Here is a 225205-nt window from a genome sequence, read left to right as displayed (position 1 = left end):
TCCTGCAGCATCAGCCGGCGCTGGACCGCCAACGAGAACGGCCTGCCCCTGGTGGTGGGCCTGCCGGTGCCGCCGCAGGTGTCGCAGCACCCGAACCGCCTGCTGATGCTGGACAGCGATGTGGTCTTCATGACCACGGTGGCCAAGTGCGAGAACTGGTTCGGCGAGTTTTCCAATGCGGTGCTGCGCGCCGGCAGCTGCGAGCTGCTGCTCAGGCCCGAGCTGGGCGGCGTGTCCTATGCAGGCATCTGGGACCTGGGCTTTTTCGTCAACGCCAGCCTGCGCGGCCCCGTCGGTTTCATCCAGGATCATCTGGGCTTCTTCCGCGTCGGCGGCAGCGGCAATTCGGCCGACCGCATGGGCCCCTTCATGAAGGGCGCCTTCCTGGGCTACACCGCCATGGCGCTGGGCGCGCACCGGCTGGGCCGCCTCTCGCGCGAGCAATTGCTGGCCTGCTACCGCGTCATCGGCCCCTCGCTGCAGCTGGACTACGCGGAACAGGCCGATATGCAGGAGTTCCTGCGCATCCTGCCGGCGCTGGCGCGCGAGGAGGCGGGTGCCGAAGAACGCTTCATCCAGGCCTGGACCGAGTTCCAGACCACCCATCGCTTCTGAGCGTCAGTGCGCAGCATGGCACTCAAGCTGGAACGCTACCAGGCCCTGATCAGCGGCACCGAGCCCGGGCGCCTGGAGGCCATGGTGCGCGGCCTGCTGGTGCACTACTTCTTCCATGTCTCCAACAAGGCCATCGTCGAGGTGCTGACCGAGTCGCCCACGGCGCCACGCCGTGTGAACCTGCTCACGCCCACGCTCTTCAAGGGCCATGGCCGCATCCGCCTGGCGCCCGATGTGGTGTTTGGCGTGCCGCTCTCGCCCGGCAGCTATGGCTGCAGCTATGTGGAGGCACGCACGCCCGGTGCGCTGATCGAGATCGGCGCCGGCACGACGATCAACAACCGCGCCATGCTGCTCTCCGAGGGCGCCGGCATACGCATAGGGAAACGCTGCCTGATAGGCACCGATCTGCAAGTGATGGACACCAACGCGCACGAGCTGCCGGTGGCGCGCCGCCAGATGGCCGACCAGCGCCCGCTGGCGGTGGAGATAGGTGACGACGTCTTCATTGGCTCGAGCGTCATCATCCTCAAGGGCGCGCGCATAGGCGCGGGCTGCATCATCTCGGCCGGCACGGTGGTCACGCCGAAGTTCCAGGCGCCGCCCAACAGCATCATCGCCGGCAACCCCTGCCGCATCGTCGGCCAAGTACCCACCGAATGAACGAGCAAGCCCCCCAAATTCATCCCCTCGCCGATGTGCAGAGCAGCCAGATCGGCGCCGGCACACGCATTTGGCAGTTCACCGTGGTGCTGGCCGGCGCGCGCATAGGCCGCGACTGCAACCTCAACGCCCAGGTGTTTGTCGAAAACGATGTGATCGTGGGCGACCGCGTCACCGTCAAATGCGGCGTGCAGCTGTGGGACGGCATCACGGTGGAGGACGATGTCTTCATCGGCCCCAACGTCGCCTTTACCAACGACCGTTACCCCCGCTCCAAGCAATACCCCGAGGCCTTCCAGCGCACCCTTATCAAGGCCGGCGCCTCGATCGGCGCCAACGCCACCGTGCTGGGCGGCCTGACCATAGGCGCCGGCGCGATGATAGGCGCGGGCAGCGTGGTCACCAAGGATGTGCCGGATGGGGAGTTGTGGGTTGGTAATCCGGCGCGCAGCCGAGGGCCGGTGACGCCTCGCTGACCTCTTGGGTTCGCGGGCATGCCCGCGTGTTCACGAACTGCCACGCAGGCTGGCAGCACCCTGGGCGCGCGCGCGCAGCGGTGTTGGCAAAGCCCTGCGCAGCCGGGCCGCAGCGGCCACCCGCCCAGGGCTTTGCCGTCCGCCCCTCCCCGCCTTCGCTGAAGGCTGAGCGGGCAGGCTTCGCCGACGACCCGCCGCCGTTCAGTACATATCCGACAAATGCAGGAACTGCGAGTTCCTGGAGTCGTCCACGCTGGCGACGATGCGGGCCGGGTCCATGATGTGGTCCATCAGCGTGATGCCGGTGGCGTCGGTGGCCGCATTGGCACGGTCATGGTCGCCGCGGTAGGAGATGCTGGAGACCGGCTGCTTGGCCATCATCTCGCGGTTGCACAGCGCCAGGTATTCCCAGGAGGCGATATGGGTGCGCGCCGCCCAGGGGTCGGGGTAGTTGGGCGTCGTGGCCTCGTCGACCGCGCGGCACACCACCGACATATAGCCGCTGTCCTGGCCGGGCACATAATTGTGCGGGTTCACGGGTGAGTGCGGCAGGTAAAGGAAATCCAGCGGCACCAGGTTGAAGTAGCGCAGCAGGTATTCGAGCATGGGCACCGAGTGGTACCAGAAGGTATTCGTTTCGGTCTGCAGCTTGCCGGCGTTGTTGAACTCCAGGCTGTAGCCCTCGCGCCGCATCACATTGGTGGAGACCACCATCAGCCCGCCCTTCTTCAGCAGTGGCCGTATGCCGGCCAGCACATGCAGGGGCGAGTAGACGTGGTAGAGCACGCCCGAGAGATTGATGAAGTCGAAGCCGCCATGGTCCTTGAGCTTGGCACTCAGGTCATAGAGCAGGCCCACCTGCTGGAAGTCGAAGTTCACGCCGTAGACCTGGCGCAGCACGTCCATCTTCTTCTGGCAATGCGGGATCGCATCGGTGGCCAGCACCTTCTTCGCACCCTGGCGGCACATCAGCGTGGGGATCAGGCCCTCCATGCTGCCGATGTCCAGGCAGTCCATGCCGCGCAGATTGCAGTTGCGCAGCATCATGCGCGGCAGCATGGGCGTCTGCGGCGTGTCCACGCCCCTGGCCATCACACCGGGCGCCAGCTCGACGCTGTAATACCACCAGTCGTTCAGCACCGAGGCGATCAGTTCTGCATTGTCCAAGGCTTGCTCCTCTGCTTGTCGTTCAGCGCAGGCTGGCGCCGACGCCGCGGCCCATCGACCACATCATCGCCACCACCTGCTGGGTATCGTAGAGCGCGCTGACATGGGCCACGCGCATGCCGTAGTAGTCGCCCTCGGCGGCCATCACGTCGAACAGCGAGCGCCGGCCCAGCTGCTGCCATTGCTGCAGCGTGGAGGCGCGCACGCGGTCGCTGTTGCGCAGGATCTCGACGACGCGGCGCGCGCGGTCCAGCGAGGCGGCGGCGGCGTCGTTCATCTCGATCAGGCGATAACGCTTGGCCTCGATGGCCTCGTCGCGCTGCAGCGCTGCCGCCTCGGCGCGGCGCTGCGCGGCGCTCAGGGTATGGTCGGCGCCGGGCTGCAGCAGGGGGATGTTGACGGACACGCCGCCGGCCCAGTCGGTGGACCGGCCCTGCCCGCCCACGGCCGCGCCGATCACGCTCAGATTCACGCTGGGCTTCTGGCCGGCGCGCACCGATTCGGCATAGCTGCGCTGTGCCTGCGCCTGCGCGCTGGCCTGGGCCACGTCGGGCGCGTCGAGGATGTCGCGCTCCAGCTCGGCCAGGTCGGGCAGCTTGGTCAGCACCACGCTCATGCTGGCGCTGGCGGGCAGCTGGTCGCCCACCAGGCGGCGCATGCGCACCTCGGTCTGGCGCAGCGTGGTGAGGTTCTGTTCATAGGCCAGCTCGGCCTGCTGCAGGCTCTTCTGCGCCTGCACCAGCTCGCTGGCGCGGCCACGGTCGGCCTTGGTGATGATCTCCAGCGCGTCCACCAGGCAGGCCATCTTGCGTGCGTACTGCTTGTAGATCTGGCCCACCAGCAGGTAGCGGCTGCGCTCCAGCGCCAGCGAGACGGTCTGCAGCGCCAGCTGCTCCTCCACACTGCTCTGGCCCAGGCGCGCGGCCTCGGCCAGCGCGACGCGCCACTCGGTGAGCTTCTCGACCCGGCCCGCGTCATACAGCGGGTAGATCACATTCAGGTTCAGGCGCCCCTGCCCGCCCTTGGTCTGCTCCACGCCGCGCACCGAGCTCTGCACGCCATTGAGCATGCCCGCCACGCTGGCGCTGGGCATGGCGCCGGCCTTGGCCTCGCGGATCTCGGCGTCGGCGGCCTCGCGCAGCAGGCGCATCGCGCCCACCGTGCGGCTGCGCTCGCGCGCCGCGTCCATCAGGCTCAGCAGCTGCGCACGCGGGTCGCTGTCGCTGATCTCCAGGGTGTCGTTGCTGCGAGCGCTGGCTGACGGTACGGCATCGTCCTCGTTGCAGCGGCTGGGCGGTACGGGCGGCACGAGCGGGCTTGCGCTGGGCACGGTTGCCGTTTTGCGCATGCCGGGCGCGGTGGCCGTCGGTGTCGCTTGCTTGACGGGCTCAGCGGTCTTGATGGGTTGCAGGGCACCATCGGCACCGGGCGGGTTCTGTTGTGCCCTTGCGCCGCGCGGCGCGGCAGCGGCCTGGCCCAGCAGCATGGCGGCTGCCAATACCAGCAGGCCGGCGCGCCATTTCGCTTGAGTAGAAGAGTACTTGCTCGACATGAGCCGTACTACATCACAGGGTGGCAAAACTTAAGCGCCAAACAAGCGCCCTTGCGCGGCGCAAATCAGCGCTCGCGCAGCGCTTCCTGCGACTTCATCATCGGCCGCAGCAGATAGCTCAGCACGGTGCGTTCGCCGGTACGTATCTCCACCTGCGCGGTCATGCCCGGTATCACCGGCAGGGTCTTGCCCTTGAAGTGCAGGTTGTTGCGCTCGGCCGCAACGATGGCGCGGTAATAGCTGCCGTCGCCGCTCTTGTCGGCGCCGTCGCTGATGGCATCGGGGCTGATGACCTCGATCTTGCCCTCCAGCCCGCCGTAGACATTGAAGTCGTAGCCGGTGAGCTTGACCTCGGCGGTCTGGCCCACGCGCACAAAGCCCACATCGCGCGGCTTGATGCGCGCCTCCACCAGCACGCGCGGCCCCAGCGGCACGATCTCCATGATGGGCGCGCCGCCGGTGACGATGCCGCCCACGGTGTTGATGCGGATGTTCTTGACCATGCCCTTGACCGGCGAGCGCAGCACGGTGCGGCTCATCGCGTCGTGGCGCACCACCATCTGCTCGTCCACCTGGGCCAGCTCGGTCTTGGCGCGCACCAGCTCGCTGCTGGCCTCTTGGCGGAAGCGGCTGATGCGTTCGGCGCGCTGCTGATGCAGCTCGTTGACCTGGCGGGTCAGGCGCATCACCTCGACGTCCGACATCAGGCCACGCGTGGCCATGTCCTGGGCCATGCGCTGCTCGCGCTCCACCAGGCCAGCGCTGCGGTTGATGCTGCTCACCGCCTCGTCAACCAGGCGGCGCCGCGCCTCGAAGGCCTCGGTCTCGGCCTGGGCGATGGCCGGCAGGGCCTGCACCTCGGGCGGGAAGCTCAAGGGCCGCCCATAGGCCTCGGCCTGCAGGCGCGAGACCTGGGCCAAGAGCGCCACGCGCTTGGCCTGGCCCTCGTTTTGCTGCGCCTCGACGCGCGTGGGGTCCAGCTGGGCCAGCTCCTGGCCGGCCTCGACCTGCATGCCCTCGCGCACCAGCAGCTGCTGCAGGATGCCGCTTTCCAGGCTGGCGATGATTTGCTCGCGCCCGTCGGGCACCACCTTGCCGTCGCTGCGCGTGATCTCGTCGACGCGCGCCACCGAGGCCCAGGCGATCGCCGTCACCACCACCACCAGCATCAGGTAAATGGCCCAGGTGGCGCGTGGCAGGGGCTCGTTGATCTGCGCGCTCACCGCCGCCGAGACGAACATCGCCTCCTCGGGGCGCAGCGCCAGTTCCTTGGACTTAGCGGGCTTGGCCATAGTTCGTCAAAGCGAAGCGGAACGCTGCACCGGCTGGGTGGCCGGATGCATATGCAGATTGGAGGCGGCCGCACCGTCGCCGGCGGCGGCCGGTGTCGGCTTGACACCCGAGAGCGCGGCCAGCACCTGGTCGCGCGGGCCGTCCACCACCAGGCGGCCGGCGTCGATCACCATCACGCGCTGCACCAGCTCCAGCACCGCCGGCCGGTGCGTCACCACGATCAGGGTGCAGGCGCCGGCGGCGTCGCGCAGCTGGCGCAAAAAGGCCATCTCGGACTGCGCGTCCATCGAGCTGGTGGGCTCGTCCATCAGCAGGATCTGCGGCTTGGTCACGAGGCTGCGCGCCAGCGCCACCAGCTGGCGTTGGCCGCCCGACAGCAGGCCGCCCATCTCGCCCACCGGCAGATCCCAGCCGAGCGGATGCGCGGCCACCACGCGGTCCAGGCCGGTGAGCTTGGCCACCTCGACCAGGTGCGAGGCATCCAGGTGGGCGCGGCCCATCAGCACGTTGTCGCGCAGCGTGCCATGGAACAGGCGCGGCTCCTGCGAAACAAAACCGACGCGGGCGCGGAACTCGGCCGGGTCGATCTGGCGCAGGTCGATGCCATCCACCTCCACCATGCCCTCGGTGGGTTGGTAAAGCCCGGCCAGCAGGCGCAGTATGGTGCTCTTGCCGCTGCCGATGCGACCCAGCACGGCCACGCGCTCGCCCGGCTCGATCTTCAGGCTCACGCCCCTGAGCACCTTGGGCGAGGCCAGCTGGCCCACCGGCGGGTAGGCGAAACCGACCTCGTGCAGGCCGAGGCGACCGTTCAGCTTGCTGAGCGGCACATAGTTGCGGCTGGCCTCGCGCTCGGCGGGCGCGTTCATCATCTGGTCCAGCGAAATCATCGCGTTGCGCGCGCCCTGGTAGCGCGAGGCCAGCGCCACCAGGCTGCCTAGCGGCGCGAGTGCGCGGCCGGCAAACATCACCGCGCCGATCAGGGCGCCCGAGGTGATCTCGCCGTCCTTGATCAGGTAGACGCCCCATACCAGCATCACCAGGGTGATGGCCTGCTGCAGGCTGGCGGAGATGTTGCCGCTCCAGCTGGTGAGGTAGCGCGCGCGCAGCGAGGAGGCGGCGGCGATCGACAGTCCGTTTTCATAGCGGCGCAGGAAGCGGCCCTCGGCGCCCGAGGTCTTGAGGTCTTCCAGGCCCTCGATCGCCTCCACCAGGGTGCCGTGCAGATCGGCCATCTCGGCCATATTGGTGTGCATGGCCTTGCGCAAGACCCCCTGGATGGCGATGTTGACCGCGATCACCATCGGGATCACGAACACCAGCACCCAGCCCAGCGGCCCGCCGATCACAAAGGTCATGGCCACGAACACCAGCACGAAGGGCAGGTCCGAGAGCGCCGACATGGTGGCCGAGGTGAAGAAGTCGCGCACCACCTCCACCTGAGCCAGGTAATGTGCGTAGGAGCCGGCCGACTGCGGCTTGTGCTCCATGCGTACGCCCAGGGTCTGGCGAAACAGCTTGGAGCCGATGATGAGGTCGGCCTTGCGGCCCGCCAGGTCGATCAGATAGCTGCGCAGCTGGCGTGCCACCAGGTCGAACACCAGCGCAATGGCCGCGCCTATCGCCAGGGTCCACAGCGTCACCGTGGCCTGGTGCGGGATCACCTTGTCGTAGATCACCGAGGTCACCAGGCCCGACACCAGCATCAGCACATTGCTGAGCAGGGCCGCCAGCATGGCGGCGCGGTAATAGGGCATGAAGCGCTTGAGCGTGCCCCACAGCCAATGCTGGCTCATCGGCGGCAGCAAGGCATCGCTGCGCTGCTGGGCCTGGGATTGCTCCTGCGGCGTCACCGCAATCATGAAGCCGCTGTATTCGGGCTCCAGCTCGGCCAGGCTGGCGGTGCAGGACTGGGCCTGCTCGCCCGGAAACACCACCTCGAAGCGCGGCTGGCCGCCGGCCTCGGCATCCAGATGCTTGACCAGCAGGCAGGCATCGCCCTCCTTGAGCAGCAGCACCGCGGGCAGCAGCAAGGGGCTGATGTCCTCGATCGGCTTGCGCAGAAGGCCGGCGTTGTAGCCGGCCTCGCGCATCATGCGCAAGGCCTGGCTGGGTGCCAGCGCGCCCTCCACCGGCATGCCGGCGCGCAGCGATTCGGGCGAGCGCGCGCGGCCATGGTGGCGCGTCAGCCAGGCCAAGGCCGCCAGCAAGGGGTCGACGTTCAGGTCGGCACGCTCGTCCAGCAAGGGATCGGCGGCATGGCCGGCTTGGCCGGCATCGGGCGGCTCGGGCGCCGGATCGGCCAGGCGCAGGTTGGGCTGCGGAGGGCGCGCACCGCGCGGGCCACCGTCGAAGAAGGGATCGTTGCGTTGTGTCACCGATCAACCCATTCCTGCTCGCTGGCGGCTCAGCCGCCCTGACGCTGGCGGGCCGCCAGTGCCATGGTTTCGAATTGCGCTTCCAGATCGCGCACCATGCCGGGAATATCGAACAGCGGCGAGGCATGGCCATGCTCTTCGAGATAGCGCCGGTAGGAGGCGGCACGCGCCGGCTGCTGGCCGATCTGGATGGCGCGCTGCTCGTACTCTGCCAAAGAATAGGTCACCAGGTCGGGCAGGCCCACATTCGTCAGCAGGCTGCCGGCCATGCGCGAGATATAGCTGCGGCCGGCGCGCGTCAGCATCGGCGTGTTCATCCACAGGCAGTCGCTGGCGGTGGTGCCGGCGTTGTAGGGGAAGGTGTCCAGCACCAGGTCGGCCAGCACGAAGCGCGCCAGATACTCGGGCGGCGCCACGCGCGGCGCAAAGATCAGGCGCTCCTCGCCCACGCCGTATTCGGCGGCAACGCGCAGCATATTGGCCTTGGCCCAGGGGTTGTCGGCCAGCAGCCACAGCACGCTGCCCCGCACCGCCGACAGCACCCGCATCCAGCAGCGGAACATCTCCTCGCTGAACTTGTGGTTGTTGTTGAAGGAGCAGAACACAAAGCCATCGTCCGGCAGGCCGTACTGGGCACGCGTGGGGCGCGCGCCGATGAGGCGCTGGCGATCGCTGACCTGGTAGCAATGCGGCAGGTAGATGGGTTTCTCGGTGCAGTAGGGCAGATAGTCCTCGGGCATCGCGAAGCGGTCGGCGATGATCCAGTCCACCCCCGGGATCGCCGAGGTGGCGGGCAGGCCCAGGTAGCTGACCTGGATGGGCGCGGGCCGCTGCACCAGGATGTTGGGGCGCGCGCCATTGGTGAGGCCCTGCAGGTCCACCAGGATGTCGATGCCGGCCTCGGCGATCAGGCGCGCGGCCGTCTGGTCGTCCACGCCGGCCAGGCGCACATGCCGGTCCATGGCCTTGAGGATGCGGGCGCGCTGCGCGCTGCCGTCCTCGCGGCTCCAGCAAAAGGCCGTGACCTCGAAGCGCGCGCGGTCGTGCAGCTCGAACAGCTCGGGCGTCAAAAGCCCCACCGCATGCATGCAGAGGTCGCCCGAGAGATAACCGATCTTGATCTTGCCGCTGCGCGGCTGGGCGGCGGCGGCCGTCTCGTGCAGCGGCCGGCCCTTGTAGGCCAGCACCTTCTCGTGCACGAAGCGCTGCGCAATCATCAGCTGCACGGCCGGATCGTCGCTGGCGCTGAGCGTGGCCAGCAAGGAGGTGCTGCGCAGCAGCTGGTTGTGCGTGACCTCGCCCACCGGCTGGTAGACCGGCCAGTCGCATTGCTTCTGGCGGATATGCACATAGTGCTGCAGCACATCGGATTGATCGGCCTTGAGTAGCAGGCTCTGGCGCATGCAGGCCTGCGATTCGTCATAGCGGCGCTGCTCTTCGAGCAGCCGCGCCATATTGTTGAGTGCATGCAGGCGCAGGCTCAACACATCCACGCCCATGGTCTCGAACGGGGCTTGCAGCTCCACCACCGCGCGCCAGCAGGCCAGCGCCTCGTCGATGCAGCCCAGATGCTCGCGCTGGTGGCCCAGGTTCAGCTGTGCCTGGGCAAAGCCGGGCTTGAGCTGCAGCGCCATCAGATAGGCCTGCTCGGCCTCGGCGGCGCGCCGCAGCGCACCCAGGATGGTGCCCCAGTTGTAGCAGGCCAGGGGCTTCAATGGCGAATCGTTGGCGGCGATCCAGGCCTGGTAGAGCTGGGCCGCAGGCTCCAGCTGGCCGGCCTGCTGCCAGGCGCTGGCGGCGTCCATCACCTCCGCCAGGCCCAGCTGACCCGGCTTGCCGGCGCGCGCGATCAGCTCCGCCTTGGCGGCGGCCTGGGCTTCGGAGGCGGTCAGGGTCTTGAGATCGGGCTGGGACATGTCCATGACGGAAGCACCGGCAATAGGTAAACAAGGGGCACGCGAACCCGCAGGGTCCACGGCGATGTTGGCCAATCGTAGCCTCGCACCCCGCGCCGCGGCCGCCGATTAGCCGCCTCAATCCCGCCCTGTTCCGAGCTTCCGGGCGGCGCGGATTTGGCCTGTGTTCGCGGCCTTGTTCGCGCTAAAGAATGCCACGGCGCCGCCAATAATCGCCGGACATCGTGAGCCCCGGGGAGCTGTTGCATGTGCGGAATTGCAGGGATCTGGCTGAAGCAAGCCGCCGACGGCGCTCGCCTCGATCGTGCCATCGAGCATTTCCGCGCCAGCATGCAGCATCGCGGCCCGGACGCCTTCGGCGTGCACCGCAGCGAGCGTGCCGCCTTCGTGAACCTGCGCCTGGCCATCGTGGACCGCGCCAGCAGCGGCAACCAGCCCTTTTACGCGCCCGATGGCCAAAGCGGCATCGTCTACAACGGCGAGGTCTACAACTGGCAGGAACTGCGCGCGCCCCTGGAAGGCAGCTTCCCCTTCAAGAGCCATACCGACACCGAGGTGGTGCTGGCCAGCCAGCTGGCCCAGGGCGACGCCGCCTTTGCCGCGCTCAACGGCATGTTCGGCCTGTGCATCTGGAACGAGGCCGAGGGCAGCTTTGTGCTGGCGCGCGACCGTTTCGGTGCCAAGCCCCTCTATGTCTACGAGGACGAGCAATGCATCGCCTTCGCCTCCGAGCTGAAGGGCCTCTTGGGCCTGGAAGGCCTGGACCTCGCGCCCGATGCCGCCGGCCTGCAGGACTATCTGGCCTATCGCTACAACCTGGCACCGCGCACCCTGTTCCAGCGCATCGAGAAGCTGCCGGCAGGCCATCTGCTGCGTTTTGTGAACGGCCAGCGCCATGAGCTGAAAGCCTTTGCCAAGCTGGAGATCAGCGAACCGGCCATGACCCGCCCGGCGCACGACTATGTGGAAGAGCTGGACGCGCTGCTGGCCAGCTCGGTGAAGGGCCAGCTGATGGGCGAGGTGCCGATCGGCGTGCTGCTCTCCGGCGGCCTCGATTCCTCCAGCATCGCCGCCTATGTGCACAAGGCCGGCGCGCATCTGAAGGCCTACAGCATCGGCTTTCCCGAGGTGAATGAATTCGCCTTCTCGCGCGATGTGGCGCAGCGCTTCGAGCTCGACTATGTGGAGCTGTGCATCACGCAGGACGAGCTGCGCGGCGGCATGGACCGGGTGCTGCGCGAGCTTGACGAACCGATCGCCGACCCGGCCTGCTTTGCGCTTTCGCGCCTGTGTCAGCGCATCCGCGAGGACGTCACCGTGGTGCTGTCGGGCGAAGGCGGCGACGAGCTGTTTGCCGGCTATGGCCACCACCAGCTCGCCACCGTGCCGGGCCTGGGGCGCGACCAGGCTTACGTCGAATTCTTCCAGCGCAGCGCCAACAATATCGAGGCCTCGCAGTGGCTGCGCGACAAGGCCCTGCCGCTGCAGCATCTGCGCTTCCGTCAGCACTTCGACCGCGCCGACAGCCTGCTCTCGGGCATGCAGAACGTCGAGCTGCACACCTGGCTGCCCGAAGACCTGATGATGAAGGCCGACAAGATTGCGATGGCGCATTCGCTGGAGGGCCGTTTCCCCTTCCTGGACCTGAAGCTGTTCGAATTCGCCGCGCGCCTGCCGCGCGAGCTCAAGATTCCCACGGCCGGCGCCTCCAAGCAAGTGCTGCGCGACCTGATGCAACCGCAGCTGCCGCGCTCGGTGCTGGAACGCCCCAAGATGGGCTTCACCGTGCCGCCGGCCTTCTTCCTGGCACCGCTGCGCGAGCGGCTGCTGGGCGCCGTCGAGCAGCTGCGCCACGCCAGCCTGGACGAGGTGATGGACCTGGACGCAGTGCGCGCCACCCTCACGCAGTATTACGAGCAGCCCGGCACGGTGCCGGTGTTCAAGGCCTGGAACCTGGCGGTGCTGCTGCTGTGGTGGGCCGAGGTGCTGCCCACCTACCTTCCCAAACCCGCGGAGACCCCCGTGACGACTGTTCATCATGTGCTGTGCGACGGTGGCTTGAGCAACCGCTTCAATGCCCTCGCCTTTGCCCTGGTGCTGCGCAACAAGTTCGGTGGTGATTGGCGCATCTCCTGGCCCATCAACAACTGGTGCGGCGCGGCCTTCCACGAACTGTTCGAATGCGAGCTACCGGTTGACGAGCTGGGCATCGACCATTACAAGGCGCGCGAGGCCGAGCATCTGCTCTTGATGCACGAGAACCAGGTCGGCTTCTCCAGCGAGCACCTGGTCATCAACCGCCAGTTCCAGGGCTATGAGGACTATGCGCGCCACTTCGCCAGCGGACGCAGCGTCGTCTACTACAACAACCTGATCCCCGGCTTCGCCAGCTTCGAGGACCTGCGCCAGGCCCTGGCCCAGCTGCGCCCGAACGCCGCTGCGGCCAAGCGCGCGCTGGACTTCTGCCAGCAGCACCGCATCGGCCCCGAGGTGGTGGGCCTGCACATCCGCAAGACCGACTTCGGCGACCGCGTGGACGACCAGGCGCTCTTCAAGCAGGCCCAGGGCAGCAACACGCGCTTCTTCGTCTGCTCCGACGATGCCGAGGTCAACGCGCGCTTTGCCACCCTGCCCAACTGCGCCGTGTTCGCCAAGACCGCCTTCCCCGAGAAGATGGTGGCCGAGGCGGGCTGGAACCAGTGGACCCAGGACGGCAACGGCCGCCAGTTCCCCTTCAATATCTCGCGCCCCTCCGCCTCGGTGGTGGAAGGCTTTGTCGATCAACTAATTCTGTCTAGGACGGCCATCATGAGCACCTCGAATTCGACCTTTCTGCACACCGCCAAGCTGTTCGGCCAGACCCAGTTCCTCGGCGGGCAGAATGCGCAGCAGGCGCCAGCCATCAGCCCTCCCCCTCCCCTGCCCAAACCCGCGGAGCGTCCCGTGACACCCTTCGACCTCTATGCCCTGCTGAACCTGATCCGCCCCTGGCAGATGAACAGCGACGTCAAGGTGCGCATCGGTGCCCCGCATGACGGCGGTTATGTGATGCCCAGCTCCTCGCGCCGCAGCAATACCGTGCTGTCGATCGGCATCGGCGACGAGGTCAGCTTCGACGACGAACTGGCCGGCCTGGGCGCACGCGTGCTGCAGTTCGACCACACCATAGCGGCGAGCCCGAGCCGCCACCCCAACTGCCAGTTCCATCGCCTCGGCTGGGGCGCCAGCGACAGCGCGCCCCTGGTCTCGCTGAAGAGCATGGTGGGCATGCTGGACTGGAGCCAGGCGCGCCACCCGATCCTGAAGTTCGACACCGAGGGCGCCGAATGGTCCTGCCTGAGCGCGGCCGACAGCGCCGACCTGGCCCGCTTCGAGGTGCTGACCGGCGAGTTCCACGACTTCCACCAACTGCCCGACCGCGCCTTCTACGACACCGTGTTCGGCGTCTTCAGCAAACTCAACGAGACGCACCGCGTGGTGCATCTGCACGCCAACAATGCCGGCGGCATGGTGATGATTGGCGGCGTGCCCTTCCCGCGCCTGCTGGAGCTGACCTGGATGCGCATCAGCTCGGCCAGCTTCTACGGCCATTCCAACGAGCCCATCCCCGGCCCGCTGGACCGCCCCAATGTGCCGCAGCTGCCCGACCTGCATCTGCGCGCCTTCTGAGTAAAAGGGAGGCCGCAGCCATGAGTGCCACAGCAACAAGCTTTCAGGACTATGTGCAGGCGCTGGAGCGCCAGGCCGGCGCGGATGCCAGGGCCATCACCGCGCGCCTGCATGCAGCTGCCACGCCGCAGCGCGGCCTGTTCATCGACTGCGGCTCCAATCTGGGCCAGGGCTTTGGCCAGTTCTCGCGCTACTTCCTGCCACAGGATTTCGACTATGTGCTGATCGAGCCCAACCCCAACTGCTGGCCGGCGCTGGAGCGCATCGTGGCGGCGGGCCAGGGTCGCATCGAGCTGCTCAAGCAGGCCGCCGGCACCAAGGTCGGCGTGGTGCAGTTCTTCGGCTTGGAGCAGGACCCGACCTCGCAGGGCGGCTCGATGCTGGCCGATCACAACAGCAAGTACTACGCCGCCAACGCCGCCAGCGCGCTTGATGTGCCCTGCTTCTCGCTGGCCCAGCTGATAGCGGACGCGCGCGCGCGCTACCCCAGCGTGGTGCTCAAGCTCGACATCGAGGGCGGCGAGTACGAGGTGCTGCCCGACCTGATCGAGCGCGGCGCGCACAAGCTGCTGGACGCCGCATACATCGAGTTCCACTCGCAGTACATGGCCGAGCCCAAGGGCGCGATCTACCGCGAACTCGAGGCAAGGCTGAAGGCACAGATCGTGCACGACCAGGTCCCGCTGCGGATCTGGTTCTAGGAGCATCACCACCATGACGTTTTCGCTCTTCCCGCGCCTGCGCGAACTGGGCCTGCCCGCCCCCATCGGCGTGCTGCAACTGGGCGCCAGCTACGGCCAGGAGCTGCGCGAGTTTGCCGAGAACGGCATCCGCGCGGGCGTCTTCGTCGAGCCCCTGCCCGAGCCCTTCGCCAACCTGGCCAAGAACTGCAGCCTGGTGCCCAACTACATCGCGGTGAACACCCTGTGCGCCGAGACCGCGGGCAAGACCTATCCCTTTCATGTGGCCAGCAATGGCGGCATGAGCAGCAGCATCCTGGCGCCGGGCACGCATCTGGCGGTCAACCCGGGCGTGCATTTCACCCACACCATCAACGTCGTCTCGTCGACGGTGGACGATGTGCTGGCCCTGGTGCAGGCCAACGGCCGTGCGGCCGCGGTGCAGGCGCTGGACCTGATGTACCTGGACTGCCAGGGCGCGGAGTTCCAGATCTTCCGCGGCGCGGCGCGCAGCCTGCCGCAGTTCAAATACATCTACACCGAGGTGATGCGCAACGAGCTCTACGCGGGCCAGGTGCCGTTTCTGAGCTACTGCCATTTCCTCGACGCCGTCGGCTTCACGCTCAACGACGTCTATTTCGGCTACCCAGAACAGGCCGGCAACGCGCTCTTCATCCGCAAGGATCTGGTGGCCGTCAAGTAAGGCTTCAGCCACCACCCCACTCGAAGCTCAGCAGGCTGTTGCGCAGCGGCTGCTCCAGGCTGTCGTGCAGGCTTTGCTGCACGCCCGTGACGCAGCTGCCGCGCAGCTGCAGCAGGGCCTGCTCCACCCGCGCCACATCCATCACCGCGGCCGGCGTGCAGGCGATCATGCACAAGAGGCCGCGCGCGGTGGTGAGCACCGGCACCAGCATCGCATAGGCCTGGGTCAGCAGCTCGCCGGTCAGGCCCAGCACGATCAGCAGCTCGTAGCCGCGCGCGTCGGGCTGCAGGCGTATCGCGCCGCTGGCCAGTTGCGCCGCCGTCAGCTCCAGGCGCACGCCCTCGATCTTGGCACCCACAAAAGTGGCCAGTACCACCTCGGCCTGTGCGGCCTCCTCGGCGCTGAAGGCGGTCTCGCCCTCGGCCAGCACGCGCACGATCAGCATGCGGCCCTGCCCCTGCTGGCGCAGCGGCTCCAGCAGTTGCTGCAAGGGCGCGGCCAGATGACGGCGCGGCGCCACCTGGGTGCCCAGGCTGGAGCCATAGCGGTAGGCCAGGAACTCCAGCAGCTCGGAGCGCGCCGCATAGTCGCGGCCGGTGTGCTGGCCAGCCTTCAGATAATGCGCCCGGGGGTCACGTCTTGCCTCGGGGTCGTCGCGATGTATCCAGCCATAGCGCACCGGGTCGAAATTGGCCAGCACCCGGCCGGCATGCATGTTCACGGTCTTGTAGACCAGCTCGCTGTCGCCCATGGTGCCCGGGAAATACTCCACCGCGGCGCCGCTGCTCTTGAGCGAGAAGTCAAACGACATCTGGTCGCGCTTGCAGAAGTTCAGGATCTGCTCCCACCAGGTGCGCCCGAAGCCCGCGACCTGCGGGTGGCCATGCTGACGCAGCATCACCGTGCAGGTGCTCAGCGGCGTGATCTCCTCCAGCGGCATCAGCTTGGCGTAGAAGTCCAGCTGCGCGGCCACGCGCTCGGCCTTTTCATAGCCGATCTGCAGGATCGCCTCGGATTCCTGCAGGGGGTTGTTGCGCGTGGGGTGCTGGAAGAGCTTGAACAGATAGGGTCGCTCGGTGCGCAGGTCCGCGGCCTGCGGCAGGCGCTTGAACAGCACGATGTTGTCGATGTAGAGGCTGTACTCCCACTCGGGCAGGTAGTCATGCGGCATCGCCTTGGGCCGGCGCGAGGCCTTCTCGGGCGGCAGCGGCAGCTGGTCCAGATAGCGAAAGCTCCAGACCGGCGAGCTCAGCGCGCGGTTGTCGGTGAAACAGACGAAGTCGATGTCAAGGTCCGAGCTGGCACCGGGCGGCAACTGCGCCAGCGGGTTGCCCAGCGCCTCCTTGGATCCGGTCAACACGGTATAGACGACCAGGCGCGTGCGTGAGGTGTTCGAGCTCATGCGCGCATATTAGGCGGCGCCGCGCCGCCGAAGCGCCGGATTTGCACCCCGCGGGCCGGGCATCTTTGCTTTTTTCTGAATGCGGGACTTCCCTGATCAGGCCTCGTACTGCGCGGCCCGGGCGGCCCATTTCATCGCATCGGCAAGACCTGACCCTGCGCAGAATTGACCCCAGCCCCACCCGGAGGAGGGTGGCGCCACCACAAGAACTCCGAACATGATCATCAATGCGTTTTTCTCTCGTTGGGTGCGCAGCGATACCGATGCCTTGGGCGAAGCCATGACCGCGTTTGCTGGCCCGACGGCAAACCCGCCGATGCGGCGCTCGCATGATTCGATCTTGCAAAGCCTGCTGCGCTGGCTGCCCGGTGACGCCGACCCCTGGGCCAGGACCGATGGCTTGCAGGCCAAGCTGCCGGCGCTGCGCGCCGCCTTCCTGGCCTGTCTGGACGATCTCGATGCGAATGGACCGGGCCTGCTGGAACTCAAGCGCAGCGTCATGCGCAGCCGCAGCCTGCGCGATTTCTGGCATTTGCGCGCCGGCCTCTACACCCAAGTGGCGCGCTGCCACAGCCAATGGGAGGCCGAGCAGCGCCTGACACGGCTGAACCGGCATTTCCCATCATCCAACAACAAGCCCACGGCAGCGCCGCACAGGCCTCATTGAGGCCCGAGATAATCGGCCTTGCCCAGACTCACGCCGGCATGGCGTAGTGGCGCAGAAAGTCCTCGCCCCGGTACTTCAGCACCGTGCCATTGCGCGTTCACAAACACGGGGCTGCTGGCGCTGCGCATAGTGATGCTGATGAGGGTTGCTTGAGGGGGCATCCCGGGTGCACGACGCTAACGAGATTCGCGCAAGTGCGTGCTGACCCGGACGCCAGAGCCCCGGCGCACAAGGCACAATCCCAGGCGCAAGCCATGAACATCATCATTCTCGACGACTACCAGGACGCGGTGCGCAAGCTCCGCTGCGCGACCAAGCTCGACGCGCTCAATGCCAAGGTCTTCACCAACACGGTGAAGGGCATAGGCCAGTTGTCGGTGCGCCTGCGCGATGCCGATGTGCTGGTGCTGATACGTGAGCGCACCCAGTTTCCGCGTCAGCTGCTGGAAAAGCTGCCGCGCCTCAAGCTGATCGCCCAGACCGGAAGGGTCGGCCCGCATGTCGATGTGGAGGCCTGCACCAAGCTGGGCATCGCGGTGGCCGAAGGCGTGGGCTCGCCGGTGGCGCCGGCCGAACTCACCTGGGCCCTCATCATGGCCTCGATGCGGCGGCTGCCGCAGTACATCGGCAATCTCAAGCATGGGGCCTGGCAACAGGCCGGCCTCAAGGCTGCCTCGATGCCGCCCAATTTCGGCGTTGGCATGGTGCTGCTGGGCAAGACCCTGGGGGTATGGGGCTTCGGCCGGATAGGCCAGCTGGTGGCCGGCTATGGCCGCGCCTTCGGCATGCAGGTGATCATCTGGGGCAGCGAAACCTCGCGTGCGCGCGCCGCATTGGACGGCTTTGCCGTGGCCGAGAGCCGCGAGAGCTTTTTCGAGCGCTGCGATGTGCTGAGTCTGCACCTGCGCCTGGTGGACGCCACGCGCGGCCTGATCACGCCAGAGGATCTGGCGCGCATGAAGCCCACGGCGCTATTCGTCAACACCTCGCGCGCCGAGCTGGTGGCCGACGGCGCCCTGGTCTCGGCGCTCAACCGTGGGCGCCCAGGCATGGCGGCGGTGGACGTGTTCGAGAGCGAGCCCATCCTGCAGGGCCACCCGCTGCTGCGCCTGGAGAATGCCGTCTGCACGCCGCATATCGGCTATGTGGAGCAGGACAGCTACGAGCTCTACTTCGACGCCGCCTTTGACAATGTGCTCAACTTCATCAAGGGCGAGCCCAGCCATATCGTCAACCCCGACGCCCTGAAGGTGCTGCGCTGACGATGCCCGATCGGCCCGCGCCACGGGATCTCTGGGCGCTCTACCTCGCCTTCAACCGGCTGGCCCTGCAGGGCTTTGGCGGCGTGCTGGCGGTGGCGCAGCGCGAGTTGGTGGACCGGCTGGGCTGGCTCAGCCGGGCCGAATTCCTCGAGGTGCTGGCGGTGGCCCAGGTGCTGCCCGGCCCCAATGTGGTGAACATCTCGCTGATGATCGGCGACCGCTTCTTCGGCCTGCGCGGCGCCTTCACCGCCCTGGCCGGCATGTTCGTGCTGCCCTGCGCGATCGTGCTGGGACTGGCCGCCCTGACCGGCCAGTTCCTGCACCAGCCCATGGTGGCCGGCGCATTGCGCGGCATGGGTGCAGTGGCAGCCGGCCTGATCCTGGCCACCGGGCTCAAGCTGATGGGCGGCTTGAAGAGCAATGTGCTGGGCCGCAGGCTCAGCCTCGGCCTGGCGGCGCTGGGCTTTGCCGCGATCGCGCTCTTGCGCCTGCCGCTGATCTGGGTGGTGCTGCTGGTCGGCGGCCTGGGCATGGCGCTGGCCTGGCAACGCGTGGGCGAAAAGGACTGATGGCATGACCACGCCGCCCGACCTGCTGGCGCTGTTCCTGCACTTCCTGAGCCTTTCGCTGCTCTCGATCGGCGGCGCCATCAGCACCGCGCCCGAGATGCACCGCTATCTGGTGGGCCAGCAGCATTGGCTGTCCGACACCGATTTCACCGGCTCGATCGCGCTGGCGCAGGCCGCCCCCGGGCCCAACATCCTGTTCGTCGCGGTGCTGGGCTGGAATGTGGCCGGCCCAGCCGGTGCCGCCGCGGCCATGGCCGGCATCATGCTGCCCTCCACCACCCTGGTGCTGGCGGCCACGCGCTGGGCGCGCGAGCACCAGCAAGCGCGCGGCATACGCGCCTTCACGCAAGGCATGGCGCCGCTGACGCTGGGGCTGATCGTGGCCACCGGCTGGCTGCTGGCTGCACCCTATGTGGCGGCGCCCGAACATCGGCTGGCCACGCTGATCCTGATGGCCATCACGCTAACGCTCACCCTGCGCACCAAGCTCGGCCTGGTGTGGATGGTGGCCGCGGGCGGGGTGGCGGGGGCGGCGGGGTGGGTTTAACTTCGAAAGAAGGAAGAACTTCGAAGGAACGAACGTCGAAGGAACGATTTGGAGGCCCACTGGGCCTTCAAATCATTCCTTCGTTCCGAATATTTTGTCGCCGGCGTCACCCAGCCCCGGGATGATGTAGCCATGCTCGTTGAGATGGCTGTCGATCGCGGCGGTCCAGCAGCGCACCTCGGGATGGGCCTCGTTCAGCGCCTTCACGCCCTCGGGCGCGGCCACCAGCACGAGGGCACGGATGTCCTTGCAACCGCGTGCCTTGAGCAGCTCGATGGTCGCGATCATCGAGCCGGCGGTGGCCAGCATGGGGTCGATGATGAGGGCGGTGCGTTCGTCCAGTTGGCCGACGAAGCGGTCGAAATAGTTGACCGGCTTGAGCGTCTCGTGGTCGCGCGCCAGGCCCACCACGCTGACCTTGGCATTGGGCATCATGTCCAGCACGCCATCCAGCATGCCCAGGCCGGCACGCAGGATGGGCACCACGGTGACCTTGCGGCCGGCGATCTGGTCGATCTCGGTCGGGCCGCTCCAGCAGTCTATGGTGGTCTTCTCGAGCGGGAAGTCGGCCGTGGCCTCGTAGGCCAGGAGGCGCGCCACCTCGCCGGTCAGTTCGCGGAACTTCTTGGTCGAGATGTCGGCCTCGCGCATCAGGCCGATCTTGTGCTTGACGAGGGGGTGGTGGACTTCGATGACGGCCATGATGGGTATGCCCTGTAATTTTGACTGGATGGTCAGAATTATCGTCGCTGGCGCAGCGCCTCGTAGAGGCAAACCCCTGCCGCTACCGAGACGTTGAGGCTTTCCACCGCACCCTGCATGGGGATGCGCACCAGTTCGTCGCAGGTCTTGGCGGTAAGCGCGCGCATGCCCTCGCCCTCCGCACCCAGAACCAGGGCCACCGGGCCCTTGAGGTCCAGCTCGTAGATGGACTTCTGGGCCTGGTCGGAGGTGCCGATCACCCAGATATTGCGCTCCTTCAGCTCGTTCAGCGTGCGCGCCAGGTTCGTGACCATCAGATAGGGCACGGTTTCGGCCGCACCGCTGGCCACCTTGGCCACGGTGGCGTTCAGCCCCACCGCATGGTCCTTGGGCGCCACCACCGCATGCGCGCCCGCACCATCGGCCACGCGCAGGCATGCGCCGAGATTGTGCGGGTCGGTCACGCCGTCCAGCACCAGCACCAGCGGGGCAGTTTCCGCAGCTTCCACCTGGTCCAGCACATCGTCCAGCGAGTGCAGCTGTTGCAGCGCGCTCGCGCGCGCCACCACGCCCTGGTGGCGGTGCGTGCCGCAGAGCTTGTGCAGGCGCTCGTCGTCGCTCTCCACCAGCTTCACGCCCGCCTCCTTGCAGCGTTCGACGAACTGGCGCATGCGCTGGTCGCGGCGCCCCTGGTCGATATGGATTTCGGAGATGGAAGCGGCGGCGGTCTTGAGCCGCACCGTGACGGCGTGGAAGCCGAAGAGAATGTTTTTGCTAGCGCTCATGCGCGCATCGTAGCGCGGCCCGGATCAGCGGCCCATCTCCTTCAAATAGGCGGCACGCGCGGCCAGGGCGGTGTCGGGGAAGTCCGAGAACAGGCCGTCGAGCCCCAGGCGATAGAACTGCAGGTACTCCTTCTGCGGATCGCCGCCGTAATCGAAGGCCAGGCGGCGCTTCTCGTTGCGAAAGGTGTAGGCATGCACGAACAGGCCGGCCTTGTGCGCGTCGGCGATCAGGCTGGTGGGCGCCTGCGTGTTGGCGTCGGCCCAGTTGGTCTTGCCGTCGCCGTTCTGGTCCTTCAGCGAGCCATCGGCGTTCAGCACGCCCTTGACCGGCACGATATAGGGCTTCCAGGGGCCGATGCCGTCCGCGTAAGTCTTGATCTCGGCCAGGCCTGCGGGCGTGACCATGTCGCTGAACAGGCGCTTGTCGCCGGCCTTGAACCAGTCGTAGGGGCGGTCGTAGGGCGCGGCATAGGTCAGCTTGCCGGTCTTGAGGTCCACGTCGTCGGCGTCGATGAGCTGGATCAGGCGCGTCTTCAGCCCCTTGCTCCTCAGGTACTTCAGGCTGCCGGGCTCGAAGCTCTGCACGAACACCGGCGCATCCTTGGCATTCCAGCCGGCGGCGTCCAGCGTCGCGATCAGCTTGTCTTCCAACGGCAGGCCGAGCTCGCGGTGGAAGCTGGGGTTCTTGGTCTCGGGATAGACCGCGATGCTGCGCCCCTTTTCGCGGCTCTTGGCCTTCACCAGGTCGATCAGCTCCTGAAAACTGATGAGCTTGAATTTGCCGTTGTTGCCCTGCGGGCGCTCGGCGTCGGTGATCAGGCCGCCCAAGGTCTTGATCTCGGCGAGCGTGAAGTCGCTGGCGAACCAGCCCTCCTGCAGCTCGCCGTCCACCGCCATGGTTCTCTTGCGTGCGGCGAACTCGGGATGGCTGGCCACATCGGTGCTGTAGGCCAGGTTGGGGTCATGTCTTGCGATCAGCACGCCGTCCTTGGTGGAGACCAGGTCGGGCTCCACCACATCGGCGCCCTGCTCGATCGCCAGCGCATAGGCCTCCAGCGTCTCTTCGGGCAGATAGCCCGAGGCGCCGCGGTGGCCCACCACCAGCGGCTGCTGACCATCCAGGGTAGGCAGGGGATCCCGGTCGTCACCGCCTCCACAGGCGCTCAGGAACAGGCTCACGGCCATGGCCGTGGCGGCACGCTGCATCGAATTCATCGTTTTCACCTCCGTTGAACAAGCGGCCCATTGTTCAAACGCGAGGTGACAGGCTAATGAAGGCGCTGATTCAACCAGAGCAGGCCCAACAGCACCGGCTGGTGCAGCATGTAGTAGCTCAGCGACCAGCCGCCCAGCCAGGCCAGGGGCCGCAGCGGCGCCGCGATACCACCCTGCAGCCAGCGCTGCCGTGACAGCAGTTCGCGCCCCAGCACAAAGCCCAGCACCATCACGCCCAGCCATGGCAGCACGGGCACATAGTCCTCGGTCACCGGCTTGTGCGTGACGAGGCCCATCCAGTTGGTCCAGCGGCTGTCGAAAAAGGCGTGCTGCCAGAGCTGAGGGGCCAGCAGCGCGCCGGCGGCCAGGACCAGCCATGCGGGGTTTGGCAGTCTGGGCCCGGCCCAACGCAGCAGCAGCAGCATCACCGCCATGCCATGCAGCACACCGAAGCTGATATAGCTGCGCGGGAACATCCACCAGGAGCCGATGGACACCAGCAAGGCGCAGCCCGCCACCTGCGCCCAACGCCTCCAGAAGCGCGTCCAGCGCTGGCCCTGCGCCAGCGCCACCGCCTGGCCCAGGCCGGCGCAGAGCAGGAACAGGCTGACGATGGCCGTGCGCTGCCAGGTCCAGAAGGGGTCGCGGTAGAAATCCTGCCGTATCAGTCCGGCATGGTTGAGGTCAAAGCCGAAGTGGAACAGCGTCATCCACAGCATCGCCAGGCCACGCAAGGCGTCCAACCTGGGCATGCGAGCGTTCGATGATGAACCGGTCAAAATAGGCGCCATGCAAAACAGTCTAGCCGCCCGGCAACACAAGACCTGACCCCATGCGACGTTTGCCCACCCTCGTCCTGCTCTGCGCCGCGCTGCTGGCCGCAATACCGGCCCTGGCCCAGCGCCCGGTGCAGCCGCGCGGCGCGCTCGACGCCGCCGAGCTCAACAACATCGGCGTGTTCAAGAAGACCTCGCCCTCGGTGGTGCACATCACCACCCTGGACGTGCAACGCGACTTCTTCTCGCTCGACGTGCAGCAAGTGCCGCGCGGCACCGGCACCGGTTTCATCTGGGACGAGCGCGGCCACATCGTCACCAACTACCACGTCATCCAGGGCGGCGACGCGGCGCGTGTGACGCTGGCCGACCAGAGCAGCTACAGCGCCCGCCTGGTGGGCGTCTTTGCCGACCGCGACCTGGCGGTGCTGCGCATCGACGCGCCGCGCGACAAGCTGGTGCCCATTGCCATCGGCAGCAGCCGCGAGCTGCAGGTGGGCCAGGGCGTGTACGCGATCGGCAACCCCTTCGGCCTGGACCAGACGCTGACGCGCGGCATCGTCTCGGCGCTGAACCGCGAGATCGAATCGGTAAACCGGCGCGCCATCCGCGGCGTGATCCAGACCGACGCCGCCATCAACCCTGGCAACTCGGGCGGCCCCCTGCTGGATTCGGCCGGGCGCCTGATCGGCGTGAACACCCAGATCTACAGCCCCAGCGGCGCCAGCGCGGGCATCGGTTTCGCCATTCCCGTGGACGAGGTCAACCGCGTCGTGCCCAGGCTCATCAAGGACGGACGCTATATCCGCCCTGCCATCGGCGTGAGCTCGGGCTCGGCCCAACTGCACCAGGCGCTGCGCCTGCCCAAGGGTGTGGCCATCGTTGGCGTCAGCGCGCGCAGCCCCGCCGCCGAGGCCGGCCTGCAGCCCTTCATGCGGGCGCGCGACGGCCGCATCGTGCATGGCGACGTCATCACCGCGATCAACGACGAGGCGATCGCCGATCTCGACGACATGCTGGCCCTGCTGGAGCGCCGCCAGGTTGGCGAACGCGTCACGCTCACGCTCTGGAACAAGGGCCAGACGCGCAAGCAGGCACTGGTGTTGGCGGCTTCCGACTAGGGCGTGGGGCAGCTGTGATACCGTGGCCCAGCCCGTCGCCAAGCCCACAGCATGCCCCTAGTCCGCAACGCTCAAACCGGGACCGCCAGCGCCGCAGCGGCTTGGTCCTGGCTCTACTGGTACTGGCCGGCACTTTTGAGCGTGCTGGTGGGCGGCCTGATCGTGGCCGGATTGCTGCATCAGCATCTGCGGACCGACCAGGCCGCGCTGCGCCGCCAGCTTGAAGAACAGCTGACCCTGCTGCGTGCACGCCTGGAGGCCACCGCACAAAGCACCTTCAGCCCCACTCTGGGCTTGGAGGCGATGATCCAGCTCGATGGCGACATCTCGGAGGAACGCTTCGAGCGCCTCACCAGACGTGCCGTCAAGCTTGTGCCCCAGCTTCGCAGTGTGGTGGCTGCGCCCGACGATGTGGCCCGTTATGTCTATCCGCGCGCCGGCAACGAGCGCGTGCTTGGCCTGGTGTATCGCAGCATCCCGGCGCAATGGGCGCAGGTACAAGCTGCGCGTACGCAGCGCGGGCCGCTGATCGTCGCCCCGGTGGCGCTGGTACAGGGAGGCACCGGCATCATCCAGCGCACGCCAGTATTCCTGCGCGATGCGGCGGCACCGGACGGTCAGCGCTACTGGGGCGTGGTGTCGGTGGTGGCGGACCTGGAGCGCTTCATGCAGGCCGCCGGCCTGGACCGGCCGGGTGAGCTGGCGCTCGAAATCATCGACGAACGTGAGGGTACGCAGTCCGCCCGTCATGTCTGGGGCCAGACTGGACTGACTCAGGCCGGGCCGGCCAGGCAGGTCGCGCAGTTGCCGGGTGGCAGTTGGACCATGCTGGCACTGCCCCAGGGTGGCTGGGCAAACAGCCTGGCCTGGCAGTCGGCCGATGTGTTGGCCAGCCTGATAGGGGCCGGCCTCGTCACCGCCCTGCTCGCATTGCTGGGCCAGCAGCGCCAAGCATTGAGCCAACGCAACGCGGCGCTGGCGCATGAAATCGAGCTGGGACGTCTGGCCAGCCTGCAGTTGCAGGAATCGCAGGAACGCTTCCGCAGCCTGGCCGCGCTGGCCAGCGACTGGGTCTGGGAGCAGGACGCCGAGCTGCGCTTCACCTATATCTCGCGCTCCGCCGAGGAAGCCTCCAATGTGCACAGCGACAGCGTGCTGGGCAAGCGGCGCTGGGAGTCACCGTCGCTTGCGCCCGGCATCGACTGGGAGGAACACCAGGCCCAGCTGGCCCGGCACGAAGCCTTCCGCGACCTGGAATATGCCCAGTACACCGAAGCAGGTTCGCTGCGCTATGTGAGTGTGTCCGGCACGCCCATCTTTGACGCCAACGGCATGTTCCGGGGCTATCGCGGTACCGGTCGCAATATCACGCAGGCCAAGCAGGTGGAGGCGGCGCTGCGGCAGTCGCAAGCCGCCCTGCTGCAGGCGCGCGATCGCCTGCAGGCCGTGCTCGACGCCGCCATCGAGGTGGCCATCATCGCCACCGATCTGCAGGGCCGCATGATTGTGTTCAACCGCGGCGCCGAGCGCATGCTCGATTACCGCGAGGAAGACGTGCTGGGCAAGAGCCCGGCCATGCTGCACCTGGCGGCCGAGGTCGAGGCGCGCGGCCAGGTGCTCAGTGCCGAGCTGGGTCGAACCATCCAGGGCTTCGAGACCTTTGTGGCGCTGGCACAGCGCGACGGCATAGAGACGCGCGAATGGACCTATCTGCGCCGCGATGGTCGGGCCCTGGCGGTTTCCCTGAGCGTCACCCATGTGCGCGACCGCAACGGCAATCCGCTCGGCTATCTGGGCGTGGCGCGCGATATCAGCGCGCAGCGCCAGGCCGAGCGGCAATCGAACGAGCTGCATGCCGAGCTGGAACAGCGTGTCAGCAAACGCACCGCCGAGCTGAGCGAGGCCTTGGCTCAGCTGCACCGCGCCCAGGACGAGCTGCTGCGCTCGGAAAAACTCGCCGCCCTGGGCTCACTGGTGGCGGGCGTGGCGCATGAGCTCAACACCCCGCTGGGCAACTGCCTCACCACCGCCTCGACGCTGGACGAGCGCACGCGCGAAACCCAGCAGGCTTTCGCGCAAGGCCAGATGCGCCGCTCCAGCCTGGAGTCCTATCTGAACGATGCTGGCGCCGCCACCGCGATCCTGCTGCGCGGCCTGGGCACGGCCAATGAGCTGGTGACGCACTTCAAGCAACTCTCGGTGGACCAGACCAGCGTGCAGCGGCGCAGCTACCGTCTGGATGCGGTGGTGGGCGATGTGCTGAGCCTGATGCGCGCGCGCTGGAAGACCACGCCCTACCGCATCCGCACCGACATCGCGCTGGACGCCGAGCTGGACGGCTACCCCGGCCCGCTCAGCCAGGTACTCAGCAATCTGCTGCTGAACGCCCTGCTGCACGCATTCGAGGGGCGCGACAGCGGCGAGCTGACAATCAGCGCGCGTGCCCTGGACGAGCAGCAATTCGAGCTGGTGGTGGCCGACGATGGCGTGGGCATGACAGACGAGGTGCGGCGCCGTGCCTTCGACCCCTTCTTCACCACCAAGATGGGGCGCGGCGGCACGGGCCTCGGCCTCAACATCGTCTACAACATCATCACCGACATCCTGGGCGGCCACGTCGAGCTGCACAGCGAGCCCGGCCGCGGCAGCCGCTTCGTGTTCCGGCTGCCGCGCGTCGCGCCCGAGCTCAAGGTGCATTGAGCCGGGGGGGCGCGAACAGCGCCGCGATCAGCCCAGCGCCTTGCGCGCGTTCGCGAACATGCGCGCCCAGGGGCTCGCCGCGCTCTTGTCGCCGCTGGTCCAGCTGAGCTGGATATTGCGCTGCACGCGTTCGGGATGCGGCATCAACACGGTGAAGCGACCGTCGGCCGTGGTTACCGAGGTCAGGCCCTCGGGGCTGCCGTTCGGGTTGAGCGGATAGACCTCGGTGGGCCGGCCATGGTGGTCCACGTAGCGCATCGCGCGCGCCACCTTGCTCGCATCGCCGCGCTGCGAGAAATCGGCATAACCCTCGCCATGCGCGACCGCGATCGGCATCCGGCTGCCGGCCATGCCCTGGAAGAACAGGCTGGGGCTGTCCAGCACTTCCACCATCGCCAGCCGGGCCTCGAACTGCTCGCTCTTGTTGCGCGTGAACTTGGGCCAGTACTGGGCGCCGGGGATGATGGGCGAGAGCGCGGCCATCATCTGGCAGCCATTGCACACGCCCAGCGCGAAGCTGTCGCTGCGCGCGAAGAAGGCCTGGAACTGCTCGGCCAGCACCGGGTTGAACATCACCGAACGCGCCCAACCCTCGCCGGCACCCAGGGTGTCGCCATAGCTGAAGCCGCCGCAGGCGATGAAGCCCTTGTAGCGCTCCAGCGTGGTGGCGCCGGACTGCAGATCGCTCATATGCACGTCGTAGGTGTCGAAGCCGGCCTGGGCCAGGGCATGGGACATCTCCACATGCGAGTTGACGCCCTGCTCGCGCAGGATCGCGATCTTCGGGCGCGCACCCGTGGCGATGAAGGGCGCGGCGACGTCTTCCCTGGGGTCGAAACTCAGGTGCACATGACGGCCGGGGTCGTCGGCCTGGCCGGCCAGGGCATGCTCGGAATCGGCGCAGGCCGGGTTGTCGCGCAGCTGGGCGATGCGCCAGCTGACCTGGTCCCATTCCTTGTGCAGCGTTTCCAGCGCCGCGCCATAGACCTTCTTGCCGTCGCGCCAGACTTCCATCTGGCCGCCCGCGTTGGGCTTGCCCACCACATGGCTGTGCTTGGACAGGCCATGCCGGCGCAAGACCTGCATCACCGCATCGCGCTCGGCGGTGGGCACCTGCAGCAGCGCGCCCAGCTCCTCGTTGAACAGCGCCTTGAGCGTCAGCTCCTCGCGGCGCGCGCTCACCTGGCTGGCCCAGTTCTTGGAGTCGCCCACATCGGCGCGGCTGTCGGAGACGCCATCACCCTCGGTGACCAGCATGTCCACGTTCAGGCTCACGCCGCTGTGCCCGGCAAAGGCCATTTCGCAGGCCGTGGCCCAGAGGCCGCCGTCGCCGCGGTCGTGATAGGCCAGCAGCTGGCCGCTGGCGCGCAACTCGTTCACCGCGGCCACCAGGCTCTTGAGCAGTTCGGCATCGTCCAGATCGGGCACCGCGCCACCGAACTGGCTCAGGGTCTGGGCCAGGATGGAGCCGCCCATGCGCTGCCGGCCCTGGCCCAGGTCGACCAGGATCAGCGAGCTGTCACCAACAACATGACCCGCCTGCAGCTCGGGCGTGAGCGTACCCCGCACATCGGCCAGCGTGGCAAAGGCGGTGATGACCAGCGACACCGGCGCGGTGACCTGCTTGGTCTCGCCGCCATCGTTCCAGCGCGTGCGCATCGACAGCGAATCCTTGCCCACCGGGATCGAGATGCCCAGCGCCGGGCACAGCTCCATGCCCACCGCCTTGACGGTGTCGAACAGCGCGGCGTCCTCGCCGGGCTCGCCGCAGGCCGCCATCCAGTTGGCGCTGAGCTTGACGCGCGCCAGCTCAATGGGGGCGGCGAGCAGATTGGTGATGGCCTCGGCCACCGCCATGCGGCCCGATGCCGGGCCGTTCACCGCCGCCAGCGGGCTGCGCTCGCCCATGCTCATGGCCTCGCCGCGGAAGCCCTTGAAGTCGGCCAGGGTGACGGCGCAATCGGCCACCGGCACCTGCCAGGGGCCGACGAACTGGTCGCGGTGGTTCAGGCCACCGACGGTGCGGTCGCCGATCGAGATCAGGAAGCGCTTGGAGGCCACGGTCGGGTGGCGCAGCACCTCCACCGCGGCGGTCGCCAGGCTGGCAGCGCTCAGGTCCAGCGTGCCGGCGTCGCGCGCCACGCGCTGCACATCGCGGTGCATCTTGGGCGGCTTGCCCAGCAGCGTGGCCATGGGCATGTCGATGGCACGCTCACCCGCCGGGCCATCCTCCAGCACCAGCTCGCGCTGCTCGGTGGTCACGCCCACCACCGCAAACGGGCAGCGCTCGCGCTCGCACATGGCGCGGAAGGTCTCCAGGCTGCCGGGCGCGATCGCGAGCACATAGCGCTCCTGGCTCTCGTTGCACCAGATCTCCTTGGGGGCAAGACCCGACTCCTCGAGCGGCACCTGGCGCAGATCGAAGATGGCACCGCGGCCAGCGTCGTTCACGAGCTCGGGAAAGGCATTCGAGATGCCGCCGGCGCCGACGTCATGGATGGCGAGGATGGGGTTGTCTTGCCCTAAGCCCCAGCAATGGTTGATGACCTCCTGCACGCGGCGCTCGATCTCGGGATTGCCACGCTGCACCGAATCGAAGTCCAGGTCGGCGGTGTTGGTGCCGGCCGCCATCGAGCTGGCGGCGCTGCCGCCCATGCCGATACGCATGCCCGGGCCGCCCAGCTGCACCAGCAGGCTGCCGGCGGGGAATTCGATCTTCTTGGTGAGGTCGGAGCGGATCGCACCGATGCCCCCGGCGATCATGATGGGCTTGTGGTAGCCGCGCGTGATGCCGTCCACCTCCTGCTCATAGGCACGGAAATAGCCGCCCAGATTGGGCCGGCCGAACTCGTTGTTGAAGGCGGCGCCGCCGATCGGCCCCTCGATCATGATCTGCAGCGGGCTGGCGATGTGCTCGGGCTTGCCGATGTCCTGCCGCTCCCAGCGCTCGCTGAGGCCGGGCAGGCGCAGATTGGAAACGGTGAAGCCGGTCAGGCCGGCCTTGGGCTTGGCACCGCGGCCGGTGGCCCCTTCGTCGCGGATTTCGCCACCGGCGCCGGTGGAGGCACCCGGGAAGGGCGAGATCGCGGTCGGGTGGTTGTGGGTCTCCACCTTCATCAGCACATGCGAGGTCTCGGCCCGGCCCTCGTAGCGCGGCGCCTTGTCGAAGCCCGCCGGCATCCAGCGCTCGATCTCATGGCCTTCCATCACCGCGGCATTGTCCGAGTAGGCGATCACCGTGTGCTGCGGGTGCAACTTCTCGGTGTTGCGGATCATGCCAAACAGGGACAGGTCTTGCTCCTCGCCGTCCACCGTGAACTTGGCGTTGAAGATCTTGTGGCGGCAATGCTCGCTATTGGCCTGCGCGAACATCATCAGCTCGACATCGCTGGGGTTGCGCTTGAGGCCCTGGAAGGCCGTCACCAGATAGTCGATCTCGTCATCCGACAGCGCCAGGCCGAAGGTCTTGTTGGCGGCCTCCAGGGCCGGGCGGCCCTGCCCCAGCACGTCCACATGTTCGAGCGGCTGGGCCTCCTTCTCGTCGAACAGATGGGCGGCATCCGCGCGAGCGAACAGCACGCTCTCGGTCATGCGGTCGTGCAGCAGCGCGGCGCAGGCCAGGCGTTCGGCCTCGGACAGGGTCTTCACGCCGCCCAGCAAGCCGGACTTGAGCGTGATGCGGTATTCGGTGACGCGCTCGACGCGGTGGATTTGTTCCAGCCCGCAGTTGTGTGCGATGTCGGTGGCCTTGGAGGCCCAGGGGCTCACCGTACCCAGGCGCGGTGCCACCACGATCAAGTCGCCGTCCTGGGCACCCTGGTAGGCGTCGCCATAGTCCAGCAGCGCCGCCAGCTTGGCCCTAACCTCATCCGCCAGGGCCTCGTCGCTCCAGACCCAGTGCACATGACGCGCAGCAACGGCGCTGATGCGCTCGTTGACGGCTTGCAGCCGCGGCAACAAGGCATTGGCACGGAAGGAGGAAAGAGCGTTACCGCCCTCGAAGTGAAGCAGGAAGTGCTTGGGCTTGGAGGATGTGGAGGCCATGGGGTCCCGGGATGCGCGCATGCGGCGCTGGAGGTTGCGGTCTCAAGCCTGGTGGGCCTGGCCGTTGAAGCCCGGGATTTTAGCTAGGGTCTGTACCGATACGAGCGAGGCCGTAAAGTTTCACAGCTTGGTGAAATCTTTGCCCGCCATTCACACTGTCCTTTGCCCGTCTCGCGATACTTTGCCTATGAACGATCCGCGCCAAATCTGGGACCAGCGCTACGGCCTCGGCCAGGCCAGTCTGGCCGACAACTGGCTGGAGCATTGGGGTGCCGCCTGGCTCGCCCATGCCCATGGCCAGGGCTATCAGGCGCTGGACATCGGCTGCGGCATGGGCCATGAGAGCGCCGCCCTGCTGGCCCTGGGTTGGCAGGTTACCGCCACCGAGATCTCGGCCACCGCACTGGCGGCCGCACAGGAACGCAATCCGGCGGCGCGCCATCTGCTCGCCGATGTGCGTGCCATGCCGGCGATCGCCAGCGCCAGCATCGATCTGGCGGTGGCCCATCTCTCGCTGCATTACTTCGACGAAGCCGGCAGCCTGCAGGCCTTCGCCGAGATCGCACGGGTGCTCAAGCCCGGCGGCCTGCTGCTGGGCAGCGTCAACGCCGAGGACGACGTCAACTACGGCGCACCGGCCGACGCCAGCGGCTGGGAGCCGGTGCTGGTGGACGGCATGCCCAAGCAGTTCTTCACCTCGCCCAAGCTCTTGTGCTGCCTGCGCCAGCACTACGAATTGCTGGAGCTGCGCAAGTCCATCAGCCTGCGCTACGGCGCGCCCAAGTCGGTGTGGGACTTCGCGGCGCGTCGCCTGCCGAACTGAGGCTCAGCGCCCAGCCTTCATCTGGTCGACGATGTGCTCGGCGCGCTCGACCAGCGCGGCGCTGTCTATGGTGGTGAGCGCCCTGCCCTTGAGCACCTGGCGGCCGCCAACCCAGACGTCGGACACATGCTCGCGGCCGGCCACATAGACCAGCTGCGCATCGGCGTGGTAGACCGGCCGGCATTCCAGCGCGTCCAGCGATACCGCCACCACATCGGCCAGCTTGCCCACTTCCAGCGAGCCCAGATCGGCCTCGCGGCCCATCGCCTTGGCGGCACGAATGGTGGCCATTTCCAGCGCGGTGCGCGCCGAGACGGTGAGCGGATCGCCGCTCACGCCCTTGGCCAAGAGGGCCGCGGCACGGATCTCGGCAAACATGTCCTGGCGGTTGTTGGAGGCGGCACCGTCGGTACCCAGGATGGTGTTGATGCCGGCGGCCTCCAGTGCCTTGAGCGGCGCCACGCCCGAGGCCAGCTTGAGGTTGGAACTGGGGTTGTGCACCAGATGCACTTTTTGCGCCGCCAGCATCGCGATCTCGGCCTCGCTGAGGTGCACCATGTGCACGGCCATCATGCGCTCGTTCAGCACGCCCAGCTTGTTCAGGCGCTCCAGCGGCCGCATACCGTATTGCTTCAGGCTGCCGTCTACTTCTTCCTGCGTTTCATGGATATGGCAGTGCATCTGAATGTCCAGACGCTCGGCCAGTTCGCGCAGCTTGATAAAGGTTTCGTCCGACACCGTGTAGGGCGCATGCGGCGCGCTGGTCCAGTCGAGCAGGCGCTCGCCCTTGTACTGCTCGTAGGCGGCCACGCCACGGTCGATGTACTCCTGGGCATTGGCGGCATAGCCGGTGGGGAAGTCGATCACATTGATAGACACGCCGGCGCGTATGCCCGCGTCCACCGCGGCACGGGCCATCGCGGTGGGGAAGAAATACATGTCGTTCAGATAGGTCACGCCACCGCGCAGCGCCTCGGCGGCGGAGAGCAGCGAGCCCTGGTAGGTCCAGTCCTCGCTGACCCACTTCTTCTCCAGCGGCCAGATATGGTTGTTGAGCCAGTCCATCAGGGCCAGGTCGTCGGCCACGCCGCGCAGCAGCGACATGGCCGAATGGGTGTGGCCATTGATCAGGCCCGGGATCAGCACATGCTGGCCCAGCTCGACGCGCTCGGCATCGGCATAGCGCGCCTCGGCCTCGCCCCAAGGCAGCACGGCAGCGATGCGCTCGCCGTCCATCACCACCGCATGCTGCTCGAGCACGGCGCCGCCAGGGGTCATGGGAAGGACCCAGCGGGCCTTGAGGATGGTTTGCTGCTTGCTCATGATGGGGTCGCTCAGTCGAAAAGACGGGTGAATTCTGACAGCACGCGGGCCGCGTCCACGCGCACGCAGACCTGCTGCGCGGGGCTATGGGCCCAGGGTGAGTCGGGGGCGGCCAGGCCCTGGTGATCCTGGATGGTCTGGCCACGCGCGATGCCGTCCAGCACCACGCGCACCGGTCCGGCGCGCAGGCCGAAGGCCTCGGGTACGGCTACAAAGATGGCCGCGCTGGCATCGTGCGAGTAGATGCCACCGATGCCGTCGCGCTCGTGATAGAAATCCTGGTAATGGCGCGTCGCCGCCCAGAGGAAGTCGCCCACCCGGCCAGCGCGCCCCTTCAGGGCGGCCAGATCGGCGTGCTTCATCACCACTTCCTGGGTCACGTCGAGGCCGACGATCACCACCGGCCAGGGCGCCGCAAACACCTCATCGGCCGCCTCGGGGTCGTTGATGATGTTGGCCTCGGCCACCGGGCCGACGTTGCCGCCATGGCCATGGGTGCCGAAGGCGCCGCCCATCACCACCACCTGCCGCACCTTGGCGGCGATGCCGGGGTCGTTGCGCAGCGCCAGCGCCAGGTTGGTGAGCGGGCCCACGGCCACCAGGGTGATCTGGCCCGGCTCGGCATTGACCATGGCGCAGATCAGCTCATGCGCCGGCCGGCCATCGACCGCGCGCCGCGGCGCGGGCAGCAGCGCGCCCATGCCACCCAGGCCGTCCTCGCCATGCACATGGGCCGGGAAGGCCTGCTCCTGGCGTGGCCGCAGGGGTCCGGCGGCGCCGGCCGCCACCGGCAGCTCGAGCTCATACAGCGCCGCCAGCGCCAGCGCGTTACGCGTGGTGGTGGCAAGGTCGGCATTGCCGAACACGGTGGTGATGGCGCGCAGCCGAATGGCGGGATGGCGCGCCAGTACATAGAGCGCCATGGCGTCGTCGATACCGGGATCGGTGTCGAAGATGACGGATTGGGGAACTGCTTGCATGGCTGAATACTCTTAGGAGCGCGGCTGCAGCTCGGCAGCGAGTTCGGCACGCCGCGGCATGGCCGTCTGCACGCCGGCGCGGCTCACCGCCAGCGCGGCAGCCGCCTGGCCCAGGCGCACCGCGTCCGCGGGTGCCCAGCCTTCGGCCAGGCCGGTGGCCAGGCCACCGACAAAGGTATCACCGGCACCCACCGTGTCCACCGCGGTGACGCGCTGCGCCGGCAGATGCTCGGCAGCCTGGGCATTGCAGATCAACACGCCCTGGGCTCCGAGGGTGACGAGCACCCGCTGCGGGCCGTGCGACAGCAGCAACTGCGCCGCCGCCTTGATTTCGTCCATGCTGCCGCAAGGCAGGCCCGTCATCTGGCCGGCCTCGGTCTCATTCAGCACCAGCCACTGCGTCTGGGCCAGCAGCTCGGCGCTCACCGGCAGGGCCGGCGCGGCGTTCAATATGGTCGTCACCCCAGCCGCGCGCGCCAGCGCGAAGGCATGCGCAATCGCCGGCTGCGGCACTTCCAGCTGGGCCACCACCACGCGCGCGCCCTGCAGCACCGCCTTGGCCCGCTCGACGTCGGCCACGCACAGCTGCGCATTGCTGCCCGGCACATAGACGATGGAGTTCTCGCCGCCCTGGCTGGCCACCATGATGACGGCAATGCCCGGCAGCGCCGCGGCATCGGTGACCACCGCCGCGGTGTGCACGCCTTCGGCGGCAAGCGCCGCCAGCAGCTCGGCGCCATGCTGGCGCGTGCCGACGCGCGACACAAAAGCCACCTCGGCACCCAAGCGCGCCGCGGCCACCGCCTGGTTGGCGCCCTTGCCGCCCGGGGCCATCACAAAGGCCTCCCCGACCAGGGTCTCGCCGGGCGCGGGCAGGCGCGGCGAATGCGAGACCATGTCCATATTGATGCTGCCCACCACCACAACGCTGGCGGGCTGGCTGCTTGCTGTTGCAGTCATGAGAAAGAGTTCCTTGGCAATCAGGCGAGCGCGGCGCTGCTTTCGCGCACCACCAGGCGCGGCGTTAGCAACACATCCTTGAGCGGTGCACCAGGGTTGTCGATGCGGTCCAGCAGCACACGCGCGGCCTCGCGGCCCAGCTCCTTGATGGAGCAGCCCACGGTGCTGAGCGAAGGGTAGACAAAGCTGCTCAGCTCGATGTCGTCGAAGCCCACGATGGAAAGTTGCCCAGGCACCTTGCGCCCCAGCTCGGCCGCGGCGCGCAGGCCGCCCATGGCCATCATGTCGTTGCCGGCGAACAAGGCGGTGATCTCGGGATGCTTGCGCAGCAGCGCGCGCACCGCATCAAAGCCGCCGGCGCTGGAGAAGTCGCTCTCCACCAGCCAGCCATCTTGCGGCGTGATGCCACGCTCGCGCAGCGCCTGGCGCCAGCCCTCGACACGCTCAATCGACACCTCGAACTCGGCCGGGCCGCTGATGCAGCCGATGTGCCTATGCCCCAGCTCCAGCAAATGCGCCACCGCCGCATGCGCGCCGGCCTGGTTATGCACGCTGACGCGGTCGGCGCGTGCGCCGGGCACCAGGCGGTCCACCGTCACCGCCGGCACGCTGGCCAGCTTGAAGATCTTCGCCAAGGAGGCGGCATCACCCGCCGAGGCCAGCAGCAGGCCGTCGATGCGCTTTTCCAGCAGCGTGCGCATGTATTGCTGCTGGCGCTTGGGGTCGTTGTCGGAGTTGCACAGAAACACCGAGTAACCCGCCAGGCGGCAGCATTCCTCGACGCCGCAGACCAGCTCGGCAAAAAAGGGGTTCTGCACATTCGGCACCAGCACGCCGATGATCTTGGTCTCGCTCTTGCGTAGCGAGCGCGCCACCGCGCTGGGCAGGTAACCGATTTCCTCCACCGCGGCCAGCACGCGCCGGCGCGCATCGGCACTCACCGGGCGGGTGTCGTTGAGGACATGCGATACCGTCGTAAAGGACACCCCGGCCAGGGCGGCTACGTCTTTGATCGTGCTCACGGGTGCTCTTGCTCGCTAGGAGGGTCAGATTGGCAAACGTTTGCCAGCCTGCGTAGCATAGCCCAAAAAGCCTGATCTACATCAGGCCTGCAAGCCACCCACAGCGGGGACAAAAAAGCCCCCGGAGCCAAGCTGCGGGGGCTTTTGCGATCCGCAGGCACAAGGCCTGCCGGCGATCATCAACGTTCGGCGATGGGCTTGACGTTGCGCGAGGTGGCACCGACAAAGAGCTGGCGCGGGCGGCCGATCTTGTACTCGGGGTCGCCGATCATCTCGTTGAGCTGGGCGATCCAGCCGACCGTGCGGGCCAGCGCGAAGATCGCCGTGAACAGCGGCACCGGGATGCCGATGGCGCGCTGCACGATGCCCGAGTAGAAGTCCACGTTCGGGTAGAGCTTGCGGGCGACGAAGTATTCGTCTTCCAGCGCAATCTTTTCCAGCTCCATGGCGAGCTTGAACATCGGGTCGTTGTGCAGGCCCAGCTCGTTCAGCACCTCGTGGCAGGTCTCGCGCATCAGCTTGGCACGCGGGTCGTAGTTCTTGTAGACACGGTGACCGAAGCCCATCAACTTGACGTTGCTGTTCTTGTCCTTCACCTGCTTGATGAACTCGCCGATCTTGGCCACGCCACCCTGCTTCTGGATGTCGCCCAGCATGTTCAGCGCCGCCTCATTGGCGCCACCGTGGGCCGGGCCCCACAGGCAGGCCACGCCGGCTGCGATGGCCGCAAAGGGATTGGTGCCCGAGGAACCGCACAGACGCACCGTCGAGGTGGAGGCGTTCTGCTCGTGGTCGGCATGCAGGGTGAAGATGCGGTCCATGGCGCGCACCAGCACGTCATTGGGCTTGTAGTCCTCGCAGGGCGTGGCAAACATCATGCGCATGAAGTTGCCGGCGTAGCTGAGGTCGTTCTTCGGATAGATATAGGGCTGGCCGACCGTGTACTTGTAGGCCATCGCCACCATCGTCGGCATCTTGGCGATCAGGCGGATCGCCGCGATCTCGCGATGCTCTGGGTTATTGATGTCGGTACTGTCGTGATAGAAGGACGACATCGCACCCACCAGGCCGGTCATCACGGCCATGGGGTGGGCGTCGCGACGGAAGCCGCGCAGGAAGAACTGCATCTGCTCGTTGACCATGGTGTGGTTGGTCACGCGCGAGACGAAGTCGGCCTTCTGCGTTTCGTTGGGCAGCTCTCCGTACAACAGCAGATAGCAGGTCTCGAGGTAGTCGCAGTTCACCGCCAGCTGCTCGATCGGGTAGCCGCGGTACAGCAGCTCGCCCTTGTCGCCATCGATATAGGTGATGGTCGAGTTGCAGGAGGCGGTGGAGAGGAAGCCCGGGTCGTAGGTGAACTTGCCCGTCTGCGCGTAGAGCTTGCGGATGTCGATCACATCCGGGCCTACCGAGCCCTTGTAAATGGGCAGGTCCATTTGCGGGCTGCCGTCCGAGAACGACAGGGTGGCTTTGACGTCAGACGGGGTCATAAGTCTTTCCTTGTGACAGCTTTTCGAAAGAATTTCTTCACTACTTGGGAACGCGCAGCAGCTTGAGCACCGCCTGCACCTCGGGGCGGTCCAACTCGCCCTCGGGTTCCTTGCGCGCCAGGAACAGATCCATCAGATCGTTGTCGGCCAGGTCCATCAGCAGCGTCAGGCCCAGGGCCTGGGACTCCGTGAGGGTGGCCTCGTGGCGCGCGAAGAAGCGCTCGATGAAGAGGTCATTCTCAAGCAAACCGCGGCGGCAGCGCCATTTGAGTTTGGAGAGAGCTCTCTCGTCGATGAGGGCTTCGGTGCTGGTGCTCATGCTGTGCAGACGACGCTCGCGCTCAAACGGCGCGACGCACCATCAGTTCCTTGATCTTGCCGATGGCCTTGGTGGGATTCAGACCCTTGGGGCAGACGTCCACGCAGTTCATGATGGTGTGGCAGCGGAACAGCCGGTACGGATCTTCCAGATTGTCCAGACGCTCGGCGGTGGCTTCGTCGCGGCTGTCGGCGATGAAGCGGTAGGCCTGCAGCAGGCCGGCCGGGCCCACGAACTTGTCGGGGTTCCACCAGAAGCTGGGGCAGCTGGTCGAGCAGCTGGCGCACAGGATGCATTCGTACAGACCGTCAAGCTCTTCGCGCTCCACCGGCGACTGCAGACGCTCCTTCTCCGGCGGAATGTTGTCATTCACCAGATAGGGCTTGATCGAGTTGTACTGCTTGAAGAACTGCGTCATGTCGACGATCAGGTCGCGCACCACCGGCAGGCCCGGCAGCGGTTTCAGCACGATGGTGGCCGGCAGCGACAGCATATTGGTCAGGCAGGCCAGACCGTTCTTGCCGTTGATGTTCATCGCGTCGGAGCCGCACACGCCTTCGCGGCAGGAGCGGCGGAAGGACAGCGTGGGGTCCACGGCCTTCAGCTTGATGAGGGCGTCCAGCAGCATGCGCTCATGCCCATCGAGCTCGATCTCGATGGTCTGCATATAGGGCTTGGCGTCCTTGTCCGGGTCGTAGCGGTAGATCTGGAAGGTGCGTTTCATGGCTCTAATCCTTTAGAAGGTGCGGACCTTGGGCGGCACCGATTCCACCGTCAGCGGTTGCAGGTTCACGGGCTTGTAGTCCAGGCGGTTGGCCTCGGAATACCACAGCGTGTGCTTCATCCAGTTCTCGTCGTCGCGGTTCGGGAAGTCGTTGTGGGCATGGGCGCCACGGGACTCCGGACGGGCGGCCGCCGAGATCATGGTGGCCTTGGCCGCCTCGATCAGGTTGTCGACCTCCAGGGCCTCGACCCGCGCGGTGTTGAACACCTTGCTCTTGTCCTTCAGGCCGATGGACTTGACGCGCTCGGCCACTTCCAGAATCTTGCCCACGCCCTCGTTCATCACCGCCTGGGTGCGGAACACGCCGGCGTGCTTCTGCATCGTCGAGCGGATGTCGTTGGCCACGTCCTGGGCGTACTCGCCACTGCTGGCCGACTCCAGGCGCGCCAGGCGGGCCAGGGTCTGGTCGGCGGCGTCCTTGGGCAGGGGCTTGTGGTTCTTGTTCTTCAGCGCGAAGTCGACGATATGGTTGCCGGCGGCGCGGCCGAACACCACCAGATCCAGCAGCGAGTTGGTGCCCAGACGGTTCGCACCGTGCACGCTCACGCAGGAGCACTCACCCACGGCATAGAGGCCGTTGACGATGTCGTTGTGCTTGCCGTTCTTCGGGATCACCACCTGGCCGTGCACATTGGTCGGGATGCCACCCATCTGATAGTGGATGGTCGGCACCACGGGGATCGGTTCCTTGGTGATGTCGACGTTGGCGAAGTTATGGCCGATCTCGAACACCGAGGGCAGGCGCTTCATGATGGTCTCGGCGCCCAGATGGGTCATGTCCAGGAGCACATAGTCCTTGTTGGGACCGCAGCCGCGACCTTCCTTGATCTCCTGGTCCATCGAGCGCGACACGAAGTCACGCGGTGCCAGATCCTTCAGCGTCGGTGCATAGCGCTCCATGAAGCGCTCGCCATTGCTGTTGCGCAGGATCGCGCCCTCGCCACGGCAGCCTTCGGTCAGCAGCACGCCCGCACCGGCCACGCCGGTGGGGTGGAACTGCCAGAACTCCATGTCTTCCAGCGGGATGCCGGAGCGGGCCGCCATGCCCAGGCCATCACCGGTGTTGATGAAGGCATTGGTGGAGGCGGCGTAGATGCGCCCGGCACCGCCGGTGGCCATCAGCACGGTCTTGGCTTCGAGGATGTGGATCTCGCCGGTTTCCATTTCCAGCGCGGTCACACCGACCACATCGCCGTCGGCGTCGCGGATCAGGTCCAGCGCCATCCACTCGACGAAGAACTGGGTCTTGGCCTTGACGTTCTGCTGGTACAGCGTGTGCAGCAGCGCGTGGCCGGTGCGGTCGGCGGCGGCGCAGGCGCGCTGCACCGGCTTCTCGCCGTAGTTGGCGGTGTGCCCGCCGAACGGGCGCTGGTAGATGGTGCCGTCCGGATTGCGGTCGAAGGGCATGCCGAAGTGCTCAAGCTCGTACACGACCTTGGGCGCCTCGCGGCACATGAACTCGATCGCGTCCTGGTCACCCAGCCAGTCCGAGCCCTTGACGGTGTCGAAGAAGTGGTAATGCCAGTTGTCCTCGGACATATTGCCCAGCGAGGCGCCGATGCCACCCTGCGCCGCCACTGTGTGCGAGCGCGTCGGGAAGACCTTGGACAGCACGGCCACGTTCAGGCCGGCCAGCGAGAGTTGCAGCGATGCGCGCATGCCCGAGCCACCGGCCCCGACGATCACCACATCGAATTTGCGCTTTGCGAGCGTCGTTCCAATTTGCATTTTCAAAGTCTCCAAAGCACTTGGACCGCCCAACCGGCGCAAGCCACGAGCCAAACCAGGGTGAAGAGGTGCAGGGCCAGGCGAATGCCCACGGGCTGCACATAGTCCATCCAGATGTCGCGCATGCCCACCCAGGCGTGGTAGGCCAGCGAGATGATGAGAGCGAAGGTCACGGCCTTCATCCACTGCTGCGAGAAGATGCCGGCCCAGCGGTCGTAGCCGAGCTCACCGGGCATCAGCAGCTGTGCCAGCAGCACGATGGTGAACAGTGCCATCAAGAGCGCAGTGGCGCGCTGGGCCATCCAGTCACGCAGGCCGTAATGCGCACCCACGACGATGCGCTTGGATCCAAAAGTACTCATGGTTGTGATTGCCTCTAGGCTGGAGATCAATACAGGCGATCAATAAAGACCGAAGAGCTTGGCACCCAGCAGCGCCGTCAGCGCCAGGCTCACGACGAGCGTGAACACCGCGCTGGACTTGCCGAATTCCTTGCTGACGCTATGCGTGGCGTCCATCCACAGATGGCGCAGGCCGGCGATGAAGTGGTGCAGATAGCCCCAGATCAGGCCCAGGGTCGCCAGCTTCACGAACCAGGCGGGCACAAAGCCGATGCCAGCCACGAAGGCATTGGTGAAGGCGCCGTAGGAGATTTCGGACGTCAGACTGTTGTCGAACATCCAGATCACGAAGGGCAGCAACAGGAACATCAGCAGGCCACTGACGCGGTGCAGGATGGACACAAAGCCCGCCACCGGCAGGCGGTAGGTGCGCACATCCGTGAAGATGTTGATGTTGCGGTAAACCGGTCTCTTGCCGGTCGTGGCGCTACTGCTGTTGGTGGTGTCCGTCATACCCGACCTTTTTATGTAATCAACGTGAAACCCAGGGATTTTATTGCAACGCAACACATCCAAAGCCTGCTCGGGGCGTGTTGCGAACCAAACAACGACTCTCGATCAATTCAAATCATTGCGGTAGAAATGCGTAGAAGTGTTGTATAGGCCGCGCCGCAACTCCACCGGCCTGTCGCCGTAGGTGAAAGACAGGCGCTCCACGCTCAGCAGCGGCGTACCTTCGGCCACCTGCAGGAGCACAGCAGTCTCGGCGTCAGCCGCCACCGCCCTGATCTTTTCCTGCGCGCGAATCATATGCACACCAAACTCGGTCTCGAACAAGCCATAGAAGGGGCCGCGGTGCTGGCTCAGGCGCTCGGTGGTGAGCCCCTTGAACAAGTTCCCCGGCAACCAGATATCGTCCAGCACCACCGGTTGCCCGGCGCTGTGCAACAAACGGCGCACCTCCACCATCGCGTCGCCGGACCGCAACTGCAACTGCTTGGCAATCCAGGCCGGCGCGCGCTGGCGCTTGCAGTCCAGCAACTGGCGCCCCAGGCCCGGATCCTGCCCCTCGTCGGGCATCAGACGCAGAAAGCGGTATTGCTGCTGCTGCTCGGCATGGGTGGCCACGAAGGTGCCCTTGCCCTGGCGGCGCACCAGCAGATTCTCGGCGGCAAGTTCGTCAATAGCCTTACGCACGGTACCCTGGCTGACGCCAAAGCGTTGCGCCAGCTCGATCTCGCTCGGGATGCTCTCGCCCGCCTTCCATTCGCCACCCTGCAGGCCGGCAATGATGAGCCCCTTGATCTGGCGATAGAGCGGGCTGAATGAGGGCCCCGCCTCTGGGCTGGCGGGAGGAATGGGCTGCGCAGGCATGGCCGGCATTGCAGCACAAGCCAGCAGCCCAGTCCACCATCTGACGCCTGCTATCTTCTATAAGACAGATGACTGTCAGATTTGTGCAAAGCAGCACGAATAATCTGCCCACATATTGACCCCAGGCAATTGGTCAAGCTCGGGAATGCCCGGAGTCTGGCCTACACTTGGCGCCACCTCGGCGCAGCGCCCTGCCGGCCTGGCGATGCTCTGCGCAAGACCCTATTTTTGATCCGCACCTTCACCAACCTCTGTCGGAGATTTCCCATGAGCAAGACTCCCGTTCGCGTTGCCGTCACTGGCGCCGCCGGCCAGATTGGCTATGCCCTGCTGTTCCGCATCGCCTCCGGCGAAATGCTGGGCAAGGACCAGCCCGTGATCCTGCAGCTGCTGGAGATCCCCGACGAGAAGGCCCAGAACGCACTCAAGGGCGTGATCATGGAACTCGAAGACTGCGCCTTCCCGCTGCTGGCCGGCATCGAGGCCCATAGCGACCCGATGAGCGCCTTCAAGGACACCGACTACGCCCTGCTGGTGGGTTCGCGCCCGCGCGGCCCCGGCATGGAGCGCTCGGAGCTGCTGGCCATCAACGGCGCCATCTTCACCGCCCAGGGCAAGGCCCTGAACGCGGTGGCCTCGCGCAATGTCAAGGTGCTGGTGGTGGGCAACCCCGCCAACACCAATGCCTATATCGCGATGAAGTCGGCCCCGGACCTGCCGGCCAAGAACTTCACCGCCATGCTGCGCCTGGACCACAACCGCGCCGCCTCGCAGCTCGCTGCCAAGACCGGCAAGGCCGTGGCCGACATCGAGAAGCTGGCCGTGTGGGGCAACCACTCGCCCACCATGTACGCCGACTACCGCAACGCCACCATTGGCGGCGCCTCGGTCAAGGCCATGATCAACGACGAGACCTGGAACCGCGAGACCTTCCTGCCCACCGTGGGCAAGCGCGGCGCCGCCATCATTGCGGCACGCGGCCTGTCCTCGGCAGCCTCGGCCGCCAACGCTGCCATCGACCATATGCGCGACTGGGCCCTGGGCACCAATGGAAAGTGGGTCACCATGGGCATCCCCTCGAACGGTGAATACGGCATCCCCAAGGACGTGATGTTCGGCTACCCGGTAACCTGCGCGGGCGGCGAATACAAGATCGTCGAGGGCATAGCGATCGACGCCTTCTCGCAGGAATGCATCAACAAGACGCTCAACGAACTGCTGGAAGAGCAGAACGGCGTCAAGCATCTGCTGTAAGCAACCCCGCTTGGGCGACACTGAGGGCCGACCATGTCGGCCCTTTTCTTTTCATGACGCATGACCATGCTTCACCCCAAACTCGCACTCTTTGAAGAAGGCGATGCCGCCACCCTGCTGCCCGTGGTTGACCATTACTGTGGCGTCGAGCCGCGCATGCGCAAGAGCCTGGAATTGCAGGCACAGATGGGCCCACTGTTCGACATCACCCTGGACTGCGAAGACGGCGCCCCCATCGGCGGCGAGGCCGAGCATGTGCTGTTGGTGTCGGAACTGCTGAACAGCCCCCTGAACCGCCACGGCCGGGTGGGCGCGCGCGTGCATCCACTGGACCACCCCGCCTTCGAGGCCGATGTGGACGGCCTGCTCGCGCTGGCCGGCGAGCGCCTGGCCTACCTGATGCTGCCCAAGCCGCGCGGCCTGGCCGATGTGCACAAGGCCATCGCCTTCATCGACGCCAGCCTGCAGCGCCACGGCGTCGAGAAGCCCCTGCCGGTGCATGTGCTGATCGAGACCCATGGCGCCTTGCGCGATGTGCAGGCGATTGCCGCGCATCCCCGCATCGAGTCGCTGTCCTTCGGGCTGATGGACTTCGTTTCCGCACACCGCGGCGCCATCCCGCGCAGCGCCCTGGGCGCCGAAGGTCAGTTCAGCCACCCGCTGGTGGCGCGCGCCAAGCTCGAGATCGCGGCCGCGGCCCATGCCCATGCCAAGACGCCCTCGCACTGCGTGGTGACCGAGTTCAAGAGCACACGTGCCATCCTGGCCGCGGCCACGCGGGCGGCGCGCGAGTTTGGCTACACCCGCATGTGGAGCATCCACCCCGGCCAGATCCAGCCCATCATCGACGCCTTCGCACCCAGCATGGCCGAGATCGACGAGGCCATCGAAATCATCCAGGCGGCGCAGGCGGCGCATTGGGCGCCCATCCAGCACCGCGACAACCTGCACGACCGCGCCAGCTACCGCTACTTCTGGCAGTTGCTGGAACGTGCCCATCGCACCGGCCAGACCCTGCCGGCCGAGGTCTGCCGCGCCTACTTTTTTGAAACCTGTTGATACCGCCTCGCTGCACCGCTTACGAATGCGCCCCGCGCGAGACCAAAATGCAGGGAAACGCTAGGCCCCGGCGCGTCTTGCGGCGCGACAATGAGTGCATCGAAGCCAAGCGTGCTGCCATGAAGTCTGCCAACTGCCAATTCCGCCCCCTCCTCCTTGCCTTCGCCAGCCTGGCCCTGTGTGGCAGCGCCTGGTCGGCCGCCGTGGAGAACCCAAAGCCGCGCAATCGTCTGGCCGCAAAAATCAAACCGCAGGCACCGGCGCCCGCGGCCGTAGACGACGACAACACGCCCCTGAACGACGATCAACTGGCCGTCGGCCCGCGCGTGCATAGCGGCGACGCACAATGTGAGTTCAATCAAAAAGTGCAGATCACGCCGCATCCCGACAAGCCGGGGCGCTTCCGTCTGCAGTTCGGCAAAATGGTCTACAACATGACGCCCGAGCCCACCACCACCGGCGCGGTACGCCTGGAGGACAAGAAGGCCGGCGTGGTGTGGCTGCAGATTCCCGCAAAGTCGATGTTGATGAATGCCAAGATCGGCCAGCGCATGGTCGACAGCTGCCAGCATCCGGAGCAGGTACAAAGCGCCCAGGCCATGGTGGCGCCCGACAGTGGCATCGGCATCACTCCCGGCACGAGCCTGCCCAAGAACTGAGCCGCAGCGCCCTCGAACCAGGGGAGGCCACCGGCCTCCCCTATTTTTTGTTGCCCGACTCGCGCACTAGGGCTTGGTATGAAAACGAAAGTATGTAAAATCAATGCATACTTCGCCGCACATACCGAGGAGTACCCATGGAAGCCACTGTTGCCGAACGCGGCCAGATCACCCTGCCCAAGGCGGTGCGTGACGCCCTGGGTCTGACCAAGGGCACGACGCTCAAGGTCGAACTCGACGGCGGCCGCATCATCCTGCGCAAGAACGTGGATGATGCGCTGGCCAAGCTGCGCGGGCGCTTCAAGCTCGCCGAGGGCTTCACCAGCACCAACGAGGCCATGCGCGCCCTGCGCGGCCGCGCTCCCGGCGACCCCTACCCTGCCCCCAACGAGGAAGAAGAAGGCACATGATCGCCGTCGACTCGTCCGTGCTGGTGGACGTGCTCACCGGCGATGCCGAATACGGCGAAGCCTCCTCCATCGCGCTGGCCCAGGCCCTGAGCGAGGGCGAGGTCGTCATCAGCGAGGCAGTGGTGGCCGAGGTGCAGACGGTGCTCGACACGCGCGAGACGGTCATGGACGCCCTCAACGAATTTGGCATACGCTTCGAACCCATCCAGGAAGCTGCTGCCGTGCGCGCCGGCCATATGCAGCGCCGCTACCGCGACCGCGGCGGCAAGCGCGAACGTGTGGTGGCCGACTTTCTGATCGGCGCCCATGCCCTGCTGCAATGCCAGGCGCTGATCACCCGCGACGAAGGATTCTTCCGCGATTACTACAAGGGTCTGAAACTCATCGTCCCTCAGGCCCGCTGAACAACCCCATTAGCCCCCAGGAGTAGCCATGTTGCAAGCCTATCGCCAACACACCGCCGAGCGCGCCGCGCTAGGCATCCCGCCCCTGCCCTTGGACGCCAAGCAGGTGGCCGAGTTGATCGAGCTGATCAAGAACCCGCCCGCGGCTGGATCCACAAACGAAGGCGAATTCCTGCTGGACCTGCTGACCCACCGCGTGCCGCCGGGCGTTGACGACGCTGCCAAGGTCAAGGCCAGCTTCCTGGCCGCCGTGGCGCATGGTGACATAAGCGTTGAATTGATCAGCAAGGCGAAGGCCACCGAGCTGCTGGGCACCATGGTCGGCGGCTACAACGTCAAGCCGCTGATCGATCTGCTGGACCATGCCGATGTGGCTGGCGTGGCCGCCGAAGGTCTGAAGAAGACGCTGCTGATGTTCGACTTCTTCCACGACGTCGAAGTCAAGGCCAAGGCAGGCAATGCCCACGCCAAGGCCGTGATCCAGAGCTGGGCCGATGCCGAATGGTTCACCAGCCGCCCCGAGGTCGAGAAGAAGATCACCGTCACCGTCTTCAAGGTGCCCGGCGAAACCAATACCGACGATCTCTCGCCCGCCCCCGACGCCTGGAGCCGCCCGGACATCCCGCTGCACTACCTGGCGATGCTGAAGAACACCCGCGAAGGCGCGGCTTTTGCGCCCGAGGAAGACGGCAAGCGCGGCCCGATGCAGTTCATCGAGGACCTGAAGAAGAAGGGCCATTTGGTCGCCTATGTGGGCGATGTGGTCGGCACCGGCTCCTCGCGCAAGAGCGCCACCAACAGCGTGATCTGGGCCACCGGTCAGGACATCCCCTTCGTGCCCAACAAGCGCTTCGGCGGCGTGACCCTGGGCGGCAAGATCGCGCCGATCTTCTTCAACACGCAGGAAGACTCGGGCTCGCTGCCGATCGAGGTCGACGTCAGCAAGCTGGAAATGGGCGACGTCATCGATGTGCTGCCCTATGAGGGCAAGCTGGTGAAGAATGGCCAGACCGTCGCCGAGTTCAAGCTCAAGAGCGATGTGCTGTTCGACGAGGTGCGCGCTGGCGGCCGCATCAACCTCATCATTGGCCGCTCGCTGACCGCCAAGGCGCGTGAATCGCTGGGCCTGCCCGCCTCGACGCTGTTCCGCCTGCCGCAAGCCCCGGCCGAGACCAAGGCCGGCTTCACGCTGGCGCAGAAGATGGTGGGCCGCGCCGTCGGCCTGCCCGAGGGCCAGGGCGTGCGCCCCGGCACCTACTGCGAGCCCAAGATGACCACCGTCGGTTCGCAGGACACCACCGGCCCGATGACCCGCGACGAGCTCAAGGACCTGGCCTGCCTGGGCTTCAGCGCGGACCTGGTGATGCAATCGTTCTGCCACACCGCGGCCTACCCCAAGCCGGTGGACGTGAAGACACACCGCGAACTGCCCGCCTTCATCAGCAACCGCGGCGGCGTGGCCCTGCGTCCGGGCGACGGCGTGATCCACAGCTGGCTGAACCGCCTGCTGCTGCCCGACACCGTCGGCACCGGCGGCGACTCGCACACCCGCTTCCCGATCGGCATCTCCTTCCCGGCCGGCTCCGGCCTGGTCGCCTTCGGCGCCGCCACCGGCGTGATGCCCCTGGACATGCCCGAATCGGTGCTGGTGCGCTTCAAGGGATCGATGCAGCCCGGCATCACCCTGCGCGACCTGGTGCATGCGATCCCGCTGTATGCGATCAAGGCCGGTCTGCTGACCGTCGCCAAGGCCGGCAAGAAGAACATCTTCTCGGGCCGCATCCTGGAAATCGAAGGCCTGCCGGACCTGAAGGTCGAACAGGCCTTCGAGCTCAGCGACGCCTCTGCCGAACGCAGCGCCGCCGGCTGCACGGTGAAGCTGAACCCCGAGCCGATCAAGGAATACCTCACCAGCAACATCGTGCTGATGAAGAACATGATCGCCGACGGTTATGCCGACGCCCGCACCCTGCAGCGCCGCATCGAAAAGGTCGAGGCCTGGCTGGCCAAGCCCAGCCTACTGGAAGCCGACAAGGATGCCGAATACGCGGCCGTGATCGAGATCGACCTGGCGGACATCAAGGAACCCATCCTCTGCTGCCCCAACGATCCGGACGACGCCAAGACCCTCAGCGAAGTGGCCGGCACCAAGATCGACGAGGCCTTCATCGGCTCATGTATGACGAACATCGGCCACTTCCGCGCCGCGGCCAAGCTGCTGGGCGGCCAGCGCGACATTCCGGTCAAGCTGTGGGTGGCCCCGCCCACCAAGATGGACCAGAGCGAGCTGATCAAGGAGGGCCATTACGCCGCCTTCGGCACCGCCGGTGCGCGCACCGAGATGCCCGGCTGCTCGCTGTGCATGGGCAACCAAGCCCAGGTGCGTGAGGGTGCCACCGTGGTCTCCACCTCGACCCGCAACTTCCCCAACCGCCTGGGCAAGAACACCAATGTGTTCCTGGCCTCGGCCGAGCTGGCCGCGATTGCCTCCAAGCTGGGGCATATCCCCAGCGTGGCCGAGTATCACGAAGCCATGGGCGTGGTGAACAAGGACGGTGCCTCGATCTACAAGTACATGAACTTCGACCAGATCGAGGAATACGCAGAGACGGCCAAGGGCGTCGCCGCCTGAGCCCTGCGCTGAGCGTTGCTGACAAGCCCGTCCGGGCAACCGGCCGGGCTTTTTTTGCGCCCCTTCGCTCGGCGAGCGGCGGTTTGCGGCACATGGATGACTGTCGATTTGGCGGAGATCAGGCCGCTTGGGGGTTCTACTCCGTTCATGTCCCCCACCCCGGGTTGCACCCGGGGTTCCTCCTTTACTTCACTTCGCAGAACCCCCAACCGTCCTGATCCAGCACGGCCGTGCCAGTTCCTTGCAGGCGGCCTGCGGTGGAACTACCAAGTGGCGTCGGGGGTGTGGTGGAGTGAAGTAAAGGAGGAGCCGGCGCCCGCAGGGTGGCGGCGGGGGACATGAACGGAATCACGCCCCCGGCGTCGCTTGGCACACGCCTACCCACAGCAGGCGGCTTTGTGCCGGTTCCATTCAAAGGTCGCAGCCCCTTCCTATTACTGCGCCCGCAGCACTTCGGCCAGGCGTTCGACCAGCGGCGCCATCTGCGCCACCGGCACCTGGGCATAGCCCAGCAGCAGGCCGCGCCAGGCCTGGGCACGCGGCCCCATCGCCAACTCGCTGAGTGCGGGCGCGACGATGCCGGCCCGCAGCGCCCGCGCGCTGACGGCCACGTCGTCCAGGCCGGCGCCGTCGGTAAAGCGCAGCGCCAGATGCATGCCGGCCGAACCGCCGTGAACGCTGGCCAGGTCACCCAGCTCGCGCTCCAGCGCACCTACCAAGGCATCGCGGCGCTGGCGGTAAAGCCGGCGCATGCGGCGCAGGTGCAGGCCGAACTGGCCGCTGCGCAGAAACTCGGCCAGGGCCAGCTGGTCGGCCATGCGCCCGCGCGGAACGGCGCGCGTCAGCAGGCGCGCAAAGCCTTCGCACAGGCCCGCCGGCACCACCACGAAGCCGATGCGCAGGCCCGGGAACAGGGTCTTGCTGAAGGTGCCCAGATAGAGCACCGGCGCATCCGCCTGCAGGCCCTGCATGGCCGGCAAGGGCGGGCCGTCATGGCGGAACTCGCTGTCGTAGTCATCCTCGATGATCAGCGCGCCGGCCTCGCGCGCCTGCGCCAGCAGGGCCAGGCGGCGCTCCAGGCTCATCACCGCGCCGGTGGGGTATTGGTGCGAGGGCGTGGTGTAGATCAGGCGCGGGCGCTGGCGCCGCCAGTCCGCGGCACGCGGCGCCATGCCCTGCTCATCCACCGCGATGCCAATCAACTTCAGCTGGGCGCCACGCAGCGCCGTTTCGGCACCTGCATAGCCGGGGCTCTCCAACCAGGCCTTGTCGCCGGCATCGGCAAAGGCGCGCGCGCACAGGTCCAGGCTGGCCTGCGTGCCGTCGGTGATAAACACCTGCTGCGGCTCGCATTGCACGCCACGCGAGGCGCGCAGGTGTTCGGCAATGGCGCGGCGCAGGCCCGGCTCGCCCGCCGCATCGGCGTAATTGAGCTGGGCCTGATCGAGCGCACGCCAGCTGCGCTCCAGCAGGCGGCGCCAGCGCTGGGTGGGGAATTCATCCAGCGCCGGCACGCCCGGCGCGAAAGCGCGACTGCTCTCCAGCACCGGACCCAGCGTCAGCAGGGCTTGCGCGCGCCGCGACAAGGCCTGCGGCTCCGCCGGCATGACGGCCTGCTTGGCCGGCGGGGGCAGCAGGCCGCTCACCCGGCTGCCGCGCCGGTCGGGTGCGATCAGACCCTCGGTGGCGAGCTGCTCATAGGCGTAGAGCACGGTGTTGCGCGCGACGCCCAGCTCGCGCGCCAGCACCCGGCTGGCCTGCAGGCGCGTGCCTGGCGCCAGCACCCCGGCACGAATGGCCGCGCGCAGAGCCTCGTGCAGGCGGCGCTGCATGGGGCCCAGCGGGCTTGCGAAACGGTCAATCAGCAGCTGGTATTCCATGGCCCCATGATATTGGCATCCTGTGGACCTTTTCATGGAGCCAGCATGGCTCTACATTGCGCCCCTTCCCAATCCATTCATCCATCCACAGCACCACATGAAGCCAGCCGCCCCCAGTGATCGCACGCGCATCCGCCGCGTGGCCGAAAACGCCCGCTACGACGGCACCACCCTGCACGCCATCATCGACGCGGCCCATCTCTGCCACCTCGCCTTCAACGACGACCGTGGCCTGCACAGCATCCCGATGGCCTGCTGGCGCATGGGCGAGCACCTCTATATCCACGGCTCCAACGGCGGCCGGCTGATGAAGCAGCTGGCAGGCGGCGCGGCGGTGTGCATCAGCATCTGCCATCTGGACGGCCTGGTGCTGGCGCGCTCGGCCTTCAACCATTCAATGAACTACCGCTCGGCGGTGATTTACGGCCGCTTCGAGAAGGTCGAGGGCGATGCGGACAAGCGCGCCGCGCTGGCCGCCTTCATGGACAAGATCGCGCCCGGCCGCCAGGCCGAGATCCGGCCCGGCAATGACAAGGAATTTGCCGCGACCACGGTGCTGCGCATTGCGCTCGACGAGGCCGTCAGCAAGGTGCGTAGCGGTCCGGTGGTGGACGACGAGGCCGACCTGAGCCTGCCGGTCTGGGCCGGTGTGCTGCCGCTGACACAGCAGCGTGGCACGCCGCAGCCCGATACGGCCTGCGCCGAGCCGCTGCCGGCCTATCTACGCGACTGGGCTGCTTGACGCTTACTCAAACATTGCGCAACTCGCGCAGCGCCACCGAGAGCATGGCCAGGTCGGTGCCCTTGGCCTCGGCGAGCTCGGCCAGGAGGCGTTGCGAACGCTCCAGCGCCGCGGCCTTGTCGCGCTCCCAGGCCGCCAGGCGCTCGGCCGCACCGCCGCTGCCGCCCTTCAGGACCTGTTGCGCAATATCGCGCCGCAGGCCCCAGAGGTCGTCGCCCAGCGCGGCCTTGGCCAGGCCCTGCCAGTAGCTGTCGGCCGGCAAGGCCTCGATCTGCTGGCGCAGCCGCCCCAGGCCCAGGCGGCGTTCCACCTCGGCATGCACCTCGGCCACCTCGGCCACATCGCGCTGCAGCGCATCGGCCAGCTCGGCGATGTCCAGCGAGGCATACAGGCCATCGGCGCTGGCCACGCGCTTGGCCAGATCGAGCGGCACCCCGGCCGCCACCCATGCCTGCGCCTTGGCCGAGGCCTCGGCCTGCTGCTCCAGCTGGCTGCGCAAGGCCTGCACCGCCGGCGTGAAGCGCGCGATGGTCTGCTCCAGCGGCTCGGCCAGACGGCGTGAACGCAGGAACCAGGCGGTGGCGCGCGCGGTCAGGCGCCCTTCCTCGATCAGCAGCTCGGACTGCACCTTGTCGGCCACGCGGTTGTCCAGCGCCTCGACCTGCTGCCACAGCTGCACATGGCCCATCACCTCGCGCGTGGCCAGATAGGCGCGCACCACCTGGGCGGGGCGCATGCCGGTGGCGTCGGCCAGGCGGTGCACAAAGGTCGAACCGACCCGGTTCACCATGCTGTTGAGCACATGGGTGGCGATGATCTCGCGCTTGAGCGGATGGCGCGCGATATGGGCGCCGAAGCGCTCGCGCAGCTGGGCCGGGAAGTAACGGTACAGCGCCGTGCTGATCCAGGCATCCTCGGGCAGATCCGAGCCCACGATCTCGTCGAACAGCCACATCTTGCAATAGGCCAGCAAGACCGCGCGCTCGGGCGTGGTGAGGCCCACGCCGCGCGCCTTGCGCTCGGCGATCTCCTCGTCGCTGGGCAAGAACTCGATGGCGCGGTTCAGGCGTCCGGCCTTTTCCAGGAAGCGGATGAAGCGCGCCTCCTCGTCCAGCAGGGCCACGCCCAGGCGGCCGGTGACCGAGAGCGCCTGGGTCTGGAAGTAGTTGTCGCGCAGCACCAGCGCGGCCACCTCGTCGGTCATCTCGGCCAGGATGGTGTTGCGCTGCTTCTCGGTGATCTCGCCATCGGCGCTCGCCAGGCCCAAGAGGATCTTTATATTGACCTCATGGTCCGAGGTATCGACGCCGGCCGAGTTGTCGATCGCATCGGTGTTGAGCGCCACGCCATGGCTGGCGGCCTCGATGCGGCCGCGCTGGGTGAAGCCCAGATTGCCGCCCTCACCCACCACCTTGCAGCGCAGCTCGCTGCCATTGATGCGCAGCGCATCGTTGGCGCGGTCGCCCACCTCGGCATGGCTCTCGCTGCTGGCCTTCACATAGGTGCCGATGCCGCCGTTGTAGAGCAGATCGGCGGGCGCGCGCAGGATAGCGCTGAGCAGTTCGTTGGGCGTGAGGCGCTCGGCCTCAATACCCAGCGCCGCACGCGCCTGCGGCGAGATCGGGATCGACTTCTCGGAGCGCGACCAGACCCCGCCGCCGGCCGAGATCAGCGCCGTGTCGTAATCGGCCCAGGACGAGCGCGGCAGCTTGAAGAGGCGCTCGCGCTCGGCAAAGGAGCGCGCCGCGTCGGGGCTGGGGTCGATGAAGACATGGCGATGGTCGAAGGCCGCCAGCAGCCGGATATGGCGCGACAGCAGCATGCCGTTGCCGAACACATCGCCCGACATATCGCCCACGCCGACGACCGTGAAGTCGCTGCTCTGGATGTCCTGGCCGCGCTCGCGGAAGCAGCGCTTCACGCTCTCCCAGGCGCCGCGCGCAGTGATGCCCATGGCCTTGTGGTCATAGCCCACGCTGCCGCCCGAGGCAAAGGCGTCGCCCAGCCAATGGCCGTATTCCTTGCTCACCGCATTGGCGTAGTCACTGAAGGTGGCGGTGCCCTTGTCGGCGGCCACCACCAGATAGGGATCGTCGCCGTCCAGGCGCCGCACCTGCGGCGGCGGCACCAGGGCCGTGCCGGCCAGGTTGTCGGTCAGGTCCAGAAGGCCGCGCAGATAGTCCTGGTAGCAGGCCACGCCTTCTTTGAGGTAGGCGTCGCGGTCGCTGGCCGGTGGCGCCTTCTTGAGCACAAAGCCGCCCTTGGAGCCGACCGGCACGATCACCGTGTTCTTCACCATCTGCGCCTTCACCAGGCCCAGCACCTCGGTACGGAAGTCCTCGGGCCGGTCCGACCAGCGCAGGCCGCCGCGCGCCACCTTGCCGCCGCGCAGATGGATGCCCTCGAAGCGCGGCGAATAGACAAAGATCTCATAGAGCGGCTTGGGCTCGGGCAAGCCCGGCACCTTGGCCGATTCGAGCTTGAAGCTTAAATAACTGCGGCGCGGCCCGGCCGCTCCGCTGTGGCCCGTACCGGTGCGCCAGAAGTTGGTGCGCAGCGTGGCCCTCATCAGCGCCAGCAGCTGGCGCAGCACGCGGTCCTCGGAGAGGTTGCTGACGCGGTCCAACGCCTGCTCGATCGCATTCACCTGCGACTGCGCGCCCTGCTCATCGGCCGCGGTGGGATCGAAGCGCAGCTTGAACAGCGCGATCAGCATGCGCGCCAGATGCGGGTGCGCGGCCAGCGTGGCCTCGATCGCGCCCTGCGAGAGCGCAAAGCCAATCTGCTTCAGGTATTTGGCATAGGCGCGCAGCACCACGATCTCGTCGGCCGCCAGCGCGCCGCGCAGCACCAGGCGGTTGAAGTCATCGTTCTCGACCTCGCCGCGGAACACGCGCGCAAAGCAGTCCTCGAACAGGCTGGCCAGCAGCTCGGGCTCGAACTCCTCGTTGAGCTGGGCCTGCAGCTCGAAGTCGTGCAGCGAGATGGTGCCGCTGGGCCCCGCCACCCGGTAGTTCTGCTCGCCCAGCACGCGCACGCCCATATGTTCCAGCATCGGCAGGCTGTCGGACAGCACGATGGCCTCGCCCAGGCGGTAGACCTTGAAGCCCAGCGCATTGGCGGCCGCGCCCAGCGGCCGGTAGAAGGCCAGGGCCAGCGGCGCCTCGGGCGTCAGCGCGGCCATCTTGCGCACATCCGGCACGGCCGCGCGCGCGCTCACGCGCTCGCGATACTCGGGCGGGAAGGCGCCGCTCCACTGCTTGAACAGGGCGATGCCGCGCGCGTCGCCCTCGGCCTCGATGAGGGCATCGCGCAACTGGTCGCTCCAGCGGCGTGCGGCCTCGGCCAGGCGCAGCTCGAGCTCGCGCTGGTCGACCGCTGGCACCTGGCCCGGCGTGGTGCGCACATAGAAATGGATGCGTGCCAGCACGGTGTCGGTGAGCAGCACATTGAAGTCGGCGTTGACGCCGGCAAATGCCTCCATCAGGATGGCCTGGAACTTGATGCGCAGATCGGTCGCATAGGCCTCGCGCGGCACATAGACCAGGCAGGAAACAAACCGGTCGAAGGGATCGCGGCGCAGGAACAGGCGCAGGCGCTGACGTTCGCCCAGCGACAGAATGCCCAGCGAAGTCTCGTACAGCTCGTCGTCGGCGATCTGGAACAGCTCGTCGCGCGGATAGGTCTCGAGAATATGGTGCAGGGCCTTGGCCAGATGGCCGCCCGGCGGCAGGCCGGCGCGCTCGGCAATCGCACCCACCTTGTCACGCAGCAGCGGCGTTTCGGACACGCGCGCGCTGTAGGCGGTGGAGGTGAACAGGCCCAGGAAACGGTGCTCGCCCACCACCCGGCCCTCGGCGTCGTAGCGCTTCACGCCGATGTAGTCGGTGTAGCCGGGCCGGTGCACGGTGGAACGGGTGTTGGCCTTGGTGACCACCAGCAGCGGCGTGGGCGCACGCGCCAGCGCGCGCGCATTCGCCGGCAGCACCGCGACGCTGCCGCTGCGCTGCTCGGCCTCGCTCTCACGCAGCACGCCCAGGCCGCTGCCCGGCACCAGGCGCAGCGCGTCGGCGCCCTGCTCCTGCACCAGCTCATGCTGGCGGTAGCCCAGCACGGTCAGATGCTCGTCGGCCAGCCATTCCAGGAAGGCGCGGCTCTCCGCCACCTGGGCCTTGGGCAATACCTGCTCCAGCGGTGCCAATTCCGCCGCGGCCGCGCGCAGGCGTGCCAGCATGGGCTGCCAGTCCTCCACGGCGGCGCGCACATCGGCCAGCACGCGCTCGATGCCGGCCGCCAGCTCGGCGCGCTGCTGCGGATCGACCAGGCGGTCCACCTCGATATACATCCACGATTCGCGCCCGTCCTGCGGCGCCTGGGCACGCGCCTGCAGCGCCGTCAACGCGCCGTCGGCGGCGCGCTGCACCGCGAAGATCGGATGGACGATCAGGTGCAGGGTCAGGCCCTGGCGGTTGATCTCGGCCGAGGCCGAGTCGACCAGAAACGGCATGTCGTCGTTGACGATCTCGATCACCGAATGGCGCGAACTCCAGCCATGCTCGGCCATGGTGGGGCTGAACACCCGCACCTTGGGCCGCCCGGCCGCGCGCGCGGCGCCGAACTGCCAGTGCGATAGCAAGGCGCCACAAAGGTCCTCGTTGCGGCGCTCGGCCCAATCGTCGGCGTCGAACTGGCGGAAGCAGCCGCGCGCAAAATTCTCCAGCTGGGCGTGCTGATCGGCGGGCAAGCGCTCGCAGGCCATGGCCAGCACGGCCTCCATGCGTTCGTGGTGCGCGGTCTCGGTGGCGTCATTCATCAACATGTCTCCTTGGGCCTTGTCCGCCCGTTGCCTGTGCCGGTTGTGCCGGCTTGTCGGCCAAGTATCCCAAGCCTGCCACAGGCGGCCAAGCTCGGGGCGCAGCAGCGCCAAATTCTGTTCTTGTGTGCTGCTGCTGTGCTACAGCAGGCGCGCCAGCAGGCCGCCCTCGGCCGGCTGGCCCAGCGGCAGCCAGACGCGCAAGGGGCTGCCGGGCGCCACCTGGATGGCGCGGCCCTCGGCGTCCTGCATCTGTGTGAGGCGCAGGCGCCGGTTGCCGCCCGGGTGGATCAGCTCCAGTTCGTCGCCCACCTCGAAGCGGTTCTTGGTCTCCACCTCGACCCAGCCGTCGGCGCGCACGCCGCGCACCTCGGCCACGAAATGGCTGCGCTGCAGCTGCGAGGTACCGCTGAGGTAGTTCTGGTACTCCTGGTTGGGGCGACGCTCCAGGAAGCCGCTGGTATAGCCGCGATTCGCCAGGCCCTCCAACTCCAGCATCAGCTCGGGATTGAAGGCCCGCCCCGCTACCGCATCGTCGATGGCGCGACGGTAGACCTGGGCGGTACGCGCCACGTAGTACAGGCTCTTGGTGCGGCCCTCGATCTTGAGCGAATCCACGCCTATGCGCGCCAGCCGCTCCACATGCTCGACCGCGCGCAGGTCCTTGCTGTTCATGATGTAGGTGCCATGCTCGTCTTCCATGATGGGCATCAGCTCGCCCGGGCGGCCCTGCTCCTCGATCAGGTAGATCTGCTCGGCCGCGGGGTGGCGGTCCGTACGCGCCAAGGGCACCGCCTCGCCGGTATCGCCACAGCTGCCTGCCTCCTGCGTGTCGTAGCACCAGCGGCAGGCGTTCGTGCAGGTGCCCTGGTTGGAGTCACGCCGGTTGAAATAGCCCGAGAGCAGGCAGCGGCCCGAATAGGCGATGCACAGCGCGCCGTGCACGAACACCTCGATCTCCATGTCCGGACATTCCTGGCGTATGCCCTCGATCTCGTCCAGGCTCAGCTCGCGCGAGAGGATCACGCGCGCCACGCCCATCTTCTGCCAGAACTTCACCGCCGCCCAGTTGGTGGTGTTGGCTTGCACCGACAGATGGATGGGCACTTCGGGCCAGCGCTCGCGCACCTGCATGATCAGGCCGGCATCGGCCATGATGAGGGCATCGGGCTTGAGCGCGATCACCGGTTCGATATCGCGCAGATAGGTGCGCACCTTGTCGTTGTGCGCGATCAGGTTGCTGGTGACGAAGAACTTCTTGCCGCGTGCATGCGCTTCGGCAATGCCCTCGGCGAGCTGTTCGAGGCGGAATTCGTTGTTGCGCGCGCGCAGCGAATAGCGCGGCTGGCCGGCATAGACGGCATCGGCGCCAAAGTCATAGGCGGCGCGCATCTTGGCGAGCGAGCCGGCCGGCAGCAGGAGTTCGGGGGCTTTGAGTGACATGGGCCGGATTGTCCCGAAGCGCCCCGCTCATTCGCGGACGCAACGGGACCGGCCTACCATGCGTTTGAGCTAGGTTTGAGCTGGATCAATCCACGAACAGCATGGCCGGACTCTCCAGCATGGCCCGTATTGCCTGGATGAACTCCGCCGCCACCTGGCCGTCGACCACGCGGTGATCGAAGGAGGACGAGAGGTTCATCATCTGCCGCCCCACCACCATGCCGCCGCGCAGCATGGGCCGCTCGACGATCCGGTTCACGCCCACGATGGCCACCTCGGGATGGTTAATCACCGGGGTGCTGACGATGCCGCCCAAGGCGCCCAGGCTGCTGAGCGTGATGGTGGAGCCGCTGAGTTCGTCGCGCGTTGCCTTGCCGCTGCGCGCCACCTCGGCGAGGCGGCGGATCTCGGCGGCGCTCTTCCAGGGGTCCAGCCCTTCGGCATGGCGCAGCACCGGCACCATCAGGCCGGCCGGGGTCTGGGTGGCGATGCCCAGGTGCACCGCGTCGTAACGCGTCAGCACACCGGCCTCGTCGTCCAGGCGCGCGTTCAGCTGCGGATGCTGGCGCAGCGCCCGGCAGATGGCGCGCGCCAGCAGCGGCAGCAGGGTGAGCTTGCCGCGCGTGGCGCCATACTGCTGGTTGAGCGTCTGGCGCAACGCCTCCAGCTCGGTGACGTCGATCTCCTCCACATAGGCGAAATGCGGGATGCGGCGCTTGGACTCCTGCATCTTCTGCGCGATCTTGCGGCGCAGACCGATGATGGGGATGGCTTCCACGCCGGCGCTGCCGCCGCCGCTGCTGCTTGACGCGGGGACCGACGCGGCCACAGGCGCCGCTTGCGGCGCGGCCTTGCGCTCGGCGCGCTGCGGATGTGCCGCCGCATAGGCCTCAAGATCGGCATGCATGATGCGGCCGCCGGTGCCGCTGGCGCGCACCTGGCTCAGCTCCACGCCCAGCTCCCAGGCCTGGCGGCGCACCGAGGGCGAGGCGATCGGGCGCTCATGCGCCAGGGCAGGTGCCGGTGCAGGCGTCGGCGCAGCCACTGCGGGGGCAGGTCTTGCCTGCACCGGTGCCGCCGCTGCCGGCGCAGGCGCGGGCGCGGGAGCCGCGGCCGGCACGGCATCGCCATCTTCCATATCGATCTTGATCAGCGCCGCGCCCACCCGCATCAGCGTGCCGGCGGCGGCGCCGAGTTCGGCCACCCGGCCATGCACCGGCGAAGGGATCTCCACCGTGGCCTTGTCGGTCATCACATCGGCCAGGATCTGGTCTTCCTTGACCCACTCGCCGGGCTGCACGCGCCAGGCCACCAGTTCCACCTCGACGATGCCTTCGCCGATATCGGGCATCTTGATCACATGGATAGTCATTGATCAGCTCTCCATCGCACGTTGCATCGCGGCCGCCACGCGGGCCGGCCCCGGAAAATAGTCCCATTCCTGTGCATGCGGATAGGGCGTATCCCAGCCCGCCACGCGCTCGATCGGCGCCTCCAGGTGATAGAAGCAATGCTCCTGCACCAGCGCTAGCAGCTCGGCGCCAAAGCCGCTGGTGCGCGTGGCCTCGTGCAGCACCAGGCAGCGGCCGGTCTTCTTCACCGAATTGACGATGGCCGGCAGGTCCAGCGGCCAGAGGCTGCGCAGGTCGATGATCTCGGCATCGATGCCGGTCTCGCGCGCCGCCGCCTCGGCCACATAGACCATGGTGCCGTAGGTGATCACGCTGAGCTGGCTGCCGGCGCGGTACACCGAGGCCGACTCCAGCGGCACACGGTAATGGCCCTCGGGCACCTGGGCCAGCGGGTGGTCCTTCCAGGGCGTAGAGGGGCGGTCGTGGTGGCCGTCGAAGGGCCCGTTGTAGAGGCGCTTGGGCTCCAGAAAGATCACCGGGTCATCGCATTCGATCGCCGCGATCAAGAGGCCCTTGGCGTCATAGGGGTTGGAGGGCATCACGGTACGCAGGCCGCAGACATGGGTGAACAGCGCCTCGGGGCTCTGGCTGTGCGTCTGCCCGCCGTAGATGCCGCCGCCGCAGGGCATGCGTATCGTCAGCGGCGCGGTGAAGTCGCCGGCCGAGCGGTAGCGCAGGCGCGCCGCCTCGGAGACGATCTGGTCCGAGGCCGGATAGAAATAGTCGGCAAACTGGATCTCGGCCACCGGCCGCAGGCCGTAGGCACCCATGCCCACCGCCACGCCGACGATGCCGCCCTCGGAGATCGGCGCATCGAAGACGCGGTGCTTGCCGTACTTGGCCTGCAGGCCATCGGTGCAGCGGAACACGCCGCCGAAATAGCCCACGTCCTGGCCAAAGATCACCACATCGGGGTCGCGCGCCAGCATCACGTCCATGGCCGAGCGCAGCGCCTGGATCATGGTCATGGTGCTGACGGCGGGCTGCTCCTCGAGCACTTGGCTCAGGTCTTCGGGCTTACTCATGCGCGGCCTCCTCGTTCATGTACCTGGCGCAGCTGATCCTTCAGGTGCGGAGGCATCTCCTTGTAGACATCCTCGAACATCGAGGCCGCCGTCGGGATATGGCCATCGGCCAGGCTGCCGTAGCGCTCGGCCTCCTTCTGGGCCGCGATCACCTCGGCCTCCAGCTCGGCCTGCAGGGCCTCGTGCTGGGCGTCGGACCAGATGCCCTTGAGGGTCAGGTGTTGCCTGAGGCGCGCGATCGGATCGCCCAGCGGGAAATGCGCCCAGTCGTCGGCGGGCCGGTATTTGCTGGGATCGTCCGAGGTGCTGTGCGGCCCGGCGCGGTAGGTCACCCATTCGATCAGGGTGGGCCCGAGGTTGCGGCGCGCGCGCTCGGCGGCCCAGCGCGATACCGCGTAGACGGCCAGGAAGTCGTTACCGTCCACGCGCAGCGAGGCGATGCCGCAGCCCACGCCGCGCGCGGCAAAGGTCGTGCCCTCGCCGCCCGCGATCGCCTGGAAGGTCGAGATCGCCCATTGGTTGTTCACCACGTTCAGGATCACCGGCGCGCGGTAGACATGGGCGAAGGTCAAGGCGGTATGGAAATCACTCTCGGCGGTGGCGCCATCGCCGATCCAGGCCGAGGCGATCTTGGTGTCGCCCTTGATCGCGCTGGCCATGGCCCAGCCCACCGCCTGGATGAACTGGGTGGCGAGGTTGCCGCTGATGCTGAAGAAGCCGGCACGCTTGATCGAATACATCACCGGCAATTGCCGACCCTTGAGCGGGTCGCGTTCATTGGAAAGCAGCTGGCAGATCATGTCCACCAGGGGCACGTCGTCGCGCGCGATCAAGAGGCTTTGCTGGCGGTAGGTGGGGAAGCACATATCGCCCTCGTGCAGGGCCATCGCGTGCGCGCTGCCGATCGCCTCCTCGCCCAGGCTCTGCATATAGAAGCTGAGCTTCTTCTGGCGCTGCGCGATCAGCATGCGGGCGTCGAAGATGCGCGTCTTCAGCATGGTGCGCAGGCCGCGCAGCAGCTGTGCCTCGCTCAGCTCGGGGGCCCAGGGGCCGACCGCCCGGCCCTGCTCGTCCAGCACCCGCACCAGGCTGTAGGCCAGCGCGCCCATCTCCACCGGCGCCACATCGACGGGGGGTTGCAGCACCGCGCCGGCGGGCGAGAGCTTCAGATAGGAAAAATCGGTATGACAGCCCGGACGCCCGGTGGGCTCGGGGACATGCAAACGCAAAGGCTCATAGCTCATGCGGCTCGCTCCTGCGCATGCGGTCCCATGCGCGGCACAGTCGATGGATGCGGGCACGGACTTGGGGTCCGCGCCGCCCCGCGAGCAAGCCCTCAGGATCACCAAGGCCGCGCTCGCGCAAGGCCGAGGTTATCGCAAGCTTGTGCTGCGGCAAGAGCGTGGCAACACCGACATCCTTGGGAGCTGATCTGCATTAAGCTTTGTGGGCCTGTTGAGGCATCGCCATGCAACACCCAGTCCCGCACCACGCCGCGAGCCGTTCAGCCAGGCCAGCCCTGCTGCTCGCCGCGGCCTTGTGGCCCTGCCTGCTGGCGCTGCCCATGCGGGCGGCCTACGCGGCCGAACTCAGGCAGACCACGGTGCATATCTGCGACGACGGCGCGGAATGGCCGCCCTACACCTACTACAAACGCGTCAATGGCCGGCCCAGCGCCGAACTCGTGGGCTATTCGGTGGACGTGATCACCGCCATCTTCAAGAAGGCCGGCATCGCCTACACCTTGCAGCTGCTGCCCTGGCTGCGCTGCCAGAAGGAAGTCGCCGCGGGCCAACGCTACCAGCTGGCGCTGAACGCCTCCCACAGCGCAGAGCGCGAGCGCGACTACTTCCTCTCGCTGCCCTATTACCGCACTACCAACTACTATTTCTACTCGCGCAGCGCGCATCCACAGGGTCTGCACATCGAGCAGCTCGCGGACCTCAAGCGCTACCGCGTCTGCGGCCTGCATGGCTATAACTACGCCACCTATGGCCTCGCCAGCGCCGAGATCGACAGCGGCGCGCGCAACTTCAGCGCCGTCATCACCAAGCTGCAACGCGGCGACTGCGAACTGTTTCTGGAAAAGTACGAGGTGCTGGCGGGCTTCGCCGCGCTCGGCCAGGACATGTTGAGCGACCCGGCGCTGGGGCGCCAGCCGGTGCCAGGCATGCAGCCGACCGAGTTCCATATGCTGGTGTCGCGCCAGCACGAGCATGGCGCCGAGTTGTTGCGCCTCATCAACGAGGGCCTGCGCGAGCTGCAGGCCTCGCAACAACTGCGCTCAATGCTGGCCAAGTACATGACCCAACCCTAGCGCCCTCCTCCCTATGTTGTTGTCAATCATCCGGCCCATGCTGGCCTGCCTGGCAGGGCTGGCCATGCTGTCGGCGACGCAGGCCGCCGACCTGAAGCTGCGCATCCTCGAGACCACGGATGTGCACATGAACCTGCTCAACTACGACTACTACCGCGACCAGCCCACCGACGAGTACGGTCTGGCCAAGACCATCACCCTGATCAAGGCGGCACGCGCCGAGGTGGCCAACAGCCTGTTGTTCGACAACGGCGACCTCTTGCAGGGCAATCCCCTGGGCGATCTGGTGGCACGCGTGCAGCCATTGGCCAAGGGGGCGGTGCATCCGGCATTCAAGGTCTTGAACGAGCTCGGGGTGGACGCCGCCAATATCGGCAACCACGAGTTCAACTACGGCCTACCCTTTCTGCGCCAGGCCCTGGCCGGCGCGCGCTTCCCCTATGTGAACGCGAATGTGCGGCGGGCCGGCAGCGGCGCGCCGGCCTTCACGCCCAGCGTCATGCTGGTGCGCCGGTTCAAGGACGAAGCCGGCCGCTCGCAGCGCCTCAAGATCGCCGTGTTCGGCCTGGTGCCGCCGCAGATCATGCAATGGGACAAGCAGCACTTGAGCGGCCGGGTGCAGGCGCTGGACATGGTGGAGACGGCGCGCGTGCTGGTGCCCAGGCTGCGCGCGGCCGGCGCCGACCTGGTGATCGCCATCGCCCATACCGGCATCGAAACCCATGGGCCGGCGCCCTTGGCCGAAAACGCGGCCCTGCAGCTTGCCCAGGTGCCAGGTCTTGACGCCTTGCTGCTGGGCCATGCCCACGCGCAGTTTCCCGGCCCGGATTTTGCGGGCCTGCCGGGCGTCGATGCCAAGGCCGGGCGCCTGCATGGTCTGCCCGCGGTGATGCCGGGCCGCTGGGGCGACCATCTGGGCCTGATCGACCTGAGCCTGCGCCAGCAAGGCAGGCGCTGGCGCGTGCTGGCGAGCCAATCCAGCCTGCGCCCCATCTACGACCGCCAGGTGCGCCGCGCCCTGGTGGCGGCCGACCCTGCGCCCGCGCGACTGATCGCCGACGAACATGCGCGCACGCTGGACCATGTGCGCCAGCAGCTGGCCAGCACCGCGGCGCCCATCCACAGCTACTTTGCCCAGGTGAGCGACGACCCCTCGGTGCAACTGGTGGCGCAGGCCCAGCTCGCCTACATGGCGCGCGCGGTGAAGGGCACGGCCTACGAGGGCCTGCCCCTGATCTCGGCCGCCGCGCCCTTCAAGAGCGGCGGGCGCCAGGGCTGGAACCACTACACCGACATCCCGGCCGGCCCCTTGGCCATCAAGCATGTGGCCGATCTCTACGTCTACCCTAACACCATCAAGGGCCTCAAGCTGAAGGGGCGCGAGCTGCGCGAATGGCTGGAGATGGCGGCGGGCCAGTTCCGCCAGATCGACCCGGCGGGGCCGGCCGAGCAGGGCCTGATCGAGCCGAGTTTTCCGAGCTTCAATTTCGACACCCTGGACGGCCTGACCTACGAAATCGACGTGACGCAGCCCGCCCGCTACAACGTCGAGGGCCAGCTGATCAACCCGCGTTCGCACCGCATCCAGACCTTGAGCCACCGCGGCCGGGCGATTGACGAGGAGGCCGAGTTCCTGGTCGTCAGCAACAACTACCGCGCCAACGGCGGCGGGCATTTCCCCGGCCTGGGCCCGCAACGCATCGTGGTGGACGCGCCCGACGAGAACCGCGCCGCGCTGACCGAGTACCTGGCCGAGGCCAAACACATCAATCCCAGCGCCGACGGCAACTGGCGCATCCGGCCGGTGCCGGGCGTGCGGCTGCAGTTCGTCTCGGGGCTGGGCGGCATCGCCCATCTGTCCACCACGCCAGCGGTACGCCTGGTGCGCGAACTGGGGGACGGCTCGGCGCTCTATGAGCTGAGCGGCGCTGGCCTCACGCCCTGATCAGGCGTGGATGTCCAGCAGCGCACCCTCGGCGCGCACCTGGGTCTGCAGCACGCGCAGATTGGCCACGAAGGCATAGGTGGCACCATGCTGGTTGATCAGGTCCTGCTCGGGTACCTGGCCGCTGGCGGGCACCTGGCGCAGCTGCGCCTTCACGCCGCCGCCCTCCACGGTCTGCGCTTCCACCTGCAGCCGGCGCAGATCACCGGTACCGGACGAGGCGATGTTGCTGGCGGCGGCGCGCAGCCTCTCCTGGGCCGCGGACATGCCGGACAGGGCGGTGGAAAGGCTGATGGACATGATGGCGGCGCTCCAGACTGCAGGCGATATGCCGGGTGATTTCCCTGCATATCGGCAGCGCGCCGCCGGACTTTAGAAGTAAAGGGTGAAAAACCCTCAATTCAGCCCGCCAACTCCTCAAACCCGCCGTTGGAGACGAACACGCGCACGCAATCACCGCCCGCGGCCTTGGCCTCGGCACAGGCCAGCGAGCCAGCGCCCAGCAAGGCATCCACCGTTTCCAGCGTGGGATGGAGCTGCACCACGCCCAGGCTGGCCTTCACGCGCGTGCGGTGCAGGCCCCAGCGCAGCCGGTAGCCGGCAATCGCGGCGCGCATCTTCTCGGCCACGATCTGGGCGTAATGCTGGTCGCAATCGGGCAGCAGCACGGCGAAATGGTCGTTTTCCAGCCGCGCCACCAGGTCAGAGGCGCGCACCTTGGTGATCAGCATCTGCCCCAGGCCGTAGAGGAAATGGTCGGCCACCTCGGCGCCCATGCCATGCACCACCTCGGTGAAGCGGTCCACATCCACCCACAGCACCGAGACCGGCTCATGGCGGCGGCTGCCCACATGTTCGGCCAGGCGGCGCTCGAACTCGCGGCGGTTCGCCAGCTCGGTGAGCACATCGTGCTTGGCGGTCCAGGTGGGTTGCTGGCGTAGCTGGCGCGCCGCCGTCACGTCTTCGATGATCCAGAGCGCCTCACCGCCGGGCGCATCCCAATGCACGGGCGTGGCCTGCAGCCGGCCCCAGAAGCGCGAGCCGTCGCGCCGCACGTATTCGATCTCTTCGTCCAGCGGGCGGCCCGCCACAAAGGCAGCGCTCTGGCGCTCGACCACGCCGGCATGGGCGGTATCCGAAACATGCACGCTACGCGTGCTCTGGCCGCACAAATCGGTCTCGTCACCATGGCCGAACAAGTGGTTGAAATGCTCGCTCACCACCTCGAAGCTGTTGCCGCTGACGAAGGCGACCGCCATCGGCGCGCGCACCAGCAGGGCGCGCATACGGGCGGCGATCACATCGGCGGCGGGCTCGCTGGCCGCGGGGTTGGTGGCTTGCATCGCTTTCTCCTTGGTCCTGTCCTTGGCTCTTGGCGCCGGCGTCAGCAGGTCTTTTCGACACGCGGCGAGCCATGCTTGAGGGTGTACCGCGTTTGCGCCCGCCTGAAAAGCCCGAACAAGACCTTGTTTGACGCCATGCTTGCCACCCCGTAGCCCATGCACCGCGAAGATCGACCCGGACTCAAGGGCACAGCGGCTTGGCCGGCGGCTCCTTGGCGCGCTCGCGCTCGGCCGCAGTGAGCGGCTGGCCCTTGTCCAGCACGATGCGCCATTGGCCCGGCGCCTCCTGGCGCCATACCGAGCTGAAGCGCGAGACCACCTCGCCCTGCGGGTTGCGCACCGGCCCGCTGGAATGGGCCAGCGTGCCATCGCCCAGCACCTCGACCGCATCGGGCGCCCAGGAGAACGGCGCCTGCGCGCCCTCGTAAAAGCCCTTCCAGGCCGCCAGCACCGCCGGTTTGCCGCGGTGTACCTGGTTGGAGCCGAAGAACAGCGCCTGCTCGGAGAGATGGCGCTCGAAGGCGGGCAGGTCGCGCTCGGCCATGCTGCGCGCAAACGCGCATTCGGCGGCCCATACCTGGGCGCGCGCATCGCTCGCAGCGCCGGCCGGCGACTCGCCGGCCATGGCCGATCCGCCCAGCATGGCAAACATCAACAGGCGGCACAATCCGATGTACTGATCGCTACGATTCACGGCAAGAGCTCCGCATTGCTTGAGGGCGACAAAATGACGTTGGGCTGGCAGGCATGAACCCGCGCATCACCGCATCGAGCAGCAGCACCCCAGGCAAGACCTGGCACCGGCGCCGTTGGCTAGGCATGCTGGCACTGCTGGCCTGCAGCAGTTATAGCAAGGCCGACAGCACCGAGCCGGAAGCCATGCCGGCCGAGGCGAAGGTGCTTCATCTGGTCACCACCGAGTTCGCGCCCTATATGGGCGAGAAGCTGCCCGAGCAAGGCGTGGCGGTAGCACTCGCGCGAGCCGCCCTGGCCAGCCAGGGCTGGCGCCTGAAGGTCGCATTCCGCCCCTGGGCGCGCGCGCTCACCGAACTGGAGGCAGCCCAGCACGACGGCGTGATCGGCGCCTGGTACCAGCCCGAGCGCGAGCGCTTCATGGATTTCGCCAAGCCCATGGGCATCGACAACCTGGTCGGCTACTTCGGCCTGGCCAAGCGATACGGCGTCGGCACGAAGCAGCTGCCCCTGGACCTTGCTGGTCTGCACATTGGCACGGTGCAAGGCTATGCCAATCCGCAGGCCTTCGAACAGGCCGTGCAACTGGGGGCGAAGGCGGATCCTGCGCGCGACGACCTCACCAATCTGCGCAAGCTGCTGGCCGGCCGGGTGGATTTGGTGTTGATAGACAAGGGCGTGGCGCGCTATCTCATCAGCACCGAGCTGAAGGGCGCTGCGACGCAATTCGTCTGGCTGGAACCGGCGCTCGAGCGCATGCCCCTGCATATCGCCATGGCCAAGTCGCGCCCCCAGCACCAGGCGCTGCGCGAACTGATGGACCGCGGACAGGAGGCGATCGCCCGCAGCGGCGAATATGAACGCATCCGCCAGCGCTGGAAGGATTGGCTCTAAGCAAGCGCCGCGTCGTCAGGGCGGCGGCGGTGCGATCTGCTCGGCATAGTCGTACAGCGCGCCGAGGATGGCTTCGCTGCGCTCGTCCTCGGCGCTCTCGCCCAGAGCGTCGATGCGCTCGAAGAACTGCGCCAGGGTCTGCGCTCCGTCCGCACCCGCATGCAGGCGCGCGGCGCAATGTGCCTGCCACTGCGACTGCTCGGCAGTGCTGAGCGATGCGGGAAAGTTGCGCGCGCGGTAACGGAACAGCAGCTCGCCCAGGCGCGCGTCGGCAAAGTCCACCTTGCCCTGCGCCACACGTTCGGCCAATGCGGCGGCATCAAGGCCGCGCAGTCGATTCAGCAGGCGCCGGTCGTCGGGGCCCAGAAAACCGCCATACAAGTCCTCGTCCACGTCCACCGGCGCGGCCGCCGCGGGGCGCGCAAACACCTCGCCCCAGAGTCCGGCCAGCAGCTGGCCCTCGCGCGCCAGCCGCTCGGCATGCCGCAGGCCCTGCGCCAGGTCCAGCCCCCAGCGCTCGGCCATGGCCGGGCTGAGCGTCTTCAGATTGCCGATCACGATGGGCGATTTGTTGACGTGGATGGTCTTGATCGGCAGGCGCGTGACGCCCTGCTCCAGGGCCTCCTGCTTGACGAACAGGCGCGCTCGGATCGCCTCGGCGTTCAGCGTCAGCAGCTCGGCTGGATCGCTGGCCAGATCCCAGACGATCAGCTCGTTCTTGTTGCTGGGGTGCGGCGCCAGCGGCCACACCAGGGCCATGCAGCCGCGCTCCACGCCATACATGCCCGAGATATGCAGGAAGGGCCGCCCCACGCCGATCTCGGCCCACACCGCGTCCTTCTTGCGCAGGCGCAGGCAGAACTCGAACAGCTTGGGCTGGGTGCTCTTGAGCAGGCGCGCCAGCGCGATGGTGGCGCGTACGTCGGAGAGCGCATCGTGCGCCGCCTCGTGCACCAGGCCGTTGGCGGCACTCAGGTGCTCCAGCTTGAAGGAGGGCCGGCCGTCCTCATGCTTGGGCCAGCTTATGCCCTCGGGGCGTAGCGCATAGGCGCAGCGCACCACGTCCAGCAGGTCCCAGCGGCCGCAGTCGTGCTGCCACTCGCGCGCATAGGGGTCCATCAGATTGCGCCAGAACAGATGGCGCGTCACCTCGTCGTCAAAGCGTATGGTGTTGTAGCCCAGGCCCACGGTGCCTGGTCTTGCCAACTCGGCCTCGATGGCGGCGGCGAACTCATGCTCGGCCAGGCCCTGCTCCAGGCAGGTCTGCGGCAGGATGCCGGTGAGCAGGCAGGCCTCGGGTTCGGGCAGGTAGTCGGGCGCGGGCCGGCAGTACAGCATCAGCGGCGCGCCGATCTCATTGAGTTCGGCGTCGGTGCGGATGCCGGCGAACTGCGAAGGGCGGTCGCGCCGCGGCACGCGACCGAAGGTTTCGTAATCGTGCCAGTAAAAGGTCAATGCTTGCATGGGCGGCACGATAGCTCATCCGCGGCTATTTCTTGGCCAGGCCCATGCGCTCCACGGTTGCGCGCTCGGCCTCGAAGGTGCGCTGCGCGTAGCGGCCATAGTCCTCGCTGCCCATGTACAGCACCGGCTGGAAATAGCGCTCCAGCACTTCCAGCACCTTGGGATCTTGCAGGGTCTTCTTGAAAGCGTCGTGCAGCACGCGCACCACCGCCGGCTCCATGCCCCTGGGCCCGCCAATGCCGAAGGGCGACTCGCTGACGGTGTCCCAGCCGCTTTCCTTCACCGTCGGCACGGCCGGGAAGGCCGGGTTGCGTTCACCCCCCAGGGTGGCCAGCAGGCGCAGCTTGCCGGCCTTGACATGCGGGGCGAACTCGGTGGTGCCGCTCATCACCGGGATATGGCCACCGAGGATGGCCTGCATGATCTCGGCCGAGCCCTTGTAGGGCACGTCCTGGGTCTTGAAACCGGCCTGGTGGGCGAATTCCTCGAAGGCCAGGTGCGGCGTGGTGCCGGTGCCGGTATGGCCATAGGTCAGCTCGCCCGGGTGGGCCTTGGCCCAGGCCACCATCTCGCGCAGGGTCTTGAAGGGTGCGTCCATGGTGGCGACGATGCCAAAGGTGTAGCCGGTCAGGCAGACGATGTGCGTCAGGTCCCGCACCGGATCAAAAGGCATCTTCTGCATATGCGGCAGGCGGTAGATACCCAGCGGCAGCTGGGTGAGCGTGTAGCCGTCCGGCCGCGCGCTCTGCATTGCCGTTGCGCCCAGGGTGCCGCCCACGCCCGGGCGGTTCTCCACCACCACCGGCACGCCCAGCTGGCGGCCGGCACTCTCGCCGAAGGCGCGCATCACCGCGTCGCTGGAGCCGCCGCTGGGCCAGGGGCAGATCAGGGTGATCGGCCTGCTGGGGAATTTGCTGTCCTGCGCGCGCAGCGGGGCGGTGGCAGCGGCCAGGCCGGCGGCAAGCAGAAGATGGCGTCTTTGCATGGGTGGTCTCTACATTCCAGGGGCGATGGGAGCGCTTCGGCCAAGCTTCAGCTCGGCCCAGAACAATCGCGGCTCCCGCTTGCCGCTTTGTACCCGACACCATGCCATCCCGTCTTGCTTCCCGTCATGCCCCATGTGGGTCGGCGTCAATGCCAGGAGACGCGGCAGAAGCGGCCATGATGGGCCGCGCTCATCAGGGTGTGGAATTGCTCGCGCGACATCTTCAGCAGCCGCTCATGATCGCCGCCCTCGACGTAGACCACCGGGTTGTCTTCGAGCTCCTCGTCGACCACGGTTTCGATGCCCCAGGCCATGCCGACCGCGGGCAGCGCACCGGGTTCGCAGTCGGGCAATAGGGTGCTGATGCTGTCCTCGTCGGCCAGATGCAGTCCGCGTCTATCCAGCAGCGCGCTGAGTTCGCCGAGCATCACGAGCTTGTCGGCCGGCAGCACGGCCAGCAAATAGCCGCGCTCGTCTTCGAGCAGCACCGACTTGGCGAGCTGCGCCGGCCGCACATGGGCGCTGCGCGCGGTCTCGGCGCTGCTGTGGCTGTAGCGGTGCATACAGACCTCGAAACGTGAGCCCTGCTGCGCAAGATAGTCGGTCAGGCGGGTGGGAATCGACATGATGGCCTCCATTGCGGCTTGATCGGCGAGGCCGGGGCGGCGCCGCCACGAACTCAGTTCAAGCTTAGTTGCTGGCGCCGGCGCTCGCCGCCCCGAATTGCGCCCCTGCTTCAGCCGGCCTTCACGGCGCGATCAGCAGGCTCGCGATAATCACGCCTCCTCGCCAGCCTCACCCGCCTTGATGCGCATGATTCACAGCAAACCCGCCGCCGCCCAGCTTGGCTTGGCCTGGCAACGCCTGCTCGTCATCCTGGCCGCCGCGGCCGCGCTGCTGGTGCTGCTGCTGGCGATGGCCGCGGCCCTGGTCTATCCCAATCTGCCGTCGCTGGACAAGCTCACCGACTACCAGCCGCGCCAGCCCCTGCGCGTCTACACCGCGGACGGCCAGCTGATGGGCGAGTTCGGCGCCGAGCGGCGCCAATACCTGCCGCTCAAGGACATCCCCAAGCGCATGCAGGACGCCCTGCTGGCGATCGAGGACACCGGCTTCTACGCGCATGGCGGGCTCTACTACCCCGGCATCGCGCGTGCCGCGCTGGCCAATCTGTTCAGTTCGCGCAGCCAGGGCGCCTCCACCATCACCCAGCAGCTGGCGCGCGATCTCTACCTCACCAAGAAAAAGCTCTACACGCGCAAATTCGTCGAGATGATGCTGGCGCTGAAAATCGAGAGCCAGCTCAGCAAGCAGCAGATCCTGGAGGTCTATATGAACCAGATCTATCTGGGTCAGCGGGCCTATGGCTTCGAAGCGGCGGCGGCGGCCTACTTCGGCAAGAGCCTCAAGGACCTGAGCATTGCCGAGACCGCGATGCTGGCCGGCCTGCCGCAGAACCCCTACTACGCCAACCCGATCAGCAACTTCCAGCGTGCCACGCGGCGCCAGCTGATCGTGCTGGAGCGCATGCACGACACCGGCCTGATCAGCTCCGAGGAATACGCGGCCGCCAAGGCCGAGAAACTGCATATCCGCTCGGCCCAGGACCCGCGCCTGCATGCCGAATACGCCGCCGAGATGGCACGCGCCGTGGTGCACGCCCAGTACGGCGACGAGGCCTACAGCCGCGGCCTGAAGGTCACCACCACCCTGGTGGCCGAGCAGCAGCAGGCCGCCTACAAGGCGTTGCGCAAAACCCTGATGGAGTACGAGCGCCGCAAGCCCTACCGCGGCCCCGAGGGCCATGTGGACCTGCCCGCCGATGCCGCCGAGCAGGACGGCGCCATCACCCAGGCGCTGGCCGAGCACCCCGACCAGGACGAGTTACGCGCCGCGGTGGTGACCCAGGCCTCGCCCACCAAGGTGGTGGCCAGCCTGCAGAGCGGCGAGGACCTGGTGATCAGCGGCGAAGGCCTGCGCTCGGTGCAGGCCGCGCTGTCCGACAAGGCGAGAAGCGAGCTGCGCATACGCCGCGGCAGCATCATCCGTGTGCTGCGCGGCGCACCCACCAAGACCGATCCGCAGGGCGCCTGGCTGATCACGCAGGCGCCCGAGGCCGAGGGCGCGCTGGTGGCGCTGGAGCCCGGCAGCGGCCGCGTGCATGCGCTGGTAGGCGGCTTCGATTTCGCACGCAACCAGTTCAACCATGTCACCCAGGCCTGGCGCCAGCCGGGCTCCAGCTTCAAGCCCATCGTCTATTCCTCCGCCCTGGAGCTGGGCATCTCGCCCGCCACCCTGGTGAACGACGCGCCCTTTGTGGCCGGCGACTGGGAGCCCAAGAACTACGACGGCACGTTCGACGGCCCGATGACGGTGCGCCAGGCACTCGCGCGCTCCAAAAACATGGTGACGATCCGGGTGCTGGAACAGCTGGGCCCGCAGCGCGCCAAGGCCTGGGCCGGCCGCTTCGGCCTGGACCAGGACAAGCAGCCCGACAACCTCACGCTGGCGCTGGGCTCGGGCTCGGTGACGCCGCTGCAGATGGCCAGTGCCTACGCGGTGTTTGCCAACGGCGGCCATGTGCTCAAGCCCCTCATCATCACGCGCATCACCGATGCCAAGGGCGCGGTGCTGTTCGAGGCCGAGGCCCCCGCCATCAGCGAGGACAAGCGCGCCATCTCCGAGCGCAACGCCTTCGTGATGAGCAGCCTCCTGCAGGAGGTGGCCCGCAGCGGCACCGCGGCGCGCGCCCAGGCCATGCTGCGGCGCCCCGACATCTATGGCAAGACCGGCACCACCAACGATGCGGTGGACGCCTGGTTTGCCGGCTACCAGCCGGGCCTGGCGGCGGTGGTCTGGATAGGCTACGACAACCCGCGCAGCCTGGGCGACCGCGAAACCGGCGGCGGCATGGCCCTGCCGGCCTGGATCGATTTCATGAGCGTGGCACTCAAGGGCGTGCCGGTGGCCGAGATCGCCCCGCCCGCCGAGGGCCTGCTGCGGCCCGAGGGGGGCGACTGGAGCTTCGAGGAGTTTGCCGGCGAGGCCGGCGTGCGTTCGATAGGCCTCATCGGCCTGGAGGCCGGCAGTGCCGGCAATTGATCAGCCCTTCTTGCGCACGATCACGCTGCCCACCGAGTAGCCGGCGCCGAAGGAGCAGATCACGCCCAGATCGCCCGGGGCCAGGTCTTGCCGGTGGCGGTGGAAGGCGATGATGGAGCCGGCCGAGGCGGTGTTGGCAAACTCGTCCAGGATCAGCGGCGCCACGTCGGAACCGGCCTCCCCCCCTACCAGCCGCTTGATGACCAACTGGTTCATGCCCAGATTGGCCTGGTGCAGCCAGAAGCGGCGCACATCGCCGGGCTGCTTGTCCAGCGCCAACAGATGGCCCTCGATATGGGCGGCGGCGATCGGCACCACTTCCTTGAAGACCTTGCGGCCCTCCTGGCGGAAGGTCTTGTCGCGCGCCAAGGGGTCGCTGTCCTCGCTGCGGTTCAGGAAACCGAAGTTGTTGCGGATGTTGTTGGAGAACTGCGTGGCCAGCTTGGTGCCCAGCAGCTCCCATTGCTCGGCGGCGGTGGCGGTCTCGGCGCGCTCGACCACGATGGCGGTGCACACATCGCCGAAGATGAAGTGGCAGTCGCGGTCCTTCCACTCCAGGTGGGCCGAGGTGATCTCGGGGTTCACCACCAGCACGCATTTGCTGGCGCCCGAACGCACCGCGTTATAGGCCTGCTCAAGCGCGAAGGTGGCCGAGGAGCAGGCCACGTTCATATCGAAGCCATAGCCGCCGGCGCCCAGGGCCTGCTGGATCTCCACCGCCATGGCCGGGTAGGCGCGCTGCATATTGGCGGCGGCACAGAAGATCGCGTCCACCTCGCTGGCCTGCTTGCCGGCCGCGGCCAGCGCGTCGCGGGCGGCCACCACGGCGATCTCGGCCATCAGCGAGAGCTGATCGTCGGCGCGCTCGGCAAAGCGCGGGTACATGCGGGTGGGGTCCAGCACGCCGTCTTTTTCGATCACATAGCGCTGCTTGATGCCCGAGGCTTTTTCGATGAACTCGACGCTGGAATGCGTCAGCGCCTCATGCGTGCCGGCCGCAATGGCCTCGGCATGCTGGGCGTTCTGCAGGTCCACATACTGGTTGAAGGCCTGCACCAGCTCGGCGTTGCTGATGGTGTGCGGCGGCGTGTAGAGGCCGGTGCCGCTGATGACGACTGCATGCATGGTGATCGATCTCGAATTCGGAGCCCGGTGCTGCCCGGGCGAGGCAAGAAGTGTAGCGAGAGCTATACAGGGCGCCGCTAGGGGTTCATCAGAATCTGCGTAGAATCGGGCACCGGGCCCAAATTTTGTCTTCGGCCCGGCGCGTCGCGCCTTGACTTCGCAAGCGAAGTCAGCCTCCGACGCGACGGCCTGCACGGCCGTCGAGGGCGCCAGCCCTCATGCCGAAGCAAGTCAAGCGCTCGCAGCCCAGGGCATGCACTGCACGAACGCATCCCGACCTTGCGAACTTGGACTTCCGTCATGGAAATTTTCGACTACGACAACATCCTGCTGCTGCCGCGCAAATGTCGCGTGGAAAGCCGCAGCGAATGCGACACCTCGATCGAATTCGGCCCGCGCCGCTTCAAGCTGCCGGTGGTACCGGCGAATATGAAGACGGTGGTGGATGAAAGCATCACCGAATACCTTGCCGCGAATGGCTACTTCTATGTGATGCACCGCTTCGACCTCGACAACGTGGCCTATGCGCGCAGCATGCGCGACAAGGGCCTGTTTGTCTCGATCAGCTCGGGCGTCAAACCGGCCGACTACGCGGTGATCGATGCCCTCGCGGCCGACGGCGTGGGCGCCGACTACATCACCATCGACATCGCCCATGGCCATGCCGACAGCGTGCAGCGCATGATCGCGCACATCAAGCACAAGCTGCCCCAGGCCTTTGTGATCGCCGGCAATGTGGGCACGCCCGAGGGCGTGATCGACCTGGAGAACTGGGGCGCAGACGCCACCAAGGTGGGCATAGGCCCGGGCAAGGTCTGCATCACACGCCTGAAGACCGGTTTCGGCACCGGCGGCTGGCAGCTCTCGGCGCTCAAGTGGTGCGCACGCGTGGCCACCAAGCCCATCATTGCCGATGGCGGCATACGCCACCATGGCGACATCGCCAAGAGCGTGCGCTTCGGCGCTTCGATGATCATGATCGGCTCGCTGTTCGCCGGCCATGAGGAATCGCCCGGCAACACCGTCGAGGTGGATGGCAAGCTCTACAAGGAGTACTACGGCTCGGCCTCGGACTTCAACAAGGGCGAGTACAAGCATGTCGAGGGCAAGCGCATCCTGGAGCCGATCAAGGGCAAGTTCGCCGACACGCTGCGCGAGATGCAGGAGGACCTGCAGAGCTCGGTGTCCTACTCCGGCGGCAAGCAGCTCACCGATCTGCGCAAGGTGAACTACGTGATCCTGGGTGGTGAAAACGCCGGCGAACACCTGTTCATGTAGGACAATCCCGGCATCCCCGTCTTGCCATCAGGGGCGGCTCCCGGCCAGGGAGCGCGCCCCTTTGCCTTTGTATTGAAGTGAACCTTGCCATGACCACCGAACTCGCCAAGTCCTTCGAACCTGCCGCCCTGGAAGCCCATTGGGGGCCTCTGTGGGAGTCCAAGGGTCTGTACAAGCCGACGCTGGACGCGAGCCGCGAGTCCTTCTGCATCCAGCTGCCGCCGCCCAATGTGACCGGCACCCTGCACATGGGCCATGCCTTCAACCAGACCATCATGGACTCGTTGACGCGCTACCACCGCATGCTGGGCCACAACACGCTGTGGGTGCCGGGCACCGACCATGCCGGCATTGCCACCCAGATCGTGGTGGAGCGCCAGTTGCAGGAGCGTGGTGTCGAGGGCGAGAAGAGCCGCCATGAGCTGGGCCGCAAGAACTTCGTCGCCCGCGTCTGGGAGTGGAAGCAGGAATCCGGCAACACCATCACGCGCCAGATGCGCCGCATGGGCGACTCGGTCTCCTGGGAGCACGAGTACTTCACCATGGACGAGAAGCTCTCCAAGGTGGTGACCGAAACCTTTGTGCAGCTCTTCGACGACGGTCTGATCTATCGCGGCAAGCGCCTGGTGAGCTGGGACCCGGTGCTGAAGTCCGCGGTCTCCGACCTGGAGGTCAGCAGCGAGGAGGAAGACGGCTTCCTCTGGCATATCCGCTATCCGCTGGCCGATGGCAGCGGCGAGATCGTGGTGGCCACCACCCGCCCCGAGACCATGCTGGGTGACGTGGCGGTGATGGTGCACCCCGAGGACGAGCGCTACCAGGCCCTGATCGGCAAGCAGGTGACGCTGCCGCTCACCGGCCGCCAGATCCCGGTGATTGCCGACGATTATGTGGACCGCGAGTTCGGCACCGGCGTGGTCAAGGTCACGCCCGCGCATGACACCAACGACTATGCGGTGGGCCAGCGCCATGGCCTGCCGATGATCTGCGTGCTGACGCTGGACGCCACCATCAATGACCAGGCCCCCGAGGCCTACCGCGGCCTGGACCGCTTCGTCGCGCGCAAGAAGGTCGTCGCCGACCTGGAGGCCCTGGGCCTGCTGGTCGAGGTGAAGAAGCACAAGCTGATGGTGCCGCGCTGCGAGCGCACCGGCCAGGTGATCGAACCGATGCTGACCGACCAGTGGTTCATGGCCGTCAGCAAGCCGGGCAAGGACGGCAAGAGCATCGCCCAGCGCGCCACCGAGGTGGTGGCCGACGGCTCGGTGAAGTTCTACCCCGAGCAATGGGTCAACACCTACAACCACTGGATGAACAACATTCAGGACTGGTGCATCTCGCGCCAGCTCTGGTGGGGTCACCAGATCCCGGCCTGGTATGGCACGGGCGGCGAGCTGTTCGTGGCGCGCAGCGAGGACGAGGCGCGCGCCAAGGCCGCGACCGCCGGCTACAGCGGCGCGCTGACGCGCGACGAGGATGTGCTGGACACCTGGTACTCCTCGGCCATGGTGCCCTTCTCGACGCTGGGCTGGCCCGAGCAGACGCTGGAACAGGATCTCTTCCTGCCCTCCTCGGTACTGGTGACCGGCTACGACATCATCTTCTTCTGGGTGGCCCGGATGATCATGATGACCACGCACTTCACCGGTAAGGTGCCGTTCAAGCATGTTTACATCCATGGCCTGGTGCGCGACGCGCAGGGCCAGAAGATGAGCAAGAGCGAGGGCAATGTGCTGGACCCGGTGGACCTGATCGACGGCATCGCACTCGGCCCGCTGCTGGACAAGCGCGCCACCGGACTGCGCCGCCCCGAGACCGCGCCCAAGGTGCGCAAGGCCACCGAGAAGGAGTTCCCCGAAGGCATTCCCGGCTTCGGTGCCGATGCGCTGCGCTTCACCTTCGCCTCGCTGGCCTCGCTGGGTCGCAACATCAACTTCGACAGCAAGCGCTGCGAGGGCTATCGCAACTTCTGCAACAAGCTCTGGAACGCCACCAAGTTCGTGCTGATGAACACCGAGGGCCAGGACTGTGGCCTGGCCCATGAGCAGGGCCAATGCCCGGCGGGCTATATGCGCTTCAGCCAGGCCGACCGCTGGATTGCCAGCGAGCTGCAGCGCGTTGAGCAGGCGGTGGCCCAGGGCTTTGCCGACTATCGCCTGGACAACGTCGCCAACGCGATCTACTCCTTTGTGTGGGATGAGTATTGCGACTGGTACCTGGAAATCGCCAAGGTGCAGATTCAGACTGGCGATGAGGCCCAGCAGCGCGCCACCCGCCGCACCCTGGTGCGCACGCTGGAAACGATCCTGCGCCTGCTGCACCCGATCGCGCCCTTCATCACCGAGGAGCTGTGGCAGACGGTGGCGCCGCTGGCCCAGCGCAAGACCACCGACTACATCGTCAACGCGCCCTACCCGCTGGCGCAGCCCGAGCGCATCGACGCGACTGCCGAGGCCTGGGTGGCCAATCTCAAGGCGCTGGTGGGCACCTGCCGCAGCCTGCGCAGCGAGATGGCGCTGAGCCCCGCGGAGCGGGTGCCGCTGCTGGTGGGTGGCGACACCGGCTTCATCGCCGAAGCGGCGCTGCTGCTGAAGGCGCTGGCCAAGCTCGCCGAGGTGCAGCTGATCGCCGACGAGGCGGACTTCGCCAAGGCCAGCGCCACCTCCCCGGTGCTGGTGCATGGCGAGGCGCGCCTCGCGCTCAAGGTGGAGATCGACGTGGAGGCGGAGAAGGCCCGTCTGGCCAAGGAAATCGCGCGTCTGCAGGGCGAGATCGTGAAGGCCAACGGCAAGCTCACCAACGAAAGCTTTGTGGCGCGCGCGCCTGCCGCCGTGGTGGAGCAGGAACGTCAGCGTGTGGCCGACTTTAGCGCCACCGTTGCTCGCCTACAGGATCAGGCAGCGCGGCTGGTGTAGTCGAGCGGAAATCCGCCGCGGGTTCGGGCGGAATCATCAGCAGCTCGTCGATGCGCCGCGCAATGCCCCAGGCGGCGCGCGTGCGCGACTCGCGCGTGGTGCTGGCCACGCGCGGCGTGACCTGCAGGCCCGGTGCCGCATAGAGCGGGCGGCCCGGCTCCATCAGGCCGGGCTCGACGCTGTCGAACCAGGCGGCCAGCACGCGGCCGCTGTGCAGCGCCTCGGCCAGCGCATGTTCGTCGAACAGGGCCGAATGTCCCAGGCTCACCAGCACCTGCGAAGGCTTGGCAAAGCCCAGCACGCGCTCGCCGATAAGGCCGCGGTAGCGCTGGAAATAGGCCAGTTGCACGCTCACCCCGTCGGACTGTTCCATCAAGTCCTTCAGCGGCAAGGGCTCGATGCCCCATTGCGCCCAGAGCGGGTCGTTCTGATGCAGGCTGGGGTCGTAGCCCAGCACCCGCGCACCGAACACCGGCAGCATCTGCGCCAGCATGCGCGAGGCCGGCGTCATGCCGATCAGGCCTATGGTGGCGCAGCCCAGTTCGCGCCCCACCCACATGCCGTCGCTGGACTGCACCGGCACACGCCGCAGCAAGGCCAGCAAGGCACCGATCACGAACTCGGCCTCGGCCGCTGCGGTGGCGGTGAGGCTGCGCACCACCTCCACGCGCGCCGCCCGGCAGGCCTCCAGGTCGATGTTCTCGGCGCCGGCGCTCATGCGCCCGACCACGCGCAACTTGGGCGCCATGCGTATCAGGCTAGCGTCCAGCGCCACTGAGGGAGGCAAGACCAGACCCTGGGCCTGGTGTAGCAGCCCTTTCAAGGCCTGCGGCTCCAGCGCGAGCTCGGGGGCGTAATGCACCGGATGCCGCTCGGACAACCATTGCATCACTTCCAGCTCGAGTGGCTCCAGGATCAGCAGGCTCATGCGCTATTTAGGGGGTTCGGGATCCGCGGCACGGCCATGTGGCAATGCCACAATGCGCGCCAACGCAAACCGGAGAGTGTACGGATATGAAAGTCACGAAAGCGATCTTCCCTGTTGCAGGTCTTGGCACGCGCTTCCTGCCGGCCACCAAGGCCCAGCCCAAGGAAATGCTGCCCGTCGTTGACAAGCCCCTCATTCAGTACGCGGTGGAAGAGGCCTATGCCGCCGGTGTACGCGAAATGATTTTTGTGACGGGTCGCCACAAGCGGCCCATCGAAGATCACTTTGACATGACTTTCGAGCTCGAGGTAGCCCTTGAACAGGCGGGTAAGAAGGAACTGCTGGAGGTGGTGCGCAGCGTCAAGCCCGACGACATGGAATGCATCTATGTGCGCCAGGCCCAGGCCCTGGGCTTGGGCCATGCAGTGCTGTGCGGTCAGCGACTCGTCGGCAACGAGCCCTTTGCCGTCTTGCTGGCCGACGACCTGATGGTGGGTGAACCGCCCGTGCTCAAGCAGATGGTTGAGCAGTACGCCGAATGGCGCGCCTCCATCCTTGCGGTGCAGGAAGTGCCGGCCGAGCACACGCGCCGCTATGGCATCGTGGCCGGCACGCCGGTGAACGACAAGCTCGTGGACGTGAGCCGCATCGTCGAGAAGCCCGCGCCCGAGGTGGCGCCCTCACGCCTGGGCGTGGCCGGCCGCTACATCCTCACGCCGGGCGTGTTCCACGAGATCGCCAACCAGCCGCGCGGCGTGGGCGGCGAGATCCAGCTCACCGACGGCATCGCCGGCCTGCTGCGCCGCGAGAAGGTGTTCGCCTACCGCTACGACGGCAAGCGCTACGACTGCGGCAGCAAGGAGGGCTTTCTGCAGGCCAATGTGGAATTGGCCCTGGCCCACCCCGACCTTGGTCCGGGCTTTCGCGCCTATCTGCAGAGCCTGGACATCTGAGGGTCTTGAGGTTTTTGCGCCGCTGCTCAACGGCGCCGCAGCACATGCACGAATTCGTCGGCCTGGCTGCTCTGCTCGACCAACTCGTTGCCGGTCTGGCGGGCAAAGGCCTGGAAGTCGCGCGTCGAGCCCGGGTCGGTGGAATACACCTTCAGCAACTGACCGCTCTCCATCTCTGCCAGGGCCTTCTTGGCCTTGAGTATGGGCAGCGGGCAGTTCAGTCCGCGCGTGTCTAGTTCCTTGTGAATATCCATCTGTGCTCCTGGCTGTACGGGGGATTCTAGGAGGCTCAAGCCGGGAACACGCCGGTGGAGAGATAACGGTCGCCGCGATCGCAGACGATGAAGACGATGGTGGCGTTCTCCAGCGTGCGCGCCAGCTGCAGCGCCACCCAGCAGGCACCCGCGGCCGAGATGCCGGCAAACAGGCCCTCCTCGCGCGCCAGCCGGCGCGCCATCTCCTCGGCGTCCGACTGGCTCACCAGCACCAACTCGTCCACCGCATCGGGCTTGTAGATGCGCGGCATATAGGCCTCGGGCCATTTGCGTATGCCCGGGATGCGCGAACCCTCGGCCGGCTGGGCGCCGACGATGCGGATGGCGGCGCTCTGCTCCTTCAGAAAGCGCGAGGTGCCGGTGATGGTGCCGGTGGTCCCCATGGCGCTGACGAAGTGGCTGATACGCCCGCCGGTATCGCGCCAGATCTCGGGGCCGGTGGTTTCGTAATGGATGCGCGGGTTGTCCTCGTTGCCGAACTGGTCGAGTACGCGGCCCTTGCCGTCGCGCTGCATCTGCTCGGCCAGGTCGCGGGCATATTCCATGCCGCCCGAGCGCGGCGTGAGGATCAGCTCGGCGCCGAAGGCCTTCATGGTCTGGGCACGCTCGATCGAGAGGTCCTCGGGCATGATCAGCAGCATGCGGTAGCCGCGCATCGCCGCGGCCATCGCCAGCGCGATGCCGGTATTGCCCGAGGTGGCCTCGATCAGGGTGTCGCCCGGCTTGATCTCGCCGCGCTCCTCGGCGCGCCGGATCATGCTGATGGCAGGGCGGTCCTTCACCGAACCCGCCGGGTTGTTGCCCTCCAGCTTGGCCAGCAGCACATTGCCGCGCGAGGCAAGATCTGACCCCAGCACGCGCTGCAAGCGCACCAGGGGGGTGTTGCCAATGACGTCTTCAAGGCTGGGGTAGGTCTTTTCATTCATGGCGGCCATTGTCTCAGCCGGCTCAGAAGTTTGCATGGCATAATCCGCGGCTCACGCAGCGATGCACGGTTTTCTGGCCCGGGTGGCGAAATCGGTAGACGCAGGGGACTCAAAATCCCCCGCCGCAAGGTGTGCCGGTTCGAGTCCGGCCCCGGGCACCACCAGAAACACTTCAGGACGCATCGGCAAGACGGGGCCGCAGCAGCCCCTACACTCTGGCCCTCGGCGCGGCAAGCAATGCGCCAGGGCATCCCAACAGAGTCGAGCTTCATGTCCCCTATCCCATCGGTTACCAAGGCCTTCATGCTGGCTTGCGTGGGCCTGTTCTGCCTGTTCACGCTGCTGCCGCCGCAGTTCGAGGTGTTCTTCGCGCTCTGGCCACTGAGCACGGGCCTGTTCCTGCCCTGGCAACCGCTCAGTTATGCCTTTTTGCATGGCGATGTCTGGCACCTGTTCTTCAATATGCTGGGCCTGTGGATGTTCGGCTCGGAGCTGGAACGCGTCTGGGGCAGCAAGCGCTATGCGCATCTGCTGATCGCCAGCACGCTCACCGCCGCCGCGGCCCAACTCATCTTCACCCTGCTGATCGGCTCGCACTCGCCCACCGTGGGTGCGTCGGGTGCGCTGTTCGGCCTGCTGCTGTCCTTCGGCATGATCTTCCCGGACCGCATCATCATGCCGCTTTTCCCGCCCATCCCGATGAAGGCCAAGTACTTCGTCGCGCTGTTCGGCGGGCTGGAGCTTTTTCTTGGCCTGATGGGCGCCAGCGGCATTGCCCACTTCGCCCACCTGGGCGGCATGCTGGGCGCCTGGCTGATGATGAACTACTGGCGCGGCGCGCGCCGCCGCTGATCGTTCATCCGGCACCAGCCAGCAGGCCGGTGCTCACGTCGGCGTAACGCAGCTTCAGGCGCAGTTCGCGCTTGAGCCTCCCGTTGTCGAGGCGGCGCGATTCGCCCATAAAGCTCAGCTGCATGGGCGACATCTGTACACGCGCCTGCGCGCGGCTGATGCGCGGCGGCCGCGGCAGGCCGCACAACTCCGCCGCCAGGTCGAAGTAATCGCCCATCAGCAACTCGCTGTCGTCGCAGGCATGCACGATGCGCTGTGGCCTGCCGCGCGCCAGCGCCGCCAGGCAGGCACGCGCCAGGTCGTCGGCATGGATGTGGTTGGTGTAGACATCGTCCTCGCGCCGCAGCACCGGCGCGCCCCTGGCCAGGCGTTCGCGCGGGTGTCCGCCCTCGCGATCCCAGGCGTAGATGCCGGGGATGCGCAGGATGCTCACGCGCACACCCAGGCTGGCGCCATACCAGCGCAGGCGCTGCTCGGCGTCGACGCGGCGCCGCGCGCGGTCGGTGGCCGGCTTGGGGCCGCGGGTCTCGTCGAAGCGCGCGCCCGCGCAATCGCCGTAGACGCCGGTGGTGCTGGCATAGACCAGGCGCGAGGTGCGCGGCGAGCGCGCCAGCGCGCGCAGCAGATTCAACGTGCGCCCGTCCTCGGCGCCCTGCGCGGCGGGCGGCGCCAGGTGCAGCACCCAGTCGGCCAGGCCGGCCAGGCGCGCCAGGCTGGCGGGATCGTCCAGATTACCCAGCAGTGGCATGGCGCCGGCCGCGCGCAATGCTGCCGCGCGCGCCTCGCTGGTGGTCAGCGCGAACACGGGCAGTCGCCCGCGCAGCTCGCGCAGCACCCGCATGCCGACGTCGCCGCAGCCGATGATCAAGAGACGTGGGCGCCGGGATCTCAATAAGGGCATGGGTGATCGTCAGGCAAAATGGCGCCTGAGTTTATCGGTCCCGCCGGCCCGCGATGCGCCTCGCGGGCCGAGTTTTTATTGAGCCCAGCCATCCACACCATGAATTTCCAGGTCACCGTGCAGCCCAGCGGCCGCGAGTTTTCGGTCGAACGCGATGAAACCCTGCTCGGCGCGGCCATCCGCCAGGGCGTGGGCCTGCCCTATGGCTGCAAGGACGGCGCCTGCGGCTCCTGCAAGAGCCGCCTGCTGGAAGGCCGCGTGATCCACGGCGCGCACCAGGCCAAGACCCTCAGCGAGGCCGAGGAGGCCGCCGGCTTTGTGCTGACCTGCTGCGCCACGCCGCAGACCGATTGCGTGCTGGAGGCGCGCACCGTGCCGGGCGCCGGCGAGTTCGCGGTGCTCAAGCTGCCTAGCCGCGTCATCAGCATCGAAAAACCCGCGCCCGACGTGGCGCTGCTGCGCCTGCAGCTGCCGGCCAACCAGAACTTCCAGTTCCACGCCGGCCAGTATGTGGAATTCATCCTGCGCGATGGTGCGCGCCGCAGCTACTCGATGGCCAACGCCCCCAGCAATCTGGGCTCGCCGCCGGCGATCGAGCTGCATGTGCGCCATATGCCGGGCGGCAAGTTCACCGACCATGTGTTCGGCGCGCTGAAGGAAAAGGACATCCTGCGCATGGAAGGGCCGTTCGGCAGCTTCTTCCTGCGCGAGGACAGCGACAAGCCCATTGTGCTGCTGGCCAGCGGCACCGGCTTTGCGCCCATCAAGGCCATCATCGAGCGCCTGCAGCATCTGCGCCTGGATCGCTCGGTCAGCTTGTACTGGGGCTGCCGCAGCAAGGCCGACCTCTATCTGCACGACTGGGCCCTGCAGGCCGCCGCCAGCATGCCGCAGCTGCGCTATGTGCCGGTGCTCTCCGAGCCCAAGCCCGAGGATGGCTGGAGCGGCCGCACCGGCTTCGTGCACCAGGCCGTGCTGGCCGACCTGCCCGACCTCAGCGGCCACCAGGTCTATGCATGCGGCGCGCCCATCATGGTGGAATCGGCCCAGGCGGACTTCGTCGCCAAGGCCGGCCTGCCCGCCGAGGAGTTCTACGCCGACGCCTTCACCTCCGAGCTGGACAAGCAAGGCAAGGCCTGACCCCGCACAACTCTGATCCAGGACCCGCCGCCATGCAGCATTTCAGCCCGCCCTATGCCAGCGCCGCCCAGTTCGAGCAGCAGTTGCGCGAGCAGGGCTCGGCCGTGATGGCGCCCGAAAGCCTGCGCCACTGGTTGGGCTGCGAGCCGGCAGAGCTGGCCGCGCTGGCGCCGTTCTGGAACGACCTGCCGCCCGACCTCCATCTGCGCGACGGCGGGCGCTACCGCTTTCGCCGCCATGGCAGCTTTGTGCTGGACACGCAGTCCGCCACGCCGGTGCAGCAGGTGCAGCACCGCGCCCACTGGCAGCCGCTGGACTACAACGCCCTGCACGGCGGGCTCGAGCGCTGGTTCGAGCCGATGGCCGAAGCTGCCACCGCCCTGCCCATCTGGCCCAAGCTGTTGCTGGCCCTGGCGGGCGCGGCCGACCGGCTGCGCGGCACCCAGCCCTGGTATGCCGAGGCGCACCAGTTCCGCATCGACACCACCGACGGCATCGGACGGCCCACGCCCGAGGGCGCGCACCGCGATGGCGTGGACCTGGTGGCGGTGTTCCTGGTGGGGCGCAAGGGCATCAAGGGCGGCGAATCGCGCGTGTTCGAGGCCAGCGGCCCGCGCGGCCAGCGCTTCACCCTGAGCGAGCCCTGGACCCTCTTGCTGCTGGACGACGAGCGTGTGATCCATGAGACCACGCCGATCCAGCCCGAGGCCGAGCATGGTTATCGCGACACCCTGGTGGTGACGCTTCGGCACGGCGGTTTCCAGGATCCCTGATGCGTGGCAGGCATCACGCCATGCCAGATGTGCTGAGCCGGCCATGGCACGGCCAGCGCTGCAGGCCGTAAACTCGCGCACTCGGGCCACAAGCCCGCAAGCAGGCACCCGCCAAGCCGGGTGCTTTTTTCCGGCATCACAAGTGCAAACGCCATGAACGCTCCCCTCGACCGCTCGTCCGATCTAGCCCGCGCCCTCAGCGAGGCAGCCCCCTCCTCCCTCCCCAGCTCGCTGTTCGGCCTGCCCGATCAAGCCCCGCATGAACGCGTGCTGCTGGCCGCCGATGAGCAGACCGGTCTGAAGGCCATCCTGGCCGTGCACAGCACCGCCCGCGGCCCCGCCTTCGGCGGCTGCCGCTTCTGGAGCTATGACAACGAACTCGCCGCGCTGAACGACGCGCTGCGCCTGTCGCAAGGCATGAGCCTGAAGAACGCCCTGGCCGAGCTGCCCTTCGGCGGCGGCAAGGCCGTGATCATCAAGCCGGCCGGCCAGTTCGACCGTGCCGCCCTGTTCGCCGCCTTCGGCCGTGCGGTGCAGTCGCTGGACGGCGCCTACATCACCGCCGAGGACGTGGGTACCACCACCGCCGACATGCTGGGCATGCAGGCACAGACCCAGTACGTCAGCGGCATCCCGCGTGCCGGCGCCTTCGGCGGCGACCCCAGCCCCAAGACGGCCTGGGGCGTGTTCGTCTCGATCGAAGCCGGCGTGCGCCTGCATCTGCAGCGCGCCTCGCTGGACGGCGTGCGCGTGGCCCTGCAAGGCCTTGGCGCGGTGGGCTGGCACCTGGCCGAATTCCTGCACAAGGCCGGCGCCAAGCTGGTGGTGGCCGACGTGGACGCCGCCAAGGTGGCGCGCGCACAGGAGCTGTTCGGCGCCCAGGCCGTCAGCGTGCACGAGATCCTGGCCGCCGATGTCGACGTGCTGGCTCCCTGCGCACTCGGCGCGGTGCTGAACGTCGGCAGCGTGCCGCAGATCCGCGCCAAGCTGATCGCCGGCGCCGCCAACAACCAGTTGGCCACCGCCGCCGATGGCGACGCGCTGCAGGCGCGCGGCATCCTCTACCTGCCCGACTATCTGGTGAATGCCGGCGGCATCATCAGCGTGGCACGCGAGTACCGCAACGAGGGCGAAGAGCAGGCCGTGATGGCCGAGGTCAGCAAGATCGCCGGCCGTGTGGAAGAGTTGCTGGGCCGCGTCAAGACCAGCGGCAACACGCCCGCGCGAGAGTCCGACATCTGGGCCCGTTCGAAGCTGGTCAAACTGGCCTGACGACCCACCCCCTACGCGCTTCGCGCGGCCCCCTCAAGGGGGCGAGCCCGCAGGACCTGCGGAGCCGGATCCTCGGGCTCCGCTGGGTGCCTTACTCGCCAAGGTAGGCGGCGCGCACCTTGGGGTCGTTCAGTAGCTCCTTGCCATTGCCGGTCATCGTGACGATGCCGCTTTCCATCACATAGCCGCGATTCGCCGCGGCGAGCGCCCGGCTGGCGTTCTGCTCCACCAGCAGAATGGTCACGCCCTGGCCGTGGATCTCGTTCACGACCTCGAAGATCTTGTCCACCATGATGGGCGAGAGGCCCATGCTGGGCTCGTCGAGTAGCAAGACCTTGGGACGCGCCATCAGCCCGCGGCCCATGGCCAGCATCTGCTGCTCGCCGCCCGACATGGTGCCGGCCAGTTGGTTGCGGCGCTCCTTCAGGCGCGGGAAGATGCCGAAGACCTTGTCAATATCGGCCAGGATCTCGGCCTTGTCATTGCGGATGTAGGCACCCATCTGCAGGTTCTCGATGATGGTCATGCGCGTGAAGGTGCCGCGCCCCTCGGGCACCATCACCAGGCCCTGCTTGACCAGGTCCCAGGCGCCCTGGCCCTTGATGCTCTGGCCCATGAACTGGATCTCGCCCTCGGCCACCGGCTGTAGGCCGGTGATGGCCTTGAGGGTGGTGGTCTTGCCGGCGCCGTTGGCGCCGATCAAGCTCACCAGTTCGCCCTGCTTGACCTCGAAGCTGACGCCCTTGACGGCCTGGATGCCGCCATAGGCCACCTTGAGGCCGTTGACCTTGAGGAGGGTGTTGTCGTTTGCCATGATTTGTGTCCGTCCTCAGTGGGCCTTGTGACCGGCGCCCAGATAGGCCTCGATCACCTTCTCGTTGCGCTGCACATCGGCCGGCGTGCCCTCGGCAATCTGCTTGCCATAGTCCAGCACGGTGACGCGGTCGCACAAGCCCATCACCAGTTTCACGTCATGCTCGATCAGGAGGATGGTGCGGCCGTCGTTGCGGATGCGGTCGATCAGCTCGCGCAGCACCACCTTCTCGGTGGCGTTCATGCCGGCGGCGGGCTCGTCCAGCGCAATCAGCTTGGGGTCGGTGGCGAGTGCCCGCGCGATCTCCAGGCGACGCTGGTCGCCATAGCTCAGGGTGCGTGCCTTGAACTCCGCGTACTTGCCTATGCCCACGTAATCGAGCAGTTCCTGCGCGCGCTTGGCAATCGCCGCCTCCTCGGCCTTGAAGCCGGGGGTGCGGAACACCGCGCCGATCAGCCCCGAATGGGTGCGCACATGGCGGCCCACCATCACGTTCTCCAGCGCCGTCATTTCGGCGAACAGGCGGATGTTCTGGAAGGTGCGCGCGATGCCGGTCTTGGCGACCTGGTGCACCGCGGTCGGTGCATAGGGCGCGCCGCCCAGCTCGAAGGTGCCCGAGTCGGGCGTGTAGAGCCCGGTGATGACGTTGAAGAAAGTGGTCTTGCCGGCACCGTTGGGGCCGATCAGGCCATAGACCTGGCCCTTGTTGATCTGGATGCCCACGTCCGAGAGGGCTTGCAGGCCACCGAAGCGCTTGGAGACGCCGGCGACCTTGAGAACCGATGCTGCTTCGCTCATGTTCGTGCTCCCTGTGCTTATTTCTGGGCCGGCTGCGGAGCGGCCTTGCCATGTTCGGGCGAAGGCCAGAGGCCGCGCGGGCGCGAGAGCATGATGCCTATCATCGCCAGTGCCACCAGCAGCTGGCGCAGGATGGCGGCGTCCAGGCGGCCACCGGTCATCTCCTGCAGCGGGCCGGCCACATAACGCAGCACTTCCGGCAGCGCCGAGAGCAGCAGCGCGCCCAGGATCACGCCCGGGATATGGCCGATGCCGCCCAGCACCACCATGGCCACGATCATCACCGACTCCTGCAGGCTGAAGGACTCGGGGCTGACGAAGCCCTGGAAGGACGCGAACATCGAACCCGCCACGCCGCCGAAGGTGGCGCCCATGCCGAAGGCCAAGAGCTTGAGGTTGCGGGTATTGATGCCCATCGCCTTGGCGGCGATCTCGTCCTCGCGGATCGCCATCCAGGCGCGGCCGATGCGCGAGTTCTCAAGGCGATAGCAGATGATCACGGTGAACACCACCAGCGCCAGGAACAGGTAGTAGTACAGCGTCACCGACGGCAGCGCATAGCCGAACACCTCCAGGCCCTTGCCCAGGTCGATGCCGAAGAAATGGATCGCGTCGATCTGGCCGATGCCGCGCGGACCGTTGGTGATATTGGCCGGATACTCCATATTGTTGAGAAACACGCGCGCAATCTCGCCAAAACCCAGGGTCACGATGGCCAGGTAGTCGCCGCGCAGCTTCAGCGTGGGTGCTCCCAGCAGCACGCCGAAGAAGGCGGCAAGACCTGCCCCCAGCGGGATGATGATCCACAGCGGCGAATGCAGGCCGTCGGGGAACATGGCGCGGAAGGACTCGAAGTTCTCGCTCAGATGCGGGCTGGCGAACAGCGCATACATATAGGCGCCGAGCGCGTAGAAGGCCACATAGCCCAGGTCCAGCAGGCCCGCATAGCCCACCACGATGTTCAGACCCAGCGCCAGCATCACATAGAGCAGGGCCAGGTCGATGATGCGCACCGGGCCGTTGCCCAGTTGCTGCGCAAACAGAGGCACGGCCAACAGCACGAGGGCAGCGACCAGAAAGACGAAGAGCTTGTTCTTGTGCATCGTGGTCTCCAGTTTCCTTGGCTCAGGCACGATCGGCCACACGCTCGCCCAGCAGGCCCGAGGGGCGCAGGGTCAGCACCAGGATCAGCGCCACGAAGGCGAAGATGTCGGCGTAATGGCTGCCCAGGATGCCGCCGGTGAGCTCGCCCAGATAGCCCGCGCCGATGGCCTCGATCAGGCCCAGCACCACCCCACCCAGCATCGCGCCGGCGAGGTTGCCGATGCCGCCCAGCACCGCGGCGGTGAAGGCCTTCAGGCCGGGCATGAAGCCCATCGAATGCTGCACCGTGCCGTAGTTGGCCGCCCACATCAGGCCGGCCACGGCGGCCAGCGCCGCACCGATCACGAAGGTGGCCGAGATCACGAAGTCGGGCTTCACGCCCATCAGGCCCGCCACGCGCGGGTTCTCGGCGGTGGCGCGCATCGCGCGGCCCAGCTTGGTGTGGTTCACCAGGAACAGCAGACCGCCCAGTATCACCACCGTGCTTACCAGTATCAGCACCTGGGTCACGGTGATCACCGGCCCACCCAGGTCAAACGGCGTGGTGGGCAGCAGCAGCGGGAAGGGTTTGGGATTGGGCTTCCAGACGATCATCGCCAGGGTCTGCAGCAGCAGCGACATGCCCATCGCGGTGATCAGCGGCGCCAGGCGCGGCGCATTGCGCAGCGGCCGGTAGGCGATCTTCTCGACCAGGAAGTTCAGCAGCGTGCAGACCACGATGGCGCAGGCCAGCGCAACGGCCATCAGGGCCCAGCCGGGCAGGCCGGTGTCGGCCAGCGCGGTGACCACGGTCCAGCTCACGAGTGCCCCGACCATGAGGATCTCGCCATGGGCGAAATTGATGAGGTTGATGATGCCGTACACCATGGTGTAGCCCAGGGCCACCAGCGCATACATGCTACCGAGCACCAGCCCGTTGATGATCTGCTGGATCAAGGTTTCCATACACACTCTCCGGTTCGGCTCATGCGCCGCTCAGGGCGACAGAAAAAAGCCCACCAAAACGTCGGCGGGCCGGGTGCCATCTGGTCCTGCAGGCTAAGTCGATTCTAGGAGTGCGGGATTCCGCGCCATCGTCGGTGCTTACCCGCAACATGGCGCAGGGTGGGCGTGCTAGCGTCGCTAGCCCTTGGCCTCGTCATTGAGTCGGCGCAGCTCGGCGAGGCGCTCGCCGATGCGGATTTCCAGGCCGCGCGACACCGGCTCGTAGAAGCGCTCGCCCTCCAGCCCGTCGGGCAGGTATTGCTCGCCCGGCACAAAGCCGCCCGGATGCTCATGCGCGTAGCGATAGGCCTGGCCATAGCCCAGGCCCTTCATCAGCTTGGTGGGCGCATTGCGCAAATGCATGGGCACGGGGCGGCTCTGGTCGCTCTTCACCAGCGCGCGCACGGCGTTGTAGGCGCTGTAGGCCGCATTCGACTTGGGCGCCATGGCCAGGTAGATCACCGCCTGCGCCAGGGTCAGCTCGCCCTCGGGCGAGCCCAGGCGCTCGTAGGTCTCGGCGGCGTCCAGAGTGAGGCGCAGCGCGCGCGGGTCGGCCAGGCCGATGTCCTCGCTGGCCATGCGTATCAACCGCCGGCTGATGTAGCGCGCATCGACGCCGCCGTCCAACATGCGCACCAGCCAGTAGAGCGCGGCATCCGGGTCGGAGCCTCGCACCGATTTGTGCAACGCCGAGATGACGTCGTAGAACTGCTCGCCGCCCTTGTCGTAACGGCGCAGCTGCTCGCCCAGGGCGCGCTCCAGCGCCGCCTCGTCGATCTCGCCGGCGCCCTGGGGCGCGAGGCTGGCCGCCGCCTCCACCGCATTCAGCAGGCGGCGCGCGTCGCCATCGGCATAGGCCGCAAGGCGCTCGGCCGCGGTCTTGTTGAAGGGCGGGCAGGCCAGCGCCTGCTGGCCACGCTGCACCAGGTCCAGCAGCTCGCCCTGCTCCAGGGCCTTGAGCACATGCACGGTGGCGCGCGAGAGCAAGGCCGAATTGACCTCGAAGCTGGGGTTCTCGGTGGTGGCGCCGATGAAGGTGAAGAGCCCCGCCTCCACATGCGGCAGGAAGGCATCCTGCTGCGCCTTGTTGAAGCGGTGCACCTCGTCCACGAACACCACGGTGCGCCGCCCCTGCGCGGCCACCGCCTGGGCGCGCTCCACCGCCTCGCGGATCTCCTTGACCCCGCCCAGCACCGCCGAGATGGTGATGAACTGGGCATCGAAGGCCTGCGTCATCAGCCGCGCCAGGGTAGTCTTGCCCACCCCCGGCGGGCCCCACAGAATCATCGAATGCAGGCGCCCGGCCTCGAAGGCCACGCGCAGGGGCATGCCGGGGCCCAGCAGATGCTGCTGGCCGATCACCTCGTTCAGGCTGCGCGGACGCAGGCGCTCGGCCAGGGGTTGCGAGGGCAAGGTGGCGTCAGCCGGCGCAGGAGCCAGATCGGGAAAGAGCTCGGAACTGCTGCTCATTGCTCCACGAGATCGGCACCGGCGGGCAGCACGAAGCGGAAGCGCTCCGCCGCCAGCTTGACGTTCAACTGCAGCTCGCTGAACTCCAGCTGCGAGCGCTGGCCGAAGCCGTCCACCAGCTCCAGCGCCGCCAGCTCCTTGCCGCGAAAGCCCAGCTTGAGCGCCTGGATGCTGCCATCGCTCTGGCGCGGCAGGGCCTGCACCCATTCCAGGCCACGCTCGTTGGGCAGCAGCTTGAATTCGAAATCGCGGCCGATCTGCCCGCCGGCCAGCAGGGCCGCAGGCGTGGCACCCAGAGCCTGGCTCATGCGGCGCGAGCTGGCCTGGTTGAGGTCGGGGTCGAACAGCCAGACCTTCTGCCCATCGCCCACGATCAACTGCTCGAAGGGCTTCAGGTAGGCGAAGCGGAACTGGTTGGGGCGCTGGAACTCGAAGGTGCCCGAGGAGCTTTTCTTGCGCTTGCCGTCGGGCGAGAGCACGGTCTGGGTGAAGACGGCACGGCCGCTCTTGGCCGCGCTGGCGAATTCGTTCAGCGCGGCAATGGCATCGGCGCGTGCGGCCAGGCCGGCCAGCAGCAGCGCCGCGCCCAGCAGGGTCTTGGTGGCTCTCATTCGTCTCGCTTGGGGATGATCAGGTCGCGGTTGCCATTGGTGGCCATGCTGGAGACCAGGCCGGATTTCTCCATCTGCTCCAACAGACGTGCGGCGCGGTTGTAACCGATGCGCAGATGGCGCTGCACCAACGAGATCGAGGCACGGCGGTGCTGCAGCACCACGGCCACCGCCTGGTCGTACATCGGGTCGGCTTCGCCGTTGGCCTCACCGGGCGCAGGCGGCTCACCGCCCTCGCCTTCCAGCACCCCACCTTCCAGAATGCCCTCGATGTAGTTGGGCTCGCCGCCCTGCTCCTTCAGGTAGGTCACCACGCGGTGCACCTCGTCGTCGCTGACGAAAGCGCCATGCACGCGCACCGGCAGGCCGGTGCCCGAGGGCATGTAAAGCATGTCGCCCATGCCCAGCAAGGCCTCGGCACCCATCTGGTCGAGGATGGTGCGGCTGTCGATCTTCGAGCTGACCTGGAAGGAAAGGCGGGTCGGGATATTGGCCTTGATCAGGCCGGTGATCACGTCCACCGACGGCCGTTGGGTGGCCAGGATCAGGTGAATGCCGGCGGCGCGCGCCTTCTGCGCCAGGCGCGCGATCAGCTCCTCGATCTTCTTGCCCACCACCATCATCAGGTCGGCGAGCTCGTCGATAACGACAACAATGTGCGGCAGGCGCTCGAGCGGCTCGGGCTCCTCGGGCGTGAGGCTGAAGGGGTTGCCGATCTTCTCGCCGCGCTCGCTGGCCTCGTCGATCTTCTTGTTGTAGCCGGCCAGATTGCGCACGCCCATCTTGGACATCAGCTTGTAGCGGCGCTCCATCTCGCCCACGCACCAGTTGAGCGCGTTGGCGGCCTGCTTCATGTCGGTGACCACCGGCGCCAGCAGATGCGGGATGCCCTCGTAGACGCTCATTTCCAGCATCTTGGGGTCGATCATGATGAGGCGCACATCGCGCGCCTCGGCCTTGTAGAGCAGCGAGAGGATCATCGCGTTGATGCCCACCGACTTGCCCGAACCGGTGGTACCGGCCACCAGGCAATGTGGCATCTTGGCCAGATCCGCCACCACCGGCGCACCGATGATGTCCTTGCCCAGCGCCATCGTCAGCATCGAGGCCGCGTCAGCATAGACCTGCGAGCCCAGGATCTCGGAGAGCCGGATGGTCTGGCGGCGCGCATTGGGCAGTTCCAGTGCCATGAAGTTCTTGCCCGGGATGGTCTCGACCACGCGGATGCTCACCAGGCTCAGCGAGCGCGCCAGATCCTTGGCGAGGTTGACAATCTGCGAACCCTTCACGCCGGTGGCCGGTTCGATCTCGTAGCGCGTGATCACCGGGCCGGGCGAGGCCGCCACCACACGCACCTCGACGCCGAAGTCCCGCAGCTTCTTCTCGATCATGCGGCTGGTCATTTCCAGCGACTCGGGCGTGACCGACTCGACCCGCGTGGGTGGCGCATCCAGCAGATCCACCTGGGGCAGCTTGGTATCGCTAACGTCGGTGAAGAGCGTCTGCTGGCGCTCCTTGGCCACGCGCGTGGACTTGGGCACCTCGATCACCGGCGCCTCGATGACGATGGGCTGATGCTCCTCGACCACCTGGCGCTCCACCTCCACCACCTGCTCGCGCTCGCGCTTGGCCGCCTTGCCGACGCGCTGGTCTTCCTTGATTTCGCGCTTGGCCACCTGGCGGTTGCGCAACTCATCGATGCGCGTGCCTATCAGCTCGGCCAGGCGCAGCCAGGAGAATTCGAGTGCCAGCGCGAGGCCGGTAAGCAGCGCGGCAATCGCCAGCACGCCCGAACCGGCAAAGCCAAGGGCCTGCATGCTCAGCGGGCCCAGTGTGTAGCCCAGCACGCCACCGGCATGGCCCGGCAGCCGAGCCTCCCAGCCATAGAGCCGGCTCCATTCCAGCGTGCAACTGGCAGCCATCAAGACCAGCAGGCCCAGCCAGCGCAGGCCACGCGAGCGCAGGCGCTGTTCGGGCGGGATCAGCTCGGGAGCCTCAACCCGCAGCAAGCCCGCCAGGCTGCCCAGCCAGGCGCGCAGCGCCACCAGCACGAGCCACCAGCAGGAATAGCCAAAACCGAACAGCAGCAGATCGGACAGCCAGGCGCCCACCGCACCCACCCGGTTGGCGTACAGCGCACGGCTGCCGGCGATGCTAAAGGCCGAGTCGGCGCGGTCATGCGTCAGCAGCGCCAGCACCACCAGGCACCAGAGCAGGCCGCCCGCGACCAACCACAGCGGCGTGCGCAAGGGGCTGGCGACGGGCGCCGCCGGCTTGGCCGCCTTCTTGGGCTGGCGCTTGTAGACTTTGTCGCTGGGCGGGCTGCCTTCGCCGCCCAGCATGGAATCCAGGGGAAAACTCATGGCCCGATTGTGGCTCAGCTTGGCCGAGCCTCAGCCGCAGCCGTCAGCCTGGCCGCAAGCATGCGGCCAGTCCTTCGGTGGGCGTCGGACAAGGCGCAGGCCTTGTCCTCGGTCCTGCCTCAGTCGTGCAGGCGTTCCTTGATGACGACCGAACCGTTCTCCAGCGTCTCGATCACGCCGCGATCCTCCAGGTCCTTCATGACGCGGCTGACCATCTCGCGTGAGGCGCCCACCACCTTGGCCATGTCCTGGCGCGAGACCTTGCCGCGGATGATCTTGATGCCCTTCTCTTCCTCGGACATGTCCAGCAGGGTGCGCGCCACGCGGCCATAGACATCCAACAGCGCCAGCGATTCGATCTGGCGGTCGGCATTGCGCAGGCGTGCCACCAGGCCGCGCAGAATGGCGTAGGAGAGGCTGCTGCTGTCGGGCAGGCAGCGCGAGAACTCCATGCGGCCCAGCACCAGCATGTCGGTCTGCACCTCGGCGCGCACGGTGGCCGAATGCGGCTCGCCGTCGATCAGGCTCATCTCGCCCACATAGTCGCCGGGCTGCAGCACCGCCAGGATGACCTCGCGGCCACGGGTATCGGCGGTCAGCACGCGGGCCCGCCCGTTCAACAGAATGAACAGGGCGTTCGACTTGGTGCCCTGCTCGACAATCATCTCACCGCGCTTGAAGCGACGCTTCACCACACTGTCCGCAATGGACTGCGCCTGATCGGTGGTCAGCAGGGAGAACAAGGGAACCCTGCGGATCAGGTCCAGATTGGACAGCATTGCCATGAACGACCTCCTGAGATTGTGGACAGTTGATTTGCCGTAAGCAGGGCACGGGGCCGCTTGCCTAGAATGCCGGCATTGTGCCAAGTAGTTCACGCTTCTCCATAGGGTGTAGGCCGTAGATCATCGATGCTGCTGACTTGTGTACCACCCAAACAACCCCAACTCCTGCCCATGACGCAAACCACCCAACATGTACAGCTGCTGATCCTGGGCTCCGGCCCGGCCGGCTACACCGCCGCCATCTATGCCGCGCGCGCCAACCTCAAGCCCACCCTGGTGACCGGCATGGCCCAGGGCGGCCAGCTGATGACCACCACCGAGGTGGACAACTGGCCCGCCGATGTGATGGGCGTGCAGGGCCCCGAGCTGATGCAGCGCTTCCAGCAGCATGCCGAGCGTTTCCAGACCCGGATGCTGTTCGACCACATCAATGAGGTGGATCTCTCGCAGCGCCCCTTCAAACTCAAGGGCGACAGCGGCAGCTACAGCTGCGACGCCCTCATCATCGCCACCGGCGCCTCCGCCAAATACCTGGGCCTGCCTTCCGAAGAGGCCTTCATGGGCCGAGGCGTGAGCGGCTGCGCCACCTGCGATGGCTTCTTTTACCGCGAGCAGGAGGTCTGCGTAGTGGGCGGCGGCAATACCGCCGTCGAGGAGGCGCTCTACCTCTCCAACATTGCCAGCAAGGTGCACCTGATCCATCGCCGCGACAAGTTCCGCGCCGAGCCTATCCTGGTGGACAAGCTGATGGAAAAGGTTGCCACCGGCAAGATCGAGCTGCACGTATTCCAGAACCTCGACGAGGTGCTGGGCGACCAGAGCGGCGTGACCGGCGTGCGCCTCAAGAGCAACGACGGCGAGCTCAAGGAGCTCAAGCTGCAGGGCTGCTTCATCGCCATCGGCCACCAGCCCAATACCGAGATCTTCAAGGGCCAGTTGGAGATGAAGGACGGCTATATCATCACCAAGGGCGGCTTGAACGGTTTTGCCACCATGACCAGCGTGCCCGGCGTGTTCGCGGCCGGTGATGTGCAGGACCATGTTTACCGCCAGGCCATCACCAGCGCCGGCACCGGTTGCATGGCGGCACTGGACGCGCAACGCTTCCTGGAGCAGGCACAGGGCTGATCCAGGCGCGGCCGCTGGCGCAGGCAGCGAAGTCAGGCTATACTCGCCGGCTTGCTTGCTGGATGGACCGCGCTCGAAGGCCTTGGACGATTTCCAAGGCGGCCGGGTTTAGCTTGCATAAAGCGGTCATGTGGTCGCGCCGGGTTTGCAAGGCAATCCCGGGCGGCTGGTCAACAGTTCAAAACCGGAGTAGCGTCATGGCACGCGTCTGTCAAGTCACGGGTAAGCGCCCGATGGTGGGAAACAATGTTTCTCACGCCAACAACAAAACCAAGCGTCGGTTCCTGCCGAATCTGCAGTACCGCCGTTTCTGGCTCGAAACCGAAAACCGCTGGGTGCGTCTGCGCGTGTCCAATGCTGCTCTGCGCCTGATCGATAAGGTCGGCATCGAGCAAGTCGTCGCCGATCTGCGCGCCAAGGGCGAGCTCTGATCAAGCACTGAACATCAAGGAGTCTCATCATGGCAAGCAAAGGCGGACGCGAGAAGATCAAGCTGGAATCCACCGCGGGTACCGGTCACTTCTACACCACGAACAAGAACAAGAAGACGACGCCCGAAAAGCTCGAATTCATGAAGTTCGACCCCAAGGCACGCAAGCATGTCCTGTACAAGGAAATCAAGCTGAAGTAATTCAGCCGCTGTGCATGCAGCAGCCTCAAGAAAAACCCGCCCGCGCACTGCCGGCGGGTTTTTTCATGGCCAAAAGCCTTCGGCTCAGGGCTTCTTGGGCGGCACGAACTCGGCCTGGAACCAGTCATCCAGCATACGCTTCTCGTAACGCATCGGATCGGAATCCCAGTAACGCAAGCTGCGAATCTGATAGGCTAGGTCGCGCAACCGCGCCTCGCCCTGGCGATCGGGGCGGTCCGCCTCGCGGATCAGGTAGCGGAACTCGATGCGCGGCGAGGTCGCGCTGCGCAGCACGCGCAAGCGCTCCATGCGCCGGCCCACGGGCTCGATCTCGCCCGCCAGGTCCACATCCGTCACCTCGAACGTCAGCTGCTTGCCGGGTGCGTACTTCTCGGCCTGGCGTTGCAGATGCTCGGCGAGTTGCTGCAGATGCTGGTCACGGTCGCGCCCGGATTCGCCAGCATCGGCGAACTTCTCCGGATGGATGAATTTAACTTCGGCCGCCGCCAGCGCCGTAGCACCGGCAAAACCCAGTGCGAGCAGGCAGCAGAGATTTCGCAATGTATGGGACTTCATGACAGGCCCTCCATGCATCATCAAGACGCATGCCAAGAATACGCAAAAAGGGCGCCACCTGGGCGCCCTTTACGTCAAGCAACACACGCGTCGCCTAGACACGCACGGCGCGCAGCCCGATGGCAAATGCTCGCAGCTCGGCGATGCCGCTTTCCTCGGCCTTGCGGCACCAGACCTGCAGGTCGCTCACCAGCTGTTCGGCCGACACATTGGTGCGCGTCCACAGCTGGCGCAGCTCCTCGCGCATCAGCATCAGCTTGTCCAGCACCGGGCTGGCGGCACGGGCGCCGGCAATCTGGGCCAGATAGGCGCTCGGGATGCGATCGGCATCGCGGTGCAACCAGCGCTTGGCCAGCTTCAGCTCGGCCCAGCGAGCGCTGTGCTGCTCGCCTTGTGCCTTCAGACGCGCCAGTTCGACGGCACAGGCGGCCTTGAGCTCGCGTCCGTACTTGGCCATCACCTCGTATCGATTGGCGATGATGGCCTCGAGCGTGTCCTTGTCGGCCACTGGCTTGACCTCGCCCATGCGCATCTGCGGGGCGGTCTTGCGCACCTTGGCCCAGCCCAAGAGCTCGAAGGCGCGGATATAGCCCCAGCCGATGTCAAACTCGAAGGGCTTGACCGAGAACTTGGCCGAGGTCGGGTAGGTGTGGTGGTTGTTGTGCAACTCCTCGCCGCCGATCAGGATGCCCCAGGGCGACACATTGGTCGACGCATCCTGCGCCTCGAAGTTGCGATAGCCCCAGTAGTGGCCAATGCCGTTGATGACGCCGGTGGCCCACACCGGGATCCAGGCCATCTGGATCGCCCAGACGGTGGCACCGATGGCACCGAACAGGGCCAGGTTGATGATCAGCATGAGGCCCACGCCCTGCCAGGAATAGCGCGTGTAGAGATTGCGCTCGATCCAGTCATTCGGCGTGCCTAGGCCAAATTTGGCAATGGTTTCCTTGTTCTGGGCCTCAGCGCGATAAAGCTCCACGCCGGTCAGCAGCAAGGCCTTGAGGCCGCGCGTCTGCGGGCTGTGCGGGTCTTCCTCGGTCTCGCATTTGGCGTGGTGCTTGCGGTGCACGGCCACGAATTCCTTGGTCACCATGCCGGTGGTGAGCCACAACCAGAAGCGGAAGAAATGCGCCGGGATGGGGCCCAGATCCAGGGCACGGTGTGCTTGCGCCCGGTGCAGGAAGATCGTTACGCCCAGGATGGTGAAATGCGTCACCACCAGGGTGTAGGCGACGATCTGCCAGAAGCTGGCGCCGCTCAGGCCGTCGGACAGCCACTGCACCAGCGCGTCGCGCACGCCCGTCATCAATTCAATCATTCAGACCTTGCCTTGCCCACCAACGAGCGTTGTTGTCTCTGCCAAGCCCTGATTGTAGGCGAGCGGCTCTAAACGGCCGCTCGCGCCGGCGGCGCAAAGCGTGCTTACTTCCTTTGCCACACGGCAGCGAAGAAGCCATCGCTGCCATGGCGGTGCGGCCACAGCCGCACAAAGCCGTGCTCGCACAGGCTGGCGGCATTGGCCACATGCGCGCGCTCCAGGCAGTCCTGCGCGGCCAGCGGCTCGAACTCCGGATGCGCGGCGCCAAAGGCCTGCGCGATCTCCTCGTTCTCGGCGCTCAGCAGGCTGCAGGTCGCGTACACCAGGCGGCCGCCCGACTTCAGCAGGCGTGCCGCGCTTTCCAGGATCGCGGCCTGCTTGAGCTGCAACTCCTTGACCGCTTGCGGCGACTGGCGCCACTTCAGGTCCGGATTGCGACGCAGGGTGCCCAGGCCCGAACAGGGCGCATCCACCAGCACGCGGTCGATCTTGCCGGAAAGGCGCTTGACGCGGTCGTCGCGCTCATGCGCGATCTGGGCCGGATAGACATTGGATAGGCCGCTGCGCGCCAGCCTTGGCTTGAGCGCATCCAGCCGATGGCCGGAGACGTCAAAGGCATAGAGCCTGCCGGTGTTGCGCATCGCCGCACCCAGGGCCAGGGTCTTGCCGCCGGCGCCGGCGCAGAAGTCCACCACCATCTCGCTGCGCTTGGGGTCCAGCAGCAGCGCCAGCAGTTGGCTGCCCTCGTCCTGCACCTCCACCGTGCCATTGGTGAAGACTTCCAGCTTGTTGAGGGCGGGCTTGCCCTGCACGCGCAGGCCCCAGGGCGAGTAGGGCGTGGCCTCGGCCTCAATGCCGGCGGCCTTGAGCGCCGCCAGCGCCTCCTCGCGCTTGGCCTTGAGCAGGTTGACGCGCAGGTCCAGCGGCGCGGCCTCGTTCATGGCCGCGGCCAGGGCCCAGAATTCCGCCTCGTCGCCGTCCTTGGTCAGACGCGCCAGCAGCGGCTCGGCCAACCAGTCGGGCAGGTTGTGGCGCAGCTTGGGCGCCAAATTGGCATGGTCAATGGTCTTGAGCTGGTCCAGCCATTGGCGCTGTTGCGGGCTCAGCGCGCTGTGCAGAAAGGCCTCGCTGCCGGCCCAGCCCAGTATCACCAGGCGACGTTCCATCGGCCCGGCGCCCGACTGCGCCAGATGCTGCAGCAGCAGGCGCTTGCGCAGCACCGTGTAGACGGTTTCGGCCAGGGTGCCGCGCTCGCGCTGGCCCAGGCCCTTGTTCTTGCGGAAGTAGGCCGACACCACGCCATCGGCGGGCGAATCAAACTTGAGCACGGCGCGCAGCAGCTCGCAGCTCATATCGAGGAGGGCATTAGGATGCATATCTCAATTATCCCTTGCATCCATGCCCAGCCCCGAACTCCCACCCCTGCCCGCCACGCCCACCGGCCGCTATCGCCACTACAAGGGCGGCGAGTACGAGGTGATCGGGGTCGGCCGGCATAGCGAAACGTTCGAGCCCATGGTCATCTACCGCCCGCTCTACGGCGAGGCCGGCCTGTGGCTGCGCCCGCACGCGATGTTCTTTGGCAGCTTGCTGCATGAAGGGCGCGAGGTGCTGCGTTTTCGCCCCTGCGAGGCGGCGTGAGCCTGCTGCGCGCGCGCCCGCGCCTGCTGGTTGGCTGCGCCATCGGCCTGCTGCTGGCCCTGTTGTGGCCCATCGCCCTGCCCTGGCTGACGCGCCTGCTGCTGGGCTGGAATATCGGCGTCTGGACCTATCTGAGCCTGGTGCTGTGGATGATGGGCCGCGCCGATGCCGCGCATCTGCAGCAGCGCGCCCGCCTGCTGGGCGACGGCATGACGGTGGTGCTGCTGCTGGCGATGGCGGGCGCCTTCGCCAGCCTGGCGGCCATCACGCTGGAGATGGCTCAGGTCCGGCATGGCGTGAACGCGGTGCAGGGCTGGCCCTATCTGCTGCTGGCCATCGCCACGGTGGCGGGCTCCTGGCTGCTGCTGCCGGTGGAGTTCTCGCTCGCCTACGCCAGCCTCTATCACCGCGAGGCCGGCGGCGCCAACGGGCTGGAATTCCCCGGCCTCAAGGGCCATCCGGACTACCTGGACTTCTTCTACTTCGCGGTGACGCTGGCGGCCACCTCGCAGACCTCGGACGTGTCGGTGAGCACGCGCCCGATGCGCCGCCTGGTGCTGGTGCAGGCGGTGCTGTCCTTTGTCTTCAACACCGGCGTGCTGGCCCTGACCATCAACATCCTGGCCGGACTGATCAGCTGAAGCTCTGAGATTCGCCGGCCAACTGCTGCACGCGAGCACCCTCGATGCGCAGCTGATCCTGCACGAACCAGCGCACCGCGCGCGGGTACATGCGGTGCTCCAGCCCGAGCACGCGCGCGGCCAGTGCGGCCTCGTCGTCGCCCGCCAGGATGGGCGCCACCGCCTGAGCCACGATGGGGCCATGGTCCAGCTCGGCGGTGACGAAGTGCACCGTCGCGCCGGCAAAGCGGCACCCCGCCTCCAGCGCGCGCTGGTGGGTGTGCAGGCCGGTGAAGGCCGGCAGCAGAGAGGGATGGATATTGAGCATGCGGCCCTCGTAATGCCGCGTGAACTCGGGCGTGAGGATGCGCATGAAACCGGCCAGCACCAGCAGATCGGGCGTGTAGCCATCAATCACGCGCGCCAGTTCGGCATCGAAGCTGGCGCGGTCGGCGAAGGCCTTGTGATCCACCACCGCGGTGGCAATGCCATGGCTGGCGGCAAAGGCCAGCCCGGCCGCATCCGGGCGGTTGCTGATCACCGCGGCGATGCGCGCCGGCCAGCCCTCGGCCGCGCAGGCCTTGACGATGGCCTCCATATTCGAGCCACGGCCGGAGATCAGGATCACGATGCTTTTCATGGGGCGGCAGTGTAGCTCCCTACAATCCACGCTCCTATGAGCGAACAAGCCACCCACATCCCCGCCGCGCCGCGCCAGCGCGTGCTTTCCGGCATGCGCCCCACCGGTGCCCTGCACCTGGGCCATTACCACGGCGCGCTGAAGAACTGGGTGCGCCTGCAGTCCGACTACGACTGCTTCTTCTTCGTGGCCGACTGGCATGCGCTCACCACCCACTACCAGAGCAAGGAAGTGGTGGAGAGGAATGTCTACGACATGGTGGTCGACTGGCTGGCCGCCGGCCTGGACCCCGAGCAGGCCACCCTCTTCATCCAGAGCCGCATGCCCGAGCATGCCGAGCTCTTCACCCTGCTGGCCATGAGCACCCCCTCCAGCTGGCTGGAGCGCATGCCCAGCTACAAGGACCAGGTGGAAAAGAATCGCGAACTCGCCACCTACGGCTTCCTCGGCTACCCGCTGCTGCAGGCCGCCGACATCCTGATCTACAAGGCCGCCCTGGTGCCAGTGGGCGAGGATCAGGCCGCCCATGTGGAGGTGACGCGCGAGGTGGCGCGCCGCTTCAACAACATCTACTGCGCCGAGGCTCCCATCCTGCCCGAGCCCCAGGCCCTGCTGACCGAGACCTCGCGCCTGGGCGGCCTGGACGGCCGCAAGATGAGCAAGAGCTATGGCAACACCATCGCAATGCGCGACGCGCCGGCGCTGGTGGAAGAAAAGATCCGCACCATGCCCACCGACCCGCAGCGCGTGCGTCGCGGCGACCCCGGCGACCCGGCGCGCTGCCCGGTGTGGGAGTTCCACCAGCTCTACTCCGATGCGGGCACACAGGCCTGGGCCGAGGCCGGCTGCAAGAGCGCCGGCATCGGCTGCCTGGACTGCAAGCAGCCGGTGATCGATGCCATCGCGCGCGAACAGGCGCCCTGGCGCGCACGCGCCGACGAGTTCCTCGCCAATCCTAAGCAGGTGCACTGGATCGTCGAGGTGGGCACCGAGCGCGCGCGCGCGGTGGCGCGCAAGACCCTGCGCGAGGTGCGCGCGGCGATGGGCCTGGCCTACTGAATGCAGACGCCAGCCATGGCCGCCATCCACATCACGGACATCGAGGCCGCCATCAACTGGTGGCGCGAGCGCGAGCCCTCCGACGGCCTACGCGCCTGCGCCGCCGTGCTGGCGCTGGCCGAGGTCTATGGCCTGCTGGTCTACTACCGCGAGAGCGAGTGCGACGAAGACAGCATGCCCGCCGCCGCCAGGCAGGCCTGGCTGGCCTGGTACGACAGCACCCCCGACGCGCCCTGCATCGCGATCTGCTCCACCAGCCAGGGCGACGAGGTCTGCAAGGGCTGCGGCCGCACGTTTGACGAGGTGCAGAACTGGCCGGTGATGACGCCGGCCGAGAAGCGCGTCACCTGGCGCCGCATCTCCATCGAGGCCACGGCCTGGCGCTTCAACCGCTATGCCGAGCGCGCGCGCGAGTTCATCGGCATCGACCATCCGCAGCAGCGCCAGCCGGGAGCCGGCGCTTGAGCGCAGCTCATCTGGACAGCCTGCGGCGCCTGCTGCCGCTGGCCTGGCCGGTGTTCGTGGGCCAGCTGGCGGTGCTGGGCTACTCCACCGTCGACACCATCCTGGTGGCGCGCCACTCGGCCATCGACCTGGCCGCGCTGTCGGTGGGCTCGGCCGTCTTCATGACCATCTTCATCGGCCTCATGGGGGTGGTGCTTGCGGTCTCTCCGGTGGTGGGCCAGCTGTTCGGCGCCGGCCGGATGCGCGAGGCCGGCGACGAACTGCACCAGGCCATCTGGCTGGCCCTGTTGCTCACGCTGGTCGGCGAGCTGGTGCTGCTGTGCCCCGGCCCCCTGCTGGCGATCGCCCAGGTCACGCCCGAGGTCGAGACCAAGGTGCGCGGCTATCTGCTAGCCCTGAGCGTCTCGCTGCCGGCCAATCTGATCTTCACCGCCTACCGCGGCTTCAATACCGCGGTGTCGCGGCCCAAGGCGGTGATGGTGCTGCAGGTGGGCGGGCTGGCACTCAAGCTGCCGCTCAGCGCGCTGCTGGTGCATGGCTTCGCCCTGCCGGGCCTACCGGGCTGGCAGGTGCCCGCCCTGGGCGCGGTAGGCTGCGGCATCGCCACCGCCATCGTGATGTGGGGTCAGGTCTTGATCTCGCTGGCGATCCTGCGCCGCGACGGCTTCTACGCCCGCTTCGGCCTGCACGACGGCGGCCTGCACCGGCCGCGCCTGCAGGCGATGCGCCAGCTGCTCAGGCTGGGCCTGCCGATGGGTGGCGCCATCCTGATCGAGGTCACCGGCTTCACCTTCATGGCCATCTTCATCGCCCGCCTGGGCGCCACGCCGGTGGCCGGCCACCAGTTGGCGGTGAACATGATCGCGCTGATGTTCATGATGCCGATGGCGCTGGGCAATGCCGCCGGTACCCTGGTGGCGCAGCGCGTCGGTGCGCATGACGCGGCGGATGCGCGCCGCCTGGGCTGGCACAGCCTGGAGATCGCGCTGGCGCTGTCCTGCCTGCTAGGCGGCCTGGTGTTCTTCGCGCGCGAGCAGGTGCTGGGCCTGTACACCCAGGATCCCGCCATCATCGCCGCCGCCCTGCCCCTGCTGCTGTGGGTGTGGATCTTCCATATGGGCGATGCCGGCCAGACCGTGGCCGCCTTTGTGCTGCGCGCCCACCATGTGGCCCACGCGCCGATGCTGATCTACGCGGTAGCGGTGGCCGGTCTGGGCCTGGGCGGTGGCTATGCGCTGGCCTTCGGTCATGCACCTGGCGCGCCGCAGGCCTGGCACGGCGCGCCCGGCTTCTGGGTGGCCGCCACCGCCGGGCTGGTCAGCGCAGCCACGGCCTTGAGCGCGCTACTGGCCTATGTGCACCGCGTGGAAGCCAGGGAACAAGTCAGGGGCTAAGTTCAGGCCAGCGGCAGGCTGAGCACGAACTCGCTGCCACCACCGGTGCGCGGCTCGCAGCGCACCTGGCCGCGATGGCGCTGGGCGATCTGCTTCACCAGGCTCAGGCCCAGGCCCACGCCGCCGGCCTGCTCGGCATGGCCGGGCAGGCGGAAAAAGGGCTCGAAGATGCGTTCGCGCATGGCCTCGGGCACGCCGGGTCCACGATCGCAGACGCGCAGCTCCAGCATGGCGCCGCGCCGGCCCAGCTTCAGCAGCACCTCGGGCCCGCCGTAGCGGCGCGCGTTCTCCAGCAGGTTGCGCAAGGCGCGGCGCAGCAGGCGTTCCTCCCCGCGCAGAGCCAGCTCGGCCGCGCCGTCCTCGGGTTCGAACTGGGCGCCGCTGCGCGCCGCTTCCTCGGCGGCCAGGGCCAGCATATCCACGGCCTCCGGCAGCGGCTCCTGCTGGCCGGCCTCCAGCCGGCTCGCCAGCAGCACCTCCTCCACCAGTGCATCCAGCTCGCCGATATTGGTGTGGATCTCGGCCTGCAGCCTGGCGCGTTGCGCCGGGCTGGCCTCGTCCAGCATCGCGAAGGCCATCTTCAGCCGCGCCAGCGGCGAGCGCAGCTCGTGGCTGGCATTGGCCAGCAGGCTCTGGTGCGAGCGCAGCAGCGATTCGATGCGCTCGGCCGCGCGGTTGAAGCTCAGCGCCAGGGCGCTGACCTCGTCATTGCCCTGGTCGTCGACGCGATGATTGAGTTGGCCCTCGCCGAACTGTTCCACGCCGCGCTTGAGCGCCTCCAGGCGGCGCGTGAGCCGCTTGACAACCGGAAACGCACCCGCCGCCACGCCCACGAACAGCAGCACCAGCAGGGCCACCAGCATCTCGCCATTGGCGCGCGGACCCAGCAGCGGCAGCGCAGCCCATCCGGGGTCGTCACGCCGCAGCATCGGCCGCGGCGGCCGCTCGCCCCCACCACCGCCGCCATCGCGCGCCATAGCGCCACCCGGCGGAGGCCGCCAGCCGCGCATGAAGCTGATGCTGCGGCCATCGTCCAGCTTGATCCTCAGTGCACGGCCACCAACGCCCTCCTCACGGCGTTCGAACAGCTCGGTGGCGGCGATGCGCTCGCCCCGCACATCGTCCAGCGCGATCGCCAGGCGCAGGCGCTCACCCCATTCCTCCAGCACCGCGGCCTGCTGCTCGCGCGGCGCATCGGCCGCCGGCAGCACGCGCTGGATCAGCTGCGCCATCGCGGTCAGCCTGTCCTTGGCCGCCACCTCGAAGTTGCCGCGTTCCTGCTCGATCTGCTGATGGAACAGCCAACCGGAGCCGAGTGCGAACGCCGCCAGCACCACCACCAGGGTCAGGTAGATGCGCCAGTACAGCGACCTCACTCGCCGCTGCCTTGCGCGTCCTGCTTGCGCGCGAACACATAGCCGGCGCCACGCACCGTCAGCACCCGGCGCGGTGCCTTGGGGTCGTCCTCGATGACGGCGCGGATGCGCGAGATATGCACGTCGATGGAGCGATCGAAGGCCTCCAGCGGATGGCCCTTGAGCGAATCCATGATCTGGTCGCGCGAGAGCACCCGGCCGGGGCTTTGCGCCAGCACCACCAGCAGGTCGAACTGGTGGCTGGTGAGGTCGCAGACCTTGCCGTCCAGGCGCGCCAGGCGTGCCGCCAGATCGATCTCCAGACGGCCGAAGCGCAGCAACTCGTCGGTGGGCAGCTCGGGCTCCAGGCGGCGCAACAAGGCCTTGATGCGGGCCTGCAACTCGCGCGGCTCGAAGGGCTTGGCCAGGTAGTCGTCGGCGCCCAGCTCCAGGCCCAGGATGCGGTCCATGGGCTCGCCGCGTGCCGACAGCATCAGCACCGGCAAGCGCTTGAAGCGCTTGTCGCCGCGCAGCCCGCGGCAGAAGTCCAGGCCGTCGCCGTCGGGCAGCATCAGGTCCAGCACCAGCAGATCGGGCAGGGCTGCGTCCAGCGCGGCACGCCCCTCGGCCAGCGAGCCGGCCACCTCAACCTCGAAACCCGCATGGCGCAGATAGTCCCCCAGCATGCCGGTGAGGCGGGCGTCATCGTCGATCAGCAGCAGTCTGGAACTCATGGCTCTCGCATGGGTGGCGCCGCGCGCCCTGGCCAACTCGCGTTGCTGGCGGGCGGTGCCGTCCGGGTGGGCATAGGCCTGAAGCATAAGGCCCTCAGTGGCTGTGTGCCTTCATGCGCTCGGCCATGCGCGCCTGCTGTTTCTTCATGCGTTCGGCCAGCTTGGCGCGCTGCTCCGGCGTGAGCACGCGTGCCGCATCGATGAAGGCCTGGCTCATGCGCTTGCTGATGGTCTCGTGCAGGGCCTGTTGCTGCTGGCGCAGCGCCTCGATGGAGACGGCGTCGATATTGGCGGCGGCGTACAGGGTCAGGCTTTGCGCATGCAGGGCGCGGGCGCTTTCATGCGTGGCCTTCAGGTCGGCGCGCGCGGCATCCATGATCTGCTTGATCTGGGCGCGCTGGGCATCCGTCGCGTCCACCGCATCCAGCATGTGTTCGGCATGGGCGCCCAGCATGCCGGGGCCGCCCATCATCATCATGCCGCCGCGCGGGCCATGGCCCTGAGCCTGTGCCAGGCTGCCCGCCATCACCAGGGCCAGGGCTGCGAACTTGAGCTTGCTCATGTGATTCTCTCCATCGGGTTGCGATGGAAGCATGTTCGCGCCGTCAAGTGAGGCGCTTGTGCGGGCGCCGTAAAGATGTGTGAAGAATGAAGAATGAAAAAAGGAGCCCGCGGGCTCCTTTGTCTTCTTCCATCACTTGATCGGCTTGAAGCGCATGCGCTTGGGGCGCGCGCCTTCTTCGCCGAGGCGCTTCTTCTTGTCGGCCTCGTACTCGTGGAAGTTGCCGTCGAAGAAGAACCACTGCGAATCGCCCTCGCAGGCCAGGATATGCGTGCAGATGCGATCCAGGAACCAGCGATCGTGCGAAATCACCATGGCCGAGCCGGCGAACTCCAGCAGCGCCTCTTCCAGCGCGCGCAGGGTTTCGACGTCAAGGTCGTTGGAGGGTTCGTCCAGCATCAGCACATTGCCGCCCTGGGCCAGGGTCTTGGCCAGGTGCAGGCGGCCGCGCTCACCACCGGAGAGCTGGCCCACCATCTTCTGCTGGTCGTTGCCCTTGAAGTTGAAGCGGCCGATATAGGCACGGCTGGGCATCACGAACTTGCCGACCACGATGTTGTCGAGGCCGCCCGAGACGTCTTCCCATACCGTCTTGTCGGCGTCCAGGCTGGCACGGCTCTGGTCCACAAAGGCCAGCTTGGCGGTCTTGCCGATCTTCACCGTGCCCGAGTCCGGCTGCTCGACGCCCTGGATCATGCGGAACAGCGTCGACTTGCCGGCGCCGTTGGGGCCGATGATGCCGACGATGGCGCCCGCGGGCACCTTGAAGCTGAGGTTGTCGATCAGCACCCGGTCGCCGAAGCTCTTGGAAACGTTCTCAAACTCGATCACCTCGTTGCCCAGGCGTTCGGCCACCGGGATGAAGATCTCGTTGGTCTCGTTGCGCTTCTGGTAGTCGACGTCGCTGAGTTCCTCGAAGCGGGCCAGACGCGCCTTGCTCTTGGCCTGACGGCCCTTGGCATTGGAGCGCACCCACTTGAGCTCCTCCTTCATTGCCTTCATGCGCGCGTCTTCGGTCTTCTGCTCCTGCTCCAGGCGGCTTTCCTTCTGGTCCAGCCAGTCGGAGTAGTTGCCCTTCCAGGGGATGCCGCGGCCGCGGTCCAGCTCCAGGATCCACTCGGCGGCGTTGTCGAGGAAGTAGCGATCGTGGGTGATGGCCACCACGGTGCCGGGGAAGCGCTGCAGGAACTGCTCCAGCCACTCGACCGACTCGGCGTCCAGGTGGTTGGTGGGCTCGTCCAGCAAAAGCATGTCGGGCTTGGAGAGCAGGAGGCGGCACAGCGCCACGCGGCGCTTCTCGCCACCCGAGAGCACGCCGATCTGCGCGTCCCAGGGCGGCAGATTCAGGGCGTCGGCGGCCAGTTCCAGCTGCAGATCGGTGTTCTCGCTGCCAGCGGCGGCGATGATGGCCTCCAGCTCACCCTGCTCGGCGGCCAGGGCGTCGAAATCGGCGTCCGGCTCGGCATAGGCGGCATAGACCTCGTCCAGGCGCTTCTTGGCGGCCAGCACGCCGCCAATGCCCTCTTCCACCGCCTGGCGCACGGTCTGGTCCGCATTGAGCTTGGGCTCCTGCTCCAGATAGCCGATCTTGATGCCCGGCATCGGCACGGCCTCGCCCTCGAACTCCTTGTCCACGCCGGCCATGATCTTCAGGATGGTGGACTTGCCCGAGCCGTTCAGACCCAGCACGCCGATCTTGGCGCCGGGGAAGAACGACAGCGAGATGTCCTTGAGGATGTGCCGTTTGGGTGGAACCGTCTTGTTGACGCGGTTCATTGAGAAGACGTACTGGGCCATGAAGGGTCCTGTGTGGAGATGCTGTAGTTGCTTGTACTGCGGTGCCGGCGCGCAGCGGCGGATTGCGCCAGCGCCAAACCGCCTATTGTCGCAGCTTCGCGTCGCGCTCCTTGATTGAGGTACAAAGCGCACTGTCCCAGCCAGGAGCATCGCCCATGCACAAGACCCTCAAGCTCACCCTGCTCGCCGCCGGCCTCGCGCTGGCCCTGGGCCTGCAGGCCCAGACCCTGCGCTGGGCCAGCCAGGGCGACCCGCAGACCATGGACCCGCATTCGCAGAACGAGTCCATGACGAACATGATGAACGGCCAGGTCTACGAGACCCTCACCAAGCTCGACGCCAGCCTCAAGCCGGGGCCAGGTCTTGCGTTGGAATGGAAGCAGGTCGCGCCGCTGGTCTGGCGCTTCAAGCTGCGCCCCGGGGTGAAATTCCATGACGGCTCGGCCTTCACGGCCGACGACGTGGTGTTCTCCATCAACCGCGCCAAGGACATCAATTCGCAGATCCGCGTCTACGCCAATGCGGTGGGCACGCCCAGGAAGATCGACCCTCTGACGGTGGAGTTCCAGCTGGAGCGCGTCAACCCGATCTTTCTGCAGCACATCAACACGCTCTTCATCATGAGCAAGAGCTGGTGCGAGGCGCACAAGGTCACCCGGCCGCTGAACTTCAAGGACAAGGAAGAGACCCATACCTCGCTGAACGCCAACGGCACCGGCCCCTATGTGCTGGCGAGCCGCGCCCCCGGCATCAAGACCACCTACAAGCGCAACCCGGCATGGTGGGGCAAGTTCGACGGCAACGTGCAGGAGATCGTCTATTCGCCTATCGGCAACGACGCCACGCGCCTGGCGGCGCTGGTCTCGGGCGAAATCGATCTGGTGCTGGACCCGGCACCGCGCGACGTGCCGCGCCTGCGCAATACCGCCGGCGTGAAGGTGCTGGAGGGGCTGGAGAACCGCCTCATCTTCGTCGGCATGGACCAGCAGCGCGACAAGCTGCTCTATGCAAACGTGCCGGGTGACAAGAATCCCTTCAAGGACCTGCGCGTGCGCCGCGCGCTCTACCAGGCGATCGACATCGAAGCCATCAAGACCAAGCTGATGAACGGCCTGGCCGCACCCACCGGCGGCCTCACGCCCTCGGCCAAGGGTTCCTACGAGGATCCGGCCATCGAGGCGCGCCTGCCGCACGACATGGCCGGCGCCAAGAAACTGATGCAGGAGGCCGGCTACCCGGATGGCTTCGAGGTCACGATGGACTGCCCCAACAACCGCTATGTCAACGACGAGGAGATCTGCCTGGCGCTGGCCTCGATGTGGGCCCAGCTCAAGGTCAAGGTCAAGGTGAACGCGCAGCCGCGCGTCATCACCTTCCCCAAGCTGGAGAAGCAGGACACCAGCCTCTATCTGTACGGCTGGGGCGGCTCGATCACCGACGCCGAAATCATCATGACCCCGGTGTGGCGCAACCGCGGCGACAACGGCGTGGGCTACAACAACTTCGGCGGCTGGAAGAACGACAAGTTCGACCAGCTTGCCGCCGCCTCCAGCGTCGAGGCAGACCCTGCAAAGCGCGAGGGAATGGTGAAGGCCGCGCTGAAGGAGTTCAAGGACGGCATCCATGTGATTCCGCTGCACCGTCAGATGATCCCCTGGGCGCTGCGGCACAATGTCACGGCCGTGCACCGCAGCGACAACTGGCTGGAGGTGGCCTGGGTCAACGTCGCCAAGTAAATCTCGCCGCGGCCGGGGCCACGCCCTATAATGCCGCCCAACGCCGCGCTTCTCAGTCTTGCGCGGCGTTTCTTTTTCTTCAGCTCAAGCACGCTCCTTGTTCAGCCCGAAGACTGGCGCCATTCTCAATGGCGCGGCTGTTCACCATGGGCACCGTGCGCAAATCGCACTCAATGAGTTTTGATTCTCTGGGCCTGGCCGCCCCCCTTCTCAAGGCCATCGCCGACGCCGGCTACTCCACCCCCACCCCCATCCAGAGCCAAGCGATCCCCGCCGTTCTCCAAGGCGGTGACCTGTTGGCTGGCGCACAGACCGGCACGGGCAAGACGGCCGGTTTCACGCTGCCCATGCTGCACCGCCTCGCGGCGGGCGGCCCGGTGCTGAACAAGCGCGGCAAGCCCGCCATCCGCGCCCTCGTGCTGACCCCCACGCGCGAACTCGCGGCCCAGGTGGAGGAAAGCGTCAAGACCTATGGCAAGTACCTGCCGCTCAAGAGCATGGTGATGTTCGGCGGCGTGGGCATGCAGCCGCAGATCAACCGCCTGCGCGACGGTGTGGACATCCTGGTGGCCACGCCCGGCCGCCTGCTCGACCATGCGCAGCAGGGCACGCTGGACCTGAGCCAGGTGCAGATCCTGGTGCTGGACGAAGCCGACCGCATGCTGGACATGGGCTTTGTGCACGACATCAAGAAGGTGCTCGCGCTCTTGCCCGCCAAGAAGCAGAGCCTGCTGTTCTCGGCTACCTTCAGCGACGAGATCAAGGCCCTGGCCGACCGTCTGCTGAACCAGCCCGCGCTGATCGAAGTGGCGCGCCGCAACCAGACCAACGAGTCGATCGCGCAAAAGGTCCACCCGGTGGGCCGCGAGCGCAAGAAGGAGCTGCTGGTTCACCTGATCAAGAGCGGCGACTGGCACCAGGTGCTGGTGTTCACGCGCATGAAGCATGGTGCCAACCGCCTCACCGACTACCTGAATGACCAGGGCATCAGCGCCATGGCCATCCATGGCAACAAGAGCCAGGGTGCGCGCACCAAGGCACTGGCCGACTTCAAGTCGGGCGATCTGACGGTTCTCGTGGCCACCGACATCGCGGCCCGCGGCATCGACATCGACCAGCTGCCGCATGTGGTGAACTACGAGCTGCCCAACGTCCCCGAGGACTATGTGCACCGCATCGGCCGCACCGGCCGCGCCGGCGCGCAAGGCGAGGCGGTCTCGCTGGTGTGCGTGGACGAGAACGGCTTCCTGCGCGAGATCGAGAAGCTGATCAAGCGCGAGGTCCCCAAGGAGGTCGTGCCCGGTTTCGCCCCCGATCCGAGCGAGCGCCCCGAGCCCATCGTGCTGGGCCGCATGGTGCTGAACGGCAACGGCAGCCGCAGCAGCGCTGGCCGCGGTGCGCCCTCGCGTGGTGGCGCTGGCCGTGGCGCGCCGCGCGACGGTGCTGGCCGTGACGGCGGGCGCGACGCCGGCCGCCATGGCGCGCCGGCCGCCAAGCGCCCGGCCGGCCCTGCTGCGGCGCATACCGGCCACGGTGGCGCCAAGCCGGCCCAGCCCCGCCATGCTCAGCCGGCCCGCCCGGCCGCGCCCAAGCCCAACGGCGGCGCACCGCGCCACAACAACGGCCCGCGCCTGACGCAACCCAAGCGTTGAGTACGCCGGTGTAGCCGCTGCACATCAGGCCCGCCGCGCAAGCGCCGGGCCTGTTTTGTTTGCGCCTACCATGCGCGCATGAGTCACATCACACAGTCGGTCTGGGTGGCGGGGGCCAGCGGCCTGGTGGGGCGCGCGCTGCTGCAGGAATTGCTGCGCACGCCGCTGCAGGTGCATGCGCTGGTGCGCAAGCCCATCGCCGAGCTGGCAGCTAGCCCGCGGCTGCGCCAGCACCAGGTGGACCTGCGGCGCCCCGATCTCGGCGGGCCGCTGCCGCCGGCACATGCGCTCTACATCTGCCTGGGCAGCACGATCGCCCAGGCGGGTTCGCGCGAGGCATTTCGCGCCGTCGATCACGATGCGGTGCTGAACGTCGCGCGCGCCGCGCGCGTGCTGGGGGTCAGGCGTTGCGCGGTGGTCTCGGCGCTTGGGGCCGACCCGCATTCGGCCGTGTTCTACAACCGCGTCAAGGGCGAGATGGAAGAGAGCCTGCGCGGCCTGGGCTTCGAGCGCCTGGTGATTGCGCGGCCCTCACTGCTGGACGGCGAACGCACGGCGCTGGGTCAGCCCAGCCGCCTGGCCGAGCGCTGCACCCTGGCCCTGCTGCGCCCGGTGCGCGGCCTGATCCCGGCACGCTGGCGCCCGATCCGGGCGCAGCGCGTGGCACGCGCGATGATGTTGGCACTTTCGCAACGCGGGCCGGCCGTCCAGGTGTTGGAATCGGCCGAGCTGCAAACCCTGGGGGCCGCATGAAAATCAGCTTTCTTGGCGCGGCGGACGCCGTCACCGGATCCCGCCATCTGCTGGACCTGAACGGCCAGCGCCTGCTGCTGGACTGCGGCCTGTTCCAGGGCTACAAGGTGCTGCGCGAGCGCAACTGGGCGCCGTTCGGCGTCTCGCCCTACAGCATCGACGCGGTGCTGCTCTCGCATGCGCACCTGGACCACAGCGGCTATATCCCGGCACTGGTGCGCCAGGGCTTCAAGGGTCAGGTCTTTTGCACCGGCGCCACACGCGCACTCTGCGACGTACTGCTGAAGGACAGCGCGCATCTGCAGGAGGAAGACGCCAAGCGCGCCAACCGCTACGGCAGCTCCAGGCATGAAAAGGCCCTGCCGCTCTACAGCCTGGCCGATGCCAAGAAGGCGCTGGCACATTTCGTCGGCCTGCCGCGCGACGGCAGGCTGCGCCTGGGCAAGGCCGAGATCCGTTTTACGCCGGTGGGCCATCTGCTGGGCGCCTCGGCCATCAGCGTGAGCTCGGGCGGCAAGACCCTGGTCTATTCGGGCGACATCGGGCGCGACAACGATCTGCTGATGCCCGCACCCCAGCATCTGCAGCGCGCCGACGTGCTGCTGATCGAATCCACCTACGGCAACCGCCTGCATCCGGCCGAGGACGTGCAGCAGCGCCTCGCCCAGATCGTGCGCAACACCCTCAAGCGCGGCGGCAGCGTGCTCTTGCCCAGCTTCGCGGTGGGCCGCGCCCAGGCGCTGCTGCTGGTGCTGCAGCGCATGCGCCAAGCGGGTCAGCTGGATGACGGGGTGCCCATCATCCTGGACAGCCCGATGGCCATCGAGGCCACCGAGGTCATGCTCAAACACCAGCGCCTGCTGCGCGTCAGCGCGCGCGAGCTGGCCGGGCTGCGCGACGGCGTCAAGCTCATCAGCAAGCCGGCCGATTCGCTCAGGCAGGCCGCCAGCCTAATGCCCCAAAAGCCCGCCATCATCATCTCGGCCAGCGGCATGGCCACCGGCGGGCGCGTGCTCAACTACCTCAAGACGATGGCGCCGCAGGCACGCCACCACATCGTCTTTCCCGGCTTCCAGGTGGGTGGCAGCCGCGGCGCCAAGATGGTGGAGGGCGCGCGCGAGATCAAGCTGCATGGCGAATATGTGCCGGTGAATGCCGAGGTTAGCCATCTGGAAGGCTTCTCCGGCCATGCCGATGCCGATGGCCTGATGGCCTGGTTGCGCAGCTTCGAGCAGCCGCCCGCGCAGACCTTTGTGGTGCATGGCGAGCCGGCCGCCAGCGATGCGCTGCGCAGCCGCATCCAGGACGAGCTGGGCTGGCGCGTGCGCGTGCCGCAGCATGGCGAAACGGTGCCGCTGGGCTGACGTGAAATCCTGTCCCATCGTTCCCGCCCGAGTGGATTTCAGCGGCGACCCGAGCACGCCCCGCGCGCCCCAGTTTGGCGATGTCTACCATGCCCGTGCCGGGGCGTTTGCGCAGGCCGAGCATGTCTTCCTGCGCGGCAACGGCTTGCCCGAGCGCTGGCGCGGACGCCGCCGTTTCGTGATCCTGGAGACCGGCTTCGGCCTGGGCAACAACTTTCTGGCCAGCTGGGCGGCCTGGCGGGTCGATCCGCAGCGCGCCGAGCGACTGGTGTTCATCAGCATCGAAAAGCACCCGCTCACACGCGCCGATATGGCGCGTGCGCATGCCGGATCGCCCGCGCCCGAGCTGGCGGCGCAGCTGCTGCAGGCCTGGCCGCCGCTGACCCACAACCTGCATCGCCTGGATTTCGAGAACGGCCGCGTCGAGCTGCTGCTGGCCCTGGGCGAGGCGCGCGACTGGCTGGCCGAGCTGGTGGCCGAGGTCGATGCCTTCTACCTCGATGGTTTTGCGCCCGCGCTCAACCCCGAGATCTGGGACCCCTACCTGCTCAAGCGCCTGGGCCGCCTGGCGGCGCCCGAGGCCACGGCCGCGACCTGGAGTGCGGCGCGGCCGGTGCGCGACGGCCTCGCCGCCGCCGGTTTCGAAGTGCGCAGGCGGCCCGGCCTGGGCAGCAAATGGCATATGACGGTGGCGCGCTACCAGCCGCGCCATGCGGCGCAGCGGCCGGCCGCGCGCCTGCCGCTGGCGCGCGAGGCCAGGCAGGTGCTGGTGCTGGGCGCTGGCCTGGCCGGCGCGGCCTGCAGCGCGGCGCTGCGCGAGCAGGGCCTGCAGGTGACGGTGCTGGAGGCGCGCGATGCCCCCGCCCAGGGTGCCTCGGGCAACCCGGGCGGGCTGTTCCACGGCACCCTCAACCCCGACGATGGCACCCACGCCCGCTTCAACCGCGCCGCCGCCCTGCAGGCCGAGCGCGCCATCACGGCGCTGGCCGGCCAGCTGCCCTGGCTGCAGCGCGGCCTGCTGAGGCTGGAAACGCGCCGCAGCCTGGCCGAGATGCAGGCCCAGATCGAACGCCTGGCCCTGCCCGACGACTATGTGCAGGCGCTGCCGGTAAGCGACGCCGCCGCGCGCAGCGGCCTGGCCCTGACCCAGCCCGCCTGGTACTACCCGGGCGGCGGCGCAGCGCCGCCGGCTGCCCTGGTGCGCGCCTGGTTGGCCGATACACCGGTGCGTTATGGCGTGCAGGTGGCGGCGCTGCGACGCACGGCGGCCGGCTGGCTGGCGCTGGATGCACAGGGGCATTGCCTGGCCGAGGCCGAGGCGGTGGTGCTGGCGCTGGGCCACGCCAGTGCGCCGCTGCTGTGCAGCCTGGCGGCACAGCAGCCCTGGCCGCTGACGCCCCAGCGCGGTCAGCTCAGCATGCTGCCGGCCCTGCCGGGGCTGCGCGTGCCGCTGCTGCCGGTGGCCGGCAGCGGCTATGCCATCGGCGACGGCCAGGGCGGCCTCTGGTGCGGCGCCACCGCCCAGGACGGCGACGAGGATGGCCGGCTGCGTCCCGCCGACCATGCCCACAATCTGCAGCAGTACGAGCAGCTCAGCGGCCTGCCCCTGCCGGCCGCGGCCTGGCAGCTGCCGCCGCAGGGCCGCGTGGGCTGGCGCCTCACCACGCCCGACCGCCTGCCCCTGGTCGGCGGCCTGGCCGACCCGGCCTACCAGGGGCGCCGCGATCAGCTGCGCCTGCTGCCGCGCCTGCCCGGGCTGCTGGTCTGCACCGGGCTGGGCTCGCGCGGCATTGCCTGGGCCCCGCTGTGCGCCCGCATCGTGGCGGCCCAACTGGCCGGGGCGCCGCTGCCGCTGCAAGCCGATCTGGTGGATGCGCTTGACCCGGCAAGGTTTGCCCGCAGCAGGAGGCCTCAAACCGACGCATGAGTTTTGGTTATGTGCGCATTACTTTATTCATCCCGGCTTGGCAAGCGGGGCTGCTCCCAAGAGGGATAGCAAGGATGCGCGGCCGGCCACGCATGACGGACAGTGCCCCCCGTGCATGCCGCTGGGCCCATCAGGCCCGGCACGGCGGCCGTCAACAACCACAAGTTCGGAGCCATTTCTGATGATGTTCAGGTCCAAATTCGCCTTCCGTCCCGCCGCTGCAGCCGCCCTGGCGCTCGGCCTTGCACTGGCAGGCTCGCAGGCCGCCGCCGCCCCCGGCAAGGCCGAGGCCCGCGCCCTTGGCCATATCGCCAACTTTGCCGGCCGCAGCCACCACAGTGCCGACCAGAGCTATGAGCTGCACGACCTCGTGATGGACGCCAACGGCACCGAGCATGTACGTTTCAACCGTCGCTTCAAGGGCCTGCGCGTGCTGGGCGGCGACCTGGTGGTGCGCTCCAACGGCCAGGGCATGCTGGAAGACATCTCGCTGACCCTGCAGCGCGAGCCCAAGGTGGACGACAAGCCCAGCGTGTCGCTGGGCCAGGCCAAGCGCATCGTGGCCCAGAGCCACGCCGGCGACGACCAGGGCCATGCCCCCGAACTGGTGGTCTACGCCCGCGGTGACCTGCCCCGCCTGGCCTGGGATGTGCGCGTCTTCAGCGAAGGCAAGGACGGCACGCCCAGCGAGAAGCATGTGATCGTCGATGCCCAGCTGGGTACCCTGCTGGACGCCTGGGACGATGTGCACACCGCCGCCGCCAACGGCACCGGCAAGAGCCTGTACAGCGGCAATGTGGCGCTCACCACCAACAGCATCAGCGGTGGCTACGAATTGCGCGACCCCAGCCGCGGTGGCACCTACACCACGAACCTGGGCAACCGCACGCGCGGCGGCGCTATCGTGACCGACAGCGACAATGTCTGGGGCAACAACGCCACCAGCGATGCCGCGTCGGCCGCCGTCGACGCCCAGTACGGTACCGCCATGACCTGGGACTATTACAAGAACGTGCATGGCCGCAACGGCATCGCCAACGATGGCAAGGGCGCCTACAACCAGGTGCACTATGGTCGCGCCTACAACAACGCCTATTGGTCGGATGCCTGCTTCTGCATGACCTATGGCGACGGCGACGGCACCAGCCTGCGCCCGCTGGTGTCGCTGGACGTGGCCGGCCATGAGATGACCCATGGCGTGACCAGCCGCAGCGCCAACCTGACCTACTCCGGCGAGTCCGGCGGCCTCAACGAAGCCACCTCCGACATCTTCGGCACCATGGTCGAGTTCTACGCCAACAACGCCAATGACGCTGGCGACTACCTGATCGGCGAGAAAATCATGATCAAGTCGCCCTGGATGCGCAGCATGATCAAGCCCAGCGCCGACGGCGGCTCGGCCGACTGCTGGTACTCCGGCGTGGGCAGTCTGGACGTGCACTACAGCTCGGGCGTGGCCAACCACCTGTTCTTCATCCTGGCCGAAGGCACCAATAGCAGCTACGGCAGCAGCCCCACCTGCAAGGCCGGCGACACCCGCGTCGCCACCGGCAATGCGGTGCTGAGCGGCATCGGCCGCGACGCCGCCGCCAAGATCTGGTACCGCGCGCTGACCACCAAGATGACCTCCAACACCAACTACGCAGGCGCACGTGCGGCCACCATCGCGGCGGCCAACGACCTCTACGGCGCCGGCAGCGCCACCGCCAATGCGGTGGCGGCAGCCTGGTCGGCGGTGGGCGTCAATTAAGTTCGTCAGGCCCAATGAAAAGCGCCCCGCGGGGCGCTTTTTTCATGGCTCTTCGCTGATGTGCGGGGACGCTTCCACAAATGTTTAGCAGCGAGTGAGCTCGCGCCGCAGCCCAGGCCGGCAGGCACTCGGCCCCAGCGGTGTTGGCAAAGCCCTGGGCGGGTGGTTGCGAAGGCCCTTTGCGCTGCCGAGCAGCACAGCGCCTTGTGGCCGCGCGCGTATCCGCGCGCCTCAAGCACTGGATTGGCGCTGCCTGTCTGAGCGTAATGAGCGCAGCGAATGCAGCGAGTTCAGCGCCCGGCCACAAGGTGCGAGCAGCACAGGGAAGCCCGAGCTCCGCGAGGGCCTGCGCAGCCGGGCCGCAGCGGCCAACCGCCCAGGGCTTTGCCGTCCGACCACGCCGGATATTGGCGGCTCCTCACATCGGCGATGAACCGCTTCTTGTCGCCTAGAAAGTCAGCGTCTTCACGCCCTCGGCCGTGCCCAGCAGGCAGACGCTGGCGCGGTTGCGCGCGAACACGCCCACCGTCACCACGCCGGGCCACTGGTTCACATCGGCCTCGAAGGCCTTGGGGTCACGGATCTGCAGGCCGCGCACATCGAGGATCTGGCAGCCGTTGTCGGTCACCACGCCGGCGCGCAGCGTGGCCTGGCCGCCCATGGCCGCAAAGCGGCGCGCGATCTGCGCGGCGGCCATCGGGATCACCTCCACCGGCAGCGGGAAGGCACCCAGCACCGGCACCAGCTTGGATTCGTCGGCGATGCAGACAAAGCGCTCGGCCAGATCGGCCACGATCTTCTCGCGCGTCAGCGCCGCGCCGCCGCCCTTGACCATATGGCCGGCATGATCGATCTCGTCGGCGCCGTCGATATAGACCGGCAGGCTCGTCACCTCCCCGGCCTCCAGCACGCGAATGCCCAGAGCCTGCATGCGCTCGGTCGAGCGCACCGAGCTGGAGACGGCACCGGCAACTGCCAGGCCGCTGGCCGCCAGCGCGTCGATGAATTTGTCCACCGTCGAGCCGGTGCCCACGCCGACGATGCTGCCGGGCGTGACGTATTGCAGGGCGGCCTGGCCGACCAGGGTCTTGAGTTCGTCTTGGGTCAGTGACATAGGGTTCTTCTTGCTCGTCAAGGGGTCAGGTGTTGCGGCGCTGGCGCACGGCGGCCGCGAGTTCGCGCAGCAAGGGTTCGGTCTGGGTCCAGCCCAGGCAGGCGTCGGTGATGGATACGCCGGGCTTGAGGTCGGCCTTGGTCTGGCCCTCGGCCAGATCCTGGCGGCCGGCCTGCAGGTGCGACTCGATCATCACGCCGGTGATGCGCCTGTCACCTTGTCCATTGCCGCCGCCGATCTGGCCAGCCACGTCATGGCCGACCTCGATCTGGCGTTCATACTTCTTGCTCGAATTGGCATGCGAGAAGTCGATCATCACCTGCTCGCGCAGGCCGGCGCTCTTGAGCGCATCGCAGGCCTGCTGCACCGAGGCGGCGTCATAGTTGGGCGCCTTGCCGCCGCGCAGAATGATGTGGCAGTCGTCGTTGCCGCGCGTCTCGAAGATGGCGGCCACGCCCATCTTGGTCATGCCCATGAAGGCATGGCTGGCTTGTGCCGCCAGCACCGCGTCGGAGGCCACCTTGATGCCGCCATCGGTGCCGTTCTTGAAACCCACCGGGCAGGACAGTCCGCTGGCCAGCTGGCGATGGCTCTGGCTTTCGGTGGTGCGCGCGCCGATCGCGCCCCAGGCGATCAGGTCGGAGATGTATTGCGGCGATAGCAGGTCCAGGAACTCGGTGCCGGCCGGCAGGCCCAGGGCGGTCACGTCCAGCAGCAGCTGGCGCGCCAGGCGCAGGCCCTCGTTCATGTGGAAGCTGCCGTCCAGGCGCGGGTCGTTGATATAGCCCTTCCAGCCCACCGTGGTGCGCGGCTTCTCGAAATAGACGCGCATCACCACCAGCAGATCCTGGCTCAGTTCATCGCGCAAATCCTTGAGCAGGCGCGCGTAGTCCATCGCCTGGTCGTGGTCGTGGATCGAGCAGGGGCCGACCACCACCAGCAGGCGGTCGTCGCGGCCGTGCAGCACATCGCTGATCTCGACGCGCGCACGCTCCACCAGGCTCAGCGAGGCGTCGGGCAGAGGCAACTCGTCGAGCAAGAGGGCCGGCGAGATCAGCGGCCGCACGGCGCCGATGCGGGTGTCGTCGGTGCGGGTACTGTCCTGTGTGCCATCGCGGGAGCCGACTTCGCGGTCATGTTGAGGATCATCCAGAGGCTTCATGGCGGGCACTTCCCTTTGTCGCAGATCGGCCATTATCGCTAGGGACCCTCTGTCAGCGATGCGACAATCCCAGCCCTATGTCGTTGCTGCCCTACGCCCTCACCCGCCCCCTGCTCTTCAAGCTCGACCCCGAGCATGCGCATGAACTGACCCTCGACAGCATCGCCAGGCTGCAGAACACGCCGGCCGCCTGCCTGTGGTCGCAGCCGCGGGTGGCGGACCCGATTGAGCTGGCCGGGCTCAAGTTCCCCAACCGCATCGGCCTGGCCGCCGGCCTGGACAAGAACGGCCGCTGCATCGACGGCCTGGGCGCGATGGGCTTTGGCTTCATCGAGGTGGGTACCGTCACGCCCAAGGGCCAGCCCGGCAACGACCGGCCGCGCATGTTCCGCCTGCCCGAGGCCCAGGCCCTCATCAACCGCCTGGGTTTCAACAACGAGGGCCTGGCCAGTTTTCTGGCCAATGTGCAGCGCGCACACAGCTTCCGCGCCGCCGGCGGCCTGGTGGGCCTGAACATCGGCAAGAACGCCGCCACGCCGATCGAGCAGGCGGTGGACGACTACCTGATCGGCCTGGACGGCGTGTTCCCGCATGCCGACTACGTCACCATCAATATCTCCAGCCCCAACACCAAGAATCTGCGCGCGCTGCAAAGCGACGCGGCGCTGGACGCCTTGCTGGGCGCGCTGCAGACGCGCAAGCTGCAATTGCAGGCGAGCTCGGGCCGCGTGGTGCCGATGTTCGTGAAGATCGCGCCCGATCTGGACGAGGCCCAGGTGGCGGTGATCGCCCAGACCCTGCAGAACAATGGCATCGACGGCGTGATCGCCACCAACACCACCATCGCGCGCGAGGCCGTGAAGGGCCTGCCGCATGCCGAAGAGGCGGGCGGCCTGTCGGGCAAGCCGGTGTTCGAGGCCAGCAACAAGGTGATACGGCTGCTGCGCGCCGCGCTGGGCAGCCACTATCCCATCATCGGCGTGGGCGGGGTGCTGAGCGGTGCGGATGCGCGCGCCAAGCTGCAGGCCGGCGCCGACCTGGTGCAGCTCTACACCGGCCTGATCTACAAGGGCTCGGCCCTGGTGCATGAATGCGCCCAGGCGATGGCAAGGCCCTGAGCGTCATGGGCATCGAGATCGAGCGCAAATTCCTGGTGCGCGGCGAGGACTGGAAGGCCTGGCCGGCGCAGCTGCTGAGCCAGGGCTATCTGAGCCGCGACCCGGCGCGCACGGTGCGCGTGCGCATCGCCGGCGATGCAGCCTTCCTGACCATCAAGGGCCGGAGCGTGGGCGCCAGCCGCGCCGAGTTCGAGTACCCGATCCCGGTGGACGATGCGGTGGCGCTGCTCGCCCTGTGCGAGGGCCCGCTTGTCGAGAAGCTGCGGCGCGTGATTCCCCATGCCGGCATGCAATGGGAGGTGGACGAGTTCCTGGGCGACAACGCCGGCCTGGTGGTGGCCGAACTCGAACTGCTGCATGCCGACCAGGGCTTCGAGCGCCCGCCCTGGCTGGGTGACGAGGTCACCGACGACGCGCGCTACTTCAACTCGGCGCTGGCCGCCCATCCCTTCAGCCACTGGTAGGGCAAAAGAAAAGCGAGCCGAGGCTCGCCTGGTGGTTCAGCGCAATGCTGGATCAGACGCTTTGGCGGCGACGCGCCAGAAAGCCCACCACGCCCAGGCCGGCCAGCAGCATGGCATAGGTTTCGGGCTCAGGTACCGGTGCCAGCGAGGAATTGAGCTGGTAGGTGCCGGCCAGCGCGCCGGCAGCAACCGAGGCCGTCACTTTGTAGTAGTAGTTGCCGGCCGTGAGCGTGCCGAAGGCGTGGTTCACCGCCGCCTGGTCAAACTGGAAGGAGTCCAGCGCCACGGCATTGCCCACCTTATACAGCTCAACCATGCCGCCGGTCAGATTGAACACGCCGCCGTCGTTGGACACGCCCACCGCGACCAGATTGCCCGAACTTGCCAGGCTGAAACTCCATACATCGCTGAGCAACGAGCCCGCACCAATGGCGCTGCCGAAACCCAGTTCTATGGGATCGTGCTGCGCCCAGGCGCCACCGCCCGCATGGGCCGACATGCCGGCCATGGCGACAGCCAGCGCGGCCATCACTTGTTTCAATTCCATTCGAGACTCCCCTTGACTTGAACCCAAGCAGTTCGCGTTCATTGTGCAACGCGTCAATGCCAAATCCGTCACGTTCTTGCCCCTACCTTTGGGGGGATGTCCCCTGAAACCTGTTAACAGATGTGACCACCGTCCCAGGCTGGTTCCGTGGCGGCGCCTGACTCAACCGGCCAGCACGCGCAGCACCTTTTGCATGCCCTCCACCGGCTTGCCCTTGCGCGCCCTCTTGCCGGCGTAGCTGGCAAGACCTGCCCCCTTGAGCAGCTCTTCCTTGGGCTTGCCGCCGCGGCCCGCGCCCAGCACCTGCAGGCTGTTGGTGAAGGCCGCGGTGCTGATGAGCGCATCCTTGGGGTCCAGGTCGATCAGGGTCAGGCCGCGGCCGCCCTTGGGCTGGTGCTTGAGCTCGTCCAGCGCATAGGTCAGCAGGCGGCCCTGCAGCGAGAGGCAGGCAAGCTGCACACCCAGCACCTCGCCGGCCGGCACCGGGCTCGGTGGCAACGGCTTCTCCTCGCCCTCCAGGCTCAGGAAGGTCTTGCCGGCCTTTTGCCGGCCCACCAGATCGCCCAGCTGGGCGATCAGGCCAAAGCCGCCGGTGCCGGCCAGCACCAGGCGCTGGCTGCTCGCCGCGGCGTAGTAATGCGCAATCTGCGTGCCCGATTCCAGCTCGATCAGGGTGGTGATGGGCTGGCCATCGCCACGCCCGCCCGGCAGCAGCGCCACCGGCACCGAATAGACCCGGCCATTGCTGCCGAACACGATGAGCGGGTCGACGCTGCGGCAGGGGAACACGCCGTAAAGCTGGTCGCCCGACTTGAAGCTCAGTGCCGCGGCGTCCACCTCGTGGCCCTTGAGCGCACGCACCCAGCCCTTCATGCTCACCACCACGGTGACCGGCTCGTCGACGATCTTGACCTCGGCCACCGCCCTCTTCTCTTCCTGGATCAGGGTGCGGCGCTCGTCGCCATAGGTCTTGGCGTCACCCTCGATCTCCTTGACCACGGTGCGCTTGAGCACGCTGGGGTTGGCCTGGATGTCCTCCAGCTTGGCCTGCTCCTCGCGCAGGCTCTTGAGCTCCTGCTCGATCTTGATGGCCTCCAGCCGCGCCAGCTGGCGCAGGCGGATTTCCAGGATGTCCTCGGCCTGGCGGTCGCTCAGCTTGAAGCGTTCGATCAGCGCGGCCTTGGGCTCGTCGGCATTGCGGATGATGCGTATCACCTCGTCGATGTTCAGCAGCACCAGCTGCCGGCCCTCCAGCACATGGATGCGGTCCAGCACCTTGGCCAGGCGGTACTCGGTGCGGCGCAGCACCGTGGCCATGCGGTAACCCAGCCATTCGCCCAGGATCTGCCGCAGACCCTTCTGGGTAGGCCGGCCGTCGCTGCCTATCATGGTGAGGTTGATGGGCGCGCTGGTCTCCAGGCTGGTGTGGGCCAGCAGCGTGGTGATGAGCTCCTGCTGCTCCACGGTGCGACTCTTGGGCTCGAACACCAGGCGCACCGCGGCGTCCTTGCTCGATTCGTCACGCACCCCGTCCAGCACCGCCAAGAGCGAAGCCTTGAGCTGCAGCTGCTCCTGAGAGAGCGCCTTCTTGCCGGCCTTGACCTTGGGGTTGGAGAGCTCCTCGATCTCCTCCAGCACCTTTTGCGCGCTGGTGCCATGCGGCAGCTCGGTCACCACCAGCTGCCACTGACCGCGCGCCAGGTCCTCGATCTTCCAGCGCGCGCGCAGCTTCAGGCTGCCGCGGCCGCTGCGGTAGGCGGCCTGGATGTCCTCGGCCGGGCTGATGAGCTGGCCGCCGCCGGGATAGTCAGGGCCGGGGATGTGGGCAAAGAGCTCCTCGTCGCTGAGCTTGTCGTTCTTCAACATGGCCACCGCGGCGGCCGCCACCTCGCGCAGATTGTGGCTGGGCACCTCGGTGGCCAGGCCCACGGCGATGCCGCTGGCACCGTTCAGCAGCACAAAGGGCAGGCGCGCAGGCAGCTGTTTGGGCTCCTGGGTCGAGCCGTCGTAATTGGGCACGAAGTCCACCGTGCCCTCGTCGATCTCGTCCAGCAGCAGCCGGGTGATGGGCGCCAGGCGCGCCTCGGTATAGCGCATCGCCGCGGCGCCGTCGCCATCGCGGCTGCCGAAATTGCCCTGGCCGTCGATGAGCGGATAGCGCTGGCTGAAGTCCTGCGCCATGCGCACCAGGGCGTCATACGCGGCCTGGTCACCATGCGGGTGAAAGCGGCCCAGCACATCGCCGACCACGCGCGCGCTCTTCACCGCCTTGGGGCCGGCCGCGGTGGTGAAGGCCAGGCCCATGCGCTCCATCGAATAGAGGATGCGGCGCTGCACCGGCTTCTGGCCGTCGCAGACGTCCGGCAGGGCACGGCCCTTCACCACCGAGAGCGCGTACTCCAGGTAGGCACGCTCGGCGTAATGCGCCAGGCTGAGGGCATCGCCACCATCGCCACCATCACGGGGCGCGGCGGGCTTGGGGTCGTCGAAATCGAATGCGTTCTGGTTCATTGGTCTTGTCTTTACTGCGTGGCAAGCGGCGGCTGCGCCGCCGCGCCATGGATCTTCATCTGCCGGGCCCGGCCGGGCAGGCTGCGCTGCAGCAGGGCCCAGTACAACTCCAGCACCAGTTGCACATGGGCCTGGGTTTCGTCGATGGCGGGCATGCGCCCGCCGGCGCGGCGTACCTGGCCTTCACCCGCATTCCAGGCCGCCAAGGCGGTGTCGATGCGGCCGAAGCGCCGCATCAGATCGGCCAGCATGCGCGCGCCGATCAGCACATTGCTGCGCGGGTCCAGCAAGTTGGCCTCGCTGCTGCCGCCGTAGCGCTGCGCCGACTCGCTGGTGATCTGCATCAGGCCGGTGGCACCGCGCGGCGACACCGCCGCATGCTGGTAGCCCGACTCCACCGCAATCACCGCCTTCAAGAGTTCCTGGTCGACGCCGGTCTGGCCAGCGGCCTCGCGCAAATAGGGCTGCACCGCCTTGACCTCGGGGGCGAACTCCAGCCAGGTCAGCAGACGCTGGCCATGGTCGGTCTTGCCGGGCACCTTCTGGGGCGTGGCGCCGCTGCCCAGCACCAGGGCGTAGCGGCTGTCGAGCCGAGCCTGGGCAAAGTGCGCCACGCCAAGCGCGTCCACATAACCCCATAGCTCGGCGCGCGCGGCACCGCCACACAGGGCCAGGGCCAGCAGCCAGCAGGCCTTGTTCACGCGCCCTCCTCGCCCAGCGCGACGCGCGCCTGGTACTCGCGGTCCAGCATCGACATCACGATCAGGCTGTCATAGCCGTCCGCGCCTTCGATGCTGACCCGCACGCTTTCGCGCAGCCGGCCCTCCTCGACAAAGCCCTCGCTGGCGTAGAGCTGCAGCGCGCGCGTATTGAGCGCCTTAACATCCAGCCAGAAGCGGTGCGCATGCAGCTGCGTGAAGGCCAGCTTCTTGAGCAGGCGCACGCAGGCGCGGCCCAGGCCCTGACCCTTGGGCTGCAGCACCAGGCGCTTGAGCTCCACCGAGCCGTGCGGATTGCGGCAGCCCTGCAGGATCACGAAGCCGGCGCGCTGGCCCTCGTTGCCTAGCTCGACAATGAAGTGGCGGCAATCTGGAAAGCGGATCGCGCCCTCGTGCTGGGTGCGTTCCCAGGGGGTGATGAAGGGGCGGTTGCTGCCGTCTTGCTCCACCGAGACCACGAAGTCCAGATCGGACAGCATGCTGGGGCGCAGGTGCACGCGCGGGGCCGTCGTGCTCATGCGCCGGCGCCCTCGTCAAAGCCGCGCAGCACCGCCACCACGTTGTGGCCGATCGCCTCGGTGGCATAGCCGCCCTCCTGCAGAAACAGGGTGGGCAGCTGCAGCGTGCGCAGGGCCTGGCCGATGCGGCGGAACTCGGGCTGATCGAGCAAGAAATGCGAGATCGGGTCGCCCGCATAGGTATCCACACCCAGCGAGACGATCAGCAGCTCGGGCGCATAGGCATTCAGCGCCACGAGGGCACGCTCGAAGGCCTCGAACCATTGCTCGTTGCTGGCGCCGGCGGGCAGCGGGAAGTTGGCATTGCAGCCCAGGCCCGCGCCGGCACCGCACTCGTCGGCATGGCCGAGGAAGAAGGGGTATTCGGTCTGCGGATCGCCATGGATGCTGGCGTAATAGACATCGCCGCGTTCGTAGAAGATCGCCTGCGTGCCATTGCCATGGTGGTAGTCCACGTCCAGGATGGCAACGCGCTGCTTGCCGGCAGCGCGAGCCGCCTGCGCGGCCACCGCCGCGTTGTTGACAAAGCAGTAGCCGCCAAAGAAATCGGCGCCGGCATGGTGGCCGGGCGGGCGCGTCAGGGCATAGGCGCTGCGCGCCCCGGCCAGCAGCAGGTCCAGCGCGCTGAGCGTGGTCTGCGCGCCCCAGTAGGCGGCCTCCCAGGAACCCGCGGTCAGCGGCGTGCCGCTGTCCATCGAATACAGGCCCATGCGGGCGGCAAAGCTGGCGGGCACCACATCGCTGCGCAGGCTGCGCACCGGCCAGACGGCCGGGAAGGCATCGCCCTCGCCGCCCAGTTGCTGCCACTCGGCCCAGGCGCCGCGCAAAAAGCGCAGATAGGCCGGGCTGTGCACCGCCTCCAGCGGGTCCAGGCCATGGTCCACGGGATCCAGCACCGCGCCCAAGCCGCTGGCCTGCACGGCGGCCAGCACGAAGTCGGCACGCGCCGGCAGCTCGAAGGCCGGCACCAGACGGCCGCGGAAGAACTCGTGCGTGGCGGCATGCACGCCGTGGTGCCGGTTGTAGACCGTGTCCATCAGACGTCCACCTCGACGCTGTCGCCGTGCAGTTCCATCAGCTCGCGGCGCGAGGCGGCCTCGCCCTTGCCCATCAGCTTGTTGAAGGATTCCTCGGTCTGCGGCAGATCGAATGCGCCATAGGCGATGGGCATGAGGCGGCGCGTCTCGGGATTCAGCGTGGTGTCCCAGAGCTGCTCGGCGCTCATCTCGCCCAGGCCCTTGAAGCGGCTGATGGTCCAGCTGTTCTCGCGCGCGCCTTCCTTGCGCAGCTTGTCCAGCGTGGCGGTGAGTTCGCCCTCGTCCAGCGCGTAGATCTTGGCGGCCGGCTTCTTGCCGCGCGCCGGCGCGTCCACACGGAACAGCGGCGGCCGCGCCACATAGACGTTACCGGCCTCGATCAGCTTGGGGAAATGGCGCAGGAACAGGGTCAAGAGCAGCACCTGGATGTGCGAGCCGTCCACATCCGCGTCCGAGAGTATGCAGATCTTGCCGTAGCGCAGGCCGCTGAGGTCGGGGCTGTCGTGCTTGCCATGCGGGTCCACGCCGATCGCCACCGAGATGTCGTGGATCTCGTTGTTGGCGAAGAGCCGGTCACGCTCGACCTCCCAGGAGTTCAGCACCTTGCCGCGCAGCGGCAGGATCGCCTGGGTTTCCTTGTTGCGCCCCATCTTGGCCGAGCCACCGGCCGAATCGCCCTCGACCAGAAAGACCTCGTTGTGCAGCACATCGCGGCTTTCGCAGTCGGTCAGCTTGCCGGGCAGCACCGCAACACCTGACCCCTTGCGCTTCTCGACCTTCTGGCTGGCGCGTTGGCGCGTCTGCGCCTGCTTGATCACCAGTTCGGCCAGCTTCTTGCCATGTTCCACATGCTGGTTCAGCCACAGCTCCAGCGCCGGCTTCACATAGGTGGAGACCAGGCGCAGCGCGTCGCGCGAGTTCAGGCGCTCCTTGGTCTGGCCCTGGAACTGCGGGTCCAGCACCTTGGCCGAGAGCACGAAGCTGGCGCGCGAAAACACATCGTCGGGCATCAGCTTGACGCCCTTGGGCAGCAGGCTGTGCATCTCGATAAAGCCCTTGATGGCGCCGAACAGGCCGTCCTTCAGCCCGGACTCATGCGTGCCGCCGGCCACCGTGGGGATCAGGTTCACATAGCTCTCGCGCATCGGCGCGCCGTCTTCGGTGAAGGCCACGCACCAGCCGGCGCCCTCGCCCTCGGCGAAGTTCTCACTCTCGGCGGCGGTTGCGTATTGCTCGCCCTCGAACAGCGGAATCAGCGGGTCGGCATTCAGCGTCTGCATCAGGTAGTCGCGCAGGCCGCCCTTGTAGGACCAGGTCTGCAGCTCGCCGCTTTTCTCGTTCTTCAGCGTCACGATCACGCCGGGCATCAGCACCGCCTTGGAGCGCAGCAGATGCACCAGCTCATGCTTGGGCAGCTCGGCGCTCTCGAAGTACTTGGCATCGGGCCAGACGCGCACCGTGGTGCCCTGCTTGCGGTCACCGCTGCCGCAGGCGCGGGTGCTGACCGGCTCGACCACATCGCCGGCCTCGAAGGCCAGGCTGGCCACCCGCTTGTCGCGCCAGACCTGCACCTCCAGGCGCTTGGCCAGCGCGTTGGTGACGCTCACGCCCACGCCATGCAGGCCGCCCGAGAAGCTGTAGGCGCCGCCCGAACCCTTGTCGAACTTGCCGCCGGCATGCAGCCGGGTGAACACGATCTCCACCACCGGCACGCCCTCCTCGGGGTGCAGGCCGAAGGGGATGCCGCGGCCATCGTCGGCCACCGAGATCGAGCCGTCGAGGTGCTGGACCACGTCGATGCGCTTGCCAAAGCCGGCCAGGGCCTCGTCGGCGGCGTTGTCTATCACCTCCTGGATGGTGTGCAGGGGGTTGTCGGTGCGGGTGTACATGCCCGGGCGCTGCTTGACGGGCTCAAGGCCCTTGAGCACGCGGATCGAGGCTTCGCCATAGGCGGCAGGGGTAGCTGATGCGGAAGGTTTCGTTGCCATGGCGCGGATTGTAGGGAGGGCGCGCGGCGCCCTCGCCCATGACAAAGAGGCGTAGCATGCGCGGCTGATTTCTGCTGCGCCAACCATATGCGTCACCTCTTTCTGGCCTTGTGCGCCCTGGGCCTCGGCAATGCCCTGGCGCAAACCGCCCCGCCGCCCTTCAAGGCCAGCCCGTCCATGAGCATGGAGCTGCGCAATGCCCAATGGTTCGACGGCAGCGAGTTCCGCCGCGGCAGCCTCTATGTGGAAGACGGTCGCTTCGTGGCAGCCAAGCCCAAGCGCGTGAACCGCCGCATGGAGTTGAGGGGCCAGTACCTGATCTCCCCGCTGGGCGAGGCGCACAACCACAATCTGCAGAGCGAATGGGGTTATGGCCAGTTCGCCCGCAGCTATTTGAACGATGGCGTGTTCTACGCCGCCATGCTGTGCGGCGACCCGGCCGGCGTGGCGCCCGTGCGCAAGCTGGCCGGCGGCGCCGATGCGCCCGATGTGGCCTTCGTCACCGCCTGCGTCACCTCGTCCGACGGCCATCCGCTGGAGATGCTGCTACGCCCCGCCAGCGAGGGCCAGCCCGCAGTGACCCTGGCCGATATGGCCGACAAGGCGGTTCTGATCATGGACAGCCCGGCCCAGGTGCGCGAAAAATGGCCGCTGGTGCAGGCGCGCAAGAGTGAAATGATCAAACTGGTGCTCAGCTACCACGAACGCGAAGAGCTGCGCGGCCGCCCCGAGCTGATGGGCAAACTGGGCCTGCGGGCCGAGGTGGCGGCCGAGATCGTGCGCATGGCGCACGCCGCGGGCCAACGCGTGGCCGCCCATGTCGACAGTGCCGCCGATTTCGAGGCCGCAGCGCGCGCCGGTGTCGACCAGATCGCCCACCTGCCCGGCTATTTCCCGCATCACGGCGATGCGCCCGAAAGCTATTTGCTGAGCCCTGCCAGCATCGAGCTGGCGGCACAGCGCAAGATCGCGGTCATCACCACCACAGCCGCCACCGGGCTGTTCAAGGCCGATGCCGATCTGCTGACGCGTATTCGCGCCGTGCAAAAGCGCAATCTTCAAATGCTCAAGGATGCCGGCGTGCCGCTGCTGCTGGGCTCGGATGTGTTCACCGGTACGGCGCTGGCGGAATTCCGCAGCCTCGCCACGCTGGGCGTGCTGAGCCCTGCCGAGCTGCTGCGCATCGCCACCCAGGACACGCCCAGAGCGATATTTCCCAAGCGCCGCCTGGGCTGCTTCGAGGCCGGCTGCGACGCCAGCTTCCTGGTGCTGGCGGGCCATCCGCTGCAGGACCTGACCGCCGTGGAGCAACCGCTGCTGCGCGTCAAGCAGGGCCGCATCCTGACCCTGATGGACGATGTGGCCAGCACGGCGGGTGGCACGGCCGACACCGCGGCGGGCGGCAAAAAGGCCGCGGCAAAGAGCGGGAAGAAGCGCAAGGCCGCCGCCAAGCCTGCGCCCAAGCGCAAGCACTGAACAGCGACGCCCCATGTCCGCTCCATCCACTTGGCTCACCCGCTGGCCGCAGGCCCTGCGCGCCGGCGCCACGGCGCTGGACCTGGCCTGCGGCAGCGGCCGCCATCTGCGCTATCTGGCTCAACAGGGCCTGCACGTCACCGGCGTGGACCGCGATGCCCAAGCCCTGGCCGGCCTGCAGGGCTTTGGCGAGTTGATCGTTGCCGACCTCGAAGCCGGCCCCTGGCCGCTGGGCGAGCGCCAGTTCGAGCTGGTGCTGGTGAGCAACTATCTGTGGCGGCCGCTGCTGCCGCGCATCGTGGGCGCGGTGGCGCCCGGCGGCTGGCTGATCTACGAGACCTTCGCCGACGGCCAGCAAAGCATAGGCCGGCCGGCGCGCGCCGATTTCCTGCTCCAGCCCGGCGAGTTGCTTCAGCTCTGCAGCGGGCTGCGCGTGGTGGGCTATGACGACGGCTTTCTCGACGACGCGGGCGTCAACCCGCGCTATGTGCAGCGCGTTGCTGCGGTTCGCGCCGCGCCAGCGCCTGGGGTCTACCCCCGTCATCAGCTTCCCTTTGGCTGAGCGGCTGCGGCGCTGAGTAGAATCCGCCGATTACGAGGAATCCTGATGAAACCGATAGCAGGCAGCATCGTCGCCCTGGTGACGCCGATGCAGGAAGATGGCAGCGTCGATTACGCCGCGCTGCGCCGTTTGATTGATTGGCAGATCGCCGAAGGCACGGACGTCATTGGCGTGGTCGGCACGACGGGTGAATCGCCCACCGTGAGCATGGAAGAGAACCGCGAGATCATTCGCGCGGCGGTCGAACATGTGGCGGGTCGGGTGCCTGTCATGGCCGGCACCGGGGCCAACTGCACCGCCGAGGCCATTGAGCTGAGCCGCTACGCCAAGCAGGTGGGTGCGGACTGCACGCTGTCGGTGGTGCCGTACTACAACAAGCCCTCTCAGGAGGGCATCTACCAGCATTACAAGGCGATTGCCGAGGCCGTGGACATCCCGATGATGCTCTACAACGTGCCCGGCCGCACCGTCGCCGATATGCTGCCAGAGACCGCGCTGCGCTGCGCCGCCCTGCCGGGCGTGTTCGGCGTCAAGGAGGCCACCGGCGACATCGAGCGCGCCGCCACGCTGATCAAGCATGCCCCCAAGGGCTTTTCGATCTACTCGGGCGACGACGGCACCGCCATCGCGCTGATGCTGCTGGGCGGCCAGGGCAATGTGAGCGTCACCGCCAATGTGGCGCCGCGCGCCATGCACGAGCTCTGCAAGGCCGCGCTGGCCGGCGATGTGGCCGAGGCCCGCCGCATCCACTTCCAGCTTCTGGGCCTGCACAAGCAGTTGTTCTGCGAGCCCAGCCCGGCCCCGACCAAATGGGCGCTGGAAAAGCTCGGTCGAATCCAGGCGCATATGCGCCTGCCGATCACGCCGCTCACCGCGGGCGGCCAGGAACTGGTCGGCCAGGCCCTGCGCGACGCCGGCCTGCTCTAAGCCACAGCCCCTATCATTGCGACCCTGACAGCATGCGCATGGGCGCATGCCTGACCTTCGGAGATGTCCAGCGTGACCCCAACTTTCAAAGCAACTGCCGCACCGACCGCGGTCCGCTTGGCTTGCCTGCTGCTCGTCGGCACCTCGCTCACGGCCTGCAGCTCGATCGAGAACATGTTCTCCTCCGACAAGGTCGATTACCGCAGCGGTGCACGCCAGACCACCGGCCTCGATGTGCCGCCCGATCTGACCCAGCTGGCACGCGATGGCCGCGCCCAGGTGCAGGGTGGCGTGGTGAGCGCCTCGGCCATGCAGCAGACATCGTCCACCACCGCCAAACCCAGCGCTGGCAGCATGAGCAAGGTGGCGCTGGACCAACTGGGCGACCTGCGCATCGAGCGCTCGGGTGAGCAGCGCTGGCTGCGCAGCTCGCTGACGCCCGAACAGCTCTGGCCGCAAGTGCGCGGCTTCTGGCTCGAGCGCGGTTTCGAGCTCGCCAGCGAGCAGACCGAAGTGGGCGTGATGGAAACCAACTGGGCCGAGAACCGCGCCAAGCTGCCGCAGGATCTGATCCGCAGCACCATCGGCAAGGTGCTGGACGGCCTCTACTCCACCGGCGAGCGCGACAAGTTCCGCACCCGCCTGGAGCGCGTCAATGGCGGCACCGAGATCTATGTCAGCCACCGCGGCATGATCGAGGTCTACACCGGTACCCAACGCGACAACACGGCCTGGCAGCCGCGCCCCGCCGACCCGCAACTGGAAGCCGAAATGCTCTCGCGCCTGATGCTCAAGCTGGGCGCCAAGGAAGAGCAGGCCAAGGCCGTGCTGGCCGCCGCACCGGCCTCGCCTGCCAAGGCGCCGGCCACGGCCGCCGCTGCGCATGCCGGCACGCGCGCGCTGGCGGACGTGCCCACCAGCCTGCAGGTCAACGAAGGCTTCGAGCGCGCCTGGCGCCGTGTCGGCCAGTCGCTGGATCGGCATGGCTTCACGGTGGAAGACCGCGACCGCAAGCAGGGCCTGTTCTTCCTGCGTTATGCCGACCCCAACGAGGCCGGCAAGGACGAGCCCAACTTCTTCAGCAAGCTCTTCGGCGGCGACAAGGGCCAGACCGCGGTACGCTACCGCGTCTCGGTCAAGGCCGAGGGCGAGCGCAGCACGGTGATGGTGCTGGACGACAAGGGTCAGCAGCAGACCGGCGAGATCGCCAAACGCATCCTGAACCTGCTGATGGACGATCTGCGCTGAGACTCAGCGCCGCTGCCGACCATGCGTTTTTGCAGCCTGGGCAGCGGCAGCGGCGGCAACGCCACCGTGGTGGAGGCGAGCCAGGGCATCACGCGCACGCGGCTCTTGATCGACGCTGGCTTCAGCCAGCGCGAGCTGACGCGCCGACTGGCCTCGCGCGGCCTGGCACCCGCCGAGCTGGATGCCATCTTCATCACCCACGAGCATGGCGACCATATTGGCTGCGCCGCCGGATTCGCCCAGCGCCACCGCATCCCGCTGTGGGCCAGCGCCGGCACCTGGCAGGCCTTGAGCAAGGCGCAGCCGGACTTCCCCAGCGAACTGCGCCATGTGGCGCGCGCCGGCGAGGCCATCCCGCTGGGCGACCTGTGTCTGCAGCCCTATGGGGTGCCGCATGATGCCAAAGAGCCGCTGCAGCTGCGCTGCCATGACGGCGCACAGCACCTAGGCGTGCTCACCGATGCCGGCTCGATCAGCCCCGGCATGCACGCCGCCCTGAGCGGCTGCCACGCCCTGCTGCTGGAGTGCAACCATGATGTGCAGATGCTGCAGAGCAACTCCCGCTATCCGGCCAGCCTGAAGCGGCGCATTCTGGGCAGCCATGGGCATCTTTCGAATGCCCAGGCCGCCGAGCTCCTGCGCGCCTGCGCCCATGCAGGCTTGCAGCAGGTGGTGGCGGCCCATCTGAGCGAAAGCAACAACCTGCCCGAGCTGGTCCTGGCCGAGTTGCTGGACGCCCGCGGCACGCAGGCCTTCGAGATTCTTGTCGCCGATCAGGCCCAGGGCATGGACTGGCTGCTGCTGCGCGACGCATAACGTCGCGCCCATAACAAAAGCCGCCTGGGCTTGCGCCCAGGCGGCTTGTGCGTGATCGGATGAAAACCGATTACTTGCTGGCGGCGGCCGAAGCAGCGTCAGCAGCGGCGGGTGCCGAAGCTTCCATTGCAGGAGCCGAAGCGGCTTCCGAAGCGGCGGGAGCGGGAGCAGCAGCAGGAGCCGGTGCGGGAGCAGCAGCTTCTTCCTTCTTGCCGCAAGCGGTCAGGGCAACAGCAGCCAGCAGGGAGGCCAACAGGATCGACTTTTTCATACTTGTCCTCAAAGAATCGGTGAGACGAAGATCAATTACCGGTAATTAATGGAGCACCGCCTCTGACAGCAAAACGCAGTGGCAAGCCCCAGCAGATCAAGACGGGGAAACCTCGAGCGCTCCCCTCGCCTAGCCCGCGATTATAGGGGGTTGATTGCGGTCTCCTTACAAACCCAATGTCGTAGCACTGAAGGAAGGGCTTGATCGTTGCTGAATCGCATCAAACCATTCGCGTGCCAGCAATTCATCCGGGCGCTCTGCGGACAAGACCGCGCGCCAATGCTCGCCATCCAGCACGCGCAGGCATAGCGTGCCCGGCGCCAGCAGCAGGGCGTCGAGCTTGCGGCCACCCGCCAGCGCCATGTCCTCTTCGGTGTAGCTGCCGGCCTCCACCACATGGCCATAGTCCTGGCGCCAACGCACAAAGCGCGGATGCACGCGGCGCAGGCCCTCATAGTGCTGCGCCAGCAGATGCAGGCGGCGATGCGGCAAGGCCCAGGCCTTCAGCGCGGCCAGCACCTCGGGGTCCGAGAGCGGCCAGGCGCTGAAGTCGCGGTCCAGCCAGCATTGCTCGCGCCCGCCCTGGGCCAGGGCCTGCAGCAGGCCTGCCTTGAGCGCCGCGAGCACCTGCTCGCGCGAATTCAGGATGCCGGTCTGCAGTTCCATCGCGACCTCACTCCTGGGCTTGCACCCAGCCATCCTCGACCCAGATCTCCAGCAACTCGCGCGCGCCATCGGAGAGTTTGGCGACCTCCTTGGCACTCAGGGCGCGCGCGTCGGCCAGGCGCCGCATCAGCTGCGCATCGCGCCCGGCGGCGCGGAAGGACTCGCCATTGATGAAGACATGGGCGCGGTCGTACATCATGCGGCTGCGCCGATCGAGCGCGATGCCGGCCCCCGCGGGCAGCACGCCACCCTGCTCGAACCAGACGCGTGGCTTGGGCTCGGTGAGCGCCTCGCCCAACGCACGCTCCAGCGCCAGCGGCTCCTTCAGCGCGCGCTCGGTGGCGTCGCGCGCAAAGTCCAGCAGTTGCTGCGGGATCTCGCCCGGCGCCTCGGTGGCGGCCTGCTTGGGGTCGGCATACATCTTGTTGGCATAAGCCTGCGAGTCATCGTCCATCAGACGCTGCAGCAGCTCGCGCGCCAGCTCGGCTCGCCAGGGCGTGCGAAAGCCCACCGAGCAGGTCATGCATTCGCCGATGGCAATGCCGTCATGCGCCCAGCCCGGCGGCAGGTAGAGCATGTCGCCGGGCTCGAGCACAAACTCCTGCTCGGGCTCGAAGTCCGCCAGCAGCTTCACCGGCACGCCCGCGCGCAGCGCGCCGCTGGTGGCCACGCCCTGGCGGCCGATGCGCCAGCGGCGCTGGCCATGCACCTGGATCAGGAACACATCGTAGGAATCGAAATGGGGGCCCACGCCGCCGCCATCGCTGGCATAGGAAATCATCAGATCGTCCAGCCGCGCCTCGGGCACGAAGCGGAACTGCGCGAGCAGCTCATGGGCATTCTGCAGATGCAGATCCAGCCCCTGCACCAACAGGGTCCAGCCCGGCTTGCTGTAGGGCGGCAGCTTGGCGATGGGGCCCTGCTTCAGAGCCCATTTGCCGCTGAACTGCGAGACCAGGCGCGACTCGACATCCTCGCTGGCGGCCAGCGCGGCCAATTCGCTGCGCGAGGCCGGCGGGCGGATGCCGGGCAGGGCCTGGCGCACCAACAGCGGCTTCTTCTGCCAATGGCGCCGCATGAATTGTTCGGGGCTGAGACCGCCCAGCAGAGGTGTGGAGAGCTTGATGTTCATGGCGGCGATTGTCGCCCTGCGACTATGTGAAACAATTGAGCCATGCTAATTTCTGCCCCCTGCGTCGTCTCCCTGAGCTGGAGACTGGAAGACGCCCAAGGCCAGTTGATCGACGAACTGGTCAACCCTCTCGAATTCTTCTACGGCGGCGACGACCTGTTCGCCAAGGTGGAAGAGGCCATTGCCGGCCAGGAAACCGGCTATGAAACCAGCCTGGCCCTGCAGCCCGACGATGCCTTTGGCGACTACGACTCCGGCCTGGTCTGCTTCGAGCCGCGCAGCGTGCTGCCCGAGAACGTCGAAGTGGGCATGCAGTTCGAAGGCATGCCCGAAGGCGCCACCACCAAGGACATGCCGGCCGAGGCCATCTACACCGTCACCGAGCTCTATCCCGAGCATGCGGTGCTGGACGGCAACCACCCGCTCGCCGGCATCGGCCTGCGCATGCATCTGCGCGTGCGCGATGTGCGCGAGGCCACCGAGGCCGAGATCGAGGTGGGCAGCCTGGGCGAGGCGGTGTTCAGCGTCGCCACCGGCGCGCCGCCCGACGCACAACTACATTGAGTTGCAATCAAGTCGTTCGCCGGGCCGCCCCAAGAACGACTTGTGCCCGCCACAGGCGGGCGTCCCCTCGGGGGAGCGCTCGCGTACCCGCGGGCGAGGGGCTCAATGTTTACCGGTTGAGCCGAAGCCGCCTTCGCCACGGTGCGAGGCGTCAAAGTCGTCGACGACACGGAACGCGGCCTGCACCACCGGCACCAGCACCAGTTGCGCGATGCGCTCCATGGGGTTGATGACAAAGGTGGTGTGGCCGCGGTTCCAGCAGCTCACCATCAACTGGCCCTGGTAGTCGGAGTCGATCAGGCCGACCAGATTGCCCAGCACGATGCCATGCTTGTGGCCGAGGCCCGAGCGCGGCAGGATCATGGCCGCCAGGCCCGGGTCGCCGATGTGAATGGCCAGGCCGGTGGGCACCAAGAAGGTCTGGCCGGGTTCCAGCGTCACGGGCGCGTCCAGGCAGGCACGCAGGTCCAGGCCGGCGCTGCCGGGCGTGGCATAGGTGGGAAGCTGCTCGGCCATGCGGGCGTCGAGCACTTTCAGATCAACAGTGGTGCTTGTCATGCTTGTTGCAGTCGGGTCGCGATGTCGGCCACGAGTTGGCGGGCCAGACTCAGTTTGTCATTGCGAGGCAGCTCGCGCTCGCCGGCGGCATCCACCAGCACCAGGGCGTTGTCGTCGCGGCCAAAGGTCGCCGGACCCAGATTGCCGACGATCAGCGGCACCTGCTTGCGCAACAGCTTTTCGCGTGCATGCTTGACCAGCTCCTGGCTCTCGGCGGCAAAACCTACGCAATAGGGCCGATCGGGCAAGGCGGCCACGGCCGCGAGGATGTCGGGGTTCTCGCTCAACTCGAAGGTCGGCGCTGTCTGCGTACCGTCCTTCTTCTTGATCTTGTGCTCGTTCATCTGCGCCGGGCGCCAATCGGCCACCGCCGCGGTGGCCACGAACACATCATGCTGTGCCGCACACGGCAGCACCGCATCAAACATCTGCTGGGCGGTCTGCACATCGATGCGGCGCACGCCGCGCGGCGTGGCCAGATGCACCGGACCGGCCACCAAGGTGACCTGGGCGCCGGCCTCGGCGGCGGCACGCGCGATCGCGAAACCCATCTTGCCGCTGGAGAGATTGGTGATGCCGCGCACCGGGTCGATGGGCTCGAAGGTCGGGCCGGCGGTGATCAGCAAGCGCTTGCCAGCCAGCAGCTTGGGTTGGAAGAAGGCGATGACCTCGTCCAGCAGCTCCTCGGCCTCCAGCATGCGGCCATCGCCGATCTCGCCGCAGGCCTGGTCGCCGCTGGCCGGGCCCAGCACCAAGGCGCCATCGGCGCGCAGCTGCGCCACATTGCGCTGGGTTGCGGGGTGGGCCCACATCTCGCGGTTCATCGCCGGGGCCACCAGCAGGGCGCAGCGCTCGGCTGGCCGCGCCAGCGCGGTGAGGCTCAGCAATTCGTCCGCCCTGCCCTGCGCCAGCTTGGCGATGAAGTCGGCGCTGGCCGGCGCGATCAGCATCAGATCGGCCTCGCGGCTCAGATTGATGTGGGCCATATTGTTGGCCTCGCGCGCATCCCACTGGCTCGTATAGACGCTGCGGTTGGACAGCGCCTGCATGGTCACCGGGGTGATGAAGGCCTCGGCAGCGGCGCTCATGATGACCTGCACCGTCGCGCCCGCTTTGGTGAGCAGGCGTGTCAGCTCGGCGATCTTGTAGCAGGCGATGCCGCCCGAGAGGCCCAGCAGGATGTGCTTGCCTTGCAATTGAAGTGCTTCAGACATGCTGCTGCACTCTATCAGCGCTTGCGAAACACCAGGTCCCAGACGCCGTGGCCCAGCTGGATGCCGCGGTTTTCGAACTTGGTGAGCGGGCGGTAGGCCGGCTTTTCGGCATAGCCATTGGCAGAGGCAGCGGTGTTCTCCAAGGTCGGCTCGGCGCCCAGCACCTCCAGCATCTGCTGGGCATAAGGCTCCCAGTCGGTCGCGCAATGCAGGTAGCCGCCGGGGCGGATGTGCTGCACCAGCTTGGCAACAAAGGGCGCCTGGATCAGGCGACGCTTGTTGTGGCGTTTCTTGTGCCAGGGATCGGGGAAGAAGATATGCACGCCCGCCAAGGAGGCCGGCGCGATCATCTGCTCCAGCACCTCGACCGCGTCGTGCTGGAAGATGCGGATATTGCCGATCTGCTGCTCGCCGATCAGCTTGAGCAGCGCGCCCACGCCGGGCTCGTGCACCTCGCAGCCGAGGAAGTCGTGGTCCGGCAGCTCTTTGGCGATCAGCGCCGTGGCCGCGCCCATGCCGAAGCCGATCTCCAGCACCAGCGGCGCCTCGCGGCCGAACAGGGCCACGGGATCCAGCCTTTGACCCGGCGTGTAGGGCAGCACGAAACGCGGGCCCAGCTCGGCCAGGGCCTTGACCTGGCCCGTGCCCATGCGGCCGGGGCGCGTCACGAAGCTCTTGATGCGGCGGCGCTCGGGCGCTTCAGTCGGCTCGGCGGGGGACTCGGCGGGGTCGGTCATGGCGGGAAAGCGAAGGACAGCAGGGGGCAGGAGTCTAGCCCACCGTCGCCATCACGATGGGGCTAGGCACATAGGCCTCGCCCAGCGTGCAGGCGGCCTGGTAGGCCGCCACGGCGCGCGCCGCGCTGGCCTCATCGGCCGCATGCACCAGGGCCATGGTCTCGCCGGCCTTGAAGCTAGCGCCCAGATGGCGCACCTCGGAGAGGCCCACGCGGAAGTCGATCGCATCGCCGGCCTGGCGGCGGCCGCCGCCCATCTCCACGATGACGAGGCCGATCTCGCGCGTCTTCATCGCGCTCAGCACGCCGTCGCGTGGCGCCGGCACCGGCAGCACCACGGGCGCCGGGCTCAGGTATTGCTGTGGGCGCTCCAGCAGATCGGACGGGCCGCCCAGGGCCGCCACCATCTGCGCAAATTTCTCGGCCGCGGCGCCGCTGTCCAGCCCGGCCTGCAGCTTGACGCGGGCGGCCGCGGCATCAGCGGCCAGGCCGCCCAGCACCAGCATCTCGGCGGCCAGCGCCAGCGTCACCTCGTGCAGGCGCGGCTCGACCCGCTTGCCGGTCAGATAGTCCAGGGTCTCCTGGATCTCCAGCGCATTGCCGACCTCATAGCCCAGCACCTGGTTCATGTCGGTGATGAGCGCGCGCGTCTTCAGGCCGGCACCGCCGGCCACGCTGACGATGCTCTCGGCCAGCTCATAGGCAAAGTCCGGCGTGTCGGCAAACGCGCCATTGCCGCACTTGATGTCCATGGCCAGCACCTGCAGGCCGGCGGCCAGCTTCTTGGACAGGATGCTGGCGGTGATGAGCGGCACGCTCTCCACCGTGGCGGTGACGTCGCGGCAGGCATAAAAGCGCTTGTCCGCGGGTGCGAGGTCGCCGGTCTGGCCGATCACGGCGCAGCCCAGGCTGCGCACCAGGCGGTCGAAGTCCGCGGGCGCCGGCATGGTGTTGTAGCCGGGGATGGCCTCGAGCTTGTCCACCGTACCGCCGGTATGGCCCAGGCCACGACCGGCGATCATGGGCACATAGCCGCCGCAGGCCGCCACCATGGGCGCCAGCATCAGGCTGACCTTGTCGCCCACGCCACCGCTGGAATGCTTGTCCAGCACCGGGCCCGGCATGTCGGGCCAGGCCAGCACGCGGCCGGAATGCATCATGGCGCGGGTCAGCGCCACCGCCTCCTCGCGGCCCATGCCGCGCAGGAACACCGCCATGCCCAACGCGGCCACCTGGCCCTCGCTCCAGCTGCCGTCCACCAGGCCGCGCACAAAGTGCTGGATCTGGGCTTCCGACAAGCTGTGGCCGTCGCGCTTGGCGCGGATGATTTCTTGAGCAAGCATGTTCAGTAGGCGCTGGAAGAGGCTGCCGAGGCCTGGCCCGCAAGCACCGCCTCGATGTCATTGAGCAGGCCGCTGGCGCCGAAGCGCAGGCGGCGCGCGTTCAAGGCCCCCTCGCCCAGCTTGACGCGTGCCTGCTGCAGATAGCCGCGCGCGTCGGCCACCGAGCGTATACCCCCCGAGGCCTTGAAACCGGCCGCGGAGAGGCCGCTGGCCGCGATCTCCTGCAGCATCACCGCGGCGGCAGCAGGGGTGGCCGAGACGCGGCTCTTGCCGGTGCTGGTCTTGACGAAATCGGCGCCGGCCATCAGCGCCAGCCGGGTGGCCTCGGCGATCAGCTCGGGCGTGGCCAGTTCGCCGCTTTCGATGATGACCTTGAGCGTGAGCGGCCGGCTGGCATGGCGCACCTCGGCCAGGAACTCGGCCACCTCGCTGCCCTGCCCCGCCATCAGGGCCTTGTAGGGCAGCACCACGTCCACCTCGTTGCCACCGGCCTGGGCGATCGCAGCCACATCGGCCAGCGCGCGCGGCAGGTCCAGCGCACCATCCGGGAAATTGGCCACCGCGGCCACCTGGATCTCGGCCGGCAGCAGGCGCCGTGCCAGCGCCACGAAGCGCGGCCACACGCACACCGCGGCCACCGGGCCATGGGCGCTCTGGGCGCGGCGGCACAAGGCCTCGATGTCGGCCTCGGTGTCGGCGTCGTTCAGGCTGGTGAGGTCCAGGCATTGCAGGGCCAGCCGGGCGCTGTCCTGCAGGGTCAGGTCTTGCATCGCATCCATATCAGGCCTTCAGCGACGGCAGTTCGGCCATGCCGGCCACCAGCTGCGCCAGGAAGGCCGCGGCGCGTTCGCCCGACACGGCCGCCTGCTGCAGCGTCAGCGCATGGGTCAGGGCCTCGGCCGACAGGCCGGCGGCCATATTCGTCATCAGCGCCAGGCCCATCACGCGCAGGCCGGCATGGCGCGCCAGGATGGTCTCGGGTACGGTGCTCATGCCCACGGCATCGGCGCCCCAGGCGGCGAACATGCGAATCTCGGCCGGGGTCTCGAACTGCGGGCCCAGGGCCCAGACATAGGTGCCCTCGCCGAGCTTGAGGTTGTGCGCCTGCGCCACCTTCTTGGCTTGCGCGCGCAACTCGGCGTCGTAGGCGCTGCTCATGTCCACAAAGCGCTCGCTGCCGGGCTCGCCCACCAGCGGCGAACGCTGTGGTGCGTTGATGTGATCGGCGATCAGCATCAGGCTGCCGGGCGGCATGTGCGGGCGCAGCGAGCCCGAGGCATTGGTCTGGATCAGCACCTTGACGCCCCAGCGCTTGAGGCTGCGCAGTGCGCCGGCCATGCCGGTGCACTCGCCGCTTTCGTAGGTATGGGCGCGGCCGCGCAGCATGGCCACGCGCTGTGCGCCCATGGTGCCGACCACCACCTCGCTGACATGGCCCTCGACCTTGGGCCGGGGGAAGGCCGGCAGCTCGCCATAGGCCAGATGCTTGGCGCCCTGTACCTGGTCCACCGCACCGGCCCAGCCCGAGCCCAGCACCACCGCCACTTCGGGGGCGGCGCCAAACTCGGCCTGCAGGCGTGCGACGCTGGCGTCGATGAGGGGGTTCAGTTCGTTGTTGTCGATCATGTTGCGTGTCTCCGGTGCACCGTTCAGAGGTGCTTCAGATGGTCCGGGCCAAAGCTGGCCGGCAAGAGTTGTTCCAGCGTCCATTGCGCCTTCACGCCCTGGGGGTCGGCGGCAATGACGATGAGTTCGCCGGCAGCAAACTCGCGCAGCTTCTGGCGGCAGCCGCCGCAGGGCGTGATGATGTCGGGCCCTGGGCCGGTGACCAGCACCGCCTGCGCCTGGCGGCCACCCGCCATCACCATCGCGCCCAGGGCCGTGGCCTCGGCGCACCACCCCTGAGGATAGGCCGCATTCTCGACATTGCAGCCGGCATGGATGATGCCCTGCTCGTCCAGCACCGCGGCACCCACCGGGTACTTGGAGTAAGGCGAATAGGAGCGCGCGCGCGCTGCCTGCGCGGCAGCGAGCAGGCGCTGCAGCACATCGGGTGGAAGTTGCAACATCAACGTTCCTTGATATAGGGCCGACCCAGCGCCTTGGGCGCCAGCGCCTGGCCGATGAAACCGGCCAGCAGCACCACGGTCAGCAGATAGGGCAAGGCCTGGATCGCCTGCACCGGTACCTCGCCCCCACCCCATGCAGCAGGGATGGCCACCCCTTGCAGCCGAATGGCGGCGGCGTCGAGGAAGCCGAACAGCAGGCAGGCCGCCATCGTAGGTAGGGGCTTCCACTTGCCGAAGATCATCGCCGCCAGCGCGATGAAGCCGCGCCCGGCCGTCATGTTCGGCGAGAAATTGGCGTTCTGCGCCAGCGTCAGATAGCTGCCGGCCAGGCCGCACAGCAAGCCGTTGAGCAGCAATGCGGCATAGCGCAGGCGCGGCACCGAGACGCCGGCCGCATCCACCATGGCCGGGTTCTCGCCCACCGCACGCAGGCGCAGGCCGGGCTTGGTGCGCTCGAGGAAGAACCAGACACCGCCCACCAGCGCAAAGGCCAGATACACCAGGATGTTGTGGCTCAGGAGACCATGGCCGAGCACCGATGCCCACCTGCTGCCCTCCACCGGCTCGGCAAACGCGCTGACAAGGCCGGTGAGGCGCACCGCGGCATCGACCGGTGGTGTCTGCCCGCCCTGGGCAAACCAGGCGATGCCCAGCACCACGGTCAAGCCGGCCGCCACCATATTGATGGCCACGCCCGACACCACCTGGTCGCCGCGGTGGGTGACGCAGGCAAAGCCATGCAAGAGCGAGAGCAGGCAGGCCACCAGCATGGCCGCGCCCAGGCCCAGCGCGGTGGAATGCCCCACGCTGGCGGCGGCGGCCGCGGCAAAGGCGGCGAACAGCATCTTGCCCTCCAGGCCGATGTCGATCACGCCGGAGCGCTCCGAGATCAGGCCCGCCAGGGCGCACAGCAGCAAGGGCGTGGTGACGCGCAGCGTGGACGCCAGCACCGAACCGATCAGGACCTCATCCACGGGCGCTTCCCTCCCTGCGTTGGAGCGCGGCATAGATGCGCGCAAACATCGGCGCGCTCACCATCGCCATGGCGCCTGCAAACAGCACGATCAGGCCCTGCACCGTCACCACCATCTCGCGGCTGAAGCGCGGCAGCTCGAAGGACACCTCGACGCCGCCCTGGTAGAGCACGCCGAACAGCAGCGAGGCCAGGATGATGCCCAGCGGGTGGTTGCGCCCCATCAGCGAGACCGCGATGCCGGTGAAGCCGGCGCCAGCCACGAAGTCCAGCGTCAGCTTGCCCTGCACGCCCGAGATCTCGTTCACGCCCACGAGACCGGCCAGCGCACCCGAGATGCCCATTGCGATCAGCACCTGCAGGCGCGGATTCATGCCGGCGTAATGCGCGGCCTGCGGCGCCGAACCCACCGCGCGCAGCGCATAGCCGGCGCGGCTCTTCCACAGGAACCAGCTCACGAAGCAGCAGGCCAGCAAGGCCAGCACGAGGCTCAGGTTCAAGGGCGAGGACGGCAGTTCGACACCGAGCTTCTCGGCCAACTGGTGCAGCGCCGGCATGCGCGCGCTGTCGGCGAAGTTGGCGCTTTCCACCGACATCGAGCCGGCCGGGCGCAGCCAGTTCACCAGCAGATAGACGTTCAGGCTGGCGGCCAGGAAATTGAACATGATGGTGGTGATGACGATATGGCTGCCGCGCCAGGCCTGCAGCCAGGCCGGCACCGCCGCCCACAGCATGCCGAACAGGGCCGCGGCCAGCACCACCAGCGGCAGCATCAGCCAGGCGGGCAGGCTGTGGCCCAGCCACAGGGCCAGCAGCGCCACGCCCAGGCCGCCGAAGGTGGCCTGGCCCTCGCCGCCGATATTGAAAAGGCCGCCATGGAAGGCCACCGCCACCGCCAGGCCGGTGAAGATGAAGGTGGTCGCGTAATAGAGCGTGTAGCCCAGTCCGCGCGCGTTACCCAAGGCGCCGTTGAGCAGGATGGACAGGGCCTGCAGCGGGCTCTCGCCGATCAGCAGCACCACGCCGCCCGCCACCAGCAGGGCGACGAGCAGGTTCCACAAGGGCAGCAGCACCAGATCCATCCAGCGCGGGATCACAATCGCTTGCGCATTGCTACTCATGCGGCGGCCACCTCAGCTTGTGCGGCCATCAAGAGGCCCAATGTCTTTTCGTCGCACTCCGCGATCCCCAGTTCGCCGGTGATACGGCCGCAGTTCATGACCAACACGCGATCGGCCAGGGCCAGGATCTCGTCCAGTTCGCTGCTCACCAGCAGCACCGCACAGCCCTCGTCGCGCAGACGGCGCAGCTGGCCATGGATGAATTCGATTGCGCCTATGTCCACGCCACGCGTGGGCTGGCCCACCAGCAGCAGCTGCGGCTGCTGGCCGATCTCGCGCGCCAGGATCAGCTTCTGCTGGTTGCCGCCGGAGAACTTGGACGAGCCCAGTTGCGCATCGCGGGGGCGCACGTCGAAGCGTTCCATCATCTGCGCCGTCTGCGCGCGCATATGGTCCTGGTTCATCGCCAGGCCCAGCGGCGCTGCACGGTACTGTGCCTGCTCGTGGTATCCCAGGGCCGCGGTTTCCCAGGCCGGGAAGCTCATCACCATGCCCAGCAACTGGCGATCCTCCGGCACATGGGCCAGCTTGAGTTCGCGCGCCCGCTTGGGGCTTAGCCAGGCGCCGGCCGTGAAGCGCGCCTCGCCCAGCTGCAACTCGCCGGCCTCGGGCGCGCGCATGCCAGACAGCACCTCCAGCAGCTCGCTCTGGCCATTGCCCGAAACGCCGGCCACGCCGACGATCTCGCCGGCGCGCAACTGCAGGTCCACGCCAGCCAGCGCCGGCACACCATGGGCATCGCGCAGGCGCAGCCCCAAGGCCCGCAGGCGCAAGGCCTGACCCTGCGCCGCCTGTGTCTCAGCGCGGCCCAGATTCACCTTGCGGCCCACCATGGCTTCGGCCAGGTCTTCCGGGCTGGTATCAGCAATCGCCGTGGTCTTGATGACCTGGCCGGCACGCATCACGGTGACCTCGTCGCACAAGGCCATCACTTCCTTGAGCTTGTGCGTGATGAGCAGAATCGTCGTGCCCTGGGCGCGCAGCGTGCGCAGGGTTTCGAACAGCTGCTCGGTCTCCTGCGGGGTCAGCACCGCCGTGGGTTCGTCGAGGATCAGGATCCTGGCGCCGCGATACAGGGCCTTGAGGATCTCCAGGCGCTGCAACTCGCCCACGGGCAGCTCGCCCACCAGCGCATCCAGCCGCACCTGCAGGCCGGTGCTGCGCATCAGGGCCTCGAGCTTGGCGCGCACGGCACGCTTGCCAGGCGCCAGGAAGAAGGTGGGCTCGGCGCCCAGCATCACGTTGTCCAGGCAGGACAGCGTGTCCACCAGCATGAAGTGCTGGTGCACCATGCCCACGCCCAGGGCGATCGCCTGGTGCGAATTGGCGATGCTGACGCGCTCGCCGCCCACCTCGATGTGGCCCTCGTCGGCTTGGTAGTAGCCGTAGAGTATGGCCATCAGCGTGGACTTGCCGGCGCCGTTCTCGCCCACGATGCCATGCACCGTGCCACTCTCCACCGCCAGCGTCACGCCGCGATTCGCCTGCACCGCGCCGAAGCGCTTGGAAATCTCGCACAGCCGGACCGCCGGCGCGCGCTTGGACTCAGACATGGGCCGCTCTGCTCTTGGCTGCTTCGTCAGTACTTGCAGGCGTTGTCGGCCATGTAGTCGGCGACCTTGATCTTGCCGGCAATGATGTCGGCCTTGTAGGCCTCGACCTTGCTCTTCAGCGCGGGCGTGATGAGCTTGGCATTGTGCTGATCGACGGCGTAGTCGACGCCACCTTCCTTGAGCCCGAGCACGCTGACGCCGGCCTTCCAGTCCTTCAGCACGTTGTAGACCGCCACGTCCACGCGCTTGACCATCGAGGTCAGCATGGTGCCGGGCTGGATATGGTTCTGGTTGCTGTCCACCCCGATGGCCAGCTTGCCGGCGTCCTTGGCGGCCTGGTAGACACCGCTGCCGGTGCCACCCGCGGCTGCGAACACCACGTCCACACCCTTGGCGAACTGGGCCTTGGCCAGTTCGCCGCCGCGCGTGGGATCGTTCCAGGCGGTGGCGGTGGTGCCGGTCATATTCGAGACCACCTCGGTCTTGGCGTTGGCCGCCTTGGCGCCCTGCTCGTAGCCGCACTGGAACTTGCGGATCAGCGGGATGTCCATGCCGCCCACGAAGCCGACCTTGCCGGTCTTGCTGCTGAGCGTGGCCATGGCACCGACCAGGAAGCTGCCCTCATGCTCCTTGAACACCAGCGACTGCACATTGGGCTGGTTCACCACCATGTCGACGATGGCGAACTTGATCTTGGGGAACTCCTTGGCCACCTGCTCCAGCGCCGAGGCCTGGGCGAAACCGATCGAGATGATGGGGCTGGCGCCGCGCTCGGCCATGCGGCGGATCGCCTGCACGCGTTGGGTCTCGTTGCTGATCTCGAATTCGAGGTACTTGCCGCCGGTCTCGGCCTTCCAGCGCTCCACGCCCCGGTAGGCCGACTCGTTGAAGGACTTGTCGAACTTGCCGCCCATGTCGAAGATCACCGCCGGCGTGGCCTGTGCGATGGCAGCGGACGAGGCGGCAAGGGCCAGGGCAGCGCCGGCCAGCGTAGACAGAGTGAGCAGCTTCATTGCGGTCCTATACAGGCTTGCACAGGTTGGGATAGACGCCAGCACGCGCGGTGGGCGGGCCCGCACAGCGATCTTGCGGATCGGTACGGGCGGCCGGCGGGAACAGGGGCATTCTAAAAAGCGCGAGTGTATCGGCTAATAAGGAAAACGCTAAACGTTTGCGCGCCCGTATTTGCTGGTTTGCGCAAATCGCGCCGGCCGCTCAGCCGAACGCCAGATCGCCCTGCGCCGGCGCCGGCAGCGCTGCCTGCATGGCCTGCGCGATCAGATCCAGATCGGCCGCGCCGAGCTCCAGCAGGCCGAAGCGCAACTGGTAGCCCCAGTTGCGCTGGCCGCGCGTCAGATCCAGGCGCTCCAGCAGTGGCGCGATCGGGGCCGGCCGTGCCGCCAGCCAGTCGACATCGCGGCGAAAGGGGCAGAAGCCCCCGTCCATGTCCACCTGGTAGGGGCTGCCCAGGCGCAGCGTGCCGATCGCGGTGAAGGCCTGCAGGCGATCCTGGCCACCGAAGGTCTCGGTGGGTGAGTAATACACCACCCGGTCGCCCGGCGCGAGCCGGCGCAGCGGCGCCGCCTTGCCATGGCAGACCTGCATAAAGCCCTCGGCCCGCCCACGCCGCACATGCTCGGCGCTGGCCACCGCCAGCCAGTTGCGCGGGGCACTCACCCTTGCGCCGCGTGGAACACGCGCAGGCGATGGCCGTCGGGATCGGCGGCGCAGAAGGTGTAGCCGAAGTCCATCTGCGTGGGTGCCTGGATGATGGGCAGCCCCAGGCCCGCCCATTTGGCCAGCAGCGCGTCCACCGCGGCCGCGTCGTCCTGCGCGAAACACAGTTCCGTCGCACCGGCCTGGGCGCTGGCGGCCGGCTGCACATCGGCGCGCGTCCACAGGCCCAGCATCATGCCGCCATCAAGCGCAAACATGGCAAAGCCCGGCGATGCCTCGACAGGCTCGCGGCCCAGCAGCCGCGTGTAGAAGGACGCGCTGGCCAGCGGGCTTGCGACGTAAAGGATGAGGAAGTTGGGTTGTGAGTTGGCTTGCGGCATAAGGCCTCCTGAATGTATGTTGGCTGGTCGCTGCAGGGCTTGCAGAGACGCATGCGCATGCTAGGCGGCCCTGCTGTCAGCTTGTGTCAGCAGCCTGATGGCGCACCGCAGCCGCGCACACGCTTGCTGGGCGGCATGGGCGCCCTACCCCGATTGCGCCTTGCGCTACCATCCCCGTCCATGACGAATGCCGACCCCCAAGAGCTCGCCAAATTCAGCGAGCTGGCCCACCGCTGGTGGGACGCCGAGAGCGAATTCAAGCCCCTGCACCAGATCAACCCGCTGCGTCTGGACTGGATCAACTCGCTGAGCCCACTGGCTGGGCAGAAGGTGCTGGACGTGGGTTGCGGCGGCGGCATCCTGACCGACTCGATGGCGCGCAAGGGCGCGATCGCGCTGGGCATCGACCTCGCCACCAAGCCGCTGCGCGTGGCCCAGCTGCACGCCATGGAGGCCGGCACCGAGAACGTCAGCTACCAGGAGATTGCCGTCGAGGCCCTGGCCGAGCAACGCCCGGGCGAGTTCGACACCGTCACCTGCATGGAGATGCTCGAGCATGTGCCCGACCCCGCCTCGGTGGTGCGCGCCCTGGGCACGCTCGTGAAGCCGGGCGGCTGGGTGTTCCTCTCCACGCTGAACCGCAATCTCAAGGCCTTCATGCTGGCCATCGTCGGCGCCGAATACCTGCTCAAGATGCTGCCGGCCGGCACGCATGAGTACGCGCGTTTCATCAAGCCGGCCGAACTGGCGCAGATGTGCCGCGACGCCGGCCTGGAGCTGCACAGCGCCAAGGGCCTGGGCTACAACCCATTGACCCAGCGCTACAGCATCGGTGGCGACACCGATGTGAACTACATGATCGCCTGCCGCCGCCCGCTATGAGCCTGGAACTGATGGCAGCCGAGCCCTTGCTCGCGCCTTCGCGCCGGCTGCGTGCCGTGCTGTTCGACCTCGACGGCACGCTGATCGACAGCGCCCCCGACCTGGCCGGCGCAGCCAACGAGATGCGCGCCGAGCGCGGGTTGGCGCCGCTGGCCTACGAACTGTTGCGCCCCATGGTGGGCTCGGGCGCGCGCGGCATGTTGGGCATCTCGCTGGAGGTGAGCCCCGCGCACCTGGAGTTCGAGAGCCTCAAGACCGAGTTCCTGGGCCGCTACGAACGCCGCATGCTGCAGCAAACCGCGGTCTTTGCCGACGTGCCGCCCTTGCTGGCGCGCTTGCGCGAGCTCAATCTGCCCTGGGGCATCGTCACCAACAAGGCCGAACGCTTCGCGCTGCCGATGACGCGCGCCCTCGGCCTGGCCGGCGCGGCCGCTGCCGTGGTGGGCGGAGACACCACCCCACATGCCAAGCCGCACCCGGGCTCGCTGCTGGAGGCCGCGCGCCGCATCGGCGTGGCGCCCGAGCATTGCGTCTATGTGGGCGACGACGAGCGCGACATCCTGGCCGGCCGCGCCGCCGGCATGCTCACCGTGGCGGCCTCCTGGGGCTATCTGGGGCATGGCGGCACTGTGGATGCCTGGGGCGCAGATTTCATCATCGATGAACCGCTGGCCCTCTTGAAATTGCTGCAGCAGGCATAATGTGAGACTTCTCTGGGGCCGACTTGGTTTCGACGTGGGTGCGGATCCGGAGTGGGGCATGCCGAGCACCAGTTCGCTCGTAAAACCACTGGAAACAAAGTAACTGCAAACGACTCTACGTTCGCACTCGCTGCTTAATTGCAGTTGAGCTTCTCAACGGCAGGCCAATGGGCCGGGCTCAAGTCGCAAGACGGAAAGCTGAGAAGTCATTCACATTGGCTGGTTCTGCGCCGGGTTACTCGGTTCAGGACGAGATTCAGTGACTGGCGGGAAGGGTAGCGTGCCACTGCGCGACTCTTGCCGTGAGATTCAAATCAGCCGGCTAAGCATGTAGATCTGCCCGGTGATGGCTGACGGACGGGGGTTCAATTCCCCCCGGCTCCACCATCCAGAGCGCCGCAGGCGCACCGGCCGCAAGGCCGGTGGGCGTGCCGCCAAGCAAGACCGAAGAAGGCCCGAATTCGTGAGAGTCCGGGCCTTTTCCTTTGGGCGGGTCGGCCGGCGCGCCGGCGCACGCCGCCTGTCCCTTGCTGCATGGTCACAGGCGGCGGCCGGGTTGAATGCGGCCCGCCCTAGGCCTAGTCTCAAGAGCGATCCAGCCGGCCCCTGCGGGCCCTCTGCATCGCCCCACCCCGCCGCGTTCGAGGCCGCACCCGGGCTTGTGGGCAGCAGCGCGGCCTTTGCCTAACGCATCGAGGAGACTCACATGGCAAGCTATACGGTATTGGCCAACTTCACCGACCAGGGCGTGAAGAGCCTGAAGGAAACCACGCACCGCGCCGAGGCGGTGGAGGCGCTGGGCCGCAAGATGGGGGTGACCGTGAAGAGCATCCAATGGGCGTTCGGCAGCTACGACCTGGTGTGCCAGTTCGAGGCCGCCGACGACCAGACCATCGCCGCCTTTGGTGCCGCTATCGCGATGCAGGGCAATGTGCGCACCCAGACCATACGCACCTTCTCGCGCGATGAGATGAACGCCATCTTGTTGAAGTTGCCGGCTTGAAGCAAGGCGTGAGCGCCCAGAAAGGGCCCTGGCTTGGGCGAGCCAGGGCCCTCGACGCCATTCCTTACAATCCCGCCCCATGCAGTCCGGCCCCATCCTCAATATCTCGTCCTACAAGTTCGTTCTGATCGCCGATGCGCTGGTCTTGCGCGAGGCGCTTTATCAGCGCGCCCTGGCCTTGGGGCTGAAGGGCACGGTGCTGATCGCCGAGGAAGGCATCAACCTGTTCCTGGCCGGCAGCGCTGAAGGCGTGCGCGGCTGGGTCGCGGCCCTGCAGCAGGACGCCCGCTTTGCCGACCTGGCGCCCAAGGAAAGCTGGAGCGAGGCCGTACCCTTCAAGAAGCTGCTGGTCAAGGTCAAGCCCGAGATCATCCGCATGAATATGCCGGCGATCCGCCCCGACCAATTGCCGCGCGCCCCCGCCCTGCCCGCCAAGACGCTGGCGCGCTGGCTTGACCAGGGCCACGACGACGCGGGCCGGCCGGTGGTGACGCTGGACACGCGCAATGCCTTCGAGGTGGACTACGGTACCTTCGATGGTGCGATCGACTGGCGCATCAACAAGTTCACCGAGTTTCCCGCCGCGCTGACCGCGCACCGCGATGAGCTGATGGGCAAGACCGTGGTGAGCTTCTGCACCGGCGGCATACGCTGCGAAAAGGCCGCCATCGTGCTGCAGCAACAGGGCCTGGACGGCCCCGTCTACCAGCTCGAGGGCGGCATCCTCAAGTACTTCGAGGAGACCGGCGGCCCGCATTACCACGGCAGCTGCTTCGTGTTCGACCAGCGCGAGGCGCTCGGCGCCGGCCTGGCGCCCGCCACCGACATCGTGCGGCCGGCCAGCGAAGCCCATCGTGGCTGAATGCGCCTGAACGCCCCGTGAGCGAAGCGCTGAGCAACTGGCTGTTGCGCCTATTGGGCCTGTTGATACTGGCCCTGGCGATCACCGCCGCGGCCTTCCGCGCGCCCGAGCGCAGCTTGGAGAGCCTGGTGGCGCGCTGGGCGCCCCCGCCCTCCGAATTCATGGAACTGCCGCTGGACGGTGGCCAGCAACTGCTGCATTGGCGCGACGAAGGGCCGCGCGGCGACCCCACGCCCATCGTGCTGCTGCACGGCACCTCGGCCAGCCTACATACCTGGGAAGGGTGGGTGAAGACGCTGGCCGCCACGCGCCGCGTCATCACCCTGGACCTGCCCGGTTTCGGCCTCAGCGGCCCGGCCAGCAGCGGTGACTACAGCGACGCCGCCTACCTGCGCATGCTGCTCGCCCTGCTCGACCGGCTGGAACTGCCGCGCGTGGTGCTGGGTGGCAACTCGCTGGGTGGCCAGATCGCCTGGGAATTCGCGGCCCAGCAGCCGCAGCGCGTAGCGGCGTTGCTGCTGGTGGATGCCGGCGGGCTGGCGTTCAAGCCCGAGTCGGTGCCGCTGGGCTTTACGCTCGCGCGCATACCGGGCATGCGCAGCCTGGTGAGCAGCTTTCTGCCGCGCCGCCTGATCGAAAACTCGGTGCGCAATGTCTATGGCGAGCCGGCCATCGTCAAGGCGGAGTTGGTGGACCGTTACTTCGAGCTGACCCTGCGCGAGGGCAACCGCCTGGCCCTCACCCAGCGCTTCGAGCAGATGCGGCCCGGGCAATACGCCGCACGGCTGGGCGACATTCGCCAACCTGCCCTGATACTGTGGGGCCGGCGCGACCGTTTGATCCCGTTGGAATATGGCCAACAGATGAATGCTGCGATCAAGGGCAGCCAGCTCGTGGTCTTTGATACGCTCGGCCACGTGCCGCAGGAAGAAGACCCGGTCGCCACGCTCAAGCCGGTGCAGGCATTTTTGCAATCGCTCAAACCCTGATGTCCGGCGGCACACGGGCATAGCAACATCCACCTTCTTCATCATTTCTCTTTCATTCATCGAGGAGTCGACTACATGCAACGACGTCATCTGATCGCGCTGGCCGCCCTGGCCTCACTGAGCTTCGGTGTCGCCACCGCCCAAGCCCCCGAGTGGAAGAAGATACGCATCGGTGTGGAAGGCGCCTACCCTCCCTTCAGCGAAGTGGGTCCGGACGGCAAGCTCAAGGGCTTTGAGATCGACCTGGCCCTGGCCTATTGCGCCGAAATGAAGGCCGAGTGCGTGCTGGTGCAGCAGGACTTCGACGGCCTGATCCCGGCCCTGCAGGCCAAGAAGATCGACGCCATCATCGCCTCGATGTCCATCACCGACGAGCGCAAGAAGGCGATCGCCTTCTCCAAGCCCTACTACAACACCCCGGCGCGCTTTGCCGCCAAGGCCGATGCCAAGCTGGAGATCAGCGCCGCCGGCCTGAAGGGCAAGAAGATCGGCGTACAGCGCGCCACCATCCACGAGAAGTTCGCCGCCGAGACCTTCAAGCAAAGCGAGATCGTGCGCTACGCCACCCAGGACCAGGTCTTCCTGGACCTGAAGTCGGGCCGCATCGACACCACCGTGGCCGATCTGGTCGCCATCGACCAGGGCTTCATCAAGACCCCGGCCGGCAAGGGCTTCGCCTTCGTGGGTCCCAGCTTCACCGACGTGAAGTACTTCGGCACCGGCTCGGGCGTGGGCATGCGCAAGGCCGACGAGAAGGTCCTGGGCAAGAAGTTCAACGACGCCATTGCCGCCATCCAGGCCAATGGCACGTTCAAGAAGTTGAACGACAAATACTTCGAGTACGACCTGTCTGCCAAGTAAATGTTTCTGCACGGCTTTCTGCCCAGCCTGCTGGATGGAACCCTGGTCACGCTGGGCGTGGCCTTGAGTTCCCTCGGCATCGCCATGGTGCTGGGATTGCTGGGCGCCTTGGCCAAGCTGTCGAAATGGCGCTTGCCCAAGGCCCTGGCCTATGGCTACACCACCCTGATACGCGGCGTACCCGATCTGGTGTTGATGTTGCTCGTCTTCTACGGTGGCCAGGTGGCGGTGAACCGCATCTCCGAACTGATGGGCCGCGATGAAGGCATCGACGTCGATCCCTATCTGGCCGGCGTGCTGACCATCGGTTTCATCTTCGGCGCCTACCTCACCGAAGCCTTTCGGGGCGCGTTTCTCGCGGTGCCTCCGGGTCAGCGTGAAGCGGGGCTGGCCTATGGAATGACGCCCTGGCAGATCGCCTGGCGCATCACCTTCCCACAGATGTTCCGGCATGCGCTGCCGGGCCTCTCGAACAACTGGCTGGTGCTGGTCAAGAGCACCGCCATCGTCTCGGTGATTGGCCTGCACGACCTGATGACGCGCGGCTCGCAGGCCGCCGGCACCACCAAGGAGCCCTTTGTGTTCTACAGCGCCGTGGCGCTGATCTACCTGCTCTTCACCAGCGCCTCCGAGTTGCTGTTCGACTGGCTGCAACAGCGCTTCTCGGTGGGCGTGCGCAAGGGTGTGCTCTGATGGATCTCGACACCATTCTCGAAAACCTGCCGCTCTACCTGAGCGGCGCGCTCACCACCTTCGAGCTGCTGGTGATCTCGCTCACCCTGGGCCTGCTGCTGGCGGTGCCGCTGGCGGTGCTGCGCAGCCTGCCCAACCCCTGGATCTGGCGCCCGGTGTGGTTCTACACCTATGTGTTCCGCGGCACGCCGATGCTGGTGCAGCTGTTCCTGATCTATTACGGTCTGGCGCAGTTCGAATGGGTGCAGCAGAGCGCGCTCTGGCCCTACCTCAGCTCGGCCTGGTTCTGCGCCTGTCTGAGCTTTGTGCTCAACACCTGCGCCTACACGGTGGAGATCATTGCCGGCAGCATCCGTGCCCTGCCGCATGGCGAGATCGAGGCCGCCAAGTCCCTGGGCATGAGCCGCTGGGTGCTGTTCCGCCGCATCGTGCTGCCATCGGCGCTGCGTCGCTCGCTGCCGGCCTATAGCAACGAGGCCATCTTCATGCTGCACGGCACCTCGCTGGCCAGCATCGTCACCATCCTGGACCTGACCGGCGCGGCCCGCCAGGTCAACTCCACCTACTACATGCCCTTCGAGGCCTTCATCAGCGCCGCGGTCTTCTACTTCCTGATGACCCTGGTGCTGGTGGCGCTGTTCCACAAGGCCGAGGCGCGCTGGCTCAAGCCCCTCATGCCGCGCTAGAAAAGTCCCTATGCAAATCCAGAAACATGCGCTGCTCGCGCCCGCCCCCGGCACCCAGCGCGAGCTCGTCTCCCTGCACTACGGCACGCCGGGCAGCGGACAGAATGGTCACAAGAAGGCCTATATCCAGGCCTCGCTGCATGCCGATGAGCTGCCCGGCATGCTCACCGCCCACCATCTGCGCCAGCGGCTCGATGCGCTGGAGGCGGCCGGCCGCCTGCAGGGCGAGATCGTGCTGGTGCCGATGGCCAATCCGATCGGCCTCTCGCAATGGCTGCTGCAAGGCCCGCAGGGCCGCTTCGAGCTGCTCTCGGGCGAGAACTTCAACCGCCATTACCCCGACCAGATCGCCCAGGCCGCGGCCGCGGCCGAGCCCGAGCTGAACCAGGACGCCGCCCACAATGTGCGCGTGCTGCGCCGCGAGCTGCAGAAAGCGGTGGCCGGCGCACCGGTGGCCACCGAGCTGCAGTCGCTGCGCCGCACCCTGATGGCGCTCTCCTGCGATGCCGACATCGTGCTGGACCTGCACTGCGACGCCCAGGCCGTCATGCATCTCTATACCGAGACACCTTGCTGGGAGCAATGCGAGCCACTGCAGCGTTATCTTGGCTCGGCGTTGACGCTCTTGGCCACCGACGCCGGCGACAACCCCTTTGACGAAGCCTGCTCCCAGGTCTGGTGGAAGTGGGACCAGCAGTTCGCCGGCCGCTTCCCCATCCCGCAGGCCTGCCTGGCGGTCACGGTGGAGCTGCGCGGCCAGGTCGATGTGACGCATGAACTGGCCGGCCGCGACGCACAGAACATACTCGACTTCCTGTCCTACCGCGGCCTCATCAGCGGCCTGGTGCCGCCCATGCCCGCGGCGCTGGGCGACGCGCGTCCGCTGGCCGGCTGCATGTCGGTGAAATCGCCGGTGGCGGGCGTGCTGGTGCATCTGCGCGAACCCGGCACGGTGGTCAAACAGGGCGAGGTGATCGCGCATGTGATCGACCCCTTGAGTGCCCGCTGCACCGAGCTGACGGCGCCGGTGGACGGCCTGATGTTCGCGCGCGAAAGCCTGCGCTTCATCACGGCGGGCGCAAGTGCTGCCAAGGTCGCGGGGCGTGAGGCGATGCGCACCGGCAAGCTGTTGGGAGCCTGAACATGACCAGCAGTCTGCGCGTCATCAATCTGCACAAGCGCTATGGCGAGCGCGAGGTGCTCAAGGGCGTCTCGCTCGACACCAAGAAGGGCGATGTGGTCACCCTGATCGGGTCCAGCGGCTCGGGCAAGAGCACCTTTTTGCGCTGCCTGAACCTGCTGGAACAGCCCTGGGAGGGCCAGCTCTTCCTGCGCGACGAGGAGCTCAAGCTGGTGCGCGACCGCGACGGCAGCCTCAAGGCCGCCGACGCCCGCCAGCTGCAGCTCTGGCGCGCCCGGCTGGCGATGGTGTTCCAGAACTTCAACCTCTGGGGCCACCGCACCGTGCTGGAAAACGTCATCGAGGCGCCGGTGCATGTGCTGGGCGTGCCCAAGGTCGAGGCCGTCGAGAAGGCCGAGGCGCTGCTGGCGCGCGTGGGCGTGTCGCACCGCAAGGACGTCTACCCTGCCCAGCTCTCGGGCGGCGAGCAGCAGCGCGTGGCGATTGCGCGCGCGCTGGCGGTGGAACCCGAGGTGATGCTGTTCGACGAGCCCACCTCGGCGCTCGACCCCGAACTGGTGGGCGAGGTGCTGAAGGTGATGCGCGACCTCGCCGCCGAGGGTCGTACCATGATTGTGGTGACCCACGAAATGGGCTTTGCCCGCGAGGTCTCCAACCACACCCTGTTCCTGCACCAGGGTCGGGTCGAGGAGGAAGGCGACCCGCGCGAGGTGCTGGCCCGGCCGCAGAGCGAGCGGCTGAAGGCCTTCCTGAGCGGCGGGCTGAAGTAGCCACGACGGTGGCGCCGCAAGCGCCACTAAGATGCACCGAAGCGACGCAAGGGGTGCAATCATGCGGTGGCTGTGCGGGCTGCTGGTCGGTTTGCTGGCAGGCATTGCCTGCGCCGGCGCGCCGCCGCGCACCCTGGTGCTGGCCGCCGAGGCCTTTCCGCCCCATGTGTTCATGCTGCAAGGCCAGCCGCGCGGCTTCGACTACGAGGTCTGCGAGCAGTTGCTGCGCGCCATGGGCTACCGGACCCGCCTGGAGATCATGCCATGGCGCCGCGCGCTGCTGGAGGCCCGGGCCGGGCGGGTGGACGGCCTGCTGGGTGTGGGGCGCGGCGCGCTGATCGAGCGCGAGAGCTTTCTGGACTTTCCCGACGAACCCTTGTCGGGCACCCGTGCGGCGCTCTACTTTCTGCGCGCCAAGCCTTTTGTCTACGATGGTCTGTTCACCCTGAAGGGCAAATCGGTGGCCGTGCTGCAGGGCCGCAGCTATGCCGCAGACTTCATGGCCGCCCCCTACTTCAGGCGCGAGCCGGCCCTCAACCCTGAGCAAAGCCTGCGCATGCTGTTGGCCGGCCGAGTGGACCTGGCCCTGGTCGATGTGGCCGTGGGTGTCTACCTGAGCGAGCAGCAAGGCCTCACCGAGCGCATCGCGCGCGACGGCGCCACCCTGTCGAGCAGCCGGCTCTACCTCGCCTTCAGCCGACAGAGCGGGCACGACGGCGCATTGAGCCGCGACTTCAGCCGGCGCCTAACTGCCTTCAAGCACAGCCAGGTCTATCTGGAAATTCTGAGCCGCTATGGCCTGAGTCCCGAGATGGTGAAGGCGCCGGAACCATGATGATCAAGAAGCTCAGCAAGCCGATGGCCTGCCTTCTCTGCTGGGCCGGCGCGGCCGCCATGGAGTCGCCTGCACAGGCCGAGGACCTGCCGCGCCAGCAGCAGGCGGCCATTGCCAAATGGCTGCCCGAATTTCAGCCCAGCACCCTGAGCCCGGCTGCGCAAAAGGCCGAGCTGGAATGGTTTGCGCGCGCCGCCGCACCGTTTCGCGGACAGGGCATCCGGGTGCTGTCCGAAATCATCGACACCCATGTCTACGAGTCGCGCGTGCTGGCACGCGCCTTCGCCGACATCACCGGCATCACGGTCAGCCATGAGACCTGGCCCGAGGGCGATGTGGTGCGCCAACTCAAGGCCCAGATGGAGGGCGGTGCTGCGCGCTACGACGGCTTTGTGAGCGACAGCGACCTCATCGGCACCCATATGCGCATGGACAAGACCCTGATCCTGAGCGACTGGATGCGTGGCGCCGGCCGCGCCGTGACCCTGCCCACGCTGGACCTGAAGGACTTCATCGGACTGGCCTTCACCACCTCGCCCAGCGGCGACCTTTACCAGTTGCCCGACCAGCAGTTCGCCAACCTCTACTGGTTTCGCCACGACTGGTTCAGCCGCACCGATCTGCAGGCACGCTTTGCGCAGATCTATGGCTATGCCCTGGGCGTACCGCTGAACTGGTCGGCCTACGAGGACATTGCAGAGTTCTTCACCCGGCATGTGAAGGAGCTGGATGGTCAGCCGGTGTGGGGCCATATGGACTATGGCAAGCGCGACCCCTCGCTGGGCTGGCGTTTCACCGACGCCTGGCTGTCCATGGCGGGCCAGGGCAGCCCGGGCTATCCGAACGGCGTGCCGGTGGACGAGTGGGGCATCCGGGTGGACGGTTGCCGGCCGGTGGGCGCCTCGGTGGCACGCGGCGGCGGCACCAACAGCCCGGCCGCCGTCTACGCGCTCGATCGCTATCTGCATTGGCTCAGGAACTATGCCCCGCCCGAGGCCACCGCGATGGACTTCAACCAGGCCGGCCCCATCCCCGGTCAGGGTCGGATCGCCCAGCAGATCTTCTGGTACACCGCCTTCACCGCGGCCATGTCCAAACCGGGGCTGCCGGTGAATCATCCGGACGGCAGACCCAAGTGGCGTGTCGCGCCCTCGCCGCATGGGGCGTATTGGGAGCCCGGCATGCAACGCGGCTACCAGGATGTGGGCGCCTGGACCCTGTTGAAGGCAAGCCCGCTGCCAAAGCTTCAGATGGCCTGGCTGTATGCGCAGTTCACCGTGGCCAAGACGGTGTCGCTGAAGAAGAGCATCACCGGCCTGACCTTTGTGCGCGAGTCCGACATCCGCTCCGAAGCCATGAGCCACCTCGCGCCACGCCTGGGCGGCCTGGTGGAGTTCTACCGCAGCCCCTCGCGCATCTACTGGACCCCGACCGGCCCGAATGTGCCCGACTACCCCACCATGGCCGAGCTCTGGTGGCAACACATCGGCGATGCCAGCAGCGGCAAGCGCAGCCCGCAGCAGACCATGGACGCACTTGCCGAGGCCATGGACCGGGTGCTGCTGAATCTGCAGAACCGCGGCATGGCCAGCTGCGCGCCGCAATTGGCCGCCAAGCGCGATCCCGCCTACTGGCTGGGGCGGCCGGATGGTCCCAAGCGGCGCCTGGCCCAGGAGAAACCGCCGGGCCGCACCATCGCCTACGAGCAGTTGCTGCGGCTGTGGAAGGACGGCGGCGACAGCAAATAGTGGGGCGGTGCGGCCGTCTCAGGGCTGCGCAGTAGCTGCAAGCCGCCGGCGCCGCAGCGCCAGCAGGCTCAGGCCGGCCAGCATCAGCACCAGGCTTGAAGACTCGGGAACGGCGCTCAGCACATCGCCGTCGCGCACCGCCAGTGCCGAGTACTCGGCGCTCTTGTTCCACACCGCCTGGTTGCCGTTGTAGGCATAGAAGTACCAGGCCAGGTCCTGGTTGGCCGCACCCGGCACGCCGCTGCCAGACCAGTAGACAAAGGTCTGCTGGCCGGTGAAGGGTCCGGTATTTTTCTGCTGCCAATCCGGCGGGGCGATGCAGACGTCATTGCCCAGGGCGGTGGGTTCGCAAGAGCCCTTGTTGCCCAGCGTCACGTAGTACAGATGCCCCATCTCGGAGGCCTTGCCCCAACCCCGGCCGGTGGCCGCCACGCCCACATCGGTGCTGCCGTTATTGGTCTGACCGTACTGGAAGAAGCTGCCGTTCACCGGCGTCACCTTGGGCAGGCGCCAGTTGTCGTAGCCATAGAGCTTGCTGGCGTTGAGGCCGGCAATCCAGCTCTGCGCGCGCGCCCAGCTCACCTTGCCGTCGGCATCAAAGCCGGAATGCGTGATAAAGCCCAGATCGGCCAACCAGGTGATCTTGAGTTCGGTGTCGTAATAGGCCTCGAAGCCGGCCTGCGAGGGGTCCAGATCGCGCCCCTGCAGGCTGGCCTGCGCACCCAGCGCCGCCAGGGCCAGGCAGGCGCCCAGACCGTGCTTCACCATGGCCGCAGCATGGCCAGTTTGCTTATTCTTGTACATGGTTCCTCCACAATGCAGCGCGCATGCTAACGCAGAGCATTGCCGGCAAGCCCCGGGGCTTGCCCCAGGGCAGCGAATGCGATCAGCCCACCTTCGAGCGTCTGCGTCCGACCAGGCCGACAAGGCCCAAGCCCGCCAGCATCAGCAGGTAGCTCTGTGGCTCGGGCACCGCCGCCGCCACGCTGGCGATGCTGCCGGCAGGCAAGCTCAGACTCAGGCTGGAGGGCGACAGACCGCTGGGCGGCGTCAGCTCGATCTGGAACAGGCTGCAGTTGTCGCCAAGCGCGGCATTGCATCCCGGGCGACCCAGATAGCTGCTCTGGTCGGCCGCAAGCAGCCCGACCGAGAAGGTCGTGCCCACCTGGCCTGGCGTACTGGCGAAGGCACCGTCAAAGCTCACGTCGAAGCTGATCTTGCCGCCCAGGTTGAGCGCGTGGAACAGGTCGTTGAACTGCAGGGCATTGCTGAGCGTGATGCCGCCGGCCAGATTGCCGCTGCCGCCGACGAGCTCGAAGTCGCTGCCGAATGCACCGCTGAAATGCGTCAGCGTGGCCGTCGCCCCCGGCGCCGGCAAGCTGCCGGGATTGAACTGGATGTCGAGCCAGCCACCGCCGGCCAGGCCGGTGGTGTCGATCACGGCGTGGTAGCTGGTGGTGGCCGCGCTGGCGATGGCGCTGGCGCCTGCCATCGCCAGCACCAGCAGCGTGTGGCGCAAGGCCGATAAGGAAGTCTTGCCAATCATGATGTGCTGTCCTTAGAACGAACCGGAGTAGATCTTGCTGCCGTAGCCGATGGCAATCTTGTTCGGATTGCCGAAGCTGACCGGCACGCTGACGCTGGCCCCCACCGCCAGCTTGCCCGTCGTGGCGGTGAGATAGGGCGAGCCGTCGTGGCTGCCGCTGGCATTGAACAGACTCACGCCCGCGGGCAGGCCGTCGAGCTGCAGCTGCAGCGGGCCGGCCAATGCTTCGCTACCCGTATTGGTGAGCGTGACCGTGCCGTTGAAGCGCTGGGTGGCGCGGTTCAACACCAGACCCGAGCTCTGCACGCGCACCGCGCTGCTGACGTCGATGGCGTTCGCCACCAAGAAGCCCACGCCGGCCGAGGCGCCAGCATTGCCGGCAGCGTCATAGGCCATGGCCACCAGCGTGTGGCTGCCGTTGGCGAGCGATTTGGAATCCAGCTTGAGCGCATAGGGTGCCTGGCTGCTGCTGCCCTTGAGCTGACCGTCCACGCTGAATTCGACCCGCGTCACACCGACGTTATCACTGGCCTCGGCGGCGAGCGTGATCTGCCCGCTGCCGCCGCCGACCGAGGCGCTGACTTGCGGCGCCACGGTGTCGGCCACCTGCTTGACCCAGATCGGCGCCGACCAGAGGATCTTGCCGTCGGTCTGCGTGACCTTGGCGTAGTAGAAATGCTCGCCCAGCGTGGGCGTGAAGTTGTTGACCGCCGAGCTCGAGAACTCCGTGACCGTGCCGTTGCGCTTGGGCACGCCCTCGTAGATCTTCACCGTCGCGGCCGCCTTGCCGGCGCCGGGCGCATAGTTGGCAAGCAGGTTGAGCGGTCCTGCATTGGTGAAGGTCTCGCCCATCAGATGACCGTTGGCGGTCAGCACCAGTTGCGAGCTCTTGTCCATGGTGGCAAAGACGCGACGCGCCTTCAGCGCCTCGATGAAGGCGTCCTTGCTCAGGGGCACGCCGTTCGGGATCAGGATGCCGGTGCGATTGGTGGAGGACGCACCCCAGTTGGCGCAGTGGTTGTCCTGGTTGGTTGAAAAAGCCACCTTGAAGCCGGCCTCCAGCGCCTTTTTGCAGGCCCCCTCATAGCCGCTGTTGCCGTTGTCGGACTCGTTGGTGGTGTTGGAGAAGGCGGGCGTATTCATCACCTCGCACAGGGCCATCGCCTTCTCGCCATCGTCGGTATGGCCCAGCGCCACGCCGTTCACCAGGTACTGGCCGCTGCTGGACGGATGATTGAACTGCCCCACCCAGCCACGCTGCGCCATCAAGGTGTAGAGCTTGTCGGCGATGTTCTTCTCGGTATAGGTATCGGCCAGCAGCTCGTTCTTGGCGTTGTATTCCCAGCCCAGCAGCTCGTTGGCATTGAAGATGTTGAGGTGGCCACCGCCGCTGATGGTGCCCCACTCCATGCCGTACACACCCAGGAAGTTCGGGTTGGCGGCATTAAAGGCGGCGGCCTCGGCCAGACCGGCCTTGTACAGGTCCTTGGCATAGCTGGGGGTCTGGGCGGCGTTGGTGCCGGTCGAGCCGTCGAACATATGGTTGTGCTCGGAGGTCACCAGGATGTCGAGGCCGCGCTGCATCGCATACAGATAGGCTTCCTTCGGGCCACGCGCCATGTTCGACTGCGGCGGGTTCTCGCCGGTGCAGGCGCCGATGATGCCGCCACCGTCGCTGTGCCCCGTCTGGCTGTGCAGGTTGCCCAGGTAGACCGTATACGGCAGGCCATTGCTTGTCGGCGCGGCCAGTGCCTTGCGCTGACCCAGCCTGGCGCTGGCTGCGGCCTTGCTGCTGGACGTGGCCAGCGGCTTGAAGGCCGGCATGGGCAGCGGCGTGAGCACGCCCACATGCATGTCCCAGGCCTGCTCAATCACTTCGGCACCGGGGGCATTCAGGCTGGCCTCGACGAAATCCTCCATCAGGCCCACGCTGGGCAGCTGACCATGCGCGTCGGCCGAGCTGGCATGCAGGCGAACCTGGTAGACGCCATCGGCCGCAGCCATGCCATTTTGCCGGCCGGCCCAATCGACCTGCACCGCGATCTCGCCCTTGACCAGGGTCTCCACCCCATACCAGCGCTGCACCAGGGCGCCGGCTGGGTCCAGCAACTCCAGGCGCCAGGAGACGGTCTGGGTACGTTCCACCTGTGGGTACTCGAAGCGCAGCGTGAAGCTGCGTGCCTCGGCGATGGCCGTGGCATCGGCGCGATAGGGCACATGCAGGGTGGCTTCGAACTCCTGGTGATCGGGGCTGATGGCGCCGCCGATGGCCAGGCCCGCGGCCGAGAGCGCGGCCAGCAGCACGATGGCGCGAGGTACGAGTTTGAGCGAGTGGCTAGGCATGGTTGTGATGGTCATTCCGGCTAGAGAGCGAGATGGTCGGACGGAGCCGCATGCCCGCACAGGCAGGCATGCCAGCTCGTCGGGCTATCAGTTCGAACGGCGGCGGCGGGCCACAAAGCCCACCATGCCCAGGCCGGCCAGCAACAGCGCGTAGCTGCTGGGTTCGGGCACCGCCGGAGCGATCACGTTCAGGCTGAGGTTGTCGATGGCCAGGCCATGGTCATTGCCGGCGTCGTTGTTCTCTGCCCAGCGCACCCACAGCGTGCTGCCTGCCGCCCAATTCGTGTTCACCACGCCGCCACGCGCCGCCTGCAGCCCCGCGGCATTGCCGTCTACCTTTGCGGCGGTGATGGTGGCCACCGGCGAGGTCCAGTCAAAGCTGCCGCCGGGGGTGACCCAGTTGGACACCGTGGCGAAACTCGCGCCGAAGCCATACTGCAGCACCATGCTTTGGGCCGTGGCGTTGCCACCGTTGCGCCACTGTTCGCCATCGAAGCCGATCTTGAAGCCGCTCAGATCATGTCCGGTGGCATTGTTGAAGGCCACGGCGATCCAGCCCGACAGCGAGCCCGAACCGACCCCGCCCAGCGCGCGCTCGCTCGACGCTGCCGCACCGAAGCTGCGGAACTTGCCTGCATTGCTGGCACCGTCGTCCGCCAGATAGGCGGAGGCGGCGCTCAGATTGGTGTTGAACAAGCTCCAGCCGGCCAGCGTGGAGTCATTCGCCCAGGCGTTGGCGCTGCCGGTGCTTGCCAGCGAGTCGAACGACTGGCTGTAGCTAAAGGCATTGCTGCCCACGCTGATGGCGGCCTGTGCCGGTGCCAGCACGAGCATGGCCGCCGCGAAAGCAGACATCGCGCCCAGCGAGGTGGTGGATTTGAAGTTCAGCATAAGGATCCCTCGGTCGGTTGGAACACAAGACTCGGACGCCACAGGTCGGGCTCAGCCCTCCAGTCGCGCTCGCAAACGTTTGGCAATTGCACAAAAACGTTTGCGCATCCAGGAAAAAATGTGGGCAGTCAAAGCATGGTGCTCGGCTACCCGGTGCTGTGCGAACAGACTGCAATTCGCACGGCAAAACAGTCAGCGGGACGAATGGAACACACGCGTCGGCTGCCGCTTCGCTGCGGGCGAGCATAGCGACTCGACGCCTGTTTGAGCGTGTCAGTTCCGTGACTTGGCGCTTGTTCCCCGCAGGTAAGGGGGCGCGCAAACCCTGACGCCATGCGAACATGAAGCTGCATGGAATGGCCTGCGCGCCAAGCTGGGACCAGCGCTCGCTCAGAACTCGTATTCGGCCTGCAGGCGCAAGGTGGTGCGCGGTGAGGCCTGGTTCAGGCCGAACAAGAGGCCGGCGTTGTACTTGATGGCCTGGTGCGCGCCCACGCGGACCTTGCCAAACAGCGCCGGGCCGGCCACATGGCTTTGCTCGGCCGCAGGGGCCCAATGGCGCCAGGCGCCGAGTTCACCAAAGCCCTGCAGGCCGTACTCCAGCTCGGGCTGCCAGCGCTGCTTGAGCTGCCATTGGTAGCTCAGCTGCGTGCCCTGGCCTTCGCTGACGCGGACATGCTTGCCCCACAGCAGGTTCAGATTAGCCTGCAGGCTGCTGCTCAGGTCGGCCTGGAGCAGCGGGCCCCAGCGCAGCTCATAGCCCTCGCTGCGGTCCTTGGGGCGCTCGATCTCGAGCAGAAAACCCAGGTCCACCGGGTACTTGCCGGTTTCGGTCAGCTGGAACTTGTTCTCCCACTCCCAGGCGTCAAAGCCAAACTTCTCGCCGGCTTCCTTGTGCCAGAGCACATAGAACTCGCTGAACCAGCGGCTGTTCACGCCCCAGCCGAAGCCCAGCGAATACTTGCTTTCACGCTCGCCGTCACGCGACTTGGCGGTACCGGCCTTGAAGTCGATCTCGCGCTCGCCTTCTTCGACGATAGGGGTCAGCACATAGTCCGACGGGCCCGCCTTCACCAGGCTGGGCGCACAGAGAGTGGAAATGGCAAGGGCAGCCAAGGCCCCTGCCCGCAGGGCAGATTGCATCATCATGAGTCCTAGGGGATTGAAAGAGAGAGAGAAGTCAGAGGCGGCTGGCGGCGCGACTCAAGGCGCCGCAGCGGCGCGCAGTTGCAGCGCCTTGCTGCCGGCATAGATCAGCGCCAGCACGGCCAGATAGGAGGCCAGCTGGGCGCCCGAGGGCTGGGCGTCATAGCCCACCAAGGCATGTGCCAGCGTGCCCAGCGAGGAATCCGGCGCCAGCCAGGACGACGAATCCCACAGCGGCGTGACCCAGACCTCCAGCAGGCCCGCCTGGCTGAGGGCGCGCGCCAGCTGGCTGGCGATGGAGCCTGCCAGCAGGGCGATCAAGTAATTGGTTACGGCAAACAAGCGCCGCGCCGGGATTCTGGCCAGGCCGGCATACATGATGAAACCCAGCAAGGCACCGAGCACCAGGCCCAGCAGGGACGACAGCAGCACCTGCTGCGTCGACGCCGCGGCATCGCCGGTGACCGAGCCGGCCACGAACAACACCGTCTCGGCGCCCTCTCGCAGCACCGCCAGCGCCACCGCCACCAGCAAGGGCCAGGGCCGCCCCTGCCGCTGCTGCACCGACTCGCCGAGCTGACGCGCCTCGGCCGCGAACTCGCGGCTATGGAAGCTCACCCAGATGCAATGCCACAACAACATCAGCAGCGCCAGCGACAGCACGCCGACATTGACCAGGTCCTGACCGAGCCCGTCGAACAGGCCGCTGATGCGCTCGGCCAGCAGCGCCAGCAACACCGCGCCCAGCACCCCCAGCGCCACGCCGGCGCCCAGCCAGCGCGTGCGGCCCGCCATCTGGCGCGTGGCCGCTGCCACGATGCCCACGAACAGGGCAGCTTCCAACGACTCACGAAACACGATCAGGGTAGCCGAGAACATGGTCTTCGCCGCCTACTCGGCCACCACGGTGCCCTTGGCCGTGCCGGGGTTGTACTCGCCAAAGAAACCATATTGGCCAGGCTTGAGCGGCCCGATATAGATGGTCGCCTTGGCCCCGCCCGGGATGACCTTCTCGCGGTTCAGGCTGTGGCTCTCGAACTCTTCGGGCGTGCTGTCCTGGTTGTGCACCACCAGCTTCACGCGCTGACCCGCCGGCACCTTGAGCTCGGCGGGTTCGAAGCGATGGTTCTTGATGACCAGCAGCAGCTCGGGGTCGGCCGCCTGTGCCGGCGAGCCCACGATGGCCAGAGCCAGCAGGAAGGGAGTCAGGAAGCGAGCAGGCAGCATGGTTGGCGTTGCGGTGGCAGTCAGTGATGCGCTTGATTTTAATGCGATTGATTCGCATTGAGTTCAGCAATGCCTGCAAGCTTGCCGCAGATCAAAGTGCTGCCTTCACCGCCGCCACATAGCGCTCGCTCACGGCCACCCGCGCCCCGTCGCGCAGCGTCAGCTCGTAGCTGCCGCTGGCCAGGCTCTGCAAGGACTGCATCTGCTCGCGGCGCACGATGCTGCCGCGATGCACGCGCAGAAACACCGCCGGGTCGAGATGCTGTTCCAGCCGCGCCATCGGGGCGCGCAGCAGCAGCTCGCGGCCGGCCAGGTGCAGCGCCGCGTAATTGCCCTGGGCCTCGATGCGCAGCACCTCGTCCAGCGACACGACCTCGATACGCCCCACCGAGCGGATGCTGACCGTGCTCCAGTACGGGCGGACCGGGCTGCGCTGCGAATCCTCGACATAGCTGCGCAGCGCGCCGGCAAAAGCGCTCTGCTGGCGCAGCCGCACCATCTGCTCGACATGGGCCAGCGCCTTTTCCAGCCGCCGGCGGCTGAAGGGCTTGAGGATGTAGTCGAGCGCGTGCAGATCAAAGGCCTCGATCGCATGCGCATCGAAGGCGGTGACGAAGACGATCCAGGGCGGCCGCTCCAGGCCGGCAAGCGCACGCGCCAGATCCAGGCCCGAGCCATGCGGCATGCGGATGTCCAGGAACACCACCTCGATCTCGGGCTGCGCGCGCAGCGCCTCCAGTGCGGCCGCCATGCTGGGCGCCTGGGCCAGCACCTGCCAGCGCGGCTGCTCGGCCAGTGCCAGGCAGAGATTGCGCCGGCCGAGCTCCTCGTCGTCGACGACGAGGGCGGCTATCGTGCGGGCAGAGCTTGTCATAGGGCGCTGCCGGCCGCTAATTCGATGCAAACCTCGAAACTTGTGGCGGTCTCGTCGGTCTCCAGCAGCGCCGCTGAACCATACATCAAGGCCAGCCGCTCGCGGGCATGCGCGAGGCCCAGGCCCAGGCCGGCATTGGCCGGGCCGCGCTCGCCCAGCGTGTTGCGGACGCGCATGCGCAGCCGCGCGCCGTCGAGTTCGAAGTGCAGCGTCAGCCGGGTCGTGCCGGCATGCCGGTCCAGATCGTGGCGCAGCGCGTTCTCGATCAGCGGCTGCAGCAGCAAGGGCGGCACTTCGATGCGCTCGACCTCCGGGCTGAGGCCCTCGAAGGCGACCTGCAGCCGCGCGCCATAACGCAACTGTTGCAGGTCCAGGTAGTCCTGGCAGAAGGCGATCTCGTCGCCCAGGCAGACGGCATCCTGGGCACTGGCCTTCAAGGCATAGCGCAGCAGCGCGCTCAGGCTGGCAATGCCCTCCAGCGCCACCGGCTGCTCGTTGCTGCGCACCAGCGCGCTGATGCTGTTGAGCGCATTGAAGATGAAATGCGGCTCCAGCTGCTGGCGCATGCCCTGCAGGCGTTGCCGCTCCAGCGCCAGTTCCAGCACCAGATTGGCCTCGCGCGAGGCCTGCAGCTCGGCGGCACGCTGCTGACCCAGCCGCCAGATATGGATGGCCATCACCACCGCATAAGTGCCGCTGAACCAGGCGAACTCGAGAAACCAGGTGAAGTTGTCACGCTGCAGCACATAGGCGATCAGGCCCTGCCCGCCGCCGCGCGCCAGCCAGCCCGGTAGCGCGGTGTAGGCCATGTGCAGCGGAAAGAAAAGCAGCGCCAGCGCCGCATACAGCACAGCGATGGCGCGCCCGCCGGTGAAGCGCTCGCCGCTGCGCGGCAGCAGCAGCATCAGGGCCACGCTCAGCACGAATAGCGGCACATGCGCATTCAGCCAGGCGCGCCAGACGCGCGGGAAGTCGGCGGCGCCGCCGCTCAGCACGCCGTCGCGGTAGTCGCCCGCCGCGCCCAGGCTGCAGATCAGGCCCCAGACCAGCAGGTTCACCAGCAGCACGCGCAGGACCGTGGCTGGCGCGGCGCGCGCGGCCATCGTCGAGGCGGGGGCTTGCTGTAGCGAAGGCATGGCTTTGGAACGGCTTGGGGGCGCAGGCCACATGATCGCTCAAGCCCAAACGCATTCGCATCACGCCCGACCGCACTCGTACCACAGGCCTCGATTGCTCGGCGCCACCTGCCCATACTGCCGCCATCCCTTAGCACCCGGCCGCCCCGGCCCCCTCGTCTCATGCGCCTGCTTCGTGACCTCTTTGACTGGCCCCGCCGCGGCCTGCTGATGCTGGCGCTGGCCGCCACCTTGCCCGCCGCCCAGGCCGCCGCGCCCATGGCCAAAACCCAGGCGCCAGGCTTTTACCGCCTGATGGTGGGCGAGCTGGAAGTGACCGCGCTGCTGGATGCCAACGACCCTTGGCCCGAGGCCATCGACGAGCTGTTTCCGGCCCTCAGCGCCGAGCAGAAGACGAGCCTGCGCCAGCGCACCCAGGCGCAGCCCGGTAATGATTTCTCCACCATCGCCTTTCTGGTCAACACCGGCAAGAAGCTGATCCTGATCGACGCCGGCGGCCGCGGCAGCAGCATGGCCGGCTACGGCCAGCTGTTCGGCAACCTGAAGGCAGCCGGCTATGCGCCGGAGCAGGTGGACGATGTCTACATCACCCATATGCACCCCGACCATGTCTTCGGCCTGGCCGAGGGCGAGCAGCGCGCCTTCCCCAATGCCGTGGTACATGCCGACGCCCATGAGCTGCCGCAATGGCAGGTCGCCGCGGCCAAGGGCAACAAGACGGCGCAGGCCATCGTGGCCAAGCTCGCACCCTATATCGCCGCCAAGCGCTACCAGCCCTTTGACGGCGACACCCGCTTCTCGCCCGAGCTGCGCGCCGTGGCCCGCTACGGCCATACCGAGGGCCACAGCTTCTACATCATCGAGAGCCGCGGCCAGCGCCTGCAGTTCTGGGGCGACTTCGTCGTCAACGACAAGGTGCAGTTCGAGCTGCCCGACGCCGTGCCCCCGGGCGAGAAGGACGCCGCCCAGGGCATCGCCATGCGCCGCCAGGAATACGCCGCCGCCGCACACAGCGGTGAGCTGATTGCCGGCGCGCATTTTTCCTTCCCCGGCATAGGCCGGCTGCGTTCGCTGGGGCCCAACTACATCTGGGTGCCCGTTGACTACGCCGCCATGCCCTCCCCCACCAAACCCTGAACCGCATGAAGCCCATCACCATGGCCTTGCAGATCAACGGCCAGATGCAACGCGTCCAGGCCCCTGCCGGCAAGCCCCTGCTCTGGCTGCTGCGTGAAGACCTGGCACTGACCGGCACCAAGTTCGGCTGCGGCGCCGCCCAATGCGGCGCCTGCACCGTGCACATCGACGGCGTGGCCACGCGCTGCTGCCTGCTGCCCTTCGAGGCACTGCAAGGCAAGCGCATCACCACCATCGAGGCGCTGGACCAGAGCCGCATCGGCCGTGCGCTGCAGAAGGCCTGGCTCGCCGAGCAGGTGCCGCAATGCGGCTACTGCCAGAGCGGCATGCTGATGGCCGCCGCCGCCCTGCTGGCCGAGCAGCCCCGGCCCAGCGAGGCCCAGATCAAGGCGGCGATGAGCAATCTCTGCCGCTGCGGCACCTACCCGCGCGTCAAGGCCGCCATCACCCGCGCCGCTGCTGCGCTGCAGGACGGGAGCGCGACATGAGCCCGGCCAACCCCGCCCGCCGCGCGCTGCTGCTGCACTCCAGCCTTGCCGCCGGCCTGTGGACGCTGGGCCTCGCGCCCAGCGCAGCGCAAGCGCCCTCCCCGGCCATCGATGCCCAGCCCGGCTTCGGCATCTGGCTGCGCTTTGACGCACAGGGCGGCCTCACCCTGCTCAGCTATGTGGCCGAACTCGGCCAGGGCACGCACAGCGCCGTGCAGCTGATGGCCGCCGAGGAACTGGACCTGCCGCTGGCGCGGGTGCGCGTCGAGCAGGCGCCGGTCGAGGCGCGCTATTTCAGCCCCAGGCTGAAGGACTACGCCAGCTTCGGCAGCTTCGGCAGCTCGCTGTCCTGGCGCGAGATCGGCGGCCTGTGCGCCAGCGCGCGCGCCATGCTGGTGCAGGCCGCGGCCGTGCGCTGGGGCGTGGCCGCGGCGGACTGCCGCACCACCCCTGACGCTGGCGAGGGTCAGGTCTTGCATCCCGATGGCCGCCAGCGCCTGCCCTATGCCGCGCTCCTGGCCGAGGCCGCCGCGCTGACGCCGCCCAAGGACGCGCCGCGCAAGCCCGCCGCCGCGCGCCGCCTGGTCGGCCAGGAGGGGGCGCAGCGCATCGACCTGCCGGCCAAGGTGAACGGCAGCGCCCGCTTCGGCATCGACGCGCGCCGCCCCGGCATGCTTTACGCCACGCTGATCCATGCGCCCCGCTTCGGCGCCGAGTTGCTTGGCGTGGACGAACGGCCGGCCAAGGCCATGCCCGGCGTGCGCGGCATCGTGCGCCTGCCCGGCGCCTTGGCCGCACTTGCCGTCGTCGCCGACAGCTACTGGACCGCGCGCCAGGCGCTGCAGGCCTTGCAGCCGCGCTGGAGCGCCGGCCCGCATGCCGGCACCGACAGCGAGGCCCTGCGTGCCGAGCTGCTGGCCGCCGCCGCCCGCGGCGAAGGCAAGCCTTTTGATCAGCGCGACGAGCCGCGCATAGACGCGGCCGCGGTGGCTCAGGCGATGAGCCAGGCCACAAGGGTGCTGGACATCAGCTACGACGTGCCCTTCCTGGCCCACGCGACGATGGAGCCGATGAATGCGCTGGCCGAGGTCGGCCCGAGCGGCGCCGCGCTGTGGCTCTCCACCCAGAGCGCCGGCGACACCCAGCGCGGCGTGGCCAGGGCATTGGGGCTCAAACCCGAGCAGGTGCAGATCAACCCGCTGCTGGCCGGCGGCGGCTTTGGCCGCCGGCTCGAACATGGCTTTGCCGTGCAGGCCGCGCTGATCGCCAGGCAATTCAAAGGGCGGCCGGTGCAGCTGATCTGGTCGCGCGAGACCGATATGCAGGCCGGCGGCTATCGCCCCGCCGCCGCCGCCCGCGTGCGGCTGGCGCTCGACGACCAAGGCTGGCCGCAGGCGCTGCGGGTGGACGCCGCCAACCCCTCGCTGCTGGAATACAGCGGCCTGAGCAACGGCGAGCCGAGCGCGGACTTCGACTGGTCGGTCGGCATGGGCTGGACGCGGCACGACTACGAGGTGGGCCCCATGCAGCTGGGCTGGAGCCGCGTCGACGCCGGCGTGCCCTGCGGCTACTGGCGCTCGGTCGGCGCCTCGCAAAACACCTTCTTCTTCGAGTGCAGCATCGACCGTGCCGCCGCGCTGGCCGGCATCGACCCCTTGGCCTACCGGTTGCGCCTGCTGGACAAGAAGCCCCACACCCAGGCGCTGCTGCGCGCGCTGGCCGAGCGCGCCGGCTGGGGCCAGGTCTTGCCCCAGGGGCAATTCCAGGGCATGGCACTGAGCTGCGGCAACGCCGCGCGCAGCGCCCATATCGTGCAGGTCTCGGTGCCCGCGCCGGGGCGCTTTCGCATCGAGCGCATCACCGCGGCGGTCGATGTCGGCATGGTCATCAACCCCGACGCCGTGCGCGCCCAGCTGATGGGCGGCACCCTGTTCGGCCTCAGCGCCGCCCTGGCCGGCGAGATCACGCTCAAGAACGGCCAGGTGCAGCAAGCCAGTTTCGACAGCTACCCGCTGGTGACGCTGGCCCAGACCCCGCCCATTGATCTGGTGCTGCTCGGCAGCGGCGAGGCGCCGCGCGGCGTGGGTGAGGAAGGCCCGGCCTCGATAGGCCCGGCGCTGGCGAATGCGCTGTTTGCGGCCAGCGGAAAAGACCCGGCCAGGGCGATCACGCGCTTGCCGCTCACGCGAGCGGGATGGGTGATGGAGGGGTGAAGGATTCAGTCCGGCATTGAAAGCGCGACGGGGCCTGGTGGTGGAACGGTGTTGATGGCGAGTATGTCGACGCTCCTCAAGGCATGCGGGTCGGGAGAGAATCGCTGCCTAGACTGCACCTGATCGGACAGACTGTCTGTCCCAATCTACTGCTCGTGCCGTCAAACTGCTCATGACCGACGCTCCTCAATGCACGACCTTGCCGCAATGGCCCCACGCCTATCCGGCCAGCGGCGCCAGCGCCACGCTGAAACACCTCAACGAGGACTTCATCGTGACCGAACTGCCGCTGCAGCAGCCCTCCGGTGCGGGCGAACACATCTGGGTGGAGATCGAAAAGAACGGCGCCAACACCGCCTTCGTCGCCCAGCAGCTGGCCGAGGCCGCCGGCGTGCAGGAATGGGACGTGGGCTACGCCGGCCTCAAGGACCGCTATGCCATCACCCGTCAGTGGTTCAGCATCTACCGGCCGAAAGGCGAGACGCCCGACCTGACCCAGCTTCAGCACCCCGAATTCAAGATCCTGGGCCAGAGCCGCCATGTGAAGAAGCTGCGCCCCGGTGATCTGCAGGGCAACCGATTCCGCATCGTGCTACGCGAGGTGAGCGGCGATCGTGCCGCCATCGAGGCCAATCTGAAGGCCGTCGCGGCACATGGCGTGCCCAACTACTTCGGCGCTCAGCGTTTCGGCTTTGAGGGCGCCAACGTCGAACAGGGCCGGGCCATGCTGGCGCGTGAAATCCGCGTGCGCAACCCGAAGAAGAAGGGCATCTACCTGTCGGCGGTGCGCTCCTTTGTCTTCAATGAAGTGCTGGCGCTGCGAATTCAGCAGGGACTCTGGGGCAAGACCCTGCCCGGCGACTTGATGGACGCGGCGGGCCGACCCACCGGACCGCTCTGGGGACGGGGCCGCGTGAGCACCACCGATCAAGCGCAGGCCCTGGAATTGGGCGTGGCAGAACGGCACGCCAGCTTGTGCGACGGCATGGAACACGCCGGTCTGGATCAGGAACGCCGCGCCCTGGTGGCAAGCCCGGTGGAGATGTCATGGGAGTGGCCGCAAGCCGATCAGCTGGTGCTCACCTTTGCTTTGCCCGCCGGGAATTACGCCACGTCCGTGCTGAACGAAATCCTCCGCACCACGGAACCCGACCGGCACACGGATAAGGAGTCTGCCGCCCCCGATCCTGGCTGAGGGCAACTCGCCATGCCTCAGCCGTAGACCGACTTCTCCGGCCTCCTGGCCAACACCGCAATCGGCGGCGCCCAGCGTTCGCCGCGCGACTTCTTGCTCGTGACGAGCGTGATCTCCGAGGGCTCGAAGACCTCGACGTTGTGGGTGATCGGCGTGGTCAGCAGGTACTGGGCGCGGGTGGAGCGCAGGAAATGGCCCACCAGCTGGATATTGCGCACGTCCAGGTGGGCAAAGGGTTCGTCGATGAAGACAAAGCCGCCGGGCGAGTCGTCGTCCTTCATCAGGCCCACCAAGAGGATCAGGCTCTTCAGGACCTGCTGACCGCCCGAGGCCTCGCCGTCGTTCAGCCCCACCTCGCCCTTGCCGTCGAAGTTGAACTTCACATGCAGGCCGGCTTGGGCCAGCACGGTGTCGTCGTTGTCCAGATGCGGCAGCTCGGCCTGGGCCAGCACGCCGGCCAGTTCACCCAGCTCCTGCACATTCTTCTTGTAGCGGCGCACGGTGGCGCGCAGCACGTCGATGTATCGCTCGCGGGCATTGAAGGCGGCAATGCGCGCCATCTCGTTGCTGGCGCGGCGGTCGTCCAGCTGGGTGCTTTGCTCCAGCACCGAGACGCTCATGCGCGCATGGCGCTCCTGCACCTGGGGGTCGGTTTCCCACACCCCGGTGTCGAGCTCGGCCTGCACATGGCGTGCGGCGATCTCGGCCTGCTTGGCGTTCTCGAACTCGTCGCGCAAGGCCTGCAGCTTGGCCGGCTGCACCCAGGAGGCCGGGAAGTTGGCGCGTGCTGCGCGCGAGGCCTTGGCGGCCAGGGTCAGGTCTTGCCGGCGGCTCTCGTGCTCGCGCTGCACGCGCAAGACGTTTTCCTCGCTGGCCTTGAGGCCGCCCTGCGCGGCCTCGTAGTCGCGTTCGCTGCGGGTGGATTGCGTCAGGGCACGGTCATGCTCCTGGTCCAGCGCACCCATGCGGCTGCTGGCCTCGATGCGCGCCTGGCGCAGTGCCGGCAGGCGCGCCCTGCCCTCGGCGAATTCGTCCGATCGCTCGGAGAGTTCCTTGGCGGCCTTGTGACCCTGGGCGGCACGTTGCGCGTCCTTCAGCTGGCGCTCGACCTCGGCCTGCTCCTTGGCGATGCGGGTGAGCTCGCCGTCGTAGCGCGCCAGCTCGGCCTCCAGGGCCTTGCGGCGCGACTCCATCGCCGAGACGCCGAACTGGTATTCGCGCGGCTCGACCCAGAGGCTGCGGCCGCCGCGGCCGTCACGGTAATAGGCGTCGGGGGTGATCCATTCGCCCCCTGCACGGGCACCGGCCTCGGTGTCCCCAATCGACTTTATGCAGCGGATGCCACCCAGCTGGCGCAGCAACCAGCCCGGCACCTTGGCGTTGATCTTGAGCGCGGCCAGCAGCGAATCCTTGGGCGCCACCGCGGGCGCCTGTTCGGCGTCGGCCACCACGTAATGGCGGTAGCGCTCCTTGGCGGCCAGGCCGAAGGCGCGGCCCTCGTCGCCGCTCTTCGCCAGCACCACCACCCAGCGCGAGGGGCGCAACAGGCCCTCGGCGGCGGCGCGCCAGGTTTCGTCGGCGATGTCGATGCAATCGGCCAGCACATGGTGGGCGATGCCGGCCTCGTCTAGCGCGCGGCGAAAGCGCGTCACCTCGGCCGGCGGCGGCGGCAGGCGCTGGCCCGTCATCGCCTCCATCGCGGCCTGGGCCTTGCGGCTCTGGTCATTGGCGCGCGTGAAGGCCTCGCGCAGGCCGTGCTGCTGGCCGCTCAGGCGCTCCAGGCGCTGCGTCAGTTCCTGGGCGTCGGACTCCACCGCGGCCAGGGTCTTGAGCTCCTCCTCGCGCTTGGCCAGCAACTCGGCGGGCCGCTCGGCCTCGCGCGCGGCGTCAAAGGCGGCGCGCGCAGCCTTGCGCTCGCTCTCCAGGTCCAGCAGCTTTTGCTTGGCGGCCTGCTGAGCCTCGAAGAGGCGGTGCAGCTCGGCGCGCTTGTCGGCCATATGGCGCAGGTCGTGCGCGGCGAAGAGGCGCTGGCGGTGCAGCTCGCGCAGCGACTGAGCGGTGCGTTGGCGTGATTCGGCCCATTGCAGCACCGGCAGCACCTCGCTGGCCAGGCGCTCGCGCTCCTTCAGGCGCAGCTGGTATTGCTGGTAGCTGTTGACGCGATTCGCCAGGTCCGAGAGCTGGGCCTGGGTGTGCGAGAGCTCGTGCGTGGCCTGCTCCACTTCCTTGAGCAGCTGCTGCTGGTGGCTGCGCGCCTGGTCGTAGCGGTCCAGCACCTCCTGGTCGCCGAAGACCTCGAACACCAGGCGCAGCAGCTCCTTGGGGCTGAGTTCGCAGAGGCGGTCGGTCTGGCCCTGCTCCAGCGCCAGCACGCGGCCGATGGCGCGCGTCAGGCCGGCGGCTTCCAGGCGGCGCTTCCAGGCCTCGATGCCCATCCAGTCCTTCTCGGCACGCTCGGCCAGGGCCTCGATCTCGTGCACGCCGTCCACCATCACATAACGGCGCTGCCAGTCGCCGCCATGGCGCTCGATGCGGCAGGCCAGGGTCACCTGGTCGGCGTACAGCAGCGAGCTGCCAAAGGGGCGGCTGGAGTTCTGGCGCCCGCGCGGGCGGTTGTCCACCAGGGCGCGCAGCCAGGCGGTCTCGGCGTTCGCATGCCGGGCATAGGTGCGGAAGGTGCGGCCGCCCGAGCATTCCAGGCCCAGGAGGGTGCGCATCGCATCCAGCAGCGTGGTCTTGCCCGAGCCGTTCGGGCCGGCGATGGTGATGATGGCGCCGTCCAGCGGCATGGAGACGCGCTGGCAGTAGTCCCAGTGCAGCAGTTCCAGGGATTGCAGATGAAACATCGGTTCAGAGCTCGCTGTCGGCGTCGTCGATCACGTCTTGTTGTTGGGCCTCGCGCAGGCGGGCCAGTGCGGGGGCCGCGGTGGGGTCGGTGCTGCGGGCCAGCACATCGGCCAGCGCGCCATCGAGGATGCGCGGCGCCAGGGTGTCGTAGTCCAGCAGCAGGTCCAAGAGCGGCCCTTCGGCAATGTCCTCGGCGCGGCGGATGATGAAGCCCTGGCGCTCCAAGAGCTTGAGGTTGGCGTCCAGGCGCATCTTCTTGCCCAGTTGGTTGCCGAAATCGGCCAAGAGGCTGCGGTAGCTGAGCGTGGGCGAGACGCTGGCGGCCAGCGGCAGGGGTTTGTCGGTGGCAAACATCTCGCCCTGGCCTTCTGCCTCCTTGGCATCGGCGCGCGCCACCTGGCGCTGCCGCTTGGGCAGGATGATGAGCGACCACAGCACCACCAAGAGCGCCACGCCATCGCGCGGCAGATCGAGGTTGTTGTTGGCCGCCAAACCGGTCTCGCCGAACACCGCCACCTCGGCCGGGCGCAGCATCGCCACGCTGATGTGGTCGGCGTAGAGGTTGTCGATCACGCGCAGGCCCACTGCGGCCAGGCGTGCGCCCAGGGCGCCCCACAGCTCGGTATCGATCAGGGCGCGCTTGACCAGGGGGTGGTTGCGCGGCAGCCAGCGGCGCGCCAGCAGCTGTGCCGCCAGTTGCGCGGCATCGTCAAAAGTCGTGGAGCTCATTGGCTAGCTAGCGTCAGGGGTTGGGTTTGTCTGGGCCTCGGTGCTGAACAGCACGCCGCGGCTCATCCAGGACACGTATTCGTCATCGATCTCGCCCTGCTCGGCCGACCAACGCACGCGCCAGGGCTGGCGCGCCATGTCGCCGGTGGCGCCCTGCAAGTGCTGCGCCTGCACATCGCCCAGGAGCGGCAAGAGCTGGGCGCGGTAGGAGGCACGCGCATAACTTCCGCCCAGCACGGCCGGGGCCAGGTCTTGATCGGGTCGACCCTCCTGGCTCCACTGCGTCAGCATCGCCTGCAACGCCGCCATCTCCGGCGGCAGGCTCAGCACCGCCAGCTCGCCCGCGGGTGCGGCCATGCCCTGCGGCAGCGCTTCCTGTTCCTTGGGCTTGGGGCGGTCGCGCTCGAACTCGGCCTCGCACATGTCCAGCAGCTCGTGCTGGCTCACCAGCACCGGGTGCACCGGGCGCGAAAGCGCGCCCAGGCTGAGGTTCTCCAGAAAGCCCACGCCCTGCAGCCAGCGCCGCACATCGGTGGTGGTGATGCCGGTGGAGCCCAGGGTGACGCGCTGGCGGTCCACCTGCTGCAACGCGCGGTTGAACTGGCTGGCCATGGCCAAGAGGCGCGCCTGCGCCAGGCCCAGCTCGCGCGCCAGGCGCTCCAGGCGCGCATTGCCCTCGGTCTGGGCCTGCTCGATGATGGCCTTGAGCGCATCGCCGGCACGGTCCACCAGCTTGAGCGCACGCTCGAAACGCTGGCGCGCGCGGCGCAGATGGAACTCGCTGCCGCTCGCGATCGCGTCGGCGAATTCGTCGTAGAGCCGCGCCAGCTGGGCCTGTAGATGGTGCAGCTGGGCCGGATCCAGCGTGCCCAGTTGGTGGGCGCCGGCCACATTGGCCAAGAGCGCCGCCAGGTCCGAATCCTGCTCGGCGGCGCGCGTCAGCGGCGCCAGCAGGCCGATCAGCTGCTGCGCCAGCGGCGTCACGCCGTACTGCTGGTTGGAGCCGTCCCAGGCCAGCAGCTCGGCCTCGCGCAGGCGCTTGAGCACCAGCTCCAGGGCCTCGTCGCGCAGCATATGGAAGTGGCGGTTCAGGGTGTCGCGGCTGACGCGCGACTCGGGCAGCGCCATCAGTTCCAGAAACACCCAGACCCGCAGCCGCACCAGGGCCGCCGGGCCATGGCACAGGGCACGCAGGGCATTCAGCTGCGCCTCGTTGCGCTCCAGCTGCCACCACAGCAAGGCCTCGCCCGGCGCACTGCCTTCTCGGAAATAGTCTTCAAAGCGCAGCTCTTGTTCTTCCTGTGCTGCGCCCACCACCATGCTTTCGCTCATGGCGCGATTATCCCAGGCCGGATGGGGTGATCCGGCTAGGATGCTCCCCAAATGCAAACAGCTGTGAATGACGATGATCTTGGCGCAGCCCTGCTGGCGGCCTGGCGCACACGCGATACCTTGCCGAGCGAGGGCTGGCCGGCCCTGGATGCGAGCCGCATCGGCGCCATCCAGGAGATGGTGGTGGCGGGTCTGGATGGCCAGCCACGGCCGGGCTTCTGGAAGTCCGGCGGGCCACGCCGCGAGGCGGCGGCGCTCGGCCACTCGCCCCTGCCGCGCGAGCATGTGCGACAGGCCCTGGGCGGTGAAACCATCGACATGCGCACATGCTGGCTGCCGGCCTGTGGCATCGAGGCGGAAATCGCCTTGCGTCTGGGTCGCGATGTCAGCCCGGCGCTGGCGGCCGACCTGGACCTGACTTCGGCGCGCGCGTTGGTCGACGGCATGGCGATTGCGGCGGAACTCACCGCTTCGCGCTGGTGCGAGGCCGGCGCCGCGCCCGAGGCCCTGCGCCAGGCCGATCTGGCCTCGCATGGCGCCCTCATCTTGGGACCATGGCTGACGTCCGCGCCACGCGACTGGGGCAGACAGGCTTGCTGGGTCGAGATCGAAGCGCAGCCACGACTGCAGCGCCGCGGCAGCCATGCCTTGGGAGACCCCTTCTGGCTGCTGCCCCATTGGCTGCGACACGCCACCCGGCATGGGCACAGCGTCGCCGCGGGCACCGTGGTCACCACCGGTTCCTGGACCGGCACCCTGCCCTTAGCGACCGGGCGCAAGGCCAGCCTTGGCTTCGAAGGGCTGGGAACGCTAACGGTACAGCGCTAACAGCCGCGCGCCCAAGGGCGTGAAGATCAGCACAAAGGCCAGCAGGTTCAGGCTCACGCTAAGCCAGAACAGGCGCTGGAAGCTCGGCTTGCGGTTCTTGTGGCGCAGCAGCTGCTGGGCCAGCAGGGCGCCGGGCCAGCCGCAGACCAGGGCCAGGCCGTGCAGCGTGCCCTCCGCCACGCGCCAGCCCCCCTTCAGCGCGGCGCGCTTGTCGCCCGCATAGACGATGAAGGTTGCCATGCTCATGGCCAGGTAGAAGCCCCACAAGGCCTGCGGCAGGCCCCAGGCCAGATGCACGCCCAGCACCAGCAGCGCAAAGCCGGGGATCAGCCAGAGGCTGCTACCCTGGCGCGCGGCGGGCAGCGCCGGCACGGGCCTGGGCGCGGGGCGCGGCTCCAGGCTCTGTACCTTGAGCGCACGCAGCTTGCCCTGCGCATCTTCGCCAGCCGCGTAGCTGAGGCGTTCGCCCAGAAAGGGGCGCTGGGCCCTCAGGCCAAAGGCCTTGATGTGCACAAAGAGCTTGGCGCCCCCGCCCTCGGGGGCGATGAAGCCATAGCCCTTGGCATCGTCCCACTGGACCAGGATGCCTTTGTGTCTACGCGTCGTCGTCATGATGGGGCGGGACTGTGCCATGAAAAAAGCCCGCCAAGGCGGGCTTTTGTCGCTCTCTCAAGCAAGACAGTGTTACCTGCCGAAGCCACCCTTGCGCGGGCCGGCCGGGCCGCGGCGGTCACCGCCGAAGCTGGGCTTGCCGCCGCCACCAAAGCTGGGCTTGGCGCCGAACGAGGGCTTGCCGCCGAAGGAAGGCTTGCCGGCATAGGCAGGCTTGTCACCACCGAAGCTGGGACGATCGCCACGCGGGGCGAAGCCACGGTCATCGCGGGGCGCGAAGCCGCGCTCTTCACGCGGTGCAAAGCCACGGTCTTCACGCGGCGCAAAACCACGGTCGGCACCACGGTCGTTGTTGCTGCGGTCGGCGAAGCGCGGGTCGAAGCGCGGTGCGCCGTCGCGGCCGACATCGCGACCGAAGGCCTTGGCGCCACCACCATCGCGGTTGCCGGCAAAGGCCGGACGGCCGCCATCGCGGTGGAAGGGCTTGCTGCCGAAGCCCTTGTTGAAGCCGCTCTTGTTGGCATAGCCAGCACGCGGGCCACGGTCTTCATAACCACCGGCACCGGCGGGCCGCGGCGGGAAGATGCGCGGTTCTTGAGTCTTGGGCTCGAGGCCTGCGATCTGCGCCACCGGGATGGTCTGGGTGGTGAACTGCTGGATGCGACGGATCATCGAGACGTCGTCACGCACGGCCAGGGTCACGGCCAGGCCTTCGCGGCCGGCACGGCCGGTACGGCCGATACGGTGCACATAGTCCTCGGCCTTCATGGGCAGGCCGTAGTTGATGACGTGGCTGATGGTCGGCACGTCGATACCGCGGGCCGCCACATCGGTGGCCACCAGCACGCGCAGCTCGCGGCGGCGCAGGGCCATCAGGGTGCGGTTGCGGCGGCCTTGCGGCATGCCGCCATGCAGCGGGGCCACGGCGTGGCCGATTTCCTGCAGACGCTCGGCCAGCCAGTCGGCGTCGCGCTGGGTGCTGGTGAAGACCACGGCCTGGTCCAGCGTGGGCTCGGCCAGGATGGCTTCCAGCAGCTGGTCCTTGTGGTTGTTGTTGTCGGCCCAGTGCAGGCGCTGGGTGATGTTCTCGTGCGTGTCGGTGTGCGAAGCCACCTCGATGCGCTGCGGATCATTCAGCAGGTCTTGCGCCAGACGGCCCACATGGCCGGCGAAGGTGGCGCTGTACATCACGGTCTGGCGCGTGGCCGGGGTGTGCGAGGCCACCACCTTGATGTCGTCGATAAAGCCCATGTCCAGCATGCGGTCGGCTTCGTCCAGCACCAGCATCTCGACGTTGTCGAGCACGCACTTGCCGGATTGCAGATGGTCCAGCAGGCGGCCGGGGGTGGCGATCAGGATGTCCAGCGGGCCCATCAGCTGACGGATCTGCAGGGGGTAAGGCATGCCGCCCAGAACGGTGGCCACACGCAGGCCTTGCACATGGCGGCCATAGGTCGACGCGGCCTTGGAGACCTGCATCGCCAGCTCACGGGTGGGGGCCAGCACCAGCACCTTGGGGCCGTAGATCTTGCCCTTTTCGCGGCGGGTATTGTTCTCGCCACGCGAGGCCAGGATCTTCTCCAGCGCGGGCAGGATGAAGGAGGCGGTCTTGCCCGAGCCGGTGCGCGAGGACACCATCAGGTCCTTGCCAGCCAGGCCGGCGGGAATGGCCAGCGCCTGCACGTCGGTGGCGGTCTCGTAGCCGGAATCCTTGACGGCGCGCAGCAGCGCTTCATGCAGACCCAAATTTTCAAAAGACATCGTTTTTCTTTCAACAAAGCCCTGCCCCGCCGGCCGCAAAGCCGGACAAAAGCAGCCCCTGCCGCGCTGCAAGTGAAGATGCATGCGTGGCAAGACAGTAAAAGTCGCTGGGAGACAAGCTCGCGTCGATCACCGAGGCGGGCATGCGCAAGCTTGAAAGAGCTTGGTGGCAGGCCGGAGGTGAGGCGCCGGGGGAACAGTCAAAGCGACGGCATCGCCGCCGACCGAACCCGAGGGTGTTCAGCGCGTCACGGCGAGTTGAAGGTAAGAATCAACTGCTGTGGCCTGAACGAGGTCAGAGGAGACGTACGAACCGCTGCATGAAGTTTCTCTTCTAGGCCTCTCTTCTCGAGACGGGAGCCTTGCAGCGAGAACGCGACTATAGCACGCTAGGGTTTTCCCCGGCAAGCCTTGTTGTCATGACTTTGTACCGGGATGGGCGGGCGCTGCCTATACTTGCGCTCGGTCGGCAGTACACCCAGGCCTTGCCGCGCGACCCGGTCGCGAGCTAAACCTGCCTTTGATCCTTCGTTTTGGTCACGCGGAACAACACGTGTGCCAAGGCTGCAAGTCGGCGAGCCCAGCCGCTGTTGTGACGACAGCAAGGACTCTTGAGTCCCGGCCCACGCATTGGAGTGAGAGACGTCCATGCCCCGTGATGCCATCCCCTGCGCCGTGCAGGATCTATCGGCCTTCGCCAAGACGCTGCGCAGCCAGCTGCAGGCCCATGCCGAAAACTCGGCCGAAGCACCCAGCCACCTGACGCTGATGAATATGCTGGCGCGCGCCGCCGGCCATCGCAATCTGCAGGCACTCAAGGCCAGCCTTGCCGCGGCGGCCGCCAGCAGCCATGGTCAGGCGACCCTGCCCGAGCGGCAACGCGCCCAGCCGGCTCATGGCCCGCGCCTGCCCGGCCTGAGCGAGACGGCCGACCGCGCGCTGCGCCAGTTCGACGCCCAGGGTCGGCTGGCGCGCTGGCCCACCAAGTACAGCGTGCAGCGCCACGCTATGTGGGGCTTGTGGATGCATTTCGATGCCAAGCGCCCCTACACCGAGCGCGAGGTCAACGAGATCCTGAAATCGCGCCACAGCTTTGGCGACCATTGCACCTTGCGGCGCGAGCTCGTCAATATGCGCCTGCTGGAACGCACCGCCGACGGCGCGCGCTACCACAAGGTGGCGGCGCGCCCCGACGCGGACGTGGCCGCCCTGCTCAAGGCCTTACGCTTGCGAGGCTAGCGCGAGCTGCAGCGCGGCCATGAAGCGCGGCAGCGCCGCGGCGTCGAGGAAGGGCTGCGCCGCGGGCTCGAAGTCCAGCTGCGCCGCGGGCAGCGCCGCCTGACCCTCATGCGCGGCCAGCAGGCCGGCGTCCAGGCTGCCAGGCACCAAAAGCTGCCAGCTCAGCAGGCCGCGGCTGCCACCGGCCACGCGGGCCACGCGCTGGGCGCGCTGCGCGGGATTCCAGGGCAGATCGGCATGCAGGAGCAGCGCCACGCCGGCAGCGCTCAGGTCCAGGCCCGTGCAGGCCGCATCCACCGCCAGCAAGACCTGACCCTGCTCGCCCTGCCACTGCGCCAGCTCGGCCGCGCGCTGCGCGGGCGTCTGCTCGCGGCGCAGGCTGGCCACCGCCAGGCCCAGCTCGGCCAGCCCCTGGGCCAGCAGCGCCGCGCTGGCGTCCTGCTGCACCGCGATCACCAGCTTGTGCGTCAGCGCCGGCATGATCTGCGGCAGCAGGGCCACGATGGTCTGCAGCTTGGCCGCGCAAGCCGGCGCTGCGACGGCCGCCTCGCGCAAACGCGCCACGGCGCGCAGCAGCCGCAGCTGCTCGGCATGGGCCAGATAGCCCAGCTGCTGCCAACGCTGCAGCAGCTGCCGACTCTGTTCCATGGCATCGGCATCGGGCCGCACGCCATCGGCCTGCTGCACCCACAGCGGCTGCTCCAGCGTCGGCGGCAGGGCCTGGCCCAGATCGCGCTTGCGCCGGCTCAGCATCACTGTTTGCAGGGCCTCGCGCTGCTGGCGCTTGGAGGCGTCCGCGCCCAGCGTGCGCAGCTGCGCCAGCGGGCCGCGGCGCTGCACATCCAGCCAGTCCACCAGCGCGTCCAGCTGGGGCTCGCCCAGCAATTCGCGATCGGCCAGCAGCCACAGCCAGGGCGCTTGCACGGCAGGCAGCGGGCCCAGCTCGGCCAGCTCCTGCACCGCATCGACGATCAGGCAATCCGCCGCTTCGTCGCCGCGCAGCTCGGCGGGTGCCAGCAGGCGCAGCCCGTCCGGCCAGGCGCCCAGCAGGCGCTGCGCCTCGGCCTGCCAGGCCGCGTGGCGCTCGGCCGGCGCCACCAGCAGGCCTTGCGTGAGACCGAACTGCAGCGCGGCCAGGCGCCAGGCCGCCAGCGCGCAGCCGCGCTGCGACAGGCCCAGGTCGTCGGCCAGCAGGGCACGGCCGGCACAGACGGCGAACAACGCAGCCTCCCACTGGAAACCATGCAGCGGCGCCTGCAGCAACGCGGCCAGGCCCTGACCCTCCGGATACGCGGCCTCCAGGCGCAGCACGCGTGCCTCGGCATCGCGGTCCGCGGCCAGCTGCAACCAGACCTCGTCGGCCACGCGCAGCTCATGGCCGGCATTGGCAGCGATCTGCAGCAGGCCTTGCAGCTGCTGCTCCAGCGGCTGCTCCGGTGCGCCCAGCGCAAGCCCTGCGGGCGCGTCGGTGCCGGCCTGCAGCAGCAGGCCACGCCGCAGGCCCTGGTCCAGCGTCAAGACGCTGTAGGCCGGTGGTGCCGGTGGCGTGGGCAGCGTAGGCGCCGCAGCCTCCACCACGGGCTTGGTCTTGCGCGCGGCGGGCTTCTTGCGCGCCGCGGGCTTCTTTTCAGTTACCAGCTCGGCCGGCGGCGCCTCGGCTTCGGCGGCCGGCTTTGCCTTGCCGCGTGTTGCCGCCTTGCGCGCCGGCTTGGCTGTGGGCTCGGCGGCCTCGATCACCGGGGCCGCTTTCTGCTTCAGCACTGGCTTCTTGGTCGCTGGTTTCTTGGTCGCCTTGCGAGCCGGCTCGGGCGCGCTGACCACCTCGCTGACGACCTCAGTAACGATCTCATTTGCGGCCGGCTTGGCCGCCGGCTTCTTGGCCGCGGGCTTCTTCTTCGCCGCGGCCTTGCGCGCCGGCTTGGCGGGGGCCTCGGCTTCGACAGCTGCCTCGGCAATGGGTTCTGCCGCCTTGCGGCGGCTCTTGGTGGACGTGGCCATGGATGATTTGGAAAAAATCAGGTCGGGATCAGCTCGGCGGGGCACCAGCCCCGCAGGCTGTTGAAAAAGGCCAGCGCCTGGGCGCGTGCCAGGTCGCTCTTGAGCAGACGTGCTTCGCGCACGCGCCCTTGGGCCAGCAGCTCCTCGCGCAGCACGCCCGGCAACAGGCCGGATGCGCGTGCGGGCGTGAGCCACTCGCCGTCAATCTGGAGTGCGATATTGCCGAAGCTGCACTCGGTGAGTTCCTCTTGGGTGTTCCACAGCAGCACGTCAAACGCGGCTGCCGGCTTGTCGCGCGCGCAAGCTTCATAAAGCTCGCGCCGCGTGGTCTTGTGTTGTACGAATTCTGCCGCAGCGCCGAGGCTGGCGATGGGCCCGGGCGCCAGCGCCAGCCGCAGCGGCAAGGGGCTGGGCGTGTAGGCCAGCGCCTCGGCATGCACGGCGCCCTGCGCGTCCAGCGTCAGCCGCACGCGCCAGACCCCCTCGCCATGCTGCGCCGCCAAGGCCTGCAAGGCCTCGCGCACGCGCGCCAGCGAGAGCCTGAGCCCGAAATGCTGGGCGGTGCGCTGCAGCCGCGCCAGATGGCCGGGCAGGCGCTGGTAGGCGCCCTGCTCCAGCCTGAGCGTTTCCAGCGCCGCGATGGGCGCCTCGGCACGCAGCAGAAAGCGCGTCTTGGCACGCCATTCGGCGATCTCGGCGGCGGGCTCGGAGTCCAGCGTGATGGCGCTGCCGATGCCGCATTGCAGGCGCTCGCTTTGCTGCCACTCGACCGTGCGTATCGGCACATTGAAGGTGGCCACGCCGCCCGGCTGCAGCAGGCCCAGCGCGCCGCAGTACCAGCCGCGCGCGCCGGGTTCCAGCTCGCGGATGATCTGCATCGCCCGCACCTTGGGCGCGCCGGTGACCGAACCACAGGGAAACAGCGCCGCGAACACCTCGGCGAGGCCGAGGCCGGGGCGGCTCACCGCCGTGACCGTAGAGGTCATCTGCCAGACCGTGGGCAGGGCATGCAGCTCGAACAGGCGCGGCACGCGCACCGAGCCCAGCGTGGCCACGCGGCCCAGGTCGTTGCGCAGCAGGTCCACGATCATCAGGTTCTCGGCGCGTTCCTTCTCGCTGGTGCGCAGATAGGCTTGCGCGGCCTCGTCCTCCACCACATCGTTGCCGCGCGGCGCCGTGCCCTTCATGGGCTGGGCGGCCAGCAACCAGGTGCGCGGCCCTTCGGGCAGCGGGCGCCAGTCGAAGAACAGCTCGGGCGAGACGCTGGCCACGCCGGCGCTGCGCAGGAACAGCGAGAAGCCACCCGGCTGCTGGGCATGCAGGGCCAGGAAGAGCCGGGCCGGATCGAGCTGCGCCGGCAGTGCCGCGTGCAGCCGCGTGGTCAGGTTGATCTGGTAGCAGTCGCCGGCGCGTATCCACTCGCGCACCCGTTCGATCTGCCGGGCCTCGTCGGCGTCGGCCTGCACGTCGGCCCAGCCCAGCGGCCCGGTGAAGCAGTCCGCCTCAGTGGGCCAGGGCTGCGGGGCCTGGTGGTAGACGGCGAACTCGGCCAGCGGCTGGTCCATGCCCGGGTGTGTGAGCAGGGCCGCATCGAGCGCGCCGGCGGCCTCGTAGCGCAGCCCACCCAGCACCCAGGCACCCGCGCGCGCGGCCTGCTCGGCCTGCGCGATCACGCCGGCCAGCTCGCCCGGGCTGTGCGCCAGCAAGCGCTGCGCCGGCGCCTCGTAGAAGGCACCGCGCAGGCGCTCGCCGTCTTCGCGGGCAAGCGGATGGCGCGGGAAGTCAAAGGCCGCCCAGAGCTCATCGGGGCGGCGCGTGTTGCTCATGGCCGGGTGTCAGAGACTCAGGAAATGCTCGCGGTAATAGACCAGCTCGTCGATGGATTCATGGATGTCGGCCAGCGCGGTATGCGCCTGGGCCTTCTTGAAACCTTCGATGATGCCGGGCTTCCAGCGCCGCGCCAGCTCCTTGAGCGTCGAGACGTCGAGATTGCGGTAGTGGAAGAAGTCTTCCAGCGTGGGCATGTAGTTGGCGAGGAAGCGGCGGTCCTGGCAGATGCTGTTGCCGCACATCGGCGACTTGCCCGCCGGCACATAGGCTTTCAGGAATTCGATGGTCTTGGCGGCCGCCTCTTCCTCGCTGACGGTGGAGGCCTTGACGCGGTCGATCAGGCCGCTCTTGCCATGCGTGCCCTTGTTCCAGGCGTCCATCTTGTCCAGGGTCTCGTCGCTCTGATGGATGGCGAACACCGGGCCTTCGACGCGCACCGTCAGCTGCGCGTCGGTCACCACCACGGCCACCTCGATGATGCGGTCGCGATCCGGATAGAGGCCGGTCATTTCCAGATCGATCCAGATCAGGTTCTGCTCATGCGTTGCCAGTGTGGCCACGGTGCTCGTGTTCTCGGTCATGCGTTGCTTCCAGGTCGTTCGTCGCCGCCATTGTGATGTCAATGCCGGCTGTTCCGGCCGGCATTGTCGCAGGCCTACACTTGCGGCCCATGCAGCCGACCTTTCTTCCCGCCCTCTCACCCGCAGCCCTGAGCACCGCCTTTGCCATCGCCCTGCTGCTCTCGCTGGCGCTGCGGCTGTGGCTGGCAACGCGCCAGATCCGCCATGTGATGGCGCACCGCGAGGCCGTGCCCGCTGCCTTTGCCGCCACCGTGCCGCTGGCCGCGCACCAGAAGGCCGCCGACTACACGGTGGCGCGCAGCCGCTTTGGCATTCTCAACATGGCCTTCAGCGCCGCGGTGCTGATCGCCTGGACGCTGCTGGGCGGGCTCAACGAGCTGAACCTGGCGCTGCAGGATGCGCTCTCCCCGCGCTTCGGCGCGATGGCCTATCAGTTGGGGCTGCTGGTGGCCTTCACCCTGATCGGTGCGCTGATCGAACTGCCCTGGGAGCTCTACAACACCTTCGGGCTGGAGCAGCGCTTCGGTTTCAACCGCACCACGCTCAAGCTCTATGTGCTGGACGCGCTCAAGGGCGCACTGGTTGGTGCCCTCATCGGCCTGCCGATTGCGGCGCTGATCCTGTGGCTGATGGGTGCCGCGAGGGCAGCCTGGTGGTTGTGGGCCTGGGGGGCCTGGGTGGGCTTCAACCTGCTCATCATGGTGCTCTACCCGACCGTGATCGCGCCGCTGTTCAACAAGTTCGAGCCGCTCGCCGATGCCGGCCTGCGCGAGCGCGTGGAGGGCCTGATGGCGCGCTGCGGCTTCGCCGCCAAGGGCCTGTTCGTGATGGACGGCAGCCGCCGCTCGGCGCATGGCAATGCCTATTTCACCGGCATCGGTGCGGCCAAGCGGGTGGTGTTCTTCGACACCCTGCTGGCGCGCCTGGACGGCCCCGAGGTGGAGGCGGTGCTGGCGCATGAGCTGGGCCACTTCAAGCACAAGCATGTGCTCAAGCGCATGCTGAGCCTGTTTGCGCTCAGCCTCTTGGCCTTCGCCCTGCTCGGCTGGCTGAGCCGCCAGACCGGCTTCTACCTGGCCTTCGGCGTGCAGCCCAATATGGCCGCCCCCAATGACGCGCTGGCGCTGCTGCTCTTCATGCTGGTGCTGCCGGTGTTCGGCTTCTTCTTCACGCCGCTTTCGGCCCTGATCTCACGCCGGCACGAGTTCCAGGCCGATGCCTATGCCTGCGCCCAGGCCAGCGGCACCGACCTGGCCGCCGCCCTCTTGAAGCTGCACGAGGACAATGCCGGCACGCTCACGCCCGACCCGGTCTACGCGCGCTTCTACTACTCCCACCCCCCTGCCAGCGAGCGCATCGCTGCAATCCTGAAATGAATCTGCTGCTTGCCCAATGCTCGCCTCAGCGCGAGGCCCTCGCCGCCGAACAACTGCCCGACTGGCTGGCCCAGGTGCCCGGCTGGTTGCCCGACCCCGAGGCCAGGCTGATAGGCCGGCGCTTCGAGTTCGACAACTTCTACCAGGTGATGGCCTTCGTCAACGCGGTGGCCGAGATCGCCCATGCGCAGGATCACCACCCCGAGCTGATGCTCAGCTTCAGCGTCTGCACGGTGAGTTTCAGCACCCATAGCGCGCAAGGCCTGACCCCCAACGATTTCATTTGCGCGGCGCAGGTGAGCGCGCTGCCGGAAGCCAGCGCCGCATGACGGCCAAGTTCGCCACGCTCGATCTCGGCCTGGTGGTGCGCGGCCATGGCCGCCACTACATCGTCGAGGACAGCGAGGGCCGGCGGCGCGTCTGCCACCCGCGCGGCAAGAAGAGCGATTGCGTGGTTGGCGACATGGTGCGCTGGGCCGAGGTGAGCAGCGACGAGGGCGTGGTCGAGGCGGTGGAGCCGCGCCGCAATCTGCTGTTCCGCCAGGACGAATGGAAGACCAAGAGCTTTGCCGCCAACCTCGACCAGTTGCTGGTGCTGGTGGCGGTGGAGCCGGTGTTCAGCGAGTCGCAGCTGACGCGCGCGCTGATCGCGGCCGAGAGCGCCGGCATCGCCGCCACCATCGCGCTCAACAAGACCGATCTGCCCGGCGCCGCCACCCAGCGCGCGCGCCTGCAGCCCTACCGGGATATGGGCATCGAAGTGCTGGAAGTGGCCTTGAAGGCCGAACCCCAGGCCTCGCGCGCGCTGCTGGCACCCTGGCTGGAAGGCAAGCGCAGCTTTGTGCTGGGCCCCAGCGGCACCGGCAAGAGCACGCTGATCAATCTGCTGGTTCTCAATGCCGCCGCCCAGGTGGGCGATATCTCGGTGGCGCTGAACTCGGGCCGCCACACCACCACCACCACGCAGTGGTACTGGATGGACGACGAGACACGCCAGACGGCGCTGATCGATTCACCCGGCTTCCAGGAATTCGGCCTCAAGCAGATCGAGCCCATGCAGCTGCCGCTGCTCATGCCCGACCTGAAGAAGCACGCGGACCACTGCCGCTTCTACAACTGCACCCATATGCACGAGCCGGGCTGCGGCGTGCGCGACGCTGTCGAGGCCGGGCTGATCAGCGCCTCGCGCTACCGCATCTACGGCGAGATCCTGCAGGAGCTGGGCAGCAAGCGCTGGTAGCGCGCTATTCCAGGCGCGGCGCCGCGCTGGGCACCTCGCGCGCCTCCACGTCCACCACCTCGCCGGCGGCCTTGCGCGCGCCCGGTCGGAACTGCCGGGCACGCGCCAGGCCGGAGAGATCGACCACCGGCCGGCGGCCGCGCAACAGGCTCCACAGCACCAGGCCCAGCACCGTCACCAGGGCCACGGCCATCAGACCCAGCACCAGCAGCACGGTAAAGACCGTGAAGACCAGGCGGGCGACAAGGGACAACACAGCAGAGATCAAGGCATTCCTCTCTCAGTCAATTCAATTCAGCCACGCCCCACAAAGGGCATGTTGGTGGCCATCACGGTCATGTTCAGCACATTGGCCGAGAGCGGCAGGCCGGCCATATAGAGCACCGCGCTGGCGGCATGGGCCACGTCCATGGTGGCCTCGGCCATCAGGCTGCCATTGGCCTGCGGCACGCCGCGTGTCATCGGCATGGCCATTTCGGTGAGGGCATTGCCGATGTCGATCTGGCCGCAGGCGATGTCGAAGGCGCGCCCATCCAGCGCCAGCGCCTTGGTCAGGCCGCTGATGGCATGCTTGGTCGCGGTATAGGGCGCGGAATTGGGCCGCGGCGCATGCGCCGAGACCGAGCCGTTGTTGATGATGCGGCCGCCGCGCGGCGATTGCGACTTCATGAGCGCAAATGCGGCCTGGGCACAGTAGAAGCAGGCGTTCAGATTGACGTTCACCACCGCCTGCCATTGCGCGGCCGTGAGCTGATCCAGCGGCACGGCGGGCGCGCCGATGCCGGCATTGTTGAAGAGCACATCGAGCCGGCCGAACTCGGCCTTGACGCGTGCAAACAGCGCTTGCACCGCCTCGGGATCGCTGACATCGGCGGGCAGCACCAGCGCGCGCGCCGGCTCGGCCGCCAGCGCCGCGGTTTCCTCCAGCGACGCCACGCGCCGGCCCACCAGGGCGACGCGGTAGCCGGCGTCCAGCAAGGCCAATGCCGCGGCGCGGCCGATGCCGCTGCCGGCACCGGTGACGAGTGCGCTTCGATCTGCCGTGTCGTTCATGCCATCCATCCCAACAAGATGGGCTGGATCATAGGCAATGAATCAAGGCTGGCTGGCCAGGGCCAGCCGCTGTGCGTCCGCCGCAGGCTGGCGCTTGCCTTCCACGACCACGCGCGGCAGCTGCGCCACGCTCGGCTCGGCCTGGCGGGCGCCGTTGATCACCACACGCGGCAGGGTCTCGACATGGCTACCGACGTTGGCCTGCACCGAGCCCATCATCAGCACACCGCTGGCAAGACCTGACACCACGCCCAGCACCAGGGCCAGGCGTTTGACGCGGTCGTAGCGGTCGTAGCAGTAAACGGTGTTGCTTGTTGCAGTCATCTCGGCCTCCTTGGGTGGCGGGCTGCGCCCGCGGCATGGAGCGAAATGTGCCTGGGGCAAACCCTAGGCTCCAGCCAGATGCGACCAAGGCACGGCCGGTGAGGATGAATTGCGCTTGGCGGGGACGAACGGGTAAACCCTAGACCCTTCAGCCCAGGCAGATGCCAAGGCTGCGCGCACGCAGCAGCAACTCGTCGCCCAGCCCCACCTGGCGCGCCCGGCCCGCCACATCGGCCAGCGGCACGGACGTGCATTGATTGCCCTGCAGCGCCACCATGCGGCCGAACTGGCCGCGCATCACCAGCTCGGCAGCGGCCACGCCGAAGCGGGTGGCCAGCACGCGGTCAAAGGCGGTGGGGTGGCCGCCGCGCTGCAGATGGCCCAGCAAGGTGTAGCGCAGCTCGGCCTGCTCGCCCAGCAGGGGCTCCAGCTCGTGCATCAGGCGCTGGCCGATGCCGCCCAGGCGGATGGGGTCAGGGCTTGCCTCCAGGTATTGCTGCACGCTGAACTCGCCGCCCTCGGGCTTGGCGCCCTCGGCCACGCACAGCAGCGCATAGCCCTGCTCGGCCATGCGCTGGCGGCAGAACGCGGCCACGCGCTCGGTATCGTAGGGCAGCTCGGGCAGCAGGATGGCATCGGCACCACCGGCCAGGCCGCCCTCCAGCGCGATCCAGCCGGCATAGCGGCCCATGGTTTCCAGAATCATCACGCGGCCATGACTGCGCGCGGTGGTCTCCAGCCGACCCAGCGCCTCGGCCACCACCGCCACCGCGGAATCGAAGCCGAAGCTGCGCTCGTTCAGCGCCAGGTCGTTGTCTATGGTCTTGGGCACGCCCACCACCGGCACGCCCAGGCGCGCAAAGCGTTCGGCAATCGTCATGGTGCCGTCGCCGCCCACCACCACCAGGCTGTCGATGCCCTGCCGGCCCAGGTAGTCAAGCGCGCGGCCCGAGCAATCGCTGCCGTTGGCGCCGAAGTAGTGAAACGGATCGGCACGGTTGTGGGTGCCCAGCAGGGTGCCGCCCACATTGACGATGCCGCGTACCGCGGCCTCGTCCAGCGGCCGGCTGCGCCCTTCCAGCAGCCCGAGGAAACCGCGCTCGATGCCGCTCACGCGCGCACCACAGCCATGCATCAGCGCCAGGCTGACCGCACGTATCACCGCGTTGAGGCCCGGGCAATCGCCACCGCCGGTCAGGATGCCTACATGCATGCCTTGCTCCTGTGCTCTGTTCAGGCCGGGATCAGCCCGCGCGCGCGCAGCATCGGCTGCACCACCGCGTCGCGGCCACGGAAGGCACGGAAGGCCGCGCCCGGCTCGCGGCTGTTGCCCACCGAGAGTATGCAGTCGACCAGGCGCCGCGCCACTGCGGCGTCAAAGGCGCTGCCGGCTTCGACAAAGGCCTCGAAGCCGTCGCAGTCCAGCACCTCGGCCCAGAGGTAGACGTAGTAGCCGGCCGCATAACCGCTGCTGGAGAACAGATGCTGGAAATGCGCCAGGCGGTGGTTCATGCCGATCGCGGCCGGAAGGCCCGCCGCATGCATGGTCTCGGCCTCGAAGGCCGTGATGTCCGGGCCCTCGGCGCTGCCGAGCGAATGGGCGGCCAGGTCGACGATGGCGGAGGCGCAATAGCGCACCGTCTCGTAGCCCTGGTTGAAATGCTCGGCCGCCTTGAGCTTGGCCAGCAGGGCATCGGGGATGACCTCACCGGTCCGGTAATGGCGCGCATGCTTCTTCAGCACCTCGGGCTCGGCCATCCAATGCTCGAAGATCTGCGAGGGCAGTTCGACAAAATCACGCAGCACCTGGGTGCCGGAGAGGCGCTCGAATTCCACATCCGAGAGCAGGCCGTGCAGCCCGTGGCCGAACTCGTGGAACAGCGTGCGCACGTCGTCGAAGCTGAGGAGCGTGGGCGCGCCGGCCGCGCCCCTGGCGAAGTTGTTGTTGTTGACAATGATGGGCAGAGTCGCCGTGCCATCAGTGCCGCGCGCCTGCCAGCGCAGCGCATTCATCCAGGCGCCGCTGCGCTTGGTGGGCCGGGCGAAGTTGTCGTGCAGGAACACGCCGCGCAGTTCGCCAGCGGCGTTCCGTACCTCGTAGACCCGCACGTCCGGGTGGTAGGCCGCCACCTGGGGCTGGTGCACGAAGCGCAGGCCAAAGAGGCGCTGGGCACAGTCGAACAGAGCATCCACCATGGCATCCAGCGCGAAGAAGGGCTTGACCTGGGCATCGTCCAGCTCGTAGCGCAGTTGCCGCACCTTCTCGGCGTAGTAGCGCCAGTCCCAGGCTTGCAGCTCATGCGTATGCCCCAGCGCCGCCATCTCGCCCTCCAGCAGCTCGCGCTCGCGCTGGGCCGCCGTCTTGGCGGGCTCCCAGACCTGGTCCAGCAGGCCCTGCACTGCGCTTCGGCTGCCGGCCATGGTGTCGGCCAGCGCGTAGTCGGCATAGCAGGCATGGCCGTGCAGACGCGCCTGCTCGTTGCGCAGGGCAAGGATCTCGCGCGCGATGGCCCGGTTGTCGGTGGCGCCGTCGTTCTCGCCGCGGCTGGTCCAGGCGCGCCAGGCCTGCTCGCGCAGATCGCGGCGCTCGCTGAAGCTGAGGAAGGGCACGATCAGCGAGCGCGACAACGTGATCGCGTACAGGCCCGCATCGAGGCCGCGGTCAAGCGCCGCCTGGCCGGCGGCAGCGCGCACGAAATCGGGCAGGCCGGCCAGCTCGGCCTCGCTGCGCAGCAAGAGCTGGTAGCCGTTCTCGTCGGCCAGCACGTTCTGTGCAAATTGGGTGTTGAGTTCGGCCAGGCGCTCCATCAACTGGGCATAGCGCTGTTGCTCGGCCGGGCCCAGGCGGGCACCGGCGCGCACGAAGTCCAGGTACACGCGCTCAAGCAGGCGCAGTTGCTCGGGGCTCAGGCCCAGCGCTGCACGCTGCTGGTAGAGCGCATCGACGCGCCGGAACAGCCCGGCATGCATATAGACGGCGCTGTTGTGCGCCGCCAGCGGCGCGGCCAGGGCGCGCTGGGCGGCCTGCAGCTCCGGCGAGGTGGCCGAGGCCGACAAGGTGTAGAACGAATGTTCCAGCGCAGCCAGCAGGCGGCCGCTACGGTCAAAGGCCGCCAGGGTGTTGGCAAAGCTGGGCGGCGTCTCCTGCTCGGCGATGGCGTCGAGCTCGGCGCGATGCGATCGCAGTGCGACCTCGAAGGCGGGGGCGAAATGTGCCGCCTCGATCTGCGCGAAGGGGGGCAGTCCGTAAGGGGTGTTCCAGCTTTGCAGCAAAGGGTTGCTTGTGGTCATGGCAGGTCCGGTGATGGCGCCCTTGATTGTAAAAACGGCGCCTGCCCCGGGTGGGGGCGGCGCCGTTGTCTGTGCGAGCTGCAAGCCCGCGCTCGCGACTTATTGCTTCATTTCCTTCTTGATGGCGATCTCGTCCGCCTCGTCATAGGCTTTGTTGGCACAGGACTTCTTCCAATCGTCGTGCTTGTCGAAATAGTTGTCGACGCGAGTGGACAGTTCGTCCTTGGCCTTGTTGTGGGCGTCGACCTTGGCGTCGAAGCCCTTGCGCTCGGCCAGGTAGGCGTCCTTCGTCTTGTTGTGCGCCTCGATGCGCTCGTTCAAGGCGTTCGCCTTGGCGGTGTACTCGTCCTGCTTGGCCTTCAGATCGGCCTTGTCCATCTTGGGCGCCTGCGCCGTGATGTCGGCATGCATCTTCAGCAATGCGTCCTGATCGGCCTTGATGGCGCTGACGTTGGCAGCCAGCGCTTCCTCGCGCTTCGGGAATTCATTCTTGGTCGCCAGCAAGGCCTCGCGTTCGGCCTTCTGTTCGGCCTCGACGACCTTGATCGCCTTGGCCTCGGCGTCGTTGGCAGCTTGGGTCTTCATGCAGGCGCGCAGTTCCTCGCGCGTCATCAGCACCTGCTTGGGTTTCTCTACGACAGGCTTGCTGACCTTGTTGTTCTTGGGGTCGACCTTGGCGTTGGGGTTGGCCGTCTGGGCCTGGACCGGCATGAGGACAGCGAGGCAGAAGACGGAGAGAAGCAGTCGTTTCATGGCAAAGCTCTAGCGTGGGCAAAGGCGGCCATCATGCCACGAGGCGCGGCCAAGGATAATCCGCAGCTTTCCTCATCCATCCGGCACCTCCCATGGCAATCAAGGCCACCATCTACAAAGCCACGCTGCAGATCTCCGACATGGACCGCCATGTCTATGGTGAACATGGCCTGACCATCGCCCGCCACCCTTCCGAAACCGACGAGCGCATGATGCAGCGCGTGCTGGCCTTTGCCATGCACCTGCCGGCCGACGATCTGCGGGGCAAGCTGGAATTCAGCAAGGGCCTGTCGGACGTGGACGAGCCCGAACTCTGGCAGCGCGACCTCACCGGCGAGGTGCTGCACTGGATAGACCTGGGCCAGCCCGACGAGCGCCGCATCCGCCAGGCCTGCGGCAAGGCCGAGCGCGTCACCGTCATCAGCTATGCCAGCAGTACCCCGGTGTGGTGGGCCGGCATCGAGAACAAACTGAGCCGCCTGCCCAAGCTGGCGGTCTGGCAGATCCCCGCCGAGCAGAGCCAGGCCTTGGCCGCGCTGGCCGAGCGCGGCATGCAGCTGCAGATCAGCATCCAGGACGGCGCCGTCTACGTCTCCACCGAGAAGGGTTCGGTCGAGATCAGCCCGCTGTGCCTGCGTGCGGCCGGTGCCTGAGCCACCAGACTCGCGCCCAGTTTCTGCAAGCCACACCCATGTCCACTCGCAAGCACCGCCCGCTCCTCAGCCTGCTGCTGGGCAGCGCCCTCAGCCTGATCCAGCCCCAACTCAGCATGGCCTCTGCCGCCCCCACCGAAGACCCCCACGCCTGGCTGGAAGAGGTGTTGGCACCTCAGGCGCTGGACTGGGTGCGCGAGCGCAATGCCAAGACCCAGGCCCTGCTCGAGCAGACCCCGCAATACCCACGCCTGCGCCAGGATTTCCTGGAGATCCTCAACGCCCGCGACCGCATCCCCGGCGTGACGCGCATGGGCCCCTACCTCTACAACCTCTGGCAGGACGAGCAGCACAAGCGCGGTCTGTGGCGGCGCACCAACCTGGCCGAGTACCGCCAGCCCGAACCCAACTGGGAAACCGTGCTGGACCTTGACGCCCTAGGGGCCGCCGAGCAGGAAAGCTGGGTCTTCCACGGCGCCACCTGCCTGGCGCCCGAGTACCGGCGCTGCCTGCTGACGCTCTCGCGCGGCGGCTCCGACGCCAGCGTGGTGCGCGAATTCGATGCGCAGGACAAGCGCTTTGTGGCCGGCGGTTTCGAGCTGCCCGAGGCCAAGAGCGAGGTGCAGTGGCTGGATGCCGACCACCTCTATGTGGGCAGCGATTTCGGCCCCGGCAGCCTCACCGACTCGGGCTATCCGCGCCTCATCAAGCGCTGGCGGCGCGGCACGCCGCTGAGCGCGGCGGTCACGGTGTTCGAGGGCGAGACCAGGGATGTGTCGGTGTCGGTGCAGGTGGACCGTACACCCGGCCATGAGCGCATCCTGTTCAGCCGTGCGCTGGACTTCTACAACCAGGCCAGCTTCCTGCTGCAGGACAGCAAGCTGGTGAAGCTGGACCTGCCCAGCGACGCGCAGCCGCATTTCTGGGGCCCGCGCCTGCTGGTGGAACCGCGCAGCCGCTGGACGGTGGGTGGCAAGAGCTATGCCGCCGGCTCGCTGCTGGTCATCGATGCGGCAGCCTTTCTGAAGGGCGATCGGCAGTTCCTGCCGCTCTTCACCCCCAGCAAGACGCGCGCCCTGGCCGGCTACACCACCACCCGAGAACATGTGCTGCTGAATATCAGCGAGCAGGTCGCCAGCCGCCTGGAGGAATGGAGTTTTGCAGAAAAAGAGCATCAGGCCCGCCCCAGCCATCGCCGCATCGAGGCCCCCTTCCCCGGCACCCTCAGCCTGGCCAGCTTGCACGACCCGGAGCTGCCCCAGGACGAGCTGGCCAACGCCTACCTGCTGAACTACACGGACTTCCTCACCCCCGACACCCTGTTCCTGGCCCAGGCCGGCAGCGATGCGCGCGAGGCCTTGAAGAGCCGCCAAGCGCAGTTCGAGCAGGACGGCATGCGCGCCGAGCAGCATTTCGCCAAGAGCCGCGACGGTACCCGCGTGCCCTATTTCGTGATCTGGCCCAAGGGCGCCAAGGCCGATGGCAGCAACCCCACCCTGCTGTATGGCTACGGCGGCTTCGAGGTCTCCATGCAGCCCGGCTACTCGGGCGGACGCGGACGCGGCTGGCTCGGCCAGGGCGGCGTGTTCGTGCTGGCCAATATCCGCGGCGGCGGCGAGTTCGGCCCGGGCTGGCACCAGGCCGCCGTGAAAGCGAACAAGCAGCGCAGCTACGACGACTTCATCGCCGTGGCCGAGGACCTGATCCGGCGCCGCATCACCTCGCCGCGCCACCTGGGCATCATGGGCGGCAGCAATGGCGGCCTGCTGGTGGGCGCCACCGTGGTGCAGCGCCCGGAACTGTTCAACGCGGTGGTCTGCCAGGTGCCGCTGCTGGACATGCGCCGCTATCACAAGCTGCTGGCCGGCGCCTCCTGGATGGCCGAGTACGGCGACCCCGACCAAGCCGCCGAATGGGCCTTCATCTCCAAGTACAGCCCCTACCAGAACGTCAAGAAGGGCGTGCAGTACCCGCGCGTGCTGTTCACCACCTCCACGCGCGATGACCGCGTGCACCCGGGGCATGCCCGCAAGATGGTGGCACGCATGAGCGAGCTGGGCCACGAGGTGCTGTACTACGAGAACATCGAGGGCGGTCATGGTGGCGCGGCCGACAACGAGCAGCGCGCCAGCCTGCAGGCGCTGGAGTACAGCTATCTGTGGCAGCAGTTGGGCCGGCAGTGAAGGCCGGCGCTTGACACACAATGGCGGCCAGCCCTCAAGGAGCCCGCCATGTTGCTCAGTAGAACCATCGCCGCCACGGCCCTGCTCGCGCTGAGCCTGGGCGCCCAGGCCGCCTTCCCGGACAAGCCGGTGAAGATCATCATCGGCTTCCCCGCCGGCGGGCCGCTGGACGCCCATGCCCGCTTGATGACCGACCGCCTGCAGGCCCTGCTGGGCCAGCCGGTGATCGTCGACTACAAGGCCGGCGCCGGTGGCAGCGTGGGGGCCGAGTTCGTGGCCAAGTCACCCGCCGATGGCTACACCCTGCTGCTGGCCAATACCGGCACCATGGTGATCAACCCGGCGCTCTATGCCAAGCTGGGATACAGCACCTTGAAGGACTTCGTGCCTGTGGCGCGCACCGCCCAGCAGCCGCTGGCCATGGTGGTACACCCCGGCGTGCAGGCCAAGACCTTGGGCGAATTCATCGCGCTGGCGCGCCAGAACCCGGGCAAGCTCAACTACGGCTCAGCCGGCAACGGCGGCATCTCGCACCTGGTGCCCGAGATGTTCAAGCAGGCCACCGGCATTTTCATGGTGCACATCCCCTACCGCGGCAGCGCGCCGGCCTTCACCGACCTGATGGGCGGCCAGGTGCAGTTCATGGCCGAATCGATCCCGCAGGCGGCCGGCTATGCCAAGCAGGGGCGCGTGCGCGCCCTGGCGGTCACCGGCGCCAAGCGCAACCCGGCGCTGCCCGACACCCCCACCATGGCCGAGGCCGGCGTGAAGGACTTCGAGGTGGTGGGCTTTTACGGCCTGCTGGCGCCGGCCGGCACGCCCAGGGACGTGGTGGCCAAGCTGGGCGAGGCCTTGCGCCAGACCCTGGAGACGCCCGAAATCCGCAGCAAGATGGTGAGTCAGGGCGCCGACCCGGCCTTTCTCGGCCCGGACGCCTTCGCCGCGCAGCTGCAGCGCGAGCTGCCACGCTGGGCCGAGGCAGTGAAGCGCTCCGGCGCCAAGGTGGACTGATGCAGTTGCTGATCCAGCACGACGAGGCGGCCCACCAGTTCTGGGCCGAACCCCTGCCCGGCCAGCGCTGCGAGCTGGATTACCTTTTGCGCCCCGGCCAAGTGGTGTTCCACCACACCGGCGTGCCGCCGGCGCTGGCGGGCCGCGGCCTGGCGGCGCAGCTGGTCGCGCATGGCCTCGCCTGGGCGCGCGCGCAGGGCCTGAAGGTCGTGCCCAGCTGCAGCTATGTCGACGCCTTCATGCGCCGCCACCCGGAGTGGCAGGATTTACGCGCCTAGCGATGCCTCGCGCTCCTGCAACAAGCGCCACATCACCTTGCCCGAGCCCGACTTGGGCAGGCTGTCGGCGAACTCAATGATGCGCGGCACCTTGTAGGCCGCCATATGCTCGCGCGACCAGGCGATGATGTCCTCGGCCGTGATCTTGCCCCTGGCCTCGGCGCGCAGCACCAGCACCACCTTGACGGTTTCGCCGCGATAGGCATCGCGCGCCGCGATCACGCAGGCCTCCTGCACCGCGGGGTGCTTGTAGAGCAGCAGTTCCACCTCGGAGGGCCAGACCTTGTAGCCGCTCGCGTTGATCATGCGCTTGAGGCGGTCGGTCATGAAGAAATAGCCTTCCTCGTCCATGCGCCCCAGATCGCCGGTGCGGAAGAAACGCTTGCCCTCGCGCTCGATGAAGGCGGCGGCCGTGGCCTCGGGCTGCCGCCAGTAGCCCTTGAACACCATCGGGCCGCTGGTGATGATCTCGCCCACCTCGCCGATCGGCAGTTCCTCCAGCGTGACGGGGTCGATGATGCGCGAGTCGACGCCGAAGATCGGCATGCCCAGGCATTGCAGCTTGGCGCGCTCGGGCGGGTTGCCATGCGAGGGCGCGGCGGTCTCGGTGAGGCCATAACCTTCGGCAAAACTCAGGCCGAATTCGCGCTGCAGGCGCTCGGCCACCGCCTGCGGCATGGCCGCGCCGCCGCCACTCAGATAGCGCAGGCTGGAGAGATCGAAACGCTGGTAGTTGGGGCTGCCGAACAGGTCGATGATCATGGTCGGGATGCAGGTCCAGTGCGTGACCCTGTGCCGCGCGATCAGCTGCGCAGCGAGCTCGCGCTCCCAGCGCGGCATGATGACGATGCTCATGCCCAGAAATACCGGGCCCAGCACGCCGTAGAGCAGGCCGGTGATGTGGAACATCGGCACCACCGCCAGGCAGATCGCCTCGGCCGAGGCATTCCCCCATTGGCCGCCGCCACAGGTGTTGGCCATCAGCGTGCGGTTGCTGTGCATGCAGCCCTTGGGCGCTCCGGTGGTGCCCGAGGTATAGGGCAGCAGGGCCAGGTCGTCGGGCTGCGCCTGATGCGGGCCGGGCTGCAGGCCGGCGGCCAGCGCCTCGCTCCAGCGCACGAGGCCGGCCGGCAGGGTCGGCTCGGCCAGCAGCCATTCGCGCAGCGCCGGCGGCAGGTCGGCGTCAGGCCCACCCTCCGGCAGGGCATCGGCATAACGCGTCACCAGCACAGCCTGAAGGCGCTGCTGTGGCGCCAGCGCCGCGTTGGCCGCCTGCACCACGCCCACCAGCTCGGCGCTGCAGATCACCAACTTGGTCTGGGGATCGGCGATGTAGTGGGCAAATTCCTCGGCGCGGTTCATCGGGTTGACCGGCACCACCACCGCATTGGCGCGATTCAGCGCGTAGAAGGCGACCAGGAACTGCGGGCAGTTCTGCATGAAGACGGCCACGCGATCACCGGCCTGGACCCCTTGGGCCTGCAGCCAACCGGCCAGGGCCAGGGCTTCGTCATGCAGCTCGCGGTAGCGCTTAACCGCGCCGCAGTACAGCGTGGCCGGCTTGTGCGGATAGCGACGCGCCGCCACCTCCAGGTTGAACCATAGCGAGGTCTCGGGGATCTCCAGCTCGCGCGGCAGGCGACGCGGCCAGTGGCTGCGCTGGGCGATCTGTTGCGGGCTGGCGTGCTCAGCGCTCATCGTGCGGGTCTCCTGTTTGCGCCCATCTTCCACGGCCATGCCCGCCCTGCCTGTCTCAGCTGCGACACCCCCGGCCGAGCGCTGCGGCCGGGCACTTTGAAAATTGACAGAAAATACCCGCCCAGCAGGGCCCCATGTCGTGGCCTCCTTTTTCCCGAGCCCCCATGTCTACCATTCTTCAGCACATCCCCGCCGGCCAGAAGGTCGGTATCGCTTTCTCCGGCGGCCTGGATACCAGCGCGGCCCTGCACTGGATGCGCAACAAGGGCGCCATCCCCTACGCCTACACCGCCAATCTGGGCCAGCCCGACGAGCCCGACTACGACGAGATCCCGCGCAAGGCCATGCAGTACGGTGCCGAGAAGGCGGTGCTGGTGGACTGCCGCGCCCAGCTGGTGCATGAGGGCATCGCGGCGCTGCAGAGCGGCGCCTTCCACATCAGCACCGCCGGCGTGACCTACTTCAACACCACGCCGATCGGCCGTGCCGTCACCGGCACCATGCTGGTGGCGGCGATGAAGGAAGACGACGTCAACATCTGGGGCGACGGCTCGACCTTCAAGGGCAATGACATCGAGCGCTTCTACCGCTACGGCCTGCTCACCAATCCGGCACTGAAGATCTACAAGCCCTGGCTGGACCAGCGCTTCATCGACGAACTGGGCGGCCGCGCCGAAATGTCGGCCTTCATGACGAAGGCGGGCTTTGGCTACAAGATGTCGGCCGAGAAGGCCTACTCCACCGATTCCAACCTGCTGGGCGCCACCCACGAGGCCAAGGACCTGGAGAACCTGAACTCGGGCATCAAGATCGTCAACCCCATCATGGGCGTGGCCTTCTGGCGCGAGGACGTGGCGATCAAGGCCGAGGAGGTCTCGGTGCGTTTCGAGGAAGGCATGCCGGTGGCGCTCAACGGCGTCGAGTACAGCGACCCGGTGGCCCTGCTGCTGGAAGCCAACCGCATCGGCGGCCGCCACGGCCTGGGCATGAGCGACCAGATCGAGAACCGCATCATCGAGGCCAAGAGCCGCGGCATCTACGAGGCCCCCGGCCTGGCCCTGCTCTTCATCGCCTACGAGCGCCTGGTGACCGGCATCCACAACGAGGACACCATCGAGCAGTACCGCGAGAGCGGCCGCAAGCTCGGCCGCCTGCTCTACCAGGGCCGCTGGTTCGACCCGCAGGCCATCATGCTGCGCGAGGCCGCGCAACGCTGGGTGGCGCGCGCCGTCACCGGCGAGGTGGTGCTGGAACTGCGCCGCGGCAACGACTACTCGCTGCTCGACACGCGCAGCCCCAACCTGACCTACGCCCCCGAGCGCCTCTCGATGGAGAAGGTCGAGGACGCACCGTTCTCGCCGGCCGACCGCATCGGCCAGCTGACCATGCGCAACCTCGACATCGTCGACACGCGCGCCAAGCTGGCCACCTATGTGCAGGCGGGCCTGCTGGCGCCGGGCTCGGCCTGCGCCCTGCCCCAGCTCAAGCACGACGAAAAGAAGGCCTGAGCCTCGTGCGGCGCGCGCTGTTGGCCCTGGCGGCCTCGCTGTGCTTGCCCGTCTGGGCGCTGGATGCGCCCAGCGGGCCGGTGGTGCTGAGCATCGCGGGCACGCTGCAGCAGCCCAACCGGGACGGCCGCGCGCTGTTCGACATGGCGATGCTGGAGCGACTGCCCCAGCACAGCTTCACCACCAAGACGCCCTGGTACCCGGCGGCGCACAAATTCACCGGCCCGCTGCTGCGCGATGTGCTGGCGGCCGCGGGCGCGCAGGGCAAGCAGATCGAGGCGATCGCGCTCAACGACTACCGCGTCAGCATCCCGATGGACGACGCGCGGCGCCACGGCGTGATCGTGGCGCGGCTGATGGACGGCGAGCCCATGTCGCTGCGCGACAAGGGGCCGCTGTTCATCATCTACCCCTTCGATGTCGAGCCGGTGCTGCGCAACAGCATCTACTACAGCCGCTCGGCCTGGCAGCTCAAAGCCCTGGAAGTACGCTGAGTGCCCGCGACCCCACAGCGCCGCCGCTGGCGCCTCCTGCTGGCCGCCATGGGCGCGCTGCTGGCCCTGGCCTTCGGTGCCGTGGGCCTGCTGCAGACGCGCCAGTACGAGCTGCTCAACGCCACGCATCGCTACCAGGACGATTACCTGGTCTGGAGCCTGTTCCAGTTCGAGGTGGAATACCTGCGCCTGCGCCTGCAACTGGAGCAGGCCGCCAACGCCGTGCCCACGGTGGAGCCCGAGCAGGTGGAGCAGCGCTACGAGATCTTCGTCAGCCGTCTCAAGCTGATCGAGGGCGAGCATGCCACCAAGGTGCTGTCCAGCCATCCGCATTACCGCGCCACCGTGGAGCGCAGCCTGGAGTTCGTGGCCTGGGCCGACCAGCTGCCGCTGAACGCCCGCTATGTGCGCGGGCATGCCGCTCAGCTGCGCGAGGTGCAGGCACGCATGGAACTGCTGGCCGCACCGATCCGTGAACTCTCGCTGACCGCCTCGCACCATGTGGCGGCCCAGGTCACCGAGCGCAACCAGATGGTGCAGGACCAGAGCCGGCTGAGCCTCTGGCTGACCCTGTTGCTGTGCGCCCTGACGCTGGGCTTTGCCTGGGTGATCGTGCGGCAGTTCCGGCGCCTGGACCATTACGCCCACGAGCAGGAAACGCTGGCCGAGCATCTGCAGTCCGCACAGCGCCAGGCCGAGGCCGGCAGCCGCGCCAAGAGTGCCTTTCTGGCCAATATGAGCCATGAGCTGCGCACGCCCATGCATGGCCTCTTGGGCATGCTGGGCCTGCTGCGCGATGCGCCGTTGCAAGCGCCGCAGCAAGCCCATCTGCAGGCGGCGCAGGACTCCGCCAAGCATTTGCTGGCGGTGCTGAACGACATCCTCGACGTCTCCAAGATGGAGGCCGGCGAGCTCAGCATCCAGCCCGAACCGGTGAGGCTGACGGCGCTGCTGCGCGAGTTGGAAGAGCTGAGCGCGCCGCAGGCACGCGCCAAGGGGCTGGAGCTGACGCTGCAGATCGGCACCGAGTTGCCCGACTGGGTGCTGGCCGATCCGACCCGGCTGCGCCAGATCCTCTTGAACCTGATCAGCAACGCCATCAAGTTCTCCGAACACGGCCGCGTTGGCCTGCGCCTGAGCCGCGAGGTCGATGCGCTGGGCCTGGAGTTGCTGCGCTTCGAGGTCAGCGATACCGGCGTCGGCATGGACGCCGGCACCCAGGCGCGGCTGTTCCAGCGCTTCAGCCAGGGCGACGCCAAGCGCTCGCGCCGCTTCGGCGGCGCCGGCCTGGGGCTGGAGATTTCGCGCAATCTGGCGCGCGCCATGGGGGGCGACATCCATGTCAGCTCCAGCCTGGGCCTGGGTTCGGTGTTCACGCTGGAGCTGCGCCTGCCGGCCTGCGTGGCGCCGGTCGTCACCGTGACGGCCGCCGCCGAGCCGCCCCCGGCGCCGCGTCCGCTGCACATCCTGGTATCGGAAGACAACGCCACCAACCGCGCCTTCCTGGAGGCGGTGCTGAGCCGCCTGGGCCACCGCGCCGAGTTCTGCGAGAACGGCTTCGACGCCTTGCAGCGCCTGCGTGCGCAGGACTTCGATCTGGTGCTGATGGACCTGCACACGCCGATGATGGACGGCTTCCAGGCGGCGCGCCTGATGCGTGGCCTGCCCAGCCCCAAATGCGATGTGCGCATCGTCGCGCTCTCGGCCGACGCCTTCGAGGAATCGCGTGAACGTGCGATCGCCTCGGGCATGGACGGCTTCCTAGCCAAGCCGATCAGCATGGAGGCGCTGGCGGGCTTTCTGGGGCATGCGGCGGCCGCTGAACAGCCGGCCGAGGCCGGCGGCGCCGAGGTCGACCTGGCTGCCATCGGCGCGCTGCGCCAAAGCCTGTCGGATGCCACGCTGCTGCATTTGTTCCGCACCTTTCTGGGCAACGTGCCGAAGTTCGAAGCGGCGTTGCGCGCGGCGCTCGAGAGCGGCAATGCCGAGGCGCTCTACCAGGCGGCCCACAGCATCAAGGGTGCGGCCGCCAATCTGGGTCTGCGCTTTGCCGCCGTGCCGGCGCTGGCGCTGGAGCTGGCGGCCAAGCAGAGTGCCACGGACCATGCCGGCCTGCGCCGCCTCACCGAGGCCCTGCTGCAGCAGCTGAGGGCCAGCGCCGCCACCCTGCAGCGCCACCAGTTGTTGAGTTAGAGCACGATGGGCTCGGGCTCGAGCCGGATGCCGAAACGCCCGTAGACGCTCTCCTGGATGGCGCGTGCCAGCGTCACCACCTCGGCGCCACGCGCCTCGCCGCGGTTCACCAGCACCAGGGCCTGCTTCTCGTACACGCCCGCACCGCCCACCGACTTGCCCTTCCAGCCGCAGGCATCGATGAGCCAGCCGGCCGCCAGCTTCACGCTGCCGTCGGCCATCGGGTAGTGCACGATATGGGGGTCGCGGCCGATGATGTCGCGGCATTGCTCGGCGCTCACCACCGGGTTCTTGAAGAAGCTGCCGGCATTGCCGATGCGCGCCGGATCGGGCAGCTTGGCGCGGCGGATCTCGCACACCCAGGCAAAGATCTGCGCTGCCGTCGGTGCGCTGACGCCACTCTCCTGCATCTTGCGCTCCAGATCCAGATAGCCCAGCACCGGCTGCCAGGGCTTGGGGCAGCGCAGCCGCACGCGGGTGATGACGCTCTTGCCCGCCAGGCCGCCAAAGTCGCTGTGCTTGAAGACGCTGTCACGATAGCCGAAGCGGCAGACGCTGGCGGGCAGCAGCGCCGGCCGGCCCGTCACCAGGTCGATCACCTGCACGCTGTCGAGCCTATCCTTCAGTTCCACCCCGTAGGCACCGATGTTCTGCACCGGTGCCGCGCCCACCGTGCCGGGGATCAGGGCCAGGTTCTCGAGCCCCGCATAACCCTGCTCGATGGTCCATTGCACCGCCTCGTGCCAGGTCACGCCCGCGCCAGCCTCGATAATCCAGGCGTCCGCGCGTTCTTCCAGCAGGCGCAGGCCGGGAATCTCCATCTTCAACACCACGGCAGTGACATCGCGCGTCAGCACGATATTGCTGCCGCCGCCCAGCACGAACTTCGGCGCGCGCCCCAGTTCGGGGTGGTCGACCACGCGGCGCACATCGGCCTCGCTGCGGATGCGCACCATGCGCGCGGCGAGCGCGGGCAGTCCGAAGCTGTTGTAAGGCTTCAGATTGACATCGCGCTCGATGCCGAGCGCCGACGCGCCGGATGTCGGGGGTATGGGGGGATTTACAGCTTGTTCCTGCATGGCAGAATTTTCCCAGATCGTGGGGCACGAAACCGGCCCCTTCCCTTTCGCAGAGAAAAGAAACAGCATGCCCAGCTTTGACACCAAGCTCGAACCCAATATGGTCAACATCGGCCATGGCGTGGACAACAGCAGCAAGGAAATCAATACCCGCTTCGACTTCAAGGGCACGAGCGCCCAGGTCGAGCTGAAGGACAAGGAAAAGGAAATCCACGCCACCGGCGACAGCGAGTTCCAGCTTGAGCAGATCGAGGTGGTGTTGTACGGCAAGCTCACCAAGCAGGGCGTGGTGATCAGCTTCCTGGAGAAGAAGGACAAGATCGAGAAGTTGGGCGGCGACAAGGTGCGCCAGGTCTACAAGATCAAGAACGGCATCGAAGCCGATCTGGCCAAGAAGCTGGTGGCGGCGGTGAAGAACAGCAAGCTCAAGGTGCAGGCCTCGATCCAGGGCGACACCGTGCGCGTGACCGGCAAGAACCGCGACGATCTGCAGACCGCGATCGCACTGTTCAAGAAGGACTTTGCCGACGTGCCGCTAAGCTACGACAACTTCCGCGACTGAGAGCTGCCATGCCGCTGCCACGCCTTGCCGCCCTGACCCTTGCGCTGCTGGCGCTCGGCAACACCCATGCCCAGCCCAATGTCAGCCTGCAGGGCAGCCTGGGCAGCAAGGCGGCGCTGCTGATGATAGACGGCGAGGCGCGTACCCTCACGCTGGGCCAGACGGTGCGCGGCGTGCGCCTGCTGAGCCTGGAGGAAGGCCGCGCGGTGGTGGAGATCGAGGGGCGGCGCGTCAACCTGCTGATGGGTGCCGCACAGGTGCGGCTGGGCGACGGCGCGGCCGCCGCCAACAGCGGCCGCCAGATCGTGCTCAGCTCGGGCCCGGGCGGGCACTTCACCAGCGTCGGCAGCATCAACGGCAAGAGCACGCAGTTCCTGGTCGACACCGGCGCCACCAGCGTTGCCATCAGCCAGGCCGAGGCCGAGCATATGGGGCTCAAGTACCGCGACGGCCGCCGCGTGCTGACGCAGACCGCCAACGGTGCGGCGCCGGCCCATGTGGTCACGCTCAACACGGTGCGCATCGGCGACGTCGAGGTGCGCAACGTCGAGGCCATCGTGATCCCTGGGCAGATGAGCCATGTGCTGCTGGGCAATAGCTTTCTGTCGCGCTTCCAGATGAAGCGCGAGAACGATGTGCTGACGCTGGATCTGCGCTTCTAACTCGATGCACCCGCGGCTCGCCGAAAGCGTCGACTTGTGCACAAGCCTGCGGCGGGCTCGGAACTGGCGCGACGGTTTGACGCTTGCGCATCCATGACAATGCAGCCGCCCCAACCCGCCTCGCCACTCGACATGCCAACACTCAGCCGCAAGGCCTCGCCAAATTGCCTGCTGCGATTCGCGGCAATTGCCTTGGCGACCACCTTGACCGTCGCGGCCTGGGCCGACAAGGCCAAGGCATCCAAGTACTACGAAGACGCGCTGGCCCGCTACGAGCGCAAGGATCTGGCCGGGGCGATCGTGCAGCTCAAGAACGCGGCTCAGGAAGATAAGAAATTGCTGCCGGTACAGGTCTTGCTGGGCAAGGTGTTGCTGGAAGACAGCCAACCTGCGGCCGCCGAAGTTGCCCTGTCGGAAGCGCTGCTGCTGGGAGTCAATCGGGCCGAGGTCGTGGTGCCGCTCGCGAGGGCGCTGATCATGCAGGGCCGGCAGGCGGAGGTGTTTGAACAACAACGTCTGGAGCTGGCGGGCCTTCCGCCCGATGTGCGCAGATTGCTGGCCCTGCAGCACGCCGCGGCGCGCACCGACATGGGTGATATCAAACGAGCACAAACGCTGATTGATGAAGCCCGCAGTGCCGATCCCAACGCGGTGGACAGCTGGATCGCCGAGGTGCTGGTGCGCATACGCGCCAACCAGCTCACCGAGGCCATGGCTGCGGCCGAACGCGCCGTGCAACTGGCCCCCAACTCGGCAGACGCGCTGTACCAGAAAGCCTCGGTGCAGCATCTGCTGTTGCCACCCAAGGTGGTCTTGGCCAGTTATGACCGCGTGCTGGCCTTACAGGCCAACCATGTGGAAGCGCGCATCGCCCGGGCCGGCCTGCTCGTCGACCTGCAGCGCAACCAGGAGGCCGCGGCCGACCTCGCCGAGGTCTTGCGCCTCTCGCCGGACGAACCGCGAGCGGTCTATCTGCAGGCCGTGCTGGCCGACGCCGCTGGCGACAAGACAGCCAGCCGCGCCAAACTCGCCAAGGTAACGGCCCTGGTCGACCCGGTGCCGATCAACTTCCTGCGCTACCGCCCGCAACTGCTGCTGCTGAACGGTCTGGCGCATTTCGACATGGGCGAGCCGCTGAAGGCCAAGCCCTATCTGGAAGCCTTCCATCGCTCGCAGCCGCAGAGCCCTGCAGCCAAGCTGCTGGCACAGGTCTACCTGGGTGACGGTTCACCCGAGCGCGCCATCGAGACCCTGGAGTCCTATCTGGCCAGGCAGCCGGGCGACAGCCAAGGCCTGATGCTGCTGGCCTCGGCCAATATCGCGCAAGGTCGCCATTCCCGCGCCACGGCATTGATGCAGGAAGCCCTGAAGACCAAGGAGCGCGCGGACTTCCGCTCGATGCTCGGCATGAGCTATCTGAAGGCCGGACGCTATGGCGACGCCAGGGAGGCCCTGGAGGCATCGCTGAAGAAGGACCCCCGCCAACTCGGCGCGGGTGTGACCTTGGTGGGTCTGTTGATGCGCGACTCACAGTACGCAAAGGCTGCGAGCCGGGCGGCCGAACTGGTCAAGGCCAACCCCAACAACCCCAGCCTGCTCACCTTGCAGGGTGAGGCGCAGGCCGCAACGGGCAATGTGAACGGCGCCAAGCAGAGCTTCGAACAGGCGCTCGCCTTGGACGGTACCCTCGCCATGCCGCGCATCGGCCTTGCACGGATTTCGGCGCAGCGTGGCGACATGGATGCGGCGACCGCGCGCCTGACCGAGGTCCTCAAGCAGGACGAACGCAATCTGGAAGCGCTGCTCGCCATGGCCACCCTGGCCGAACGGCGCCAGCGACCCGACGAGGCCTTGCGATTTGCGCAAAAGGCGGTGGATGCAGCCAGCGCCACGGATATTCGACCGCATGCGGCCCTCGTGACCTTGCTGCTGCGCCTTGGCAAGGAAACCGATGCCTTGGCGGCCGCCAAGGTCATGCTGGCCAAGGCGGCAGACAATGGTGCCGCTCTGGTCCTGTATGCCCAGGCGCAGATGGCCAATGCGGACAAGGTCGGTGCGCGCGCCACGCTGACCCAGGCCGCCCGCAGGGCGCCGGCCGACGCGTCGGCGCTGTCGGACATCGCCGGCCTGCAACTACTGGCAGACGATCCGGCGGGCGCCGCCTACACCGCCGACAAGGCACTCGCGCTGGCGCCGGACTTCGTGCCGGCCTTGATCATGCAGGCTAGCGTAAGCCTGCGGCAGGCCGACCTGCTCAAGGCCGAGACCCGTATCAAGCGCATCATCCAGCTGCAGCCCAAGCGCGAGGCGGGCTATACGCTTCTTGCCGACCTGGCGCAGGCGCGCAAGCAGCCCGCGGCAATGATCGAGGCCTTGCAGCGGGCCCATGAGGTCGAGCCCAGCACGGCCACGCTGCTGCGCCTCAGCCAAGCCATGAGCGGGCAGCCAGGTGGCCTCAAGCAAGGCTTGGCCTTGATCGAGCGCTGGACCAAGGCCCACCCCAAGGACATGGCCGCGCAGCGCGCGCTGGCCGAACAACTGGTCGCGCTGGGCGAACTGCGCGCCGCGCGTGCCGCCTACGAAAACCTGCTGTCAGTGAGCCCACGCGATGCGGTGGCATTGAATGACCTGGCCAATGTGCTGCTGCAGATCCAGGATCCAGGGGCGCTCAAGATTGCCGAGCAGGCCTTGAGCCTGCAGGCCGGTAATCCTGTCGTGATGGACACCTATGCCTGGGCATTGGCGGCCGCGGGCCAGCTTGAACGCGCCTTGCCGGTACTCCGTGATGCTCGCCTGCGTGCGCCCGAGAACGCCGAAATCCGCTACCACCTGGGCGCGGTGCTCGCCAGGACGGGCAAATCCAGCGAAGCCAAGCAGGAGTTGCTGGCGGCGGTGCAGAAAAATCCGGGTTCTCCCGAGGCAAAAGCCGCGCAAAGTCTGCTCGATACCCTCAAGTGAGGGGCCTGCGAGCACCGAGCACTCACTTAGACTTCCCCATAACTGCAAAAGCATGGGTACGGGATCCGGACCCGGCACCCAAACCCCGGGTGGGAGACCAAGAAATGTCGGTATCAAAGAATAAGTTGGGCCAAGCTACGCTGGCTGCCATGCTGCTGGTGATGGCTTGCGGTGCGGCCAACGCCGCCACATGGAACGCCAGTTGGAACAAGAGCAACTGCTCGGTCAGCTCGGGCTCCGCGTTCACGGGCTCGGCGCCGAACAACGTCTATGCCAACAGCGTGGGCAATGCCTACACCTGCACATCGAACACCGCCAACGCGTCAGATGTGGTGATCTCGGCCTTCTCGGCCAAGCTGTCGAGCTACAAGGGCAGTGGCGCCTCCAACACCGCCAGCAGCTACAACCTTGATCGCAAGAACTTTGCCAGCACCGCGATTGCCGATTGGGGTGGCAATGGCTTCGGCACCCTGAACAGTTTCGAGTCGGACAAGACCGGCCCGCACGCGGCCGACAACGTGCAGCAGCTGGACGGTTTCCTGCTGCATTTCGGCTCCGCTGGCAAGGACGCCAGCGTCGCGCTGGACAATATCTCGGTGGGCTGGTCAGCCAAAGATCATGCCGCGACGATCAAAAAGGTTGGCGAGACCTGCGGTACCGGCTGCAGCACCAGCACGATTACCGGCGACTACGGCACCTACAACAGTGCCAGGATGTCGGTCTACTACTACACGGGCAGCGGCGTGCCAAGCGCCGATCTGACGGCTGCGAATGCCGAGACCCTGCAAAGCAAGGGCTGGTCGCTGCTTGGCGACACCGCCAGCATGGCTTCGAACACCACCACCGGCGACCTCAACGTCAACGACGTCAAATCCAGCTGGTGGCTGATCACGGCGTTCAATGGCGCGGATGATGCAGGCACTGGCTCGAGTTGGAAGGGTGGCACCGACGCCTTCAAGCTGTTGGCCTTTGCCGGCAATGGCACGACGCCCCCCAAACAAACGCCGGAACCCAGTTCGCTGGCCCTGATGTTCGTGGCCGTGCTGGGCGCTGCCGGTGCACGCCGCCGCAAGCGCGCCTGAGCTCTCATCGCTGCCTAAAGAAGAAGCCACCTGCGGGTGGCTTTTTCTTGCGTACTGCTCGTCTTCACTCGCGGTAGATCGCCGCCACAGGCACCTCGCCCACCCGGGCGTAGCCGCGGTACATGCCCTCGGTGTTGAACGGCATCGCGACCTCGCCGTTCGCGGCCACGGCGATCAGCCCGCCGCGCCCTTCGATGGCCACCAGCTTTTCCATCACCACCCGCCGGCTCGCCTCCTGCAGCGAGAGCCCCAGGTATTCCATCAGAGCCGAGACATCATGGGCCGCGCAGCTGCGCATAAAGGCCTCGCCGGTGCCGGTACACGAGATCGCCACCGTCGCATCGTTGGCATAGCAGCCGGCGCCGATGACGGGTGAATCGCCGACCCGGCCCAGCTGCTTATTGGTCATGCCGCCGGTGGAGGTGGCGGCCGCCAGATGGCCCTGCGCATCCAGCGCCACCGCGCCCACGGTGCCGAACTTGCTCTGCTCGTCGATGGGACCACCGGTCTGCTTGAAGGCCAAGGCCTGGCCATCGTGATCCAGCAGCACGCCGGCCTCGGCCTGCTTGGCGCGCCGCAACTGCTCCAGGCGCAGCGGCGTGCCGAACCAGTCGGGTGCCACCTGTTCCAGGCCATGGCGCGCGGCAAAGGCATCGGCCGCCGCACCGATGAACATCAGGTGCTCGCTGTGCTGCATCACCGCGCGCGCCGCCAGCACCGGGTTGCGGGTGCGCGTGACGCCCGCCACCGCGCCCGCCCGCAGCGTGGCGCCATCCATCACGCTGGCGTCCAGTTCATGGCTGCCGGCGGCGGTGTAGACCGCGCCCTTGCCGGCATTGAAGAGCTCGCATTCCTCCAACTGCCGCACCGCCTCCACCACCACCTCCATGGCCGCGGCGCCGGCCGCAAGCCGGGCCTGGCCGTCGCCCAGAATGCGCTGCAAGGCGCCCATGTATTCGGCCTCCTGCTGGGGCGAGCTCTTGCTGCGCAAGAGCGTGCCGGCGCCGCCGTGGATGGCCAGCACGGGCCTGATTTGCTTGTCAGTGTTCATGACAGGATTCTTCCATCCCTTGCACGCCCTCGGGCTGTCTCGGCAGAGACAGCCAAAAAACGAACGACCGTGCTAAAAAGCAACCATCAGCGTAGGAGCTAGCACGCATGGACCTGAACTTCACCGCCGAGGAACAAAGCTTCCGGGCCGAGATCCGCCAATGGGTGGCCGCAAACCTGCCCGCCGACATCAGCCACAAGGTGCACAACGCGCTGCGCCTGTCCAAGGACGATTTGCAGCGCTGGGCCAAGATCCTGGGCAAGCAGGGCTGGCATGGCTGGGCCTGGCCCAAACAGTTCGGCGGGCCGGGCTGGAACGCGGTGCAGCGCCATCTGTTCGAGGAGGAATGCGCGCTGGCCGGCGCGCCACGCGTGATTCCTTTCGGGCCGGTGATGGTGGCGCCGGTCATCATGGCCTTCGGCAGCCAGGCGCAGCAGGAACGCCATCTGCCCGGCATCATGAGCGGCGAGGTCTGGTGGAGCCAGGGCTATAGCGAGCCGGGCTCGGGCTCGGATCTGGCGTCGGTGAAGTGCAAGGCCGAACGCCAAGGGGATAAATACATCGTCAACGGCCAGAAGACCTGGACCACGCTGGGCCAGTACGGCGACTGGATCTTCTGCCTGGTGCGCACCGACATGGCGGCCAAGCCGCAGGCCGGCATCTCCTTCCTGCTGATCGACATGAAGTCGCCCGGCGTGACCGTGCGCCCCATCATCATGCTGGACGGAGAGCATGAGGTGAACGAGGTGTTCTTCGACAACGTCGAGGTGCCTGCCGAGAACCTGGTGGGTGAGGAGAACAAGGGCTGGACCTATGCCAAGTACCTGCTGGCCCACGAGCGCACCAATATCGCCGACGTGAACCGCGCCAAGCGCGAACTCGAGCGGCTCAAGCGCATCGCCAAGGCGGAGGGTATCTATGAGGACGCCCGCTTCCGCGACCAGATCGCGCTGCTGGAGGTGGACATCGTCGCGCTGGAGATGATGGTGCTGCGCGTACTCTCGGCCGAGAAGAGTGGCAAACAGTCGCTCGACGTGGCCGGCCTCTTGAAGATCCGCGGCAGCGAGATCCAGCAACGCTATACCGAGCTGATGATGCTGGCCGCCGGTCCCTACGCCCTGCCCTTCATCCACGAAGCCATGGAGGCGGGCTGGCAGGGCGACTACGTGGGCGCGGCTCACTGCGCGCCGCTGGCCAGCCACTACTTCAACTACCGCAAGACCACCATCTACGGCGGCTCGAACGAAGTGCAACGCAATATCGTCGCGCAAACCCTGCTTGGCTGAGGAGAAGGACATGGATTTTGATTTCACCGAAGACCAGGAGTCGCTGCGCGACGCAGTGCGCCGTTTCGTCGACAAGGACTATGGTTTCGAGCAGCGCCGCGCCACCGTGCGCGCCGGCGGTTTTTCGCAGGCCAACTGGGAGGGTCTGGCCGGTCTGGGACTGATGGGCCTGGCCGTGCCCGAGGCCCATGGCGGCATGGGTTTTGGCGCGATCGACGCGATGGTGGTGATGGAGGAGCTGGGCCGCGGCATCGTGCTGGAGCCCTATGCCCAAGGCGCGCTGATCGCACCCGCGGTGCTGCAGCACGCCAGCGCAGACGTGCAGGCGGCCTGGTTGCCGCGCATCGCCACTGGAGAGGCCTTGGTGGTGCTGGCGCACCAGGAGCGCAGCGCGCGCTACCGCCTCGATCAGGTGGCCACCTTGGCTGAGGGCCAGGTCTTGACAGGCGCCAAGAGCCTGGTGCCCGCCGGCACCCATGCCCATGCCTTCATCGTGCCGGCGCGTACCCCTGACGGCATCGCGCTCTACCTGGTGGAGGGCGGCGCAGCCGGCGTGGCCACGCGACCCTATGTGCTGCAGGACGGCTCGGCCGCCGCCGAGCTGAGCCTGGACAAGGCCCCGGCCACGCTGCTGGTGCCCGCGCCGCAGGGTCTGGCCGTGCTGGAACTGGCGGCCGACGTCGGCATCGCCGCGCAGGCCGCCGAGGCCGTGGGCGCGATGGACAAGCTGGTGGCGATCACCGCCGAGTACCTCAACACGCGCCGCCAGTTCGGCGTCGCGATCAGCAGCTTCCAGGCCCTGCGTCACCGCATGGCCGACGTGAAGATGCAGCTGGAGCTGGCCCGCTCGATGAGCTACTTCGCCAGCCTCAAGCTGGGCGACCCGGCCGAGGCGCGTCGGCGCGCGCTTTCGCAGGCCAAGCTGCAGCTGTGCCAATCGACGCGCTATGTGGGCCAGCAATGCACCCAACTGCATGGCGGCATCGGCGTGACCGACGAGTACATATCCAGCCACTACTTCAAGCGCCTGACCGTGATGGAGATGCAATGGGGCGACAGCCTGCATCATCTGGGCGAGGTCAGCGCGCGCATGCAAGAAAGCGCCGGCGTGTTTGCTTGAGCCCTGGCACTGCACAATCGCCCCATGGCGATTGAACCCGCAAGCATCACCGATGTGGCCGGCCTCAAGGTCGGCCATTTCACCGACCAGCGCCGCCCCACCGGTTGCACCGTCATCCTGTGCGAACAGGGCATGGTGGCCGGCGTGGACGTGCGCGGCGCCGCGCCGGGCACGCGCGAGACCGATTTGCTGCGCCCAGAGAACACGGTGGACCGGGTGCATGCCATTCTGCTCAGCGGCGGCAGCGCTTACGGCCTCGACGCCGCCAGCGGCGTGATGCGCTGGCTGGCCGAGCGCGGCCATGGCCTGCGGGTAGGCCCGGCCTGTGTGCCCATCGTGCCGGCGGCCGTGTTGTTCGACCTCTGGCTCGGCGATCCGCTCGTCGCCCCTGATGCCGCTGCGGGCTATGCCGCTTGCGTGGCCGCTCGTGCAGCGCCGCCCTTGCAGGGCAGCGTCGGCGCCGGCACGGGCGCCACCGTGGGCAAGCTGTTCGGCACCGAGCGCGCCATGAAGGGGGGCATCGGCACGGCGGCGGTCCGCGTGAACGGCATCACCGTAGCCGCGCTGGTGGCGGTGAACGCCGTCGGCGATGTGATCGACCCGGCCACCGGCCAGCTGCTGGCGGGCGCACGCGATGCCCAAGGCCGCCTGCTCGGCAGCGCGCGGGCCATGCTGCAGGGGTTTGCGCCCACGCAATTGCTGAGCGGCAGCGCCACCACCATCGGCGTGGTGGCCACCGACGCCCAGCTCAGCAAGGCGCAGGCCTGCAAGCTGGCCCAGATGTCGCATGACGGCCTGGCGCGCAGCATCAACCCGGTGCACACGCCCAGCGATGGCGACGTGATGTTCGCCCTCGCCAGCGGTGCCAGCGGGCGCGAGGCGGACCTGACCCTGCTGGGCACGCTGGCCGCCGAAGTCACGGCGCAGGCCGTGCTGAATGCCGTGCGCCATGCGGTCGGCCTGCCCGGCCTGCCCTCGGCGGCCGAGCTCTCGGCGACAATCGCACCATGAAAATGCGTTTGTCCCAGATCCTGTTCTCGCAAGGCTTCGGCACCCGGCGGCTGTGCGCCGGCCTCATTTACAACGGCGAGGTCAAGGTGGCCGGCGAGGTCGTCGACGACCCCGAGGCCGAGTACGAGACGGCGGGTTTAAGCTTCGAAGTCAGCGGCAAGACCTGGCCCTTCTACGACAAGGCCCTGATCCTGCTGAACAAGCCGGCCGGCTACGAATGCTCGCAAAAACCCAAGCATCACCCCAGCGTGATGAGCCTGTTGCCTGGCCCGCTGCGCGAGCGCAATGTGCAGCCGGTGGGCCGGCTCGACGAGGACACCACGGGCCTGCTGCTGCTCACCGACGACGGTGCCCTGATCCACAAGCTCACCAGCCCCAAGCACCATGTGCCCAAGGTCTACGAGGCGCGCTGCAAGCATGAGGTGACGGACGAGCAACTGGCGCGCCTGCTGGCCGGCGTGGAACTGCGCGAACCCGACGCTAAGCCGCACCACAAACCCGAACAGGTGCGCGCCGAGGGAGCCGAACGCGTCGACAGCCACGGCCTGCGGCTGACGCTGGTCGAGGGCAAGTACCACCAGGTCAAGCGCATGGTCGCGGCCGTGGGCAACCGCGTCGAAGCCCTGCACCGCCCGCGCTTCGGTGCCCTCAGCATCCCCGACGGGCTCAAGCCCGGCGAGTGGATCTGGATCGCCAGCCCCGCGCTGATCACGCCCTGATCAGGGCTTTCCCGCGCGGCGCCAGCACCACGGCCCAGGGTTGTTCCTAGGCAAGCTGTCACATTCCCTGTGTAGAAATCGCGGCTGGTAACAGGCTCGTCGCAGCGGCGCGCCTGTGCATCGCGCTGGAGCCTGGCAAAGACCATGGCCGCGCCGTTCGGGAACCATCACAATGACTGCTGAGTCCGCGCAGGACCAAGAGCAAGAGCTCAACAACGGAATCGCCGCCCAGGTACAGCTGGAGCAATTGACCTCGCTCTATGAGCTGACGCTGGCACCTACCTCCTTAGGCGTCTTGTTCAGCATTGTTCCGCTGCTGCTGCTATGGGATCACCTGCCACAAGGTCTGCTGCTGAGCTGGTTTGCCGCCCGCGCCTTGGTGGCAGCGCTGCGTTGCAGCGATGTGCTGAGTTTCAGGTATGCAAGACCTGGCCCCGACCAGATTGAACCCTGGCGCCAGCGCTATCTGACCCTGCTAAGCCTGGATGCGCTCAGCTGGGGCGCCATGGGCTGGTACTTTCACACGCCGGCCATTCCGGAACTGGACGGCATCATGCTGTCGACCATTGTTGGCCTTGGCGCGATCGGCTTGTTCTCACTGGGCGGTGTGCTGTGGGCCCATCTGCTGTTCTGCGGCATCTTGTTCGCGCCACTGGCCCTGTACCTGGGCCTGCAGAACAGCCCGGCCGGCTGGTTCTCGCTGCTCGGGCTGGGCCTGTTCCTGGGCGTTTCGCTGTTCGAATCGCGCCGCAGCCAGGCGCGCCATGCCGGGTTGCTGCGCCTGCGTTTCGAGAATGCCCATATCGCCGAGCAGCGGCGGCAAGCCCTGCAATCGGCCGAGCATTCCAGCACCAGCAAGAGTCGCTTCGTGGCGGTGATGAGCCATGAGATCCGCACGCCGCTGAACGGCATCCTGGGCATGACCCAGTTGCTGGAGCGCTCCAAGCTGGACGCGCAACAGCGCGAGCAGGTCGACATCGTGCGCCGCTCCGGCCGCCACCTGCTGACCCTGGTGAACGACATCCTTGACCTGGCGCGCATCGAATCTGGCAAGCTGGTGGTGGAAGCCCACGCGCTGGAACTGGCCGAGGCGGTGGACGACGTCTGTCGCCTGCTGGCCCAGACCGCCAAGGAAAAAGGCCTCGCCTTCGACTGCCGCCTGGCGCCGGGCCTGCCACGACTCATCATGGGTGACGCGCCGCGCATCAAGCAGGTGCTGCACAACCTGATCGGCAACGCCATCAAGTTCACCGAGCGCGGCAGTGTCTCGGTGGAGGTATCCACCGTGCTGGACATGCGCGCCGGCACCTTGCTGCATGTGGCCGTGCGCGATACCGGGGCCGGCATCCCCGCCGACCAGATGGAACGCGTGTTCGCACCCTTCGAGCAGGCCGACAACACCCGGCCGCGCCAGCACGAGGGCAGCGGCCTGGGCCTGACGATTTCGCGCGAACTGGCACGCGCCATGGGCGGCGACCTGCGCTGCGCCTCCCTGCCCGGCCAGGGTTCGGTGTTCGAGTTCACCCTGCCGCTGCGGGCCGGCCCCATGGCGCCGGTGCCGCCGGCGCCGCCGCCGCTCGCCGGCTCCCTGCCCCTGCCGGCCTTGCGGGGTCGGGTCTTGCTGGTGGACGACAGCGCCGTCAATCTGCTGGTGGCGTCCACCATGCTGGAGCGCTGCGGGCTGACGGTGGACCAGGCCGAGAACGGCCGCGAAGCCCTGCAACGCATGCAGGCCACGGCCTACGACCTGGTGCTGATGGATTGCCAGATGCCGGGGATGAACGGCTTCGAGGCCACCCAGGCCTGGCGCCAGCATGAGGCGCGCGAGGCACTGGCGACGCGCACGCCCATCGTGGCCCTCACGGCCAGCGCGGTGAACAGCGACCGCCAGCGCTGCCTTGAATGCGGCATGGACGACTACCTGGTCAAGCCCTTCGAGATGGACGACCTGACCACGCTGGTGCAGCGCTACCTGCCCGAACCGGGCGCGGCGCGGACGGAATTCGCACCGGCTTGATGGCTGAACGGCCGGCGCCCGGATAATCTCGCCCCATGCAGGTTTTCCGCGGTTTCCATCATCCAGGCATTGCCGGCGCTTGTGCGCTGACGATAGGCAATTTCGACGGCGTCCATCGCGGCCACCAGGCCATGCTGGCCCTGCTCAAATCCGAGGCCTTGCACCGTGGCCTGCCCTCTTGTGTGCTCACCTTCGAGCCGCATCCGCGCGATTTCTTCGCCGCCAGGCTGGGCAAGCCCGAGCTGGCGCCGGCGCGCATCGCCACCCTGCGCGACAAGCTCAGCGAGCTGGAGCGCTGCGGCATCGACCAGGTGGTGGTGCTGCGCTTCGACGAGCGCCTGGCGTCCTTGAGCGCACAGGACTTCATCCAGCGCGTGCTGGAGCAGGGCCTGGGCGCCCGCTACGTGCTGGTGGGCGACGATTTCCGCTTCGGCGCCAAGCGCCAGGGCGACTACGCCACCCTGGACGCAGCCGGGCGCCTGCAGGGCTTCGACGTGGCGCGCATGATGAGCTACGAGGTGCACGGCCTGCGCGTCAGCAGCTCGGCGGTGCGCGAGGCGCTGGCCAGCGGGCAGATGGAGGCCGCGGCGCAGTTGCTGGGCCGCTCGTATTCGATCTCCGGCCATGTGGTGCATGGCCAGAAACTGGGCCGCAGCCTGGGCGAGAGCAGCGCCGGCGCGGCGGATGGTTTTCGCACCCTCAATCTGCACTTCCCGCACAGCAAGCCGGCCGCCATGGGCATCTATGCGGTGCGCACCCATGGCCTGGCAGAGCGCGCGCTGGACGGAGTTGCCTCGCTGGGCGTGCGCCCCACCATCGAGCAGGCCGGGCGCGTGCTGCTGGAGGTGCATGCCTTCGACTGGCCGCCGGAACTGGGCCCCGAGGGCGCCTACGGTAAACTGGTGCGCGTGGAACTCCTGCACAAACTGCGCGATGAAGCCCGCTACGACGGGCTGGATGCCTTGACGGCCGCGATCCGTCAGGACGAGACGCAGGCGCGCGCCTACCTGGCCAGCCATGCGGCCACCCATGCTGCGACCGGGCGTCAGACCACCCGCGACCGAATTTGACGCGCTGAGCCGGCCCTCAGCCCGCGTGCCGCGATCATCGAAGCGGGCACGCGCCTCTCTACTCCGGTGGGTCAGCCCAGCCCCACCGCCTGCCCCGCAAAGCCTGCCATGACCGACACCAAAACGGACTACCGCGCCACCCTCAATCTGCCCGACACCCCCTTCCCGATGCGCGGCGACCTGCCCAAGCGCGAGCCGGGCTGGGTGAAGGCATGGGAGGAGCAAGGCGTCTACAAAAAGCTGCGCGACGCGCGCTGCGGTGCACCCAAGTTCGTGCTGCACGACGGCCCGCCCTATGCCAACGGCCAGATCCATATGGGCCATGCGGTCAACAAGATCCTCAAGGACATGATCGTCAAGGCGCGCCAGCTGCAAGGCTATGACGCCGCCTACATCCCCGGCTGGGACTGCCATGGCCTGCCGATCGAAAACCAGATCGAAAAGACCTACGGCCGCGGCCTGCCGCGCGACGAGGTGCAGGCCAAGAGCCGCGCCTACGCCACCGAGCAAATCGACCAGCAGCGCGCCGACTTCAAGCGCCTGGGCGTGCTGGGCGACTGGGACCGCCCCTATCGCACCATGGACTTCAAGAACGAGGCCGGCGAGATCCGCGTGCTCAAGCGCCTGTTCGAGCGCGGTTTTGTCTACCGTGGCCTCAAGCCGGTGTACTGGTGCTTCGATTGCGGCTCCTCGCTGGCCGAGTTCGAGATCGAATATGCCGACAAGCAGAGCCCGGCGGTGGACGTGGCCTTCCTGGCCGCCGAGCCGGACAAGCTGGCCGCCGCCTTTGATCTGCCGGCGCTGGCCAAGCCCGCCTACACGGTGATCTGGACCACCACGCCCTGGACCATCCCCGCCAACCAGGCGCTCAACCTCAACCCCGAGCTGAGCTATGCCCTGCTGGATACGCCGCAAGGCATCTATCTGGTGGCCGAGGCCCTGGTGGAGAAATGCCTGGCGCGCTGGCAGCTCGAAGGCCAGGTGCTGGCCACCACGCCGGGCAAACGCCTGGAGCTGCTGAAGTTCAAGCATCCGCTCGCCCATGTGGATGCAGGCTTCGACCGCGAGAGCCCGGTCTACCTGGCCGACTACGCCACCGCCGACGACGGCACGGGCGTGGTGCATTCGGCCCCGGCCTACGGCCTGGACGACTTCCAGAGCTGCGTCGCGCATGGCCTGGCCTTCAAGGACATCCTCAACCCGGTGCAGGGCAATGGCGTCTATGCGGCCGAGCTGCCGCTGTTCGCCGGCCAGCATATCTGGAAGGCCAATGCGCTGATCGCCGAGGCGCTGCAGAATGCCGGCCGCCTGCTGGCCCATAGCAAGCTGATGCACAGCTATCCGCATTGCTGGCGCCACAAGAGCCCGGTGATCTACCGCGCCGCCGCCCAGTGGTTTGTGCGCATGGATGAGGGCGATGGTGTATTCACCGTCGACAAGGCGCCGCAGACCCTGCGCCAAACCGCCCTGGCCGCCATCGAGGCCACCAGCTTCTATCCCGAAAACGGCCGCGTGCGCCTGCGCGACATGATCGCCGGCCGGCCCGACTGGTGCATCTCGCGCCAGCGCAGCTGGGGCGTGCCCCTGCCGATCTTCCTGCACAAGGACAGCGGCCAGCCGCACCCCCGTACCCTGGAGTTCATCGAGCGCGCCGCCGAGCTGGTCGAGGCCGGCGGCGTCGAGGCCTGGGCCAAGCTGGACGCGGCCGAGTGGCTGGGTACGGAAGCCGAGCAATACAGCAAGGGCAGCGACATCCTGGACGTCTGGTTCGACTCCGGCTCGACCTTCCAGCATGTGCTCAAGGGCAGCCATGCCGGCGCCGCGCACGAGGAGGGCCCCGAGGCCGACCTCTACCTGGAAGGCCATGACCAGCACCGCGGCTGGTTCCACTCCTCGCTGCTCATCAGCTGCGCGCTGAACGGCCGCGCGCCCTACAAGGGCCTCTTGACCCACGGGTTCACGGTGGACAGCAAGGGCCACAAGATGAGCAAGTCCAAGGGCAATGGCGTGGACCCGCAGGACACCAGCAAGAAGCTGGGTGCAGAGATCATCCGCCTGTGGGTAGCCGCCTCCGACTACTCGGGCGACATCGCCGGCGACGACAAGATCCTGGCCCGTGTGGTGGACGGCTACCGCCGCATCCGCAACACCTTGCGCTTCCTGCTCGCCAATGTCTCGGACTTCGATGCCCGTACCGAAGCGCTGCCGTTGGACCAGTTGCTGGAGGTGGACCGTTATGCGCTCGCGCGCGCCAGCGCCTTCCAGGACGAGATCCTCGCGCATTACCAGCGCTATGAGTTCCACCCTGTGGTTGCCAAGCTGCAGGTCTATTGCTCCGAAGACCTCGGCGCCTTCTACCTCGACCTGCTGAAGGACCGCCTCTACACCACCGCGCCCAAGAGCCTGGCGCGCCGCTCGGCCCAGACCGCGCTGTGGCAGCTGACCCAGGCCATGCTGCGCTGGATGGCGCCCTTCCTCAGCTTCACCGCCGAGGAAGCCTGGCAGGTGTTCGACGGCGGCCATGCCGGCGCCAGCATCTTCACCGAAACCTACTGGAAGTTTGACGGCGCCGATGCCGCCCTGCTGGCCAAGTGGGCGCGCGTGCGCGAGATCCGCGAGGCGGTCAACAAGGCCATCGAGGATGTGCGCAGCGCCGGCGGCGTGGGCTCATCGCTGCAGGCCGAAGTGGCGCTGGGCGTCAACGCGCAAGACCTGGCCCTGCTGCAAAGCCTGGGCGATGACCTGAAGTTCGTGCTCATCACCTCGGCCGCGACGGTGGCCCTGGCCGACGAGTTGAGCGTCACCGTGACGCCCTCGGCCCAGCAGAAATGCGAGCGCTGCTGGCATTACCGCGAAGATGTGGGCACCAATCCTGCCCACCCCACCATTTGCGGGCGCTGCGACAGCAATCTGCATGGTGCCGGCGAAAACCGCCGGATCGCCTGATCTTTGCAACAGCAAGGGCGCCGCGGCGCCCTTGTTTCGTTCTGTTCAGGGAAACGCCGGCACATTGGGCTCCAGCCCTTCGAAGTGGGCCTCCGGGTGCGTGCGCACCAGCAGTTGCTCGATTTCGGTAACGCGCGAGCGCGGCACGTCCACCATCAGCAGATACTGCCCATTCTTCAGCGCCGGCTGGAAGCGCTCCAGGCGCCGGCTCGGGGTGGAGCTGCCAATCATGCTGGACGACCAGGTGCCCAGCACCGCGCCCAGGCCGGCCATCGCGATCACCACGCCGGCCGGTGTATGAGCCCCCAGGTTGTAGGCGACCGCAACGCCGGCGGCGGCGCCCAAACCTGCGCCCAGCAGCAGCCCCGTCTGGGCCGCCTGCACCAGGTCCGAGGTCTGCAACACATTGGCCGCATGCAGGCCGGTCATGTCGACGCCCTCGCTGGCGACAAAGTGAATATGCTGCTCGGCAATGCGAGCCAAGAGCAATTCGTTCATGGTGCGGGTGGCGCTTTCCAGATTTGGCAGCAACCAGTAGATGCGTTTACGCATGATGGACTCCTTGCCCTTGGGCGGCGGACAGCGGTCCGCGAGTTGTGAACCCTGGACGCCCTCTGTTGTACGCCGGTCTTTGCCCAAGCTCAAGTCCGGCAAGCCTGCTCCGCTACAGTAGCGCCCTCGGCCCAAGCCGGCCTCAAACAACAGCACTCGCACCGCCATGTCGTCCAAGCGTTCCAGTAGTCCTTCACCGCGTCTGTCGCAATGGCTCGCCATCGCCGCCCTGATCGTCATCCTGGATCAGCTGACCAAGGTGCTGATACTGGCCAGCTTCCAGCTGCACGACAGCCACCATGTGACCGCCTTCTTCAATCTGGTCAGGGTTCACAACACGGGCGCGGCCTTCAATTTCCTGGCCGGTGCGGCCGGTTGGCAGCGCTGGTTCTTCGTCGCCCTGGGCGCCGCGGCCACCATCTTCATCGTCTGGATGCTGCGCCGCCACGGCCAGCAGGCGCTGTTCGCCTGGGCCTTGTCGCTGATCCTCGGCGGCGCCGTCGGCAATGTGCTCGACCGCTTGATGCACGGCTATGTGGTCGATTTCATCCAGCTGCACTGGGCGGGCTGGTATTTCCCGTCCTTCAACGTCGCCGACAGCGCCATCACCGTGGGCGCCGTCTTGCTCATCCTGGACGAATTGCGGCGCGTGCGTCGCGGCGGCTAGGGCAAATGCCGCTACACCTCAGCCGGGCCAGCGCATAGCCTTCCCGTCGAGGAGAGCCAATGGCCAGCAACGACAAACCCAATCAACCTGCCGATGAACCGTCCGCGCTCAGCATCAGCCTGAACACCCTGCGGTGGAGCCAGCCGCTGCACTGGTTGCGCCTGGGCTGGCGCGACTTCTGCCGTCAACCCGCCATCGGTCTGTTCTACGGGCTGTGCTTCATGGCGATGGGCTGGGGACTGTTAAAGGTCTACGAGCACGCGCCCGCATACACGCTGGCACTGTCGGCCGGCTTTCTGTTGATGGGTCCTTTCTTATGCATGGGGCTGTACCAGGTCAGCATGAGGCTGGAACGCGGCGAAGCACCGGGCTTCGTCGATTCGCTCGCCGCCTGGCACACGCGCACCGGCCAGATGGCCATCTTTGGCGGCGTGCTGCTGATTCTCGAGATGATCTGGGCGCGTGCCTCGCTGGTGATCTTCGCGGTGAGTTTTGATGGCATGCCCGACCTCTCTGGCTCGCTCACCAAGCTGATCGATCCCGAAAACCTCGGCTTCATCGTCGCCTATCTGTGCGTAGGCGCACTGTTCGCCGGTCTGATCTACGCGGTCAGTGTGATTTCGGTGCCGATGATTCTCGACAAACAGGTGGACGCGGTCACCGCCGGCCTGGTCAGCATGCGCCTGGTGCTGACGCAGACCGGCGTGATGCTGCTCTGGGGCGCCCTTATCACGCTGCTGGTGGTGCTGGCCATGCTGCCCTGGTTTGCCGGCCTGCTGGTGATGGGGCCGGTGCTGGGCCACGCCAGCTGGCATGCCTACCGCGCCACCGTCGCCAACTGAAAACTGCCGCGCGTGGGCTGGGGGCCACCGCGGCTCGGCCACAA

At 67.4% G+C, this 225205-nt stretch carries 200 protein-coding genes, 1 tRNA gene and 1 other RNA gene (1 of these 202 only partly in view); 96 read left to right on the top strand and 106 right to left on the bottom strand.

What is annotated here, in order from left to right:
* The 3 genes in view from WG898_RS08055 to WG898_RS08045 are tightly spaced (at most 15 nt apart) and all read left to right on the top strand, a layout consistent with a single transcriptional unit that may run on beyond the window.
* On the top strand, positions 1-615 hold the 3' portion of the coding sequence (locus WG898_RS08055) for a glycosyltransferase (protein ID WP_339602235.1). The gene continues 345 nt to the left of window position 1, outside the view; only the last 615 of its 960 coding nucleotides appear in the window; its start codon lies beyond the left edge, outside the window; its stop codon occupies positions 613-615.
* A 15-nt stretch (positions 616-630) separates the two neighbouring features.
* On the top strand, positions 631-1278 hold the full coding sequence (locus WG898_RS08050) for an acyltransferase (RefSeq protein ID WP_339602234.1): 648 nt from the start codon (positions 631-633) through the stop codon (positions 1276-1278).
* Complete coding sequence (locus WG898_RS08045; RefSeq protein ID WP_339602233.1) at positions 1275-1754, top strand: acyltransferase; 480 nt, start codon at positions 1275-1277, stop codon at positions 1752-1754. The genes WG898_RS08050 and WG898_RS08045 overlap by 4 nt, the downstream gene beginning before the upstream one ends.
* Before the next feature lie 201 nt (positions 1755-1955).
* Here WG898_RS08045 and WG898_RS08040 read toward each other — a convergent pair whose 3' ends face one another.
* The 5 genes from WG898_RS08040 to WG898_RS08020 form a co-directional block, all read right to left on the bottom strand.
* Positions 1956-2921, bottom strand: a complete 966-nt coding sequence (locus WG898_RS08040; protein WP_339602232.1) for a class I SAM-dependent methyltransferase — start codon at positions 2919-2921, stop codon at positions 1956-1958.
* 22 nt (positions 2922-2943) lie between these two features.
* On the bottom strand, positions 2944-4473 hold the full coding sequence (locus tag WG898_RS08035) for a TolC family protein (RefSeq protein WP_339602231.1): 1530 nt from the start codon (positions 4471-4473) through the stop codon (positions 2944-2946).
* Positions 4474-4538: 65 nt separating this feature from the next.
* Positions 4539-5765 (bottom strand): HlyD family type I secretion periplasmic adaptor subunit, encoded by a 1227-nt coding sequence (locus WG898_RS08030; protein WP_339602230.1) that lies wholly within the window; start codon positions 5763-5765, stop codon positions 4539-4541.
* A 6-nt stretch (positions 5766-5771) separates the two neighbouring features.
* Positions 5772-8144, bottom strand: a complete 2373-nt coding sequence (locus tag WG898_RS08025) for a type I secretion system permease/ATPase (RefSeq protein WP_339602229.1) — start codon at positions 8142-8144, stop codon at positions 5772-5774.
* Between the two features lie 29 nt (positions 8145-8173).
* On the bottom strand, positions 8174-10066 hold the full coding sequence (locus WG898_RS08020) for an O-linked N-acetylglucosamine transferase, SPINDLY family protein (RefSeq protein ID WP_339602228.1): 1893 nt from the start codon (positions 10064-10066) through the stop codon (positions 8174-8176).
* A 240-nt stretch (positions 10067-10306) separates the two neighbouring features.
* On the opposite strand from WG898_RS08020, the gene asnB reads away from it, so the two are divergent.
* The 3 genes from asnB to WG898_RS08005 are packed head-to-tail and all read left to right on the top strand — an operon-like array spanning position 10307 to position 15112.
* Positions 10307-13729: an asparagine synthase (glutamine-hydrolyzing) gene (gene asnB / locus WG898_RS08015; protein ID WP_339602227.1), complete on the top strand. Its 3423-nt coding sequence runs from the start codon at positions 10307-10309 to the stop codon at positions 13727-13729.
* Between the two features lie 20 nt (positions 13730-13749).
* Positions 13750-14430: an FkbM family methyltransferase gene (locus WG898_RS08010; RefSeq protein ID WP_339602226.1), complete on the top strand. Its 681-nt coding sequence runs from the start codon at positions 13750-13752 to the stop codon at positions 14428-14430.
* 13 nt (positions 14431-14443) lie between these two features.
* Positions 14444-15112, top strand: a complete 669-nt coding sequence (locus WG898_RS08005; RefSeq protein WP_339602225.1) for an FkbM family methyltransferase — start codon at positions 14444-14446, stop codon at positions 15110-15112.
* A 4-nt stretch (positions 15113-15116) separates the two neighbouring features.
* On the opposite strand, the gene WG898_RS08000 is transcribed toward WG898_RS08005, so the two are convergent.
* Positions 15117-16514, bottom strand: coding sequence for a glycosyltransferase domain-containing protein (locus WG898_RS08000; protein ID WP_339602224.1), 1398 nt, complete (start codon positions 16512-16514; stop codon positions 15117-15119).
* 217 nt (positions 16515-16731) lie between these two features.
* Between WG898_RS08000 and WG898_RS07995 the strand changes: the two genes are divergently transcribed.
* The 4 genes from WG898_RS07995 to WG898_RS07980 all read left to right on the top strand — a co-directional run bounded on the left by WG898_RS07995 (position 16732) and on the right by WG898_RS07980 (position 19559).
* A complete protein-coding gene (locus tag WG898_RS07995; protein WP_339602223.1) occupies positions 16732-17181 on the top strand; it encodes a hypothetical protein in 450 nt (149 codons plus the stop codon).
* 254 nt (positions 17182-17435) lie between these two features.
* The gene (locus tag WG898_RS07990) at positions 17436-18443 is read left to right on the top strand and encodes a D-2-hydroxyacid dehydrogenase family protein (protein ID WP_339602222.1); all 1008 of its coding nucleotides are present in this window, start codon (positions 17436-17438) and stop codon (positions 18441-18443) included.
* A gap of 2 nt (positions 18444-18445) precedes the next feature.
* Positions 18446-19012: a chromate transporter gene (locus WG898_RS07985; protein ID WP_339602221.1), complete on the top strand. Its 567-nt coding sequence runs from the start codon at positions 18446-18448 to the stop codon at positions 19010-19012.
* A gap of 4 nt (positions 19013-19016) precedes the next feature.
* Entirely contained in the window at positions 19017-19559 is a 543-nt protein-coding gene (locus WG898_RS07980; protein ID WP_339602220.1) for a chromate transporter, read from the top strand.
* Positions 19560-19631: 72 nt separating this feature from the next.
* Here WG898_RS07980 and upp read toward each other — a convergent pair whose 3' ends face one another.
* The 4 genes from upp to WG898_RS07960 are packed head-to-tail and all read right to left on the bottom strand — an operon-like array spanning position 19632 to position 23052.
* Positions 19632-20261, bottom strand: coding sequence for a uracil phosphoribosyltransferase (gene upp, locus WG898_RS07975; protein WP_339602219.1), 630 nt, complete (start codon positions 20259-20261; stop codon positions 19632-19634).
* 38 nt (positions 20262-20299) lie between these two features.
* Positions 20300-21046 carry a 23S rRNA (guanosine(2251)-2'-O)-methyltransferase RlmB gene (gene rlmB / locus WG898_RS07970; protein ID WP_339602218.1) on the bottom strand — a complete coding sequence of 249 codons (747 nt, stop codon included), beginning with the start codon at positions 21044-21046 and terminating at the stop codon, positions 20300-20302.
* A 24-nt stretch (positions 21047-21070) separates the two neighbouring features.
* Positions 21071-22261 (bottom strand): glycerophosphodiester phosphodiesterase, encoded by a 1191-nt coding sequence (locus tag WG898_RS07965; RefSeq protein WP_339602217.1) that lies wholly within the window; start codon positions 22259-22261, stop codon positions 21071-21073.
* Between the two features lie 53 nt (positions 22262-22314).
* Positions 22315-23052, bottom strand: coding sequence for an acetyltransferase domain-containing protein (locus tag WG898_RS07960; protein WP_339602216.1), 738 nt, complete (start codon positions 23050-23052; stop codon positions 22315-22317).
* A 41-nt stretch (positions 23053-23093) separates the two neighbouring features.
* Here WG898_RS07960 and WG898_RS07955 point away from each other — a divergent pair, with 41 nt between their 5' ends.
* Together WG898_RS07955 and WG898_RS07950 are read left to right on the top strand one after the other, a co-directional pair.
* Positions 23094-24158 (top strand): S1C family serine protease, encoded by a 1065-nt coding sequence (locus WG898_RS07955; protein WP_444718920.1) that lies wholly within the window; start codon positions 23094-23096, stop codon positions 24156-24158.
* A gap of 51 nt (positions 24159-24209) precedes the next feature.
* Positions 24210-26858 carry a PAS domain S-box protein gene (locus WG898_RS07950; protein ID WP_339602214.1) on the top strand — a complete coding sequence of 883 codons (2649 nt, stop codon included), beginning with the start codon at positions 24210-24212 and terminating at the stop codon, positions 26856-26858.
* Positions 26859-26885: 27 nt separating this feature from the next.
* Here the strand turns inward: WG898_RS07950 and purL are convergent, their stop codons facing one another.
* Positions 26886-30902: a phosphoribosylformylglycinamidine synthase gene (purL, locus tag WG898_RS07945; protein ID WP_339602213.1), complete on the bottom strand. Its 4017-nt coding sequence runs from the start codon at positions 30900-30902 to the stop codon at positions 26886-26888.
* A gap of 187 nt (positions 30903-31089) precedes the next feature.
* On the opposite strand from purL, the gene WG898_RS07940 reads away from it, so the two are divergent.
* Positions 31090-31725, top strand: a complete 636-nt coding sequence (locus WG898_RS07940; protein ID WP_339602212.1) for a class I SAM-dependent methyltransferase — start codon at positions 31090-31092, stop codon at positions 31723-31725.
* Between the two features lie 3 nt (positions 31726-31728).
* Here the strand turns inward: WG898_RS07940 and WG898_RS07935 are convergent, their stop codons facing one another.
* From WG898_RS07935 to WG898_RS07885, 11 genes are all read right to left on the bottom strand, one after another.
* Positions 31729-33048 (bottom strand): TRZ/ATZ family hydrolase, encoded by a 1320-nt coding sequence (locus tag WG898_RS07935; protein ID WP_339602211.1) that lies wholly within the window; start codon positions 33046-33048, stop codon positions 31729-31731.
* An 11-nt stretch (positions 33049-33059) separates the two neighbouring features.
* The gene (locus WG898_RS07930) at positions 33060-34028 is read right to left on the bottom strand and encodes a nucleoside hydrolase (protein ID WP_339602210.1); all 969 of its coding nucleotides are present in this window, start codon (positions 34026-34028) and stop codon (positions 33060-33062) included.
* A gap of 12 nt (positions 34029-34040) precedes the next feature.
* Positions 34041-34988, bottom strand: a complete 948-nt coding sequence (gene rbsK, locus WG898_RS07925; RefSeq protein ID WP_339602209.1) for a ribokinase — start codon at positions 34986-34988, stop codon at positions 34041-34043.
* A 20-nt stretch (positions 34989-35008) separates the two neighbouring features.
* The gene (locus WG898_RS07920; protein WP_339602208.1) at positions 35009-36010 is read right to left on the bottom strand and encodes a LacI family DNA-binding transcriptional regulator; all 1002 of its coding nucleotides are present in this window, start codon (positions 36008-36010) and stop codon (positions 35009-35011) included.
* 179 nt (positions 36011-36189) lie between these two features.
* Complete coding sequence (gltA, locus tag WG898_RS07915) at positions 36190-37500, bottom strand: citrate synthase (RefSeq protein WP_339602207.1); 1311 nt, start codon at positions 37498-37500, stop codon at positions 36190-36192.
* 40 nt (positions 37501-37540) lie between these two features.
* Positions 37541-37819: an FAD assembly factor SdhE gene (locus WG898_RS07910; protein WP_339602206.1), complete on the bottom strand. Its 279-nt coding sequence runs from the start codon at positions 37817-37819 to the stop codon at positions 37541-37543.
* A gap of 22 nt (positions 37820-37841) precedes the next feature.
* Positions 37842-38543 (bottom strand): succinate dehydrogenase iron-sulfur subunit, encoded by a 702-nt coding sequence (locus WG898_RS07905; RefSeq protein ID WP_285231956.1) that lies wholly within the window; start codon positions 38541-38543, stop codon positions 37842-37844.
* A gap of 12 nt (positions 38544-38555) precedes the next feature.
* Entirely contained in the window at positions 38556-40331 is a 1776-nt protein-coding gene (sdhA, locus tag WG898_RS07900) for a succinate dehydrogenase flavoprotein subunit (protein WP_339602205.1), read from the bottom strand.
* Positions 40332-40333: 2 nt separating this feature from the next.
* The gene (gene sdhD, locus WG898_RS07895) at positions 40334-40693 is read right to left on the bottom strand and encodes a succinate dehydrogenase, hydrophobic membrane anchor protein (RefSeq protein WP_339602204.1); all 360 of its coding nucleotides are present in this window, start codon (positions 40691-40693) and stop codon (positions 40334-40336) included.
* 39 nt (positions 40694-40732) lie between these two features.
* The gene (gene sdhC, locus WG898_RS07890) at positions 40733-41185 is read right to left on the bottom strand and encodes a succinate dehydrogenase, cytochrome b556 subunit (protein WP_339602203.1); all 453 of its coding nucleotides are present in this window, start codon (positions 41183-41185) and stop codon (positions 40733-40735) included.
* Between the two features lie 105 nt (positions 41186-41290).
* Complete coding sequence (locus WG898_RS07885; RefSeq protein WP_444718919.1) at positions 41291-42046, bottom strand: GntR family transcriptional regulator; 756 nt, start codon at positions 42044-42046, stop codon at positions 41291-41293.
* Positions 42047-42313: 267 nt separating this feature from the next.
* Here WG898_RS07885 and WG898_RS07880 point away from each other — a divergent pair, with 267 nt between their 5' ends.
* The 6 genes from WG898_RS07880 (at position 42314) to WG898_RS07855 (ending at position 48464) form a co-directional block, all read left to right on the top strand.
* Positions 42314-43300: a malate dehydrogenase gene (locus tag WG898_RS07880; protein WP_339602201.1), complete on the top strand. Its 987-nt coding sequence runs from the start codon at positions 42314-42316 to the stop codon at positions 43298-43300.
* A 60-nt stretch (positions 43301-43360) separates the two neighbouring features.
* Positions 43361-44359, top strand: coding sequence for an HpcH/HpaI aldolase/citrate lyase family protein (locus WG898_RS07875; RefSeq protein WP_339602200.1), 999 nt, complete (start codon positions 43361-43363; stop codon positions 44357-44359).
* A 119-nt stretch (positions 44360-44478) separates the two neighbouring features.
* A complete protein-coding gene (locus tag WG898_RS07870; protein ID WP_339602199.1) occupies positions 44479-45018 on the top strand; it encodes a hypothetical protein in 540 nt (179 codons plus the stop codon).
* A gap of 137 nt (positions 45019-45155) precedes the next feature.
* Positions 45156-45428 carry an AbrB/MazE/SpoVT family DNA-binding domain-containing protein gene (locus WG898_RS07865; protein WP_339602198.1) on the top strand — a complete coding sequence of 91 codons (273 nt, stop codon included), beginning with the start codon at positions 45156-45158 and terminating at the stop codon, positions 45426-45428.
* Positions 45425-45832 (top strand): type II toxin-antitoxin system VapC family toxin, encoded by a 408-nt coding sequence (locus tag WG898_RS07860; protein WP_339602197.1) that lies wholly within the window; start codon positions 45425-45427, stop codon positions 45830-45832. Before WG898_RS07865 ends, WG898_RS07860 begins: the two co-directional genes overlap by 4 nt.
* A 28-nt stretch (positions 45833-45860) precedes the next feature.
* Positions 45861-48464 (top strand): bifunctional aconitate hydratase 2/2-methylisocitrate dehydratase, encoded by a 2604-nt coding sequence (locus WG898_RS07855; RefSeq protein ID WP_339602196.1) that lies wholly within the window; start codon positions 45861-45863, stop codon positions 48462-48464.
* Positions 48465-48898: 434 nt separating this feature from the next.
* On the opposite strand, the gene pdxR is transcribed toward WG898_RS07855, so the two are convergent.
* Complete coding sequence (pdxR, locus tag WG898_RS07850) at positions 48899-50344, bottom strand: MocR-like pyridoxine biosynthesis transcription factor PdxR (protein WP_339602195.1); 1446 nt, start codon at positions 50342-50344, stop codon at positions 48899-48901.
* Between the two features lie 97 nt (positions 50345-50441).
* On the opposite strand from pdxR, the gene WG898_RS07845 reads away from it, so the two are divergent.
* Complete coding sequence (locus tag WG898_RS07845) at positions 50442-51086, top strand: pyridoxamine 5'-phosphate oxidase family protein (RefSeq protein ID WP_339602194.1); 645 nt, start codon at positions 50442-50444, stop codon at positions 51084-51086.
* Between the two features lie 7 nt (positions 51087-51093).
* Here WG898_RS07845 and WG898_RS07840 read toward each other — a convergent pair whose 3' ends face one another.
* The 5 genes from WG898_RS07840 to WG898_RS07820 form a co-directional block, all read right to left on the bottom strand.
* The gene (locus WG898_RS07840; protein WP_339602193.1) at positions 51094-55899 is read right to left on the bottom strand and encodes an NAD-glutamate dehydrogenase; all 4806 of its coding nucleotides are present in this window, start codon (positions 55897-55899) and stop codon (positions 51094-51096) included.
* A gap of 141 nt (positions 55900-56040) precedes the next feature.
* On the bottom strand, positions 56041-57342 hold the full coding sequence (gene trhP, locus WG898_RS07835) for a prephenate-dependent tRNA uridine(34) hydroxylase TrhP (protein ID WP_339602192.1): 1302 nt from the start codon (positions 57340-57342) through the stop codon (positions 56041-56043).
* Positions 57343-57427: 85 nt separating this feature from the next.
* Positions 57428-58714: a dihydrolipoamide acetyltransferase family protein gene (locus tag WG898_RS07830; RefSeq protein WP_339602191.1), complete on the bottom strand. Its 1287-nt coding sequence runs from the start codon at positions 58712-58714 to the stop codon at positions 57428-57430.
* A gap of 3 nt (positions 58715-58717) precedes the next feature.
* Positions 58718-59722 carry an alpha-ketoacid dehydrogenase subunit beta gene (locus WG898_RS07825; protein WP_339602263.1) on the bottom strand — a complete coding sequence of 335 codons (1005 nt, stop codon included), beginning with the start codon at positions 59720-59722 and terminating at the stop codon, positions 58718-58720.
* A 53-nt stretch (positions 59723-59775) separates the two neighbouring features.
* The gene (locus tag WG898_RS07820; protein WP_339602190.1) at positions 59776-61023 is read right to left on the bottom strand and encodes a 3-methyl-2-oxobutanoate dehydrogenase (2-methylpropanoyl-transferring) subunit alpha; all 1248 of its coding nucleotides are present in this window, start codon (positions 61021-61023) and stop codon (positions 59776-59778) included.
* 224 nt (positions 61024-61247) lie between these two features.
* Here WG898_RS07820 and WG898_RS07815 point away from each other — a divergent pair, with 224 nt between their 5' ends.
* Entirely contained in the window at positions 61248-62096 is an 849-nt protein-coding gene (locus tag WG898_RS07815) for a substrate-binding periplasmic protein (RefSeq protein WP_339602189.1), read from the top strand.
* Between the two features lie 37 nt (positions 62097-62133).
* The gene (locus WG898_RS07810; protein ID WP_339602188.1) at positions 62134-64041 is read left to right on the top strand and encodes a bifunctional 2',3'-cyclic-nucleotide 2'-phosphodiesterase/3'-nucleotidase; all 1908 of its coding nucleotides are present in this window, start codon (positions 62134-62136) and stop codon (positions 64039-64041) included.
* On the opposite strand, the gene WG898_RS07805 is transcribed toward WG898_RS07810, so the two are convergent.
* The 3 genes from WG898_RS07805 to WG898_RS07795 all read right to left on the bottom strand — a co-directional run bounded on the left by WG898_RS07805 (position 64042) and on the right by WG898_RS07795 (position 66078).
* Positions 64042-64341, bottom strand: a complete 300-nt coding sequence (locus WG898_RS07805; protein WP_339602187.1) for a flagellar basal body rod protein FlgC — start codon at positions 64339-64341, stop codon at positions 64042-64044.
* 101 nt (positions 64342-64442) lie between these two features.
* Positions 64443-65384, bottom strand: a complete 942-nt coding sequence (locus WG898_RS07800; RefSeq protein ID WP_339602186.1) for a GGDEF domain-containing protein — start codon at positions 65382-65384, stop codon at positions 64443-64445.
* Between the two features lie 181 nt (positions 65385-65565).
* Positions 65566-66078: a YybH family protein gene (locus WG898_RS07795; protein ID WP_339602185.1), complete on the bottom strand. Its 513-nt coding sequence runs from the start codon at positions 66076-66078 to the stop codon at positions 65566-65568.
* 53 nt (positions 66079-66131) lie between these two features.
* On the opposite strand from WG898_RS07795, the gene WG898_RS07790 reads away from it, so the two are divergent.
* A complete protein-coding gene (locus tag WG898_RS07790) occupies positions 66132-66971 on the top strand; it encodes a substrate-binding periplasmic protein (RefSeq protein ID WP_339602184.1) in 840 nt (279 codons plus the stop codon).
* Positions 66972-66986: 15 nt separating this feature from the next.
* Here WG898_RS07790 and sbcB read toward each other — a convergent pair whose 3' ends face one another.
* The 3 genes from sbcB to WG898_RS07775 form a co-directional block, all read right to left on the bottom strand.
* Positions 66987-68435 carry an exodeoxyribonuclease I gene (gene sbcB, locus WG898_RS07785; RefSeq protein ID WP_339602183.1) on the bottom strand — a complete coding sequence of 483 codons (1449 nt, stop codon included), beginning with the start codon at positions 68433-68435 and terminating at the stop codon, positions 66987-66989.
* A gap of 25 nt (positions 68436-68460) precedes the next feature.
* The gene (locus tag WG898_RS07780) at positions 68461-69420 is read right to left on the bottom strand and encodes a tripartite tricarboxylate transporter substrate binding protein (RefSeq protein ID WP_339602182.1); all 960 of its coding nucleotides are present in this window, start codon (positions 69418-69420) and stop codon (positions 68461-68463) included.
* A 146-nt stretch (positions 69421-69566) separates the two neighbouring features.
* Positions 69567-70046: an aminoacyl-tRNA deacylase gene (locus WG898_RS07775; RefSeq protein WP_339602181.1), complete on the bottom strand. Its 480-nt coding sequence runs from the start codon at positions 70044-70046 to the stop codon at positions 69567-69569.
* Positions 70047-70233: 187 nt separating this feature from the next.
* Here WG898_RS07775 and WG898_RS07770 point away from each other — a divergent pair, with 187 nt between their 5' ends.
* On the top strand, positions 70234-72522 hold the full coding sequence (locus WG898_RS07770) for a penicillin-binding protein 1A (protein ID WP_339602180.1): 2289 nt from the start codon (positions 70234-70236) through the stop codon (positions 72520-72522).
* Here WG898_RS07770 and WG898_RS07765 read toward each other — a convergent pair whose 3' ends face one another.
* Positions 72523-73647 (bottom strand): beta-ketoacyl-ACP synthase III, encoded by a 1125-nt coding sequence (locus WG898_RS07765; RefSeq protein WP_339602179.1) that lies wholly within the window; start codon positions 73645-73647, stop codon positions 72523-72525.
* A gap of 300 nt (positions 73648-73947) precedes the next feature.
* Between WG898_RS07765 and WG898_RS07760 the strand changes: the two genes are divergently transcribed.
* Both WG898_RS07760 and WG898_RS07755 read left to right on the top strand, forming a co-directional pair.
* Positions 73948-74925 (top strand): GMP reductase, encoded by a 978-nt coding sequence (locus tag WG898_RS07760; protein ID WP_339602178.1) that lies wholly within the window; start codon positions 73948-73950, stop codon positions 74923-74925.
* An 89-nt stretch (positions 74926-75014) separates the two neighbouring features.
* Positions 75015-77840, top strand: a complete 2826-nt coding sequence (locus WG898_RS07755) for a valine--tRNA ligase (RefSeq protein WP_339602177.1) — start codon at positions 75015-75017, stop codon at positions 77838-77840.
* Here WG898_RS07755 and WG898_RS07750 read toward each other — a convergent pair.
* Complete coding sequence (locus WG898_RS07750) at positions 77791-78768, bottom strand: NAD(P)-dependent oxidoreductase (protein WP_339602176.1); 978 nt, start codon at positions 78766-78768, stop codon at positions 77791-77793. The two genes, WG898_RS07755 and WG898_RS07750, sit on opposite strands and share 50 nt — an antisense overlap.
* A gap of 86 nt (positions 78769-78854) precedes the next feature.
* On the opposite strand from WG898_RS07750, the gene galU reads away from it, so the two are divergent.
* On the top strand, positions 78855-79721 hold the full coding sequence (galU, locus tag WG898_RS07745) for a UTP--glucose-1-phosphate uridylyltransferase GalU (protein ID WP_339602175.1): 867 nt from the start codon (positions 78855-78857) through the stop codon (positions 79719-79721).
* Positions 79722-79747: 26 nt separating this feature from the next.
* Here galU and WG898_RS07740 read toward each other — a convergent pair whose 3' ends face one another.
* Positions 79748-79975, bottom strand: a complete 228-nt coding sequence (locus WG898_RS07740) for a sulfurtransferase TusA family protein (RefSeq protein ID WP_339602174.1) — start codon at positions 79973-79975, stop codon at positions 79748-79750.
* A gap of 35 nt (positions 79976-80010) precedes the next feature.
* Positions 80011-80922, bottom strand: a complete 912-nt coding sequence (gene cysM / locus WG898_RS07735) for a cysteine synthase CysM (RefSeq protein ID WP_339602173.1) — start codon at positions 80920-80922, stop codon at positions 80011-80013.
* Positions 80923-80998: 76 nt separating this feature from the next.
* On the opposite strand from cysM, the gene WG898_RS07730 reads away from it, so the two are divergent.
* A tRNA-Leu gene (locus WG898_RS07730) sits at positions 80999-81083 on the top strand.
* A gap of 109 nt (positions 81084-81192) precedes the next feature.
* Entirely contained in the window at positions 81193-81774 is a 582-nt protein-coding gene (locus WG898_RS07725) for a rhomboid family intramembrane serine protease (protein WP_339602172.1), read from the top strand.
* Between the two features lie 4 nt (positions 81775-81778).
* Here WG898_RS07725 and WG898_RS07720 read toward each other — a convergent pair whose 3' ends face one another.
* Positions 81779-82675, bottom strand: a complete 897-nt coding sequence (locus WG898_RS07720; RefSeq protein ID WP_339602171.1) for an NAD-dependent epimerase/dehydratase family protein — start codon at positions 82673-82675, stop codon at positions 81779-81781.
* A 99-nt stretch (positions 82676-82774) separates the two neighbouring features.
* Between WG898_RS07720 and WG898_RS07715 the strand changes: the two genes are divergently transcribed.
* The 3 genes from WG898_RS07715 (at position 82775) to WG898_RS07705 (ending at position 85860) form a co-directional block, all read left to right on the top strand.
* Positions 82775-83815 carry a CDP-6-deoxy-delta-3,4-glucoseen reductase gene (locus WG898_RS07715; protein ID WP_339602170.1) on the top strand — a complete coding sequence of 347 codons (1041 nt, stop codon included), beginning with the start codon at positions 82775-82777 and terminating at the stop codon, positions 83813-83815.
* A gap of 32 nt (positions 83816-83847) precedes the next feature.
* Complete coding sequence (locus tag WG898_RS07710; RefSeq protein WP_339602169.1) at positions 83848-84588, top strand: 2OG-Fe dioxygenase family protein; 741 nt, start codon at positions 83848-83850, stop codon at positions 84586-84588.
* A 153-nt stretch (positions 84589-84741) separates the two neighbouring features.
* Positions 84742-85860: a Glu/Leu/Phe/Val family dehydrogenase gene (locus WG898_RS07705; protein ID WP_339602168.1), complete on the top strand. Its 1119-nt coding sequence runs from the start codon at positions 84742-84744 to the stop codon at positions 85858-85860.
* Positions 85861-85951: 91 nt separating this feature from the next.
* Here WG898_RS07705 and WG898_RS07700 read toward each other — a convergent pair whose 3' ends face one another.
* From WG898_RS07700 to WG898_RS07665, 8 genes are all read right to left on the bottom strand, one after another.
* Positions 85952-86674 carry an ABC transporter ATP-binding protein gene (locus tag WG898_RS07700; RefSeq protein ID WP_339602167.1) on the bottom strand — a complete coding sequence of 241 codons (723 nt, stop codon included), beginning with the start codon at positions 86672-86674 and terminating at the stop codon, positions 85952-85954.
* A 15-nt stretch (positions 86675-86689) separates the two neighbouring features.
* The gene (locus WG898_RS07695) at positions 86690-87472 is read right to left on the bottom strand and encodes an ABC transporter ATP-binding protein (RefSeq protein ID WP_339602166.1); all 783 of its coding nucleotides are present in this window, start codon (positions 87470-87472) and stop codon (positions 86690-86692) included.
* Between the two features lie 17 nt (positions 87473-87489).
* Positions 87490-88575 (bottom strand): ABC transporter permease subunit, encoded by a 1086-nt coding sequence (locus WG898_RS07690; protein ID WP_339602165.1) that lies wholly within the window; start codon positions 88573-88575, stop codon positions 87490-87492.
* A 22-nt stretch (positions 88576-88597) separates the two neighbouring features.
* Positions 88598-89521 carry a branched-chain amino acid ABC transporter permease gene (locus WG898_RS07685; RefSeq protein ID WP_339602164.1) on the bottom strand — a complete coding sequence of 308 codons (924 nt, stop codon included), beginning with the start codon at positions 89519-89521 and terminating at the stop codon, positions 88598-88600.
* Positions 89522-89698: 177 nt separating this feature from the next.
* Positions 89699-91030, bottom strand: coding sequence for a replication-associated recombination protein A (locus tag WG898_RS07680; RefSeq protein ID WP_339602163.1), 1332 nt, complete (start codon positions 91028-91030; stop codon positions 89699-89701).
* Positions 91027-91641: an outer membrane lipoprotein periplasmic chaperone LolA gene (gene lolA / locus WG898_RS07675; protein WP_339602162.1), complete on the bottom strand. Its 615-nt coding sequence runs from the start codon at positions 91639-91641 to the stop codon at positions 91027-91029. Before lolA ends, WG898_RS07680 begins: the two co-directional genes overlap by 4 nt.
* Positions 91638-94004: a DNA translocase FtsK gene (locus tag WG898_RS07670; RefSeq protein ID WP_339602161.1), complete on the bottom strand. Its 2367-nt coding sequence runs from the start codon at positions 94002-94004 to the stop codon at positions 91638-91640. Before WG898_RS07670 ends, lolA begins: the two co-directional genes overlap by 4 nt.
* Before the next feature lie 119 nt (positions 94005-94123).
* Positions 94124-94789, bottom strand: coding sequence for a Crp/Fnr family transcriptional regulator (locus WG898_RS07665; protein WP_285231905.1), 666 nt, complete (start codon positions 94787-94789; stop codon positions 94124-94126).
* A 171-nt stretch (positions 94790-94960) separates the two neighbouring features.
* Here WG898_RS07665 and trxB point away from each other — a divergent pair, with 171 nt between their 5' ends.
* The 3 genes from trxB to rpmG all read left to right on the top strand — a co-directional run bounded on the left by trxB (position 94961) and on the right by rpmG (position 96548).
* Positions 94961-95917 carry a thioredoxin-disulfide reductase gene (trxB, locus tag WG898_RS07660; RefSeq protein ID WP_339602160.1) on the top strand — a complete coding sequence of 319 codons (957 nt, stop codon included), beginning with the start codon at positions 94961-94963 and terminating at the stop codon, positions 95915-95917.
* Between the two features lie 197 nt (positions 95918-96114).
* A complete protein-coding gene (gene rpmB / locus WG898_RS07655; RefSeq protein WP_127999047.1) occupies positions 96115-96348 on the top strand; it encodes a 50S ribosomal protein L28 in 234 nt (77 codons plus the stop codon).
* Between the two features lie 29 nt (positions 96349-96377).
* A complete protein-coding gene (gene rpmG, locus WG898_RS07650; RefSeq protein WP_025564431.1) occupies positions 96378-96548 on the top strand; it encodes a 50S ribosomal protein L33 in 171 nt (56 codons plus the stop codon).
* Positions 96549-96632: 84 nt separating this feature from the next.
* Here the strand turns inward: rpmG and WG898_RS07645 are convergent, their stop codons facing one another.
* The 3 genes from WG898_RS07645 to WG898_RS07635 all read right to left on the bottom strand — a co-directional run bounded on the left by WG898_RS07645 (position 96633) and on the right by WG898_RS07635 (position 99821).
* On the bottom strand, positions 96633-97124 hold the full coding sequence (locus WG898_RS07645; protein WP_339602159.1) for a DUF3016 domain-containing protein: 492 nt from the start codon (positions 97122-97124) through the stop codon (positions 96633-96635).
* A gap of 94 nt (positions 97125-97218) precedes the next feature.
* Positions 97219-98445 carry a DesA family fatty acid desaturase gene (locus WG898_RS07640; RefSeq protein ID WP_339602158.1) on the bottom strand — a complete coding sequence of 409 codons (1227 nt, stop codon included), beginning with the start codon at positions 98443-98445 and terminating at the stop codon, positions 97219-97221.
* A 104-nt stretch (positions 98446-98549) separates the two neighbouring features.
* Positions 98550-99821, bottom strand: a complete 1272-nt coding sequence (locus WG898_RS07635) for an RsmB/NOP family class I SAM-dependent RNA methyltransferase (RefSeq protein WP_339602157.1) — start codon at positions 99819-99821, stop codon at positions 98550-98552.
* A 22-nt stretch (positions 99822-99843) separates the two neighbouring features.
* Between WG898_RS07635 and WG898_RS07630 the strand changes: the two genes are divergently transcribed.
* Complete coding sequence (locus tag WG898_RS07630) at positions 99844-100086, top strand: DUF1653 domain-containing protein (protein ID WP_339602156.1); 243 nt, start codon at positions 99844-99846, stop codon at positions 100084-100086.
* The gene (locus WG898_RS07625) at positions 100083-100727 is read left to right on the top strand and encodes a DUF1345 domain-containing protein (protein ID WP_339602155.1); all 645 of its coding nucleotides are present in this window, start codon (positions 100083-100085) and stop codon (positions 100725-100727) included. The genes WG898_RS07630 and WG898_RS07625 overlap by 4 nt, the downstream gene beginning before the upstream one ends.
* On the opposite strand, the gene purN is transcribed toward WG898_RS07625, so the two are convergent.
* The gene (gene purN / locus WG898_RS07620; RefSeq protein WP_339602154.1) at positions 100720-101346 is read right to left on the bottom strand and encodes a phosphoribosylglycinamide formyltransferase; all 627 of its coding nucleotides are present in this window, start codon (positions 101344-101346) and stop codon (positions 100720-100722) included. The two genes, WG898_RS07625 and purN, sit on opposite strands and share 8 nt — an antisense overlap.
* Positions 101347-101382: 36 nt before the next feature.
* On the opposite strand from purN, the gene trpS reads away from it, so the two are divergent.
* The 3 genes from trpS to WG898_RS07605 are packed head-to-tail and all read left to right on the top strand — an operon-like array spanning position 101383 to position 104264.
* Positions 101383-102405 (top strand): tryptophan--tRNA ligase, encoded by a 1023-nt coding sequence (gene trpS / locus WG898_RS07615; protein ID WP_339602153.1) that lies wholly within the window; start codon positions 101383-101385, stop codon positions 102403-102405.
* A gap of 15 nt (positions 102406-102420) precedes the next feature.
* Entirely contained in the window at positions 102421-102870 is a 450-nt protein-coding gene (locus tag WG898_RS07610) for a DUF3717 domain-containing protein (protein ID WP_339602152.1), read from the top strand.
* Positions 102867-104264, top strand: coding sequence for an MATE family efflux transporter (locus WG898_RS07605; RefSeq protein ID WP_339602151.1), 1398 nt, complete (start codon positions 102867-102869; stop codon positions 104262-104264). The genes WG898_RS07610 and WG898_RS07605 overlap by 4 nt, the downstream gene beginning before the upstream one ends.
* 2 nt (positions 104265-104266) lie before the next feature.
* On the opposite strand, the gene WG898_RS07600 is transcribed toward WG898_RS07605, so the two are convergent.
* From WG898_RS07600 to ettA, 4 genes are all read right to left on the bottom strand, one after another.
* A complete protein-coding gene (locus WG898_RS07600; protein WP_339602150.1) occupies positions 104267-105640 on the bottom strand; it encodes a sensor histidine kinase in 1374 nt (457 codons plus the stop codon).
* On the bottom strand, positions 105637-106353 hold the full coding sequence (locus WG898_RS07595) for a response regulator (RefSeq protein ID WP_339602149.1): 717 nt from the start codon (positions 106351-106353) through the stop codon (positions 105637-105639). Before WG898_RS07595 ends, WG898_RS07600 begins: the two co-directional genes overlap by 4 nt.
* 94 nt (positions 106354-106447) lie before the next feature.
* Positions 106448-106915: a Spy/CpxP family protein refolding chaperone gene (locus WG898_RS07590; RefSeq protein WP_339602148.1), complete on the bottom strand. Its 468-nt coding sequence runs from the start codon at positions 106913-106915 to the stop codon at positions 106448-106450.
* Positions 106916-107047: 132 nt separating this feature from the next.
* A complete protein-coding gene (ettA, locus tag WG898_RS07585) occupies positions 107048-108712 on the bottom strand; it encodes an energy-dependent translational throttle protein EttA (RefSeq protein ID WP_339602147.1) in 1665 nt (554 codons plus the stop codon).
* 155 nt (positions 108713-108867) lie between these two features.
* Here ettA and WG898_RS07580 point away from each other — a divergent pair, with 155 nt between their 5' ends.
* The 6 genes from WG898_RS07580 to WG898_RS07555 all read left to right on the top strand — a co-directional run bounded on the left by WG898_RS07580 (position 108868) and on the right by WG898_RS07555 (position 117894).
* Positions 108868-110448: an ABC transporter substrate-binding protein gene (locus tag WG898_RS07580; RefSeq protein ID WP_339602146.1), complete on the top strand. Its 1581-nt coding sequence runs from the start codon at positions 108868-108870 to the stop codon at positions 110446-110448.
* Between the two features lie 173 nt (positions 110449-110621).
* Positions 110622-112100, top strand: coding sequence for a DEAD/DEAH box helicase (locus tag WG898_RS07575; RefSeq protein ID WP_339602145.1), 1479 nt, complete (start codon positions 110622-110624; stop codon positions 112098-112100).
* A gap of 78 nt (positions 112101-112178) precedes the next feature.
* The gene (locus WG898_RS07570; RefSeq protein WP_339602144.1) at positions 112179-112853 is read left to right on the top strand and encodes an NAD(P)H-binding protein; all 675 of its coding nucleotides are present in this window, start codon (positions 112179-112181) and stop codon (positions 112851-112853) included.
* Positions 112850-114217, top strand: a complete 1368-nt coding sequence (locus WG898_RS07565) for an MBL fold metallo-hydrolase RNA specificity domain-containing protein (RefSeq protein ID WP_339602143.1) — start codon at positions 112850-112852, stop codon at positions 114215-114217. The genes WG898_RS07570 and WG898_RS07565 overlap by 4 nt, the downstream gene beginning before the upstream one ends.
* A gap of 1 nt (position 114218) precedes the next feature.
* Positions 114219-116144 carry a bifunctional tRNA (5-methylaminomethyl-2-thiouridine)(34)-methyltransferase MnmC2/FAD-dependent 5-carboxymethylaminomethyl-2-thiouridine(34) oxidoreductase MnmC1 gene (gene mnmC, locus WG898_RS07560; RefSeq protein WP_339602142.1) on the top strand — a complete coding sequence of 642 codons (1926 nt, stop codon included), beginning with the start codon at positions 114219-114221 and terminating at the stop codon, positions 116142-116144.
* Positions 116145-116325: 181 nt separating this feature from the next.
* The gene (locus WG898_RS07555; protein ID WP_339602141.1) at positions 116326-117894 is read left to right on the top strand and encodes a M4 family metallopeptidase; all 1569 of its coding nucleotides are present in this window, start codon (positions 116326-116328) and stop codon (positions 117892-117894) included.
* Positions 117895-118342: 448 nt separating this feature from the next.
* Here WG898_RS07555 and rpiA read toward each other — a convergent pair whose 3' ends face one another.
* Both rpiA and WG898_RS07545 read right to left on the bottom strand, forming a co-directional pair.
* On the bottom strand, positions 118343-119008 hold the full coding sequence (rpiA, locus tag WG898_RS07550; RefSeq protein ID WP_339602140.1) for a ribose-5-phosphate isomerase RpiA: 666 nt from the start codon (positions 119006-119008) through the stop codon (positions 118343-118345).
* Between the two features lie 25 nt (positions 119009-119033).
* A complete protein-coding gene (locus WG898_RS07545; RefSeq protein WP_339602139.1) occupies positions 119034-120170 on the bottom strand; it encodes a 3-deoxy-7-phosphoheptulonate synthase in 1137 nt (378 codons plus the stop codon).
* Positions 120171-120247: 77 nt separating this feature from the next.
* On the opposite strand from WG898_RS07545, the gene WG898_RS07540 reads away from it, so the two are divergent.
* Positions 120248-121288: a quinone-dependent dihydroorotate dehydrogenase gene (locus tag WG898_RS07540; protein ID WP_339602138.1), complete on the top strand. Its 1041-nt coding sequence runs from the start codon at positions 120248-120250 to the stop codon at positions 121286-121288.
* Positions 121289-121293: 5 nt separating this feature from the next.
* Complete coding sequence (locus WG898_RS07535) at positions 121294-121752, top strand: CYTH domain-containing protein (RefSeq protein WP_339602262.1); 459 nt, start codon at positions 121294-121296, stop codon at positions 121750-121752.
* Between the two features lie 52 nt (positions 121753-121804).
* Here the strand turns inward: WG898_RS07535 and WG898_RS07530 are convergent, their stop codons facing one another.
* The 6 genes from WG898_RS07530 to WG898_RS07505 all read right to left on the bottom strand — a co-directional run bounded on the left by WG898_RS07530 (position 121805) and on the right by WG898_RS07505 (position 129072).
* On the bottom strand, positions 121805-122299 hold the full coding sequence (locus tag WG898_RS07530; RefSeq protein WP_339602137.1) for an FxDxF family PEP-CTERM protein: 495 nt from the start codon (positions 122297-122299) through the stop codon (positions 121805-121807).
* Positions 122300-122461: 162 nt separating this feature from the next.
* A complete protein-coding gene (parC, locus tag WG898_RS07525) occupies positions 122462-124810 on the bottom strand; it encodes a DNA topoisomerase IV subunit A (RefSeq protein ID WP_339602136.1) in 2349 nt (782 codons plus the stop codon).
* An 11-nt stretch (positions 124811-124821) separates the two neighbouring features.
* Positions 124822-125511: a lytic transglycosylase domain-containing protein gene (locus WG898_RS07520; RefSeq protein ID WP_339602135.1), complete on the bottom strand. Its 690-nt coding sequence runs from the start codon at positions 125509-125511 to the stop codon at positions 124822-124824.
* Positions 125508-126047 carry a GNAT family N-acetyltransferase gene (locus WG898_RS07515; protein ID WP_339602134.1) on the bottom strand — a complete coding sequence of 180 codons (540 nt, stop codon included), beginning with the start codon at positions 126045-126047 and terminating at the stop codon, positions 125508-125510. Before WG898_RS07515 ends, WG898_RS07520 begins: the two co-directional genes overlap by 4 nt.
* Positions 126044-127084, bottom strand: a complete 1041-nt coding sequence (locus tag WG898_RS07510; protein ID WP_339602133.1) for a histone deacetylase family protein — start codon at positions 127082-127084, stop codon at positions 126044-126046. The genes WG898_RS07515 and WG898_RS07510 overlap by 4 nt, the downstream gene beginning before the upstream one ends.
* Complete coding sequence (locus tag WG898_RS07505; protein ID WP_339602132.1) at positions 127084-129072, bottom strand: DNA topoisomerase IV subunit B; 1989 nt, start codon at positions 129070-129072, stop codon at positions 127084-127086. The genes WG898_RS07510 and WG898_RS07505 overlap by 1 nt, the downstream gene beginning before the upstream one ends.
* Before the next feature lie 87 nt (positions 129073-129159).
* Between WG898_RS07505 and WG898_RS07500 the strand changes: the two genes are divergently transcribed.
* The 5 genes from WG898_RS07500 (at position 129160) to WG898_RS07480 (ending at position 134101) form a co-directional block, all read left to right on the top strand.
* Entirely contained in the window at positions 129160-130548 is a 1389-nt protein-coding gene (locus WG898_RS07500; protein WP_339602131.1) for an amidohydrolase family protein, read from the top strand.
* Positions 130549-130561: 13 nt separating this feature from the next.
* A complete protein-coding gene (locus WG898_RS07495; protein WP_339602130.1) occupies positions 130562-131110 on the top strand; it encodes a class I SAM-dependent methyltransferase in 549 nt (182 codons plus the stop codon).
* Between the two features lie 45 nt (positions 131111-131155).
* On the top strand, positions 131156-132037 hold the full coding sequence (dapA, locus tag WG898_RS07490; RefSeq protein WP_339602129.1) for a 4-hydroxy-tetrahydrodipicolinate synthase: 882 nt from the start codon (positions 131156-131158) through the stop codon (positions 132035-132037).
* A 174-nt stretch (positions 132038-132211) separates the two neighbouring features.
* The gene (gene bamC / locus WG898_RS07485; protein WP_444718922.1) at positions 132212-133285 is read left to right on the top strand and encodes an NlpB/DapX family lipoprotein; all 1074 of its coding nucleotides are present in this window, start codon (positions 132212-132214) and stop codon (positions 133283-133285) included.
* 21 nt (positions 133286-133306) lie between these two features.
* Positions 133307-134101: an MBL fold metallo-hydrolase gene (locus tag WG898_RS07480; RefSeq protein ID WP_339602127.1), complete on the top strand. Its 795-nt coding sequence runs from the start codon at positions 133307-133309 to the stop codon at positions 134099-134101.
* A gap of 70 nt (positions 134102-134171) precedes the next feature.
* Here WG898_RS07480 and WG898_RS07475 read toward each other — a convergent pair whose 3' ends face one another.
* The 3 genes from WG898_RS07475 to WG898_RS07465 form a co-directional block, all read right to left on the bottom strand.
* Positions 134172-134372 (bottom strand): hypothetical protein, encoded by a 201-nt coding sequence (locus WG898_RS07475; protein WP_339602126.1) that lies wholly within the window; start codon positions 134370-134372, stop codon positions 134172-134174.
* A gap of 165 nt (positions 134373-134537) precedes the next feature.
* Positions 134538-135038 carry a hypothetical protein gene (locus WG898_RS07470; RefSeq protein WP_339602125.1) on the bottom strand — a complete coding sequence of 167 codons (501 nt, stop codon included), beginning with the start codon at positions 135036-135038 and terminating at the stop codon, positions 134538-134540.
* 7 nt (positions 135039-135045) lie between these two features.
* Entirely contained in the window at positions 135046-136170 is a 1125-nt protein-coding gene (locus WG898_RS07465) for a JmjC domain-containing protein (protein WP_339602124.1), read from the bottom strand.
* Positions 136171-136212: 42 nt separating this feature from the next.
* Here WG898_RS07465 and WG898_RS07460 point away from each other — a divergent pair, with 42 nt between their 5' ends.
* Entirely contained in the window at positions 136213-136734 is a 522-nt protein-coding gene (locus tag WG898_RS07460) for an FKBP-type peptidyl-prolyl cis-trans isomerase (protein ID WP_339602123.1), read from the top strand.
* A gap of 102 nt (positions 136735-136836) precedes the next feature.
* Here the strand turns inward: WG898_RS07460 and dut are convergent, their stop codons facing one another.
* The 13 genes from dut to WG898_RS07395 form a co-directional block, all read right to left on the bottom strand.
* Positions 136837-137292 (bottom strand): dUTP diphosphatase, encoded by a 456-nt coding sequence (gene dut, locus WG898_RS07455; RefSeq protein ID WP_339602122.1) that lies wholly within the window; start codon positions 137290-137292, stop codon positions 136837-136839.
* Positions 137289-138506, bottom strand: coding sequence for a bifunctional phosphopantothenoylcysteine decarboxylase/phosphopantothenate--cysteine ligase CoaBC (gene coaBC, locus WG898_RS07450; protein ID WP_339602121.1), 1218 nt, complete (start codon positions 138504-138506; stop codon positions 137289-137291). Before coaBC ends, dut begins: the two co-directional genes overlap by 4 nt.
* Positions 138507-138520: 14 nt before the next feature.
* On the bottom strand, positions 138521-139243 hold the full coding sequence (trmB, locus tag WG898_RS07445; RefSeq protein ID WP_339602120.1) for a tRNA (guanosine(46)-N7)-methyltransferase TrmB: 723 nt from the start codon (positions 139241-139243) through the stop codon (positions 138521-138523).
* A 34-nt stretch (positions 139244-139277) separates the two neighbouring features.
* The gene (gene deoA / locus WG898_RS07440) at positions 139278-140585 is read right to left on the bottom strand and encodes a thymidine phosphorylase (protein ID WP_339602119.1); all 1308 of its coding nucleotides are present in this window, start codon (positions 140583-140585) and stop codon (positions 139278-139280) included.
* 2 nt (positions 140586-140587) lie between these two features.
* Entirely contained in the window at positions 140588-141364 is a 777-nt protein-coding gene (gene deoC, locus WG898_RS07435) for a deoxyribose-phosphate aldolase (RefSeq protein WP_339602118.1), read from the bottom strand.
* A gap of 1 nt (position 141365) precedes the next feature.
* Positions 141366-142211 carry a purine-nucleoside phosphorylase gene (locus WG898_RS07430; RefSeq protein WP_339602117.1) on the bottom strand — a complete coding sequence of 282 codons (846 nt, stop codon included), beginning with the start codon at positions 142209-142211 and terminating at the stop codon, positions 141366-141368.
* A 23-nt stretch (positions 142212-142234) separates the two neighbouring features.
* On the bottom strand, positions 142235-142654 hold the full coding sequence (cdd, locus tag WG898_RS07425) for a cytidine deaminase (RefSeq protein WP_339602116.1): 420 nt from the start codon (positions 142652-142654) through the stop codon (positions 142235-142237).
* On the bottom strand, positions 142654-143628 hold the full coding sequence (locus tag WG898_RS07420) for an ABC transporter permease (protein WP_339602115.1): 975 nt from the start codon (positions 143626-143628) through the stop codon (positions 142654-142656). The genes cdd and WG898_RS07420 overlap by 1 nt, the downstream gene beginning before the upstream one ends.
* The gene (locus WG898_RS07415; protein ID WP_339602114.1) at positions 143621-144748 is read right to left on the bottom strand and encodes an ABC transporter permease; all 1128 of its coding nucleotides are present in this window, start codon (positions 144746-144748) and stop codon (positions 143621-143623) included. Before WG898_RS07415 ends, WG898_RS07420 begins: the two co-directional genes overlap by 8 nt.
* Entirely contained in the window at positions 144745-146301 is a 1557-nt protein-coding gene (locus WG898_RS07410; protein WP_339602113.1) for an ABC transporter ATP-binding protein, read from the bottom strand. The genes WG898_RS07415 and WG898_RS07410 overlap by 4 nt, the downstream gene beginning before the upstream one ends.
* A 26-nt stretch (positions 146302-146327) precedes the next feature.
* Positions 146328-147314, bottom strand: a complete 987-nt coding sequence (locus tag WG898_RS07405) for a BMP family lipoprotein (protein WP_339602112.1) — start codon at positions 147312-147314, stop codon at positions 146328-146330.
* 202 nt (positions 147315-147516) lie between these two features.
* A complete protein-coding gene (locus tag WG898_RS07400) occupies positions 147517-147978 on the bottom strand; it encodes an EVE domain-containing protein (RefSeq protein WP_339602111.1) in 462 nt (153 codons plus the stop codon).
* Positions 147975-148358: a VOC family protein gene (locus WG898_RS07395; RefSeq protein ID WP_339602110.1), complete on the bottom strand. Its 384-nt coding sequence runs from the start codon at positions 148356-148358 to the stop codon at positions 147975-147977. Before WG898_RS07395 ends, WG898_RS07400 begins: the two co-directional genes overlap by 4 nt.
* Before the next feature lie 180 nt (positions 148359-148538).
* Between WG898_RS07395 and ubiG the strand changes: the two genes are divergently transcribed.
* The 13 genes from ubiG (at position 148539) to WG898_RS07330 (ending at position 159529) form a co-directional block, all read left to right on the top strand.
* Positions 148539-149240 carry a bifunctional 2-polyprenyl-6-hydroxyphenol methylase/3-demethylubiquinol 3-O-methyltransferase UbiG gene (gene ubiG / locus WG898_RS07390; protein ID WP_339602109.1) on the top strand — a complete coding sequence of 234 codons (702 nt, stop codon included), beginning with the start codon at positions 148539-148541 and terminating at the stop codon, positions 149238-149240.
* Positions 149241-149251: 11 nt separating this feature from the next.
* Positions 149252-149941, top strand: coding sequence for an HAD family hydrolase (locus tag WG898_RS07385; protein ID WP_339602108.1), 690 nt, complete (start codon positions 149252-149254; stop codon positions 149939-149941).
* 14 nt (positions 149942-149955) lie between these two features.
* Positions 149956-150328: a transfer-messenger RNA gene (ssrA, locus tag WG898_RS07380) on the top strand.
* 319 nt (positions 150329-150647) lie between these two features.
* A complete protein-coding gene (locus WG898_RS07375; protein WP_339602107.1) occupies positions 150648-150944 on the top strand; it encodes a GYD domain-containing protein in 297 nt (98 codons plus the stop codon).
* Positions 150945-151023: 79 nt separating this feature from the next.
* Complete coding sequence (locus WG898_RS07370) at positions 151024-151806, top strand: sulfurtransferase (RefSeq protein ID WP_339602106.1); 783 nt, start codon at positions 151024-151026, stop codon at positions 151804-151806.
* 17 nt (positions 151807-151823) lie between these two features.
* Positions 151824-152795, top strand: coding sequence for an alpha/beta fold hydrolase (locus tag WG898_RS07365; protein WP_339602105.1), 972 nt, complete (start codon positions 151824-151826; stop codon positions 152793-152795).
* A 75-nt stretch (positions 152796-152870) separates the two neighbouring features.
* On the top strand, positions 152871-153656 hold the full coding sequence (aotJ, locus tag WG898_RS07360; protein WP_339602104.1) for an L-arginine-binding protein AotJ: 786 nt from the start codon (positions 152871-152873) through the stop codon (positions 153654-153656).
* Positions 153657-154349: an ABC transporter permease gene (locus tag WG898_RS07355; RefSeq protein ID WP_339602103.1), complete on the top strand. Its 693-nt coding sequence runs from the start codon at positions 153657-153659 to the stop codon at positions 154347-154349.
* Complete coding sequence (locus WG898_RS07350; protein ID WP_339602102.1) at positions 154349-155035, top strand: ABC transporter permease; 687 nt, start codon at positions 154349-154351, stop codon at positions 155033-155035. The genes WG898_RS07355 and WG898_RS07350 overlap by 1 nt, the downstream gene beginning before the upstream one ends.
* Before the next feature lie 10 nt (positions 155036-155045).
* Positions 155046-156176, top strand: a complete 1131-nt coding sequence (locus WG898_RS07345; protein ID WP_339602101.1) for a succinylglutamate desuccinylase/aspartoacylase family protein — start codon at positions 155046-155048, stop codon at positions 156174-156176.
* Positions 156177-156178: 2 nt separating this feature from the next.
* Positions 156179-156946, top strand: coding sequence for an ABC transporter ATP-binding protein (locus WG898_RS07340; RefSeq protein ID WP_339602100.1), 768 nt, complete (start codon positions 156179-156181; stop codon positions 156944-156946).
* Between the two features lie 61 nt (positions 156947-157007).
* Positions 157008-157781, top strand: coding sequence for a transporter substrate-binding domain-containing protein (locus WG898_RS07335; protein ID WP_339602099.1), 774 nt, complete (start codon positions 157008-157010; stop codon positions 157779-157781).
* Positions 157782-157840: 59 nt separating this feature from the next.
* Positions 157841-159529 (top strand): ABC transporter substrate-binding protein, encoded by a 1689-nt coding sequence (locus WG898_RS07330; RefSeq protein ID WP_339602261.1) that lies wholly within the window; start codon positions 157841-157843, stop codon positions 159527-159529.
* 18 nt (positions 159530-159547) lie between these two features.
* Here WG898_RS07330 and WG898_RS07325 read toward each other — a convergent pair whose 3' ends face one another.
* From WG898_RS07325 to WG898_RS07285, 9 genes are all read right to left on the bottom strand, one after another.
* Positions 159548-160333 (bottom strand): Lcl domain-containing protein, encoded by a 786-nt coding sequence (locus WG898_RS07325; RefSeq protein WP_339602098.1) that lies wholly within the window; start codon positions 160331-160333, stop codon positions 159548-159550.
* Positions 160334-160415: 82 nt separating this feature from the next.
* Positions 160416-161075 (bottom strand): NF038129 family PEP-CTERM protein, encoded by a 660-nt coding sequence (locus WG898_RS07320; protein WP_339602097.1) that lies wholly within the window; start codon positions 161073-161075, stop codon positions 160416-160418.
* A gap of 12 nt (positions 161076-161087) precedes the next feature.
* Complete coding sequence (locus WG898_RS07315) at positions 161088-163418, bottom strand: CehA/McbA family metallohydrolase (protein ID WP_339602096.1); 2331 nt, start codon at positions 163416-163418, stop codon at positions 161088-161090.
* Between the two features lie 87 nt (positions 163419-163505).
* On the bottom strand, positions 163506-164309 hold the full coding sequence (locus WG898_RS07310) for a PEP-CTERM sorting domain-containing protein (RefSeq protein WP_339602095.1): 804 nt from the start codon (positions 164307-164309) through the stop codon (positions 163506-163508).
* A 390-nt stretch (positions 164310-164699) separates the two neighbouring features.
* Entirely contained in the window at positions 164700-165458 is a 759-nt protein-coding gene (locus WG898_RS07305) for a hypothetical protein (protein WP_339602094.1), read from the bottom strand.
* Positions 165459-165512: 54 nt separating this feature from the next.
* Positions 165513-166334 carry an FTR1 family iron permease gene (locus tag WG898_RS07300; RefSeq protein ID WP_339602093.1) on the bottom strand — a complete coding sequence of 274 codons (822 nt, stop codon included), beginning with the start codon at positions 166332-166334 and terminating at the stop codon, positions 165513-165515.
* A gap of 12 nt (positions 166335-166346) precedes the next feature.
* On the bottom strand, positions 166347-166682 hold the full coding sequence (locus WG898_RS07295) for a cupredoxin domain-containing protein (protein ID WP_339602092.1): 336 nt from the start codon (positions 166680-166682) through the stop codon (positions 166347-166349).
* Positions 166683-166773: 91 nt separating this feature from the next.
* The gene (locus WG898_RS07290) at positions 166774-167556 is read right to left on the bottom strand and encodes a LytR/AlgR family response regulator transcription factor (protein WP_339602091.1); all 783 of its coding nucleotides are present in this window, start codon (positions 167554-167556) and stop codon (positions 166774-166776) included.
* The gene (locus WG898_RS07285) at positions 167553-168692 is read right to left on the bottom strand and encodes a sensor histidine kinase (RefSeq protein WP_339602090.1); all 1140 of its coding nucleotides are present in this window, start codon (positions 168690-168692) and stop codon (positions 167553-167555) included. Before WG898_RS07285 ends, WG898_RS07290 begins: the two co-directional genes overlap by 4 nt.
* Positions 168693-168854: 162 nt before the next feature.
* Between WG898_RS07285 and WG898_RS07280 the strand changes: the two genes are divergently transcribed.
* From WG898_RS07280 to truD, 4 genes are all read left to right on the top strand, one after another.
* The gene (locus tag WG898_RS07280; protein ID WP_339602089.1) at positions 168855-169829 is read left to right on the top strand and encodes an MBL fold metallo-hydrolase; all 975 of its coding nucleotides are present in this window, start codon (positions 168855-168857) and stop codon (positions 169827-169829) included.
* A gap of 20 nt (positions 169830-169849) precedes the next feature.
* The gene (locus tag WG898_RS07275) at positions 169850-170317 is read left to right on the top strand and encodes a (2Fe-2S)-binding protein (RefSeq protein ID WP_339602260.1); all 468 of its coding nucleotides are present in this window, start codon (positions 169850-169852) and stop codon (positions 170315-170317) included.
* On the top strand, positions 170314-172530 hold the full coding sequence (locus WG898_RS07270) for a xanthine dehydrogenase family protein molybdopterin-binding subunit (protein WP_339602088.1): 2217 nt from the start codon (positions 170314-170316) through the stop codon (positions 172528-172530). Before WG898_RS07275 ends, WG898_RS07270 begins: the two co-directional genes overlap by 4 nt.
* Before the next feature lie 172 nt (positions 172531-172702).
* The gene (truD, locus tag WG898_RS07265) at positions 172703-173725 is read left to right on the top strand and encodes a tRNA pseudouridine(13) synthase TruD (RefSeq protein WP_339602087.1); all 1023 of its coding nucleotides are present in this window, start codon (positions 172703-172705) and stop codon (positions 173723-173725) included.
* A 17-nt stretch (positions 173726-173742) separates the two neighbouring features.
* Here truD and WG898_RS07260 read toward each other — a convergent pair whose 3' ends face one another.
* Genes WG898_RS07260 through WG898_RS07250 form a run of 3 tightly spaced genes read right to left on the bottom strand, consistent with a single transcriptional unit; the run spans position 173743 to position 178633 of the window.
* The gene (locus WG898_RS07260; protein ID WP_339602086.1) at positions 173743-176571 is read right to left on the bottom strand and encodes an ATP-binding protein; all 2829 of its coding nucleotides are present in this window, start codon (positions 176569-176571) and stop codon (positions 173743-173745) included.
* A gap of 4 nt (positions 176572-176575) precedes the next feature.
* The gene (locus tag WG898_RS07255; RefSeq protein WP_339602085.1) at positions 176576-177301 is read right to left on the bottom strand and encodes a hypothetical protein; all 726 of its coding nucleotides are present in this window, start codon (positions 177299-177301) and stop codon (positions 176576-176578) included.
* 3 nt (positions 177302-177304) lie between these two features.
* Entirely contained in the window at positions 177305-178633 is a 1329-nt protein-coding gene (locus WG898_RS07250; protein ID WP_339602084.1) for a hypothetical protein, read from the bottom strand.
* Positions 178634-178684: 51 nt separating this feature from the next.
* On the opposite strand from WG898_RS07250, the gene WG898_RS07245 reads away from it, so the two are divergent.
* A complete protein-coding gene (locus tag WG898_RS07245; RefSeq protein ID WP_339602083.1) occupies positions 178685-179461 on the top strand; it encodes a fumarylacetoacetate hydrolase family protein in 777 nt (258 codons plus the stop codon).
* Here the strand turns inward: WG898_RS07245 and WG898_RS07240 are convergent.
* Together WG898_RS07240 and WG898_RS07235 are read right to left on the bottom strand one after the other, a co-directional pair.
* Positions 179444-180073: a DUF1294 domain-containing protein gene (locus WG898_RS07240; protein ID WP_339602082.1), complete on the bottom strand. Its 630-nt coding sequence runs from the start codon at positions 180071-180073 to the stop codon at positions 179444-179446. The genes WG898_RS07245 and WG898_RS07240 overlap by 18 nt on opposite strands.
* Positions 180074-180145: 72 nt before the next feature.
* Positions 180146-181834 carry a DEAD/DEAH box helicase gene (locus tag WG898_RS07235; RefSeq protein WP_339602081.1) on the bottom strand — a complete coding sequence of 563 codons (1689 nt, stop codon included), beginning with the start codon at positions 181832-181834 and terminating at the stop codon, positions 180146-180148.
* A gap of 648 nt (positions 181835-182482) precedes the next feature.
* On the opposite strand from WG898_RS07235, the gene WG898_RS07230 reads away from it, so the two are divergent.
* Positions 182483-183073 carry a DUF2087 domain-containing protein gene (locus WG898_RS07230; RefSeq protein ID WP_339602080.1) on the top strand — a complete coding sequence of 197 codons (591 nt, stop codon included), beginning with the start codon at positions 182483-182485 and terminating at the stop codon, positions 183071-183073.
* Here the strand turns inward: WG898_RS07230 and WG898_RS07225 are convergent.
* Genes WG898_RS07225 through orn form a run of 3 tightly spaced genes read right to left on the bottom strand, consistent with a single transcriptional unit; the run spans position 183056 to position 187482 of the window.
* Positions 183056-185071 (bottom strand): helicase-related protein, encoded by a 2016-nt coding sequence (locus WG898_RS07225; protein WP_339602079.1) that lies wholly within the window; start codon positions 185069-185071, stop codon positions 183056-183058. The genes WG898_RS07230 and WG898_RS07225 overlap by 18 nt on opposite strands.
* Positions 185072-185088: 17 nt before the next feature.
* Positions 185089-186897 carry a chorismate-binding protein gene (locus tag WG898_RS07220; RefSeq protein WP_339602078.1) on the bottom strand — a complete coding sequence of 603 codons (1809 nt, stop codon included), beginning with the start codon at positions 186895-186897 and terminating at the stop codon, positions 185089-185091.
* Positions 186898-186906: 9 nt separating this feature from the next.
* Positions 186907-187482 carry an oligoribonuclease gene (gene orn / locus WG898_RS07215; protein WP_339602077.1) on the bottom strand — a complete coding sequence of 192 codons (576 nt, stop codon included), beginning with the start codon at positions 187480-187482 and terminating at the stop codon, positions 186907-186909.
* 89 nt (positions 187483-187571) lie between these two features.
* Here orn and WG898_RS07210 point away from each other — a divergent pair, with 89 nt between their 5' ends.
* Genes WG898_RS07210 through rsgA form a run of 3 tightly spaced genes read left to right on the top strand, consistent with a single transcriptional unit; the run spans position 187572 to position 190098 of the window.
* Entirely contained in the window at positions 187572-188858 is a 1287-nt protein-coding gene (locus WG898_RS07210; protein WP_339602076.1) for a M48 family metallopeptidase, read from the top strand.
* On the top strand, positions 188855-189187 hold the full coding sequence (locus WG898_RS07205) for a 4a-hydroxytetrahydrobiopterin dehydratase (protein WP_339602075.1): 333 nt from the start codon (positions 188855-188857) through the stop codon (positions 189185-189187). Before WG898_RS07210 ends, WG898_RS07205 begins: the two co-directional genes overlap by 4 nt.
* Positions 189184-190098 carry a ribosome small subunit-dependent GTPase A gene (gene rsgA, locus WG898_RS07200; RefSeq protein WP_339602074.1) on the top strand — a complete coding sequence of 305 codons (915 nt, stop codon included), beginning with the start codon at positions 189184-189186 and terminating at the stop codon, positions 190096-190098. The genes WG898_RS07205 and rsgA overlap by 4 nt, the downstream gene beginning before the upstream one ends.
* Positions 190099-190102: 4 nt before the next feature.
* Here rsgA and WG898_RS07195 read toward each other — a convergent pair whose 3' ends face one another.
* From WG898_RS07195 to WG898_RS07170, 6 genes are all read right to left on the bottom strand, one after another.
* Entirely contained in the window at positions 190103-190354 is a 252-nt protein-coding gene (locus tag WG898_RS07195; RefSeq protein ID WP_339602073.1) for a hypothetical protein, read from the bottom strand.
* Between the two features lie 38 nt (positions 190355-190392).
* Positions 190393-191151 carry an SDR family oxidoreductase gene (locus tag WG898_RS07190; RefSeq protein ID WP_339602072.1) on the bottom strand — a complete coding sequence of 253 codons (759 nt, stop codon included), beginning with the start codon at positions 191149-191151 and terminating at the stop codon, positions 190393-190395.
* Between the two features lie 42 nt (positions 191152-191193).
* Positions 191194-191475 (bottom strand): hypothetical protein, encoded by a 282-nt coding sequence (locus WG898_RS07185; RefSeq protein ID WP_339602071.1) that lies wholly within the window; start codon positions 191473-191475, stop codon positions 191194-191196.
* 148 nt (positions 191476-191623) lie between these two features.
* Positions 191624-192688 carry a 6-phosphofructokinase gene (locus WG898_RS07180; RefSeq protein WP_339602070.1) on the bottom strand — a complete coding sequence of 355 codons (1065 nt, stop codon included), beginning with the start codon at positions 192686-192688 and terminating at the stop codon, positions 191624-191626.
* 20 nt (positions 192689-192708) lie between these two features.
* A complete protein-coding gene (locus WG898_RS07175) occupies positions 192709-194766 on the bottom strand; it encodes a M3 family metallopeptidase (protein WP_339602069.1) in 2058 nt (685 codons plus the stop codon).
* A 99-nt stretch (positions 194767-194865) separates the two neighbouring features.
* On the bottom strand, positions 194866-195519 hold the full coding sequence (locus WG898_RS07170) for a hypothetical protein (protein ID WP_339602068.1): 654 nt from the start codon (positions 195517-195519) through the stop codon (positions 194866-194868).
* A gap of 92 nt (positions 195520-195611) precedes the next feature.
* On the opposite strand from WG898_RS07170, the gene WG898_RS07165 reads away from it, so the two are divergent.
* Genes WG898_RS07165 through WG898_RS07150 form a run of 4 tightly spaced genes read left to right on the top strand, consistent with a single transcriptional unit; the run spans position 195612 to position 199644 of the window.
* Positions 195612-196172 (top strand): YaeQ family protein, encoded by a 561-nt coding sequence (locus WG898_RS07165; protein ID WP_339602067.1) that lies wholly within the window; start codon positions 195612-195614, stop codon positions 196170-196172.
* Between the two features lie 38 nt (positions 196173-196210).
* Positions 196211-198355 carry a prolyl oligopeptidase family serine peptidase gene (locus tag WG898_RS07160; protein ID WP_339602066.1) on the top strand — a complete coding sequence of 715 codons (2145 nt, stop codon included), beginning with the start codon at positions 196211-196213 and terminating at the stop codon, positions 198353-198355.
* A 48-nt stretch (positions 198356-198403) separates the two neighbouring features.
* Positions 198404-199366: a Bug family tripartite tricarboxylate transporter substrate binding protein gene (locus WG898_RS07155; protein WP_339602065.1), complete on the top strand. Its 963-nt coding sequence runs from the start codon at positions 198404-198406 to the stop codon at positions 199364-199366.
* Positions 199366-199644 (top strand): GNAT family N-acetyltransferase, encoded by a 279-nt coding sequence (locus WG898_RS07150; RefSeq protein WP_339602064.1) that lies wholly within the window; start codon positions 199366-199368, stop codon positions 199642-199644. The genes WG898_RS07155 and WG898_RS07150 overlap by 1 nt, the downstream gene beginning before the upstream one ends.
* On the opposite strand, the gene WG898_RS07145 is transcribed toward WG898_RS07150, so the two are convergent.
* Positions 199633-201342 carry a long-chain fatty acid--CoA ligase gene (locus WG898_RS07145; RefSeq protein ID WP_339602063.1) on the bottom strand — a complete coding sequence of 570 codons (1710 nt, stop codon included), beginning with the start codon at positions 201340-201342 and terminating at the stop codon, positions 199633-199635. The two genes, WG898_RS07150 and WG898_RS07145, sit on opposite strands and share 12 nt — an antisense overlap.
* Before the next feature lie 164 nt (positions 201343-201506).
* Here WG898_RS07145 and argG point away from each other — a divergent pair, with 164 nt between their 5' ends.
* Genes argG through WG898_RS07130 form a run of 3 tightly spaced genes read left to right on the top strand, consistent with a single transcriptional unit; the run spans position 201507 to position 205537 of the window.
* Entirely contained in the window at positions 201507-202850 is a 1344-nt protein-coding gene (gene argG, locus WG898_RS07140; RefSeq protein WP_339602062.1) for an argininosuccinate synthase, read from the top strand.
* Positions 202851-202855: 5 nt separating this feature from the next.
* Positions 202856-203344 carry a putative pterin-binding protein gene (locus WG898_RS07135; protein ID WP_339602061.1) on the top strand — a complete coding sequence of 163 codons (489 nt, stop codon included), beginning with the start codon at positions 202856-202858 and terminating at the stop codon, positions 203342-203344.
* Entirely contained in the window at positions 203345-205537 is a 2193-nt protein-coding gene (locus WG898_RS07130; RefSeq protein ID WP_339602060.1) for an ATP-binding protein, read from the top strand.
* On the opposite strand, the gene murB is transcribed toward WG898_RS07130, so the two are convergent.
* A complete protein-coding gene (gene murB, locus WG898_RS07125) occupies positions 205534-206616 on the bottom strand; it encodes a UDP-N-acetylmuramate dehydrogenase (RefSeq protein ID WP_339602059.1) in 1083 nt (360 codons plus the stop codon). The genes WG898_RS07130 and murB overlap by 4 nt on opposite strands.
* Before the next feature lie 67 nt (positions 206617-206683).
* On the opposite strand from murB, the gene WG898_RS07120 reads away from it, so the two are divergent.
* The 4 genes from WG898_RS07120 to WG898_RS07105 all read left to right on the top strand — a co-directional run bounded on the left by WG898_RS07120 (position 206684) and on the right by WG898_RS07105 (position 211880).
* A complete protein-coding gene (locus WG898_RS07120) occupies positions 206684-207178 on the top strand; it encodes a YajQ family cyclic di-GMP-binding protein (RefSeq protein ID WP_339602058.1) in 495 nt (164 codons plus the stop codon).
* 8 nt (positions 207179-207186) lie between these two features.
* A complete protein-coding gene (locus tag WG898_RS07115; protein WP_339602057.1) occupies positions 207187-207840 on the top strand; it encodes a retropepsin-like aspartic protease family protein in 654 nt (217 codons plus the stop codon).
* A 192-nt stretch (positions 207841-208032) separates the two neighbouring features.
* Complete coding sequence (prsT, locus tag WG898_RS07110) at positions 208033-210798, top strand: XrtA/PEP-CTERM system TPR-repeat protein PrsT (RefSeq protein WP_339602056.1); 2766 nt, start codon at positions 208033-208035, stop codon at positions 210796-210798.
* A 125-nt stretch (positions 210799-210923) separates the two neighbouring features.
* Positions 210924-211880 carry a PEP-CTERM sorting domain-containing protein gene (locus WG898_RS07105; RefSeq protein ID WP_339602055.1) on the top strand — a complete coding sequence of 319 codons (957 nt, stop codon included), beginning with the start codon at positions 210924-210926 and terminating at the stop codon, positions 211878-211880.
* Between the two features lie 64 nt (positions 211881-211944).
* Here WG898_RS07105 and WG898_RS07100 read toward each other — a convergent pair whose 3' ends face one another.
* A complete protein-coding gene (locus WG898_RS07100) occupies positions 211945-212931 on the bottom strand; it encodes an isoaspartyl peptidase/L-asparaginase family protein (RefSeq protein ID WP_339602054.1) in 987 nt (328 codons plus the stop codon).
* A gap of 107 nt (positions 212932-213038) precedes the next feature.
* Here WG898_RS07100 and WG898_RS07095 point away from each other — a divergent pair, with 107 nt between their 5' ends.
* The 7 genes from WG898_RS07095 (at position 213039) to ileS (ending at position 223100) form a co-directional block, all read left to right on the top strand.
* Complete coding sequence (locus tag WG898_RS07095) at positions 213039-214217, top strand: acyl-CoA dehydrogenase family protein (protein WP_339602053.1); 1179 nt, start codon at positions 213039-213041, stop codon at positions 214215-214217.
* A 10-nt stretch (positions 214218-214227) separates the two neighbouring features.
* Positions 214228-215337: an acyl-CoA dehydrogenase family protein gene (locus WG898_RS07090; protein ID WP_339602052.1), complete on the top strand. Its 1110-nt coding sequence runs from the start codon at positions 214228-214230 to the stop codon at positions 215335-215337.
* Between the two features lie 24 nt (positions 215338-215361).
* Positions 215362-216348 (top strand): P1 family peptidase, encoded by a 987-nt coding sequence (locus WG898_RS07085; protein WP_339602051.1) that lies wholly within the window; start codon positions 215362-215364, stop codon positions 216346-216348.
* A 2-nt stretch (positions 216349-216350) separates the two neighbouring features.
* Positions 216351-217067 (top strand): pseudouridine synthase, encoded by a 717-nt coding sequence (locus WG898_RS07080; protein WP_339602259.1) that lies wholly within the window; start codon positions 216351-216353, stop codon positions 217065-217067.
* A gap of 172 nt (positions 217068-217239) precedes the next feature.
* Complete coding sequence (locus WG898_RS07075; protein WP_339602050.1) at positions 217240-219084, top strand: ATP-binding protein; 1845 nt, start codon at positions 217240-217242, stop codon at positions 219082-219084.
* 35 nt (positions 219085-219119) lie between these two features.
* Positions 219120-220154 (top strand): bifunctional riboflavin kinase/FAD synthetase, encoded by a 1035-nt coding sequence (locus WG898_RS07070; protein ID WP_339602049.1) that lies wholly within the window; start codon positions 219120-219122, stop codon positions 220152-220154.
* 108 nt (positions 220155-220262) lie between these two features.
* On the top strand, positions 220263-223100 hold the full coding sequence (ileS, locus tag WG898_RS07065; protein ID WP_339602048.1) for an isoleucine--tRNA ligase: 2838 nt from the start codon (positions 220263-220265) through the stop codon (positions 223098-223100).
* Positions 223101-223145: 45 nt separating this feature from the next.
* Here the strand turns inward: ileS and WG898_RS07060 are convergent, their stop codons facing one another.
* Positions 223146-223652: a DUF1269 domain-containing protein gene (locus WG898_RS07060; RefSeq protein WP_339602047.1), complete on the bottom strand. Its 507-nt coding sequence runs from the start codon at positions 223650-223652 to the stop codon at positions 223146-223148.
* A gap of 166 nt (positions 223653-223818) precedes the next feature.
* On the opposite strand from WG898_RS07060, the gene lspA reads away from it, so the two are divergent.
* Positions 223819-224319 (top strand): signal peptidase II, encoded by a 501-nt coding sequence (gene lspA, locus WG898_RS07055; RefSeq protein ID WP_339602046.1) that lies wholly within the window; start codon positions 223819-223821, stop codon positions 224317-224319.
* Positions 224320-224378: 59 nt separating this feature from the next.
* Positions 224379-225161: a DUF2189 domain-containing protein gene (locus tag WG898_RS07050; RefSeq protein ID WP_339602045.1), complete on the top strand. Its 783-nt coding sequence runs from the start codon at positions 224379-224381 to the stop codon at positions 225159-225161.
* Positions 225162-225205: the final 44 nt, after the last annotated feature.

The sequence above is a fragment of the Paucibacter soli genome (assembly GCF_037482845.1).
Classification (GTDB): Bacteria; Pseudomonadota; Gammaproteobacteria; order Burkholderiales; family Burkholderiaceae_C; genus Paucibacter_B; species Paucibacter_B soli.
Note: the sequence above shows the minus strand (reverse complement) of the source record. Positions and strands in the feature narration are given on the sequence as shown.

Bases quoted from the DNA above. Each gene is read 5' to 3' on its own strand.
- WG898_RS07540 (WP_339602138.1), top strand. From the start codon at position 120,248: ATGTCGTTGCTGCCCTACGCCCTCACCCGCCCCCTGCTCTTCAAGCTC.
- WG898_RS07295 (WP_339602092.1), bottom strand. From the start codon at position 166,682: ATGCTGCCTGCTCGCTTCCTGACTCCCTTCCTGCTGGCTCTGGCCATC.
- WG898_RS07415 (WP_339602114.1), bottom strand. From the start codon at position 144,748: ATGAGTAGCAATGCGCAAGCGATTGTGATCCCGCGCTGGATGGATCTG.
- WG898_RS07205 (WP_339602075.1), top strand. From the start codon at position 188,855: ATGAATCTGCTGCTTGCCCAATGCTCGCCTCAGCGCGAGGCCCTCGCC.
- WG898_RS07630 (WP_339602156.1), top strand. From the start codon at position 99,844: ATGCCCAGCCCCGAACTCCCACCCCTGCCCGCCACGCCCACCGGCCGC.
- WG898_RS07935 (WP_339602211.1), bottom strand. From the start codon at position 33,048: ATGAGCAAGCAGCAAACCATCCTCAAGGCCCGCTGGGTCCTTCCCATG.
- WG898_RS07905 (WP_285231956.1), bottom strand. From the start codon at position 38,543: ATGAAACGCACCTTCCAGATCTACCGCTACGACCCGGACAAGGACGCC.
- dapA (WP_339602129.1), top strand. From the start codon at position 131,156: ATGAAACCGATAGCAGGCAGCATCGTCGCCCTGGTGACGCCGATGCAG.
- WG898_RS07635 (WP_339602157.1), bottom strand. From the start codon at position 99,821: ATGCATCCTAATGCCCTCCTCGATATGAGCTGCGAGCTGCTGCGCGCC.
- WG898_RS07220 (WP_339602078.1), bottom strand. From the start codon at position 186,897: ATGAGCAACACGCGCCGCCCCGATGAGCTCTGGGCGGCCTTTGACTTC.
- WG898_RS07870 (WP_339602199.1), top strand. From the start codon at position 44,479: ATGAAGTCTGCCAACTGCCAATTCCGCCCCCTCCTCCTTGCCTTCGCC.
- argG (WP_339602062.1), top strand. From the start codon at position 201,507: ATGTCTACCATTCTTCAGCACATCCCCGCCGGCCAGAAGGTCGGTATC.
- trhP (WP_339602192.1), bottom strand. From the start codon at position 57,342: ATGTCACTCAAAGCCCCCGAACTCCTGCTGCCGGCCGGCTCGCTCGCC.
- WG898_RS07210 (WP_339602076.1), top strand. From the start codon at position 187,572: ATGCAGCCGACCTTTCTTCCCGCCCTCTCACCCGCAGCCCTGAGCACC.
- asnB (WP_339602227.1), top strand. From the start codon at position 10,307: ATGTGCGGAATTGCAGGGATCTGGCTGAAGCAAGCCGCCGACGGCGCT.
- WG898_RS07805 (WP_339602187.1), bottom strand. From the start codon at position 64,341: ATGTCCATCAGCCTTTCCACCGCCCTGTCCGGCATGTCCGCGGCCCAG.
- WG898_RS07095 (WP_339602053.1), top strand. From the start codon at position 213,039: ATGGACCTGAACTTCACCGCCGAGGAACAAAGCTTCCGGGCCGAGATC.
- deoA (WP_339602119.1), bottom strand. From the start codon at position 140,585: ATGCTTGCTCAAGAAATCATCCGCGCCAAGCGCGACGGCCACAGCTTG.
- WG898_RS07680 (WP_339602163.1), bottom strand. From the start codon at position 91,030: ATGAGCAGCAGTTCCGAGCTCTTTCCCGATCTGGCTCCTGCGCCGGCT.
- WG898_RS07315 (WP_339602096.1), bottom strand. From the start codon at position 163,418: ATGCCTAGCCACTCGCTCAAACTCGTACCTCGCGCCATCGTGCTGCTG.
- WG898_RS07825 (WP_339602263.1), bottom strand. From the start codon at position 59,722: ATGACCATGATCCAGGCGCTGCGCTCGGCCATGGACGTGATGCTGGCG.
- WG898_RS07500 (WP_339602131.1), top strand. From the start codon at position 129,160: ATGCGTCACCTCTTTCTGGCCTTGTGCGCCCTGGGCCTCGGCAATGCC.
- WG898_RS07700 (WP_339602167.1), bottom strand. From the start codon at position 86,674: ATGGCAAACGACAACACCCTCCTCAAGGTCAACGGCCTCAAGGTGGCC.
- upp (WP_339602219.1), bottom strand. From the start codon at position 20,261: ATGGCCGTCATCGAAGTCCACCACCCCCTCGTCAAGCACAAGATCGGC.
- WG898_RS07800 (WP_339602186.1), bottom strand. From the start codon at position 65,384: ATGCAAGCCACCAACCCCGCGGCCAGCGAGCCCGCCGCCGATGTGATC.
- WG898_RS07880 (WP_339602201.1), top strand. From the start codon at position 42,314: ATGAGCAAGACTCCCGTTCGCGTTGCCGTCACTGGCGCCGCCGGCCAG.
- WG898_RS07280 (WP_339602089.1), top strand. From the start codon at position 168,855: ATGCGCCTGCTTCGTGACCTCTTTGACTGGCCCCGCCGCGGCCTGCTG.
- WG898_RS07310 (WP_339602095.1), bottom strand. From the start codon at position 164,309: ATGCTGAACTTCAAATCCACCACCTCGCTGGGCGCGATGTCTGCTTTC.
- WG898_RS07640 (WP_339602158.1), bottom strand. From the start codon at position 98,445: ATGATTGAATTGATGACGGGCGTGCGCGACGCGCTGGTGCAGTGGCTG.
- WG898_RS07330 (WP_339602261.1), top strand. From the start codon at position 157,841: ATGGAGTCGCCTGCACAGGCCGAGGACCTGCCGCGCCAGCAGCAGGCG.
- truD (WP_339602087.1), top strand. From the start codon at position 172,703: ATGACCGACGCTCCTCAATGCACGACCTTGCCGCAATGGCCCCACGCC.
- WG898_RS07960 (WP_339602216.1), bottom strand. From the start codon at position 23,052: ATGGCGCCTATTTTGACCGGTTCATCATCGAACGCTCGCATGCCCAGG.
- WG898_RS07165 (WP_339602067.1), top strand. From the start codon at position 195,612: ATGGCAATCAAGGCCACCATCTACAAAGCCACGCTGCAGATCTCCGAC.
- pdxR (WP_339602195.1), bottom strand. From the start codon at position 50,344: ATGGAATACCAGCTGCTGATTGACCGTTTCGCAAGCCCGCTGGGCCCC.
- WG898_RS07325 (WP_339602098.1), bottom strand. From the start codon at position 160,333: ATGTACAAGAATAAGCAAACTGGCCATGCTGCGGCCATGGTGAAGCAC.
- WG898_RS07940 (WP_339602212.1), top strand. From the start codon at position 31,090: ATGAACGATCCGCGCCAAATCTGGGACCAGCGCTACGGCCTCGGCCAG.
- WG898_RS07240 (WP_339602082.1), bottom strand. From the start codon at position 180,073: ATGACGACGACGCGTAGACACAAAGGCATCCTGGTCCAGTGGGACGAT.
- rlmB (WP_339602218.1), bottom strand. From the start codon at position 21,046: ATGAGCGCTAGCAAAAACATTCTCTTCGGCTTCCACGCCGTCACGGTG.
- bamC (WP_444718922.1), top strand. From the start codon at position 132,212: ATGTTCTCCTCCGACAAGGTCGATTACCGCAGCGGTGCACGCCAGACC.
- WG898_RS07860 (WP_339602197.1), top strand. From the start codon at position 45,425: ATGATCGCCGTCGACTCGTCCGTGCTGGTGGACGTGCTCACCGGCGAT.
- WG898_RS07955 (WP_444718920.1), top strand. From the start codon at position 23,094: ATGCGACGTTTGCCCACCCTCGTCCTGCTCTGCGCCGCGCTGCTGGCC.
- WG898_RS07810 (WP_339602188.1), top strand. From the start codon at position 62,134: ATGCTGGCCTGCCTGGCAGGGCTGGCCATGCTGTCGGCGACGCAGGCC.
- WG898_RS07370 (WP_339602106.1), top strand. From the start codon at position 151,024: ATGCAGTCCGGCCCCATCCTCAATATCTCGTCCTACAAGTTCGTTCTG.
- WG898_RS07930 (WP_339602210.1), bottom strand. From the start codon at position 34,028: ATGCAAGCAGTTCCCCAATCCGTCATCTTCGACACCGATCCCGGTATC.
- WG898_RS07270 (WP_339602088.1), top strand. From the start codon at position 170,314: ATGAGCCCGGCCAACCCCGCCCGCCGCGCGCTGCTGCTGCACTCCAGC.
- WG898_RS07060 (WP_339602047.1), bottom strand. From the start codon at position 223,652: ATGCGTAAACGCATCTACTGGTTGCTGCCAAATCTGGAAAGCGCCACC.
- WG898_RS07410 (WP_339602113.1), bottom strand. From the start codon at position 146,301: ATGTCTGAGTCCAAGCGCGCGCCGGCGGTCCGGCTGTGCGAGATTTCC.
- WG898_RS07175 (WP_339602069.1), bottom strand. From the start codon at position 194,766: ATGACCACAAGCAACCCTTTGCTGCAAAGCTGGAACACCCCTTACGGA.
- WG898_RS07760 (WP_339602178.1), top strand. From the start codon at position 73,948: ATGGAAATTTTCGACTACGACAACATCCTGCTGCTGCCGCGCAAATGT.
- WG898_RS07910 (WP_339602206.1), bottom strand. From the start codon at position 37,819: ATGAGCACCAGCACCGAAGCCCTCATCGACGAGAGAGCTCTCTCCAAA.
- WG898_RS07830 (WP_339602191.1), bottom strand. From the start codon at position 58,714: ATGACTATCCATGTGATCAAGATGCCCGATATCGGCGAAGGCATCGTC.
- rbsK (WP_339602209.1), bottom strand. From the start codon at position 34,988: ATGACTGCAACAGCAAGCAGCCAGCCCGCCAGCGTTGTGGTGGTGGGC.
- WG898_RS07765 (WP_339602179.1), bottom strand. From the start codon at position 73,647: ATGCATGCAGTCGTCATCAGCGGCACCGGCCTCTACACGCCGCCGCAC.
- WG898_RS07190 (WP_339602072.1), bottom strand. From the start codon at position 191,151: ATGAACGACACGGCAGATCGAAGCGCACTCGTCACCGGTGCCGGCAGC.
- WG898_RS07300 (WP_339602093.1), bottom strand. From the start codon at position 166,334: ATGTTCTCGGCTACCCTGATCGTGTTTCGTGAGTCGTTGGAAGCTGCC.
- WG898_RS07505 (WP_339602132.1), bottom strand. From the start codon at position 129,072: ATGGCAACGAAACCTTCCGCATCAGCTACCCCTGCCGCCTATGGCGAA.
- WG898_RS07685 (WP_339602164.1), bottom strand. From the start codon at position 89,521: ATGGAAACCTTGATCCAGCAGATCATCAACGGGCTGGTGCTCGGTAGC.
- WG898_RS07690 (WP_339602165.1), bottom strand. From the start codon at position 88,575: ATGCACAAGAACAAGCTCTTCGTCTTTCTGGTCGCTGCCCTCGTGCTG.
- WG898_RS07145 (WP_339602063.1), bottom strand. From the start codon at position 201,342: ATGAGCGCTGAGCACGCCAGCCCGCAACAGATCGCCCAGCGCAGCCAC.
- WG898_RS07070 (WP_339602049.1), top strand. From the start codon at position 219,120: ATGCAGGTTTTCCGCGGTTTCCATCATCCAGGCATTGCCGGCGCTTGT.
- WG898_RS07255 (WP_339602085.1), bottom strand. From the start codon at position 177,301: ATGAGCTCCACGACTTTTGACGATGCCGCGCAACTGGCGGCACAGCTG.
- WG898_RS07495 (WP_339602130.1), top strand. From the start codon at position 130,562: ATGTCCGCTCCATCCACTTGGCTCACCCGCTGGCCGCAGGCCCTGCGC.
- WG898_RS07050 (WP_339602045.1), top strand. From the start codon at position 224,379: ATGGCCAGCAACGACAAACCCAATCAACCTGCCGATGAACCGTCCGCG.
- ettA (WP_339602147.1), bottom strand. From the start codon at position 108,712: ATGGCCCAGTACGTCTTCTCAATGAACCGCGTCAACAAGACGGTTCCA.
- WG898_RS07530 (WP_339602137.1), bottom strand. From the start codon at position 122,299: ATGGAATTGAAACAAGTGATGGCCGCGCTGGCTGTCGCCATGGCCGGC.
- WG898_RS07245 (WP_339602083.1), top strand. From the start codon at position 178,685: ATGCAAACAGCTGTGAATGACGATGATCTTGGCGCAGCCCTGCTGGCG.
- WG898_RS07710 (WP_339602169.1), top strand. From the start codon at position 83,848: ATGCAGCATTTCAGCCCGCCCTATGCCAGCGCCGCCCAGTTCGAGCAG.
- rpiA (WP_339602140.1), bottom strand. From the start codon at position 119,008: ATGTCACTGACCCAAGACGAACTCAAGACCCTGGTCGGCCAGGCCGCC.
- WG898_RS07080 (WP_339602259.1), top strand. From the start codon at position 216,351: ATGCGTTTGTCCCAGATCCTGTTCTCGCAAGGCTTCGGCACCCGGCGG.
- WG898_RS07865 (WP_339602198.1), top strand. From the start codon at position 45,156: ATGGAAGCCACTGTTGCCGAACGCGGCCAGATCACCCTGCCCAAGGCG.
- WG898_RS07755 (WP_339602177.1), top strand. From the start codon at position 75,015: ATGACCACCGAACTCGCCAAGTCCTTCGAACCTGCCGCCCTGGAAGCC.
- purL (WP_339602213.1), bottom strand. From the start codon at position 30,902: ATGGCCTCCACATCCTCCAAGCCCAAGCACTTCCTGCTTCACTTCGAG.
- WG898_RS07885 (WP_444718919.1), bottom strand. From the start codon at position 42,046: ATGCCTGCGCAGCCCATTCCTCCCGCCAGCCCAGAGGCGGGGCCCTCA.
- ileS (WP_339602048.1), top strand. From the start codon at position 220,263: ATGACCGACACCAAAACGGACTACCGCGCCACCCTCAATCTGCCCGAC.
- cysM (WP_339602173.1), bottom strand. From the start codon at position 80,922: ATGAATGAAAAGACCTACCCCAGCCTTGAAGACGTCATTGGCAACACC.
- WG898_RS07990 (WP_339602222.1), top strand. From the start codon at position 17,436: ATGAACATCATCATTCTCGACGACTACCAGGACGCGGTGCGCAAGCTC.
- WG898_RS07875 (WP_339602200.1), top strand. From the start codon at position 43,361: ATGACCATGCTTCACCCCAAACTCGCACTCTTTGAAGAAGGCGATGCC.
- WG898_RS07610 (WP_339602152.1), top strand. From the start codon at position 102,421: ATGGCCGCCATCCACATCACGGACATCGAGGCCGCCATCAACTGGTGG.
- trpS (WP_339602153.1), top strand. From the start codon at position 101,383: ATGAGCGAACAAGCCACCCACATCCCCGCCGCGCCGCGCCAGCGCGTG.
- WG898_RS07430 (WP_339602117.1), bottom strand. From the start codon at position 142,211: ATGATCGACAACAACGAACTGAACCCCCTCATCGACGCCAGCGTCGCA.
- WG898_RS07075 (WP_339602050.1), top strand. From the start codon at position 217,240: ATGACTGCTGAGTCCGCGCAGGACCAAGAGCAAGAGCTCAACAACGGA.
- WG898_RS07545 (WP_339602139.1), bottom strand. From the start codon at position 120,170: ATGAAGCCTCTGGATGATCCTCAACATGACCGCGAAGTCGGCTCCCGC.
- deoC (WP_339602118.1), bottom strand. From the start codon at position 141,364: ATGGATGCGATGCAAGACCTGACCCTGCAGGACAGCGCCCGGCTGGCC.
- WG898_RS07645 (WP_339602159.1), bottom strand. From the start codon at position 97,124: ATGAAGTCCCATACATTGCGAAATCTCTGCTGCCTGCTCGCACTGGGT.
- murB (WP_339602059.1), bottom strand. From the start codon at position 206,616: ATGCAGGAACAAGCTGTAAATCCCCCCATACCCCCGACATCCGGCGCG.
- WG898_RS07170 (WP_339602068.1), bottom strand. From the start codon at position 195,519: ATGAAACGACTGCTTCTCTCCGTCTTCTGCCTCGCTGTCCTCATGCCG.
- WG898_RS07715 (WP_339602170.1), top strand. From the start codon at position 82,775: ATGAATTTCCAGGTCACCGTGCAGCCCAGCGGCCGCGAGTTTTCGGTC.
- sbcB (WP_339602183.1), bottom strand. From the start codon at position 68,435: ATGCAAGCATTGACCTTTTACTGGCACGATTACGAAACCTTCGGTCGC.
- WG898_RS08020 (WP_339602228.1), bottom strand. From the start codon at position 10,066: ATGGACATGTCCCAGCCCGATCTCAAGACCCTGACCGCCTCCGAAGCC.
- WG898_RS07085 (WP_339602051.1), top strand. From the start codon at position 215,362: ATGGCGATTGAACCCGCAAGCATCACCGATGTGGCCGGCCTCAAGGTC.
- WG898_RS07570 (WP_339602144.1), top strand. From the start codon at position 112,179: ATGAGTCACATCACACAGTCGGTCTGGGTGGCGGGGGCCAGCGGCCTG.
- WG898_RS07345 (WP_339602101.1), top strand. From the start codon at position 155,046: ATGCAAATCCAGAAACATGCGCTGCTCGCGCCCGCCCCCGGCACCCAG.
- WG898_RS07355 (WP_339602103.1), top strand. From the start codon at position 153,657: ATGTTTCTGCACGGCTTTCTGCCCAGCCTGCTGGATGGAACCCTGGTC.
- WG898_RS07590 (WP_339602148.1), bottom strand. From the start codon at position 106,915: ATGAGCAAGCTCAAGTTCGCAGCCCTGGCCCTGGTGATGGCGGGCAGC.
- WG898_RS08000 (WP_339602224.1), bottom strand. From the start codon at position 16,514: ATGAGCTCGAACACCTCACGCACGCGCCTGGTCGTCTATACCGTGTTG.
- cdd (WP_339602116.1), bottom strand. From the start codon at position 142,654: ATGTTGCAACTTCCACCCGATGTGCTGCAGCGCCTGCTCGCTGCCGCG.
- aotJ (WP_339602104.1), top strand. From the start codon at position 152,871: ATGCAACGACGTCATCTGATCGCGCTGGCCGCCCTGGCCTCACTGAGC.
- lspA (WP_339602046.1), top strand. From the start codon at position 223,819: ATGTCGTCCAAGCGTTCCAGTAGTCCTTCACCGCGTCTGTCGCAATGG.
- WG898_RS07555 (WP_339602141.1), top strand. From the start codon at position 116,326: ATGATGTTCAGGTCCAAATTCGCCTTCCGTCCCGCCGCTGCAGCCGCC.
- WG898_RS07950 (WP_339602214.1), top strand. From the start codon at position 24,210: ATGCCCCTAGTCCGCAACGCTCAAACCGGGACCGCCAGCGCCGCAGCG.
- WG898_RS07100 (WP_339602054.1), bottom strand. From the start codon at position 212,931: ATGAACACTGACAAGCAAATCAGGCCCGTGCTGGCCATCCACGGCGGC.
- WG898_RS07535 (WP_339602262.1), top strand. From the start codon at position 121,294: ATGGGCATCGAGATCGAGCGCAAATTCCTGGTGCGCGGCGAGGACTGG.
- trmB (WP_339602120.1), bottom strand. From the start codon at position 139,243: ATGACCGACCCCGCCGAGTCCCCCGCCGAGCCGACTGAAGCGCCCGAG.
- WG898_RS07160 (WP_339602066.1), top strand. From the start codon at position 196,211: ATGTCCACTCGCAAGCACCGCCCGCTCCTCAGCCTGCTGCTGGGCAGC.
- WG898_RS07155 (WP_339602065.1), top strand. From the start codon at position 198,404: ATGTTGCTCAGTAGAACCATCGCCGCCACGGCCCTGCTCGCGCTGAGC.
- rpmB (WP_127999047.1), top strand. From the start codon at position 96,115: ATGGCACGCGTCTGTCAAGTCACGGGTAAGCGCCCGATGGTGGGAAAC.
- rsgA (WP_339602074.1), top strand. From the start codon at position 189,184: ATGACGGCCAAGTTCGCCACGCTCGATCTCGGCCTGGTGGTGCGCGGC.
- WG898_RS07725 (WP_339602172.1), top strand. From the start codon at position 81,193: ATGTCCCCTATCCCATCGGTTACCAAGGCCTTCATGCTGGCTTGCGTG.
- WG898_RS07470 (WP_339602125.1), bottom strand. From the start codon at position 135,038: ATGGAACTGCAGACCGGCATCCTGAATTCGCGCGAGCAGGTGCTCGCG.
- trxB (WP_339602160.1), top strand. From the start codon at position 94,961: ATGACGCAAACCACCCAACATGTACAGCTGCTGATCCTGGGCTCCGGC.
- WG898_RS07150 (WP_339602064.1), top strand. From the start codon at position 199,366: ATGCAGTTGCTGATCCAGCACGACGAGGCGGCCCACCAGTTCTGGGCC.
- parC (WP_339602136.1), bottom strand. From the start codon at position 124,810: ATGAACCAGAACGCATTCGATTTCGACGACCCCAAGCCCGCCGCGCCC.
- WG898_RS07995 (WP_339602223.1), top strand. From the start codon at position 16,732: ATGATCATCAATGCGTTTTTCTCTCGTTGGGTGCGCAGCGATACCGAT.
- WG898_RS07840 (WP_339602193.1), bottom strand. From the start codon at position 55,899: ATGAATGACGCCACCGAGACCGCGCACCACGAACGCATGGAGGCCGTG.
- WG898_RS07290 (WP_339602091.1), bottom strand. From the start codon at position 167,556: ATGACAAGCTCTGCCCGCACGATAGCCGCCCTCGTCGTCGACGACGAG.
- WG898_RS07385 (WP_339602108.1), top strand. From the start codon at position 149,252: ATGGCAGCCGAGCCCTTGCTCGCGCCTTCGCGCCGGCTGCGTGCCGTG.
- rpmG (WP_025564431.1), top strand. From the start codon at position 96,378: ATGGCAAGCAAAGGCGGACGCGAGAAGATCAAGCTGGAATCCACCGCG.
- WG898_RS07705 (WP_339602168.1), top strand. From the start codon at position 84,742: ATGAACGCTCCCCTCGACCGCTCGTCCGATCTAGCCCGCGCCCTCAGC.
- WG898_RS07225 (WP_339602079.1), bottom strand. From the start codon at position 185,071: ATGGCCACGTCCACCAAGAGCCGCCGCAAGGCGGCAGAACCCATTGCC.
- WG898_RS07335 (WP_339602099.1), top strand. From the start codon at position 157,008: ATGCGGTGGCTGTGCGGGCTGCTGGTCGGTTTGCTGGCAGGCATTGCC.
- WG898_RS07460 (WP_339602123.1), top strand. From the start codon at position 136,213: ATGCTAATTTCTGCCCCCTGCGTCGTCTCCCTGAGCTGGAGACTGGAA.
- WG898_RS07340 (WP_339602100.1), top strand. From the start codon at position 156,179: ATGACCAGCAGTCTGCGCGTCATCAATCTGCACAAGCGCTATGGCGAG.
- WG898_RS07720 (WP_339602171.1), bottom strand. From the start codon at position 82,675: ATGCCCTTATTGAGATCCCGGCGCCCACGTCTCTTGATCATCGGCTGC.
- WG898_RS07090 (WP_339602052.1), top strand. From the start codon at position 214,228: ATGGATTTTGATTTCACCGAAGACCAGGAGTCGCTGCGCGACGCAGTG.
- WG898_RS07235 (WP_339602081.1), bottom strand. From the start codon at position 181,834: ATGTCTTTTGAAAATTTGGGTCTGCATGAAGCGCTGCTGCGCGCCGTC.
- sdhC (WP_339602203.1), bottom strand. From the start codon at position 41,185: ATGACGGACACCACCAACAGCAGTAGCGCCACGACCGGCAAGAGACCG.
- WG898_RS07305 (WP_339602094.1), bottom strand. From the start codon at position 165,458: ATGATGATGCAATCTGCCCTGCGGGCAGGGGCCTTGGCTGCCCTTGCC.
- WG898_RS07815 (WP_339602189.1), top strand. From the start codon at position 61,248: ATGCAACACCCAGTCCCGCACCACGCCGCGAGCCGTTCAGCCAGGCCA.
- WG898_RS07475 (WP_339602126.1), bottom strand. From the start codon at position 134,372: ATGAAAAAGTCGATCCTGTTGGCCTCCCTGCTGGCTGCTGTTGCCCTG.
- WG898_RS07350 (WP_339602102.1), top strand. From the start codon at position 154,349: ATGGATCTCGACACCATTCTCGAAAACCTGCCGCTCTACCTGAGCGGC.
- WG898_RS07750 (WP_339602176.1), bottom strand. From the start codon at position 78,768: ATGAGCCTGCTGATCCTGGAGCCACTCGAGCTGGAAGTGATGCAATGG.
- WG898_RS08035 (WP_339602231.1), bottom strand. From the start codon at position 4,473: ATGTCGAGCAAGTACTCTTCTACTCAAGCGAAATGGCGCGCCGGCCTG.
- WG898_RS07185 (WP_339602071.1), bottom strand. From the start codon at position 191,475: ATGACTGCAACAAGCAACACCGTTTACTGCTACGACCGCTACGACCGC.
- WG898_RS08005 (WP_339602225.1), top strand. From the start codon at position 14,444: ATGACGTTTTCGCTCTTCCCGCGCCTGCGCGAACTGGGCCTGCCCGCC.
- WG898_RS07260 (WP_339602086.1), bottom strand. From the start codon at position 176,571: ATGTTTCATCTGCAATCCCTGGAACTGCTGCACTGGGACTACTGCCAG.
- WG898_RS07180 (WP_339602070.1), bottom strand. From the start codon at position 192,688: ATGCATGTAGGCATCCTGACCGGCGGTGGCGATTGCCCGGGCCTCAAC.
- coaBC (WP_339602121.1), bottom strand. From the start codon at position 138,506: ATGTCTGAAGCACTTCAATTGCAAGGCAAGCACATCCTGCTGGGCCTC.
- WG898_RS07515 (WP_339602134.1), bottom strand. From the start codon at position 126,047: ATGAGCACGACGGCCCCGCGCGTGCACCTGCGCCCCAGCATGCTGTCC.
- WG898_RS07375 (WP_339602107.1), top strand. From the start codon at position 150,648: ATGGCAAGCTATACGGTATTGGCCAACTTCACCGACCAGGGCGTGAAG.
- WG898_RS07665 (WP_285231905.1), bottom strand. From the start codon at position 94,789: ATGGCAATGCTGTCCAATCTGGACCTGATCCGCAGGGTTCCCTTGTTC.
- WG898_RS07465 (WP_339602124.1), bottom strand. From the start codon at position 136,170: ATGAACATCAAGCTCTCCACACCTCTGCTGGGCGGTCTCAGCCCCGAA.
- sdhA (WP_339602205.1), bottom strand. From the start codon at position 40,331: ATGCAAATTGGAACGACGCTCGCAAAGCGCAAATTCGATGTGGTGATC.
- WG898_RS07285 (WP_339602090.1), bottom strand. From the start codon at position 168,692: ATGCCTTCGCTACAGCAAGCCCCCGCCTCGACGATGGCCGCGCGCGCC.
- WG898_RS08045 (WP_339602233.1), top strand. From the start codon at position 1,275: ATGAACGAGCAAGCCCCCCAAATTCATCCCCTCGCCGATGTGCAGAGC.
- WG898_RS07575 (WP_339602145.1), top strand. From the start codon at position 110,622: ATGAGTTTTGATTCTCTGGGCCTGGCCGCCCCCCTTCTCAAGGCCATC.
- WG898_RS07580 (WP_339602146.1), top strand. From the start codon at position 108,868: ATGCACAAGACCCTCAAGCTCACCCTGCTCGCCGCCGGCCTCGCGCTG.
- WG898_RS07250 (WP_339602084.1), bottom strand. From the start codon at position 178,633: ATGAGCGAAAGCATGGTGGTGGGCGCAGCACAGGAAGAACAAGAGCTG.
- galU (WP_339602175.1), top strand. From the start codon at position 78,855: ATGAAAGTCACGAAAGCGATCTTCCCTGTTGCAGGTCTTGGCACGCGC.
- WG898_RS07510 (WP_339602133.1), bottom strand. From the start codon at position 127,084: ATGGACACGGTCTACAACCGGCACCACGGCGTGCATGCCGCCACGCAC.
- WG898_RS07770 (WP_339602180.1), top strand. From the start codon at position 70,234: ATGATTCACAGCAAACCCGCCGCCGCCCAGCTTGGCTTGGCCTGGCAA.
- purN (WP_339602154.1), bottom strand. From the start codon at position 101,346: ATGAAAAGCATCGTGATCCTGATCTCCGGCCGTGGCTCGAATATGGAG.
- WG898_RS08010 (WP_339602226.1), top strand. From the start codon at position 13,750: ATGAGTGCCACAGCAACAAGCTTTCAGGACTATGTGCAGGCGCTGGAG.
- WG898_RS07115 (WP_339602057.1), top strand. From the start codon at position 207,187: ATGCCGCTGCCACGCCTTGCCGCCCTGACCCTTGCGCTGCTGGCGCTC.
- WG898_RS07405 (WP_339602112.1), bottom strand. From the start codon at position 147,314: ATGAAGCTGCTCACTCTGTCTACGCTGGCCGGCGCTGCCCTGGCCCTT.
- WG898_RS07275 (WP_339602260.1), top strand. From the start codon at position 169,850: ATGGCCTTGCAGATCAACGGCCAGATGCAACGCGTCCAGGCCCCTGCC.
- WG898_RS07790 (WP_339602184.1), top strand. From the start codon at position 66,132: ATGAACCCGCGCATCACCGCATCGAGCAGCAGCACCCCAGGCAAGACC.
- ubiG (WP_339602109.1), top strand. From the start codon at position 148,539: ATGACGAATGCCGACCCCCAAGAGCTCGCCAAATTCAGCGAGCTGGCC.
- WG898_RS07965 (WP_339602217.1), bottom strand. From the start codon at position 22,261: ATGAATTCGATGCAGCGTGCCGCCACGGCCATGGCCGTGAGCCTGTTC.
- WG898_RS07480 (WP_339602127.1), top strand. From the start codon at position 133,307: ATGCGTTTTTGCAGCCTGGGCAGCGGCAGCGGCGGCAACGCCACCGTG.
- dut (WP_339602122.1), bottom strand. From the start codon at position 137,292: ATGACAAGCACCACTGTTGATCTGAAAGTGCTCGACGCCCGCATGGCC.
- WG898_RS07780 (WP_339602182.1), bottom strand. From the start codon at position 69,420: ATGCAAAGACGCCATCTTCTGCTTGCCGCCGGCCTGGCCGCTGCCACC.
- WG898_RS07820 (WP_339602190.1), bottom strand. From the start codon at position 61,023: ATGAGCTATGAGCCTTTGCGTTTGCATGTCCCCGAGCCCACCGGGCGT.
- WG898_RS07595 (WP_339602149.1), bottom strand. From the start codon at position 106,353: ATGAGTTCCAGACTGCTGCTGATCGACGATGACGCCCGCCTCACCGGC.
- WG898_RS07230 (WP_339602080.1), top strand. From the start codon at position 182,483: ATGCCCCGTGATGCCATCCCCTGCGCCGTGCAGGATCTATCGGCCTTC.
- WG898_RS07985 (WP_339602221.1), top strand. From the start codon at position 18,446: ATGCCCGATCGGCCCGCGCCACGGGATCTCTGGGCGCTCTACCTCGCC.
- WG898_RS08030 (WP_339602230.1), bottom strand. From the start codon at position 5,765: ATGGCCAAGCCCGCTAAGTCCAAGGAACTGGCGCTGCGCCCCGAGGAG.
- WG898_RS07565 (WP_339602143.1), top strand. From the start codon at position 112,850: ATGAAAATCAGCTTTCTTGGCGCGGCGGACGCCGTCACCGGATCCCGC.
- lolA (WP_339602162.1), bottom strand. From the start codon at position 91,641: ATGAGAGCCACCAAGACCCTGCTGGGCGCGGCGCTGCTGCTGGCCGGC.
- sdhD (WP_339602204.1), bottom strand. From the start codon at position 40,693: ATGAGTACTTTTGGATCCAAGCGCATCGTCGTGGGTGCGCATTACGGC.
- WG898_RS07775 (WP_339602181.1), bottom strand. From the start codon at position 70,046: ATGTCGATTCCCACCCGCCTGACCGACTATCTTGCGCAGCAGGGCTCA.
- WG898_RS07670 (WP_339602161.1), bottom strand. From the start codon at position 94,004: ATGAGTTTTCCCCTGGATTCCATGCTGGGCGGCGAAGGCAGCCCGCCC.
- WG898_RS07855 (WP_339602196.1), top strand. From the start codon at position 45,861: ATGTTGCAAGCCTATCGCCAACACACCGCCGAGCGCGCCGCGCTAGGC.
- WG898_RS07395 (WP_339602110.1), bottom strand. From the start codon at position 148,358: ATGCCGCAAGCCAACTCACAACCCAACTTCCTCATCCTTTACGTCGCA.
- WG898_RS07320 (WP_339602097.1), bottom strand. From the start codon at position 161,075: ATGATTGGCAAGACTTCCTTATCGGCCTTGCGCCACACGCTGCTGGTG.
- WG898_RS07980 (WP_339602220.1), top strand. From the start codon at position 19,017: ATGACCACGCCGCCCGACCTGCTGGCGCTGTTCCTGCACTTCCTGAGC.
- WG898_RS07695 (WP_339602166.1), bottom strand. From the start codon at position 87,472: ATGAGCGAAGCAGCATCGGTTCTCAAGGTCGCCGGCGTCTCCAAGCGC.
- WG898_RS07845 (WP_339602194.1), top strand. From the start codon at position 50,442: ATGAAGCCAGCCGCCCCCAGTGATCGCACGCGCATCCGCCGCGTGGCC.
- orn (WP_339602077.1), bottom strand. From the start codon at position 187,482: ATGACCGAGAACACGAGCACCGTGGCCACACTGGCAACGCATGAGCAG.
- WG898_RS07120 (WP_339602058.1), top strand. From the start codon at position 206,684: ATGCCCAGCTTTGACACCAAGCTCGAACCCAATATGGTCAACATCGGC.
- WG898_RS08050 (WP_339602234.1), top strand. From the start codon at position 631: ATGGCACTCAAGCTGGAACGCTACCAGGCCCTGATCAGCGGCACCGAG.
- gltA (WP_339602207.1), bottom strand. From the start codon at position 37,500: ATGACCCCGTCTGACGTCAAAGCCACCCTGTCGTTCTCGGACGGCAGC.
- WG898_RS07740 (WP_339602174.1), bottom strand. From the start codon at position 79,975: ATGGATATTCACAAGGAACTAGACACGCGCGGACTGAACTGCCCGCTG.